A 229,114-nucleotide genomic window follows, 5' to 3' on the forward strand; every position below is an offset into this window, starting at 1 on the left:
GGGCGACTCAATCCTTTTGCCTTTGTCGCTGAAGTGCGTCGTTTTTACGACGGGCCGCTGGTGCTCGCAGGCGCGATCACTAAAGGCGAGCAGATTGTAGCTGCTCAGGCGCTAGGCGTGGACTTGGTGTATATGGGGACCCGCTTTATTGCCACTCAAGAAGCCAACGCGCAAGCGGCTTATAAGCAAATGGTGCTCGATGCTGCGGCAGGAGACATCGTCTATACCAACCTGTTTACCGGCGTGCACGGTAACTATTTACGCGCCAGTATTGAGCTGGCAGGCCTTGATCCCGATACGCTGCCAGAGGGCGATAAAGCCGCAATGCGCTACGGCTCTGACGGTAGCAGTAAGGCAAAGGCATGGCGGGATATTTGGGGCGCAGGGCAGGGCGTGGGCGCGATTACGTCGCTTCGCAGCGTAGCTGAAGAAGTCGCCACGCTGCGCCATGATTACCAGAAAGCGCTAGATCATTTGCGGCGGCTTTGACGAAATGCTGCCACCCGGGCCTGAAAATCGTCAGAGGCTTTGCATTGATCCTGCAGTTCACCTTCAAGGATCATGGTGTCATTAAGCGAACGCTGCGCCGCTTCGCGCAGTGCGCGCTTAGTGGCACTTAAAGCTTGGGGAGATTGCGCCACTAGCATCTGCGCTAAGCTACGCGCTTCTTCGTGTACCTGGTCATCGTCGCTTATCCGGTTAGCCAGACCCAGCGCCAGGCAGCGCTCAGCAGAAATGGGTGTGGCAAGGGCGGCCATTTCAAACGCCTGGGCATGGCCAAGCGTACGCACTAAATGCCAGCAGGCGCCACCGTCAGGAATCAATCCTATGTTGATAAAAGCAAGTTTCAGGTAGGCGGAACGTCCCATAACGACCATGTCGCTGGCGAGAACATAGGAAACGCCAATGCCCGCCGCGGCGCCCGTGACTGCTGCAATCACCGGTTTATCCATCGTCATCAGGCAGCGCAGGGCGGGCAGAAAGAGTGTTTCAAGCCGTTCGCTGGCTGGCTGCGAGGCTGCCTTTTCAAACTCTGCTAGGTCAGCACCGGCGCAAAAAGAACTTCCTTCGCCGCGTAAAATCACGCAGCGAATTTGATCATCCTTCGCTACCGCTGCCAGCGCGTTATTAAGGGCCAGAGCGGTGGGTTCATTTAACGCATTGCGCACTTCTGGACGCGCAATGGTGACTTCTACAACGCCATTTTCGATAGTGCTGATATGAATTAAGTCGTCAGTTTGATTTGGCATCTATGCTCCTTAAGCGACCTCTAAACGTTCGCTGACCGTTTCTAGATGGTAGTCGCTGTCACCCAGGTAGTGGTCGAACATGACCAGATGCTTGGCGTAGTTGGAGACATAGCACTCATCCGTCATACCCATGGCACCGTGAAGCTGAATGGCCTGCTCGGCAATAAAACGAGCTGACTCGCCGCAATATGCCTTGGCCGCCGCGATTTTATAATCGCGCTCGTGGGGAGGTAACGTCAGGCTAGTCGCTGCCAAAATAGCCATCGAGCGAGACTGCTCTAAGTGCAGATGCATATCCACCATACGATGTTGCAACGCTTGGAAGGCTGCTAGCGGTAAGCCAAACTGCTTTCGTTCTTTAATATAGTCCAGCGTCTGATCGCAGGCTGTTTCCATGGCACCGATAGCCTCGGCACACAGCGCCGCTCGGCCAATAGCCAACACCTCGGAAAGCGCGTTACTGACGTCCTCACTCAAGCAGTTGTCTAGCGCTAGCGTAACGTTTTCCAGCGTTAAATCCCCGGCGGACTGATCATCCATGGTGTGGTAGTGATGCATCGTGCTACCGGCAGTGCCAGCGGGGACTATGAATAGCCCTAGTTTACCGCTCTCGACACGTGCCGTAACCAGCGTCGCCGCCGCGGCTTTAAGGTTCATTACGACGTCCTTTCTGCCCGTTAATAGCCACTGGCCGTTACGTTGGATCGCCTGAGTAGAAACGGCAAAGGCATCGTAACGAGCATGATGCTCTTGCCAGGCAAGCGCTAGCTGATGTTCACCTTCTAGCAGCGGTGTTAACCAGCGCTGCTGCTGCGTGCTGCTCGCAGTAAGCGCTAGGAGCTTACCGGGGAGCAGCAGGCCTGCGAGATAAGGCTCGGGTACCAGCCCGCGGCCCAGCGCCTGCATGATAATCATCAGATCGGTGCCATCGCCGCCTAGTCCGCCAACGTCTTCGCTAAAGGGCATGTGAAGAATGCCCAGTTCAGCAAACGTACGCCATAGCGCGGATGTCTCTGTACCGGCTGCATTAAGCAACGTGCGGCGCTGCTCGGGTGAAACCTGGTCGGCGACTAGGCGCGTGAGCGTCTCTTCGAGCATGCGCTGTTCATCGGTTAAAGCAAAATCCATGCTGCGCTCCTCACATGCCTAAAATAGTTTTAGCGACGATCGTTTTTTGTATTTCGTTGGCACCGCCATAAATCGATAGCTTGCGGCGATTAAAATACTGAGCGCTGCCAGCTGCACGTTGAGCTAAACCTTCATCTAGGCTGGCTTCGCCATGTAGAAACTCAGGGAAAAATGGCAGGGCGGCAGGGCCAAGTGCGCGGCGGGTTAGTTCGCTTAGCTCTTGGCGAAGCTCAGACCCGCGTACTTTTAACAGCGAGCTTTCCGCCCCGGGTGCGCTGCCATTGCGGGTAGCGGCAATCACGCGCAGGTTAGTCACTTCAAGCGCCATGAGTTCAAGCTCGGCTTTTACGACCCGCAGGCGAAAGCTGGGTAGCGTCAGCAGCGGTTTACCACGGTGCTCAATACGACTAGCAAGTGATTTCAAATGGCGTAGCGCCTGCTTAGCGTGGCCAAGCCCTGCGATACCGGTGCGCTCATGAGTCAGTAAAAACTTGGCACAGGTCCACCCTTGGCCTTCTTCACCCACGCGGTTTTCGACCGGTACGCGGACATTGTCTAAAAACACTTCATTCACTTCGTGGGCACCGTCGAGCGTTATAATCGGGCGCACGGAAATACCCGGGGTTTGCATATCAATCAGTAGAAAGCTGATGCCCGCCTGCTTTTTAGCCGCCGAGTCAGTGCGCACTAAGCAGAACAGCATGTTGGCGTGCTGGCCCAGGGTGGTCCACGTTTTTTGGCCATTGACGATGTAGTGCTCGCCGTCGCGCACTGCACGGGTCGTTAAACTCGCCAAATCAGAACCAGCGCCCGGCTCGGAATATCCCTGGCACCACCAGTCTTGATTGTTAAGAATACGCGGCAAATAGTGCTGTTGCTGTTCAGCGGTACCGAATTTCATGATGACTGGCGCCACCATGTTAACCCCAAAGGGCACGACGGTAGGTGCATGAGCAGCGGCGCACTCTTCATCAAAAATATGCCGCTGAACCGGACCCCAGCCGGGGCCGCCGTGTTCTATTGGCCAGTTCGATGCCAGCCAGCCTTTTTCGCTGAGAATGTTTTGCCAGCGAAGATGATCGTCCGCACGTAGATAGCGTCCTAAGCGAACGCGTTCGCGGATATCGCCGGGTAATGAATCGCTAAGAAAGCGGCGCACCTCAGTACGAAAGACCTGTTCTTCAGGACTAAAGGTCAGATTCATTTTTGTGCGTCCTTGGCCGCGGCTGCGAGCGTTGCTTGGCGATGTGGCCCGCCTAAGTGGCGTGGATAGCCCAGCGCTTCAACGGCCAGTAAATCGATATCGCTTTCGCGATAGCAGAAGCCCTGTTCAGCAATACTGATGCTGATTTTTTCAAGCGCTGACTGTTGCTCATCAGCTGAAACCTGCTGCATGGCATCGTGCATTGCATTAAGTAAGCTACGCTGCTGGCTTACCACCACGTTGATACGCAGTGCTTTCAAGGTAAGCGCTGCCTGCTGCTGGATCAGTGGCTCAGCGCTAATATTTGCCAGCTCAACGATGTCGCTGTTTGCAACGATGATCAGACTTAGCATTGACTCACTACGCCCTGGTGTATCGATCTCTTGCAGTGCAATAACGGGGATGCCGCCAGGTAAAGCGCTGCCGTCATCTGTTTGCGAATCCGGTGCCAATACGCACAGCTCCGTTGTATCGGTGGGCTTATTTGTCAGGGTAATGCCGGCTCGCTGAGCGACTTTTTTGAGTCTCTCAAACAGCGGATGCTCACCAAGGAGTGCCACGTTGTTATATCTGCTTACGTTAGCGGCGCTGTTTTTTTCAGCATCAGGCACTACGTGCGGGCTGCGCGCGGCAAAAAAGAGATGGATAAGCCCCGCGCGCTGGGGGGAGTCCATGCAGGCTAAAAATAGCTCTCGCTCACGGCGAAGCCCGGCTTGAAGCGACTGCGCCGTTACGCAGGCTTCAATCGCTTCAATAATGCGAAATGGCGAAAAAAGCGCTGGCGATGACTGAGTTAAATGCTCAAGCGTGGCGGCTATGGCTTGGGCATTAGCCGCAGGCGGGGGGAGCTCGCCAGTGATACGACATGCCTGCTCTGCGTTTAACACTTTTTTCGCCGCGGCTAATCCTGCTTCAAGTGGCGTTGGAGCATCGCTAATGGCATCAATAATACCCGCTTCAAGCGCTTCTTCAGCACCTACAAAACGCCCGCTGGTGATCATTTCTAGTGCACGCTCGACACCCACCAAGCGAGGCAAACGCTGCGTGCCACCTGCGCCCGGAAGTAGGCCAAGCTTTACCTCAGGTAGCCCCACACGCGTATCGGTTAGCGCGACTCGATAATGGCAACCAAGCGCAACTTCCAGGCCGCCGCCAAGCGCCGTACCGTGCAGAGAGGCAATCAATGGTTTGGGGCAGGCTTCCAGCTGGGAAACAACATCGGGTAGTAGCGGTGCCTGGGGCGGTTTACCAAACTCGCGAATGTCCGCACCGGCGATAAACGTACGGCCGTTGGCTAACAGCACCAGTGCGCTCGCGTGTGTATCGGCAATACCTTCTTCAAGCGCATTGATTAAGCCACTGCGCACCGCATGACCTAGGGCATTAACCGGCGGGCTGTCGATTTGGATAACGCCAATATCGCCGTGGCGCTGATAATGAACAGACATGGTTGGCTCCCGTACTGTATTTGATGACATGAATAATGATCTATTCAATAGGGTCATTTAACGTATGTTGTCGATGCCAATACTATATGGCAGGTGTGCTAAGTGACTGCTGATGGTGGCGCTGACTCAGCCGTGCCAGCAATACGCCGGGCACAAGAGCCGCTGCCGCCAGAGCAATCAGTTCCCACTGGCTAAGTGGCACCATGCCGCCGCCGGGTAGTGCTAGCAGCAGGCCGGAGATCAATACCAGGCTGCGAATAATGATCTCCTGAAATGCGCCATAGCCCAATCGACCAACGCCCATCAAATAGCCCTGCATCGCAGAGGCAAACAAAATGATGCCAATCACCGCCTGCACAAATACCACCACAATCATTAGCGGCGCGCCCTGCATAATCAGCGCCGGGTTAAGTACGAACAGGAACGGGATAAAGTAAATCACGCTACCCAAACGCATTGCTTGTAGACCAGTAGCCATCGGCCGCGCGCCGGCGACGGTGGCTGCAGCAAACGCGCCCAGCGCTACCGGCGGGGTGATAAAGCTCAGCATGCCCCAGTAAAGGATGAACATGTGAACGGCCATCGGATCCAGACCGCCGCCTTGGATCAAGGCAGGTGCCAGCGCTACCGCTAGGAAGATGTATGCAGCGGTCACCGTCATGCCAATACCGAGTACAAAGCTGGTCACTGCGCCCATGATTAACAGTAGTGGGACGCTGCCACCGGCAATGTTGATAAAGTCGTTAGCAATCGTGCCTGAAAGGCCGGTCATCGAAAGCGCACCGACCAGCATACCCACACCGGCTAAAATGGCGATTAGTTCGGCAAATAGCTTAGCGGCGGATGTCAGCGTGTCTGCTACGTCTTTCCAGCCCCAGCGGTTGTGCTTAGAAAGCTGATTGAGTACTAACAAAAGGGCAGTAGCGTAAAACGGTGCGACGGCTTCGCGCTGCATAATCAGCAGCATCCATACCAGCAAGGCGAAGACGAAAATAAAGTACCAGCCTTCTTTCAGCGTTTGCTTAAGTGAGGGCAATTCTATGGCAGGCAGACCTTTAATATCGTGGCGCGCGGCGTAGGCATCAATTTGAATAAACAGGCCTAAAAAATAAAGCACCGAGGGTATTACCGCGGCTAGTGCAACGGCCGAATAGGGAATATCGAGAAACATGGCCATTACAAACGCGGTGGCGCCCATCACCGGGGGCATTAATACACCGCCCGTGGAGGCACAGGCTTCGACGCCGCCTGCAAATGAGCGGCTCATACCAATGCGACGCATGGCGGGAATTGATAACACCCCGGTGGTAAGCACGTTGCTAATAACGCTACCGCTCATAGAGCCCATCAGGCCGCTTGAGAAAATGGCGACTTTGGCCGGTCCGCCGCGCACGTGGCCGAGCAGGGCAAAGGCAAGGTTGATGAAAAACTTGCCGCCGCCACTTTTTTGTAACACCACGCCAAACACTAAAAAGCCAATCACCAAGCCTGCAAAGGCTTGAAGCGGTACACCCATGATGCTTTCGGTGCTCATGGTGTGATACATGGCCGTTTGTTCTAGCGTCGAGGGAAAGGCTTGAATGGGGCCGGGGACGATGTCGGCTACTAAGGGATAAAGTGAGAACACGCCGGCAATAATCGCGATCGGTAAACCACCCGCCCGGCGAGAGGCTTCAACGATTAATAGCCAGTAAGCGTAGCTTGCATAGATGGCCATATCAGGTGCGGCGAATGCCCAGCCACGTTCTAAAATAGGCACCGCGTTATACACAAAGTAGCCGCCCACGATCAGCGTGCTTGCGCTTAAAAGATAGTCGTACCAGGGGATTGGCTGCTCTTGCTGGCTGCTGCGCATCGGCCAAAGTAAAAAGACCAGAGGAAGTAGTAGCGCAACAACAGCGTAATAGAATTGAGTTTCAAGACCGGTGATAAAGGTAAATAAGCCTAAGTTAAAAAGATAATCCAACGTCATCAGCATTAAAATGACGGTAACAGAGGCGGGAATCCACCGCAGCGCGGTGGGGAGCTGGCGAATTTGGCTGATCTTTTCTTTAACCTGCTGAGTATTCGCAGGTGCGGTATCTGTAGTCATGGCGAGGTATCTGTGGTTATGGAAAGATCCGTCGATCAGCAAAGGGCGGCCAGTGCCGCCCCGTGGCGTTTTACTCAAAGATTGGTTCGAAACCCGCATCGCTTAATGCGCTGGCGCGAGCTTGCATCCAATCAGCCGTAAACATATCAGCATCATCGCTGGGTGCATCTTCCATAAAGCTTTCCCAGGCCATTAATAGAACGTTTTGGCGCTCTACTAATTCGTCTTGATGGGCCTGCATTTCATCCGTCCATACATCGATTTCTTTGTAATACTCCACCACGGCATCGTGGAACGGCACTACCCATTGAAGATCTTGCGACTCTAAGGCATAGCCCAAAGCGCCAGGCGCATTGTCTTTGTAGTCATCAAAATTTTCCTGAAGGGCCTTAATCAATCCATAGGCGACTTTGTCATCCAGGTCTTGATTGGCAACCACGATTGGATAAGGGTAGCTTGCGCTGGGCAGCGGATTGTCGACGCTAATGTCGCCAGCGCCAGAGGTCACTTCATGAGGGCGAAAATAGGGTGCGACTTCTGCCATGCGCTCCCAGCCTGCTGAATCGTTGGGATCTAACACCGGCCAACTGATACCGCGGGGGCTGCTGGCAAGCTGCTGTGCTGGCGGCGTCACCGTGGTGGTAAATGAAGCGTCCACATCGCCGGCGATAATGCCGTCAAATGAGCGGCCGTAGCCTGGGTAGTCAACACGCTCGACGTCATCCCAGGTAAGACCACCGAAGGCCAAATAAGCTTCTGTGCCTTTATTTAAGGCGTCATCACCACGGATATAAGCGATGCGTTTACCTGCCAAATCAGCCGGCGTTTCGACGTCTAAATCACCGGCGACCGCAAGGGAAAGCCCAAAAGACGCTGTTGAGGTAGTGATGATACGCAGCGGCTGAGGACCCCAATCGCGATCGGCAAACATCATCACGCCTTCAGCGCCGTAATAGCTGGCGATGCCACAGGCGCAAAGGTCAACGCGCCCCTGTTTAAGAGGTGTCATGCGTGATACGTCGTTATCACCAGGCAGGATACGTACCGAAGAGTCATATTTATTCTGCAGCATATTGCCGATAGCGACGGCTTGCGCGTAGCCGCTGGAATTGGTGCCATAGGCAGTCCAAGCCATGGTGCTGGGAAGCTCAACTTCACTGGCATGGCTTACCGCGGCACCCAGTAGTGATAAAGGTAATGCAGCGAGGAGTAGGCGATGAGCAAATGGATGCATTGGAATGCTCCTTTATTGTGTTGTGATGACGGCAGTGGTTACGTTTTGTTACTTTGTGTTTTGCTATGCGGTATTGTGTTTTGCTAAGTGGTCGGCTGATAGTAGAGAAGCCGCTAGGCCGCTGTCAATGACGTTCTGGTGAACTGATCTAGCGCTTAACAGACAGATATAAAAAAACCAGGCGATGGCCTGGTTTCTGAATGACATAGCTTTCAATGAAATAGCTTTCAGATACGTGCTTTGAATAACGCTTTTGTTTTGGGAAAATTAGGAGAATTCACGCCAGGCAGCGTAGGTGCTCAAAAAAACGCGGCCAGTAAGCGCCTCTAAAAAATCACTTTTTTTGAGCTGGTCCATGACAGGCCCTTTCACTTCAGATAAATGCAGTTTTACGTCAGAGTCTTTTAAGCGCGCGTTAATAGCGTCCAGGCTTTCTAGCGCCGACGCATCGATCAAATTAACCGCTGAACAGATCAATACCACGTGTTCAAGCTCAGGATGGCTAGCCACTAGGTTATAAACGGTATCTTCCAAATAGCGGGCATTGGCAAAATAAAGGCTCTCATCTATTCGCAGCAGGGCTGCATTGCTAGCTGTTTCTACATCATGGCGTGCGGTATTTCTAAAGTGCTCGGTCCCCGGCACTCGGCCCACCAAAGCGCTGTGCGGGCGACTGGTACGATATAAAAACAGCGCAATTGAGAGCGTGACGCCACTAATGATGCCTGCTTCGACGCCTTCACCCAGCGTGAGCACAATGGTGACTGCCATGGCGGCAAAGTCGCTACGTGAGTAGCGCCAAGTCTGGCGCAGCATGGGGATATCGACGAGGGTTAAAATCGAGACGGTAATCGTCGCCGCCAGGGTCGCAATAGGTAAATGATAGAGCCAGCCGGTAAACGACATCGTTACTAATGCAATGCCTAGCGCTGCAAAGGCGCCCGCTGCGGGTGTTTGCGCGCCTGCATCGTAGTTAATGACTGTTCGTGATAGGCCGCCGGTAACCGGCATGCCGCTTGTAAAACCTGCAGCAAGATTGCAGGCACCTAAGCCGACTAACTCTTGGTTAGGTGAAATGCGCTGACGCCGCTTAGCCGCCAACATTTGCCCCATCGATACCGATTCAACAAAACCCACTAAGCTAATCAGCAGCGCTGGAATTAACAGCGACTGCCAAAGTGAATAGTCGCCCCAGGGGAAGCTAAGTGCGGGCAGCCCATTAGGAATATCGCCCACCACCGCCACGCCCGCGCCGGCTAATTGCCAGTGCCAGGTTATTAAGGTAGTAATCACTACTGCAAATACCGGCCCAGCTTTGGCGCAAAGATCTGCCAGGAAAAGGGGGAAACCTACTTTATGTAGTGTGGCTTTACCGCGCAGACGCATCGTAATCAAAAAAATCAAGGTGCCACTACCAATCAGTAAGGTAGATAAATTGTAGGTGGCTAGGTTAGGTACTAACGTAAATAGGCGCTCAACCAGCGTGAAGCCGCTACTTTCAACACCTAATAAGCTGCCCAGCTGGCTTACCGCAATCAAAATGCCGGAAGCGGTTAAAAAACCCGAAATGACCGGATGACTAAGAAAGTTACTGAAAAAGCCCATCTTCAGCAGACCCATCACCATCAACATGCCGCCTGAGAGCAATGACAGTATCAGCGCTGCCTGTAAATACGTTTCCGTGCCCGTTGCCGCCACCGAAGAGAGTGCCGCACCGGTCATTAGCGCGATGATAGCAACCGGCCCAACCGCAAGCGTTTTGCTGGTACCAAATAGGGTATAGATGAGCTGCGGGAGAATACTGGCGTAAAGACCAACGACGGCAGGTAGCCCTGCTAATAGCGCATAGGCGAGCGATTGAGGAATGACCATCACGGTGACGATCAACCCCGCTAACACGTCGGCCCCCAGTAGTCGCTTATGATAATGAGGGAGCCACGTCAGAATGGGCAAATAGCGCTTTAGCATGGATTCCAGGCGTTGTAGATGGGGCAGAAGATTAAGGGTAAGTGATATTTCATTTTGTTGCAGCGCTTATATGCAATGGTTTTAACTAGCAGCCATATTACCCGGGCGGGATTGCCATGCAGACCATGAATAAAGCGCGAGTCCTATCCAGATAAGCACAAAGGTCACAAGTTGGATAACGCCTAGGGGCTCACCGAATACGGTTAAGGCAATCAGAAATTGGATGCTGGGATTGATATACATTAGAAAGCCCAGCGTCGCCAAACGAAGCCGGCGTGCGGCGCCGGCAAAAGCCATTAAGGGAAGAGCGGTCAAAGCCCCGCTGGCAATGAGCAAGCTGGTAGATGAGGCATTTTGTAAAAAATGTGAGCTGCCGTTCCAGCTAAGCCACGTTAATGCGATAAGTGCCAGAGGGAAGAGCAGCAACGTCTCGACAAACAGCCCCGATAAACCGTCCAGCGGCACCTGTTTGCGAAACAGCCCGTAGCTACCGAAACTGAGTGCCAGCATCAGGCTAATCCAAGGCAGTTCGCCAATCAACATGAACTGCGTGGCAATCGCTGCACTGGCCAAGCCCAGCGCGACCAGCTGCAGTTTAGCCATCACTTCTCGCAGCACTAAAACACCTAGCGCAACGTTAACTAGAGGTGTCAGAAAGTAGCCCAAGCTTGCCTGCAGTACCTGCTTGGATTCCACTGCATATATATAAATTCCCCAGTTAAAGGCAATCAATAGCGCGCAGGCCAACACGCGGCCCAAGCGTTTAGGCTCGCTAAGCGCGGCGACAACCGGGGACCAGCGACGTAATACGGTGATGAGGCCGACTAAAAACAAGCACGCCCAAATGATGCGATGAATTAATATTTCAAAGGCGGGAACACCGTCAAACAAGGCAAAAAATAATGGGAAACATCCCCACATTACATAGGCGGTGAGCCCAAACATAACGCCTTTGACTGCTTCAGGATCGCGTGTTGATGTGGGAAGCATGGCAGCCTCATTATTTAAAGATGCTAATCTAGCATAAACTTTGAAATAACACTGGCAATGGAGGTGTTGAATGAGCGAACTACGAACCAGTTTAGTGCAGTGCGATTTGCGTTGGGAGGAGCCTCATGCAAATCATGCACATCTTGAACAGTTATTGGGTGAGCTGGACAGCCGCGATACGGATTTAATTGTCTTGCCGGAAATGTTTGCCACCGGTTTTACCATGAACTCGCGTGAAATGGCCCAGCCAATGGCGGAAAGCACCAGCATTGCCTGGCTTCAGGCGCAAGCGAAAACTCGCCAGTGTGTGATGACTGGCAGCGTAGCGATTGAAGAGCAGGGGGCCTTTTTTAACCGTTTAATTTGGGCGACACCTGACGGTGAAATCACTTATTACGATAAGCGTCATCTATTTCGTATGGCCGGCGAGCATGAGCGCTATGGCATGGGAGTAGAGCGCAATATCGTTAAGCTAAAGGGTTTTAAACTGCTGCTAAGTGTCTGCTACGATTTGCGCTTTCCGGTTTGGATGAGGCAGCAGCCAGCAGAAGGGGAGCATTTCGAGTATGATGCCCTTCTCTGTGTCGCTAACTGGCCAGCACCGCGACGCCACCCTTGGCGTACGCTGCTGCAAGCCCGGGCGGTAGAAAACTTAAGCTATGTCATTGGTGTTAATCGCGTTGGAGAAGATGCTAAGGGGCTTGCCTACAGCGGCGATTCCTTATTGGTCGACTTCAAAGGCGAACCGCTAATTGATCACCCCGCCCATACCCCGTTTATAGAAACGGGCACGTTGGATAAAACTGCCCTTGATGCTTTTCGTGAAAAATTCCCTGCTTGGCAAGATGCCGATCGTTTTGAGCTGCTGTAAGGAGTGGGTCAATGATGCGCCTTGATCGATTTTTAAGTGAAACCTCTCCGTTAACCCGTAGCCTAGCCAAGCGGGCACTGAAAAACGGTGAAGTCACCTTGAACGGTGAGCCCATTAAACAGTCGGCGACCCAGATTGATACGGATAACGATGTCGTCGTACTCAACGGCGAACGGCTGGCGCTCGTTGGCATTCGCTATATTATGCTGCATAAGCCAGTGGACGTTGAATGTAACGCCCGCCGTGGGCTCTATCCAAGGGTGATCGACTTGATAGATCTACCCAAAGCCGAGCGCTTGCAGCCAGTAGGGCGCTTGGATGTAGATACCACCGGCTTGCTGCTATTAACCGATGACGGTCACTGGTCGCACCGCGTTACGTCACCACGCCACCGCTGTGGCAAAGTGTATATCGCTGAGCTAGCTGAGCCGATGGAAGGCTCAGCCGCGGATTGGGCGATTAATCAAGTTGCTGATGGCTTAATGCTTGATGGTGAGGAAACGCTGACCCAGCCCGCTGTGTTACGACTCCTTTCGCCCACTCAGGCAGAACTCACCATTACGGAAGGGCGCTACCACCAGGTAAAGCGTATGTTTGCTGCATTAGGCAATCACGTGAATTCGCTGCATCGTAGTTCAATCGGTGATGTTGCATTGGATGAGAATCTGGCCCCAGGCGAATGGCGTGAATTAACCGAAGCCGAAATTGCCAGCTTCTAAGTAGAGGCTTTTACTTGCTGGTGTGACTTCAAATTTTAAATGCCGAAATAGTTTAACCCGCGTCCCTTGTTAGGGGCGCGGCTTTGTTATGCTTAGGGCTAATGCAGTGATACTTGAGTAGATGATTTATACCGTTATCTTGTATAGCAATAAAATTAACAAAAACGTGTCAGCAGACGAAAAGGCATGGCTTCTAGCGTTAGAGCTACCCGCTTAACATCGCGCGATTTCGGATAATAAGTCCCCTAGCTTGTTAAGTGAGCCGCTGAAATCAGTGCCTGAGTATAAGAATGCTGTGGGGATACAAGTACATCCAGGCAATCACCTTGCTCAACCACTTCACCATCTTTAAGCACCATGATGCGATGAGCCATAGCACGAATAACGGCTAAATCGTGGCTAATAAATAGATAGCTTAACTGGCGGCGAGCTTGAAGGTCGCGCAGCAGCGTCACTAGCTGCTTTTGAACGGTTCGGTCTAACGCTGAGGTTGGCTCATCAAGCACTAGAAGCTCTGGCTCTAAAATGATTGCTCTGGCCACTGCAATGCGCTGGCGCTGGCCGCCGGAAAATTCATGTGGATAACGAGCAGCGCAGCTTTCCGGTAATCCCACCTCACGCAGGGTCTGATTAACCCGCTGATTGACCTCTGCATCAGTCAGGTGAGGATAGTGAAAGCGCAGCCCCTCACTTACGATGTCAAACACCGGCATCCTTGGGGAGAGCGCGCCATAAGGATCTTGGAACACCATCTGCAGACGGTGGCGATGACGCCGTAATGCGTTGCCGGTTAGGCTGCTTAATTTATCGTTGCCAAGGATGACCTCGCCTTGGCTCGCAACCAGACGCATGACCGCTGATGCCAGCGTGGTTTTACCTGAACCCGACTCACCCACAATACCTAAGGTTTCGCCTGGTGCGATATGAAAGTCAATCGGATGAACGGCCACAAAATCAGGGCGCTGCGGTTTAAACAAGCCCGTTTTAGCGCGCTTAAAACTGACACTTAGCTTACGGGCAGTAAGTACTGGGGCCGCGTGTTTAATGGCCTGCGGCCGACCTTCTGGCTCGGCGGCCAGCAGCGCTTTGGTATAATCGCTTTGTGGGTGCTCAAAGACCTGCTCAACTGACCCTATTTCTTGTATACGCCCCTGATACATCACGCAGATGCGATCAGCATGGCGGCGTACCAGGTTTAGGTCATGGCTGATAAACAGCATGCCCATTCCGTGGTGATCGCGTAGTTCGCGCAGCAAAGCAAGGATCTCTTGCTGCACCGTCACATCCAGGGCGGTGGTGGGCTCGTCGGCTATCAGCAGTAATGGATTGTTAGCAATCGCCATGGCAATCATCACGCGCTGACGCTGTCCGCCTGAAAGCTGATGGGGCCAAGCATCAAGCAACTCGTCCGGGCGCGGTAGTTTTACTTGCTCAAGCAGCACTTTACTACGCTGACGTGCCGCTTGGCCGCTGAGACCTTGATGTAGGCGCAGAGCTTCTCCGATCTGCTTGCCAACGCGATGAAGAGGATTAAGCGAGGTCATGGGTTCTTGAAAGATAAATCCGAGCTGATTGCCGCGAATGCCGTTCCACTGTCTGGGCGTTAAGTTGGCAAGATTCGTCTCTCCCAGCCAGCGCTCGCCTTGAATAGTGGCATTGTTGGGCAGTAAATTAGCGATGCCTAGCGCAGAGACCGATTTACCCGAACCAGATTCGCCAACGATAGCCAGGGTTTCCCCCGCGTTGAGGGTGAGCGACAGCGAGTGGACGACTTGGTGGCCATCGAAAGCGACGTCTATGTTTTCAAGGCGCAGGAGCGGGTTATTAGACATGTTGAGTCTCTTTGCTAGGACCTGCTAGGCGCTGGGACTGCTGCACGTGACGAGGGTCAAACGCATCACGTAGGCCTTCGCCAATAAATACCAACAGCGAAAGCATTACTGCTAGCGTCATAAATGCGGTAATGCCCAGCCAAGGGGCATGCAGGTTATTTTTACCCTGTGCCGCCAGCTCGCCCAATGAAGGGGCGCCCGGCGGGAGGCCAAATCCAAGGAAATCCAAGGCTGTCAGGGTGCCGATGGCGCCGGTGAATAAAAAAGGAATAAAGGTAAGCGTCGCGACCATCGCGTTAGGTAGCACGTGGCGCCACATGATTAAGCGTGATGGGAGCCCCATTGCTTTCGCTGAGCGCACGTACTCCAGATTGCGCGCCCGCAGGAATTCGGCGCGGACAATATCCACTAAGCCTAGCCATGAAAACAGCAGCATAATCCCTAGCAGCCACCAGAAACCTGGCTGAACAAAGCTGGCTAAAATAATCAGTAAGAATAATACCGGTAAGCCTGACCAAATTTCAGTCACGCGCTGGCCGATTAGATCCACTTTACCGCCAAAGTAGCCCTGCACACCGCCCGCAAAAACGCCAATGATGAGTGACCCTGCGGTGAGCACTAGCGCAAACGCAACGGAAAGGCGAAACCCATAGATCACGCGTGCTAATACATCGCGGCCTTGATCATCAGTTCCCAGAAGATGGCGGCGGTCCGGCGGTGCAGGCGAGGGCTGCGTCATATACATATCAAGCGTTTGATAAGAGAAAGGGTTCGCCGGCCACAGCGCCCAGCCGTGGTCATCAATTTGCTGCTGAATGAAGGGATCTAGATAGTCGGTGCGTGTAGGCAGAAAACCACCAAATTCGGTTTCCGGGTAGTCCACCAGCAAGGGAACGTACCACTGGCCTTCGTAGTGCATGACAATGGGCTTGTCGTTAGCAATAAGCTCTGCAAACAGGCTGACAATAAATAGCGCGCCAAATAGCCAAAGGGAAATGCGGGCACGGCGATTGGCTTTAAACGCGGCCAGGCGGCGGCGAGTAATAGGTGATAAGCGTGACGATAGTAAGGCCATTATCACGACTCCCGGGTTGAAAAGTCGATACGCGGATCTACCCACACGTAGGTCAGATCGGAAATCAGCTTGAGAATTAGTCCGATCACGGTGTACAAAAACAAAGTGCCGAAAATAACCGGATAGTCCCGTTGCATTACCGCCTCAAAGCCAAGTAGGCCCAGGCCGTCAAGCGAGAAGATAACTTCGATCAATAGTGCGCCGGTGAAGAAGATGCCGATCATCGCGGAAGGCAGGCCCGCGATAATGATGAGCATGGCATTACGAAAGACATGCCCATAAAGCACGCGACGTTCATCGGCGCCTTTTGCGCGAGCGGTAATTACATATTGTTTGTGAATCTCATCAAGGAAGCTGTTTTTGGTCAGCATGGTGAGGGTGGCAAAACTGCCAATAGCAGCAGCGATGACCGGTAGCGTGATATGCCAGAAATAGTCTTTCACTTTATCCAGTATCGATAGCTGGTCAAAGTCAGGTGAGGTTAAGCCGCGTAACGGGAACAGGTCCCAATAGGTGCCGCCGGCAAAAAGAACAATCAATAGGATTGCAAACAAAAAGCCGGGGATGGCGTAGCCGACAATGACGAGTCCCGATGACCAGACATCAAAACGAGAGCCATGGCGCAGTGCTTTCTGAATGCCTAATGGAATGGAGATTAAATACACCAGTAGTGTCGTCCAAAGGCCAAGCGATATAGAGACGGGAAGGCGCTCGATCATCAATTCGATCACGGGTCGGTCACGAAAAAAACTAGTGCCAAAATCAAGGCTAAGATAGTCTGCCATCATGCCGATAAAGCGTTCGTGTGCGGGCTTGTCAAAACCGAACTGCTGTTCTAGCTGTTCGATAAAACGTGGGTCAATGCCGCGTGCACCGCGGGAATCGTCGCTAATCTGCACGTCCGCACCGCCCATGTCTAAACGGGTGCTAGCCATGGCGTCGGCACCTTCAAAACGCGCTAGCATTTGATCAATGGGCCCGCCTGGCGCCGCTTGAACAATCATAAAATTGAGTAGCATGATCCCTAATAGGGTCGGGATCATTAACAGCAGTCGGCGAAGGGTATAGCGGGCCACAGATCACTCCACGAATGTTTGACAATAAGCCGTTGCTATTAAGTCGGGGTCAGCGGCGGCGCTGCAGTTCTATTTCACGATCGGTGTCGACCCACCATGCATCCAGATCCATGCCGTAGGCGGGAAAAGGTTCGCGATAGCCAAATTTATCCCACACCGCAATGCGCTTTTCGCCGGAATGGTAATGAGGAATAACGTAAAACCCCCAGCGCAAAACGCGGTCGAGCGCACGCGTAGCGGTATCAAGTTCTGCGCGCCCGTCTGCGCGAATCAACGTTTCCACCAGCGAATCTATCGCTGGATTAGCCAGTGACATGCGGTTGCGGCTTTGCGGAGCCTCTGCGGCGGCGCTGGTCCAATAATCGCGCTGCTCATTGCCCGGATTGTTCGACTGAGGGAAGTGGCTAATCACTATGTCATAGTCATAATTGCGCTGCCGGTTTAAATACTGATTGATATCAACGATACGCAGTGATGTTTGTACACCAAGGCGGGCCATGTTGCGCAACATAGGCTGCACAACGCGTTCCAGCGCCGAGTCGTAGAGCAGCACTTCCAGACTTAAAGGCTCCCCCGTTTGTTGATTAACCAGCACGCCGTCTTCTACCGCGTAACCGGCCTCACGTAGCAGCGAAAGTGCTAAGCGAAGGCGTTCACGCAGGTCAGTGGGGATATCAATTGGCAATGGTTCAGTGAATAAGCGGTCAGAGTGAAGTGAGGATTCAAGCTCTTCACGTAAGGGCTCTAGCAGTGCAAGCTCCTCTTCAGAAGGCAGGCCGGTGGCTTCCATCTCTGAATTTTGGAAAAAACTTTCGGTACGCTTATAAGCATCGTAAAAAATATTGGTGTTCAACCAGGGAAAATCGAAAGTGAGGCTAAGCGCTTCACGTACCCGGGGATCTTGAAATTTCTGTTGACGCAGGTTGAACACAAAGGCCTGCATCATTGAAGGGTTGACGTCAGGAATGGTTAGGCGTTTCACCAAGCCTTCTTCATAGGCAGGGAAGTCGTAACCAATGGCCCAGGTGGCTGCGCGTGCGTCCTCACGAAAGTCGGTTAGCCCTGCCTTAAATGCTTCCCAGGCGATGTCGCGGTCGCGGTAATAGTCATAAACAATGCGATCAATGTTGTAACGCCCAACGTTGACCGGTAAATCTTTACCCCAGTAGTTCTCATCGCGCTGAAACGTAATTCGCCGACCGGGATCCACGTCACTAATGCGATAAGGGCCGGAGCCAGGGTGTGCTACGAGTGTCGGCGACGTAAATTCGTGCTGCTCCCAATAGTGGCGGGGCAGTATAGGCAGCTGTGCAATGATTAATGGTAGTTCTCTAGATTCGGTATCGTTAAAGGTAAAACGCACCTGATGCTCGTTGAGTGCTATCACCTCTTCCACGCCCGCATAATAGCTGGCGTAAAACGGGTTACCTTTTTCACGTAATAGGTTAAGCGTGAAAACAACGTCGTACGCGGTGACGGGCTCGCCATCCTGGAAACGTGCTTCTGGGCGCAGGTCAAACTCAATCCAGTGCCGATCAGGATCAAGACGCACGCCTTCTGCAAGCAGGCCGTAAAGACTAAACGGTTCGCCGGGGTTACTGGCCATCAGTGTGTCGTAAATTTGTGAAATGCCGCTGGCGGGGGTGCCTCGAATAATAAACGGATTGATAGAGTCGAAGCTTGCGCCTACTGCTGTATGCGTAATTGTGCCACCTTTGGGGGCATGGGGATTTACATGCGGAAAGTAGGCAAAGTCCTCGGGGAGCTCGGGGCTATCATAGAGCGATAGCCCATGAACCGTTTCCACCGGCACTACGTTGTTTTCATCAGTATTTAGATCACCGACAACGCTATTTCTATCAACGCTGATTCTATCAACGCTGTTTTTAGCAACGTAGGAGGGCGCCTCGGTATCAGGCGTTTGCTCGATCGCGAGCGCCGATGCATTGAAAACTAAGCAGCTGACGAATAACAACGTTTTCGCAAAAAATACACCACGCGGCATTGGTGATTTCCTATGTGAAAAAAGCCTACTGTTATGACAATGCTATCAGTACGGTATGATCAATGGCTGCTTAAAAACAACGATTATTCTAAACGCTGACGATTTTTACTCGGCATAGTGTCAGCGCTCTGAAAGCGTCAGTAATTGGCCAGGCTGTAGAGCGCCGGGCCGATCAATCGCATTCCAGCGTATTAGGTCTTGCTGGTTGATATTATACTGGGCTGCGATCGCTGAAAGACTGTCGCCTCGCTCAACGCGATGTGTCTCGCTACTAGCGTTTTGCGCGAATGCCGGGCTATTGCCTTGTGCCAATTGAGCCAACACTTGAGCATCGACCTCTTCAGGGACTAGCAGCGTCTGAGCACTACGCGGATCAATGCTGCCATTAAGCAGGCCGGGGTTCAGCTCCGCCAGTGCAGTTTGGCTTACATCTAGCAACTGAGAAGCTTCAGAAAGGCTCACCGCATGGGCTAGCTGCACTTTTGCAAACGCTGGATCAGAGTGGATCTCAGGCAAAATGACACCGTAACGTTCTGGATCATTGATAATCGTTGCGATGGCTTTTAGCTTAGGCACGTATTGCATAGTTTCATATGGCAGGGAAAGGTCCCAGTAACCGCCGTTTAAACCCTGGTCCTGGGCCTGGTGCTGAGCACGATTGACAGTCCCAGCACCGGCATTGTAAGCGGCCAATGAAAGCATTAAATCACCTTCATACCACTGGTCAGCCTGCATTTCTAAGTAGTCAAGTGCCGCATCGGTAGATGTTACAACGTCTAACCGACCATCATAGTTGCCGTTGCGCACTAGGCCTAATGCGTCGCCGGTACCGGGCATAAACTGCCAAAGGCCAGCGGCTCCACGATGACTTTTGGCAGCGGGGTCAAACGAGCTTTCTACAAAGGGAATTAGAGCAACTTCGCCCGGAAGACCACGCTCGCTTACCTGTTGGCTAATCCAGGCAAGCCAGGGTGTTGCGCGTTCAGTGATGGTGGCGATATTTTCTGGGCTTGACTGATAGTGCTCAATCCACGCATCTACCCTTGCTTGGGCATCTGCTGAGAGCGGGGCATCTTGCCATTGGAAGCTTTTACGTAGCGTTGTCCAGGCGTCTTGAGGCTCTAGCTCCAAAGCTTCCCAAAAATGCGACTGGAAAGCTGAGGGGCTTGGTGTAGCATCCGGCATGCCAGTATTTGCAGCATATTGCGCGGTGGCGGTAGACGATGTTGATGCTTCATACGCCGATGCCTGAGAACTTGCAGCGGCGGCTAAAATTAGGCCCATAATGACGGAGCTGCCAGCGCTCAGCATCAAGCGCTGGCGAATCGTTCGATAGGTCATAGTTGCATTCGTTTCGTTTCGATAGCGTTATTAAAAACGGTTCTTCCACTCACGTAGAGTAGTGAACGTAGCGAGATCATTATCATTAATACCCTGAGTGCCAGCTGCTTGGCGCACGCTATCGGTGGCCACGCGTAAGTAGGGATTAATTTTCAGCTCGCGTCCTATCGTGCTGGGTAAGGTCGGGCGATCCAGTGCCCTGGCCTTTTCACACTCCTGTAAGGCGTGTTTGACATCATCATTATCAGGGTCCGCAGCACGAGCAAACGCAAGATTCGCTTGTGTGTACTCATGGGCTGCAAAGACCAGCGTATCTTCTGGGAGTTCCGCAAATTGTTTCAACGCTGTGAACATTTGTTCCGGAGTGCCTTCAAATAAACGGCCACAGCCAGCGCAGAAAAGTGTGTCACCACAAAACAGCAGGGCAGGGATGCCCGGCGTAAAATAGCTGATATGGTCAAGCGTGTGGCCGGGCGTCGCCATGACTTCAAATAACCGCCCCATAATGCGGATTTGGTCGCCATCCTCCACAAACTCATCAATACCTTGAATGGTGGGGTTGTTGGGGCCGATCACATGCGGAGAATAACGTTTGATCAATTCGGCTAGGCCGCCGGTATGATCATGATGGTGATGAGTGATCAGAATGCTCTCTAGGCGTAGCGACTCTCGCTCCAGAAACTCGATTACAGGGGCGGCTTCACCCGGGTCCACCACGCAAACGTTTTGACTGGTATCTTGTCTTAATAGCCAAATATAGTTGTCGCTAAGGGCTGGAATCGGTGTCACGCTCATCATCGGCGAGATCCTTTAAGTGTCAAAAAATAGAGCTGGTAAAAAGAACGTATAAATGTAAAACGCAGCTAAAAATGCAAAACATGGCGCTAAATTGGTGCTTAAAAGGCGCTAAAAGCCGTTACTTTGGAGGGAAGTGCTGTTCATGTCAAATTCGACGACGGCTACAACACTCGCCAAGCGCTTGATAAATAGCCAAACGTATTGGCAAAGCGAGGCCGGTCGCTCGCTTTGGGAGTCTCAGCGGGCGTGTCTTGGACCTGTGGCTGAAACGCGAGTGGGCGGGCACAGTTTGGAAATGGGCATGGGGCCTGCAATGCTGACAATGTCAGCCATTCCGCATGCCATACGCTGGTCGCCAACTCGCCAGCTAGCGCATTCAGATACGACCTTGGTGTGCCCGCCTGATCAACTGGCACTGCCAGACCGCTGTTTAGACGTGATGGTTATTCACCACTGGCTTGAGCATCTGCCGGATGCTCATCTGACGCTCAAAGAGGCTGCTCGGGTAACGGCTGATAATGGCATTTTAGTGCTTTTTGGCTTTAATCCTATTGGCGTCAGTGGGCTTGTCCGCCAGTTGCGTAAACGCCAGCAGCAGTACCCTTGGAGTGGCGAGTGGCGTTCGTCGAACCGCCTTCGCGACTGGTTGGCGTTTGTCGACTTTGATGTTCAGCGCGTAGACTATTGCTGCTTTAGAGGGCGCATAAACGCCAAGTGTGGTGAGTATTGGGAGTCTTTGGGGCGTCGGCATAACCTGCCACTCGGTGAAAGCTATATGATTCTTGCCCGGCGCAAGCAGCGCCAGGCGCCCGTTCAGCGCCTGAGATTTGGATTAAAAGCACCGGCGTCTCCGGCGTCATTAGGCGTTACCCGCTCTGGCTCATCCGCTCACTTGCAATCCTATCAAGAGCATCAGGCTCCAACGCATTCAAAGAGAGATCAAGAGATTGACTAATATGGCTGCCGAGCACCTACCCTGTGTGACGGTGTATACCGATGGCGCTTGCCGGGGTAATCCTGGCCCCGGTGGCTGGGGCGTCGTGCTGGCGAGTGGTGAGCATGAAAAGACCTTAAAAGGCTATGAGGCAGATACGACTAATAACCGTATGGAATTGATGGCCGCGATTATGGCGCTACGCACACTCAATACACGCTGCGAAGTGGCGCTGTGGACTGACTCTCAGTACGTGCGCCAAGGTATCACTCAGTGGATTCATAACTGGATCAAGCGGGGGTGGAAAACTGCCGCCAAGCAGCCAGTTAAAAATGCCGAGCTATGGAAAACCCTTCACGAAGAGACTCAGCGCCATCAAGTGGCGTGGCATTGGGTGAAAGGGCATAGCGGCCATCCCGGCAATGAGCACGCCGACACGCTGGCCAATGAGGCTATCGATGAGCACCAGAAGAGGAAAGTGTGATGCGGCAAGTCATCTTAGATACTGAAACGACGGGTATTGACCCTAAAGATGGGCATCGCTTAGTTGAGATTGGTGCCGTGGAGATGGTTAATCGTCGTTTCACTGGACGTACCTACCACCAGTATATAAATCCTGAGCGTCATATCGATGCTGAAGTAGTGGCTATTCACGGTATTGATAACGCTAAAATAGCCAATGAGCCGGTGTTTGCCAAAATAGCCGATGAGTTTTGGGCATTTATTGATGGCGCTGAGCTGGTGATCCATAACGCGCCCTTTGACGTGGGCTTTATAGATCATGAGCTCGGCATGCTAAATAAGCATCGCAGCGGTTTGTCATTAGGGCCTGTTCGTGAGCACTGCGGCGTTCTTGATACGCTGACGATGGCTAGGAAAATGCACCCTGGTCAGCGCAATAGCCTTGATGCGCTGTGCAAACGCTACGATATTGATAATGGTCACCGCGTGCTGCACGGCGCTTTGCTAGACGCCGAAATCCTCGCTGACGTATATCTAGCGATGACGGGCGGGCAAACGGCGCTGACATTAGATGCTGCCTCTGCCTCCGAGCAGCAGCAAACCGACACCTCTAGTGAAGGGCTGTCGATTCAACGTTTAACGCTAACGCCCGGTCAACTGAGCGTGGTTCGCCCCACCGAGCAGGAACAAGCAGCGCATGAAGCTAAGTGTGAAGCACACCAGCTGACTTGGTTTGAGGACGCAAGTAACGATGCTTAGGCGAGAAATTCCCTATGATGAGCAGGCAGGGCGTGTTATTCGGCTATCACGTAGCTTATTGGCGCCCGCTCCTTTAACCGGCAGTGATCAACTCACTCCGTTACAGCCTTTTCAGCCCTGGACCGAGCAGATGCAGCCGCTGTGCTATTGGGATGATGAACCCGTAGCCCTGCTTGTGGAGGCCCAGGCTGAAAGTGGTTGGATTGATGGTCGTCAGTGGATGAGCGAGCTGCCCACCGCATGGTTTAGCCTGCTATCGACAGCCTTACAGGTAGGCGCATGGTTAGAAAATCATCGTTTCTGTAGCCGCTGTGGGGCTTCTGCCACCAAACTGGCTGCCGAATTTGCGATGCACTGCAACGCCTGCGGACATCGTAATTATCCGCGCATTTCGCCGTGCATTATTACCTTGGTGACCAGCGGCGAGGCGATGCTACTTGCCCGCAGCCCGCGTTTTCCGCCGGGCCGCTATTCGACCCTGGCTGGGTTTATTGAGCCAGGTGAGTCTGCAGAAGAGGCCGTGCATCGAGAGGTATTTGAGGAAGTGGGGGTGCATATTGATCAACTACGCTACCACCAAAGTCAGGCGTGGCCTTTCCCTCATTCACTGATGTTTGGCTACTTTGCCGAAGCAACGACGCGACGCATACGTATTGACGGTGTCGAAATCAGCGATGCGGCGTGGTTTTCCCCTCGTCAGCTGCCGTCTTTGCCACCGCCGTATTCGATATCGCGTGAACTTATCGAGACACATTTAGCACGCTGGCGCTGAAGAACGCCGCGTGCTTAAACTTGCTTACTTGCTAGGAAACAGGCTGGTCAGTTTAGTGGCCAGCATCACATTGCCGGTTGCTTTTAGCTTTCCAGTCATGAACGCAGTCATGCCGTTGATGTCACCACTCATGATGCCTTTCAGCGTCTCGGTGCTTAGGCTTAAGCTGACGGAAGGGTCATCGTGTTCGCCTTCTTGAACATCAAGCGCGCCATCTTGAATGTTCAGATAGTGGCTGCCCGCATCTGAGAAATGAAATTGAAAAATTTCGTTCATCCCCTTGGCGGCTTCTGGATTGAAACGTGCTTTCAGCTTATCAAGGGTAGTCGTTGACATCATAAATCTCGCAAGTAAGTAGATAAATTAGCTTAAGGTTATCGATAGTAGTTCAAAGAAACAATCGGATATGGGACGAGACTATTTCATACGCGCGTTTCAATCAAGCGCTACAATTATGCGTCTTTAGGATACATGTGAGCACTGTCTCTGTTTTAGAATTTAATTACCTAGTGGAGAACGTAAATGAGTGAATGGGTTGCAGAATTAGGTACGTTTTTAGTCCAGACAGCCATCGTGATAGCGATGCTGGTGATTGGTTTATTGCTCGTAACTCGCTCTAGGCAAGCTAAAGAGCGTGGTCTGACGCTTCGTGTTGAGCAGCTTAATGACCAGCGATTGGATCGTAGCCGCCGCCTGCGTTTGGCCACTGCGCTGCCTTCTGCGCGTAAAAAGCTGCTAAAAACATTTCGTCAAAATGAGAAAAAGCGCTTAAAGGTTCAAAAAAACGATCAACAAGCGCCACCAGCATCTCGTGTATGGGTGTTGGATTTTCATGGTGATTTAAAAGCCTCACAAACCGAGCATTTTGCTCAAGAGATCTCCGCCATTATCGACGTGGCTAGTGAAGAGGATGAAGTGGTGATCCGGCTGGAGTCAGCGGGCGGCTTAGTGCATGCCTATGGCTTAGCGGCTGCACAGATGGACCGGCTAAGTGCTGCGGGCCTTATTACGACGGTATGCATCGATAAAGTGGCGGCCAGCGGTGGCTATATGATGGCCTGTACCGCGCAGCATATTAAGGCTGCTCCTTTTGCTGTTATTGGATCGATAGGCGTTGTGGCGCAAGTGCCTAACATCCATAGACTGCTCAAAAAGCACGATATTGATGTCGAGTTGCTAACCGCGGGAAAATATAAGCGTACGTTGACCGTACTTGGTGAAAATACCGAAGAAGGCAAAGACAAGTTCTTGGATGATTTAGAGAACACCCATCGATTATTTAAACACTATGTTGCAGAGCGTCGTCCCACCATGGACATTGACTCGCTGGCCACCGGTGAAATTTGGTACGGCAGTGAGGCATTGCCCCAGCTGCTTGTCGATAGCGTAGGGACCAGCGAAGCCTATTTGACAGAGCGTATGGCGCAGGTACAGGTTTATACCGTCAAGCTTGAGGCGCCTAAAACAATGGGCCGGAAGCTTGGCTTAGCCGTTTCAGCGGGTGTCGAAACAGCAGCGCTCAAGGCACTAGGGCTGATCGACGCGGCTGGATGGCAGCGCCGCTAGCACTCATTCTGAGTAGTGGTGCGCCAATGCATCAAGAATGGCTTTGGCGCTTTCACTGCTTAATGAATAGTAGATGGTTTGTGATTCTCGGCGTGTGCTGACCAACTCATCACGCCTCAATATCGCTAAATGTTGGGATAGAGCTGACTGACTCAAGGCAAGCTGTTGATTTATTTGAGTAACTGACAGCTCTTTTTCAGAAAGTAAGCACAGTATTTGTAAGCGTTTTTCGTTTGCCAATGCTTTCAGTAAGCTGGTTCCCGCCTCAATAGCTCGGCAGTTGTGTTCAAGCAAACGTGTCGCGGCGCTTGTAGAAGCAGACATAGTGATTTCCTCGCCTACACTGTTACATAAGCTTATTTATATGCATTGTTATAATTTATCTCGGCATCGTCGCGTCGCGAAGATCAAGTTGTTTAATGATCAGTAATTTAGCGAGTTTTGTCCAAGGCTTTGTTTAACGGTTTATCAATGGTAAGTCCTTTGGTGCATTGTCGACAATAGAAGGGGTGTTGCATCCTTCTATGGCACGTTAGCCGATAGTATGAGGGTGCTAAGGCGATTTACTTTATACAGTGTCAACAATGCGTTTGCATAATAACGATGAGAACACTATGAGTCGCTACCACAATGCTTTCCAGCAGTCGGTTGAACACCCTGAAACATTTTGGGCCGAGGAGGCTAAACGTATCCCCTGGTACACGATGCCCCGCACGATACTCAGCTATGACGATCAGCATCACGCACGCTGGTTCAGCGATGGAGAAATGAACCTTTGCTATGCAGCTTTGGATTACCACGTTGAGCAGGGCAGAGGTGATCAAGCGGCCATTTTCTGGGATTCCCCCGCCACGCAGTCTAAGCAAACTATCAGCTATCGGGACTTGCGTGATCGCGTCGCTCATTTCGCCGGTGCCTTAGCCCAGCTAGGCGTTGAAAAGGGTGATCGTGTCATTATTTATATGCCTATGATTCCCGAGGCATTGATTGCGATGTATGCCTGTGCACGGTTGGGGGCAGTTCATTCGGTCGTCTTTGGGGGCTTTGCACCCCATGAGCTGGCCGCACGTATTGAAGACGCTGAGCCCAAGGTGGTGGTTGCCGCCTCGTGTGGCATCGAACTAGGTAAAGTGCTGCCTTATAAGCCGATGATTGATCAGGCGATTACTCTCAGTGCTCATAAGCCAAACGCTTGCGTCGTTTACCAGCGCACAGCGTATCAGGCACCGCTAGGCGCTAACGACTATGACTGGGATCAGTTAGTCGCAGGAGCGCCATATGCCGATTGTGTCCCGGTGAAGGGTACTGACCCGCTCTATATACTTTACACCTCAGGTACGACCGGTAAGCCCAAGGGTGTGGTGCGTGACACCGGTGGATACGCGGTGGCATTGGCGTATTCAATGGAGGCTATTTATGCCATGAAGCCCGGTGAAGTGTTTTTCACCGCATCCGATGTAGGCTGGGTGGTCGGCCACTCTTATATTGTTTACGCCCCCTTACTGCTGGGTTGCACGACTGTTGTATATGAAGGTAAGCCGGTTAAAACACCCGATGCAGGCAGCTTCTGGCGTTTAATTGAAGAGTATCAAGTCACCAGCTTCTTCACGGCGCCCACTGCATTCAGGGCAATGAAAAAAGAAGATCCCGATGCCGAGCTGCTGAAAAAATATGATATCAGTAGCCTGAAGCATCTTTACGTCGCCGGTGAGCGGCTTGATCCTCCGACGTTTCATTGGCTTGATGACTTGCTTGAAGTGCCGGTTATTGATCACTGGTGGCAAACTGAAACCGGCTGGCCGATTGCGGCAAATTTGCCTGGTATCGAACCGATGCTGACCAAAGCCGGTTCCGCGACGTACCCTGTACCAGGTTTCAATGTGCAGGTGCTTAACCGCGAAGGAGGCCAAGCTGAGCCTATGGAGCAGGGCAGTGTCGTCATTAAGCAGCCGATGCCTCCAGGCTGCTTAATTGGCGTATGGCGAGACCCTCAGCGTTTCCACTCGGCGTATATGGCGGCGTTTCCCGGCTACTATTTAACCGGTGATGGCGGCTATTTTGATGAGCAGGGCTATTTGTTTATTATGGGCCGTACCGACGATGTTATTAATGTTGCAGGGCATCGGCTTTCTACTGGAGAGATAGAAGAAGTGGTGGGTGCACATCCTGCCGTCGCAGAGTGTGCGGTAATTGGTATTCATGATGAGCTGAAAGGGCAACTGCCTATCGGGCTGGTGATTCCCAAAGATGGCTTCACAGGCGATGAGGCGACTCTGGAGGCAGAGCTAATCGCTCGAGTTCGTGAGCACATTGGGCCTATTGCCTGTTTCAAGCAGGTGTTAGTGGTTGATCGATTGCCTAAAACTCGCTCAGGTAAGATCTTGAGAAAGCTGCTGCGTACGATTGCTGATGGAAAAGAGTTTGGTATTCCTTCTACCATTGATGACCCTGCTAGCTTGGCCGATATTCATACGACTATGCGCCAGCGTTCGGTGGGTGCCGCCCACAAAGCCACGCCGCTTTGATTGATGCCATACGCCGCTCACGTAGTTGAGCGGCTTTCATTGCGCGGTAGAAGCCGTATAATGCTGCTCCCTAGCGCCACCTTGCGCTAATGACCTCGAGGGTTCCCTAACCCCTCTTCTTATGTACAAAAAGGCTTATCGACATGTTCGCATTGAGTGACGCTCAGCACCGCCGCTGCTTATTAGTAATGGTGGCCTTTCACATTGGCATTATTGCCGCCAGTAATTATCTTGTTCAGTTGCCGTTTACACTGTTTGGATTTCATACCACCTGGGGAGCCTTCAGCTTTCCGTTTATTTTTTTAGCCACTGATTTAACAGTGCGCTTATTTGGCAAAGGGCCCGCCCGCGCTATCATTCTTCGCGTTATGCTTCCTGCCCTGGTGGTGTCCTACGTGGTCTCAGTTGTGTTTCCACGGGGGAGCTTTGCCGGTATTGCAGCGCTTTCTGAATGGAATCTATTTGTCGCTCGCATCGCGCTCGCTAGCTTCTTAGCCTATGTGATAGGTCAGCTGCTTGATGTCCAGGTGTTTGACCGTTTACGCCAGTTATCCTGGTGGGTCGCGCCAGTGTGTTCAACGGTGCTGGGTAACCTTGCCGATACGTTCGCATTTTTCTCTACGGCGTTTTACAACAGCCCTGATCCGTTTATGGCGGCCCATTGGGTTGAAATTGCCGCCGTCGACTATGCAATCAAATTAGCGATCAGCCTGTTATTCTTCTTGCCACTGTATGGCCTGCTACTCGCCTGGTTATCGCGCCGTTTAGTTGTTTGGACAGGGCAGGTAGATAGCGTGCCGCGCACTGCCTAAAAACATTGCTAAGACATAGGAGCTTGTATGACTGACGCTGCCATCGTTGATCTCCACTGTATTGATATGCCCGCTGATGAGAATGCCTCTGACGCTACTCCGCTGGTGATAATTCACGGCTTGCTAGGAAGTGCTGACAACTGGCGCTCGCATTTGAAAGCGTGGCAGCGCTCGCGTCGGGTCATTGCTGTCGACCTGCGCAACCATGGCAGGTCTCCTCATGCTGAGGGCATGCGCTACGCAATGATGGCGGACGATGTTATAGCACTGCTCGACAGCCTTTCAATTGAGCGTGCGCATGTGCTGGGCCACTCAATGGGGGGCAAAGTAGCAATGAGCTTGGCCCGCCTAGCACCTGAGCGGGTTGTTTCGCTGATCGTTGCCGACATAGCGCCAGTCGCGTATGAGCATGGCCACGATGATGTGTTTGCCGCACTCGAAAGCGTTCGTGAAGGTAAGCCTAAAACGCGCAGTGAGGCCGATGTAATGTTGGGCGAACATGTCGACTCTCGCCCCACGCGGCTTTTCTTAGCGACTAACCTGGTGCGTAACGACGATAACGTGATGGCGTTAAGAGTGGGGCTAGATCAGATCAAACGGGGTTATAGCGATATTATTGGCGAGCCGGACGGTGAGCAACCCTACGAAGGGCCGACGCTGGTGCTGCGTGGGGCTGATTCCCCTTATGTCGCTGACGCCATGCTACCCGCACTACGTGCGGTAATGCCCAGCGCACGCGTCGTAACGCTTAAAAATGCCGGTCATTGGCTGCACGCCGATCAGCCTGAGGCTTTCCAGCAGGCCGTTGAGATTTTTTTAAACGCTCAATAAGCGAGATGGCGATCAAAGCTCTGTAACGGTAAGTCCATATTGCTCTGGATGACGCAAAAAACGGTTTAAAATTCGATAGCTATCAACATCAAAGAGCGTAGGGGTATCGGCTAACGCTGTGGCTTGTTCAATGCTCGCCGCGCTACCGAGGTAGCACCACTGGCGAACCACGTGCCAGGCAGGAGGGGAGTTGCCTGTCGGGCGCTCTTCAATAGCAATGCTGCCAGACCAAGGCCATGCATTGATTTGCAGTTGCTGTAACGCGCCCTTTGCGCGCTGTGTGTGAACAGCTATGGGCTCTTGCCCGTTACACGCTCCATTGCACTTGCCCAGCTGGTTAGCAAAACAGCGGCCCTTTCCCTTCTCAAGTCCCATAACGCGTGGGCAAAGCTGGTGTTCCTCAACGATTGAGCGAAGTGCCTTCTTAGCATCCGTTGCATTGCGAAATAAACCATACAGCTTTTTACTCTGTGGTTGGTTGAGGGCGCTACCGCTAATGAGCTCGGGGCAGTTTGCGCCTTCCGGCCAATGCCAGGTCGCCAGTTTTCCCTGTTTGCGTAGCTGCCGATTCATAATGGGCATTAATCTTTTCACTAGCTGCGCTTCGCGCAATTGAGCGCCTAGGTCGCCGGCTGTCTCCTCCCATTCAATCTGCTGAACCTGTTGCGCCAAGCGCATCTCTTTATCGTCCTGGTGGTCACGCTGAAAGTGGCCCAGCACGCGGCTGCGCAGATTAATGCTTTTACCCACGTAGAGTGGCAGTCGATTGTGGCCATAAAATAAATAAACACCCGGCGTGGCGGGTAATCCTTCGAGTTGAGCGCTATCAAGATGCGCAGGCAGCGTGCGGTGGCGCTGCTCTTCATTAAGAAGGTTCTGCCACGTATCGGTACTGTGTTCCTTCTGCCAGGCCTGCCATAGCGACCACAGCGCATTGACATCGTCGCCAGCCCGATGATGGCAAAGGGGAATGATATCGTAACGGCTGAGTAATGCTTTGAGATTATGCTGCCGCTCTTGAGGCGCTAGTCGCCGCGATATGCGTAGCGTGCAGATAATCGATGTGCGGTAATCCAGACCTGCGCGTTTAAATTCGTTGCGTAAAAAACTGTAGTCAAAGCGTGCGTTATGCGCGACTAAATGCCCATCGCCAAGCCACTCGCGCAGCGGCTTAGCTATCTGCACAAATCGTGGGGCGCTGCTTAGCATGCGATCGTCTATACCGGTCAACTGGCTAATTTGTGCCGGTACCTTACTCTCTGGGTAGATCAAGCTCGACCAACGATCAATCACCTCGCCGTTAGCAATTTTTAAGGCCGCTATTTCGGTAATACGGTCACGTGTCGCGCGTGTTCCCGTTGTTTCTAAATCAATAAAAATGAGGGCGGTTTCGCTCATGCGCCTCCCAAGCGATAAGTAAGCAGTTAGAGTACATGTGGGTCTACTGCCAAACGTGAGAGAGGGAGCGTGTCGTCTATAAGGCCCATTTGCAGCAAGTAAGTTTCAAATGCGGTGTAGCGGTGACTGTCAACGGCGGCAGGGCTCAGTGCCATGCGGCGTAAGATATCCTGCCAGGCGGCCGCGTTGATGTCATTGTCGAGCACGGGATGAGTGGCGGTTAATAGCGCCCATGCTGCGTCATGGTTTTCAACTATCCAATTGCTCGCCTCTTCAATAGCGGTTGTGAAGCGTGACCACGTATCTGCGCGGCGCACGACGGAATCACTGTTCGCGAGCACCACTAGCCCATCGTGGCGAGGGATGTCCAGCTCCTCAAAGCGTATCAAGTGCGTGGTAATCCCTTCGGTTGCTAGCTGCGGCGGTAGGTAGTGAAAGAAACCATCAGCCACTGCGTCTGCCTGGCCCTCTCTCAATGCTCTTGTCGGATCAAAGTGTAAATTCTGAGGGGCAGAAAAATCATCTGTTTGTTGTACAGAGCGCGGCACTAGTCGTGGGATACTTAAATTAAGTCCTTCGCGGGTGGTGTAGCCATAATGCAATCCCGCTAGATTTTTTGCGTTATCAAGCTGCTCAGGCCCCATTACGACTACCGCTGTTAATGCTGTTTCAATCAGTGTCGCAATTCGAATAATAGGGGCGCCTTCATGGGCATAAAGGTGTAGCAAAGGCTGGCGCGTTAACGCTAAATCTACCTCCCCGGCCGTTAGTAGTTTGATGGCGATAGATGGATCTGCCGGTGACTGAATGTCTACCTCAAGGCCTTGAGCGGCATAGTAGCCACGTTCTTTGGCCACCACGAGCGCTGCATGCTGGGGGCTTAAGTACCAATCCAGCATTAACGTAATGTTTTTTAATGGCGGTGGCTCTAGCGCAGGCGCCGGTGTCAGGGCCATGGTCGGCACTTTATCTTCGCTGATATCCTCAATAGGAGTCCACAGTGAAGGTGGCACTACCACAACGGTTTCTAGCGTCAGCGGAATCGCTGTCTGGTCGTTTTTCTGATCGTCGTTGTCAGCGTGACAAACGGAAGTGAAGAGCAACAAAGTGACAATAACGGTGAGTAACGCAAAGTGCCACTGGCGTGATCGGCAGCGCAGCATAGTCAGTAACTCCAAATCTTGTGACGACGAAGTGTAGCCGCGGAGTAAAGCTCCTGACCAGCCCTTTAGGCATAAGCGTAAGCCGTCAAGGCACAGTAAATTAAATGGTTACATGCAATAATAGCGCTGTATTGAAGTAGAGGCAGAGAGTCATGGATGCAATTTATATGTTCTTTTTGGTGGGCGGCGCGCTGATGGCGCTGAGCATCTTGGCAAGCCGCTTATCTTCAATGATGGGTGTACCTGTACTACTTATTTTCCTAGGGCTGGGCATGCTGGCGGGTGAAGAGGGCGTGCTTGGTGTGGTGTTTGATGATTACTCCATGGCGTTTGCTATTGGTCATCTCGCGCTTGCCATGATCTTGTTAGATGGCGGCTTGCGTACTCGCCTTAAAACCTTCCGGGTTGGTTTTAAACCGGCACTTTCTTTGGCCACGTTTGGCGTTTTTATCACCAGTGGTATCGTTGGCTTAATCGCGATGTGGATTTTTGATCTCACGCTGGTGCAGGGGTTATTAGTCGGTGCGATTGTTGGTTCGACCGATGCTGCTGCCGTATTTTCAATGCTTAGTGGCAGCGGCGTTAATCTTAATGAGCGGGTAGGGGCTACGCTTGAAATAGAGTCAGGCACCAACGACCCGATGGCGATTTTCCTGACGCTAATGTTGGTGGAGTTGCTGGTAGGTGAGATTGGCGGCCCAACGGACACGCTGCTATTTTTCATTTCGCAATTTGGAATTGGCTTAATTGTTGGGATCGGCGGTGGCTGGCTAAGTGCCAAATTGCTGCGCTGGCTCGACTTAGCACCGGGCCTTTATGCAATGTTAGCGCTGGCGTTAGGATTTAGCGTTTTCGGCTTCGCCAGCGTATTGGGCGGTAGCGGATTTTTGGCGATTTACCTAACCGGTCTGATGATTGGCAATCAGCCGGGGCGGCACCTCAATTTCATTTTGCCTGTACATGACGGCTTGGCATGGCTCAGTCAAATCGGCCTATTCTTGGTGCTGGGTTTATTAGTAACGCCCAGTGAGCTATGGGACGTAGCGCTGCCTGCCAGCTTGGTGGCGCTAGCGCTGATATTTGTCGCTCGCCCATTGGCCGTGCTGATTGCTATTAAGCCATTTTTCAAATTCCGCTGGCGCGAAACCTTCTTCATATCCTGGGTAGGGTTGAGAGGCGCCGTTCCGATTGTACTGGCCATCTTCCCCGTTATAGGCGGGGTCGAAAATGCCTCTCTGTACTTTAACATCGCCTTTGCTGTTGTATTGATGTCACTGCTGGTCCAGGGCGGCTCGCTAACGCTAATGGCCCGATACCTAAAGGTAGAGGTGCCGGTTGGCACCGTCCCCAACCGACGGGGTCCGCTGGGTATTTTGCCCGAAAATGACTTTGAGCTATTTGTTTATGGCGTAGAAAATCAAGATTTAGAAGACGTGCCTATTCGCCTGCTGCGTTTTCCTTCTGGGGCATTAATTTCTGCGCTGTTTCGTAATCACGCCATGCTGCAACCGAAGGGCAGTACGCGCCTGCAACTGGGCGACGTGATTTGCGTTATTGGTCGCTCAGCGGATTTGAATACCCTTAATCGGTTGTTTAATGGTGATGCGAAACTAAAACAGGAGCGCGAGTTCTTCGGCACCTTTACGCTGGATGGCACCTCACTAATGCAAGATGTGGCCCTAGCCTATGGTTTAACGTTAAGCGACGGAGAGGCGGGCATAACGCTGGCTGAATTTGTTGCCATGCGCGTAGGAGGGCATCCAGTGCTAGGGGATGATGTGGACTGGCACGGCATTCACTGGGTAGTCAGCGAGATGGAAGGTGGAAACATTACTCGCGTTGGTATTCGATTGTACTAAGGGCGTTGACTTACAAGGAAAAGCTGGTAGTATATGCACGCATAAGCCGGAGGGATGGCAGAGCGGTTGAATGCACCGGTCTTGAAAACCGACGTAGGTGAATAACCTACCCAGGGTTCGAATCCCTGTCCCTCCGCCACCTATTAGGAAAAAGCCGCTGATTTCAGCGGCTTTTTTGTGTCTGTAACAAGGGAAATACAGTTGGGGAAATCCTATGCCTGCTTTGCAGCGAGAGAGTACCTTGGCTGCAAGTATCTGCGGCTCTTACAATTACGTTTGGGCCATCTCTATTAGGTTCAACTCAGAGCTGCCTTAGTTCAGCCTCGCTGGAGTGACACACCACAGAGAGATGCGGCCTTAAGATTGCAAACGCCTTCTGAGATCATCCAGTAGCCATTGTCCAGCATGCCCTAGGGGCCGGTTACGCTTATGCGCGGCATAAATTGTTAACCCTTCCTCAGGCGTTGGATCGTTCTCAATGCGCAGTGGTACCAAATTTCCAGCACTGATTGACTTCGCTATGAGATGTTCTGGCATGCGGCACCAACCGAAACCACCCAGCAGAAAATCCAGCCGTCGACCAAGATCCGCGAAGCGCCAAATTCTTGCGCTTGCAAGCCCAAAGTTGGCGCTTCCTGGATCGATCGGATCCGATAGAACGAGCTGAACATGTGGCTCCAGGTCGAGTTGCGTCGCCGCTCGTCCAAGTTGTGCCAGCGGATGCCCAGGAGCTACCACAGCCTGCATCCGAACGCGAAGCAGTGGATAGGCAGTCATATCATCCGGAATGGCAGGAAGCAGCAAGCAGATACCAATGGCTGCCGAGTCGCTTCTTAGCTTCCGCAGCGAACCTCCCAATCCTTCGGTCGAAAAATTGACGGGCAAATTCAGAAAGGTCTGGTTTAAGGCAGATAGGCTTTCGATGAGGGGTGCCGATGGAACTAAAGGATCGATTGCAATGACAAGCTCTGGTTCCAATCCCATGCGCACTCCCATAGCGACTCCCTCAAACCTAGCGGCGCTTGCCAATACTAATCGCGCCTGCTCGACAAGCACTCGTCCTGTGTCCGTTAATACGGGACGGTAGCCACTACGCTCAAACAGCGAGACGCCCTGTATATCCTCAAGCGTCGCGATCGTTTGGCTAATTGCCGATTGGACGCGACCCAGTTTCCGGCCCGCCGCTGAAAAGCTTCCCTCATCAGCAATCGTCACTAAAACGCGTAGCTGATCAAGTGTAAGGCTTTCTATCAAAGTGGATTCCCCTCAATCTATATCATAAAAACCGATTGACTTAATCATAATTTAATCACTTCCGGTAATTAATAAATGTCTTTATATTTTCCAAACACACTCATTTGGAGAGACACGCCGATACGGCGCTATCTTCTTTACTTTTTTGGGGATTTAAAATGGAAAAGCTTTTGGTTATAGAAGCTAGCCCTCGCGGTGAAAGCTCAGTATCACACAACATGGCGCGGAGATTTGTACAAGAGTGGGAAACCGCTCACTCTGATGGTGTCATCATCAACCGCAACCTTTTGGAGACAGGACTTCGGTTCGTTGACGCTGCATGGCTACAAGCCTACTTCACACCTGCGGATAAACATTCACCCGAAATGGCTGCCGCATTGCAGCTTTCAGACGAACTTGTTGCGGAATTGCTCGCCGCTGATCACATCGTTATTGCAACACCTGTTTACAATTACAATGTTCCGGCTGTCCTGAAGGCTTGGGTGGATCACATTGTTCGTAAGGGTTTGACCCTTGGCTTTGATGGAAGCGGTTTAGTGACTGGCAAGAAGGCAACTGTACTGATCGCATCTGGAGGTGTATACACCGAGGGCTCACCCATTAAGAACCGCGATATCGCAACTCAATATTTGCGTCTAGTACTGAATGTCATTGGTATTTCCGACGTAACGCTAGTGGCTGGAGGTGGGGCAAAGGCGGTAGATCTAGGCGAGGAAAGCATGGCGAGCTTCGTGGAAAAGCTCGGCAAGCAGCTTGAATGGGCTTCTAAAGTTTAATATCAGGCAGTCCAGCATACGGCCTGTGCTCTTTATCGATATGCTGAAAGTTGCCAGTTTACTCGGCAGCAGCCCTTATAAGCGCGAGTAGATGGCCAGCACTATTTTGAGCGAGAAGCTGGATATTTCGGTTTGTCAGGCGTGAAACAACCGGATGCCGAAAGACGTAAAGTTGTGGCTATCAATCTGGCCGATGCCGAATTGGCGACCGAGCTTGTCATACCTGAGAATAAGTATGTCATGAACGATGCGGCCCTGTTCGGCGGACATTTGCTGACGACTTATCTCTGTGATGCGCATACTCAGATGCGCCACTTCACGCTTGATGGTACTGCTGACGGCACGGATCAACTGCCGGGGATAGGCAGCGCTAAAGCTTGGCACCGAGCGGGACAGTTGGAGAACAAGCAGAATGTCTTTGATGATTTTATCGCGGTCAGTGAGTTCCTTATAACGCAAGGCATCACGATGGAAACTGGTTTGGTTGTCCAGGGCGAATCCAATGGTGGGCTGGTAGTGGATGCTGTAGTGAACCAACGACCAGACCTTTATGCGGCAGCCTTACCTGGCAGGAAACTCAGCGACCGTTTTGGGGCATCGGTTTCCGCGCTTCGTGTACAGTAGACCAGGTGTACCGGCTGTCACTACTTCGTAATCCACGAAGATACGATTGATGCACGTGATCTGTTGCAACACTTTGAGCGAAACCATACTTATTTGTCTCTTTTTAACCTGGCGTGGTTGCGGATCGCCTACATAAACAGCCGAAGGATCAACCCTTGCTCATTCTCATTCAACATTATGACTGACTCCCCAAAAGTCGTTTTTTTCGAGTGCGAAGGTCGTCTTGTTCTAGAGCCGCCGAAAATATTGGCCTCCAGCTAAGAATGTGGTGCTGCAAGAGTGTAATAAGCTCGCCCGTCTCACCGGCATCAATAAGTTCAATAATGCTGTAATGCTCCCCGACTGATTCACGTTGTCGGTCCACCCCTGCACCCGAGCGAATACCGAAGAGGCGCATCCTATCTCGAAGGGAGAGTGCTGTCTTGGCTAACAGTTCATTTCCAGACGCCATGAACATGGCATTGTGAAAGGAACGGTCGGCGACAAGATAAGCACGAACATCATCCTCCTTGACGGCACGTTCGATTTCGCGGGCATAGTGTTTTAGCGGTTCTGTGTCGCATGGCGTATCGGCCATCATCAATTTTGCGGCCTGTATTTCTAAAAGATCGCGCATAGCGAAAAGATCTTGCAGCTCCTTCATCGACGGTCGCGAAACCCTAAAGCCTTTATTTCTAACAGGCTCGACCAACCCGGAATTTGCCAATTCGAGCAATGCTTCACGAACGGGAGTCGTTGAAACATCGAGCTCAGCTGATAATGCAGGGACGGAGTAGAGCGTCCCTGGAAGGCTCTCACCTGAAATGATTTCGGAGCGAAGCTGCTTCAGGATGCGCTCGCGAAGATTCTGTTGCATTGGCGTGTTCACTCAGATTTTTGGATGCGTTTTTTCAATGATAATTCGTTACCTTTGACAAGGCCAGAATCCAAATGCATTATTGTAGCGCGCTACAATAATGCATTTAAAAGTGCGAGGTCGGCTCATGACTGAACAAAGGTTCAAGGGATATTGCACGCTCTGCCGTTCACGCTGTGGCTCAGAGACGGTTGTGCGTGGTAACCGTGTTGTGTCTATTGAGCCCTTACGCGACCACCCAACTGGCGGTGCTCTTTGCGCGAAGGGGCGAGCTTCTCCCGAGATGGTTCACAGTCCTGAGAGGCTACGCACTCCTCTACGGCGAATTTCTCCCAAAGGCGCTCCGAACCCCAAATGGGAGGCAATTTCTTGGAACGATGCGCTTGACGAAGTTGCTAGCCATCTGGGTGACATCAGGGACGTAGACGGTCCCGAAGCGGTTGCTTTTGCGATTACCACGCCGAGCGGTACCCCCATGGTGGATAGTTTCGAGTGGGTTGAACGTTTCGTTAGGTGCTTCGGCTCGCCCAATCTTATCTACGCCGTTGAGGTTTGTGGCTGGCACAAGGACTATGCCCATGAACTAACCTTCGGACGCGGCATCGGTTTTGCCGACTATGAAAATGCCGACGTTATCCTCCTTTGGGGTCATAATCCGGCAAGGACATGGCTTGCCCAGGCTAGTCGAATTGCCGAAGCTCGCAGCCGAGGCGCGAAGGTTGTCGTCATTGACCCCAAGCCAAATGGATCTGGGCAGCAAGCCGACGTTTGGCTGCGAGTGCGTCCAGGAGCTGATTCGGCGATCGCGATGGGCGCCATCCGCCATCTAATCAAAACGAACACCTATAATGATGCGTTTGTCCGCCGGTGGACAAACGCCTGCGTGCTGGTCAACCAGCAAACGGGCAATCTTGTCCGCGCGGAAGATCTCTGGGGCGGGGAAGGGCCCAAGCATCTTGTTGTGGTCGATAAGAGTGGAGTACCGCGAAGATTCGATCCTTGGGCCTCTGAAGCAATGGCTGATGATTTCAAACTCAACCATGAACTTCGGCTGACCGATCGAAACGGTACCGAATTTATCGCCAAGACGGTTTACTCCTTGCTTGAGGAAACTGCCGAACCTTTTACACCGGCACATGTCGCTGACGTCAGTTGGGTAGATAGGTCCGCACTTATACAGTTTTACGCCTTACTCGAGGGTAATCCAAAGCTGGCATACCATTCTTGGACGGGGGTCGGGCAACATACCAATGCCACTGCCATCGAGCGTGCCATTGCGAGTATGTATGCCTTGACGGGCGCGTGCGATATACCTGGCGGAAATATATGGCCGACACCGCCACCGACGCGTACCGTCAATCAGCTTTCACTGTTACCGAAAGGGCAGAAGGAGAAGGCCCTTGGACTTTCTGAGCTGCCCCTTGGACCTCCATCCCGCGGATGGATTACCGCCCGCGATTTCAGCCGTGCAGCTACCGAACATTTACCTTACCGAGTTCGGGCATTGATGAGCTTCGGTACTAACTTTGTGGTATCGCAGGCTGATGCTGAGCGCAATCTGGCGGCGTTACGCGCATTAGACTTCCATGTACACGCGGACATTTTCATGAACCCGACAGCGGAGTGTGCTGACATCATACTACCGGTGAATTTGTCCCCAGAGCGTGATGCATTAAAAATCGGTTTCGAAATCAATCAGGCGGCGGTTGAGACCCTCCAGTTTCGCCCCAAAATGATCGATTGTGAGTTCGATGCTCGCGCCGACTATGACATTGTTTTCGATCTTGCCTGCCGTCTGGGTCTTGAGGTGGATTTCTTTGGCGGTAGCATAGAGGCGGGGTGGAATTGGCAGCTTGAGCCATTGGGAGTGACGGTCAATCAATTGCGACAATCCCCCGGCGGAAAGAGGTTTCCCCAACCATCGTCATTGCAGAAACATGGCCAGCTCGCGCTAAAGGATAGGCTTAAAGGATTTCCTACTAGCTCGGGGCTTGTCGAACTCTATTCTGAGCAACTTCTAGACATTCACTACCCCGCCATTGCCTGCCATGTCGAGCCTTTGGAAAGCCCAATGCACGCGGATAGCAAGGGAGCGAACTTCCCTCTTACATTGACTACTGCAAAATCCGGCTGGTTCGTGCACAGCTCTCATCGGCATATTACGTCCCTCCGTAAGAAATCACCTGACCCCATGATAGAAGTTAGCGGGACGCTTGCGCGTTCACGTGGGCTGTCTGAAGGAGACTGGGCCTATGTCGCGACCACTGCCGGTAAAGCTCTGCTGCGGGTGAAACTGAATGAGGCGCTGGACGATCGTGTGGTTCTGGCTGAATTTGGCTGGTGGCAGTCTTCGCTAGCTCTTAACCGTGCTGAAACTCCAGTATCTGGTCCAAACACAAGTAATATAAATGCGGTACTGAGCGATACAGCACACGATCCAGTCAGCGGTTCAGTTCCATTGCGTGCCATCCAGTGCGAAATCAGCCCGCACCCAACCCGGAATATCGGGCGTTGGAACGGTTGGCGTGATTTCAACATTGTTCGAATACGGCCAGAGAGTAGCAATATCATCGCTATTGAACTGGCACCTGCGGACGGTCAGGCCCTGCCGGAGTTTCTGCCAGGGCAATATGTCGCTACCAGAGTCGGCCCAGATGGCCCAGCCCGTTCCTATTCATTGACCGGCTCTGGCTTGTTCTCCAACACACTATCGATTGCCGTTCGGCGTCAGGGCACAGACCTCGAAGGGCTGGAAGGAAAATCGCTCTCGGCTTCCCTTCATAAATTATCTATCGGTGACGGCCTCCAGCTTGAATCTCCAGCCGGGGTGTTTAATCCTCCAACGCATGGTGACCGACCCATTGTCTTCATCGCAGCTGGTATTGGCATCACACCGTTTATCAGTGCACTAGAACGCCTCGTGGCCGAAAGTGGAAACACTGAAATCATGTTGCTTCATGGATGCCGAAGTGGGGACGAGCACCCCTTTTCAAACAGGCTAAAAGAGTTTCGTACGGCGCTGCCTAATCTGCATAGCATCACCGCATATTCTGCTCCTCTACCGTCCGATGAGATTGGCAAGGATTACACGGTTCACGGTCGGGTAGATTTTTCGGCGGTCACTCTGCTCCAGTCAAGAAGACCACTCATCTACATCTGTGGATCCCCTGGCTTCATTGACAGTGCGAACCAGGCGATGAAAGCACTAGGCATTCCGGCGTTTGACATCATGTTCGAGGCCTTTACCTCGCCTAGCCCTGTTCCCCTTGAGTTACAGCCTCAAATCGTTCACGTAGCAGGAACAGGGAATAGTTTTGAGTGGCGACCAGAAATGGGCTCGATCCTTGACGCCGCCCTTGAGCATGGCTTTTCGCTACCGAGCGGTTGTCGCGTCGGTCAATGTGAGAGCTGTATCTGCGAGCTTATTGATGGAGAAGTCGCGCATCTTAGCGGCAGCGAATTGGAAGCAAATCAGTGTTTAACCTGTCAGGCCGTGCCGTTGACAGAGATTACAATCGCCACGTAAGAATAAAACAAAAAGGAGGTAAATGAAGTGTGCACTCCAAGACGAGATCCCAAGTCAGCCCAAGCGGGAAATGAGAACATGGTTATGCGCTTATCACGCGTCATGGTCTCACCCTGTGGTCTGCTCGTGAAATAGTGCTAGCAGAGAAAGGAGCATAGTACTACCAGAGGAAGGGTATTCGTCGATGTCTGCCGGATGGTGGAACACCAGCATATCGATTGGGATAACACTATAAAAACTGACCAGCGCCACTCTGACCTACCGTCATCATCGCGGTATTAATCACTGACCTCCAGGCGGAACCACATCATGTTTAAAACATTCACTAACGGCTTTGTTAACGCGTTTGATCGCTACATGCCCGACCCGCTAATTCTGGTACTTTTCATCACATTAATTGTGTTCTTAGCTGGCATTGTTTTTCAAGGCCAAGCACCTGTGGCAATGCTCGGCTATTGGCAAGATGGGTTTTGGAATCTGCTAAGTTTTGCAATGCAGATGACGCTTATTCTTGTGGCAGGGTTCTCCGTAGCGCGTACGCCAGTATTTATGGGGCTGGTAGATCGTATCGCTGGCGTAGCGAAAACGCCTGGACGTGCCATTTTAACAGTGAGTTTCACAACGTTAGTCCTATGCTGGATTAACTGGGGCATGGGCCTAGTGGCTGGTGCAATTCTTGCCCGCGAATTGGCCCGGCGAGTCGAAGGTGTCGACTATCGACTATTGGTGGCCAGTGCCTATGCGGGCTTCATCAGCTTTCATGCTGGCCTATCAGGGTCAGCAACGCTGCTTATTGCAACGCCAGGGCACTTTCTTGAAGATCAGATCGGTTTGATCCCGACCAGCGAAACAATCTTCAGTGCACTGAACCTAAGTATATGCGCGGCGATCCTTATCGTGTTACCGCTGACCTGCCGCTTATTGATGTGGGGTATCGATAAGCCTGTGACTGTAAATTCTGACAACCTAAAAGAAGACGTCGTTAAGGACAGCCCATCAGAGGCGCTGCGTCCGGCTGAACGTTTAGAGCGGTCCAAGACATTAGCATGGGTAAGTGCGGCATTGGGCTTTGCTTCGGTGGTCGTTTATGCCGTAAATGGGGGTGGCCTCAATCTAAACATCATCATCTTCGTGCTCATTTTTCTAGGCTTGGCTCTGCACGCTAGCGCACGCAGCTTTCTTGCCGCTATCGATGAGGCGGCGCGCGGGGTTTCCGGCGTGCTTATCCAGTTTCCGTTCTATGCTGGGATTATGGGCATGATGAGTGCTTCAGGTCTGGGGGCTGAGTTAGCACAAGCGTTTGCCAATATTTCGACGCCTGGCACATTGCCGTTTGTGAGTTTTCTATCGGCGGGCATACTCAATATCTTCATTCCATCGGGAGGAGGGCAATGGGCGGTTCAAGGGCCTATTCTTGTCGAGGCGGCCCAGTCGCTAAACGCAGATCTCGCGGACGTTGTTATCGCGTTTGTGTGGGGTGATGCTTGGACCAATTTGATTCAGCCATTCTGGGCACTGCCCGTATTGGCAATTGCTGGGCTCAAGGCGCGCGATATTATGGGTTTCTGCGTGATAATGATGGGCACAACAGGCGTCGCGATTTCCGCCATATTGTTGTTATTTTGAAAAAAAAACGGGACAGAGTTCGTTTGGCCTACCTGTGTCGAAGCGCTATGTTTTCTGGTATTTCGTGATATTTATTTGCCTCTAGCTTTCACAAGGTTGTTGTTAATATAGCGCTTCATTGCTGGGGTTACTTGCTAGATAGCGTCCTGGGCAGTCTGTTCATTGTGCCGCTGCAGTAGAGCAAAGGCTCAAATTCGCTTTCCCATCTGGAGATACTCAACCTCGCCAACGACAGTGGTATAGGCGCGACCCGTATAGTTCACTCATAGAAGCCACTTTAATGCCTCTGACTCGCCAGGGGCATTTTTTTCTAAAATTCTCCTGTGTGCACGAGCTATCTTTCATTAAGAGTCATTTAGTCACTTATCTTTTCATCATCCTTGGTTGAACCTATTCTTCTGCTTGTTGCTCAATAGATATGGGTACGGCAAAAGGAGATCTGCCATGAACAGTGTAGATAAGTGCCAAAAGTGCGGTAAGGAATACAACCCCGACGTTGAGATCGAATCTAAAGCGACACCTACATGTGATTCTTGTGGGGCAGCGCTTTTTGAGCCAACCGCGGAAGCAGACTTTGAAAGAGAAGGTGAGGAACATCTTATTGAAAAAGGGCTGCGAAAAATCGCGGGTGAAATAACAGGAGATAAGAATTAATTCCGTGGCTAGGATTTAATCTTTCCTATCATTTACCTCTAATGTCGACTTCTAAGCCCCTACGCTTGTCGCGGTGGGGGGCTTAGAGCTTTGCTGAAAAGGCTTCTAGCTTTCTAGAGAACCCGGCTGAGCCGTATCAAAAACCAGACGTATTAATCTTTGTCCCTCGCATACAGTCACCGTAGGCCATCGTGTCGCCCATTTTTTCTGCTACATCGCGGCAATCTGCGGTTCGTGATGAAGAAGGACCTGAGCTGCAGCCTGCCAGCAGTACGGCAATTAAACACAGTGGAATGAGTGCTTTCATGGATAACTCCTTATCAGTTAAATAATCCTGCTACATTTAACAGCATCTATGCGGTCTATGTCGATTGGCTAAAATTTATGCGTGCGAATGCGAAGCATATCTCCGCCATTGATATGCGAATATTCCTCAGAGCCGTAAAATGGCAATCAACCATCGGGTCTGCTCGTGACGGAACGTCAACGTAGGCACTAGTGTCTTAGCTGAAATAATCTTTAACGAGGAGTGGCGTATGGAGCGTGTATTCGCATGGGATCATCGACGCGAGCAAGTGGTTTATCGTATTCCAGGGCATACGCATGATGATGGTAGAGAAGATAGCGACTTCTCACCTGTCTGGCTGCCGAGCAGCGAGTCAGAGTTGCCGGATGGCATCTCCGTCGATGACCTGCGAAAAGTAACCGTTAAGGATTGATTCTATCGATGGAAAAATACCAATCCTGCTGAAGCGGACCACCTGATACAGGCGTTAAGTATTTGAGAGATAGATAATTGTGAATAGGAATATCATCCAAAAGTCTTCTAAGAGCGGTTAACATTATTTAATTCACGTTAGGCCCCGTTGTTTATCTAAAAATAATCGTTATTATGCTGTCAGCTTGATGCTATTAATTCACTAAGGAAGATCTACCATGTTGAAAGGATTGATTGTCTGCTTTGCGGTGCTATTTGCTCAATTGGCAGTGTTGCATGTGATCGATGCACGTCTATATAGCTCTCCTCAAGATGCCCGTCAAACGGCAGTCACGACCGTGACCGCTCACAAAGATGATGAAGAAGAAGCACAAAGTTAAATAATTCTTCCATCAGACGATGACCTAGTGGCACGGCTCGCGTCACTAGGTGTTCGTAAGAGTTAGACTTATTTAGGTATCTCATTTAGCCAGCCTTTAAACGTTGCCCACGAACGCTGGTCGGCGTTTTCTCGGTAGGCAGCGCTTCCAAACACGCTAAATGCGTGCGGGGCACCGAAATAAATACCGACTTCGTAGGCAATGCCCGCTGTTTCAAGCTCACCTGTGAGTAGTGCAACGTTGAATTACCATTTGCGTAGACGACAAGTACTTGCGTCTGGAACTCAGTAACGGCATTCTTGTCCGTCGGTAGAATACTATTAGGGAGCATTAACACATGGCTTACAACGACTCACGTATGGCACGCCCCCAGTCCGGTGGTGTGGCAAACAGTGTCAGTACGAATAAAGTATTGCGTAATACCTACGCACTGCTGGCGATGACACTCTTGTTTTCGGCAGTAACAGCGGGTGCCGCTGTTGCAATGGGCATCCAGCAAATGAACATTATCGTGTTCTTTGTCGGTGCTTATGGACTGATGTTCCTTGTCCATAAAACGGCGAATTCAGCGACAGGGTTGCTGGCTACGTTTGCGTTTACGGGGTTCATGGGCTTTACCCTTGGGCCGATTCTTTCTGCTTACCTAACGCTTCCTAACGGCGGCGCATTGATCATGAATGCACTTGCTATGACGGGGCTTACGTTTGTTGGTTTGTCCGCTGTAGCACTTACGACCAAAAAGGATTTTAGCTTTTTAAGCAATTTCCTGATGGCAGGTGCAATCGTGCTGATTCTTGCCATGGTCGCGGGCATCTTCTTCAATATTCCTGCGCTGTCACTAATGGTATCGGCGGGCTTCGTACTGTTTGCTTCAGCTGCCATTCTGTATCAAACCAGTGAAATCATTCACCGCGCCGGTGAGACTAACTATATTCTCGCTACCGTGACGCTTTACGTATCAATCTACAATCTGTTTGTTAGCCTGTTGTCGATTCTAGGTATTATGAGTAACGATTGATTTTAAACAGCGCTAGACGATAGGACAGGCCCTTTTATGAGGGCCTGTCTTTTTTTTAAGCTAGCTGTGACTAGGTATTAAGATGATGCAGTACGGTTTATTGGTGATGGGGGCTCCGTATAGCAGTCCTGCACCGCATTCTGCTTTAAGGTTTGCCCACGCAGCTATTGCGCGGGGGCACCGGTTGGCGGGAGTGTTCTTCTATCACGAAGGTGTCCATAATGCGTCTTCACTGATGACACCTCCGCAGGATGAACTCAATCTCAATGAAGCCTGGTTCGAGCTTCATCGTCTGCATGACGTACAATTAGATGTCTGTATTGCTGCAGCGTTGCGCCGGGGGCTGATGAGCGAATCGGAAGCGCAGCGGCATGGTAAGCAAGTGTTTAATATTGAGAAACCCTTTGAATTAACCGGTCTTGGACAGTTACTTGAGTTACAACAGCGTTCTGACCGCTTTATTACTTTTGCTTAAATGGTGAGTCAATGGCGGCACCTGATGCACTACTGGTGATTATTCGCCATGCACCTCACGGCTCAAACTGGTTACGTGAAGGATTAGATACGGCACTGGTCGCGGCGGCGTTTGGACAGCCGGTAGAACTGTTATTTATGGGGCAGGGTATAATGGCACTGTTAAAAGAGCAGGGTAGTGGCGCACCAGGTCAGAAAGCCACACTACCAACGATCGATATGCTGGAAATGTACGATATTGATAAGCTCTGGGTGCCACAAGAGGGACTAGAAAGCCTGAATATATCCGCAGATACACTTGTCGATAGCGTAACCCTAATAGCGAATGTCGATATCCCCAATCTATTGCGGCAACACGCAAAAATACTCAACTTTTAGTGGGGCATAACGATGTTACACATCCTCACGAATATGCCAGATAGTAGTGTATATGCTCAAATGCAGCTTGCAGCAGGGGCTCAAGATTCCGTGTTATTGATTGAAGAGGCGGTGACTGCCGCTCTAAATCCGACCTGGAACGCATGGCAGTTCTTTCATAAGCGCATTTATTTGCTTTCAGAAGACCTTGCTTCTAGAGGCCTTGTAAAGAGAGCCGCTGATCATGGATTACCTACGATCGATGTAGACGGTTTTGTCGTACTGACAGAACAGAATGAAAAAATAGTAACTTGGTATTAAGTATGACTAACTCGAAAATATACCGTTATCTTGATTTAGAAAAAAAATGGGGCCTTGATCCTGAAGGGTATCTTGTTAATCAAGCTGACTGGAGCGAGCCCGTAGCTGAGTTAATGGCAAGCGAAGAAGGGTTGCCACTGACCCCTGCACACTGGGAAATAATAGATGTTGTGCGGGCTTTTTATCAGCGCTATGAAATGGCACCGGCGATGCGGCCGTTGGTAAAAGCAACCAAAACGGCACTGGGTGAAGAGAAGGGCCGTTCCATCTATTTGATGCAGCTTTTCCCAGGCAGCCCTCCTAAAAGGATTGCCCGGTTAGCCGGTTTGCCAAAGCCGACTAATTGCCTCTAACGCGCATTTTTCACTCACGTTAAGCAACATCACCGCGCGTACACACCGAAAGCACCACTGCATCGCTATGGCTAGTCGAAACAAGCGCATGGCCCATATCACTATCGAAGTAAATACTGTCGCCTTCAGCTAACACTAGCGGGGCATAAAACTCGGTGTGGAGCATGATATCGCCATGTAGCACCATTAAAAATTCTTCGCCATCATGGCGCACCCATTGTTGATACTCATCGAAACTGCGGGCGCGTACGATAGTTTTGAAGGGGATCATGCGCTTTTGGGCTAACTGATGCCCGAGTAATTCATGCTCGTAGGTAGGCGTAGGATGTAGCTGGCCTTTACCTTTTCGGGTTAAATCGCGGCGGCCCATGGTGTAGCGCTCGCGCTTTGGTGGCGTCAGCAGCTGAGGCAGGTCAATGTTCAGACCCGTCGTTAGCTTCTGCACCACGCTAAAGGTAGGTGACACTTGGTCATTCTCAATTTTAGACAGCGTTGAACGTGCAAGCCCTGTACGCTGGCTTACATCTTCCAGCGTCCATTGGTTAGCTAGACGAATTTGCTTGAGTCGTTCGCCCAGGCGCAGCGGTTCGACAAACGGTTTGCTTCCCGATGCAATACGCAGCGCGGCATGTTCTTCAGTAGTTGCGGTCATAAATCGTCACATTGGCTGCGTTAACGTGGGGGATTTAAATATAGATATGATATCACAGCTCAAACTAACACCTATTGAGCTTGGCCCAGGGTGGACCTTAAGGCACTTCGGCGAAGGGTAGCCCTAGTAGCGCTTTTAAATGCGCTTCGACACCACTGGCTAGAGATTTTGGGTTATAGCCACCTTCAAGCACCGAAACAATACGGTTATCAGCGTAGAGCGTGGCGATTTCCATAGCGAGATGCGTGATCCAGTAAAAGTCTTCATCCTCTAAGCAAACGTCGCCCATGGGATCATCACGATGGGCATCAAAGCCTGCAGATATCATAACTAAATCTGGCTTAAAAGCATGCAAAGCGGGCAGCCAATGACTTTCGATAATGCGTCGAAACTCGGGCCCATCGGTGCCAGCTTCTAATGGTGTATTCACAACGTTTTGCCACTCACTGCGTAAGTAGCGCCACGGATAAAACGGGTATTGGAAGCTTGTGCAAATGAGAATTCCAGGATCGTTTTTAAAAATATCGATCGTGCCGTTGCATTGATGCACATCAAAATCCAGGATGGCAATACGCTTAGCACCATATTTTTCGCGGGCATGGGCTGCGCCAACGGCAATATTATTATAAAAACAAAAGCCCATGGCATCACTGGCCTCCGCATGGTGGCCAGGCGGCCTAACGGCACAAAACACATTATCTGCCTGGCACTTGAATACCTGATCAACCCCTCGAATAACAGCGCCGGCGGCCACTCTAGCGGCTTTCAGACTGTCAGGATTCATCATGGTATCGTCATCCAATGCGATGATGCCTTCGGTGGGTAAACACTTTTCCAGCGCGCGAAGATGACGCAAGGGGTGTACCCTAGCTAGCGCCTCTTCACACGCTTCTTTAGCGTCGGCCTGCATGGTCTGCTGCAGTACGCCCGCAAGCGATAGGTGGGCGCGAATAGCCTCCAAACGCTGAGGGCTTTCCGGATGCTCTGGCCCCATATGGTGCAATGAGCAATCGGGATGGGTAAGGTAGGCGGTAATCATTCAAGCGCTCCATTATTATTGATGACACCTTAATCGCGTCCAGGCCCTACGCGACAGTCTCAATAAGTCGTACAGCCGCTATTTATGTCAGGGGAGACTCATTTGTGAGCACGCGCTTCTTACACCATTTTTTTCAGCCTCGTACACTTGCGGTATTTGGTGCCTCTGAAAAGCCCTCATCGCTGGGCGGTTTAGTGCTGAGAAACATTCAAGAGGGCGGCTTCAAAGGGTCGCTATGGGCCGTGAACTTGAAAGGCTACGCTCAAGTATTCGGAGTCCCGTGCGTTAGCCGCGTAAGTGAGCTGCCCGAAGTGCCCGACCTAGCCGTGGTGTGCTCACCTATTGAGGGTATACCCAGTCTAATTAAAAAGCTTGGGCAAGCAGGTGTCAAAGCCGCTCTGGTACTGTCTGGCGGTGCTTATCTGGATCGTGATAAGGGCAATAAAGGCTCTATCCGTGAAAGGATGCTGAGTGCGGCCCGTATTTCAGGCATTCGGGTATTGGGTCCTGAATGCATGGGGCTTATTGTACCGGGCAAAAATCTTAATGTTTCTTACGCCAGTCAGCCAGTGAAAGCAGGGCGTGTCGCTTATTTGGGCCAGTCCGGCATGTTGGCCAATGCAATGATAGATTGGGCCGCTGGGCGAGATGTAGGATTTTCGCATCTAATTACGGTTGGCGATAGCGTAGATGTTCTATTGCCGGATCTTATTGATTATGTTAATCAATACTCACCTGCTCAGGCAATATTGCTGCACCTAGAGCGGATTAATGATGCCCAGCACTTTATGACGGCCGTGCGCGATGCATCGCGTAATCGCTTAGTCCTGGCGATCAAAAGTGGGCGCACGCCCGAATCTGACATTTCGGGCATGACACCGACGCCCGGCATTGCGAATCGCGATGTGGTATTCGATGCTGCCTTTGCCCGGGCTGGCGTTGTGCGTGTTGATGATTCTGATGAGCTGCTTGATGCGCTAGAAACGCTTTCACGCATGAAGCCCCTGAAGGGGGATCGCCTGGCCATTGTCTCGAACGGATTGGGGCCAGCCATGCTGGCTATCGATAAGCTGATTAGCGCTGGCGGTAAGTTAGCCGAATTTAGCGCTGAAACGCAGGCGGCATTGCATCTTAGCCAGGTCGATATGAGTAAGCCGGGGGAGAACCCGGTGGATTTAGGCGGCAATGCGTCGCCAGAGCGGTTTGTTCAAGCGCTGGAAATTGTCGCGTCTGATGCCAATGTCGATGCCGTACTGGTCGTTCATGCGCCCACTCGTATGGCGCCATCGTTAGTCACTGCTCAAGTGCTAATCGATAATCGTAAGAAATTTCGTCGTAACTTACTGACCAGTTGGATGGGCCTAAAAGAGGCTTTGAACGCGCGTCATATATGTAATTTAGCCGGAATCCCTACCTACATTTCACCTGAGAAAGCCGTTAAGGCTTTCATGCACATGGTGATCTACCAACGTGTTCAGGCGCTGCTACAAGAAATTCCGCCCAGCTTACCCTTTTCAACGAGTCCTGAAATACGCGCTCAGTGCCGCACGCTCATCAAGCAGGCAAAAGAACAAGGCCGGCAAACGTTAACTCACTCTGAAACTGCTCAAGTGCTTGAGGCATACGGTATTCCAACGGCACCCAGCGTGTACTTATCTAGCCCTGAAGAAGCGCTTGAAAAAGCCGTAGGCATTTCGGGAAGCAAAGCGCTCAAGGTGGTTCATGAAGGCAATTGCCGTCCTTATCGTTACCGCAAGCATCCGCATAAAATTTCTGCAGGCTTGTTGCAGGATTTAGAAACTCCAGAGCAGGTGGCTGAGGGTATTCGTCAGCTGGGCGATAAAGTCGCGGAAAAATTCCCTGAGTATGCTATTCGCGAATACTGTTTGCAGCCTATGCAACGCGGCAAGCATTCCATGCAGATCTGCGCAGGCATCACCCGGGATCCGGTGTTTGGCCCGCTTATTGTCTTTGGTATTGGCGGCTATAAGGTCAACGTATTGGCCGATCGCCAAGTAGCGCTGCCGCCGCTGAACATGAGCTTAGCCGCCGACGTAGTGGGCAGAACGCATGCGGCCTCGTTAATTCGTGAACACTCCGCCGACCCTGAGCGGGATATACAGCACCTGTGCCAAATGCTGGTCAAACTATCGCAAATGGCGTCAGATCTTAGCGATCTACGCGGGCTTGAGGTGAATCCGCTAATACTTAATCGCGATGGTATGATCGCCGTTGATTTCGCAATGGATCTGGGTACGCCGTCGCGCTTTGCGATCATGCCTTATCCAGAAGAACTACGTGAATGGATGACGCTAAAAAATGGCTGGAAGGTCGAGGTCAGGCCTATTCGTGCTGAAGATGCGCATTTAATTACCACGTTCCACCGCCAGCTTTCAGAAGAGAGCATTCGCTTTCGCTACTTCCACAATAAATCCAATTTAACGCAGCGTGATTTGTCGATTTTGTCGCATATCAATTACGACCGCCAGATGGCCTTTATCGCTGAATATTTAGGTGAAGACGATAACAAAGAGATGCTTGGCGTGGCGAGGGTGTGGAACGACCCTGACAATATTCGTACCGAGTTTTCAATCATCATTCGTGATGACCTGCAGGGGCTCGGCATTGGCAGCCTGTTAATGAAGAAGATGATCGACTACTGCACTAACATCGGCACCCTGGAAATGATCGGCAAAATCATGGTCGATAACCATCCGATGCGGGCCTTGATGAAACACTTAGGTTTTAAATGCCGTTACAACATGGAAGAGCAGGTGATTGATGCCGTGCTACGCCTCAATGAACCTGAAAGTGAGTGGCAGCGGCATCGCCTTGAGAGCCTGCCAGACTAACCGCGAAAAGGCCTGCAGCTAGCTCTGTAGGCCTTTTGAACACTGTTTTATGTACTTGGCTAATTAAGGCGCTAAGCGAAAGCGGCTCCACTCATGGCTATCGCGACGCTCAAACCGCAGCCGGTCGTGCAAACGGCTGGGCTGGCCTTGCCAAAACTCGATCATGTCAGGTGCTACGCGGTAGCCGCCCCAGTGAATTGGGCGCGGTATATCTTGTCCGTCGTAGGCTTGTTCAAAGCGCTTTTGACGCTCTTCAATCCAGTTACGCCCTGGAATCACAACGCTTTGCGTAGCAATCCAGGCACCAAGCTGGCTCCCGCGCGGGCGGCTGGCAAAATACTCATCTGACTCTTCGGTGGGTATCCGCTCAACGAGTCCTTCGATACGGACCTGCCGGGAAAGTGATGGCCACCAAAACGTCATCGCCGCGTAGGGCACATTGCTTAACTCACTACCCTTATGGCTATGGTAGTTGGTGAAAAACACCATTCCGCGTTCATCAAAGCCTTTTAACAGCACTACCCGTGCGTGAGGCCTGCCTTGGCTATCCACACTCGCCAGCGTCATGGCATTGCCATCCTGGCCTTCTTTTTCCAGGGCGAGAGTGAACCATTCATCAAATAGTACAAAAGGATCGTTGGGTGCCAGCGACTCATCTAGCCTGCCGCCTTCATAATCACGCCTAATATCGGCTATGTTACGTGTCATCGAATGACTCTCCCTTGAATTTCATCCATGGTCGCCGGTTTCACCTCAAAGCTCAAACCGCTACTCTCGATTCTCAAAGAATTTAGAGCGATCCACTTGGCTTTCGCCAGCAAGTGAGTACAGCGTTATTTTTGATAGAACTGTTAATAGAATTATTTTTGGCGCAACTGCCGGCTACGAAAACGCGCATAGCCCATACAGCCCGCAAACAGGGCAAGCGAAACGATGGCTTCCGAAATGCCACGAAAGCTTTGCCCTGGAACGCTTGCCAGCATGACACCTTGAGTGAAATAGAGCAGGCTGACGAACGCAAGCCATGCGTGTCCACGCGCCCGCCGGCCAATAATCGAAGGTAAGAACAGCACAAGAGGAAGCACAAAAGCCACGACAGGGCGCCAGTTGAATTCATCGCCCTGTACTAAAAAGCTTCGATAAATAACTAATACCAGCAAGATGGCACTACTGATTAGCACCAGCTGGCGGCTTTTTAGCGTGAGCTTATCTAATCCATGACGTGCCTCGATATCTTCCAGCCACTGCCTCATAAAGCATTCTGCCGCATGACATCCAACGCTAACGCAAGTCGAGCCAGCCGTTTTCCCTGTGCAACGCAAAGCGCGCGCTCATGCGCATCAACAGAGTGATCGCTGCGAGCTCCAGCTAGGTGGCTCGCACCATAGGGCGTTCCGCCCGTGCGTGTCTCTAATAGCACTGTTTCGCTATACGGCACACCCGCGTAAACCATGCCATGATGCAGCAAAGGCACCAACATCGTCAGCAATGTGCTCTCCTGACCGCCATGTAGGCTTGAGGTTGATGTGAATGCGCAGGCAGGTTTATCAATCAGTGCACCGTTCATCCATAGGCTGCTAGTGGAATCGATAAAATACTTAAGCGGCGCCGCCATGTTGCCAAATCGCGTTGGGCTGCCCAGTGCCAACGCGCTGCAGTTGCGCAGATCGTCTAGATCAGCATAGATCGCGCCCTCAACAGGAATTTCGGGATCAACGGCTTCACAGGTTGTTGAAACCGGTGCCACAGTGCGCAAACGTGCCTGAATACCGGGTACGCTTTCTACGCCGGCTGCGATTTGCTGCGCCATGGTGGCGGTAGCGCCGGAGCGAGAGTAGTAGAGAACCAAAACGTATGGGGTCATATCACTCATCATCATTCCTGAATAAGGTCATAAAAGCGGTCTTGGTAAATACAGATAAGCCTATCTGTCCTATGGTACCAGAGCTACCGGCAATGCTGGGTAGGAGGCAAGCGCAGTTCGTGTACCTGGACGGCGCAAGTAAACCCAGGCACGAGTGCCGTCCTCAAGAGTTATAGTCCTACGATCGTAGCGTACGCCCAGTCGTTCATAGCGGTCTAGGCGGCGCAATTCAGCGGCGTCTATAGTGAGTAGCAGCCCATTGACTTGACTCCCGGGCTGGGACGAAAGGTCGAGACCATTGCGCTGATAACCCACAAGCACGGCGTCTTCAGGAGAGCCGAAACTCCCCATGACGGCCAGGCGCACCGGAGCATAGCGCAGCGTACCGTATACAAAGACCTGATGGATGCGCTGCTCGATGTCGTCTAGATCGTCTGGGCGATCATAAAACCATGGGCTGAGCATGGTTAGCCACAGCCATCCTGCCATGCCCACAATCCCCACACCGCTGCCGATCGCTAGGCGTTTCAACCAAACTGTTTTAGCCAAAACAGAGTGCCTCTCACTGAATGGTAAATAAGTGCAGGCATAGCTTGGCGCTCTGAATAGATGATGACAAGCCCTATGTTATCGACTTATTTAATCTGTTTAAGCACAGTCTTCGAGTTTGTTAGGATAGTCATTAGACCCTGTCAGAGGAGCCTGCAATGAATCAGCCACTTCGTGATGATATGGATTTTCGAGCTCTCGTCGGTGATGTTAGGCCGCTACCGGCAAGTAACCGCGCCGATCCTACTGCTCATCGTCAATGTCCTTCTGACGCTCAGCTGGCACGGCGTGAGTGGGCAGAAGAAGAGCGAGGAGCGCGCAATTTTTTATCCGACGACTTTGTCGACCTGCTTCCTCCTTTTGATCCTATCGAGTATCGCCGTGAGGGCATACAGCAGGGCGTTGTCAATAAATTAAAGCACGGCGGTTATAGCGTTCAGTCCCAGCTCCATCTGCTCAGGCGTCCTTTAAGCGAGTGTCGGCGGCTGCTTTTTCCTTTTATTCAGGAAGCCTATGCCCACGATTTACGCTCGGTGCTGATCGTGCATGGCCGCGGGCGTGAGATTGATAGTCCGGCTAACGTTCTGCGTTCTTATCTTGCCAAGTGGCTCAGCCAATTTGAGGAAGTGCAGGCGTATGTATCAGCCCAGCCGTCTGAAGGAGGGCTAGGCGCCACGTGGGTAATGCTGCGTAAAAGCGATCGCGCTAAAGCCAATAACCGCGAGCGCCAGCAAAAGAGACGTGGCTAATTGAATTCGATTAATCACAAGATGCTATTATTGTAACATTAAGCCATTTTAAGCCATTAATGTCCTTATTTTAGATCTTTAAAAACTGATGGCTTGATATTAATTGATTTACTTAATAATCATGCTTCATAATGTGCTACATTTAGACCATAGCAGATATTTTTTTCAACTATGTTCTCTTAAGAGCATCTTATGATGACTGAAAATAAATCACCCGCCGCGATTGCTGAAACGTTAGGGGAGCGCCTAAAGCAGGCGCGCCTCAATCATGACATGACGCAAGCAGAAGTAGCAGCTCTAGCGGGTTTATCCAGAAAAGTGGTGCTGAATGCTGAAAAGGGAAAAATCCAATTAGAAGGACTGGTAGCCATCATGATGGCTCTCGATATGACGGCCCAGCTAGAGCACTTTTTACCACCACAAACTATTTCACCACTGCAGCTTTCCAAGCTACAGAGCAAGCAGCGTCAGCGTGCCTCTGGCCAGAGAAAAACCAAGGATGAGGAGCCGCTTGAATGGTAATGGAAGTTATCAACGTCAGCTATCTCGACCGCTACGTAGGGGCAGTGAGTTTCGATACTCGTACCGGCGTTGGTGCCTTTGAATACGATGGCGCCTTTATTAACGACGGCGTTGAGCTTTCTCCTATTAAAATGCCACTTGGCAAAAAAATATTCAGCTTTCCTGAGCTCAATATTGAAACCTTCAAGGGCCTGCCAGGACTCATTGCCGACTCACTGCCCGATGACTTTGGTAATGCCGTGCTTAATGCATGGGTGGCCAGCAAAGGCGGGCAGGCTGGCGATATTACGCCGCTGCAAAGGCTGCAATATACCGGCAAGCGGGGCATGGGAGCGCTGGAGTATTCGCCCGCCACGAAATTAAAAAGTCTCAATGCCTCCGCTCACGTTGAAATAGCCACCTTAGTCGGCATTGCGCAGGAAATACTCGATAGCCGATCAACCTTTTCCGTTGAGCTTAACAAAGACGGCCAGGAAGACAGAGAAGCCATGATGGCACTACTGTCTGTCGGAATGAGTGCTGGAGGCGCTCGTCCTAAAGCGGTTCTGGCGTTTAATCAGGATTTCACCCAAGTGCGCTCGGGACAAACACGCGTACCGGATGGGTTTGCTCACTTTCTAATGAAGTTTGATGGTGTCAGTGAGCATAATAAAAATCGTGAGACGTTTGGCGACCCGCTAGGCTATGGTGCCATGGAGTACGTTTATCACCTGTTAGCGAAAGCCTGCGGCATTGAGATGATGCCTTGTAAGCTGATTAATGAAGGTCCGCGGCGTCACTTTATAACGCAACGGTTTGATCGAATCGGCAATCGTAAACTGCACGTACAAACCCTGAACGGCATAGCCCACGTTGACTATAAAAAACCAGGCTCATTCTCATACGCTGAATTATTTGGTGTGGCGAGACAGCTACAGCTTTCTGCCGCAGATGCCGAACAGCTCTTTAGACGCATGGTTTTTAATATAGTGGCTAGAAACCATGATGATCATGCGAAAAATTTTGCATTTATGCTGAAAGGGGGAGCCTGGTCACTTTCACCAGCCTATGACCTTGCTTACAGCTACAAACCGGGGAGCCCGTGGGTGAACAGCCACTGGATGAGCCTCAATGGTAAGCGCGACCATTTCTCTCGCAGTGACCTTTATTCGCTAGAAAGGCTGAGCCCTTTGTTTACCCGCAAAAAAATCAACGCCATGATTGATGAAATCATTGCACACGTTGCCCAGTGGCGAAAGCTTGCCGGCGAACACGGCGTGCCGGAATCATTGATAGACGAAGTGGCGTCAAACCTTAGGCTCGCGCTTTAAAATCAAAAAAAACGGCAAAGGCGCTGGGCCTTTGCCGGCTGATACTCAATGTTACTTGCTGGCAACTAAGCGGCGTTCAAACAACGCCTGGCGCTCTTCAACATCCGTTTGATAACGAACGCTAAAAGCATTCAGCGCACGCAAGGCATCTTCTGGATGCTGGTCGTCGCGCAGGGCCATTGACGTAAAGCCACAGCGGCGCATGTAGTCCAATTGATCAACCAAGACATCGCCGACGGCACGCACTTCACCTGCGTAGTGAAAGCGCTCACGCAGCAATCGAGCGACCGTGTAGCCGCGCCCGTCGGTAAAGGCAGGAAAATCAATCGCAATGGCCGCCACACTGCCGATCTGCTCACTCAGCGCGGGGGTTAATTCGGTATCACTGGTAAGCAGCGGCGCCAGTTCAGCATCTTCTTGATTCGCTTGCCATAACGCCAGCGGTACAAACGCAGGGCGCTGTTCAGGCAAGGTATCGGTGTCATAGGAGACGCACCAGGCGTTCTCGGCCGCTAGCTCGCCATTCACAATTAAATGATCAGCGTGCACCGGCGTCTGCTCTAGCACCTCCGCCTCATCATTGAGCGCGTCTGTCGTTGGCATGCTCTTATTTGGCATAAACATGCTCCTTGAAGGGTTTTAGGCCAATACGACGGTAAGTATCTAAGAAGCGCTCGTCTTCATGGCGCTGGTCCACATAGACCGCCAATACTTTTTCGACCACGTCAGGTACATCTTGGCGGAAGAATGAAGGGCCCAAAATTTTGCCCAGCGAGGCATCGTCGGTAGAGTTACCGCCAATCGATATCTGATAGTACTCTTCACCCTTTTTATCGACGCCCAAAATACCGATATGGCCGACATGGTGATGCCCGCAGGCATTCATGCAGCCAGATATATTCAGATCCAGAGGGCCAAGGTCATACAAGAAATCCAGGTCTTCAAAACGTTCCTGCAGCGCTTGTGCGATAGGAATAGACACTGCGTTGGCTAAGCTGCAGTAGTCGCCGCCTGGGCAGCAAATAATATCGTTGAGCGTTCCTACCGTAGGGTTCGCCATGCCGAGCGCGTCTAGCTCTTGCCAAAGCGCCTGCATTTCATCGACAGGAACATCGGACAGCACTAAGTTCTGTTCATGCGTCACGCGCACTTCGCCAAAGCTGTAGCGGTCAGCCAAATCTGCGACGGCTTCCATCTGATCAGCGGTGACGTCACCCGGGGCATGCTCTCGGCGTTTAAGCGACAACGTCACCGCTTTATAACCAGCCACCTTGTGATTAGTGACGTTGTTGGTCACAAAGCGCGCAAAACTGCGATTATCCGCGCGCAGGCGATCAAAATCTTCAGTGGCTGAGGCGGCTACTGGACGGCGATCAGGCTCAGGGAAGTGGTCTTTAGCGGCGTCGACAGCGGCTTGATTAAGCGTTTGGGGGCCATCTTTTAAGTGCGTCCACTCTTCATCTACCCGGCGGCGGAATTCATCAATCCCAAGCGCTTTAACGAGAATTTTGATCCGCGCTTTGAACTTGTTGTCGCGCCGGCCGAACTGATTGTAAACCCGTACACAGGCTTCCAGATACGTCAGCAAGTGCTGCCAAGGCAGGTCTTCACGCACTACGTCAGCAATCATGGGCGTTCGGCCTAAGCCGCCACCGGCCAATACTTTAATGCGCAGTTCACCCTCGGCGTTGTACCAAAAGCGCAGACCAATATCATGCACTTGAATCGCTGCGCGGTCTTGCGCTGCACCGCTAACCGCGATTTTAAACTTACGGGGCAAATAAGCGAATTCGGGGTGCAGGGTAGACCACTGGCGGATTAGTTCGCACCAGGCGCGCGGATCTTCCACTTCATCATTGGCGATACCCGCGAACTGATCGCTGGTCGTGTTACGAATGCAGTTGCCGCTCGTTTGAATCGCGTGCATCTGAACCTTGGCGAGATCGGCCAAGATATCCGGCACATCTTCGAGAGCCGGCCAGTTCAGCTGTAAATTTTGACGCGTGGTAAAATGGCCGTAGCCACGGTCATAGCGGCGAGTAATCTCAGCCAGGGCACGCAGCTGATGGCCAGCCAGCATGCCATAGGGAATTGCAATGCGCAGCATTGGCGCATGCCGTTGAATATAAAGGCCGTTTTGCAACCGTAACGGACGGAACTCTTCTTCGCCCAAACGCCCAGCGCGATAGCGTTCCATTTGGTCGCGAAACTGAGCGACACGCTCATCAACCAGCGTTTGGTCGTGAATATCATAACGGTACATGTGGCACGATCCTGCTAAAAAGCGAAATGGTCACGTTGAGACGGGGGTTAGCGTAGTACCACCTTAACGCGGGCGTCATATTCTACAAAAGAATATATAATTATCTTTTTAGTTCTAAAAGCTATTTAAAATCCATTGAGGCCCAGCGACGGCGCTGCCAGACCCACACAAATCCGATCGAGTTAACCAGCCGGTATAATAACTGCACCAGCCATACACCCAATAAGCCATGTCCTAAGCCAATACCAACCCACCAGGCCAGCGGTAGAAAAAACAACCACTGCATACCCAGGGTTAGAATCATGACAGTACGTTGAGCGCCAGCGCCCATTAACGCCTGAGCAAGCACCAGCGCCGCCGCATCCATAACGATCATCACACCGGTTAGCTGAAGCGGCACGGCGCCCATTGCGATGAGTTCTGGGCTGCTAAAGAAGGCGCTAAGTATCTTTTCAGGCATTAGCAGCATAGGCAGCGCCAACAATAACAGCAGCAGCCAGGCCACGCGAAGCGCATCCAGACCCCACTGATGCGCTTCGCGCTGGGCATCTCGCCCTAGGGCTTCGCCCACTAAGCTCATCGCAGCAACGCCGATGCCGACACCCGGTAAAATCAGCAGGAGCGATAGATTAATTAGGACATGCCCAACAGCAACGCTAGCGGTGCCTAGCTGACTTAATAGCCAGAATAAAACGGCATAGCCCGCAGCGAACCAAAGCTGCTGGATAGAATGCGGTATGGCTAATGCGAGCGTTGAGCGTAGCGTGGCGAAGCTAGGCAGACATGTCAAAAAATGCGTATTGAATGCACTTTTCAAGCTAATCCTGCTCCATACTACCAAGCCGACAAACAGCGATAGGGTCGTGCCTGCACCGGCACCGCTGGCCCCCATTTGCGGCAGGCCGGCAACGCCGTAGATCAAGCCCGCACTAGCGACGACATTCAGCAGGTGCACCGCCACAATAATCTGCAAATAAAGCTGCGTCTGCTGACGACCATTCCAGTAGCCACGAAAGCATAGCGTTAGCGCAATGGCTGGTAACGAGATGATCCGCCAACGAAAGTAGTTAACGGCAACCTCATGTACATCCAGCGCCGAGGTGATAAAGCCAATTAAAAGAGGCGCCTGCCACCATGCCAATATCGACAGCGGAAGCGCCACAGCAGCGCCTATCATTAACCCTGACTGCAGCGGATGGCAGCGTTCTGTGGCAGATACGTCGGCGCGCTGAGCCGTCTGTGACTGCACGCTAGAGGAGAGGCCAAAGACAACAGCGGTGAGCATAAACATCGCGTAGCCGCCAACGCCAACACCGGCCAATGCGACTTCACCAAGCCGTCCTACAAGCGCCGCGTCGATCAAGTTGAGCACGCTTTGTGACAGCATGCCCAACATAATCGGCAGGGCTAGGCGAATTACCTTACCGTGACGGCGAGTGACAAACAGACCCATCGATGCCAATCAGCTAGGGTCGTAGGAAAGCACCGGCGAAAGCCAGCGCTCCATCTCCTCAAGCGGCATGGGCTTACGGGCAGCGATTGCCTCAACCTGGTCACGGGTGATTTTGCCGGTCGAGAAATATTTCGACTGCGGATGAGCAAAGTACCAGCCCGCAACAGCGGCAGCAGGCCACATAGCAAAGCTTTCAGTTAATGCTAGGCCGGTATTCTCAGTCGCATTGAGCATTCTAAACAGCGTGGCTTTCTCAGTATGATCAGGGCAGGCCGGGTAGCCGGGAGCAGGGCGAATACCCTGGTATTTCTCAGCAATTAACGCATCGTTATCTAACACTTCTTCTGGCACATAGCCCCAGAACTCCTTACGTACACGCTCATGCATACGTTCGGCAAAGGCTTCTGCGAGTCGATCCGTTAATGCCTGGACCATAATCGCGTTATAGTCGTCACCCGCCGCCCCATAGGCTTTAGACAGCTCATCGACACCGTGGCCGGTGGTCACCGCGAATCCGCCAATCCAATCGGCTTTGCCGCTTTCCTTGGGGGCGACAAAGTCAGCCAAGCTGTAGCAAATGCCGTCGCGGCCTTTTGTGGTTTGCTGGCGAATATGATGGAGGCGCTCAACGACCTCGCTGCGCGACTCGTCGGCATAAACCTCAATCACGTCATCGTCAACGCTATTGGCAGGCCAAAGCCCGATAACGCCCCGTGCCTGCACGCGCTTTTCATCGATTAGCTTGCGCAGCATGCTTTTCGCGTCTTCAAACAGGTTACGAGCAGCTTCACCAACAACGTCATCATTGAGAATTTTGGGATACTTACCCGCGAGCTGCCAGCTCATGAAGAAGGGCGTCCAGTCGATAAACGCTACAAGCTCTTCGAGATCATAGTTATCGAATGTTTTTAATCCAATCATTGTGGGCTGAGCGGGCGTGTGGTTACTCCAGTCAGTGCGAAAACGTCGTTTGCGCGCTTGGGTATAATCAAGGTCTGCCGCTTTCGGGCGGCGCTTGGCGTTACGCTCACGAACTTTTTCATACTCTTCACGAATTTCAGCCACATAGGCGGGCTTTTGCTCAGAAGAGAGCAGCCGCCCCGCAACGCCTACTGCACGCGAGGCATCGGTGACATAAATGACCGGGTGCTCATATTGAGGCTCAATTTTGACCGCTGTGTGGGCCTTAGATGTCGTTGCACCACCAATCAGCAGCGGTAAATCCATGCCGCGGCGCTGCATTTCTTTGGCCACGCTGACCATTTCATCCAGCGACGGCGTAATGAGACCGGAAAGGCCGATAATATCGGCGTTATGATCTTTCGCTGCCTGCAAAATTTTATCAGCGGGCACCATCACGCCAAGATCAATCACTTCGTAGTTATTACACTGCAGCACCACGCCGACAATGTTTTTGCCAATATCGTGAACATCGCCTTTTACCGTCGCCATCACGATCTTGCCTTTGGCTTTCACCTTTTCGCTTTTCTCGGCTTCAATAAAAGGAATCAGATAAGCCACTGCCTGCTTCATCACCCGCGCGGACTTAACGACCTGGGGCAAAAACATTTTTCCGTCGCCGAAGAGGTCGCCAACGACGTTCATACCGTCCATTAACGGACCTTCGATGACTTCGATAGGGCGCTCGGCCTGGCTACGGGCTTCTTCAGCATCGCCTTCTATATAAACCGTAATACCTTTCACAAGCGCGTGTTCAATACGCTTATTGACCGGCCAGCTACGCCATTCAAGGTCTTCTTTTTTGGGCGCACCGCTACCGTCTCCTTTAAACTTATCGGCAATATCGAGCAGGCGTTCAGTACCGTCGCTGCGGCGGTTTAACACCACATCTTCAACCGCATCGCGCAGCTCTGCAGGCAAGTCGTCGTAAACGGCTAGCTGGCCCGCATTGACGATGCCCATGCTGAGGCCCGCGCGGATCGCATGATAGAGAAACGCCGAGTGAATCGCTTCGCGCACCGCATTATTGCCGCGAAACGAGAACGAGACGTTGGAAACGCCGCCTGAAATCATGGCGTGGGGCAGGTTGTCACGAATCCATTGAGTAGCTTCAATAAAGTCGACCGCGTAGTTATTGTGCTCTTCAATACCTGTCGCGATCGCAAAAATATTAGGATCAAAAATAATGTCTTCAGCAGGGAAGCCAATCTCATCCACCAGTAAACGATAGGCACGCTGACAAATTTCCGTTTTACGCGCAAAAGTATCCGCCTGGCCTTCTTCATCAAAGGCCATTACCACGATAGCAGCGCCAAAACGCCGGCATTTGGTCGCCTGTTCGCGGAAGGCGGCCTCTCCCTCTTTTAATGAAATGGAGTTAACGACCGCCTTGCCTTGGACGCACTTCAGGCCTGCTTCGATGATCTCCCACTTGGAGGAGTCGATCATAATAGGCACACGGGCGATATCGGGTTCACCGGCAATTAGATTAAGAAAGCGCTCCATGGCTTCCTTAGATTCAAGCATGCCCTCGTCCATGTTGATATCAATCACCTGAGCGCCGTTCTCTACCTGCTCAAGGGCGACTTCTAACGCCGTGGTAAAATCTTCTTCAACAATCAACCGCTTAAAACGTGCCGAACCGGTGACGTTAGTACGCTCGCCAACGTTAACGAATAACGAGTCGGCTTGAATATTGAACGGCTCAAGCCCTGATAAACGGCAGGCATGGCTAAGCTCGGGAACAACGCGGGGCGCCATATGGCGTACGGAGTCGGCAATGGCGCGAATATGGTCTGGCGTTGAACCGCAGCAGCCGCCAATGATGTTGACCATGCCGCTGGCAGCGAACTCACTGACAATCTCAGACATCTCCTCAGCCGTCTGATCATACTCGCCAAACTCGTTGGGAAGCCCAGCATTGGGGTGCGCCGAAACGAAGGTATCGGCCTTCTTGGAGAGTTCCTCCACATAAGGGCGCAGCTCCTCAGCACCTAGCGCGCAGTTTAGTCCTACGGAAAGCGGCTGAGCGTGGCGCACCGAGTTCCAAAACGCTTCGGTGGTTTGGCCCGAAAGCGTGCGCCCAGAGGCGTCTGTGATGGTGCCCGAAATCATCACTGGCAGTCTTTCACCACGATCATCGAATAGCTCTTCAAGCGCATAAATGGCCGCTTTTGCGTTGAGTGTATCGAAGATCGTTTCGATCATAATCAGGTCAGCGCCGCCGGCAATAAGTGCTTCAGCAGCCTCATAGTAATTTTCGCGCAGCGCATCAAAGGTTACGTTGCGCTTGGCGGGGTCATTAACATCTGGCGATAGAGAAGCCGTGCGCGACGTAGGGCCTAGCACGCCAGCAACATAGCGGGGCACGCCGGTTTCAGCCGCGACCGCATCGCAGACCTGGCGCGCCAGGCGTGCCGATTCGTAGTTAAGCTCTACGACCAGCGCTTCCATACCGTAATCAGATTGTGACAGCTGGGTACTGTTGAACGTATTGGTCTCAATAATATCAGCACCGGCCTCAAGATAGTCGCGATGAATTCGCGTGACTAAATCGGGGCAGGTGAGCGCTAGTAAATCGTTATTGCCTTTGAGATCCGAGGGCCAATCGCTGAATCGTTCTCCACGAAAATCTTCCTCACTCAGCGAGGCATTCTGCAGCATGGTACCCATGCCGCCGTCCAGAATCAGGATGCGTTGGGTAAGGCGTTGCGTGAGGGTTGCGATCAAAGCACTATCAGCCATGGCAGGGGGAATTCTCCAGCGTCACAGTCGTCAAAGGGGATGTTGTTATCGTCGGAAAAGCAGCATCAGTGGTTAAGCGGCGCATAATGATAACAAAAGGCAGTACAAAAGGCCCCTCTAGGAGCCGCCAGACAATGCCGGTGGGACAGACAGGTGATCATCTACCGACAAAAGTAGTCTTTTAAATAGCCTACTAAATTACTCGGGATTGTGTCAGAGCGGTGTTTTGCTTACCATAGTAACAAATGACATGTGAAGTGGTTCAGTCATTAGGCTTAGCCACTACCACGGGAGGAAGACACCCCTCATGACCACGACTAGCGAAAACAACACCAGCGTCGATACTCAAGGTATCGATATCACTGATAGTGCTCAGGAATATCTCTCCGAGTTGCTTGAAAAGCAAAACGTAGAAGGTATTGCAGTACGCATCTTCATTACCCAGCCAGGCACGCCGTACGCGGAAACCTGCCTGGCTTACTGCCGCCCCGGTGAAGAAGAACCCACCGATGTCACGCTGGAACTCGCGAAAATAAACGTTTTTCTCGATAAGAACAGCCTGGCCTTTCTGGAAGAGGCGGTCGTCGATTTTAACGCGGACCGCATGGGCGGCCAGCTGACGATCAAAGCACCGAACGCCAAAATGCCCAAGGTTAACGCAGATAGTCCGCTTGAAGACCGTATTAACTACGTTCTTTACAGCGAGATTAATCCCGGCCTGGCAGCACACGGTGGTGAGATAAAGTTAATAGAGCTAACCGAGCAGCAATACGCGGTCTTAGCTTTCGGCGGCGGTTGCCAGGGCTGCTCAGCGGTTGATTTAACGCTGAAAGATGGGGTGGAGAAAACCTTGATGGAGCGCATTCCGGAGCTTGCCGGCATCCGCGACGTCACCGACCACTCTGATACCACCAACGCCTATTATCAGTAATATGGCAGCAATAGGCTGAAGCCGCTGTCATTGATTTATTGATAATCTATCGTTGTTGAGCAAAACACCCAGCCCCTGTGCTGGGTGTTTTCGTGAGCATGGGAGCAAAATGGCCTATCAGCGTTCTGGTGACGCTGATTGAGGCGTTTTATCAGCAAGCGATGCTGGCAACTCCGTTAGTTGTTGCTGTAACGCCTCCATCCGGCTCCAAAGCTTTTCTTGCCACTCTTGTTGGAGCACGGCCTCGTTCTGCGCATGCAGCTGGGCCTGCTGCTTTAGTGCTGTTTGAGCCTGGTTTAGCTGCTCCGTTAACGCTTGGTGCTGCTTCGTTAGCGTGGTGATTTGCTGCTCATGCTCGCTCACCTGCTGTTCTCGCTCACCGGCATCGAGCTGCGTTTGGTGAAGGGCCTGCTGCTTAACGTTTAATTCTTCGCTTAGCGCCTCTATACGTTGCTGGCTCTGAGCAAGGCGTTTTTGAAACGCCTTTTCCTCATGAGTACGTGTTTGCTGTGCCGCATCTAGCATCGCCATTAGCCTACCCTCAGCGGCTTCGTGGCGCTGCTCTTCTTGTCCAAGACGCTGCTCTGCGGCTAAACGCTGCTGGTTAAGCTCGTCCGCCTGAGCCTGCGCATTCTCCTCTGCCTGTTTCAGCAAGTGCTGATGCGCTTGTTTTAGCTGAACGCTTTCATCGCACGCCACTTGGGCTAGCTGTTGCCAGTGATGCTCGTTTGTCTGACTGGCCGCCAACTCACGATTGAGCGCTTCCATACGCTGCTCAACGTGGCGTAGATGTTCGGCGAGGGCGCTTTCACGCTGCTCGGCATCCGCCGCTTGTCGACCGGCTTCTTGCTCTGCCTGCTGGGCGGCCTCTACCTGTCGGTTGGCTTCTTCGCGGTAATGCACTAGCGCTTGATTTGCGGCTTCTTGAGCTTCTTGCCATAGCTGACTAGCCGCCGTCACCACAGCTTCGGGTACGCCCTTGGGCGGGGGAACATCGCGATTTTGTTCGCGCTCGTTGCGCCATAGCCTGAAGTGCTCACTAATTGTCGTAAAGCTACCCGTGCCTAAGACATCGCGGATGCGCTGTACGCTGGGGTTGTCGCCACGCGTCAGCAGCACATCTATGGCTTGCTGCACATCGCTGTACTGAATGCCGTTGCGGGCCATCGAGCTTTCCTTTTTTAGCTAAATTCGTACTCCTATTGTCGTGATAATTTAAATAAAAGGCAATTATTACATATTACATTTTACGTAATATTATTTATTTATCGGTGTATAAATTCAAGATTACACGTATTATCTTGAATTTATACACCGATAGATGCAGACTTTGCCCATAGTCATCTAGCAATTGCATAGCCAAAGAGAAGGGGATTATTCAATGCCAGATAGACAGCCTCTTGCCGAAGCAGAATTTATAACGCTTAACAAAGTGTTAACAGCTGAGCCTGCTGGCGGCAGGATTGCTGCTAAAAATGATGCCCAGGCAGTCATGGCATGGCTTAAGGAATACGAAGATAGCAGCCAAACGTTTAAGGCGTATCGGCGTGAATCTGAGCGGCTATTGCTTTGGTTAAGCAGCCAAGGGCTCACGCTGCCTGATATAAATCGTGAAACGCTACATCGTTTTGAAGCATTTCTTGCCGATCCTCAGCCCAGCGAACAGTGGGTTGGCCCTTCAAAGCCACGCGTGCACCCAGCATGGCGCCCGTTTCGCGGCCCGCTATCACCACCTAGCCGGCGCCAGAGTTTAGTCATACTGCAAGGAATGTTTAGCTGGCTGGTGGAAGCAGGCTGGGTTAGCCATAACCCGTTTCGCTTGATGCGCGACAAATCAAGACGCTTGAACAATCAGACCCCGCGCATTGAGCGCTATTTGGAAAGCGAGCTATGGGCGTGGCTATGGCACTGGCTGAACATACCGTTAGAGAACGGCAAAAATAGCCGCATTCATTTTGAACAGGCAAGACAAAAGTTCATATTTGGCTTTGCCTATTTACTTGCACCACGCATTAGTGAAATGGCCGATGCCCGCATGGGTGATTTTCAACGCAGCGAAGGGCGCTGGTGGTGGTCCGTGGTGGGTAAAGGCAACAAAGTAGCGCGCATCCCGCTACCTGATGACATGCGGGCATGCCTGCACCAATGGCGCCAAGCGATTGGCTTGCCTGAGCAGACTAGCGAGCTGGAAGCTGTAGCACCGGTGCTGCGCTCACTGGATGGGCAGCGCGGCCTTGGCCACAACCAGCTTTATCGCCTGATTCGCGCCACGTTCCAAAAGGCGGCGGATGCGCTTGAAGATCAAGGTGGCGAGCCTGTGCACGTTGCCGCACTGCGCCGGGCGACACCACACTGGTTACGACATACCTCTATCACTCACCAAGCCCAGTCAGGTATTAGCCTAAGGCATTTAGCGGAAAGCGCCCGCCACGCTCGCTTAGAAACAACCTCACGCTATTTGCATAGTGAAGACAACGAGTGGCATCGCGAGCAGCAACGGCATCGATTACCGCACCCGCACGGTAATTCAGATACCAATGACTCCCTCAAGCCGCCGCTGAGTCGTTATAATAAGCAGGTTGATAATCTCTAAATGAGAGCATTTAAGCAGGCAATCCCTATTTAGAAGGACATACCATGAGCACTTCCGGCGCCGAGTTGGCCCAGCAAGAGCTGATTGAAGATTTCGAGATATTCGATAATTGGATGGATCGCTATCAATACATTATCGATATGGGCAAGCAGCTAACTGACTTCCCTGATGAATGGAAAATCGAGGAGTTTAAAATACAAGGCTGCCAGTCAAATGTATGGATGCGCCATGAAGAGCAGGGCGATAAGCTGATTTTCAAAGCAACGTCGGATGCCGCCATTGTCTCTGGCCTTATTGCGATACTGCTGCGCATTTACAGTGAACGAACGGCGGCTGAAATTCGCGCTACTGAGCCTCACTTTTTGGCCGACTTAGGGTTGGATAAACATCTTTCGCCCACGCGCAGCAATGGCTTGCACTCCATGCTAGAAAGAATTTATCTGGTTGCGCAGCAAAAATAGCTGTAAGAAGAATTGCTTAGCGGGGAGGGTGCTCACAGCATGAGTCATCGTCCTCGCGGCAAAGTTGCTCACTTCGTCCCCCAGGAACAGGGTCCATGCCGCCTGCGTGGCCAGGATGGCATTTAACGATACGCTTAATTGCCATCCAGCCGCCGGCAAGGGGGCCGTGCACCTGAATAGCCTCAATTGTGTAAGATGAGCAGCTAGGCCAGAAACGGCAGCGAGGGCCTAGTAGCGGGCTAAGCGTATACTGATAGACTCTCACCAAGCCAATCATTACTTTCATTAACGCCCAGCGCGGGCCTGATCGCAGTGCTGATTTCCAGCTTGCCATTGCTAAGACTCGTGTTTTTTACCGTACAGTTGATCAGGGTCAATTAACGGCGTACTGGTAATTACGGCCTGATTTTTATCTATCGCAATATAGAAGCAGCTGCGACGACCGGTGTGGCAGGCAGGCCCCGTTTGATCGACGTACAGAAGGAGTGTGTCAGCATCGCAATCCAGTGCTGCAGATACTAACTGCTGCTGCTGACCCGATGACTCGCCTTTACGCCACAGTGTTTGCCGCGAGCGCGAGAAATAACAAACGCGATGAGTCGAGAGCGTCTCCTCTAATGCCGCGCGATTCATCCAGGCCATCATCAATACTTCTTTTGAATCATGCTGCTGCGCAATGGCAGGAATCAAACCATCAGTATTGAATTTGACAGCGGCGAGGAGGGCGGCAACAGAAGGTAGGCTATCGTCAGGTGACGCTCCCTCTAACTGCTTAAAGAGAGTATTTGGCGCAACCTGATCAAAACGGGACATTGAATATACTCACTAGCAATTCGATTAAGAAGTGGCTCGACAGCGCTGACAAAGCCCCTGTAGTTCAATAGTTTGGCGCTCGATCTTAAAGCCTTGCCGCTGAGCAAGCGCGACGAGCTGCTCGCTGATTTCATCTAAATGCAGCTCTTCGACATAGCCACATTGACGACAGATCAGCAGTTGAAAACCGTGAGCATGCTCAGGACAGGCACAGGCTACGTAGGCATTCAAAGATTCAATGCGGTGGACAAGCCCCTGATCAATCAAGAACTCCAAGGCACGATAAACCGTCGGCGGTCGAGCCGCGGCATGCTCAGTGGAAAGCTTATCAAGCAAATCATAAGCTTTCAGCCCACCGCCATTTTCAGCAATTAACTCCAATACTCGCCGACGAATGGGAGTAAATCGCACGCCACGGATATGGCACTGAGATTCAGCCTGCTGCAGTAATGTATTCGCTTGGGTCATGGGCAACTCAGTGAACGCTGACAGCGCAAATTTCGACTAGAACCTAATGTTTATAGACCTAATGTTTATAGACCTAGTTTATAAACCAGGTTTATAGACCTAGTTTACGCATTCGCAGACGAGGTGTCTTTGCTTTCGACTAATTCGCTCTGGCGCGCAAAATGATGTTGTGCAAAGGCCACGCGCTCAATAGTCGGCACATTGTCTGGCTGCTGCTCAATAAGATCAAGCCGGCGGCGCAAACCTTCGCCATTGGTCATTTGAATGGCAAGACCAGGGCGAGCGTTAAGCTCAAGCAGCATCGGACCATGCTCGCGATCCAACACCATGTCAGTACCTAGATAGCCTAGTCCCGTCATCTCATAACAGCCTGCCGCTAAATGAAGCAACGTATCCCACTGAGGAACCACTAAGCTTGCTAAGTCGTGCCCCGTATCCGGATGGCTAAAACAAGGCATATCAAATTGAACGGCACGCAGTGCAGCGCCAGTGGCAATGTTTAAGCCAACACCCACCGCACCTTGGTGGAGGTTCGCTTTGCCATCGGATGCCGCAGTAGAAAGGCGCATCATCGCCATCACCGGATAGCCTTTGAAGACAATCACCCGTATATCGGGCACGCCTTCATAAGTGTAGTCCATCAAGCTTTCATCGAAGTTAATCAGCGTTTCAATCAAGGCCACATCAGGCGAGCCGCCCAGTGAATAGAGGCCAGAGAGAATGTTCGAGACATGACGCTCAATATCGGTAATGGACTGGCGCATACCGCTGGGCTTGATGAAACCGTCTTCATCAACATGCTCAATTACCAGTATGCCTTTACCGCCGCTGCCTTTGGCAGGCTTGATGACAAACCCGCCGTGCCCAGCCAACATTTCACTAATGTGCTTCACGCCAAACTGAGTGGTCACAGTACCGATCAGTTCTGGCGTGGTTATTCCATACTGCTGAGCCAACAGCTTAGTCTTGAGCTTGTCATCGACAAGCGGATAAAGGCGACGACGGTTATAGCGGCCAATATAGCGAATATTGCGCCGATTCATACCGATAATACCTTTATCGCGCAGGCGCGTTGGCCAGGTCCAGTTTTTCAACCAACTCATGAAAGCTTCTCGTCGTCAGTGATTGGCTTAAAGCGGCGCAGCTCTAACAAACGATAACCGGTGTAATTACCCAGCAATAGAATCAGTGCCATCAGTATCAACTGCACACCTAAGAAGTTGAACGTGATATGGCGTACCCAAGGATTGTTCATCGCCAAGTAAGCAAGGACAGCCGTTACCAAGCTACCGCCACCTTGAATTAACACCTGCTTTGGACCTTCTTCCTCCCATAAAATCGACATGCGCTCGATAGTCCAAGCGAGAATAATCATCGGGAAGAAGGTGATGGTAAGCCCTGCGCTGAGCCCCATACGGTAGGCCAATACGGTAAAGATCGAGATAATCGCAATGACCGTAATGATGACCGCCGACACCCTAGCTACCAACAGTAAATTAAGATAGGACAGGTAGTTACGAATAATAAGGCCCATGGCAACGATCAGCAAAAAGCCGATCAATCCAGTGGTAAGAGAGATTTGAATGAAAGCGAGGGCAATCAGTACCGGCATGAAGGTACCGGATGTTTTAAGACCCACAAGCACTCTCAACAATACCACCATCAATGCACCAATCGGGATAAGCAAGATAGTCTGGAATAGCGCCTGCTCTTCTAATGGCAGGCTATGGATAGAGAAATTCAGCAGCGTATCGTCAGAGTAATGATTACGCACCGCAGCGGATGCAGGCTGATCATGGGTCATCATTGAGAATGAAACCCGAGAATTCGTGCCGCCTTGAACTTCAAGCACCGCTCGGCCGCCTGTTTCCCAAAGCAGCAGGTTATCAGGCTTGCCTTGCTCGCCGGTAGCGGGATTGAAGATAGACCATTGCTCGCCGTCATCGGCAAAGACTTGGATCCAGCTGCTTAGCGTTTGACGGCGACGGCCGTCCTCCAATATAAGACCGCTGACTTCACGGGCTAATACGCCGGACTGATTAAGCAGGCGTACTACCAGGGCTGCAGGGGCTTCTTGTGACAGCAGCAACCGCGCACTTTCTTCCTGACGTTCGCCGTTAAGATCACGAATAAGCTCACGTGCAAAGGTAGCGTTATTAGCGCTGCGCGCCCAGGCCTGTTCAATTAGCTGGCTAGCAGCGGAATCATAGGGGCTTTCCCATGGCGTGGCGGCAGTTAATGTGGGCGGTGTTTGGATCGGAGAGCGTGCGTCTTGAGATACGAGCATCTGGACCGAGTAATACAGCTGCTGGCTACCCGCAGCGTTACGGATAGTCCACTGTGCCGTGCGACCTAACTCATCGGCCTGATAAGCAAGACCGTATCCTGAGGAAGCCGTGTTTTCGGTTAACACTCGATAGCCTGCTTGATGGGAAGGCAGCGCCATATCGACCTGCACAGGCCCATTCTGAGCGTTGAAGGTAATGCCCGCCTCAATTTCCCATACCTGGCGCTGTTCACCCGGTAGCCAGGGGATTTCGAACTGCACATGGCGATGCACGCTGGACGCAATACCAACAACCAATAAAAAGCCGACAATAATATAAAACATTAACCGGGACATGCAGATTCCTTTCAGGGTAAAGCGCCAGGGAGATCAGTTACTCTTCGGTGTCGTCTTCATCAACCGCTTCATCTTCAGCAGCTTGATCGGGTGACTCGCCACCTGGAAACTCAGGTCGATCGTGCAAGAACGTATCGGCCACATCGATCAAAGCGATATCCATCAAGAATCGCCGACCAAGCAGCACAGGATAATCAAGGTGCGTTCGATCATTGAGTGTAAAATCAACGTTTTCACGTATCGGGCCTAGCGTCATTAATAATGAGATAACCGGACGTGACTCTTCGCCGGAGGCTTGAACAATGCGCACTCGACGAACTATCGGCGCTTCAATCCATTCATCTCGCTGAGCTTCAACGGCAATATCGTCCTCATTGAGCGCCAGTTTGAAACGTACCCAGTCTTCACCATCGCGCTCAAACCGCGTGATATCGGATGCAGACAAAGATGACGTATTAGCACCGGAATCCACCCGCGCTTTAAGATAAGTCCCCATGCTGGGCAAACCCACCCATTCGCTGCGACCCAGCAGCGTTTTGGTGGTTAGGCTTTCATCGACTTCACATTCTTCGCGAATGATGACGGGCTCGTCATCGCGTGCTTCCAACTGCTGTACGTCTTGGCGCAGGTAGCGCAGAAGGCTGCCCACTTCACGCACATCCGCGGTTAAAACCTGCTGCTCATCAAGTTGACGCGACTGTAGCTCAGAGCGAGCATCGCATTGCTGCATCAGCTGGCTTTCTAGCTCAAGGATACGTGAATTGAATGACGCCTCACTTAACGGCGGCGGGCCACTAGGTTCCGGCTGGGTTGCTGCACAGCCTGCGATTGAGAGCGACAAGCCAGCTACTAGCCACAAAACACCTGGGCGCATAACGAGTGATATCCTTGGACAATAAGTGGAAGGATGATAAGGAGAAGGGGGACTAGTGTCCAACGCCATTGAGGTTTTTCCAACACCTACTTTACTTAGGGTGTCTTATGCGCAGTGACTACAGCTCATGAATCTGATCGAAGCAAGGAGGCCCAAGAGAGCAAGGTTATTAACAGAATCAGAGATATGCCGAACCATGAAGCTTGTTCATATGGCTGAATATGTGCCAACGAGTGAACCGGCGGTGGATATTATAGCACTGCGTTAGAGGCCGCTAGCGTGACCGAGAATTACCCGTCAAACAGCGCGCTTTTTCTTTTGAAAAGACGCGCTGTTCATCCCAAGCCTTATAGGAGTCGGCGTCGCCACCGACTATGCCAGATACGAGACTGGGTTAACCAGGTTTGCTCGCTAACGCAGCCAAAACGTTAGGTGAAAGGATCTGTGAAAGCACTTCAGGCTCTGTGTCGCCTGGGGCGTACCATAAGTAGAGAGGCACTCCTGAGCGGCCATGCTGCTCCAAAAAAGCGGTGATGGCGGGGTCGCCATTGGTCCAGTCGCCCTTCATTGTGATCACATCCGCCTGTTCAAATGCCTGCTGCGTGCTGGGTATATCGATGGCCCGCTGTTCGTTGATCTTACAGGTGACGCACCAATCTGCGGAAAAATAGACGAAGATGGCGTGTTCTTGTTGCCGAAGCTCGGCCAAGCGGCCCGCGTCGAAGTCGAGCGAGCGTGTTTCAGCTGAGTTAGTGAGCGCATTGCCCCTTTCGTCTTGCTGGGCAAAGGAGCCGGGAACCAGGACGCTTCCCATCAACGTGAGTCCGGCCGCTAGTCCTGCCGGAAGCCAGCTTAATCGCTTGGCGCTGCGTTGGCGCAGTCCGGTGAACCAAAGCCCTATCGCCAGCAGCATTATCAGAGCGAGGCTCGCAATCATGCCGTTGTTGTTGAGCTGGCGGCCAAGCACCCAAGCCAAGGCTAGAGTGGTTAGAAACATGGGGATGGCCATGATATGCCGGAAGCTTGCAAGCCAAGGGCCAGGGCGAGGAAGGCGGCGACGCAGCACCGGCACGAAGCCAAGCAGTAGAAAAGGCAGGGCAATGCCCAGGCCCAGACCTGCGAAAACTGTCAGCGCGGCAACCGTGGGAAGTACCAAGGCTGCGCCAAGAGCCGTAGCCATAAAGGGGCCGGAGCAGGGCGTTGCGACGAAGGCAGCAAGCACGCCTGTCCAGAATGCACCGGCTACGCCATCCTGGCTTGCTAGCTTACCCCCGGCATTGATGGAGCCCAGCTCAAAAAGGCCTGCCAGGTTAAAGCCGATGGCTGCGGTCAACAGTGTCAGCACCACGATGACCCGTGGATCTTGCAGTTGAAATGCCCAGCCAACATGGATGCCTGCTGCGCGCAGAGCAATAATGGCCGCGCCAAGTATTAAGCAAACGACAACCACTCCAGCGGTATAGGCTAATGCCTCGCGCCGGACTTCGCGCTCGCCACCGGATAAGCGCGCAAGGCTAAGCACTTTGAGGCTGAGGATCGGGAAAACGCAGGGCATGATATTGAGCAGAACACCGCCTAGCAGGGCACCGAGAAATGCTGTCAGTAGTAAAGTAGAGCTACTTTGTACGCTGGCGGCTGCACTTACCACGTGCGTGCTATCACTATGGCTAACGAGTGCCAGGCCAATGCCGGTGCCCAATGACAGCAGCGCCTCGAACTCGTCAGTCGGGCTGCCTGCTTGCCAGGATTTTGCCAGCTTGGTTTCTACCATTAGCGTATCGCCTTCACGGCTAAATATCTGCTCAGAAGCGGGATCCACGATGTTGTCGGTGGCGACAAATAAGTGTGGATTGTTCAGCGCCACGCTAGCAGGAAGGGGGATGCTGACACGCAAATGGCTATCGTCGGTCGTCAGGAAGCTGGCTGGTGAGCCTAGAGGCCTGGGCTGTGCTTGGCGCCATTCATCGAAGCGCGCTTTGCGCTCATCCGTAATATGGCCATCGCCTGCGATGAGCGTAATGGCAAGCGTTGATTGTTCGGGAACGCAGGCGTCAGCGCGGCAAGCAAGGTAGTTGAAAACGACGGAGATTGGTAGAGAGGTCCCCGGCGCCACCGAAGCATCTATTTCAACAGGGAGCAATAGCGCGTAAGGATGCTCAAAGACATGATTCATCAGGTCGCCGGTCATCAGCGTATGTGGGACCGGATAGGCGGCATCGCCCACGCTGACACCATCCGGCAATTGCCAGTCGAACTGCGGTGCCAGGCCAATACTGCCCGGCTGTTTCCAATACCCATGCCAGCCGGATTGCGGCTCCATGAAAACGGCTAACGTGCTAGAGGCACCGGCAGCGGGTTGGTCCGTTTCCGCGACCAAGCTGCTCTTGATCAGCACTTCGCCCGAGGTGCCGGGAAACCCTTGGGCTGCGCCGACTTGAGGAGTCAACATTAAAACCAGGCAAAAGAGGGCACAGTAGCGGTAAAGGAATAGGGGCATTGGCTATCAGCCCGCTTGATACGGGCGGCTCCATTAAAGGGTATACCGCGCCGTGGCCTGCGCGAAATGGCGGTGGGCTATTGGCTGACACGCTTGACAGCTTCGGCTAAGGCGGTGTCTTGTGGCCCAAGCTTTTCAGCTATCTTGCCGTCGGCATCAATTAGCACAACGGTTGGTATCTGTTGAATGCCGAAGCTACGGTGTATCTCGCCGTCTGCGTCGAGCAGCACGGGAATGGCCGTCTCAGTGGACTCGAGATAGCTTTCGACATCGGACTCTTTGGTCCAAAGGCCAGAAATAATGCCCACCCACTGTACGTTGTTATCTTCGCTCAGCTGGTTGACGGTTTCGCGTACGCGTTGGCAAGCGGTGGCTGTGTCCGGCTGGCTCTCGGCAAGATAGGACTCACACCACGTGGCAAAGAACACCACACCCAGTGGCTTGTCTGACGTTGCTTGGGATAGGTCGATGGCATCGCCGTCACGCGTTGTGACGTTAAGGTTCGTAACCGTATCGCCCACCGTTAAGGCGCTGGCATCGATATCCCCGACGGCAACGCCTTCGGTCGTTGCTGAGCTTGGATCAGTGGGTTCCAGCAATGCCTGTAGCGCCTCTTCCAATACCTTATCGTCACGATGGCCAATGTGAGTGATGTGACCACTGCGATCAATCAGTACGTGCTGCGGGGTGACTCGCAGATTCAGTGCTTCGGCCAGCGTGCCATCATCTATCGTGATAGGCATGGTCAGACCCATTTCCTCGCGGTACTCACGTGCGGACGCTTCGGTGTCAGCGTAACCGGTGTTCACGGCGATGACCTGAATGTCATCACCATGCGCTTCCTGGAATGCCTGAAATCCTGGCATTTGCTGACGGCAGGGCACACACCAGGTTGCCCAGAACTTAATATACACCGGCTTGACGCCATACAGTGCGCTGAGATCAATGATGTCACCATCCAGCGTGGTAACGCTCAGCTCGGGCCCAGGTTGACCTATTAGCGACTCACCAGCGGTTTTGGCACGCTGCTCGCCATCGGCATCCTGATCATAGACTTGATCGGTTGTTTGTTGATCGCCTGCTTGCACTGAGCCCATATAGCCCACCAACAGGGCGAGCAGTATCGCAACGGAAAGTTTCATGTTTATTATCCGCATTGGTTTGATCCTTTTGGCAAATTGTCCGGGTCGGGTTCAGTCGTTCTGGGCTCATTTAAAGAATGAGTGAAAAGGTTCAGGCCGATAAAAGTAATATGATTGTGAGCGACGCCATGGTCTAAAAAAAGCACCAAGAATGACGGATTTTTATGTACCATGGCGTTATGGGCATACTTCGCTTTTCACTTGATCGCCAAGGCGAGCAATCTCTTTCAGAGCAAATACGTTTAAGCATCGCTGACGCCATTCGCCAGGGGTATTTGTATGAGGGCGCGCGGCTGCCTTCATGGCGTGATCTTGCGGCGCAGTTAGGCGTTTCGCGAGGCACCATTAAAACGGCTTATGATCGGCTAAGCGATGATCAGCTCGTCCTTTCAAAGGGGGCCGCCGGCACTTTTGTTAGCGCCGTACTCCCCTTGGCGCCACAAGTGACCGCTGCGACTTCGCGCTTGCCGCTGCCTGAGCTTTATCAGGATCTGGATAGCGCGCCCAAGCTGTTTCAAGTGGGCGTGCCAGCACAAGACGGGTTTCCCTTTAAGCATTGGTCACGCATCATGCTGCGCTGTACGCGACAAGCGGTGGCTGAGCCACTACGTTATCCAGACCCGCGCGGAGAGCACGTCTTACGCAAAGAAATTGCTGCCTATCTAGCCGTCTCCCGCGGACTGCTCTGCTCTGCCGACCAAATTATCATTACCAATGGTTATGCGGGTGCGCTGGGCCTGGCATTGCACTTGCTGCGACTGGATTCACGCCAAGTGTGGGTTGAGAACCCCGGCTATCCACTGACGTGGCACGCCTTATCGCTAGCAGGATATATCCCGGCTCCCGTTCCAGTGGATGATCAGGGGATTTGTGTTGAGCAAGGGATAGCGCTGGCAGCAGATGCCCGTTTGGCGATTGTGACGCCAAGCCAGCAAGCCCCCTTGGGTGTACAGCTGTCGCTGGACCGGCGCCAAGCACTGCTAATATGGGCACAAGAAAAGGCTGGCTGGATCATCGAAGATGATTATCTAAGCGAGCTGCAGCTAAGCGGCCAAGCAACACCGGCACTGGCTTCGCTGGATCGAAACGGTAGGGTGATCCACATCGGTACGTTCAGTAAAACCATCAGCCCACGCTTGCGGCTAGGTTTTATGGTAGTGCCGGCCAGCTTGTCAGAGCGCGCTGGCGATACGGCGGCCGCTTTATCGCCAGCGTCTGGACTGCCTAGCCAACTCGCCGTGGCGGAGTTTCTGCGCGATGGCCATTACTTACGCCATATTCGGCGTATGAAGCGTTTGTATATACAGCGCCGGAATGCGCTGCTTGCGCTCATGAGCGCATCAGTTTCAGCCAAGAATATAGCGGGCCTGTCACTGTTGCTCAGCCTGGATGATGATGTTGACGACGTTGCTATTGCCGAGGCTGCGAAGGCCTTTAACTTAGCACCGGCACCGCTGTCACCCTGGTATGCCACGCAAACCAAAGCACGCAAAGGGTTGCTCTTGGGCGTGACCAATCTATCGAGTCCTGCACTCGAAGAGGGTTATCAGCAGTTGGCGGAACTTGTCGCTCGCCATCGATCCTAGTAGCTGGCTTTACGTTATGGCAGCGGGTTAGTCAGTACGCCAACCTCGACCAGCGCGGCCTGCGCCTGATGCCATGCTTGAGTGATAGCGGGCTCACCAAACGCTAAACCCTGCAGATACACAAAGCGAATATCCTGAATGCCGATAGTGTTGAGAATAAGCGTGAGGTAAGGCGTCAGAAAATCCGGTTGCGGATTACCTCCCTGTAAGATGCCGCCAGCGCTCACCAGAATGGTGGTCGGACGATCTTGCAATAATCCCTGCTTGCCCTCAACCGAGGCGATAAACGTACGGTTAATACGTACCACATGGTCTATCCAAAGTTTCAGCGCAGCCGGTACGCTGAAGTTGTGCATCGGCATTGCGATTAACAAGCGATCACTCTGCTCGAGCTCACTAATCATTTGCTCTGACTCTGTCAGGTCAGCATTGGGGCTGTCGCCGATGTTATAGCTAACGAGCGCAGAGGCGTAGCGGTGGGTCAGAGGCGACAGAGGGGCGGTTAGCAAATCACGTTCGATTAAACTCACTCTGGAATTTATGAGCATTTCCTCTGCCAGAATCTTTTCAGCCAGACGATAGCCTAACGCATACTTACCATGCGGGCTGGCATGAACGAATAAGATGTTATTCATGACAAAATCCTATGAGCTATAATGAACAGCACACTATATTTAACATAATATATATTAAGCGAACCAAAAGGAATGGCCAGAGAGCGCTGCGGTTTGTGATTCATGAGCGACGTCATTGAGCCTCAGTTTCTATAAACCCCATCGCCGTTGAGTCTGTTGCCCTGAAGAAAAATCCACTATCTGAAATTTATTGCTGCTGTTGAGGTTCATAATCTCTTCTTTTTTATAGCGTGTCGAAAGCGTTTTATGGCTAGGCATTTGCTAAAGCGTTTATTGTTATAGGCGTCATTTGGTCAACACTTAACTGCACCGTAGGCGGCCTTCATCCCTTCCTGTACCGCATCGCGGAAACCATGCTGCAGCATGGCATTTAACCCTTCAGTAGTGGTTCCGCCATAATCTAAAAAGCGGGCCACCATGTCGGCAGGCGACGCGTTCTCATCCAGCATCAGTTGACTAGCGCCTGACAGCGTTTGCAGTACGCCGCGCTGGGCCACTGTTGGAGAAATTCCTTGTGTGATTGCATGCTGTATCAGAGCATCAGCCAAGAGCGCAGGAAAAGCAGGGCCGCTGCCCGTTAACGCGGTCAGATAATCGATTTGCGATTCATCTTCTACTTCATCGCTTACGCCACAGGCAGAAAACAGGCGCTGAACGAAAGCGCAATCTTCCGCGCTCAAGCCTGGCATTGCGCACCAAGGGGTATAGGAGCGCCCTACTGACGCAGCTGCGTTGGGCATGGCACGCACGATTCGATTGCTCCCCGTTGCCGCAGCCAGTGCGACTATTGGCACCTTGGCCATTAACGAAATCACCAGCCGATTTTCAAGTGAAAGCGTTAGTAGGGAAAACTGCTCAGGCCTCACAGACACCACGACGACCTCAGCAACTTCAAGCAGTGCGTCAGCGCTCTCGACACAGATCACTCCTGGCCAGTCCTGATAGCGGTTATGCTCTCGACTGGCCGTCACCACCAGCTGGTTTGGTGATATTAGTCCGCTAGATAACACTGAGCGGCCCAACGCACTGCCTAACCAGCCGTTACCCCCGATAATGCCGAGCGTTAATATCGGTTTCATCCGTCATCTCCTGTTGTGCCGCCATCTCTTTGGGCGTAAACCTCGCTCTATGCCGCGCAGCAAATCGCTCAAGATCGGCATGGGCGCACATCTGCCCGGTAAAAATATTAATGTACTGAGCCACTCGGCCGATCCGCGTATCTTGGGTCTCCTGGGTATGCATCGAGATATAGCCGATCTGAATCAAATAAACCGTGCGCGCACGGGTATCGGCTTCCAATGAGTCGTAGCCAAAGCGAATAAACATTTCTCGAAGTGCTTGCAGGCGTAGGTTATCGGCCTGGCTAACTCGCTTGGCAACCGCGAGATCTTGCAGACTCCAACTTCTGATGGCGTACTCAAACTCAGAATCAAATACCGCCGGGTCAAACCAACAATCAAAGACATTGAGCGTGGCTTCCACGATAGAAGACGCATATTTCTCCGATTGCTCAATGACGGCCTGTGTATTTTGACGCTCCCATCGCTGTAGCAGTGCAGTAAGCACCTCTTCGCGATCTTTAAATAACCAGTAAAAACTGGTTCGCGATGTCTTTAACTTCTTTGCTAACGGTACGATCTTGACGGCACTGACCCCCGAGGCAATCAGCAGCTCGTAAGCAGTATCAATCCAAGCCGTTTGGTTAATCGTGTCGCGTCCATTTTTCACGTATTTTTCTCTTTGCCATGCTGATGAAGTCGATCATATCAGGAAATCTGTCACCTTAATGTACATAACTGTCAATTATATTGACAATCTCGCACAGAGAGGGCTAGCGTGTGTCAACCATCAAAACAACAAGGGAAGACGACCGTGAAAAACGACCCTTTGCTACAGCCGTTACAACTAAAACATTTAACTCTGAAAAATCGGGTAATGCTGACCTCTCACGAACCGGCCTACCCCGAAGATGGCATGCCTAAAGAACTATACCGGGCTTATCATGTTGAACGTGCTAAGGCAGGTATTGCCCTGACCATGACGGCCGGATCGGCGGCGGTTTCCCGAGACAGTCCGCCGGTTTTTAACAATATCCTGGCGTATAAAGACGAAGTGGTGCCGTGGATGCGCGATCTCACCGAGGCATGCCACGAACACGGTACGGCGGTAATGATTCAGCTAACGCACTTGGGCCGCCGTACCCGCTGGGATAAAGGTGATTGGCTACCGACCGTTTCGGCATCCAATCGTCGGGAAGCCTCCCACCGCGCCTACCCGAAAAAAGCCGAGCTTTGGGATATAGAACGGTTGATCAAGGATTACACCGATGCCGCCGAGCGCATGTACGCAGCGGGCTTGGACGGCATGGAAATCCAAGCGTACGGCCATCTGATGGATCAGTTCTGGTCGCCATTAACCAATGAGCTAGATGCGCCTTATGGAGGCAGCCTGGAAAATAGACTCCGGTTTACCTTTGAAGTGCTTCAGTGCATTCGCGAGCGCGTTGGCGAAAAGTTCTTGCTTGGCGTGCGCTACACAGGTGACGAATGCCTGCCTGGCGGCTTCGATGCCCGGGATGGCATGACTATTTCTCACCGATTGAAAGACAGTGGCCTGGTAGATTTCCTCAATGTCGTCAAAGGGCACATTGATACCGACCCGGGTCTAACGGACGTAATTCCGATCCAGGGCATGCCCAGCGCACCCCACCTGGATTTTGCTGGCGATATCAAGCGCGAGGTCGATTTCCCCACTTTCCATGGAGCCAAAATTCAGGATGTTGCAACGGCTCGTCATGCAATTGCGTCCGGCAAGGTCGATATGATCGGCATGACCCGTGCCCATATGGCCGACCCGCACCTGATGAAGAAAGTCATTGAGGGACGGGAAGAGGAGATCCGCCCCTGCGTGGGCGCCAACTATTGCCTGGACCGCATCTATCAGGGCGGCGCCGCGTACTGTATTCATAACGCCGCGACCGGCCGCGAAACCACCATGCCGCATACCATCCCCCCCGCTGATACCAAACGTAAGGTAGTGGTGATTGGCACAGGTCCAGGCGGGATGGAAGCCGCTCGCGTAGCTGCTGAGCGTGGACATGAAGTCGTCGTATTTGAAGCGGCAGATGCCCCCGGCGGGCAGGTTCGCTTAACGGCACAGAGCGAGCGCCGCCGAGAAATGATGGGTATTATCGACTGGCGCTTCGAGCGCTGTCAGGCAATGGGCGTCACGTTCCACTTCAATGTCTTTGCCGAACAGGATGAAGTGCTCGGCGAATCGCCGGACGTGGTCATTGTGGCGACGGGTGGGCAGCCTAATGAAGAGGCGCTTAAAGAGGGTAATGAGCTGGCAGTTACGGGTTGGGATCTGCTTTCAGGACATGTAACGCCAGGCAATAACGTACTAGTCTATGACGATGCCGGTGACCACACCGCCCTGCAAGCCGCTGAGATTATTGCTAAAGCAGGCGGCAAGGTCGAATACATGACAGCCGACCGCGCCCTGGCGCCAGAAGTCATGGCCATGAACCTGGTGCCCTATATGCGCACGTTACAAGTGCTGGATACCACATTCACTCCGACGTTCCGCCTGACAGGCATCAAACGCGATGGTAATGAGCTGGTTGCCTCTGTCAGCAGTGACTACACCAATGTTGCCAAAGAGCGGCGCGTGGATCAGGTCGTCGTTAACTTTGGCACCTTACCTATGGAAGATCTTTACGAAGAGTTGAAGCCGCTATCGAGCAATCAAGGTGCCGTCAACTATGAGAACCTGATTGTAGGCAAACCACAGCCTGTGGCTATCGAAGGACAGTTCCAGCTATTCAGGATTGGGGATGCTATTTCGCATCGAAATACCCACGCAGCAATTTATGATGCCCTTCGCATCGTGAAAGACCTGTAGAATCCTGGCGCTTAAGTGAGCCGGTTTCGACCGGTTCACTATATAGTTCCGTCAGAAACTTTTGAATTATTTTTGTATTAAAGCTAGCGGCTCGGCACAGACATAAAGCGTGTATCGTCAAAACAGTAAAGGGGTTCGATAAAATCTAGGTGTGTAAATACGATAAAATGAGGGAAACCAAATCAGTTACTATTCTAGAATTTACTTTAAATTTTTTTAGCAATTGATGTAAAAAAAGCTGCTAAACATCTGATCTATAGTGAACCAAGTTTAGTGCTTTGCTTGATCGTCTACTCTATGCTGGATAAATATGCCCACCACCCGTATACAAACACGCAGGCTTCATACAGGAAACATCCACATGGTTCGATCACTACGCTTGGGCTTGTTTACACTGCTTTTTTTACTGGTTGGCTGTGCTGGCGTTGATGTTGAAGACTACGCAGATTCTGATCCGCGCCTGGATATCGCCGAATACTTTACCGGCACTACCCGCGCTTGGGGCATGGTGCAGGATTACTCAGGCGAGGTACAGCGACGTTTCAGCGTTGATGTCGAGGGCAGCTATGAAAATGACACGCTGACGCTGGACGAGTCTTTTGTCTTCTCAGATGGTCAAACCGACCGCCGGGTTTGGACATTTAAGCGCATTGACGAGCACCACTGGATCGGCACAGCTAGCGATGTTGAAGGTCCCGTCGAAGCCCGTCAGTACGGCCATGCTTTCCATATGCGCTATCCACTCGAAATTGAAGCCAGTGGACGGATGATAACCTTCACCATGGATGACTGGATGTACCTGCAGCAAGACGGCCGCTTAATCAATCGTACCGCTATGCGCAAATTTGGCCTGACATTCGGCGAAATCACCCTGGCATTTGAGAAAATTGATCGCTGATAAACGTTTATTTATTCACTAACAAAAAAGCAGCCTGCTCTTCAGCAAGGCTGCTTTTCCCATTTCATACTGACGCTTACCTAAATACGGACCTTTTATCTAGCAGGTGCATATTATTCAGAAGCGGTGTAAGAGCCGTCTTCTTGATGAACTTCATTACCGGTAATCGGCGGTGTAAATACACAAGCAACCGTCATGCCTTTCTCTTTACCACGCAGCAGATGCTCATCGTGCTGGTCTAGCATGTAGACATCGCCTGCTTTGATCGGCCAAATTTTGCCATCGGCTAAAGTTTCTACTTCGCCTTCACCTTCATAACAAAACACCGCTTCGTAATGGTTTTTGTAATGAATGTGCGTCTCAGTACCGGGGAAAATGCGGGTAATGTGGAACGAGAAACCTGCATTATCGTTGGCTAAAATAAGGCGAGTACTGTCCCAGTTACCGTTTTCGGCGGTCACAAGACGTTCTGTTTTACGCGCTTCTTCAAGGTTACGAACGATCATAAAAGTACTCCGTTTCAAAGTGACTGGCGGTTACCAGCCACTATATCCCCAATTAAAAAACGTACTGCTATCGTCTTAATTTACGTAACAACAGCTTACTTTCCAGCCACTGACTTGACACACATCTCAAGAATATCGAGACCCTCCAGCAGATCTTCATCGGTAATGGTCAGCGGGCAAAGGCATTTAACGACTTCACCATCTTGGCCGCTGGTTTCAATCACCAGGCCATTCTCGAAGGCTTTGCTGGTAATCTTATCAGCGATATCACCCGATACTACGTCAATCCCGCGCATCAGGCCGCGGCCGCGTTCAGTTGCCGGCATACCGCTTTCTGTTAGCAGCGCCGCCAGCTTTTGGAAACGCTCTTCTACAATACGCCCTTTACGCTGAACATCACGCTCAAAGGTGTCATCGGACCAATATTTTTTAAGAGCAGCGGTGGCCGTTACCATTGCTAAGCTAAAACCACGGAACGTACCGTTATATTGGCCCGGTTTCCATTTATCCAGCTCAGGACGCATAAGAACATGCGCAAACGGCAAGCCAAAACCAGAAAGTGATTTTGAATTGGTAATAATGTCGGGCGTAATACCGGCATGCTCAAAACTAAAGAACTTACCGGTACGGCCGCAGCCTGCTTGGATGTCATCAATAATTAGCAGGATGTCGTGGGCACGACAAATACCTTCTAAACGTTTCAGCCAATCCAGGCCTGCCACGTTAATACCGCCCTCGCCTTGCACGGTTTCAATAATGACACCGGCAGGAATATCTAGACCACCAGACTTATCGCCGAGCAGTTTTTCGAAATAATCAAGCGTGTCAGTATGCTCACCCATATAGCCATCAAAAGGCAGGAAGCTAGCGCCTTGAGTGGGTATGCCGCCGGTTGCTTCACGGAATTTACGATTACCGGTGGTTGCTAGCGCCCCCATGGTGACGCCATGGAAACCGTTGGTGAAGGTCACAATATTGTGGCGACCCTTGGCAACACGCGCTAAACGGATGGCAGCTTCTACGGCATTAGTGCCTGTCGGACCTGGCAAGTGCACTTTATACTCAAGCCCACGTGGCTTGAAGATGACCTCTTCCAGTGTTTCTAAATAATCACGTTTTGCATTAGTCCACATATCCAAACCGTGCACAACGCCATCAGTGGCCAGGTAATCAATCATCGCCTGTTTCATGTGCGGATTATTGTGGCCGTAATTGAGCGTGCCCGCGCCGGCTAGAAAATCAATGTACTCACGACCATTCTCATCGGTTAGACGCGCATTTTGCGCTTTGGTAAACACCACCGGAAATGAGCGTGAATAAGTACGTACGTTGGATTCCATGCGTTCAAGTGTCTGGGTCTGCATTAGCGACCTCCTTAGTTGATCATTTTGCTTTAGGGCGTCTTTAGCCCGGAGCAACATGAGCGGGAAAACAGTATGTTAAGAACGTGCTTTTACTTTAATAAAAGCGGCGTATTAGATTCGACCTGTTTGAAACGGGCCGATACGCACCAAGTTTTCCGGATCATGCTCTCCTCCAAGCTGTTCAGTAGAGAAGTATTCGCGGCTGTTAAGCGGCGCATGCCAGCGTGCTGCTAGGCGGCGAAATAACCCCCATGAAGCCTGGTTATCGGGGGTAATAGTCGTTTCCAAGTGATGTACATCGTCAAGCTCAGGACGCGACATGATGGCTTCCACCAAACGCCGAGCAAGCCCGGTGCCACGTGCCTTTTCACCAACTGCCACCTGCCACAGAAAATATGTGTCGGGAGCATTGTCTTTTACATAGCCGGATACGAAACCAACGATTTCACCGCTTTCGTTGGTTGCTACGGCACACGTATCACGAAACTGAGTGGCGAGTAGCAAATAAGCATAGGCAGAATTTACATCCAGCGGCGGGCAGGCTTTAACCAGCTCATATACGCCCCAGCCATCGTCTGCATTCGGCTTACGTATAAATAATGGAGTCTCTGCATGCCCTACCACGGCATCCGCGACCGTTGGCCTAGCAAGGTCTGCAGAAGGAGTAAAAGGTTGCGTCGGCGTACTCATAGTTATGCTTTGCTGTAGCGAATTTGACGACCATTATAACAGCTGATTATGAGCAATTCAAAAACCATATTATTCTCCGCCCCTATTTCCATAATTATTTGTTATGCAAGGCCGCTAGAAAATCGCATTTATAATCCAAGCGACTTATATAATTTAAGAGACTTACGTGCGTGTCAGCGTTCGCATAGTAACGAACTCTTCTGCCCCGGTTGGGTGAATACCCACCGTCCGGTCAAAGTCCTGCTTGGTCAGCCCCGCCCTTACCGCGATGGCAATTCCCTGGATGAGTTCACCGGCATCGTCACCGACCATGTGAGCGCCCACAACAACATCGGTCGCGTCGTCCACTACCAGCTTCATTAAGGTACGCTCTTGGCTACCCGAAAGCGTGTGCTTCATGGCACGAAAGTCGGTGCTGTAGACGCGGATATTAGTAAACTTTTCACGCGCATCCTCTTCAGAAAGCCCCACGGTGCCGATATTAGGATGACAAAAAACAGCCGTTGGTATCGTGGCGTAATCTAACGGCTTGGGCACACTGTCTGAAAAGTGATAATCAACGACCTGCATCGCTTCTGCCAGGGCCACCGGCGTTAATTCGGGCCCAGCCGTTAAGTCACCCAGTGCTAGCACCGAGGGAACATCCGTTTCAAAACGCTCATTAACGGGCACTTTTCCCGATTCATCCAACGCCAAGCCAAGATGATCAAGCCCTAAATCGCCAATATTGGCTTTACGCCCAGTGGCGGCTAACACTACATCGACTTCAAGCATGTCACCGCTGGTGAGGTGGACGTTATAGGCATTGTCGGTCGCTTCAATGCGTTCGATATTGGTATTGAAGTGAAGGTTGACGCCCTTTCTTTCCATTTCAGTGCGGGTGAACTCGCGAACCTCTTGATCAAAGCCTTTCAAGAATAGCTCACCGCGATAAACAAGGTGCGTCTCGCTTCCGAGCCCATTAAAGATGCTGGAAAACTCAACCGCAATATAGCCACCACCCAGCACGAGAAAACGCTTAGGAAACGTATCCAGGTCAAAGATTTGATTTGAATCTAAGGCATATTCGCTGCCTGGAAAAGTAGGAACCCAAGGCCAGCCACCGGTGGCGAGCAGAATTTTTTGTGCGGTCACTGACGTGTCGCCATGCTCACCGCTTAGCGTTACGGTATGGGCATCGACCAACCGTGCCCGGGCATTAAATAGAGTAACTCCAGCGCTTTCTAGCATGCGCTGATAAATACCGTTTAGCCGTTTAATCTCGCTGATTTTATTGTCGCGCAAGGTCGCCCACTCAAAATGCGCGGGTCCGGGAAGCTGCCAGCCAAACCCTGCTGCATCGTCAAAACTGTCATGAAAATGCGCAGCATATGAGTAGAGTTTTTTAGGCACGCACCCAACGTTGACACAGGTTCCGCCCAGGTATCGATCTTCGGCAATTGCCACGCTAGCGCCGGTTGCTGCAGCCATTCGCGCGGCACGCACACCGCCAGAACCAGCGCCGATCACCAGCAGGTCGTAGTCGTATTTGGAAACGTCTGCCATGGTTTGCTCCTATCGATTGAAAAATTTTAATGCCAACAATTGCAACTTATCTTTGTTGACCTAGCTCTCAGAGAAGGTTAAAACCATCCGCTACTATTTGATACTTGCTATTGCTTCATATTATCTGAAGCTGCAAGCGACTTAATATTATGGAGACTCTATGTCTGATGCTATTGCGACGCTACTGGATAATAATCGTGCCTGGGCTGAGCGCATGTGCGAGGAAGATCCTGAGTACTTTAAGCGCCTCTCCAGTCAGCAAAACCCTGACTATTTGTGGATTGGTTGTTCCGATAGCCGCGTGCCAGCCAACCAAATCATTGCGCTCCCGCCTGGGGAGGTATTTGTACATCGTAACGTAGCCAATTTACTCCACCATACAGACATGAACGCTCTGTCGGTGGTTCAGTTTGCCGTGGACGTGCTGAAAGTTAGCCATATTATGATTGTGGGTCACTACGGCTGTGGCGGCATTAAGGCGGCCATGACCGGAGGCGAGTGCGGCGTCGTCGATTACTGGCTGCACTCGGTGCGCGAACAGTACAACCAGCATAGAAATGCTCTCAGTCATCTTCCTATAGAGGATCAGATTGACCGTATGTGTGAAATTAACGTCAAAGCACAGGTTAATAGTCTATGTCGCACTAAGATTTTGCAGCGTGCCTGGCAGCGCGGTCAGGATATCTCAGTACATGGGTGGGTCTACGGATTAAGCGATGGCCGTGTCAAAGACCTTAACTGCACTATCACTGGCTTAGAGCAAGTCGAAACGCTTTATCGCATTGATCGCCTGCATCAAGGCGATTAAACGCCCTTACCGCGCCTGCCACTTGCGACAGGCGCGCTTCTAGCTCAAACAGTACTCACTTAGTTAATAGCGCAGGTAACGCCGGTCCCCTTTAAGCCACAGTAGCCATTAGGGTTTTTATCGAGGTACTGCTGGTGATAAGCCTCAGCGTAATAAAAAACATCCAGCGGCTTAATTTCCGTGGTAATACGCCCCTTACCCGCGTTACTCAATGCCTGTTGAAAAGCAGCGGCACTCTTTTCAGCCGCCGCTTGCTGGGCAGCCCCCGTTGTGAAAATGGCTGAACGATACTGCGAGCCAGTGTCATTTCCCTGACGGTCCCCTTGAGTAGGGTCGTGCTGCTCCCAAAATACTTGCAAGATCGTTTCAAGCGTCACTTGCTGAGGGTCAAAGATCACTCTCACTACTTCAGTGTGGCCAGTGCGCCCTGTGCAGGTCTCGTCGTAAGTCGGATTCGGAGTTTCGCCTCCAGCGTAGCCTGCTGCCGTCACGTAGACACCAGGCAGCTGCCAAAAAAGCCGCTCTACGCCCCAAAAGCATCCCATACCCAGCACTATTTGCTCATAGCCCTGGGGAAATGGTGGATGTAACGAGTGGCCACTAATAGTGTGTGTTTCACTCGTTTCAATCGGGGCGTCGCGGCCTGACAATACGCGGCCTGTACTTGAAACAGTACTTGAAACAGTGCTGGAAAATAGCGACATATCGCCCTCACTTATTGCTGTTTGAGAATTTCAGGATTACCAGAGCGGGTAAACGTATAAATCAAATCCACCGCTTGGTTGGCGCCTGATACGGCCTGCAAATAAAGATTACGCAAAAGCGTATAGCGTAAGGTTAGTTCTGCAATTGGCGAGAAAATTCCTACCCCGTAACTAATACGAAGATCGTCCGTCAACTGACCACTCACGGCAACTTGGCTATCGTCACCAGCGCCGGTGGTATCTAGGGACAAGTCATCAATACCAAAAGCCTGGCCGATTGAGCCCACTGCACCGCCTGTCCGCCCCAGTGACATGCCAATTAACGCGGTTGTCAAAGCACTATCAATACCGCCACCCGCAGCATCCGGCGCGCGGCCACGTAGAAGATAAGATAATGCGCTCGATTCATTCATCGCAGGCTCAGAGAATATCGCTACATTAGGTTCTTGGGCGTTGCCCGTTACCCGCAGACCAGCGATGACATCGTCCTCGGTTACATCCGGATTGCGAATCGCTTCGAAATCAAGCCTAGGCTGGCCAGGAGGACCGCTGAACAGTATTTCTCCGCGACGAATCAACAGGTCCTGCCCAAAAGCCTGGAACCGACCGTCAACCAGATTCACATCACCAAACAGCTGCAATGCCCCGCCGCTTTGACGAATTTCTAGCGATCCCCCAAGGCCTGATTTTAAACCGTAGGCCGCGAACTGCATATCGCCACCCAGGGTCAGGGTTACCAGTATATCGAGCTCCATACCGGTCGCTGCAAGCTCATCCGACGTACTTGGACCTTCACCGCTGGCAGCAACACGCTGCCTTTCAATCTCCGCCTGGCGATCCTCGCGCTCGGTAATAATCACTTCATCGCCACTGGGCGTTACTGCGGATGCCGGCATATCGCCAATTTCAAGGCGAGCCCAGGGTACATTGATATCGCCCCTTACTTGCAGCCTTTCCGGCGTCACTCGCACGCGAATATCCGGCGCGGCTTCCAGCCGACCAAACTGCGGCAATACGATCAGGATTGGCTCCTTCACGGCGTTCAAGTCCACGCCAATACGCCAGTCATCGCCGCTTGGCCAATAAGCATCACCGGTTATTTCTAAACGCCCGCGCTCAGCCGCTAGAAATCCATTAATATCGCCCTGCTCACCATCGAATGAAACAATGAGCTCACCATCTTGAACATCAACCGGAATGTCAGGGCCATTAACTTGGATACTGCGCAGCCCAAGCTGGCCCTGTAAATCAGGCTGACTGGTCGTTCCCGTTATTTGTACGCTGCCCGTCAAATCCCCGGCTAAGCGGTCCATACCCACAACCATCGGCCGATAAGGTTCTAGCGAAATATTATTGGCGCGCAGCTCCCCATTCAGCACGCCGCGCCCTAACGGATCGTTAATCGAGAGGTTAAAATTCAGATCACCCGCCTCTGCGAGAGACAGCGCAATGTCCGCATCAGCTTGAGCCTGGTTAGCCTCAACTTGCGCATCTAAACTGATTTTGGGCAATTGCACTGGCTGGCCATAGTCATTGACCGCTGTAATTGCCACATCGCTTAAGATGCGTAGATCCGCCTGCCATTGAGCGCCGCCCCGACGCCAGTTTGCGGCAAGATCCGCCGTGGTATCACCTTCTAACTGCCACTCTTCGGGCAAAAAGGGCTCTAGCATCTCCATTGGAACTTCACGCACCGTCAGCGTTGCATTACCTTGTTGCGCCGAGGCAGTAATTACCTCTTCAGAACACACAAGGCCACCTTCTTCACGACGCAAGCAAAACGGTGACAAGCGAGCCTGACCATCGGCAAGGTTGTAGCGTAAATCTAGCGGCGCTTCGAGGCGGATAGTGCCCGCTTCAGAATCAATTTCTAAGGGCGTTAAACGTGCCTGATATTGTTGACTTTGCTGATTAAAGCGGCCTTCTAATGCGATCAAAGCACGGCTTAATACTGCATCATTTTGCCCCAGAACCGTCAGCTCTAACTGATGTTGCGAAAGACGGCCGGACAACGTCGCTGTAATATCTGACAGTGATTGACCACCCGCTAATACGTTGGTCATGGCTAACTGAACATCTAACCGCGGATCTTCTAGCCCTTTCACATCAGCGGTTAGCTCAAGCTGTTCAATACGGTTTTCAGCAAAGCGCAGTGCGTTACCTTGCAAGTTGGCAATTAATTGAGGTTGGTTAAAGCTACCGCTTGCCTGCAGTGTACCCACTAAGGTGCCGGCAAGATCCGGTGACAGCGTTTGCAATTGGCGCAGGGCTATATCCGCATTCAACGACATCGCTTTTTCACTGATTTGGCCTGCCGCTTCTATGCGATTATTGCCTTGAGTGAACAGCAGTTCATCAATATCAACTTCCAAATTACTGTTAGCGTCAAAAGCAGCTTGCAGGGTTAGTGGATAGTCGCGCAGCTCGCCATCAATGGCGAGATTGGGCACGCTTATAGCCCACTGATCCTCCATCTGGCGCACTGACAGCTCAATGTCACCATTTAAATTACCGTCTAATTGATCTACAAAAAGCCCCGGGTCAAACTGATCCAAGCGCACACTCGCATCTACCTGCAACGGTGCTAACCAATTGACGGTACCTTCGCTACTCAAAGTGCTATCGCCCACGGCCAATGTGAGAGGCTGCCAGCTGAAGTGCTCAAGATCGCCTTGACCCCTGAGGTTAACTTGGGTTTGCGGAACGCTGGGACCCTGCACAGAAAGACCTAGCTGGGCACTATAGTCGCTAATAGTACCCGTTAGCTGTAGGTCTAAATCGTCGATGATATAAGGATCGACGGCATCGCCGCCCTCAAGCGTATCGGCAACCTCGTTAGAAGCAGTGGCTGTCTCATTACCCAGCAACGGCCACTGCACTTGCTCACTTTGCAAGCGCAGCTGGAAAGGCAACGTGGGTGCTAGCGCATCAATCTGCCCGCTAAGTGTAGCGTTCACCACTCCGGCGGCCTCAAGCTGCGCCTCAAGCGCATCCATTGAGCCAGACAGCACCAGGGTCAGCGTTTCACCGTTCAGCTCTGGAAACAGTTCAGGTAAGAAAAGCTCTACATCTAAGCGGGCTGCTAAAGGATAGTTGCCGCTCAGGGTAGTCTCTGCCGTTAATTCTGCCTGGGCATCCTGGGTCACGACCGACAGCTGCGTTACTTCAACGTCGCTACCGTCAGTTAAAAGCCCTAATCGAAGGCTCTCAACACTATATTCAACGGCGCCTTCTAAGCGGAAATCACTGACGGTAAATTCAGGTATCTGAACATTCACGGGCAGTGTGATATCCGGCAGCACAAGACGCTCTCGTGCTTCAAGCGGTTGTTCGACTGATTCGGCGATTTCTACTGCATCATTTTGTGGCTGATGGAGCGCTATAGAAGCATCAATAGCCTCACCATAAAGCGGCGTATCTATACCTTGGGTTAACAAAATACCAGGGGATGGCGGTAAATAGACGCGAGGCGCCTCTAAATGCGTTGGCGCGAGCCGTACCTCGTTACCTTCGGCAACGGCTGAGGAATTTAACGAACGCCAAGATACCTCGGTGCCATCAGCAAGTCGGAGGCTGACATCCTCTAGCTGTAACGAGCGCAGTTCGATAGGAAAGGGAAAGCGGATCGATAGCGGCGCACTGTCTTCTTTGGGAGGGGACTCCTGCTCACTGGCTGCTCCTAGCCGAATATCAGCCCCCACAACACGAAGCGTATCAATGCATAAGCGCTTTGACAGTACGCAGTCATCGGCCCAGGCCAATTCAAACTCATCAATACCAATGCGCGTTTCACCCAGTCTTAGCTGAAAATCCTCAATCACGAAATGATCGAGTAAACCGCCTTCATGATGGGCGTACGAGAAAAAATCGCGCTGCTCGCCTTGTGAAAGCAACATGCCCGTTCCCCATGGGGATAGCGCGGTACCCAGAATTAACGCTACAAGCCCAAACAGCCAAATGGGCAGCAGGATAATGATACGCACCAGACTCCAAACCAACAGCCAGATTCGAGATTTCGAAGACAGCACATGGCGCTGTTCAGCAGTAGATGATTCAACCTGTGACAAGTCTTTCTCCTAGAATTCCGGTCCGATGGAAAAATGCAAGCGAAAAGCATCTTCATCGTCAAAGGGATGGGCAATGTCTAAGCGAATTGGTCCCACCGGCGAGATCCAGCGTACGCCTGCGCCCGCACCGGTTTTCAGATCATCGGGAGCCCAGTCATCAAAGGCATCACCATTATCAACAAACGTGGCCGCCCACCAGTCGCCGGTAACACGCCGCTGATACTCCAGTGTCGACGTCAGCATTTGCTGACCACCCCGTAGACGCCCTTCATCATTACGCGGAGAGAGGCTTTCATAGGAGTAACCGCGTACGCTGCGATCACCGCCGGCAAAAAAGCGTAGCGATGGAGGCAACTTATCAAAGTCTTCCGTTTCTATCGCCCCTACACTGATGCGCGCTAAAAAGCGGTTATCGTTACCGATGGTACGAATCCATTCCGTATCCCCCGTCATGCGTGCAAACTGTGCATCCGAGCCCCAAACGGTGTCTGAGTATTCGAACGAAAGCTGCTGACGATCGCCCCATAGAGGGAAGCGCTGGGGCCGCGTGCGGGTACGCGTCCACTGAACACCGGGATAGAAGAGCCAAACTTTATCGGCCTCGCCGCCCTGTACAAAGTCTACATAGCTGGTGCGAAGGTACAGCAGCTGGACCCAGTCATTGTCAAACTGCCAGCGCCGCGCAAATTCCACGGTGCCTTCTAGCAACTCAGTATCGTTGTCATCAAGATTACGAACGCCGTATTGAAGCCGGTAGCTATCGCGTAACGGGTTTTCAAGAGGTATGTCGTATACCCCGGTGAAACGTTGCTCTGGTGCAGATAAATAAAGATCGTGGTCAAGGCTATGGCCATACCGATTGATCCACGGCTGTTCCCAGCCAAAGCGAAGGCGCGGGCCCACATCGGTGGCGAAACCGATACCTACCTCAAACTGATGGCGATCCGCAGGTTCAACGCTGACATCAATAGGAAGCTCTTTATCATCGGGTTTATTAATACTGAGTGCACCGGCTAAGGCAGCACTGCTCAAACGCGGGCGCTGCGGTTGAGAGGGCGTAGCCTCACTCCACCAAGGATCACTCTCGCCAGGAGGCGCAATAGTTAACTCCTGAGCGGTTGCGAGACGTGGGCGCACGGAAATAGAACTGAACCAGCCTGTGTCAGCGAGACGTTGACTATAAAGCGCTAAATTTTCTGCCAAATAGGGATCGCCAGACTCAAAGGGCTGTATACGGCGAAGACGGTCAAGTTCAATATGACTACCCTTGATCGAGGTGGGGCCAAATTGATAACGCGCACCGCTGTCAAAATCCATGTACAAGCGAGCACTTTGCAAGTACGGGCGAACCTCCATGCGCTTGTCGGTAAACCCCCAGTCAAAATACCCGCGCTCAATGGCTAGGCCGGACAGTTGACCACTAAGGCGATCCCACGGTGCATGGCGTAATACGTCACCCTCTTTAAGAGGAAACGCCTCTAATGCATCTTGAAAAGGCGGGTCATCTCTCGCACCGCCTTCAACGTTAACGGATAGTGTTTCGACTTTTACTTGCGGCCCCGGCTCAATGGTCAGCCACACACGGTCATCGGTGTTTCTTTCCAGCGTTATCTCTGGCTCATAGTAACCATATACGCGCATGGCTTCTTGAGTCCGGCGGCGCACTTCGCCCTCTAAGCGAGCGTCGGTATATTGCTCGGCGTCGACATTCTGTAAGTAGGCTTTAATGTTTTTATCGACTTCTCCGGTGATCCCCTCAATGGTCGCATCAACGGCCAATGCCCCAGATGATGCACAAAAAAGTGGTAGCACTACAAAAAAAACTCGCCCTGTAGCTGAAGTCCATCGCTGTTGTCTTCCCATACATTTTTTTCCTAAACTATATCAGCGGCTTCATCGTTCTACCCATTTAATGCATTAGCAAATCACAGGTGTCGACGTCAGAATATTCTTTCTTTAACGCAACATTTCTAACTGAGCACTGAAGGCGAGCTGCGCTTGACGCACCTGGCGCAGATCGCTTTCAAGTGTACCTAAGCGCTGGCTCCACTGCTGCTCTAATGCCTGCAAAGCTTCTTGGTCAACCGGGTCTTCACTATCATCGATCGCTGCTTCAAACGAGTCGAATCGCGTTGCGAACTCGTCTCTTTGCGCTGCCAACTGCCCTTCCCAAGAGCGGCTAGCGCTGTCGATCTGGCTATCCTGTTCTTCAAGCCGCTGGTCAGTGAGTTGCTCTAAATGGGCAACTTCTTCAACCAAACTTTGTCGACCCGATACGCCCGTCTGCTCTAGTGTATTAAGCGATTCGCGAATCGCCATCAGCTGACTATCGCGAAGCGCCGCCCGCTCTTGAAACTGCTTTATCTGCTGTGCGAGAGCATTAATCGAATCACTTGAAACCATATCATCACTATTAGTGAGCAGGCCGTACAGCTCTTCGCGAGTATCAATAAGCGAAACAGATAGCTGCTCTTGCTCCTGGAACAGCGTCGACATTTGCGCCTGCACAAAGGTAATCGTGTCTTGCACATCACCGTCGCCTGAATCAAGCCGGGCATGAACATTGGACACCTCTCCGCTGACCACGCGCAGTTCATCTAACAATCGTTCACGCTCATACCAAAGTCCAGCCGCTGCTGCGATCAAGACTCCCATGATCAAAAATATGAATAGCCACAGCGGCCAGAGCGCCGGCCCTTTTCGATGGCGTATAGGTTGCGTCGTCAAGCTTTGATCCACGTCGGGTACAATACGAGAGGAGGCGCTAGCGTCTGGCATGACATTTCCTCAAAGAGTCTTCGGATCGGCACGGCGGCCTATTCCCCGGTACATTATTCCACAGCTGGCAACAAACTCAGGATCATAAATATTACGTCCGTCTAGTACTAGCTTAGCGTCTAATAACGACGCTAGCCGATGCCAGTCAGGATTCCAATACGTTTTCCATTCTGTGACTAGCATCAACACGTCGGCCCCTTCACACGCCTGATAGGGGTCATGGGTAAACGTACGCAGGTCATCGCGCTCACCCACAAAAGCCCGAAGCGCTGGGACGGCGGCGGGGTCATGCAACTGAACCGTCACGCCCTGGGCCCATAATGCCTCAAGCAGCGTCAGCACCGGGGCATGATCGATACGTGCGGTACCAGGCTTAAAGGCAGCGCCCCAAATCGCGACTGTTTTGCCCGCAAGCTCGCCACCAAAGTGCGACCATAGTTTACGAAACAGCGTCTCTTTTTTCTGCTCGTTGATGTCCATTACCTGCTCAAGCAGGGCTGAGTAGCGGCCGCTCTGCAACTGAACATCGGCTAAGCGCATCAAGTCACGCGAGAAGCTAGGGCCACCAAAACCACAGCCTGGATACAGATATTCAAAACCGATGCGAGAATCGGCACCCATCCCTTGGCGAACATGCTCAACATCAACGCCTAGCGTATCCGCCAAACCGGCTATTTCATTCATGTAACTAATGCGCGTCGCCAGCATGCCATTAATGGCTAGCTTCGTTAACTCGGCGGCACGGCGCGGCATGCACTGAAATACTTCGCTGCGCCGATTAAACGCGCGTAAAAGCTCTCTTGCCACTTGCTCGCCGGTGGCATCATCACAACCCAGCAGCCACCTCGTCGGGCGAGTAAATGAATCCCAAGCACGGCCTTCTTCTAAGGTGTCAGGAAGGGCTACGCTGGTGTGCTGAGCGCCCATCAGCGTATGCAGGCGCTCGGTTTCCCCTACCGGAAAGGTCGAATTATTGACCAGTACAATACCATGCTGATCGGCTAACAGCGGATCTTCAAGCAGCGTGCTGGCAGCGCCGCGTTGAGCAGGTGATAACGCTAACCAGATAACGTCAGGGATAGCGGCTTCTGACAGCTGCTCAATGACTTGAAGCGTGCCCTCCGCTAAGCCCTGCTCAAGGTGCGCCCTCAACTGAGGTTCGCTCCGTAGCCAGTCGACCTGTGAAAGAGCAGACCAGGGCGCGTCCGCGTGTGGCAGCCACTGCACTTGATGGCCTACCCAAGCTAACGCGGCAGCGGCGGTCGCGGCACTTAATTCGCTTCCATAAAGTAGCACCCGCATGCATTACTCTCCTAGGTGGTAACGCGACAGCAGCGTTTGAAAAGCTTTTCCAAGCTCAAGATGACGACGAGCATAAGCGAGCGTAGCAAATACGTAGCATGGCTAACAGCTCATGGAATCACAGGTCTATCAACAATCGTAATCATCTCCTTGGGAATAGCCTTCGATGCGTGCAAGCAGCGAGCGCCAAATCCAGCCACGGGGAGCACGGCCTTGCGAATCATAGAGAGGTCCTTTTCATGCGTTCCGACACAGGAGTGGTTAGAATGTCCATAATACTGAAGGCGCGGGTGGATGCCACCTCGCATTAGACGATAACGATTGGGCAGCGTGTAATTATTTCACCAACTGTGCAATGACAACGGAAGCCACACTATGCAAGCGACACCACAGGATAGCACTGCTGACCACTATCAAGGCAACGTCGATGCAGCGGAAGTCGCTAAATTTGAGGCACTTGCGAGCCGCTGGTGGGACCAACAGGGCGAATTTAAACCGCTGCACGAGATAAATCCGCTGCGCTTGGATTTTATTGATGCCCGCGCTGGTCTAGCCGGGAAAAAAGTCCTTGATGTAGGCTGCGGCGGCGGCATTTTAAGCGAGTCTATGGCACATCGCGGGGCTAAGGTGACAGGCATTGACTTGGGTGAAGCCCCCCTAGCGGTCGCCCGCCTGCATGCGCAAGAGCGTGGCGTTGAAGTCGATTATCAGCACATTAGCGTAGAGGCCATGGCGGCCAAGCAGCCCGGCTTTTATGATGCGGTTACCTGCATGGAAATGCTTGAGCATGTGCCCGACCCCGCATCGGTGATCAGAGCCTGCAGTGCCCTTGTAAGACCGGGCGGCTATGTATTTTTCTCAACGCTAAATCGAACCGCAAAATCCTATGCGTTTGCCATTTTAGGGGCGGAATATGTACTCAAACTGCTGCCCCGCGGCACCCATAGCTATGCAAAATTTATTCGCCCGTCAGAAATGGCCGCTTGGTCGCGCAACAGCGGCTTAGAAGTGCGTGAACAGACAGGACTTACCTACAATCCTTTAACACGCCGCTATCGCTTGGCTAGCCACGATGTCTCGGTCAACTACATGATGTACTGCCGCAAGGTGAGCAGTTAAATGACCAAGCAAGCACCGCAAGCGATTCTCTTTGACCTAGACGGCACCCTCGTCGATACCGCACCGGATTTGGCGAATGCCACCAACGTGTTGCGCAGCCATCATGGCTTAGCGCCACTCCCGTTTGAGGTAATACGCCGTGAGGTATCTAACGGCGGTAATGCGCTGGTGACGCTGGCGCTTGGGCTCGATATTGATTCGTCACAACATATACAGGCACGAGAGTTTTTACTGGATGCGTACGAACAGGCCGTCGCTGTTCATAGCCGAGTTTTTTCGCCTTTGGACGTTTGGCTGAATGATTGGCATCGCAATGGGCAACCGTGGGGAATTGTGACCAATAAACCGCGCCGATATACCCTGCCACTGCTCGAAAAGCTGAATTTACAGCCAGGGGCGCTGCTATGCGCGGATGACTTGAGTGTCAAAAAACCGGCACCTGAACCACTATGGGAAGCTGCCAAGCGCTTGAACGTTAAGCCGGAGCAGTGCTGGTATGTTGGCGATCATGTTCGCGATATAGAAGCCGCCGTAGCAGCCGGAATGACGGCGGTAGCGGTGGGCTATGGCTATATTAGCAAAGAGGACAACTATAAGGATTGGCCTGCAGACATCTGGTTTGAAGAATGCGAAGCGCTCGTCGATGCCCTAAGCGAATTTAAACGCTAAGCGCCGTCAGGCATCGAGACATTTATTATATGCGCGGCGGCTGAGCATCTAGCTTCTGGCCGCTGACTCCCGTGCTGTCGGGCCCCATTAACCATAAGTAGGTCGGCATAATGGCTTCGGGTGAGCGCAGCGCAGCCGGGTCTTCACCTGGGAAGGCAGAACGGCGCATTTGAGTGCGCGTAGCACCTGGATTCAGCGAGTTAATGCGGATATTGGGTTGGTTCTGTAATTCATCGGCCAGTACATCGACAAACCCTTCAGTGGCAAACTTAGAGACAGAATAAGCGCCCCAATAGGCACGGCCTTTGCGACCAACACTGGAAGAGGTAAAGATTACCGAGGCATCATCAGACTCTTGCAATAACGGCAGCAGCGCCTGGGTCATCCAAATTGGGCCATTGATATTGACCTGCATGACTTGCTGCCACAGCTCGGGATCGTACTGATCAAACGGTGTGATACGGCCTAACAGCCCTGCGTTGTGCAAGAGGCCATCCAAACGGCCGAACTCTTTGTCCAGCGTTTTGGCCATATCATGAAAATCTTTAAGCGTGGCACCTTCAAAGTTCAGCGGAAAAATGGCTGGCTGAGGCCCACCTGCCGCTTCGATTTCATCATAAACGCGCTCTAGCTTAGCAATAGTGCGTCCTAGCAAAATAACGGTCGCCCCATGCTGGGCATAGCTCAATGCGGCTGCGCGGCCAATTCCATCGCCTGCACCGGTTACCAACACAATGCGATTTTCCAATAGGCTGGGCGCTGGTTGATAGTCGATCTTGCAGCTCATGCTGATTCCTTCAAGCAAACGTTGTTAACTGGCTGATTGGCGTAAAAAGTCGTTCGCAAGACCTGCGGCGCTGCTTTGTGGGTAGTCATCACGCACTTGCTCAAGCAACTCTCGACTACCTTCTGCTTCACCTTGACGCGCCTTGACCAGACCCAGCTTATAAAGAGCATCAGGCACTTTACTGCTGCCGCTATAATCATTGATAACGCGGCTAAAGGACTGGTCGGCCTCCCCTAGCTCGCCTTCTGCGGCGTAAAGTTCACCCAACCAATAATGACCGTTAGCCGTTAAGCTAGTATCTGGGTGATCAGTAACAAAGGCTTCAAACGCTGCAATGGCTTCTGAAAAACGCCGGGCTTGCACGTGTGCAAAGGCTGCCTGGTAATCAGCTTGCGCGTCTTCACTTACATTTTTAGTAGAAGGCGCATTCACGACTTGCTCAGCGGCTTCAGGCTCTACGGCCGGTGTGGACTGCTCAATCTGAGTAGGGCCACTGCTCATCAACCGGTCTTCAATATCCAGGTACTGCTGCTGAGATTGACGACGCAACTGCTCTAGCTGGTGGCGTAATTCTTCTATTTGCCCCCGCAGTTGTTGAAGTTCTTGCTGATGTTCCTGCACCTGATTAAACAACACCAGATTGCCGCCAGACGATTCTTCACGCTGCGCCTGCTGATAAAAGCCATTGCTGGGAGCATTGGAAAGGTCTTGGACAAGCGGCTGTTGTGCTACGGCAATTAACGGCAATACGGACAGCGGGAGCACTAAGGCTCCCGCACCGCACAGCCTCCCAAAGTAACGTTTGAGACTGTGATTCATAACAACTCCATCGATGAAAAACGGCGTGCCATAAGCACGCCGAAATCAACCGTAGTTAAATACTTAGTAGTTAAATACAACGCGACGGTTTTGTGAAGAGGCGCTTTCGCCTTCACCACTCACTGCCGGACGTTCTTCGCCATAGCTAACAACGCTCATTTGCGAATTGGAAACACCTTGGATGTTTAAGAAACGCTTTACCGCTCCCGCACGACGCTCGCCTAGCGCCATGTTGTATTCGCGAGTACCGCGCTCGTCCGTATGCCCGTGGAGAACCACTTGTGCATTCGGGTTGGCACGTAGGTAACGCGCATGGGCCATCACTACAGATTCATATTCGCTTTTGATCGTGTCACGGTCAAAATCGAAATAAATGGTGCGCACTTCCGGAATGCGCGAATCAGCTTGCTGACCAGAACCTGAGCCTGAACCAGTAGATGAACCGTACTGGCTACCTGTGCCTGTACCGGAAGTGTTAGAACCTGTAGTGCTGCCGTCCTGGCTACCGTACGAGTCACCATCTTGGGTTCCGCCGGTGCTGGAACAGCCAGCGATTACCACGATAGATAGCACTGCTGCTAATGAGCGAGCCAACGGTTTAAGTTGCATAATCAGACTCCTTGCCTGAAAACTAAAATTTTCGATTTTCGATGTTAGTTAATTAAGTCGATCAATTTAAGAAGGGTGACCAAGCTGGATCACGTACATCACCTTGTGCTGATGGCAGTCTAAATGAAGAGCGTCCATCGGCAGAAACAGCACTTAGCACCCCACTATTACCCTCTTGGGTAGCGAAGATTACCATGGTCCCGTTCGGCGCAACACTAGGAGATTCATCTCTTGTTGATTCACTCAATACGACTAAGCGATCGCCGCTTAAATCTTGCCGTGCCACTTGATACCCGCGACTAGAACGATGTATCAAGAATATCTGCTCGCCGTCAGGAGAATAGCGACCGCGAGCGTTGTAGTTGCCGGTAAATGTCAGGCGTTTAGCCTCACCACCGCCCATCGAATACTGATAAAGCTGTGGGCCACTGCTGCGATCAGAGGTAAACAGCAGACTCTGGCCGTCTGGCGCCCAAGCTGGCTCAGTATCAATACTATTATTATTGGTGATGCGCTCTACTGAACTGCTGCCGACATCCATAATATAAATTTCGGGCTGGCCATCTTTAGACAATGACATCGCAATACGACGACCATCTGGCGACCACGCAGGTGCACCGTTAATGCCGTCAAATGACGTTGCCTGAACGCGCTGACCGGTTGCTACATCTTGAATATAGATGGCAGGGCGCTCTGTTTCAAAAGATACGTAGGCAAGCTTACTACCGTCGGGTGACCATGATGGTGACATAATCGGCTCATCAGAGGTCAATACCTGCTCGCTGCGACGCCCATCGGCATCGGCAACGTACAAACCAAACTGCATATTATCGCCAATACCTTGGGCAGTCACATAAGCAATTTTGGTTGAGAACGCACCACGGATGCCGGTGATTTCTTCAAAGATTTGATCACTAATATAGTGAGCAGCACCGCGAAGATCATTACCTCTTACGGTAACTGTCTCACCGATCATCCTACGCTGACCGCTAATGTCCATGAGCTCAAACTGCAGCTCAAAGCCACCATCGGTTGGTTGCGCGCTGCCGACGACCAAGTAGCGCACATCAAGAGAATGCCATGTGCCGAACTGAACATCGTCAGACTGGCTGGGCGTCTCAAACATAGCGCTACGTGCTAGCGGGGCAAAATAGCCACTGCGTTCAAGATCATCCTGCACAATCTGTGCGACATCTTCGGGCATGCCGTCTGAACCTGCGAACGGCACCACGCCAATGGGTAGCGCCTGATCGCTACCTCGAGTAATTTCAATCGTCAAGTTGTCGGCACTCACTGCACTACTGACGAACAGCAGCACACAGAACAACCACACTTTGCTCAAGCTTTGCATCAGCGAACATCTCCCGGAGTAAATCGCAGATTAAACTGACGTAAATTACGCTGCTGATCGGCTGGTAAATCTCTCAATTCACCAAACGGTGCAGCATGTTCCACGGCCTGCATGACAGACCTGTCAAAAGCACTATCGCCGCTTGATGTCACAATCGACGTTGCTAACAGTTCACCCGATGGACCAAGACGTACCTGTAGCGTAGCACTCATCGAATCACTTGCACCGGCCGGAATCAACCAGGCCTGCTCAACCGCACGACGAACGATATTGATAAAGCTATTGGCCGCCTGCGCAGCCTGCTGTGCATTGGCAGCTGCTTCGGCTTCACCGGCTAGCTGGCGCTGCATGGCGGCCTCCGCTGCTTCCGCGGCCTGACGTTGACGCTCCGCTTCTGCTTCAGCTTCACGACGCTGCTGCTCTTGTGCCTCACGCTGACGCTGGGCTTCGGCTTCCCGCTCGCGTTCGGCCTCTTGCTCCTCACGCTGGCGCGCCTCTTCAGCTTCACGTTTTTGTGCGGCTTCGGCCTCATCTTCTTTACGCTGCTGCTCTGCCGCTTCGCGTTGACGCTCGGCTTCGGCGGCCTCTTCTTCTTCGCGCTGCTGTTCCGCGGCTTCCTGCTCGCGCTCGGCTTCGGCGGCTGCTTCCTCCTCACGCTTTTGCTCCGCCGCCTCCTGCTGGCGTCGGGCATCTTCTACTTCACGCTGACGTTCTGCGGCGGCTTCTGCTTCAGCTTGACGCTCCGCTGTCTCTGCTGCCTGCTGCTCAGCTTGCTCGGACGCTTCTGCCGCACGGCGCAGAGCTTCGGCTTCTGCCGCCTCGCGCGCTTCTTCTAATGCCTGAGCCTCAGCTTGAGAAGCGCGTTGAGCCGCCTCTGCTGCTGCTTGCTCGGCCGCCTCTGCAGCGGCTTGTTCAGCAGCCTGCTGCTCCGCGGCGGCTTGCTGCTCGCTTGCAGAAGGCTCATCGGGAGCATCAGGCTCTGTAGGCGCGTCAGCTGGCGCACTCATGGCCGCCTGCTGATCCGTTGCCTGCTGCGCTTGATCGGTAAATGTCTCCGTACTCACTAACGTCGCCTGAACAATCGAAGAGCTATCAGGCTCTGCCGTTCGGCTGGGCAAGCTAACCAAGCTAAACAGCACAATGGCAGCGTGCACGCCTATCGCCAAAACGGTGGGCCATTTATAGCCAACATCTTGGGGGTCGTGAGAAGACTTTCCTGCCATATACGCTTTGCCCTTACCCATCTTGCGGCGGCTCAGAAAGCAGCCCCACGTTGGCAACCCCCGCACCTTGGAGGGTACTCATAAGCACAACAATTTGGCCATAGGCCACATTGCGGTCGCCACGCACCATCACCGGTGTTCCAGGACGCCGTTGCAAAATAGCCACCACGCGCTGGGACATTTCATCGAGCGTTACTGAGGTGGAGTCCTCGCCGAGAGTGATGAAGTAACCACCGTCACTGTCAACCGAAATAATGATCGGATCATTTTCCTGCTCATCAATCGGCTGAGACGAAACCTGAGGCAGCTCAACTTGCACGCCCTGAGTCAACATAGGCGCAGTGATCATGAAAATCACCAGCAGTACCAGCATAACGTCGATAAAGGGGACGACGTTAATTTCCCCCATCGGCTTGCTTTTACCGCTACGATTAAATGGTCCTTGCATAGCCGTCTCCCTTAACTTGCGCTCGGTTTGCTGTCACGACCCTGCAGATTACGGTGCAAGATAGCGTGAAACTCTTCCGCAAAATCTTCATATTTGCCGAGCAGCCGAGAAGCGTCATTAGAGAGACGGTTATAGAAAATAACCGCTGGAATAGCGGCAAACAGGCCCATCGCCGTTGCAATCAGCGCTTCCGCAATCCATGGCGCAACCGTTGACAAGGTTGCCTGCTGGGTCAACGACAGTGCCTGAAATGACCCCATGATACCCCAGACCGTCCCGAACAGACCGATATAAGGGCTTGCAGAAGCAACAGTGGCTAGAAAGACCAAGTGCTGCGTTAAGCGATCCTCTTCCCGTGACCACGCCACGCGCATACTACGCTGTACACCCTCTAACACGGTGCTAGCGTCACTCGTTTTAGGCATTAGCCGGTTGAATTCACGAAACCCAGCTTGGAAAACGTGTTCAGCCCCGTGTCGAGGGTCATCAACTGGAATCTCTCGATAGAGCTCATTCAAGTCGACACCGGACCAAAAAGACTCTTCAAATTGGTTGTATTCTTGCTTGGCACGGCGCAGCGCTATGCTGCGCTGAAAAATCACCACCCAAGAGAGGATTGACGCCACCACAAGTAGCAGCATTACCAGCTGTACGACGGTACTGGCATTCATTATCAGGTGGGGAATGGACATGGTGTTATCGTTCACAGGTGCCCTCATCAATCTATTAGGGTCGGTATTTCCGACGCAGTGAATGGCCTCTTGGTTAAGAGGCCTGTATCAAAATCTTAAGCGCGGGTGGCCAAGCTTTTGGCCGTAAACGCTCTTTACTCAAGCATGCTATCTCGACTGTGGCAGTGCATAGGAGTTCCTCAGCGCGCCAAACTTGCTGCTCGAAGGCCATCCGACAGCGCCCGACGTTAGTTACCCGTGCACTAATTTCCAACGCATCGTCCAAACAGGCAGGCTTTGCATAATCACAGGCCAAGCGGTATACCACTAGCTGTGTACCTTCGTCTAGCAGCGTTTGCTGATTAAGGCCTAGTTCGCGTAACCATTCACTGCGCGCACGCTCCATAAACTTCAGATAATTAACGTAGTAAACAATGCCGCCTGCATCCGTATCTTCCATATAAACACGTAGCGGCAGGCGATAACTAGCGGCGGTAGAGACACTCACGGGCGTCGCTCCCCTTCCATGTCGGACGCCTGTTCGTGAGGAACGCGCTCAAAGTGTAGCCAAGCCTGACGTGTGACGACGCGCCCACGAGGTGTACGCATGATTAAACCTTGCTGAATAAGATAAGGCTCAATCACATCTTCTATGGTGTCTCGCTCCTCGCTAATCGCTGCGGCTAATGAATCAATACCCACCGGGCCGCCATCGAATTTATCGATCATAGCCAGTAAGAGCCGCCGGTCCATATGATCTAGCCCATGATGATCTACATTGAGCATATTGAGTGCTGCGTCTGCGATTGCTACATCAACCACACCGTTGCCCTTCATTTCGGCGTAATCGCGCACACGGCGCAATAGGCGATTCGCTATACGAGGCGTTCCTCGTGAACGACGCGCCACTTCAATAGCTCCTTCGTGGCTGGTTTCTACGCCGAGTAGGCGCGCTGAGCGCGAAACAATTTCGGTAAGCTCTTCCAGATTGTAAAATTCAAGACGCTGAACAATGCCAAACCGATCGCGTAGTGGTGAGGTTAATAATCCTGCACGGGTGGTGGCGCCGACCAACGTGAAACGAGGAAGGTCTAGCTTTATGGAACGCGCAGCGGGGCCTTCACCAATCATGATATCCAGCTGAAAATCTTCCATGGCGGGATATAAGACTTCTTCGACGACGGGAGAAAGGCGGTGAATTTCATCGATAAAAAGCACGTCGCCAGGCTCTAGATTGGTCAGCATAGCGGCTAAGTCGCCGGCACGCTCAAGCACTGGCCCGGAGGTAGACTTCATGCCCACCCCCATCTCAGCGGCGATAATATGAGCCAGCGTGGTTTTACCTAACCCCGGCGGCCCGAACACCAGCGTATGATCTAGGCTCTCTTCACGTAACCGAGCGGCGCCGATGAAGATTTCCAGCTGTTCGCGAACGCGGGGCTGGCCAATATACTCATCCAGCCGCTTGGGGCGAATTGCGTAATCAATGCGCACCTCACCTTGCTCAGGCTCAGCGGCGATCAGCCGATCGTGTTCTAACATAAGTGCTCTTTTTTCAAGTGCATTTTTTAAGTGCGTTTTTTTAATCGTAAATTCAACAACGGTCTATGCTCAGCCTGTACGGCTAGCCATTCATACGTTGCGTCAGCGCGGCTTTAATAAGCGCCTCCGTCGACTGATTAGAGTCTATGTCCGCCAACATTTTTGATGCTTCGGTGAGTTTATACCCCAAACTTACCAATGCGGCCTCCGCATCGGCGAGGTTGTCTCGTGCAGAGCCCCGGCCATTGGTAGCCTCAAGAGGCAGTAATGCATTGCTACCATCTTCCCACTCTGGAAAGCGATCGCGCATTTCGATGATCAGCCGCTCGGCGGTTTTTTTCCCCACGCCTGGCAGCTTGGTTAGCGCCTTACTGTCATCGTCTCGGACACAGCGCATAAAGGCATCTTCGTCCATGCCCGACAAAATCGCTAACGCCAGTTTAGGCCCCACGCCGTTGACCTTTATCAGTGCTCGAAACAGAGCACGCTCATGCTCTCTTCCAAAACCGTATAGCAGGTGAGCGTCGTCACGAATGGTTAGATGTGTGAATAACGAAACGCTTTCCCCGACTGCAGGTAATGCTACCAACGTGTTCATTGACGTTTCTAGCTCGTAACCTACGCCATGAACGTCGATCACGATCCAAGGCGGTTGCTTTGCCAGTAACTGGCCACTCAGACGTCCAATCATAAAGTCGCTCGCGCTCGGGTGAAAACGATAGAGTAAAAACAGCCGTTTACTATAAAGTGACTATGTACAGATGACCAGTAGTAAGACTTTACATATTGTCGATTTAAAGACGCCAGCGCCCTGCAGAGCGGCTGCGACCCCGCGTCACCGTGCCAGTAAGCCCCGGTGCGCTGTAGGCATGGGTTAACGCAATGGCAAGCGCATCGGCGGCATCTGCTTGCGGAGTGGCCGAGAGCTGCAAAATAGCCGTCACCATATGTTGCACTTGAGCTTTATCCGCACCACCCTGGCCCGTCACCGACTGTTTGATTTGTCGTGCGGCATACTCGGCAAGACTTAACCCGTGATTTGCCATACAGACTAATGCGGCTCCTCTTGCTTGGCCCAGTTTAAGTGCTGAATCCGGATTTTTAGCCATAAAAACACGCTCAATAGCTACTTGAGAAGGCTTGTGCAAACCGACGACTTCGCTGAGTCCTGCATAAATTTGTGCCAAGCGTTGCTCTAAAGCGCCGTCAGCGGTGCGGATACAGCCGCTCGCTACGTAGCAAGGCTTGACGCCAATCACATCAATAACGCCGTAACCCGTCACGCGGGAGCCAGGATCAATGCCCAGTATGCGTATGGGTACAGCAGGCTTTCTCTCATCCATAACACCGTTACTCGAGTGGATTAGGCCTAACTATCAGAGCAGCATACAAAAACACCGACGCCGTAGCGTCGGTGCTGGTCAACGGTACAGGCGCTTTATTCTGCGACTGTTTCCGCCTTAACTTTTTGACGTAGGCGGATGTGAAGGTCTTTTAGCTGCTCTGGGCTGACTTCACCCGGCGCATTGGTCATTAAGCAGGCCGCGCTTTGGGTTTTCGGGAAAGCAATCACTTCACGAATAGTCTTAGCACCGACCATCAGCATCACCAAACGGTCCAGACCGAACGCTAAGCCACCATGCGGGGGCGCGCCGTATTGAAGCGCATCCAGCAAGAAGCCGAATTTCTCCTGGGCCTCTTCCTCACCAATGCCAAGAATATCAAATACGGTGCTCTGCATGGCTTGGTCATGAATACGAATAGAGCCGCCACCGAGCTCGGTACCATTAAGCACCATGTCATAAGCCCGAGAAAGCGCTTTAGCTGGATCAGCCTTGAGCTCCTCAGGTGTGCACGAAGGTGCCGTAAACGGATGGTGCAGCGGACTTAAACGACCGCTGTCATCGGCCTCAAACATGGGGAAGTCGACAACCCAAAGCGGCGCCCATTCCTGGGTGTAAAGCTCCAGGTCAGCGCCCAGCTTGACACGCAGCGCGCCAATGGCTTCGTTGACGATACGCGCTTTATCTGCACCGAAGAAAATAATATCGCCATCTTCTGCGCCTACGCGATCAAGCAGCTCTTCAACGATATTTTCCATAAACTTGACGATCGGTGACTGCAGACCCTCAAGCCCTTTAGCGCGCTCGTTGACCTTAATCCATGCCAAGCCCTTAGCACCGTAAATGCCAACAAACTTGGTGTACTCATCAATCTCTTTACGCGAGAGCTTAGCACCGCCGGGCACTTTGAGCGCCGCTACGCGGCCATCATCGGCACTGGCCGGACCAGAAAAGACTTTAAAATCGACCTGCTGCATTAGGTCATCAACGTCAGTCAGTTCAAGCGGGATGCGCAAGTCTGGCTTATCAGAGCCAAAGCGATCCATCGCTTCCTGCCACGTCATCCGCGGGAACTCAGGAAGCTCAGCGCTTAACACTTCTTGGAACAGCTGGCGAATCATGGTTTCAGTAATCCCCATGATATCGTTCTCATCTACAAACGATGCCTCAATATCAATCTGGGTAAATTCAGGCTGACGATCGGCACGTAAATCTTCATCACGGAAACATTTGGCAATTTGATAGTAGCGATCAAAGCCGGCCACCATCAAAAGTTGCTTAAACAGCTGAGGCGACTGCGGCAACGCAAAGAAGCTACCGGCATGCGTACGGCTAGGCACTAGATAGTCACGCGCCCCTTCTGGTGTGGCGCGTGTCAGCACAGGGGTTTCGATATCTAAAAACCCCTGACCTTCAAGGTAGGCACGAACGTTGTGAGAAATACGTGAACGCAGACGCAGTTTTTCAATCATGTCAGGGCGACGCAGATCGATATAGCGATACTTTAAACGCACTTCTTCGCCCACTTTCCCATGCTCATCAAGCATGAAAGGCGGCGTAATTGCCGCGTTGAGCACTTCAACATCTTTTGCTAACACTTCAATCATGCCCGTCGGCATGTTGGCATTTTGGGTGCCTTCTGGACGCAACCGCACACGGCCTGTAATGCGCAGGACGTACTCGCTGCGAGCGCGGTCCGCATGAGCGAACGCATCGGCGGTATCGGGGTCGACCACGATCTGAGCGATACCATCGCGGTCGCGCATGTCGAGGAAAATTACTCCACCGTGGTCACGGCGGCGATGAACCCATCCGCATACCGTAACCGTTTGATCCACCAAAGTTTCATTCAGCTGGCCGCAATAATGGCTGCGCATGTCAAATCCTGTTCTGTTACGTGGCAATTAATGTGTCGCGGGTCGTCCCAACCCTGGCAGCCTCGGCTATGCCGCGGCGCCCTTGTCTGTAGGAGTAGCGCTCTTAGAGGTAGCACTGGTATCACTGGTTTTGCCAGCATCTGTCGATGCCGTTTTGCCATCAGCGACTAAATTCTTTTTGCTACCCGTTTTAAAATCAGTTTCATACCAACCGCCGCCGGCCAAGCGAAACCCTGCAGCGGATACCAAGCGAGCCAAACCATCGCTATGACACGCTGGACAATCCTTTAAAGGATCAGCACTAATCTTCTGCAGTTTTTCCATACGATGGCCGCAGGCCTTGCACTCATATTCATAGATGGGCATGTTGATGACTCCTTATAAAGCTCAACGCTGACAGGTTCAGTTCTGACAGACGTGTTTCTGACAGAAAAATAGCAAAAATAAACGCTGCCGGGCTGCCAATATGTGGCCAGTCGGGATAAATTCCAAGGCTGCGGTTGATCAAGCGCCGCCATTATACCCTTTTGTGACCCCTGCCAAGCAAGGTTATGCAGACCAAGGCAGTTTATGGAGATAAGAAAATGCCCCACGCAGTGATATTGGATGCTAAGAGCTTAGGCCCCCAGATTGACTTAGCCGCCATTCGTGAGTCGGTTTCTCACCTTGAGGTGTTTGAGCAAAGTTCGACACAACAGGCGGCTGAACGCCTTGCTGACGCAGATATTGCGATTGTAAACAAGGTCGTTCTAGACGCAAAAACGTTGCAACAGCTGCCCAAACTGCGGTTGATATGTGTACTAGCAACGGGGCTTAATAATATTGACCTTGAGACGGCTAAAGCTAATAACATTGAGGTCAAAAACGTAGCGGCTTACGGCACTGCCAGCGTTTCGCAGCACACTTTAATGCTCATGCTCTCACTAGCCAATCGCCTCCCCCTTTATCAGCGCGACGTGGCCGCAGGTAAGTGGCAGCGCAGCGATTTTTTCTGCCTGCAGGACTATCCTACGCTACAGCTTTCAGGCAAACATTTAGTCATGGTTGGGCAAGGAGAGCTGGGCTCTGAAGTTGCTCGTTTAGCGGAAGCGTTCGGAATGAACGTCTCTTTTACCGCCCGACCAGGCAATGAGACCAACGACAAACGCCCGTCCCTTGATGATCTGCTTGATGATGCTGACGTTATTAGTTTGCATTGCCCGCTTAGCGACGCTACTAAGCATTTGATTAATCGGGAGCGCCTGGCTAAGGCCAAACCATCGCTGCTACTGATTAACTGCGCCCGAGGCGGCATGATTGACGAGGTTGCTGCATTAGACGCGCTACGCAGCGGCAAACTAGGCGGACTGGCGGTTGACGTACTGCCGGCAGAACCCCCCAGAAACGGGCATCCACTGCTTGACGCGCTCGCCGAACCGCTCAATTTGATTGTCACTCCACACAATGCCTGGGTCACACCCGAAGCCAGACAGAACATTGTGAGTTTAACGGCAAACAATATTAGCGAATGGAAAACATCTCAGTGAAAAACACCTGAAAATCATTTACGAGGCTGAGATGCCTTAACGGCGCTAGGGGCGTGGCGATCATCCAGGGTGTCATTACAAAACCTGGATGAGCCACACTCCTGAGGTGAATGCGCTGTACTGCGGGCTATTTAAACGTACTCTTGTTTGATAAGCACCGCGCTATTTCTTGGCACCAGAGCTCGACCGCGGCGCAACAGCAAGGACCGAGTAAAGGCAGCACCAAACAGTAAAATCAATGAGCTGTAGTAAACCCAAAGTAAAATCATCACAACAGACCCTGCTGCGCCATAGGTTGAAGCGGTAGCGGTATGCGCTAAGTAAATAGCGATAACGCTACGACCTATAGTAAATAGTACCGCGGTGACAACAGCCCCCAAAAATACATCTTTCCACCGCAGCACGACATCGGGCAGTACTTTAAAAATAGTCGCAAATAGCAATGTCACCATGGCCACTGAAATAAGCGATTCTAAAGACGTCGTAAATAAACTGGCAAACGGCAGTAAGTTGTCTGTCGCTAGCAGCACTCCACGCAGCACGACTCCTAAAACTAATGACACCAGCAGGATAAACCCGATGGATAGGACAACCGTAAGCGATAGCAGACGGTTTTTAATAAACACGAAGGCGCTATTAGACGTTGGCTTTGCCGTCACTCCCCATATCGTGTTAAGCGAAAATTGCATTTGCGCGAATACGGTCGTGGCCCCCACGATCAGCGCGATGAACCCCAACACCGTCGGCAACAGCCCCGACTCTTCAATGCGCGACTGCGCGACCGCTTGTTCGATCGCCGTCGCGGCATCGGTTCCTAACGTACCCTGCAGCTGCGCGACTATTTGACCTTGGGCAGCTTCTTCGCCTAATACAACGCCGATTACCGTCACCGCAATGATAATAGTAGGTGCCAATGAGAACAGCGTATAAAAAGCGAGCGAGCCTGCATAGCTAAACGCATTTCGTTCTAGCCATAATGAAACGGCATCTTGCATTACATTCCACCAGAAGGTTGCCGTTTTTTTAATCATATTCACTTCCCATGTAATCGTTTAGACGCGTTTTGTAAGGCTTATCGGTATGCTACGTATATAGCATACCGAACCACAACGTTTAACGCAGTTTTCTGACACGTGACATGTCATCGTTGCTGCCATCCGTAACGGCCAAGCTCATGCTTGCAGAAAGTCCCGCGGTAGCTTCACCATCTGCCGCCATAAACGCTCTACACCAGGCTTGTGCACCATCGAGCAGCGATATAGGCGGATCTCAAGCGGTATATCCCAGTGTTGCTCACCGGCTCTGACCAAGCGCCCACTTTTCAACTCTTCGCGAATACAAAAATCAGGTATCCATGCCACGCCAGCACCCTGTAACACCATTCCTTTCAGGCCTTCGGCCATGGCGGTTTCATAAACGGTGCGTAACTTCATCCGTAGCGGATCATTTTTGAGCAGCATGCGTACCGTTCGGCCTAAAAATGCGGCTTGGGTATAGGAGAGATAGGGGATGGAGGCGTCATGCTGCAATGAAAATAGCGGCTTACCCTGCTCGTCTGGCAACGAAACGGGCAGCATATTGACCTTGCCGATTGAGAACGAGGGAAATACTTCAGCATCTAGCTGCATAGTGGCAAAAGGATCGTAATACGCGAGCATTAAATCGCAGTTACCCTCGCGCAATACGTGAATAGCCTCTCCTACGTTCATAGCCACTAAACGAGTGGGCAGCTCCCCCAGGCCTTTTTGTAACCGAGAAATCCACGGTGGATAAAAACTCAACGCTAAAGAGTGCGCCGCGACGATATCTAACGCTTCATTAGCAATAGACAAACCACGTAAATGGCTCAGCGATTCGTTCAGCTGTTCGACAAGGTTTCGCGCTGTGACTAAAAAAAGTTGGCCTTCGGGCGTTAACCCAACGGGCGTTGTGGAACGATCTACCAAAGTTACATCAACAGCTTGCTCTAGCGCGCGAATACGCCGACTAAAAGCCGGCTGTGTAACGTGTCGCTGGCGTGCTGAGGCCGAGAAGCTGCGTGTGCCGGCAAGCGCCACGAAATCCTCCAGCCATTTTGTTTCAAGATTCACCCATGACTCCTTGTTTTACTCGTCATCCACGCAGAGCTGCTTTTATTATCAGAGGTACCTGCATTATTGGACAGGAGCCGTTAAGTAAGCTGCCCGAGAAACTACTTTCATCCACATTGAACGCTGATTAATTTCATCCATTGTTACACGGCGGCACTGTTCAAAATCATTTTCTAGCATCACCGCGACGCTGGCAGCAAACTCTGGGCTAGGTATAAACGCGGTGATTTCAAAATTTAATCGAAACGAGCGATTATCTAAATTGATAGTGCCTACCGTGGCTGCTTCACCGTCTACAAGCATTACTTTTTGATGTAGAAATCCTGGAAGATAACGGTATATTTTAACACCCGCTCTTAACATGTCAGGCAGGAATGAAAATGCTGACAAGAATACTAATAAATGGTCTGGTCGCTCAGGAATCATCACGCGCACGTCTACACCGCGCATCGCCGCTAAGCGCAACGCATCCTGAACGCCTTGATCGGGTACAAAATAAGGACTAGTGACCCACAGGCGATGTTTCGCACTATGAATAACCTGCTGCACTAACAGGCTGGCAGTGTCCTGGCGGTCAGCGGGACCAGAAGGCACTATGACGACATGATGGTCGGTTGCTGTAGACGTATCGGCTATCCAGTTCAGGCTAATCACTTCGTCCGTTGCCCAGTGCCAGTCTTCCCAAAAGGCCTCCTGCAAGCCCAACACACTGGGCCCTTGCAGCTTTAAATGCGTGTCGCGCCAGGCACCGTGTCGCGGGTCCTCACCTAGGTATTCAATACCCACGTTTAAACCACCTACCCAACCCTCTTTCCCGTCAACTACCGTGACTTTACGGTGGTTACGGAAGTTGAGCTGAAATCGATGTTTAAACCCTCGCGATGACCGAAAGGCACTGACTGACGCGCCTTCACGCGTTAAATCGCCCAGATAGCCTTCGTTTAATTTGCGGCTACCCACTTCATCATAAAGAAAATAAACCCGTACGCCACGCTTAGCCGCACGCTGCAGATGACTCAACAAACGCTGGCCCAGCGCGTCGTTGCGCACGATAAAAAACTGTATCAACACATAGTTTTCAGCGCGATCAATGCCGTCAAAAAGGCTCTCAAACGCGGCGTGACCGTTGACCAATAGCGTCGCTTGATTACCGCGCGTCAATGGCATCATGGCCAGCTGTTCAACGGCCTGGATATCGGCACTGCTTGAAGGCGCCACGTAGGGCTGCACATTGGCTCGATAACGAACTAATACCCGGCGCAGTACGGTGTCACGCTGGCCGCGAGCCGATACGTAGCCGTAGAACCGCGGTCGACCAAAAAACCAATAGGCTGGAAGTGCAACATACGGAAAAGTAAGCAGCGATATAATCCACGCTACCGCTCCTTGAGAGGTGCGGCTAGACATCAGCGCCATGATGGCCGACACGATGCCTAACAGATGTATCAATAAAATGCTGGTCCCTAATAACCAAGAGGCCATAGCTACGTCCTTATATAGGCAAGGGCCTCGCCACAAGCGAGGCCCTTTTCGTTTTAAAGCCTAATCAACCATACTTCTTTACTACGCAGACTGAGCAATAATTTCTTTCCACTTAGCCGGTCCTGTTTGATGCACCGATGTACCCTGGCTATCCACAGCAACGGTCACAGGCATATCTTCAACTTCAAATTCGTAAATAGCCTCCATGCCCAGATCTTCGAAACCAACTACCCGCGATTTTTTAATCGCCTGTGCGACGAGATAAGCCGAACCGCCAACGGCCATCAGATAAACCGCTTCGTTGTCGCGGATGGCATCAATGGCTGTTTGACCACGCTCTGCCTTACCGACCATGCCGAGCAAGCCTGTTTCTTCCAGCATTGTACGAGTAAATTTATCCATCCGTGTTGCCGTGGTGGGTCCTGCTGGTCCAACCACCTCGTCGCCAATCGGATCAACCGGCCCGACGTAGTAGATAAACCGCCCTTTCATATCCACTGGCAAGGGCTCACCTTTTGCCAACATATCTATCATGCGCTTATGAGCGGCGTCTCGGCCAGTCAACAGCTTTCCGTTTAACAATAGCGTATCGCCCGGCTGCCACGTTTTGACGTCGGCTGGGGTGACGGTGTCAAGATTAACACGCTTGACGTTCTCGCCTGCTTCACGAGTAATTTCTGGCCAATCTTCCAGCTTCGGCGCTTCAAGCACCGCAGGGCCTGAACCGTCCAGAGTAAAGTGAGCGTGGCGAGTAGCCGCACAGTTAGGAATAATCGCGACCGGCTTGTTAGCGGCGTGAGTTGGGTAGTCTCTCACTTTAATATCCAAGACCGTGGTTAAACCACCTAAACCCTGCGCGCCAATACCACTCTTATTGACCTTATCAAACAACTCTAGGCGCAGCTCCTCAGCACGATTACTCGGCCCACGGGCCTGTAAATCTCGTATATCGATAGGATCAAGCAACGCTTCTTTAGCAATTAGCATGGCTTTTTCAGCAGTACCGCCAATACCAATGCCCAGCATACCGGGCGGGCACCAGCCGGCGCCCATCTTCGGCAGCTGCTCCATAACCCAGTCCACCACGCTATCTGAAGGATTCAGCATGGCAAACTTGGATTTTGCCTCACTGCCACCACCCTTCGCGGCCACATGAATATCGACGCTGTCACCAGGCACAATCGAATGATGAATAATGGCCGGGGTGTTGTCTTTGGTGTTGGCCCGCTTACCGTCTGGATCAGCCAGTACCGAGGCGCGCAGGATATTATCCGGCAACAGGTAAGCACGACGAACACCTTCGTTGATCATGTCGTCCAAGCTCATGTCCGCCTCCCACGTTACGTTCATACCCACATGAACGAACACGGTGACAATACCGGTATCCTGACAAATAGGACGGTGGCCTGTGGCGCACATGCGTGAATTAATCAGAATTTGCGCAATGGCATCTTTCGCAGCGGGGTTCTCTTCACGCTCATAGGCGGCAGCCATGGCGTCAATAAAATCTTTAGGATGATAGTAAGAGATGTACTGCAGAGCATCGGCAACGCTTTGAATAACGTCGTCCTGGCGAATCACGGTCATGGACTAACAGCTCCTAGGTTATCGTCTAGTCAGCGGCTTTCTTTCGCAACTGCGAAAGTGCCGTCTTAGCGTGGGCCAAGTATACCGTATTGCCCCTCACGCGGCAGCATCCCTAGCGATACCAGTGACAACGTAGTTCAGTTTGTAAAAAGAGATTCAAACATTCAAGATAACGGTATAAACCCTAAAAAACTAACTCGACTGGCAGCGCGGGCATAGATACAGCCGTCTTGAACCCACCATGATTCGCTGGATGACCTCGCCACAGCGGTGACATTGCAGCCCGGCACGATCAAATACTGCAAAGCGCCACTGACTGCGTGGCTCACCGGCGACCTTAGCCTGCTTAATCCAAGCAGCACAATTGGTGATGCCTGCCGTTTGGTACGTTTGAAGCGTGGTTTCAATAATGCACTTCGCCAACATCTGCTGCTGCCCTGGCGACAAATCTATCGGACGCGTTTTCGGAGAAAGCTGCGCAAAAAACAAAACTTCCGAGCGCAGATAGTTGCCCAACCCTGCCACCAACCCCTGATCAAGCAACAGCGCCCCTAAGCTACGTTTGTGGAACTGCTTAAGATTTAGACGTTGCTGGACGTCGCCAGCCGTGACTTCCTGGCTGAGCAAATCAGGCCCCAGCCGAGATAAAAACGGATGCTGCGCGAGATTATCCTCGTGCCAAAGGGAAATATCAGAGGCACTGTAAAGGCTTGCGCTACGCCCTTGCGCCGTCAATCTAACACGCAGCGTGCGCTTTGTGTCAGGCGGTTGATCGGCATCATGCTGCTTCCAAACACCGTACAGCTGGTTGTGCGAATACAGCACGCGCCGATCACTAAACCGGATCAACATCGCCTTGCCCCACGTATCAACCCGCGTAACACGCGCACCAACAAGAGACGCGGCCTGCTCAGCAAGCTCTGGGAAAGCAAACCAAGCAGCGTCTATCTCACGCTCGCCTATCTGCTGCTGTACACGGTCTGCCGCACGGCGAATTTCGGGCCCTTCCGGCATACGTCTCCTATCCCAATACCAGCTGTTTTTCCTTCATTTGATGCAGCTGGTCGCGAAGACGCGCCGCCTCTTCAAACTCCAGATTTTGCGCTGCTTCAAACATTGCATCTTCGAGCTTGTTAATCGCACCCAAGAGATCTTGCTTACTCATACTGGCGATATCATAGTCAGCGGCTGACTCAGCTACTTTGCGCTCATTACCGCGGCGGCGGCTGCTTTTCTTACCAGGCGCTTGCGCCGCTTCAAGAATATCGGCGACCGAACGAGTCACCGTTGTCGGCGTAATACCATGCTCTTCGTTATGCTCTGTTTGCTTAGCGCGCCGCCTATCCGTTTCATCAATGGCCTTGCGCATTGAGTCCGTAATACGGTCCCCGTACAAAATAGCTTTACCATTAGCATTACGGGCAGCGCGGCCGATGGTCTGTATCAACGAGCGCTCAGAGCGCAAGAAGCCCTCTTTATCGGCATCCAAAATTGCCACGAGCGATACTTCCGGAATATCGAGACCTTCGCGTAACAGGTTTATACCTACTAGCACGTCAAACTTACCTAAGCGCAAATCACGGATAATCTCTACCCGCTCCACAGTGTCGATGTCAGAGTGTAAGTAACGCACTCGAATGCCGTGCTCATCAAAGTAATCCGTGAGATCTTCTGACATACGCTTGGTAAGAGTGGTGACCAAAACGCGCTCACCCACGGCGGTGCGCAGTCCAATCTCCGAGAGCAGATCATCTACCTGAGTGCTGGCTGGGCGCACCTCAATTTCAGGGTCTAGCAGTCCGGTGGGACGTACCACTTGCTCAACCGTCTGACCGGTGTGCTCGGCTTCATAACGGCCTGGGGTGGCGGAGACAAAAATAGTCTGCGGTGAAATCGCCTCCCACTCTTCAAACTTCATGGGCCGATTATCCAGCGCTGAGGGCAGTCGAAAACCGTACTCGACCAGTGTTTCTTTACGCGAACGATCGCCTTTATACATCCCACCGACCTGCGGCACGCTGACGTGAGATTCATCGATAAACAGCAGTGCGTCGTCTGGTAAATAGTCGAAGAAGGTCGGCGGCGGCTCGCCCGATGCACGCCCGGAAAGGTAGCGCGAGTAGTTTTCAATACCGTTGCAATAACCGAGTTCAAGCATCATTTCTATATCGTAAAGCGTGCGCTGCTCCAAACGCTGGGCCTCCACCAACCGCTCGTGTTTGCGCATCCACTCTAAACGCTCTTTGAGCTCCTCTTTAATGTCATCGATGGCGCCTAAAATCGTTTCCCGTGGCGTAACGTAGTGCGATTTTGGGTAGATGGTCATTCGCGCCACCTCGCCATGGACGGCACCGGTTAGCGGATCAAACATGCGAATCGTGTCGATTTCATTGTCGAACAGCTCGATTCGCACCGCCTCTTCTTCAGAATCAGCGGGGAAGACATCGATGACGTCGCCACGAACTCGGTAAGTGCCGCGCCGGAAATCCATATCATTGCGGGTGTACTGTAGCTCGGCCAAGCGGCGTAAAAAGGCGCGCTGGTCAATCAGTTCACCGCGGGAGAAATGAAGGCGCATTTTCAGGTATTGCTCGGGATCACCCAGGCCGTAAATAGCCGACACGGACACCACAATTAGCGCATCACGGCGCTCAAGCAGCGCCTTGGTGGCTGAAAGACGCATCTGCTCAATATGGTCATTAATCGACGCATCTTTCTCGATAAACGTATCGGATGCCGCCACATAGGCTTCAGGCTGATAATAATCGTAGTAGGAGACGAAATACTCAACCGCGTTATCAGGGAAAAAAGACTTAAACTCACCGTAAAGCTGGGCAGCGAGCGTCTTATTTGGCGCCATGACAATCGTTGGGCGCTGCTGCTGCTCAACCACATTCGCCATAGTGAAGGTTTTACCCGACCCCGTAACCCCGAGCAGTGTCTGATGGGCAAGCCCTGATTCCAGGCCACTAATCAGCCCTTTAATAGCGGCGGGCTGATCGCCAGCAGGCTGAAATTTAGACTGCAATCGAAAGGCTTTGCTCATCGTGACTCCAAAACAAGGGGGAATTAGCTAAAAACAAACTAAACAAGCCGCGTGGCGATCTCGACGGTGGACTCAGTCATCAAGCGCTGGATGGGGCAACGGTGGCTTATATCTTCCAGCCTGGCGCGCTGATCAGGATCATCAATACCCTGCAGCATTAATGCGACATCTAACTTATAGATACCTTTTTTTTCCTGGCTATCATCTCGCTGCACGGTGACGGTAATTCCCTCAAGCGACCACTCTTTACGCTTGGCGTACATCGACACTGTGATCGCCTTGCAAGTGCCTAAGGCAATATCAAAATAGTCATGGGGATCCGGTGCACTACCATCACCGCCAACAATGGCCGGCACATCGGCAAACATATCTTCTAAGCCATTGACCTCAATGCGCTGCCTAAAAACGTTGTTGCGTTCACTGATAATGGTAATCGGTATATGCATTAAGAAACCTTTACGCCCAGCTTAAGTTTTTCAATCGCGTTAATAAGCGTTTGACGCGTTGCCCGGCCATCCACGTCGGCGCCGTGCCTTCCCACCTCAGCACTGTCAACGCCTTCAAGCATCATAAGCGCCGTGGTGATTTTATTAACTTGTTCGACCGTTTTAACTTGCTGAAATGTTAATGATTGTTGCGCCATACCGTTTCCTTACCTGTTGGTCAACACCTGATAAACTGTGTAAAGCTGATATCAAATGAAGAGTTTAGCACGCTAATAGTGCCTTGCAATTGATGCCCTGCGCCCGCATTAAACGGCATATCAGTACGTATTTTATACGCTGGCACCTTACCATTTTCTTTAGGAGTTTTTATGGCGACCGTTCCCTCTAGAACCCCCGCCCTTGGCTGCGTCCGCCTAACCCATTTAGCGGCACTGGATGTAAAAGGCGTCGATGCAGAAAAATTCCTTCAAGGACAAACCAGCGCTCAGGTCAGCCTGGCTGATGGACGCTTTGCGCCACTCACCTGTTTCTGTACGCCAAAAGGGCGAATGCTAGCTAATGCCCAACTACTGCGGTTGAGCAATGAGCATTTCCGCCTGCTGCTGAGCACAACATTAGTCGATAGCTTAGCCAGTCATCTTAAAAAATTCGCTGCTTTTTATCGTGCGGAACTGATTATGCAGCCTCATCTAACCTTCATCGGTGCCAGCGAGGGTGCTCAGGCACTGGCGGACCAGCACGGGCTGCAGCTTCCCGACAACGTCGGCACCCACTTTAACAGCGAGCAGGCTCTAAGTTTGCAGTGCCTAGGTGAGACACCGCGCTTTATATTCTGTTTCGACAACGCCAACAATGACGCTACCGTGGCCTTACAAGATGACGATGCGGGCCGCAATGCTTGGCAGCTTGAAGATATTCGCAGTGGCTTAGCGTGGCTAACCGATGCTCAGCAGGATCACTTCCTGCCCCAGATGATAAATTGGGAAGCGCTTGGCGGGATTAGCTTTAAAAAGGGTTGCTACACCGGCCAAGAAGTCGTCGCGAGAGCACACTTCCGGGGCCAGGTTAAAAAGCGCCTGATGCGCGTCAGCGTCGAGACAAAAGCGCTGCCAGAAGCGGGCGCCAGCCTGGTTAATAGTGACGACAAATCGGTAGGCGAAGTGGTGATCAGTGCGTCGGACTCGCTAGGTGGCATTGAGCTGCTGGCGGTAATGAGCACTAAAATCGCCGAAGAAATGACACCCATCTTTTTGTCCGGACTACCCGCCACCCTTTTACCGCTGCCCTACCCGATTGAACGCGTAGATCCCGAGCAGCTAGCGGTCAGCCTTAACAGCTAAGGCCGCATGCACGGCAACCCAAATAGCGTTGCGGCGACAGCACTGGTCTGTCCCGCGACCTGCTCGGCTGTTTGCTCGCGCAGCCTAGCCACCGCACGGCATACATCGACTAGCCTACTTGGCTCATTGCGCATGCCCTGGCAGCCATTTAATGGCATATCGGGGCTATCGGTTTCGAGCATAAAGGCGTCATCGGGTAGTGCTTTTACCATGCGCTGTAATCGCTTGGCGCGCCCATAGGTCACTGCCCCACCTAAGCCTAGCTTGAAACCAAGCGCTAAAAACTTCTGAGCTTGCTCAATTGAACCTGAAAAGGCGTGAATCATACCTGCTTTAGGCAGCGAAAACTGACCAAGGCGCTTAGCAACGGTGTCATTAGCATGCACACAGTGCACCACGACAGGCAAAGAGTGCTTCTGAGCCAGCCTTAACTGAGCATCAAAGTAGTGCCATTGGGCATCAATAGTCGCTTCAAAGCGAGCATCAATACCGCACTCGCCCACCGCCACGATTTCTGGATGCTTAATGAATAGTTGATCAAGCGCGGCAAGGTCCGCTTCCTGATGCTGCGCCACAAAGTAAGGATGCAAGCCCACGCATGCCGACGTATCATCGCGCTCGGCCAGCGCCAGCACATGCTGCCAGCGCTCTCGGGTCGCACCAGGAATGACAAAGTGCGAAACGCCCACCGCCTTCGCGGCCTCAAACACCTCTGCTCGGTCATGATCGAACTGAGGGAAGTCGAGATGGCAGTGAGCATCAATCAGCATAGACATATAAAAAACTAGTGTTCGCGCGTAGGCTGAAAGCGGATGTCTGGCCAACGCTCTTGGGTCATTTGAAGGTTTACCCGAGTCGGTGCAATGTAGGTCAGATAGCCCCCCCCATCGATCGCCAAGTTGGTGCTGGCCTTACGCTTGAATTCTTCTAGCTTCTTGGCGTCTTCACAGTAGATCCAGCGCGCCGTTTGTACATTGACCCCTTCGTACAGACAGTCGACCTTGTATTCTTCCTTCAGACGATGGGCAACAACATCAAACTGCAGAGTACCTACGGCACCGAGAATCAGATCGTTATTATCCATCGGCATAAAGACCTGCGTTGCGCCTTCTTCAGAAAGCTGCTGCAAGCCTTTTTGAAGTGCTTTCATCTTCAGAGGGTCTTTTAACCGCACGCGCTTAAAGAGTTCAGGAGCAAAGTGAGGAATGCCGGTAAAGCGCATATCTTCGCCAACGGTAAACGTATCGCCTATCTGAATAGTCCCGTGGTTGTGCAGACCGATAATATCGCCGGGCCAAGCTTCTTCCACGTGTGAGCGATCAGAAGCCATGAACGTCAGCGCATCGGCAATCTTAACGTCTTTACCAGTACGCACGTGGCGCATCTTCATGTTCTTTTCGTACTTGCCAGAACATACCCGCAAGAAGGCAATACGGTCCCGGTGATTGGGATCCATGTTGGCCTGAATCTTAAACACAAAGCCGGTAAATCGATCATCATCCGCAATGACGTCACGCGTGTCGGTTTGATGCGCTTGGGGCGGCGGTGCGTACTCAACAAAACCGTCAAGCATTTCGCGCACGCCAAAGTTGCCCATAGCAGTGCCGAAATAAACGGGCGATAAATCGCCACGGCGATAAGCCTCAAGATCAAACTCATGAGAAGCGCCACGAACCAGCTCAACTTCCATGCGCAGCTCTTCGGCCTGCTCTTCTCCCAGCGCCGCATCTACCTCGGGGCTATGCAGGCCTTCAATGCGCTTATCATCAGGAATTCGGCTACCCTGGCCCTGAGTGTAGAGATGGATGACGTCGTTATAAAGATGATAAACGCCCTTGAAGTGACGCCCCATACCAATTGGCCAGGTCATTGGCGCACACTGGATATTCAGAACCGTTTCTACTTCATCCATGACTTCAATAGGGTCACGGGTATCGCGGTCCATCTTATTGATAAACGTTAAGATCGGTGTGGTACGTAGCCGACATACCTCCATCAGCTTGATGGTGCGATCTTCAACGCCTTTAGCACCATCAATTATCATTAACGCAGAGTCGACCGCCGTTAGCGTGCGGTAGGTATCTTCAGAGAAGTCTTCGTGTCCGGGCGTATCCAATAGATTGACGATGCGCCCCCCGTAAGGAAACTGCATCACCGAGGTCGTTACTGAAATACCCCGCTCCTGCTCCATTTTCATCCAGTCCGAGGTGGCGTGGCGGTCATTACGCTTACTCTTAACCGAGCCGGCTAGCTGGATGGCGTTTCCAAACAGCAGCATTTTTTCGGTGATCGTGGTTTTACCGGCGTCGGGGTGCGAGATAATAGCGAATGTCCTGCGAAGCTCAGCTTCACGGGCTAAATGAGTGTCTTTCATTGTGCCTCTTTAAATATGTAGTCTCAGCGCAGCCTTCTATTTAACGATCACCGCGCGTTGAGCAATGTCTATTGCGCTAATTGTACCGCCTGGAGACTGCTGTTGTCGCGGGTGGCGTCAAGGTCGCATCACCTAATAGATGGTCAAAAAAAACGCTGACAGAGTCAGCGTTTTTAAAATACTTATTTGAAGTACTTACCGATAAATACCCGACATGGCACTAATCAATGCTTGAACGCCGGTGTTTAGAAGCGGTCTGCACGAAACGGCGCCATATCGACAGCCGTCTCTTTGCCTTCCATCATATCCGCCAGCAGCTGGCCCGTGGCTGGACCTAGGGTAAACCCTTGATGCCCATGGCCAAAAGCGAGCCATAGGCCGGGGTGACGCGGAGCAGGACCAATAATCGGCTTCATGTCGGGAAGACAAGGCCGCGCGCCTTTCCAAGGAGCTTCATCACGCCGCTCGCCTAACGGAAATACGCTGCGGGCTACTTTTTCTGCAGCATCGAGCTGCTTAGCATCGGCTAGCGCCTCTAAACGATCCAGCTGTGCCCCCGTTGTTAGCCGCACACCCGCATTCATTGGCGCAAGCAAGTAGCCAACCTCTGCATCCATTAACCAGTAATTGAGCTTAGCCGGTGTCTGCGTGGCGTAATGCATGTGATAACCACGCTTCACGAAGGTGGGGAAGCGATAACCCAGTTCTTTTAGCCAATTACCCGCCCAAGGGCCTAACGCGACGACGACATTATCTGCTTCAATCGTTTCAGATGGCGTTTTTACCTGCCATCGATCACCAATTTGCTGAACCGACTGAATATCCGCCTGCACAATACGCCCACCGTCGCGGTTAAACGCTTGTGCGTACGCTGCCACCAAAGCGCCAGGGTCAGCCACGGTCCATGAGTCAAGCCAGTGAATTGCACCCACAATGTTACCGCTCAGCGCAGGCTCTTTGACTATAAGTGCTGCTCGATCCAATTCTTCAAATTGAACGCCATAAAGGCGTCTCGCCTCTTCGGCATCTTTTAATCGAGCCACCAGCTTTTCAGGAGTACGGTAGAGCTCAAGCCACCCATCCCTGCGCACTAGGTGCTCTGCCCCAGCGGCCTCAATCATGGGTCCATGAGTTTTGAGCGCCAACTGGATCAACGATGCGTACTCCGGCACGATTTTTTGGTAAGCCTTAGGAGCTGAGTTCATCCAGTAGCGCAACAGTGGAGAGGCGGCATTTATCATACCCGCTAGGCGATAGCGAATATCTACTCTGCGGTTGGGCAAGACGCTTAGCAGCGTTTTAATATCACGCGGGAAAGGATAAGGCCTGACGGCTTCACGCTGAATAATACCGGCATTGCCAAAGGAAGTTTCTCGACCCGGCTGAAGGCGGTCCACCAGGGTGACATCATGCCCGCGCTGACGCAGATGCCAGGCAATACAGACACCCACCATGCCTGCCCCCAAAACAACCGTTTGACGCGCCATCGTGATCCACTCCCTTTGCGAATTAGGAATTACTATTACCAGCAGAGGTTAAAAAATAACTTATTGAAAAATATCACTAAACAAAGGGCTTTGACAGAGCTTAAAACTCTCTTTTAACCCGCATAATTAGCAATTAATGCTACCAAAGCATGGGGAATCGCTATTGCTACTGTAGACAAGCTAGCCAACATCATTTTTTCTCTTGATGTAAAAGACGAGAAATCGAAAAACAGAAACGCAAAAAAACCCAATTAAGGGCATCAAGAAAAAATAAGAGTAAGAAAGGAAAATATAGAAATGGGGTGGATGATGGGGCTTGAACCCACGACCACCGGAATCACAATCCGGGGCTCTACCACTGAGCTACACCCACCACAACCTAAAAACGCAAATATTGTCACTGGGGTGGATGATGGGATTTGAACCCACGACCACCGGAATCACAATCCGGGGCTCTACCCCTGAGCTACACCCACCAAAGACAATCTTACGTAAAACAAGCGTGATTGAAGATAGGATTCTGACAGGTTAATACCACTGAATACGGTGGCACGCCCAGCAGGAATCGAACCCGCAACCTACGGCTTAGAAGGCCGTTGCTCTATCCGGTTGAGCTATGGGCGCACAAAGAGCATCCAAAAATAAGAATACTGATGAGCACTAGACCACAACCAATGCTTTAGAAAACAAGCTATCAGCTTTCACGTTAGGTGTGGTCGGGATGGAGGGATTCGAACCCCCGACATCCTGCTCCCAAAGCAGGCGCGCTACCAGACTGCGCTACATCCCGATTCTATCACCCTAGACGCTACCGCTTTGCCCGTCCAAGCGAGGCATATATTACTATTTTTAAATTTAAAGTCAACAACTAAACGGGTTATTCGTTAAGTCGCTTTGCCTGGATGCCCTAGCATGCGAAAATTGCCGCCTTTAAAAGCTTGCCGTTACATCAGCATGACGATGCATAGCCCTTCATTAACGTCACCCTTATCAACGTCCACAGGGATTCCAGAACATGACCGCCCAACTAATCGATGGCAAATCCATCGCTGCTACTGTCCGCCAACAGGTTGCCGAAAAAGTCGCCGCACGCCGACAAGCAGGTTTACGGGCACCGGGACTAGCCGTTGTTGTGGTTGGAGATGATCCCGCCTCTCAAGTCTATGTCAATAATAAGCATCGCGCCTGCGAGCAAGCCGGTATTGTCTCGCTTCAGCACGCCCTGCCAACCAACACGTCACAGCATGAGTTAGAAGCGCTTGTCGACCAGCTCAATAGCGATCCGAACATAGATGGCATATTGGTGCAGCTACCGCTGCCTAAGCATCTTGATGCTGGGCCTATCTTAGAGCGCATTCGACCCGATAAAGATATTGATGGCTTTCACCCGTATAACATCGGGCGTTTAGCGCAGCGTATGCCTGCGCTACGCCCCTGCACCCCTAAAGGCATTATGACGCTGCTTGCTCAAAGCGATATAGCCTTACGCGGCCTAGATGCCACCGTGGTGGGCGCATCTAATATCGTTGGTCGCCCAATGGCGTTAGAACTTATGTTAGCGGGCTGCACCACGACCGTATGCCATCGCTTTACGCAAAACCTTGCCGAGCACGTCAGCCGCGCCGACATATTAGTTGTGGCTGTCGGCAAACCGGGCCTGGTTAAGGGTGAATGGATAAAGCCTGGCGCTGTCGTCATTGATGTAGGCATTAACCGCCAAGAAAACGGCACGCTAATCGGTGATATCGATTTCGCAGTGGCAGCCGAACGAGCAAGCTTCATCACGCCGGTGCCTGGCGGCGTTGGCCCGATGACGGTAGCGACGCTGCTTGAAAACACGCTAGAGGCGGCAGAGCAACACGACCTAACGCAGTAATCACGACGTCCAGGACGGCATTCCCCTTTTACTCAGGAGCATTGTGCAGTGAAGCGCATTGGTATTATTGGCGCGATGGCGCAAGAGGTTGACGCCTTAGTCAGCCAGCTAGAAGACGCTCAACGCTATGAACACGCAGGCTTTGTATTTCATACGGGCAAACGCTATGGCGTTGAGGTCATCGTACTGCTATCGGGCATTGGCAAAGTAAACGCCGCGGTAGGTACGGCAATTTTGCTCGAACGCCATCAGCCCGATGCCGTCATTAACACCGGTTCAGCAGGCGGATTTGCTGCTGATTTAGCCATTGGCGATGTCATCATTTCAGAAGAAGTACGCCATCACGACGTTGATGCCGTGGTATTTGGCTACGAAATAGGCCAGGTGCCGGGCATGCCCGCCGCCTACCTCGCTGATACGCAGCTTCGCGGTATTGCTCGTAACGCTATCGCCTCGCTAGGCGAGGTTCAGGTACGTGAAGGTTTGATTGCTACCGGTGACGCCTTTATGGCTGACCCTGCGCGCGTCGAAGCTACTCGGGCTCAGTTTCCTACGATGCTGGCCGTCGAGATGGAGGGCGCCGCCATTGGGCAAACGTGCCATCTTTATCAATGCCCGTTTGTGGTGATTCGTGCCCTTTCTGATATCCCTGGCAGCGGTGACAACCATCTTTCATTTGATCAGTTCTTAGAAGTAGCGGCCGATCACTCATCACGCATGGTCAATCAAATGCTTCAACAGCTGGGCAACGCCGATTAACGGCAACAATATAGCGCTCGCTGATTAAAGCCACTTATACCGTCGGCAGCGTGGCCGACGGTATAACGGTTAAGCCTACGCCTTGACTGCCCAGCTAAGCGTCTCGCCCGCTAAAAGCGGAACAATTTGCTCGCCCTGCGCATAAGGGTAGCTTTCAGGCAAACGCCACTCACGCCGCTCCAGCGTGATGCGGTCAGCATTGGGCGAAAGGCCGTAAAAACGCGGGCCATTAAGGCTTGCAAAGCCTTCCAGCTTGTCCAGCGCATTCATCTCGTCAAAAGCCGTTGCGTAAAGCTCAATGGCTGCAGGCGCTGTGTAAGCACCAGCACAGCCACAGCTTGACTCTTTAGCATCCTGCGAATGCGGTGCGCTATCGGTGCCGAGAAAGAACTTATGACTACCGCTCGTGGCCGCTTTTAACAGCGCCTGACGATGCTGCTCACGCTTCAAAATGGGCAGGCAGTAATAATGCGGACGAATACCGCCCACCAGCATTTTATTACGATTAAACAGCAGGTGATGCACCGTAATAGTGGCGGCCACATTATCCGGCGCTTGAGCGACAAACTCGGCCGCCTGCTGGGTAGTAATATGCTCAAACACCACCTTCAGTGCCGGATGGCGTTCCAGCAGCGGCTTCATAACCTTCTCAATGAACACTGCTTCACGGTCAAAAATATCAATTTGCGCATCGGTCACTTCACCATGCACTAGCAAAGGCATACCGACCTTCACCATCATCGCAATCGCTGCGTCGCAGTGCGCCAAATCGGTGACACCAGAGTCGGAATTGGTTGTTGCGCCAGCCGGATAAAGTTTCACTGCCTTGACAATACCGCTTTGTGCAGCACGCTCGATCTCCTCGGGGGGCGTGGTATCGGTGAGATACAGCACCATCAAAGGCTCGAAAGTGCTACCCACTGGCAAGGCTTCTAAAATACGCTGGCGGTATTCAAGCGCTTGAATAGTAGTAGTCACCGGCGGCGTTAGATTTGGCATAATGATCGCGCGCCCCATCTGAGCGGCGGTATGTCCTACAACGGCTTTTAATGCGCCATCGTCACGTAAATGAAGATGCCAATCATCTGGGCGAGTCAGAGTTACAGTGTCCATGGCAAGTCCTGTGCTGAAGTAAAGTCGCTAAAACAAGGGTACGCACAGTATACGCAATTAGCCGTGTGGATAAATCCACTCTTCAAGCCCCCACAGCCTTGCTCAAGTGTCGTATCATGACCACACTTTTACACTGACTGTTTTCACAAGCAGGTTTATCGGCAAGGATCGGATTGTTTATGCAGAACGTGCGTCGCTATGCAGACATTATTGCCAGCCTAGAAGGATTAATGTGGCTTAGTCTCGCCTGGTCTATTTCGCTGTCTGTCCATATCGGCAGCACTGAACCCACGCTTGCCATACTGTTGGTGATCGGCGCTCTGGTGGTTTTTAGCTGGGCTCACCGGCCACTGCGCTACTTACTGCACCGCTATCATATTCGCAAACGGCGCACCGATATGTGGATACATATTTTAGCACTACCGCTCTTACTCGCGATGTTCTTCCACATTATGCTCGCTGCTTTGCTGAGTAGTGCCTGGCTACCGCCTAAAATGCTGCTGTTTAATATACTGGCCTCTGCCGGCTGGGCAACCTATGTGATGACGCTGTTTATCAAGTTTGTCATTCACGGTTTAAAAGCCAAAACGAAGTAAACGTATCATGCAAACCGCCCTTCCTCTTCCGCTGTCCACACCCAACCGTAACTTGGTGAGACTCACCATGGTACGTGGCATCACCTGGACAGGCTTTTTAATCGCCATCATTGTCGGCGTTGAACTGCTGGCCTTCGACTTACCGGTCATTCCTGTTGTCGGCGTAGTCATTGCCATGGGCGCGCTCAACATTGCCACCTGGTGGCGCCTGGGACGCCCTCGAGCGGTGACGCATATTGAGTACCTACTGCACTTACTCGCTGACATCACCGGTTTGACGCTGCTGTTTTACTTTTCGGGTGGCTCTACCAACCCCTTTATTAATTATTACTTAGTGCCTATTACCATTGCGGCAGCCACCCTACCTTGGCGCCATGCATGGATCATTGCCGCGTGCTCGATGGCCGGCTATACGTTTTTAATGTTTTTGTATCATCCGATTCATCAACTGGGGCATATTAATAGCGACGATCTGCTTAACCTGCACGTGCTTGGCATGTGGCTTAATTTCGGCCTGTCTGCAGGACTCGTGACTTTCTTTATTTATAAAATGGCCCACGCCCTGCGCAGCCGTGACCAAGCGCTGTCGCGCACGCGTGAAGCCGCGCTGCGAAACGAACAGGTTCTGGCGGTGGCTACTCAAGCCGCGGGCACTGCGCATGAACTGGGAACACCGCTGTCTACTATGGCCATTCTACTCAAAGAAATGCAGGGTGACGCCCCTACCAACTCAGTGCTACATGAAGACATCGTGCTACTACGCCAGCAGGTGGACGTATGCAAATCACGCTTACAAAATTTAGTGCTAAATGCTGATCGTCGGCGGATGGCTGAACCTGAAGTGCTTGATGCTGAAACATGGCTAGCAGGAGTGGTACAGCGCTGGCTAGTGCTGCGGCCAGACGTGAACCACCAGTTTAGCGTGACCGAGAAGCGTGGGCGCCCCTGGTTAGCGGTCGATGCCACTCTTGACCAAGCGCTCATGAACTTACTCAACAACGCCGCTGATGCAAACCCGGACCAAGTTGCGATCCGCCTAGACTGGCAGGGCGATAATGTGGTGATTGATATTCGCGACCATGGCCCCGGCGTTGCCATGTCGATTGCCGACCAGTTAGGCGAAACCTTCGTTTCTACTAAAAGCAAAGGGATGGGGATCGGCTTATTTTTAACGCATGCCACCATCAACCGCTTTGGCGGCGGTGTGAGCCTGTACAATCACCCCGAAGGAGGTACGCTGACAGAAGTAACGCTACCTCGCTGCGCGGCGCCTAATTAATCGACGCACGCTTAAAGCATCTCCAGCAATGGATTAAGGACATCATGCCAACTCAAGAGCAACGCCTGCTGATCATTGATGACGACGAAATGTTTTGTCATGTCTTAAATCGCGCACTCACGCGGCGCGGCTATAGCGTTACTGTTGCTCACGATGCGGAGCAGGCGATTACGATGGCCGTACAGCACTTGCCCACCATGGCGACTCTTGACCTGAAGCTTGAAAATAGTTCTGGCCTAAAGCTGCTGCCTGAACTGTTGGCTATCTCGCCCCATTGCCGCATCGTCGTGCTGACCGGTTATTCCAGCATTGCCACGGCGGTGGAAGCCATTAAGCTCGGCGCCGCAAACTACCTATGTAAACCGGTGGATGCAGACGATGTATTGATTGCTTTTGAGCGCCAAAGCGGTGATCCCGACATTGAACTGGCGGACAACCCTCCATCAATTAACCGCATTACTTGGGAACATATTCAAAAAGTGCTGCAAGAGCACGACGGCAATATATCTGCCACCGCTCGGGCATTAGGCATGCACCGTCGCACTCTTCAGCGTAAGCTTCAAAAACGCCCGGTACGTCGTTAGATTAACCACCGACGACCGTGCAAGATTGGCAGCGGACTGAAAGCTATGCGCGATTAGTGCGCCGTCCAGCCTAGATCAATATTAAAACTGGAGCCGGTGACGGCGCCCGCCGCATCAGAGGCCAGATAAGCGATTAACTGGGCAACCTCTTCAGGCTCGATTAAGCGCTTTATCGCAGCCTGTTTTAGCATTATTTTTTCGACAACATCCTGCTCATCCATGTTATTCAGCTTGGCCTGGTCGGCAATCTGATTATCCACTAGCGGCGTTTTCACATAGGCTGGGCAAACTGCATTTGCGGTAATACCTTGCTCCCCGCCTTCAAGCGCAGCCGTCTTAGTCAAACCAATCATCCCGTGCTTAGCACTGGTGTAAGCCGCTTTTCCCGGCGATGCCACCTGCGCATGGATTGACGCTACGTTAACAATTCGACCCCAGCCCTTTTTTCGCATGTGCGGCCATGCTGCCTGGGTCAGTAAAAATGGTGCAGTCAGCATTAAATCAATGATCTGGTGCCACTTCTCTTCGGGAAACGTCTCGATGGAGGCAACATGTTGAATACCCGCATTATTGACCAGTATATCGACACTACCAAAACGCTTGACCGCCTCAGTTACGGCCCCACGGCACGCATCCGGATCGCTCAGGTCGGCTTCATAAAACACAGCGCCCGCTTTTTCCGCAACAGCCTTTCCCGCTGGATTAAAATCTACCGCGAGCACCTGGTGCCCTAGCTTGCAAAAATGTTCCACCACAGCAGCACCGATACCACTGCTAGTACCGGTTACCAACGCAACACGCGGCGCGGTAGTCGCTTGAGAAGGCATAGGCATTTTCCTTTCGTCAGGGTTGATTGCGATGACATTTATCACTACAGAGTACTTACGGGCCGATAACCGTCAATTATAGCTAGCGTAGTGAGCGTCTATTGGCGAAAAGCGTTGGGCTCAGTCACAATAGGCGCTCATTTATCGCGTAACTAACGGCAACTTATCACGCAATTATTGCCTGTTAGCAGCCTGTCCAGCCTATCGTAAAGGAGTGCCATCTATGTTTGTGGTTATTTTTGGTCGAATGTCATGCCCTTTCTGCGTGCGTGCAAAGCATCTCGCGGAACACTTAGAAAAGGCCGGTAAAATTGAAGGTTACCGCTATGTCGACATGCCGTCCGAAGGCGTGACAAAAGAAGATATTGCCAAAACTGCGGGTAAGCCTATCCATACAGTACCTCAGGTGTTCGTCGATCAGGTACATGTTGGCGGCTTTACGGAGTTTGACCAGTTTGTGCGCGACAAACAGCTGCTAGCTGGTTAACGCTGGTCATTGTTGCCATGAACATTGTTGCCATGAACATTGTTGTCAGGAACATTGTTGATATTAACATTGTTGACATTAACCTAGTTTGTTCTCCGTCTTAAAAGCTTAGCGTTAAAACGTTCGTTAATACCCGTTGAACTCTTGCCTCTCGCACTTGCCTATAATGAGCAGTGACTCAACGGCTCACGCTAGGGTGCGCCGCTTTTGGGCAAGGAGTTCACCATGCAGCGTAATGAGTTTGTTCAGCAGCTGTGGCTTGACTATATACATACGCATTCCGACATCGGAGCGCTGAGGCTTTGGCCTCTCTCGACCACCGCCGACTACCTAACGTTAGTGACCCTTAATCATGGCCCTTTTGCCGCCACTGCCCTAACGGGAAGCTTGGCTCGTATGGGGTATCGACCAATCGGCCGCTATGCAATGGCTGACAAAGGCCTCCTGGTTAGCCTTTTAGCGCCGAGCGATGGCGGCAGTTGGCTGGTACTGGCCGAACTACAAATGGGCACGCTATCAAAGGCTCCACGCAAAGCGATCGAAGCGCTGGTACAGCAATCGCATCCACAGGACTGCAAAGGCCACAATTTGCTGTGCCGTGGCAGGCCCTGGCCCATGCCATCGTGGGAGCTTTATCAACAGTTGCTATCGGCTCATCCGCTTGCCGCTTGGCTGGCTGTTATGGGCCCGCGCTTGCATCATGCAGGCTTTGATTGCACGCAGCTGGGCGAGCCATTAATAGCTCTGGATCAAAAACTCCACGAGCTAGGCATGCCAGGTTTAAACGAGCATCAAAATGGTGTCTTTGCTATTTCGCCACTGCTTGACCACCGCTTCTACCCCACAACATCGCAAAAAGTAGTGTTTGGCGAGGGCGATGAGCATCGGGTTTGCCTAGGCGGCTTGTCGCTGGTTCAAACGCACACTGAAAGCGCTCATGGCCGCATTGCTGAGGTACTTCTGCCTGATCACACCCGCTGCGAAATGGCGTAGACGTCGCCCTTAGCGAGCCCGCCTTACGCCATTCAAGTAATGTAAGCTACCCGCTTATTATTCGGCGTCAAAGGTCATTTCGGGCACGTGGTCTGGAACGATCAACTTGCCCGCCGTTTTCTCAATAATCTCTTCGACGCTGACACCTGGGGCGCGCTCTTTGAGAATAAAAGCGCCGTCTTTAATTTCAAGATAGGCCAGATCGGTTAAAACACGGCTAATACACCCAGCACCGGTCAAGGGTAGCTCACATTTTGTCAGCAGTTTGGATTCGCCATGCTTAGATGCATGGGTCATGGTGCAAATAATATTATCCGCGCCAGCAACCAGATCCATAGCACCGCCCATGCCTTTGATCAGCTTGCCCGGAATCATCCAAGACGCAATGTTTCCCTCCTGATCAACCTCAAAAGCGCCGAGTACGGTCAGATCCACGTGACCGCCGCGAATCATGGCAAAAGATTCTGCCGAAGAAAAAATCGCTGCGCCGGGGCGCGCCGTTACCGTTTCTTTACCCGCATTGATCATGTCCGAATCAAGCTCGTCTTCGGTGGGATAACGGCCCATCCCCAGCAGACCATTTTCAGACTGCAGCATGACGTCGATACCGTCTGGAATATAGTTGGCTACTAGCGTAGGAATACCGATGCCCAAGTTGACGTAAAAGCCATCTTCCAGTTCACGTGCGACACGCTGAGCCATTTGTTCTCTTGTTAACGCCATGGTGACTTCCTCTTTATTGAATCGATAAGTGAGCAGCTAAAGGACATTTGAAAAATAAATATTTTAAAAGAACCAACGGATTAGCTGCGCACCGTGCGTTTTTCAATGCGTTTTTCAAACGTGCCCTGGATAATCCGATCCACATAAATGCCCGGCGTATGGATCTGGCTAGGCTCAAGCTCACCTGGCTCAACGATTTCTTCAACTTCCACCACGGTGATTTTTCCTGCGGTGGCGGCCATGGGATTAAAATTTTGCGCCGTATGACGATACATAACGTTGCCATAGCGGTCGGCCTTCCAGCCCTTCACAATGGCGAAGTCACCAATAATCGCTTCTTCTAAAATATAGTGTCGACCGTTAAATTCACGCACTTCCTTGCCATCTCCAATGGGCGTGCCGTAGCCCGTCGCGGTATAGAACGCCGGAATACCCGCCCCGCCTGCACGCATTTTCTCTGCCAGGGTGCCCTGAGGGGTTAATACCACTTCAATCTCATCGTTGAGCATTTGTTGCTCAAATAGAGCATTCTCGCCGACATAAGAAGCCAGAATCTTACTGATTTGACGTTCTTCAAGGAGCAGCCCCAGGCCAAAGCCATCAACACCGCAGTTATTGGAAACCACGGTAAGGTCATTAACGCCACGTCGCTTAATTTCAGCAATGAGGTTTTCTGGAATACCGCATAGGCCAAAGCCGCCAGCGATCACCGTCATACCGTTTTCGATACCTTCCATTGCCTCTTCATATGAAGATACGCGCTTATCGAAACCTGCCATTGTTATGCCTCACATTGTTGTCGTTGAGTAATCAACATTGCCGCTAGTGCGCAAACTGCGTAGTGCTGCTACCGCTATCCAAACACCTTCTTGCCCGGTGGGACAATACCGAAGAGCGGCTGGGTCAGCGCTTTACACTGCAGCTTGGCCGTCTAAGCATCGCGGCAATGCCTGCCTTTGCCTATAATTTACTACCCGCTGCGCTGGTTAGATTTCGCCAGCAATATTATAAAATCAATATTACCGTGCACGATGTCATCAACGAAGAAGTAATGGAAATGGTGTGCTCCCGATACCATTCACAGCGCCCGGCATTTCTTGCCAAGTAGGCATACTGACTCAACAAGAACTATCAGTCGCCGCCCATGCGCTGCGCAACGTATTACTTGAAACCGTTCAGGCACCATCGACGCCTCATGGCTAAAGAACCGTTTCCTAGAAGCTAACCTTGCTGTTAATGCTGGGCAGCGTGGCTTTGATCCTTTAGCATTCAGGATTAATAAGCGATTGATCTGACGTTAAGGAAACGTGGTATGCCTATTGTAAAAGGGCTGGTTAGCACACTGCTGCTGGTCCTCAACACGCTGGTTTGGGGTGTACCTCTTATTCTACTGACCTTGCTGAAAATCATAACGCCGGGGCAACGGCTCAAGCAGCGCGTGTTGCGTGGCTTAAATGCGGTCGCGCTTAACTGGATTGGCTGTAACTTATGGTGGATGCGTCACTGGCTTCAACCTGACGTAAACTTCAGCATCCCCGAGCACCTTAGCCCTCAACAAAGCTGGTTAGTGATATCCAATCATCGCAGCTGGACTGATATTTTCATGCTACTTATGGCGTTGCACCGGCGTATTCCAATGCCTCGCTTTTTTCTAAAGCGCCAATTAATTTGGATTCCTATCGTCGGGATGGCTTTCTGGGCGCTAGAATTTCCTTTTATGCGTCGATTTAGTCGAGAGCAGATAGCCAAAAATCCTAAATTAGCCGTCATTGATCGTGCAGCGACCGAGCGTATGTGCCAACAGGCCCGCAACACTCCGATTGCCATTTTTAACTTTGTTGAGGGTACGCGCTTTAGCGTCGCCAAACGCGAAGCGCAGCAGAGTGCTTATCGCCACTTATTGCGCCCTAAGGCAGGCGGCGTGGCGCAGGTACTTAGCCTGCTAGGAAACCAATTGGATGGTATCCTAGATGTGACGATAAGCTACACCAACTCGTCGCCCACTTTTTGGGGATTTTTGTGCGGTAAAGAAGCCCCCATTGCGCTATACGCACGGCAACTAGACATTCCTTTGTGGGTTAACACACCAGACCACCACGACGAAAAGCAGCATAAGGAACGCTTCCACACATGGATCAATGCACTCTGGCTGGAAAAAGATGGCCTGCTGGACGACCGAACCGCGCACGACTGACAGCCCTACTGGGCTGCTGTCTGTTTGCGGGGATGCTAACCGGCTGTGCCAGCGGCCCGCAATCGTCGTCTCAAGGAGCAGCACCTAGCGCCAGCCAGCTCAGCGGCGATTGGGTGCAAGTACGCCGTGGCGATACCCTGGGGGAATTGGCCGCAAGAGCTAGCGTACCGCTAGAGCGTCTGCAGCGCTTTAATCCAAGCGTCGATGCACGCCGCCTTGAAGTCGGCCAGCGGCTATTGATTCCCACTCAGCAAGAGCGTGCGCCTTCCGGCGGGCCTTATCGCTATCAAATTCGACCCGGCGATACTTTTTCAAGCATCGCGCGGCATTTTGGCACCACCAGTGGACGTATTCAGGGTGCCAACGCGGGCACATCAGCTACCAGCTTACGAGTAGGCCAAGTCATTAGCCTACCGCTAAGCAGTACGGCGACGAGAAGTTCAGCGAGCTCAAGCGGCGGATCGTCAAACGCTAGCCCGCCGACAGCCGTCAGTGCACCCAGCCAGCCGTTGCCCGCATCAGCACGACGCTGGCCCTGGCCGCTTGAAGATTATCGCGTGGTTCGCCGGTTCGGCCCTGATAGCCGAGGCACGCTACAGCCCATGTTGTTGGCTACTCAAGCCGGTGCCCGCGCCCAGTCCGTGGCACCAGGAGAGGTTCGCTTTGCCAACGGGATGCGCCAGCTAGGCGAGGTGGTCATCGTGCACCATGCCGATAATCTGCAAAGCGTGTACGCCCTGTGTGAGCGTATCTTGGTTAAGGTAGGACAGCAGGTCAGCGCCGGTGACGCACTGTGCGAAATAGGCCAAAGCGATTCGACTCAGCGCTATGACCTATTGTTTGATTTACGCCAAGGCGGCAAGCCTATCGACCCTAGGCAGGTACTTAGATAGACGAGTCAAGCGGAATATAAACACACAGCCTGGCCGGTGGCTCATAAACCTTCATCGAGCCAGGCACTGCCCTGACACTGCGCTTTAAGCTCTACAAAAGCCTCATCCACTGCTCCCATGAAGCCCTCAGCCGTCTGGTCTGCATAGATGCTGTCTCCCACCGCCACATCACAATTACGTGGCACCAGTAATGCTTCGCCTTTGGGCAGCGCACGCCCTAAGCCTCTTAGTAGCACCGGGGTTACACCAATCTCCGGGGTTTCCTTGAGCATGTGATAAACGCCTTTTTTCATTGGCTGCATCGACTCAGGCTTACCGCGGCTGCCTTCAGGGAATAGGATAAGTATATCGCCAGCTTTCAGTGCCGTTTGGCAATCCACCAGTAAATCCTTGCGCTCAGCGCTGCCATCACGATGCACTGGGATAATATCGAGCACGTTCGTCGAAAACCAAGCCAGCCAGCGATTGGAGAGAAAGTAATCCGCTGCCGCGACAGGACGAACCCGGTGTAACTGCGAGCACGGAAACAGGCTCATCAGCACCAGCGTATCAAGATGGCTATTGTGATTGGCGATAATGACATGCGGCCCTTGCTTAGGCAGCCGCTCGCGTTGATAAACATTAAGCCCAATAACAATGATAATGAGAGGCCTAACCACAAGCATGAAAGACAGTATCTTCAGCCAGCGTTTCATGGCGGTTCCCTTAATAAGCAAAATAGCGATAGAAGTGGAAGAAGATAGGCGCGGTATAAATAATGCTATCGAGTCGATCCAGAATGCCGCCGTGACCAGGTATTAACTGCCCCGTGTCCTTGATACCTAGATCGCGTTTGACAGAAGAAATGACGACATCGCCAAAAAAGCCTGCCACCGCAATCATCGCCCCAACCACCAAACTCAGTTGCCAGGAAAGTCCCGTTAGATAAGGACCAATCATGCCCGAGCAAAGCGTCACCGTGACACAGCCACCAATAAAACCTCCCCAGGTCTTATTCGGGCTCACTAAGGGAATAATCTTGCGTCGACCCACCTGTTTGCCCCAAATGTACTGGCATACGTCATTGAACTGAGTCAGAAAGATCACAAAAAGAACGGGGCCAAGATATCCTGCAGCATGATTTATCACCGGCAGTGTTAATAGCGCGGCCAGGTGGCTAATACAGTAAACAGCTAGCATCACCATCCAATGAATAACACCGGCTGAGCGGATAAAGCCATTATTGTCACCCAGCAGCAGCATCCGTACAGGCAGGAATAAAAATACATAAACAGGTACGAACACGTTGAACATGCCGTACCAGTCATGCCATATCCAGAAATACTGCAGCGGAATGGCCAGGTAAGCCCAAAACAACACGCGACGATCGGTGAGCCGGGTCGGCACAATCGAAAAGAATTCCTTAAGTGCTAAATAGCTAAGAAATGCAAAGAACACAATTCCCGCTTGGCGATTGAGCATCAGCACAACAAATAGCAGACCAATCATCCACCACCAGGAGCGAATACGCAGCTTTAGCTCCTGATAATCCCGGGTCGGGTTCTGCTGCGCCAACCACAGTCGAGACAAACTGGCCACGCACAGCAACCCCAGCACAGCAAGCACGACCGTTCGTGCATGGGGTGCAATCTCAAACATGATCCGCACCCTGCTCTGTCGCCCGCTCAGGATCGCTGCTGATAACATGCGATTGATCCACAAGATAGCAATGAATAGCGCGGATACGGCGCGCAATCGTCCAGGTACAGCCAACAACAAACACTAGCGTCACCACAAACATAGCGACACCCTTCGGCCACCAAAAAGATTCCAATACGCTAACTAAGCAGGCGGCGGTCAATAGCGCCATACGGTGTTGCTTAGCCATAGGCCCGAGAAAGCGCATAGGCGCACCCATAGAAGCACCCAACACACGAACGTAGGCCGTTGCCACCGCTAGCATAGCCGCCAGCCAGCCCATCCAAATACCGGCTGGCTGCCAGCTTGCGGCGGCATAGCCCGCGGCGACAAGCAGCAAGGTATCTGCAAGCCGGTCAGGCATGTCATTGTACAACTCACCAGAAGGCGTTGACTTGCCACCTTCCATGGCGACCATGCCATCGAAAAGATTGCACAGCAGCCGCCCCTGAATACCGGCAATAGCCATTATCGGCAGCAGCCAATCGGCACCCGCTTCCGCATGGCGCCAAAACACCAACATCAGAGCAGCGAACGCTGCAAAGCCGATACTCGCAAGGGAAATCTGATTGGGAGAGATCTGCCGTTTACTCAGCCAGACAGTAATACGTTGAGCGAAACGATGGTCACGGGTTTTGATGGGACGACGCGTCCCCTGAGAGGTGGACACAAGTCGATACTCCTAAGCATCACAGATGCAGCCATACTAATTCAGCGGTTAACAACGAAGCAACGCCTTTGAGCTGTATTCGCGCCTGCGCTTATTCGTCGTACTCCCAAGCGACGGCGAACACGTTTCAATGTCGCTATGCCCAGCTTATCTTTTAATCCGCGGCGCAAGACGCTAGAAACATGCTAGCGCCTTGCGCGGCGTGCTGTTATTAACCGCGATAATAGCCCGCTTTTACAAAGGGCATGGGCGTCACCACCATCGGCAGCTGTTTACCGCGCACGACCGCATACACAACGCTTTGCGGGGCTTCCTGCTCGCGGTTCACATAGCCCATAGCAACCGGCGTACCGATACTGGGACCAAAACCACCCGATGTAACTATTCCTACGTCATTGCCTGCCGCATCTACCAATGGGGCACCTTCGCGCACCGGCGCCCGGCCTTCAGCCAAAAGTCCTACACGCTTGCGGGTATGATCTTTGGTATCGACTTGATGCAAAATCACATCGGCACCTGGGAAGCCACCCGGACGCTCCCCGCCATGACGACGCGGCTTGCCAATTGCCCAAATGAGCCCAGCCTCTATCGGCGTGGTTTGCATATCCATATCATGGCCATAGAGGCACAGCCCCGCCTCTAACCGCAGCGAGTCACGCGCGCCCAGCCCAATCGCCTCGACCTCGGGCTCGGCAAGCAGCCGTTCAGCAAACTCTTCGCAGAAATCGGCGGCGACGGATATTTCAAAGCCATCCTCGCCGGTGTAGCCGCTACGGCTAACCCACACTTCCTGGCCTGCAATGATAAAGCGGCCGTGCTGCATAAACACCAGCTCGCAAGCTTCGGGGCAAAGCCGCTGCATTACATCACGTGCCAGCGGGCCCTGCAGCGCCAGTAATCCGCGCTCTAAGGGCTCGATAGTATGGGTCGCTGACAAACTCAACCGCAAATGTGCCAAATCTTGGTCTTTGCAGGCGGCGTTAACGACAAGATAAAAATGATCCCCGGCATTCACCAGCATCAAATCATCAATGATTCCGCCTTCAGCGCTGGTGAAAATCCCATAGCGCTGAGCGCCCTTTTCCAGTCCGACGAGATCAGCGGGTATCAGCGTTTCAAGAGCCTGCGCTACGTTGTCGCCTGAGACCAGAATTTGCCCCATGTGCGAAACATCAAACAGACCGCACTGATGGCGCGTATGTTCATGCTCTTTTTTAACACCCAGCGGATATTGCACCGGCATATCGTAACCAGCAAAAGGCACCATTTTTGCACCTAGCCGACAATGTAATGCATGAAGCGGCGTTTGCTTTAACGTTGTCATGAGACTTCCTCACTTAAATGGATCACTTAAAAGAGAACGGGAAGCCACCGACTAAGTGTCTTCCCGCCTCTGTAATGACTGACACCATGCACTCAATAGCGCATCAAGCGCTTAGCGCATTATTGATCGTGGTCTAGCTCTTCACCCGGCAACACGTCTTTGCCGTCAAAATAGTCCTTGGTCAGTTTAAAGACTACTGGTGAAAGTAGTGCTAGAGCAATCAAGTTGGGGATCGCCATCATTGCATTAAAGGTATCAGCCATTAGCCAGATAAAGGTCAACTGCGCAATAGCCCCTAGCGGGATCGCTAATACAAACAGCACCCGATAGATCATGATAGAACCGGTTCCGAATAGGAATTGGCAACATTTTTCCCCGTAGAATGACCAGCCAAGAATGGTGGTGAAGGCAAAAATAGCCAACGCCACCGCTACGATCTGATTACCATACCCGGGTAGCGCTGCATCAAATGAGAGTGCGGTCAGCGATGCGCCAGCCTCTCCCTCCATCCACACGGTAGAGGTCAAAATCACCAATGCGGTAATCGTGCACACTATAATCGTATCGATAAAGGTACCCAGCATGGCAATCAACCCTTGGCGTACCGGGTTTTTAGTTTTTGCCGCTGCGTGCGCAATAGGTGCACTACCCAGGCCTGCTTCATTAGAGAAGATGCCTCGGGCTACACCAAAACGAATGGCTGCCATGACAGCAGCGCCAGCAAAGCCACCGGCCGCCGCCATCGGGTTAAAGGCGTAGTAAAAGATCAAGCCAAATGCTTCGCCAATCTGACCAGCGTTGATAATCAACACCAGCAGGCCAGCCACCACGTAGGCAATCCCCATAATCGGCACCAGTTTACCGGCGACTTTAGCAATACGTTTGATACCACCCAGAATCACTGCACCGGCCAATACCATAATAACGACGCCCGTCAGCCAGTGAGGTACGCCGAAAGTGATGTCCATAGCATCTGCCACGGAGTTGGACTGGACAGTATTACCAATTCCAAACGCTGCCACAGCGCCAAAAAAAGCAAATACGCCACCTAACCACAGCCACTTTTTGCCTAGGCCATTTTTGATATAAAACATCGGTCCGCCGACGTGGAAACCTGTGCTATCGGTTTCACGGTAGCGAACGGCCAAGACTGCTTCAGCAAACTTGGTCGCCATACCCACTAATGCAGTAATCCACATCCAAAAAACCGCGCCGGGGCCACCTAGCGCAATGGCGGTAGCCACACCGGCAATATTACCGGTCCCGATCGTGGCAGAAAGCGCTGTCATCAACGCATCAAAAGGCGATATCTCTCCATCATCGCCTTTTGATGCGACTTTATCAGCGCTTGCCTTGGACTCACGACCAGCCCACATTAGTTTGAAGCCCATGCCGAGTTTTCTGATCGGTATCAGTTTCAAGCCAAGCTGCAGGTATATACCCACGCCCAGCAGCAGAACCAGCATGAGCGGCCCCCAGACCACGCCATTAATGGCCCCTAACAGGTTTGTTAACATTTCCACGCGCTTCTCCTCACCCTTAGATTTGTTGCATTTATTGGCTATACATGACAGACGGAATGCCGATCCTAAGAACTGTTTCTAAGAACTGCTTCTAAGAACTATTCCTAAGCACTGTCTGTAAGAACACTTTGGCGATCAAACATGACGCTGTCACGGAGTTATCACGCATGTTTTACACTATATACTTAGTCAGCTCATAGGGTGATGTCGCTTGCTCATAGCGTATGCTGCTTTTTTTATAACTGCGTGCAATGCTGGGCTCCTAACGAAACCATGTCCTGATCAAGCTCGCAAAGGAGTGATCAAGAAACTTGTTTCCGATTGGAAACACGTTAACATGCAGCATTATTCGTTTGCCGGCTACCCACTGACAGTCGCCAAGGCGAGCCACAAGCGCTAGTATGCTTAGATACAGAAAACCGCTTCATATAGGAAATTATCATGAGCAACCTTCCCGCAAATCTTCGTTATGCTGCAAGTCACGAGTGGGTGCTTGATCATCAAGACGGCACCGTCACAGTTGGCATTACCGATCACGCTCAGCAAGCGTTAGGTGATGTGGTTTTTGTCGAATTACCTGAAGTAGGTGCAGTGCTTACGAAAGGTCAGGAGTTCGGTGTTATTGAGTCTGTCAAAGCGGCATCTGATCTTTACTCACCCGTGAATGGTGAGGTCATCGATGTCAATGAAGCGCTTGAAGACTCTCCAGAAACAGTCAATGACTCTCCTTATGACGGCGGCTGGATCATGAAAGTACGCATTGATGACGCGGCTCTCGAAGACCTGCTAGACGCAGATGCGTATCAAGCAACGCTTGGCGCTGACGACTAATACGATAGTAGAGCCTGCCGTTTCTGGCGGGCTCTTCGCTTTTTGCCGCTGCACGGTTCTCTTCTAACGTCCGGAATCTACCTCATGTCTTTTGAAACACGCCGCCTGGCCGAGCTGGCCGATCACGATGCTTTTATTAAACGTCATAACGGCCCCAATGCCGACGACGTATCTAGCATGCTAAACGCGCTCAACATGAAGGACATGGACGATTTAATTGAGCAAACGGTGCCAAGTGACATTCGCCTTGGGCGCGAGCTAGCGCTTGACGATCCGCGCAGCGAAGCAGAAGCACTCGATTACTTAGCGCAGCTTGCGCGGCAAAATCGCGTGGTTAAAAGCTATATTGGCCAAGGCTATTACGGCACTCATATGCCCGCGGTTATCCAGCGCAACGTGCTAGAAAATCCCGGCTGGTATACGGCTTACACGCCCTATCAGCCAGAGATCTCCCAAGGCCGTCTTGAAGGCTTGCTAAATTTCCAGCAGGTCGTGATGGATTTAACCGGCATGGAGCTTGCCAATGCTTCACTACTAGACGAAGCAACCGCCGCTGCCGAAGCCATGGCGCTTTGCAAACGTGGCAATAAAAAAAGCAAGTCCAACGCTTTTTTCGTGGCCGACGACGTTTTCCCACAAACGCTTGATGTCGTCAAAACACGCGCCGAGTTTTTTGGCTTTGAACTCATTGTTGGTGCCGCTGAAGACTTAGCCCAGCATGATGTGTTCGGCGCATTGGTTCAATACCCCTCAGCAAGTGGTCAGGTGCGTGATCTTGCGCCGCTGATAAGTCAGGCCGCTGAACGCAATATTATGACCTGCGTTGCCACCGATCTATTGAGTCTTGTGGTGCTGAAAGAGCCCGGCCAGCTGGGTGCCGACATCGTCGTTGGCAACTCACAGCGCTTTGGCGTACCGATGGGTTTTGGCGGCCCACACGCAGCGTTCTTCGCCACCTCCGACAAACTTAAACGCTCCATTCCTGGACGCATTATCGGAGTGTCTAAAGATAGCCGTGGTAATACGGCACTGCGCATGGCCATGCAAACGCGCGAGCAGCATATTCGTCGTGAAAAGGCGACGTCTAATATTTGTACTGCCCAGGCGCTGCTGGCCAATATCGCCGGTTTCTACGCCACTTATCACGGTGCTGAAGGCCTACGTAAAATTGCCGGTCGCGTTCACCGCTTGGCAACGTTACTTGCCGAAGGTCTTAAGCATGCCGGTGTGTCGCTCGCCCATGGCAGCTGGTTTGATACGCTGTGCTTAACGGGCGTTGATGCAGGCAAGATTCATGGCCGCGCCATGACCCATGACATTAACCTACACTACTTTGCCAATGGCGATGTGGGCATCAGCCTGGATGAAACAACCACGGCCCACGATATAGCAACGCTGTTTGATGTTTTGCTAGGTGATGAGCACGGCCTTTCTATCGCAGTTCTAGACGAGCAGGTCATTGCAAGCGGCCTATCGGGCATTCCCTCTAGCTGCCAGCGTGAAAGTGACTTTTTGAGTCACCCGACTTTTAGCCGCTACCGCAGTGAAACTGAAATGCTTCGCTACTTAAAGCGCCTTGAGAATAAGGATCTATCGCTAGCACACGCGATGATCCCGCTCGGCTCTTGCACCATGAAGCTTAACGCCACCAGCGAAATGATCCCCGTCTCCTGGCCATCGTTTGCGCACCTGCACCCGTTTGCACCTCGCGACCAAGTGGCGGGCTACCACCAGATGATCGACGAACTCTCGGCTTTCCTGGTCGAAGTGACAGGCTACGACCATCTTTCGATGCAGCCAAACTCCGGTGCACAGGGCGAATATGCAGGGTTAGTAGCCATTCGCCGTTACCAGGCCGCACAGGGTGAAAGCCATCGCGATGTCTGCTTAATTCCTAGCTCTGCCCACGGCACCAACCCTGCCTCAGCGGCCATGGTGCAGATGAAGGTGGTGGTGGTTGAATGTGACCAAAACGGCAACATTGATATGGTGGACCTGCGCGCTAAAGCCGAGCAACACCGCGACCAGCTATCAGCCATTATGTTGACCTACCCTTCTACGCACGGCGTGTTTGAAACAAGCGTGCGGGAAGCGTGCAACGTTGTTCATGACAACGGTGGCCAGGTTTATATCGATGGCGCCAACATGAATGCCCAAGTAGGTTTAACGCGACCCGGTGATTTTGGTGGCGATGTTTCCCACCTCAACCTGCATAAAACCTTCTGTATTCCTCACGGCGGCGGCGGCCCGGGCATGGGGCCTATTGGCGTTAAAGCGCACCTTGCGCCCTATGTCTCTAACCACGTCGTAACGCCCATCAGCGGCGTTAATGCGGATAGCGGCGCCGTCTCCGCGGCAGCCTTCGGCAGCGCGTCTATTCTGCCCATTTCCTGGGCTTATATTAAGATGATGGGCGCTCGCGGGCTGCGTGAAGCAACCGAGCTTGCCATCCTCAACGCCAACTACATTGCCAAGCGCTTAGAAACATCCTTTCCTATTCTTTATCGCGGAAAGAATGGCACAGTAGCACACGAATGCATCATTGATATTCGTCCGCTTAAAGGCGCTTCTGGGATTAGCGAAGAAGATATCGCTAAGCGCTTAATGGACTATGGCTTCCACGCACCGACTATGTCTTTCCCTGTGCCTGGCACGCTGATGATTGAGCCGACAGAGTCTGAGTCGCTGTATGAAATCGACCGCTTCTGCGATGCGATGATTGCTATTCGGGAAGAGATTGCGCGTGTCGAGCGTGGCGAGTGGCCGCTGGATAATAACCCGCTTGTGAATGCACCGCATACGCAGGCGGACCTTATGGATAACGACTGGCAGCGGCCTTATGACCGCCAGTTAGCAGCGTTTCCGACACCTGCTGTTCAGGCGGCTAAATACTGGCCTGCCGTTAACCGCGTCGACAATGTCTTTGGCGATCGCCAGTTGATTTGCTCTTGCCCAAGCATCGACGAATACCGCGAGTCGTAACGTCGATTAATCACAACGCCTCTGATGCCGAGATATTCAACGGCAACAGGGGCGTTTTTTCTTGCAGACGTTGAGCATGAAATCCGTTCAACAGCTTCTCATAGCGCTTTGGCAAAACGGAGTCACGCCGACGTAATAGATACAGCACTTCATTGACCGCATTTGGCAAATTAAGCTCTTTAACCTGACGCTGCCAGGGCGAAGTTTCTAGCACCAGCCGCGATACCACCGTAAATCCCAGCCCCCTGGCGACCGCATCTAACACCATACTCACTTCATTGGTAAAACCCTGATGCCGGAAATGCGTCATCGAACGAAACTCATCCGGATAATTCGCGCGCAGCAGCGCGTTAGCATGGTTGATGCCATCGTAATAATTCAGAAAGCCAATACCCATTAAATCTGACAAGGTACTGCCAGCAAAATCAGCGGGTACGACTAAGCACAGCGGCTCCTGGTGCCAAAGCGAGCAATCAAGCTCAGAATGACTCATTGCCTCAGTCACAATCCCTATGTCGTAACGCCCTTCAAGAAGGTCATTCACAATTTCATGGTTAAAGGCAAAGCTGTAATTGACCGTTAAGTTAGGATGCATTTGCTGCTGCCCTAAAATAAACGGGTAAAACATCAGACCGACACTTCCAGGGGATGCTATCCGGCAATCGCCGCTGTCTAAAGAGTCATCGTCCAGACCATGGCGGAACTGCTCGTGATCGGCAAACAGCTTCAAGGCATAGTCGTAGGCTCGGCGGCCCGTTTCGGTGAGCGTAAAGCTACGCCCCTTACGTTCCAGCAGCTCTTTATTTAAGTATCGCTCCAACTTGCGAACATGCTGGCTTACGCCAGGCTGAGTCATCTCTAAGCGGTGCGCGGTGCGTGTAAAACTCCCTGTTTCTACAAGCGTGATAAAGGTACGAAAATACTGGGCATTAAACATAGTTAATCGCCATGGCCTTGGGAACAGTCTTTTGGAGCAGTTTTGGGAACAGCTTTTTTGAGACAATTTCTACAAGGCAGTGTTTAAAAAAACCTATAAAACGGCCTCTACGAAACAGTCTTACTAAGCAAAAGGCTCTTTAGTCGCCATCACTTTATAACGCTTATAATAGCACAGCTGCGATACGCTCCCGTTGCGCTGTACCCACTGCTTGAGCGTGATAGTATGCATAAAGCAGTTATCAAACGATCATGGACAGCCTCACTAATGACCGCAAACGTTCAACCTCGCGCCACCCTTTCGAGTATCATTTCCCCTGAGGGAAGCCTCGAAGTACTTTCTCAACATGAAGTAAACCGACTCCATATCACGTCTCAAAACGGTCTGCATGACCTGCTAAGACGCTGTGCACTGGCAGTGCTGAATTGCGGCAATCCCACCGACGATAGCCTCGCTATTTTAGAAGCCTACAAAGATTTCGATATTGAGGTATTGCAACAAGATCGCGGCATTCGCCTAAAGCTGACTAACGCACCAGCAGAAGCATTTGTCGACGGCCGAATGATTCGTGGCATTCGTGAGCATCTGTCGTCGATCATTCGCGATATTGTGTACGTTTATAATGAGATTCACCACCATAACCGCTTCGACCTGAGCACTGGGGAAGGTACCACTAATGCGGTTTTTCATATTCTACGCAAAGCGGGCACGTTAAAGCCCGGTCGCGACCCAAGTTTAGTCGTCTGCTGGGGCGGCCACTCCATTTCGCGGGAAGAGTACGAATACACTAAAGATGTCGGTTACCACCTGGGCCTACGCGATTTAGATATTTGTACCGGCTGCGGACCTGGCGCCATGAAAGGGCCGATGAAAGGCGCGAACGTTGCTCATGCTAAACAGCGACGTAAAGAAGGGCGTTATTTAGGCATTTCAGAGCCCGGCATAATCGCGGCCGAAGCGCCTAATCCTATCGTCAATGAACTAGTCGTTATGCCGGATATTGAAAAGCGCTTAGAGGCCTTTGTGCGTTTAGGGCATGGCATAATCGTTTTTCCTGGCGGCGTGGGTACCGCAGAGGAGATTCTCTATTTGCTGGGCATTTTGCTGCATCCTAGCAACAAAGATATTCCTTTCCCGCTAATTTTTAGCGGCCCGGCTGATTCGGCAGCCTACTTCCAAAAAATAGACGAGTTTTTAGTTTATACCCTTGGCGAGGATATTCGTCGCTACTACACCATTATTACCGGTGATCCGGTAGCCGTTGCACGTAGCATGCGTCAAGGTATCGATGAGATTGCTGAATTCCGGCGCGCGCATCAGGACGCTTTCTACTACAACTGGCGCCTGACGATTGCACGTGACTTTCAAGCGCCCTTCGAACCTACCCATGAAGCAATGCGCGCCCTGGCACTGCATCGCCAACAGCCAACTCACGAGCTGGCGGCTAATCTACGCCGTGCTTTTTCAGGGATTGTCGCCGGCAACGTAAAAGAACCCGGTATTCGTGCAATTAAAGCCCACGGCCCCTTCGAGCTGACGGCTGAACCTGAGTTGATGCACCGCCTAGATGAGCTATTGACCTCCTTCGTCGCTCAGGGTCGTATGAAGCTTGATGGGCAGCCCTACACGCCCTGCTATGTGTTGAAATAGCCGGGCGTGTAATCAAATTGCCGCCTACTCACCATTCAGCCGCCTAGGTAAGGCGGCTGATTTTTTAGCTATCACCGGACCCGCCCATGCTAATTGCGTTTATTACGTTGTTAATTGCTGGAATCGTCAAAGGCGCGATAGGGTCAGGTGTCCCGGTTATTGTCGTACCTATTCTCACGATGCTGTACGACGTGCAGCTCGCTATCGCGATTCTGATTGCACCAAACCTGTTTAGTAACGCCTTACAGATATGGCAGTACCGTCATGATTTATTGCCACTTCGCTTTTTAGCCGTTTTTTCTATCGCTGGCGGCCTGGGCATCCTATTGGGAACCTGGGGGCTCGTAATATTATCGCCCGACATGCTGTCACTCGGCGTGGCTTGTGCGATTGTCATGTATCTGGTCATTAAATTGACCAGGCGCCACTTCACGCTCTCTTTTGAAACAGCTAAACGCGTGGTTATTCCTGCAGGGCTAATGGCAGGCATTCTTCAAGGGGCAGCAGGCATGTCGGCACCGGCTTCGGTGACTTTTCTTAATGCGATGCAGCTTGAACGACGCGTGTTTATTGGCTCAATATCGGTTTTCTTTGTCGCGATTACCAGCGTTCAACTGCCGGCACTCATTGCCACTGGCATTCTCACATGGGAACGTTTCATGCTCAGCATGATCGCCTTGATGGTGCTGCTAATCACTATGCCGTTTGGCGCCAGCTTAGGTAAACGTCTGCCTCACCGTTGGTTTGACAACCTTATCATGCTGCTTCTTGCCACCATCGCATGCAAAATTTTTGTAGATACCTTGGTCATCCGATAGTGCCAACGCGGGGCGTTCAGGCATGCAGGGGAACCAATTTATAAAAATCAGCCCTAACGTAATGACTTAAAGAGCGTACGACTCACTCATTCACTGCTGAAAGGAATTCACGATGCCGATGATTGATCAACTTAATAGTGGCAAAACGAAAGACTTCGCAAAACATTGCTATGAAAGCAGCTCTACCGACAAACTTCGTAATGCTGTTGAAGGGCAGGCAGACCAAGCAGAAATGGCCCATTGGGGTCTTAGCGAAGGTGAATGGAAAGAGGCAATGGCCGCAGCTTTAGCAGATCAAATGGAAGGAAAGTAACGGCGGCGTGTAGGCTCTAACCAATCAAAAAAAGCGCTACCGGGCAACCGATAGCGCTTTGAACGTTTTGGCATTTTTTTCAGTCGCTACTTTGCTGAGGATGCCATGGCATCTCCATATTGATCGCGCAAACGCTCTAGTCTGTCTATTTCACTAGCCGTCAAATCGGATGAATCCCACAGTGCCTGATCGTCTTTGCCGCGCACGCCTTCCACGCTAATCGTTAGCGTCGCGCTTTCAGGAATCTCCACGTTTCCCCATGGCCCAAACCGGTTGGGCGCAAGGCTCAGCGACTGGGTCTCCCCCGCCTCAATGCCACCGGCAATGATGTAATAGAAGGTTTCATCAACCCAGGGCGTTTCCCGGCCAGGACTCATCACCACCCCCCTCAGGAAAAGCTGCGATAAGGCCTGGCCGGTATCATTGGTCATTTTAAGCTCAATAACAGGTTCGGGAGCGCCATAAGGACTCTCGCTGATATAAAATCGAGCTTCATCAATGCTAAAACGCGCTAGCTGCTCTTTATCGCTTGCTGCTTTCGCCTGCTTTTCTTGAAGGCGGGACAATGTTCGAATGGCTTGCTCGCGCTCTCTTGAGCGCCGCTCTCGCAGTATCTCATCAGCACGCTTAATGACTTCGTCTCCCGTTAGCCCATGCATTTGAGCATTAGCCAACTCGGCAATCTCAGCGGCATTCATACGCTGCGGATTAAGAATATCGATGCCACCAAAGGTCGCGGTAGCAATGATGATCAGCGCTTTATCAAAATCGTTTCGTTTATAAACAGGCAGTGATTCACGCACGTTTTCGACAGAAACGACTGACGCAGGCATGGAGCTAGTATCAATTTTTGGATCTGAGCAACCAGCTATCATCAACAACGATAGTGATATGGCAGACAGCCTGACAAGGCTCCACATACAATCACCTCAAAACATCAGATAAAATTGCTGAGGAGCTTAACGGAAAGCGCTACTCACCACTACCCCTTGGTTTTTTTAGTGAACCGTTTGCATACTTTAAACAATATAATGTCTCTTCGACACAAGCCATCCTCCATGGGTTTGCCAGTCCTTCTTCAGTGCGGCATTTCGTGGACATTTATTGGGACGTGCTGACAAAGGGCAGCGGTAATATGGCCACTGCAAGCATCACTTCTTATCTAGAAAGGGCTTAATTTGACTAACCTCAGCGGCATAACATTTGTTACTTAAGCCGCATTTAACGCTTCAGCCGGTCCAAAGTGTTCAAAGTGGCGCATTGATGCCGGCACACCTAGCCGCTCTAACTCTTGATTTACCAGCGCCATAAAGGCATGCGGCCCAACGAAATAGCAGCGAGCCTGTGGTGACAAATAGTTAGCTAGCAGCGCGTTGTTGATTCGACCTTGATGATCACCGCCCGCCTGGTTTTCGTAAATAATGACCGTATTTAGCTGCTCAGGGTAGGACGTGCGCAGCTCAACCAGAGCATCGGCAAACGCGTGATGTTCAATATCTAATGTGGCATGTAGGTAGGTGACGTTTCTTCCTTGCTTAAGCGCCTGTTTAACCATTGGCAGCAAGGGCGTTTGACCAACGCCGCCGCTAATCAAAAGCAGCGGCTCGTTCTCACCGGCCAAGATCAACTCACCGGCGGGAGGCAGCAGCTCAATAATGTCACCGACGCTCAGCTGATCGTGAAAGTGTCGACTAGCAACACCATAATCTTCGCGCTTTATGGAAAGCCGATAAGAGTGGCCATTGGGTACATCTGAGAGGCTGTAGTGCCGATAAACCGGCTCCCCGTCGATAGACAGCTTCACACCAATATACTGCCCAGGTAGATGGGCGGCGACTTCCTGACCGTCTTCAGGTTCTAGAATAAACGAACGAATAACGCTGCTTTCCTGCTTGGTTTGCGCAATACGAAAACGACGCGTGCCACGCCAGCCACCGGGCTGTTGCTCAAAGCTGTTATAGCGCTGTTTTTCCATGTCTATCAAGATACTCGCCAACTCCTGATACAACCCACTCCACGCATCGGCTATTTCGGGCGTAATGGCATCCCCGAGTACTTCTCCAATGGCCGCCATTAAACACTCACCGACAATTGGATACTGACCCGGTTGAATATCCAAGGCTACATGTTTATTGACCACTATCTCTAACGTTTCACGCGCTTTCTGCGGCGACTGGCGCAGTTGAACATAGGCCAAGATCATGCCTGCTAGCGCGCGCGGCTGGCCGCCATTTTTTTGATGCGTCGAGTTAAATAATGGTTTTACCTGAGGGTAGCGTTCAAACATAAGCGGATAAAAGCGCTGAGCAATGGCGTTCAGATGTTCAGCCACTACAGGAGCAGTCATTTGAATAATGCCTTCTTGCGCAGGAGTCAACATAAGCACCTCATAAGATATATTTTAAATACATCTTTAAGGTACCAAGTTTTCCTCAAGGCGTAAACATATCGTGAATATCGTTTCAGCATGCCTTGGCACGCCGTACAATGAGTTCTTTCTTGCGCTGATGGCTTGTATATGCACCTAACTCGCTATACCGATTACTCAATTCGCGTACTGCTATATCTCGCGGTTAAGGGAGAAGAACGGTCGACGATCAAAGAAATTGCTGAGGCATTTTCCATCTCAAGCAATCATCTAATGAAAATCGTCCAGGAGCTCAATCAAAAAGGGTATCTCACCGCAATACGCGGTAAAAATGGCGGGTTGCTGCTTTGCCGACAGCCAGAAACAATTTCTTTAGGGGCGTTGATTCGTGACACTGAGAGCGAGATGGCGTTGGTCGAGTGTTTTCGTGACGATAACAGCTGTGTGATAACGCCCTCATGCCGATTGAGGCCCATATTGGCGGATGCGCTATCGGCATTTCTTAGCGTATTAGATCAATATACCCTTGCCGACTTATTGCAAGACCGCTCTCAGCTTGCAACGTTGATGCGGATTCCTGTATTCACCATTAATGAATAGCTAATGGCTGGTCTAATGCACTCGCTCCGGACCATACGAAACACAAAAAAAAACGCCGCTCGGTTTTAACCTAAGCGGCGTTTTTCAAAATATTTGGTCGGAGCGACAGGATTCGAACCTGCGACCTTTGCAACCCCATTGCAACGCGCTACCAAGCTGCGCCACGCTCCGCTGTCTTTATTGGACTTTACATCTTTGCCTCAAGACGGTGCGTATACTAGCCGGTTCGTGAACAAATGAAAAGCCCTTATAGCGTTTCTTTTCAAGTATTTGTCACACCCCACTGTTACCTTTCATACCCTCTTCACTCGCGTTGATCAGCTTCAAGCAGAAGATACGCCATGGCGTCATACACGCCAGGCGCGGCCACGAGCAAATGCTCTGAGTAGAGATCAGCTGGCACCGCTGACGGCACTTCGTATAAGTGCCCTACTCGTGCGCCCGCTTCTCGTGCTATTACCCATCCTGCAACAAAATCCCAGGGCGAAACACTTTCGTAATAGGCATCTAAGCGTCCACAGGCAACATCGCATAAATCTAGCGCGGCCGCACCATTGCGACGAAGATCTTGGCAGTGCATTAGCACTGCTTCTAAACGCTTTAGCAGCTGTTTACGCGACTCATGACGATAAGGAAAGCCTGTACCGACCAAGGTATGCATCAGCGAGTCTGCATTGCTCGGCTGAATGGGTTGACCATTGCAAAAAGCGCCTCCACCTTCTACAGCACTAAAGGTTTCGCCTAAAAATGGCGCATGAACAACGCCCACTTTGGCAATACCCTCTTCCATCCACCCTATTGAGACTGCTACGTGACGCAATCCCTGGGCAAAATTGACCGTGCCATCGATGGGATCTACGACCCAAAGATGTGATGCTTCCACATGCACAGCGCTTTCTGGGGCGAGTTCTTCACTCATTCGTGCTTCGCTTGGAAAGTGCTCTTCTAACCGCTTACTAATAAGTTGATCAACGGCAACATCAACATCCGTTACCAGTTCATTGTCTTTTTTCATCCGCCGTGAAAAACCTTGTTGCTCACGAGCGCGAACAATCATCTGGCCGGCTTCTTCAGCAATGGAAATGGCGATTTTGAGCCGCGACGATAGCGTGTGGTCAGTCATTGAATCTCCTATTTAGGATGACTAATGGATATAACTACACACCATAAGCTGACAAGGGATAATTTTCGAGTCGCATCAGCTTTTAATGAATATATTTAGCGCGGACTAGCCCCTCTTATCTGAGCGTAATGTTATACCCATCGTGTTAACCCTTAATTCAAGAATTCAACGACATTCAGAAGGCAAAAATTTAGGATCGATCTCGTTGTCACCACCCACTCTGCACTCCCAATTAATACCCTCACCACCTTCCCCATTAGGATCAAAAACTAGCGTGCCACCTGCTAAGTCACTAACAACCGAATTATCTTGCATTGTGATTACTGTTACGCCCGGCTTTTCTGGTGAAACATCAATACGCGCAACATATCTGCCCGAGAGCTGGTCTGGCGCAGAGAGCCCTGCTTGCTCATTATCATCAGGAAATTCACCGTGCGTTATACGGTACTCAGAAAGAGCTGCTTTGACAGGCGACATTAAACTCAAGGCCTCACCCACCTGCGCACGCCCTACATAGTTCTGATACTGGGGCACCGCGAAGGACGCCAAAACCCCAATAATAGCCACAACGATCATCAGTTCGATCAGCGTGAAGCCGCGCTGATTACTGCATCGGATTACCCGCATTTCTCTTAATGTTAATGGCACAGTTAAGCTCCTGATATTTTTCAATAAAATTAAATATAAAACTAATTATAATGAGCTATAAAAATTAAAAATAGCTCATTTTATTTAATATTACAAGCTAGAAACAACTGATAATTAATTTAAAACCACTCTATTATTATCATCAAAAATCGCGCTAAGCTGGCAGATTAAGCTGCCCAAGAAAGATACAAGCATTCGTTTACGCCTATCTAACATAGGTTTTCAGATGAGTCAGTCATATATTAAGCCTACGGTAAGCCATTCTATGCCTAACGCTGACGCTTTTAATACTAAACGCCGCCTTGTCCATCATGGGCTATTGACGGAGTCACAAGCAGACGCGGTGGAAATAGAGGCAAACAATCTAAAAATATCTTATTTTCAGTATGTTATTGATAGCGGACTGATTAAAACTGTCGAAGCAGCGGTAATAGCGGGCTATGAGCATAGGCTTCCCATCATCAATCTTGATGACGTTAATATTAATAGCTTACCACCAGCATCTGAATACCCAGCTAAGCTACTGCAGCGCCTTCAAGCTTTTCCATTGTCGCGCCATGGCCAGCATTTAATCGTGGCGGTCGCTTATCCATCGACATTGACAACGCTGGATGAACTGCAAATAGCCACGGGACTTAATATTGAATGCATACTCGCACCTGCAGATCAAATCTCTGCATCTCTTAATCGCTATCTTTGTTTAGATGAGCATGAAGATGACACGCTAAATGAACTGGATACTATTGATGCAGCTATTAACGACTTAAACACTGTGGCTAGGCAGCACATGGATCATGAAAGGCCCCTAGAAAAGTCCTTTCAAGACAGTGATGATGCGCCCGTTGTAAGATTTGTTAATAACATCGTGTCGGATGCGGTTCGTCGTGGCGCGTCCGACATTCATTTTGAGCCCTATGAAACACTTTATCGCGTACGCTTTCGCATAGACGGAATCCTCGTTGAAGTTGCACAGCCTCCGCTAGCATTGTGCAAAAGGATTGCTGCTCGTTTAAAAGTCATGGCGCGCTTGGATATCTCAGAACGACGTCTACCTCAGGATGGCTCACTAAAACTCAATATGTCGCGCACGCGCGCTCTCGATTTCAGGATTAATTCGCTGCCCACGGTTTATGGTGAAAAGATAGCGCTTCGAATTCTAGATCCCAACACCGCCCAGCTAAGCATCGAACAGCTAGGCTTTACCGATGAACAGCGTGACCACTATCAGCAAGCGTTAAGCCAGCCTCAAGGCATGATCCTAGTAACAGGGCCTACCGGTAGTGGTAAAACCGTTTCGCTCTATACCGGTATTAACATTCTCAATAAAGTTGAGCGCAATATATGTACTGCAGAAGACCCTGTTGAAATCAAGGTGCCCGGCATCAACCAGGTAAGCGTGCTACCAAAAATAGGCCTTGATTTTGCAAGCTCCCTACGGGCATTTTTGCGCCAAGATCCGGACGTAATCATGGTCGGTGAAATTCGAGATCTTGAAACAGCTGATATTGCCGTTAAAGCAGCGCAGACAGGCCACTTGGTGCTATCGACTGTGCACACTAACTCAGCTGCTGAAACGCTCACACGGCTTGCTCAAATGGGTATTTCATCATTTAACATCGCTAGCGCGGTTACGCTCATCATTGCCCAGCGCCTGGCGCGCAAGCTTTGCCCACATTGCAAAGAGCCTGCGGAAATTCCTCATGAGATATTACGTAAACAAGGCTTCTGTGATGACGAAATTCTTGACTCGACTATCTACAAAGCTGCCAGCTGCAGCCTCTGCACGCAAGGCTATAGAGGTCGTATCGGCCTTTATGAAGTGGTGCCTATCACCGATGCCATTCGCCAGCTAATACTGCGTGATGCTAACGCGTTGGATATCGATCAACAGGCCCGTCGAGAAGGCTTTCTCAGCCTTCATCGCAACGGCTTATTAAAAGTAATGCAGGGTGTTACCAGCCTTGAAGAGATCCACCGAGTGAGCAAGGAGTAAGCCATGGCCCAACCTACACGCCTGCGCCCAACTCGTGCCAATAAGCTTTCGCGCTGGAAATGGATCGGCAAAGGGCCTCAAGGCAGGCCGTTAAGTGGTGAAATGATAGGACGCAATAAGGCTGAAATAGCCGCAGCATTGCGCAAGCAAGACGTTGTGATCCGGCGCATCAGCAAGAAAAGTAACGTAGTTGGCAGTAGCCGCATTAACGCTAGTGACATCACGCTATTTGCCCGCCAGATGGCAACAATGATTCGAGCGGGCATTCCCTTACTGCAAGCGCTTCAAGTGGTCACTGAAAGCTTGAAGAAACCTGCCATGGTGGCCGTCATGCAACGGCTGATGAGTGATATTTCGTCAGGCTCTAGCTTTTCTGACGCCTTAGCCCATCATCCAAAATACTTTGATCGGCTGTTTGTTAACTTAATAAATGCAGGTGAACAATCTGGTGCGCTGGATCAAATGCTCGATCGTGTTGCCACCTACAAGGAAAAAGTGGCGTCGTTGAAAGCGCGTGTTAAAAAAGCGCTGTGGTATCCCTGCACCGTTTTGGCGATTGGCACTGCAGTGACCATGCTACTGTTAATCAAAGTTGTGCCCGAGTTCGAGGCTATGTTTCATAATTTTGGCGCGGAGCTACCGGCACTAACGCAGATGACAGTGAATTTGTCCGAGCTTGCTCAGCGCTACTGGCTCGCAGTGCTGGCCGTGATGGGTATCGCTGTGCTGCTACTCAAAATAAGTATTCAGCGTTCCCCAAGAGCTGCCTACCGCATGCATACAGTGCTGCTTCACTTACCCGTGATAGGCGATATTGCACACAAATCCGCCCTGGCGCGCTTTTCACGCACTTTAGCAACGACGTTCGCTTCTGGCATCCCCCTGGTCGAGGGTCTAGATATAAGCGCCGGAGCCACAGGTAATGAGGTGTATGAGCGTGCGGTGCTACAAACACGTCGGGATGTCGCCACCGGGCATCCGTTACATTTTTCTATGCGTATGACAAACTGCTTTCCACCTATTGCTATTCAAATGATAGGGGTCGGGGAAGAGGCTGGCTCATTAGACGCCATGCTTAATCGTATCGCCGATTATTATGAGGAAGACGTCGATAATAAAGTCGATGCGCTAACGTCGCTCATGGAACCCATTATCATTGTTATATTAGGTGCTGTGGTAGGTGGCGTTGTGGTCTCGATGTATTTACCTATCTTCGAGTTAGGTTCTGCTCTCTAAGGTTTCTATCATTTCAAAATGCTAAGGAGCGACATGTACCACCCTTCGCTTATCGTATGGCTACTGACTTTAATGGTTGGGCTGTGCCTGGGTAGTTTTCTCAACATCGTGATTACACGCCTGCCTGTGATGTTAATGCATCATTGGCGCAGCGAGGCTCGCGCAGCTCTTGAACTAGATGAAGAACAATCAACACGCTTTAACTTAGCAACACCTGGCTCTATGTGTCCACGCTGCGAAATCCCTATTGCTTGGCACGACAATCTGCCTATTATAGGCTGGGTAAAGCGTCGTGGGCACTGCGCAGAGTGTAAAATCGGCATTAGCTTACAATATCCCCTAGTGGAAATAGCCGGCGGCCTGCTAGCCCTAGCGGTGTTATCGCTTCACGGACTAAACGCACAATCAGCGTTTATTTATGCCGCCTGCCTGATGCTGCTGGCGCTCGCCGTGATCGACTTTCGCACTCAGCTGCTACCCGACGTAATCACCATCCCCTTGCTATGGGCAGGGTTGCTGTTCCAGCTTATCTTCCAACCGTTTATGCTATCGGATGCCGTCATTGGCGCAATGGCAGGTTACTTAATCCTGTGGAGTTTTTATTGGCTATTCAAACTGCTCACTGGTAAAGAAGGTATGGGCTTTGGCGACTTCAAGCTACTCGCAGCACTTGGCGCTTGGCTGGGATGGAGCTTTTTACCACTGTTGCTAATCCTTTCCGCAGGGCTTGGAGCTATGGTAGGGCTCATCGCACAAGCCTGTTTGCCACATTTGCGTGGGAAGCCACTACCCTTCGGCCCATTCCTAGCGCTCGCGGGCTGGGTAGCATTATTAGTCGGTGATGAGCTTATGTCGCTATATGTCAGTATGATTATTTAACACTTAGCCATTTAAAACTTAGCCATTTGACACTTCACTATATGAGGCACTAATGATTATCGGATTAACCGGGGGGATTGGATCAGGTAAGTCTACCGTTGCTCGTGCCTTTGAAACGTTTGGCGCCGCCTGGATTGATGCCGATGATGTTGCTAGAGACGTAGTTGCCGTCGGGGAGCCCGCGCTGATCGCGATTAAAAATCGCTTTGGTGCTCATATCATTTGCCAAGATGATGGCACGCTCAATCGCGCCGTTTTACGTGACATTGTATTTAAAGATCCAGAACAACGGCTGTGGCTAGAATCAGTCACGCACCCCAAAATACGCGAGCGTATTCTAGAGCACTTGAAGCGGCTTAAATCCCAGGGCGCGCCGTATGTTCTGCTAGTGTCGCCGCTACTGTTTGAATCGGGTCAAAGCGAGCTGGTCAGCCGCTGCATCGTTGTTGATGTGCCCCAAGCGCTGCAACTATCCAGGACGCTAATGCGAGATGGGGTGAGTGAAAGCCAGGTGCGTGCTATTCTCGCGGCCCAACTTACACGCGACCAACGGCTAGCAAAGGCAGATGATGTGATTGATAACAGTGGTGACCACGCGAGCATGAGAAAGCAAGTGGCACGACTTGATGCATCCTACCGGCAGCTACTTAACTGCTGATCCATCGCATTTGTTACCGCAAACGGAGTTTTTATGGCTAGCCCTGCAAATGATTCCCCACTCGAGGTTAACTGCCCACAGTGCGCCAAGCCCGTTCAGTGGCTACCAGAAAGTACGTATCGCCCTTTCTGCAGCAAACGCTGTCAGCTGTTAGATTTAGGCGCCTGGGCCGACGAATCACACCGTATATCAGGTGAATCGGCGATGGATGAAGCTGATATCGAAACACTGTTAGCGCAAGCGGATAAAGATGCGCCCCTTTCTTAGACAAAAACGTCAATCAAAGCGGCCTTAGCGAGCCACGTAACTAACCATGACTACCAATAAACCAGGATCAGCGTCACCCGCCGCCTATCAACTGCTGCTCAAACTAGAGCAGCAGTTTGACTATTTACTCGCCACCATAGATACCGCTGCCTCGCTATACGAGCAACAATCACCGGCGACTTGGGTCTTTCATCAAACGACGCCTTCGCATCACTGGCTGCGGGAAGCACTGTTCGATATGTGGCATGGGCAGGATCAAGATGGTCGTGAAACACGCAATTACATTTCTATAGTGGCAGCGAACGATGAACTGCTTGCCGCGATAGGCGCTATCAATCAAGCTAAAAAAATATTTAGCGAACTGCTACAGCGCACGAAAGAAGCTCACCCACAGTCTCTCAGCGATGCTAAAAACCGCCTACCTAAGCGCCACCCGCATGTTGATGCGGTGCTTCAACGCAACGGGCTAGCACGCTTGCATCTTAAGCAAAGTTGGCGGCAGCTACCTATCGCACAGGCACCTGTTTCACGCGTTCGTTTTGCGTGGTATAGCAGCGGCCGTTCCATTAAGCGACTAACGGTACAAGAAGCAGAACATAAGCTATTACAGCTAGATACCGATGCCTCTCATATCCGCATCCAATTGCGTCAACTAGCGGGCATCCCAAGCAGTGAGATCCTTGCTCAGGTACAAACACAGGCACCGCTGATGCGTGCAAACTTATTTTTTACCGAACCGCTTGCAGACGGACATTCAAGACAAGCATTAAATGCCGCTATGCCCATATTTGTACCCGATAACAATCAGCGGCTGCCACACATTAATCTACCTGCGCTACACCCCCCCACAACCCGTACTCGCGCTCGACGTCGTGATGAGAAAATAGAACAGGAAATATTTCTACCGAGCATACGCGTTTATCGCTACAGGTAGCGCAGGGTAACTCCCCACGCTTTACTTAAGACTGCTCACCGCTAGGCACCGTGTCTCGTTGCCATAATCCATGGGAAAGTAGCGTCTCAGACAGTTCTGCTAAATCATAATGCGTAAAATCATATTCGCTTAACAATGCTTCAAAGCGCTGCTGAAAAATACGCCCCTGCTCATGCTGTTGCTCTTCCTGCTTCGCGTCCAAATCATCTTGTTCAAGCGTTGCAAGCGATCGTACCGGTGGCCCTGTAGGAATATCGAAATCACTATCGGGGTCATCTAACTGGCGCAATGCTTGCGCAAAAGCATCGTCTAACTCACGAAATTTACGCAGCTTATCGCGCTCATCTAACTGCTTTTGAACCTTTTGATATTTCATCGATGTTTCATTTACACCTTGCTTGAAATGATTGATATGACTACCAACGCAGCATTTTCTTTAAAGCAGATATCAAACACATGAAACGATTAGGCAATATTTAATTACCATCTACTTGCCTGGATGACGATATGATCGCCATATTTTCCAAAGCGATAAGAACGACCACTAGCAAAGTACTTTACAGAAAAGATAAATACAGCTATCGCATACCGCCATATTGCTGTCATTTACCTCATTAATATAGCGTAAATGAGTTACGCCGTAGGGACAAAGACCATGCTTATTTTGCATAGTTCAAGCGGTGTCAAAAACAGTTCAGACCCAGTCACTACTCACAACGGCTGTATGCCTTACCGCGCCATAGATCACTCGTCGCACACAGTAAGAAAGCCTTCGCCCCCTCCCCCAAAAAAGCCTTCACGGGAGAACATTCTACATAGAGGCTGACAAACAGCTATTGAGGCACAGCTGGCACTGAGCTATACATGCTGGATGCAAACAGTTAACGCGCGATTAGAATAACTCTTACGAGGTTGAAGCATAAACATGTATGTTGCCAATAAAAAACCGGCATTTCTATAAAGAAATGCCGGTGACTAAATAGCTTAGTCTTCCATGCGTACCAGCCAAGATTCAACGGCTTCATCGCCATGCTCATCTTTCCAGCTACGCAGGCCTTTGTGATTGCCGCCACGCGTTTCGATCACTTCGCCCGTCTTAGGATTTTTATAAATTTTAAGACGACGCTTACGACGCGCATTGCCACTTGCGGTGACTTTAGCACCACCACGTTGCTCAGCAGCAGGATCTAACAATGCAATAACGTCACTCGGGCGCTTTCCAAATTCTGTCATCAGAGCTTCAAGTTTAGCCTTGAACTCTAATTCGCTTTTTAGCCGCTGATCGCCCTCTAGACGCTGAAGGTCTTCCTGCAGCTGTTTTAGCTGTTGTTCTTTTTGAATATATTCGTTAAGTAATGACATCGGGGTTCCTTTAGTATCATATCCAACTGAACAGGGTCCAACTGGCTTAGGTGCAGACTTTACAACACTGGCACCCACTAGTTCAGAATGCTAGGACATTATTCCTGTAAAATAGCTAACTGACAACAGTCTAGTTGATTTTTACTCAATTACTATTCGTTTTTAAAACTTATAGCATTTTAATCAGCTTGAGCCCTAACCAGTTTCAATCAATATGAAAGCCCGACAATTCATATATTACAAACAAAAGCGCCGCCCATAAGGGCGGCGCTTTTACAAACCAATAACTAATATACTATTAGTCTTGGCCCATTTGCTGCTTGATTAGATCACCGATAGTGGTCGGACCACCTGCAGTTTCCGGCTCTTGATCACGCAGTTTTTTAAGGTTCTGACGCGTATCGTCTTGGTCCTTCGCTTTAACCGACAGATTAATCTGACGGCTCTTACGATCAACGCTAACAATACGTGCTTCGACGCTGTCACCTTCATTCAATACATTACGCGCATCTTCAACGCGATCAGCACTGATTTCAGAAGCCTTCAGCACAGCAATAACGTCAGTCGCCAGCTCAACCTGAGCTTCTTTAGCATCAACTTCAATGACGCGACCGGTTACGATGCTGCCCTTATCGTTAACTGACAGATACTCAGCAACGGGGTCTGAATCCATCTGCTTGATACCCAGCGAGATACGCTCACGCTCTGGATCAATAGACAAAATAACGGCTTCAGCTTCGTCGCCTTTCTTAAAGCTGCGTACGGCTTCTTCGCCAGTATCAGTCCAAGAAATATCAGACAGGTGAACTAGACCGTCGATACCACCTTCAAGGCCGATGAAGATACCGAAGTCAGTGATTGACTTGATGGTACCTGAAACACGGTCGCCCTTGTTGTAATCAGTGTTGAAAGTTTCCCATGGGTTAGCAGTACACTGCTTGATACCCAGAGAAATACGACGACGCTCTTCGTCGATATCCAACACCATGACGTCAACATCATCGCCCACTTGAACGACTTTAGACGGATGGATGTTTTTGTTAGTCCAGTCCATTTCAGAAACGTGAACTAAACCTTCAACGCCTTCTTCCAGTTCAGCAAAGCAGCCGTAGTCAGTCAGATTAGTGACGACCGCGTGCACTTTCATGCTTTCCGGATAACGCTCTTTGATATTGACCCACGGATCTTCGCCCAACTGCTTCAGACCCAGTGAAACGCGATTACGCTCACGGTCAAACTTCAGAACTTTGACGTTAATCTCGTCACCAACAGCAACGATCTCAGACGGGTGCTTAATACGCTTCCACGCCATGTCAGTAATGTGCAGCAGGCCGTCAACACCACCTAGGTCTACGAAAGCGCCGTAGTCTGTCAGGTTTTTAACGATACCTTTAATCTGCTGACCTTCTTGCAGAGTGGCCAGAAGCGCTTCGCGCTCAGCACTGTTCTCTGCTTCCAGAACCGCACGACGAGATACAACAACGTTGTTACGTTTCGGATCGAGCTTGATGACTTTAAAGTCTAGCTCTTTATTTTCCAGGTGCGCAGTATCGCGAACTGGACGAACGTCAACCAACGAACCCGGCAAGAAGGCACGGATAGAGTCAACTTCGACCGTAAAGCCGCCTTTAACCTTACCGTTAATAACGCCCTTGATGATTTCGTCTTTCTCGAAGGCTGCTTCCAGAATCTTCCAAGCTTCTGCACGCTTGGCTTTTTCACGGGACAGACGCGTTTCACCGAAACCATCTTCAACGGCTTCAAGTGCAACATGTACGTCGTCACCGATAGCGATGTTCAGATTACCGTGTTCATCGCGGAACTGTGATGCAGGGATCTGACCTTCAGATTTCAGACCAGCGTTGACAGTAACCCAGTCACCGTCAATGTCGACAACTTGAGCGGCGACAATAGCGCCTGGCTCCATGTTGATGTCGTTAAGAGACTGTTCAAACAGCTCAGCAAAGCTTTCGCTCATGGTGTTCCTACGTAATTACGTTGTTGAGGCATAAATGCCTTCTCCGCACCACCAGCAAGTGCGGGCCTAATGTCACTCAGCCTTCGGGGGTGTTAACGCTGGTTAGACCTGACCGGGCTCACCGATGTGAGTTTAGTGCCCTGCCACGTCGTGACACCTATCCAAAAGCGCCGCAAGGGAGAATCACACGCCGCTTACAAGCCCACGTTGGGCTAGCAGTTCGGTCAGTCGATCAACCACTTCCGGTATGCTCAGACGCGTGGTATCAAGCGTTATGGCATCATCTGCCGGCTTGAGAGGTGCCACGCTGCGCTGCATATCACGTGCATCGCGTGCCTGAATCTCCTTTAAAAGACTCGGAAGACTAGCATCCACCCCGGCTTCCTGCAACTGCAGATAGCGCCGGCGAGCGCGTTCGTCGGCGCTCGCCGTTAAAAAAATCTTCAGCGGGGCATCAGGAAAGACCACCGTTCCCATATCGCGACCGTCCGCCACAAGCCCCGGCGCTTGACAAAAATCACGCTGGCGTTGCAAGAGAGCTTGGCGCACTAATGGCAAAGCGGCCACCCGCGAAGCACGCTCACCGGCGTCTTCGGTGCGAATGACTTGGCCGACATCATCACCTTCAAGCATTGTTCGCGGCCGGCCATCCTCAATCGGGAACGCAACATCCAACTGCTCAGCTAAACGCGCTAAAGCAATTTCATCGTCTGCGGCCACATCATGATTAATGGCCGCCTGCGCCGTTAACCGATAAAGCGCACCGCTATCTAGCAGATGCCAGCCCAACCTCTCTGCTACTAAACAGCTGATAGTGCCTTTACCGGCACCGCCGGGGCCATCAATCGTCAGAACGGGGACACGGTCATTCATGCGCGCCCTCCACGCTGATGCCCATGCCTATACGCGTGGCTAACTCAACAAAATCCGGGAAAGAGGTGGCCACGTTGGCACAGTCTTCAATGACAATGTCATCACCAGCGCGCAGCGAAGCGATCGCAAAGGCCATAGCAATACGATGGTCACCCAGGCTATCAATGCGCCCACCGCCATAGCTGGCGACCTGCGCATTACCATTACCGGTAATATCGATGCCGTCTTCTACCACGGTGTGCTGAACGCCTAGAGTAGCAAGGCCATCCGCCATTGCCTGAATACGATCTGATTCTTTCACGCGCAGCTCTTCTGCCCCTCTAAGCCGCGTTATGCCCTCTGCATTTGCAGCGGCAATAAACAGCGCAGGAAATTCGTCAATCGCCAGCGGCACTTGATCAACGGGGATATCGATTCCCTTTAGCGGTGCGTAGCGAATGCGTATATCCGCCACCGGCTCGCCGCCCACTTCGCGCTCATTCTCTAGCAGCAAATTAGCGCCCATCAAGGTAAGGATATTAATCACACCTATGCGCGTTGGGTTAATGCCCACGTGCTTAAGGGTAATATCAGCCTCTGGGGTAATCGCCGCCGCGACTAAGAAAAACGTCGCTGAAGAAATATCCGATGGCACGTCGATAGGAGCTGCGGACAGCTTGCCGCCGCCCTGAAGCCAGCACGTATCGCCATCACGAGAAACCGCATAGCCGAAACCGTTAAGCATGCGCTCAGTGTGATCACGCGTGGGGGCAGGCTCACGCACTCGCGTTTCGCCCTGTGCGTACAATCCGGCTAACAATAGGCAAGACTTCACCTGCGCACTGGCCATAGGCATATCGTAATGAATGCCTTTCAGCGCAGCGGCACCGCGAATTTTGAGCGGCGGACGTCCGCCCTCAGCGGTATCGATCGTCGCTCCCATGAGGCGCAGCGGATCGGCTACGCGCCCCATCGGCCGCTTAGTTAGCGATTCATCGCCGGTTAGCTCACTGTCGAATGCCTGACCGGCCAGCAGGCCAGAAAAAAGTCGCATAGCGGTGCCGGAATTTCCCACGTAGAGCGGCCCAGCAGGCGCCTTTAGACCGTGCAGGCCTACGCCATGAATAGTAACTCTCCCCTGCTGCGGCCCCTCAATCGCCACGCCCATTTCACGAAATGCCTGCAGCGTCGCTAAGCTGTCTTCGCCCTCTAAAAAGCCTTTAACTTCAGTCACACCTTCCGCCAGCGCACCCAGCATTATAGAGCGATGAGACATAGACTTATCGCCCGGCACGCGCAAATGCCCTTTTGCTTGGCCGCCTGGCCGCACACGGTAGGTCACCTTACCTTGTGGTTGCATATGATATTCCGCCTGATAGCTGGTTTTATTCAATAAAGAGTCGAAATAGTGCCGGGCATGGCTGGCGCGATCAAAGGTGGCAATCAGCGCATCGCTATCACCGGACTCTACCGCATGACGAAGGCGCCCAAGCCCTGCTTCAAAATCATCTAGCGATGCCAATACCGCGTGTTTATTGGCGATAAAAATATCTCGCCACATGACCGGATCGCTACCCGCAATCCGCGTAAAATCACGAAAACCACCCGCCGCATAGCGAAAAATATCGAGTCGCTCATCCTGACGAGCAAGCGTATCAACTAGCGAAAATGCCAATAAATGCGGCAAGTGGCTGGTCCGTGCCAATACCTGGTCATGGCGCTCAACGTCCATCTCCAACACCTCGGCACCGCAGTCTTGCCATAGCCTGCGGACTCGATTCAAAGCATCGCGGTCAACGTCAGGCTCTGGTGTCAGAATTACTTTATGATCCACATATAATTGTGGGTTTGCGGCTGCTACACCGCTTTTTTCTGAACCTGCAATCGGGTGGCCTAACACCAAGTTAGTCGGCACTCTGCCAAACACACGCAGCGCGCAGGCTCGAATGGTTGCCTTAGTACTGCCGACATCCGTCATAACGACATTCGGGGCAGCCCTTGGCAGCGCATCGGCTAGGTTAGCCATAACGCTTTCCATGGCCAGCACCGGCACTGCCAGCACGATCATAGAGGCCCCTTCCACCTGTTCAGCAAGACAAGTGCCACCTGAATCGATCAAGCCCATTTCAATACCGCGAGCGATCTCATGCTCATCAGGATCGCAGGCAACTATCTGCCCCTGAAAACCCGCCACGCGAAGCGCGGATGCCAATGAACCGCCAATTAACCCTAAGCCAACAATTAACAACCGCGACTCATGAGATGCAGACTGACAGAGATGTTCCGATGCCATCAATGTCACAGCACGCCTATGGGATAAGAACCTAGCACCCGCAAGTCAGCCGCACGCAGCCGTACTTCTTCAAGCACCGCGGCAACGCGTGGCTCATCACGATGGCCTTTAAAATCAATGAAAAAGACGTAATTCCAAACACCAGTACGCGAAGGACGCGTTTCAAGGCGGGTTAAGTCAATTTGATGGCGATGGAACGGCTCTAGCAGCGCGTGCAACGTACCCGGCTGGTTGCGCATAGCAACCACAATGGAGGTTTTGTCCTCGCCAGCCATCGGCACATCCTGATTACCAATAATCAAAAACCGCGTGGAGTTATCAGGGCGGTCTTCAATCTTCTCGGCGATATGCTCTAGGCCATAAAGTTTAGCCGCCATATCGCCAGCAATCGCCGCGCTGTGCCACTCAGTTTTCACCAGCTTTGCCGCTTCAGCATTAGAAGACACCGGCACACGCTCAGCATGAGGATAGTGGGCATCCAGCCATTTACGGCACTGGCCGAATGACTGGGGGTGTGAATAGATGCGCGAGACTTTGTCACGGCGGGTCGTTTCACTGACCAGCAGGTGATGATGAATACGCAGCACCACCTCACCACAAATTTTGATCGAGGAGTCCATAAAAGTATCAAGGGTGTGGTTGACCACCCCTTCAGTGGAATTCTCCACGGGCACAACGCCATAATGAACGGCGCCCGCCTCTACCTCGCGAAACACCTCATCGATAGCCGCCATTGGCAGACTAACGGCGCTTTCACCAAAGTGCTTAAGTGCCGCCTGCTGTGTAAACGTACCCTCAGGACCTAAATACGCCACTTTAACCGGCTGCTCTAATGCCAAGCAGGCCGACATAATTTCGCGAAACAGACGCGCCATTTCTTCGGAATCGAGCGGCCCTTTGTTCAAAGCCATAATGCGGCGCAGCACCTGAGCCTCTCGCTCAGGGCGATAAAACACCGCGTCCTTGTCTTCAGCCAGCTTAACGTTGGCTACCTGCTGAGCGCAGCTAGCGCGCTCGCTGATCAGCGTTAGAATCTCGCTATCAAGCTGATCGATACGCTGGCGAAACTCGTCTAAGTTGATCGACGAATTGGACATGGTGATTTAGCCCCTTGTTTGTTCGAAATCAGCCATAAATGCAATTAATGCATCTACTGCAGACTCAGGCACCGCGTTATACAGGCTGGCACGCATACCACCGACGCTACGGTGGCCTTTTAAATTCAGCAAACCTGCGGTGTCGGCTTGTTGTAAGAACGCCTTATCCAGCGCTGCATCGGCCAATACAAAAGGCACATTCATCCGCGAGCGATTGGCCTTAGCAATGGGATTGCCATAAAAATCGCTGGCGTCAATCGCAGCATATAGCTTGTCGGCTTTACGCTGGTTCATAGCATCCATAGCGGCCAAACCGCCAACATCATCTTTAAGCCACTGAAAAACTAAACCGGCCAAGTACCATGCGTAGGTCGGCGGGGTATTCACCATCGACCCTGCTTCAGCCAGCATTTTATAGTCAAACAGAGAGGGAATATTCGCCTGAGCTTGGCCTAGTAGATCGTCACGAACGACCGCGAGCGTTAATCCGGCAGGACCAATATTTTTCTGTGCCCCGGCGTAGATAACGCCAAACTCGCTAACGTCGATGGGCCCCGAGAGAATATTCGATGACATATCGCAGACCAACGGCACATGACGGCCATCAGCCCGCTGTGTGTCAGGCGTATAGTCAAACTCCAGGCCACCAATTGTTTCGTTAGAGGTGTAATGCAGATAGCCTACGTCGTCACTCAGCTTGATGCTATCGCGTGCGGGCACCGCCGTATGTCCATTGAGCTCACTGCTGGCCGACACATGGCAGTCGAAACCAAGGCGCTTAGCCTCAGAGAGTGCTTTTTTGCCCCAGATACCCGTCTGAATAAAGTTGGCGCTACCGCCCTGGCCCAACAAGTTCATCGGCAGCATGGCAAACTGCATGCTAGCGCCACCTTGCAAAAACAGTACTTTATAGTTCTCAGGCACATTCAGCAGCTGACGAAAATCGGCCTCAGCACGCTCTGCAATGGCAATAAACTCATCGCTGCGGTGGCTCATTTCCATAACAGAAAGGCCACGACCTTGGTAATCCAGCAGCTCTTCACGCGCCCGTTCAAGCACGGCTACTGGCAGGGCCGCGGGCCCTGCGCAGAAATTATAATGACGTGTCATCAGTCCCCGTTTCCTGTGCATCATCGGATGATTCGCCTGCCTCGGCACGCTCAAGGCTGTTTTGTTCAAGACCGCCCTCGACAAGAGCACCAAGCTCATCAGCTTCTTCCGACTCACCGATTTCTTCCGGCTCATCAACGCGGACTGTCTTGACCAGCTTCTCTTCTTTACCCAAGCGAATCAGCATCACGCCCTGGGTATTACGCGACGTGGTAGAAACTTCTTCTACGCGGGTACGCACTAGCGTTCCACGGTCTGTGATCAGCATCATTTCATCGCTGTCATAAACCTGCATCGCCGCCACTAGTGCTCCATTACGCTCGCTGGTTTGCATGGCGATAACACCCTGACCACCGCGGCCACGCAGCGGAAACTCTTCAAGGCGCGTACGCTTGCCGTAGCCATTTTCACTGGCGGTCATGATATAGATCTGACCGTCGGCGGTTTCGGCCGCAGCGCTCTCAACTGAAGCGTCTTGCGTTTCGCCTTCGGCATCTGCTTCAGCATCAATCTGCTGACTCTTCGGAATAATCAGGCTGATGACTTCCGCATCACCCGCCAAGCGCATGCCGCGTACACCACGTGCGGTACGACCCATAGCGCGGGCATTGCCCTCTTCAAAGCGAATAGCCTTGCCATTAGACGACAACAGCATGGCATGATCATCACCCGTGGTAATTGCCGCACCGACAAGGCGATCACCTTCTTCCAGATCAATCGCAATAAGACCGACGCTGCGCGGACGTGAGAACTGTTCAAGGCTCGTGCGCTTCACGGTGCCTTTGGCCGTCGCGAAGAAAATATAGTGCTCGGGATCGTAGTCACGCACCGGCAGAATAGCGTTTACCGCCTCGCCTTCTTCTAGCGGCAGCATGTTCACCAGCGGTTTACCGCGTGAACCACGGCTAGCATTCGGCATTTCGTACACTTTCAGCCAATACACTTTGCCGCGGTTAGAGAACAGCAGCACGGTATCGTGCGTCGATGCCACCAGCAGGTGCTCGATGACATCTTCATCTTTCATCGCCGTTGCGGACTTACCGCGACCACCACGACGCTGCGCCTGATAATCAGACAGCGGCTGCGTCTTGGCATAGCCAGAGCGCGACACGGTGACAACCATGTCCTCTTCGGCAATCAAATCTTCAATCGAAAGATCTAGATGACTGGCCTGAATTTCAGTCCGACGGTCGTCAGCAAACTGATCACGTACGGCGTGCAGCTCTTCACGAATAACTTCCATCAAGCGATCTGCCGAGGCCAAAATCTCGGTCAGCTCAGCAATTTTCGACAGAATAGACAGGTACTCATCAAGGAGTTTCTCTGTCTCAAGACCCGTCAAACGATGCAGGCGCAGCTCAAGGATGGCCTGGGCCTGGGCAGGCGACAGACGATACGACGTGGCTGCCGTGTTTAAGCCGAACCCTTCGTCTAGCTCTTCTGGCTTGCATGACGTAGCGCCCGCCCGCTCAAGCATCGCGGTTACCTGGCCAGGCGGCCAGGTTTTAGCCAGCAGCTTTTCACGCGCTTCTGCAGCGTTGGTCGAGGCCTTAATCAGCTCAATTACTTCATCAATATTAGAGATAGCGACAGCCAAACCTTCAAGCAGATGGCCACGCTCACGCGCTTTTTTCAATTCATAAAGCGTACGCCGAGTCACCACTTCGCGGCGGTGGCGAATAAAGGCTTCAAGCATCTCTTTGAGATTCAGCGTGCGCGGCTGGCCGTTTTCAAGCGCCACCATGTTAATCCCGAACACGTTTTGTAACTGCGTCTGGGCGAACAGGTTATTGACCACTACTTCGCCGGACTCGCCGCGCTTGATTTCAATCACCACGCGCAGGCCGTCTTTATCCGATTCATCGCGCAGCTCAGCGATGCCTTCAATTTTTTTCTCTTTCACCAGCTCGGCGATTTTTTCAATCAACCGCGCCTTGTTCACCTGATACGGCAACTCGGTGATGATAATGTGGTCGCGACCGGTTTTATCGTGATGCTCAATCGTATGGCAGGCGCGCACGTAAATGCGCCCGCGGCCAGTACGGTACGCAGACAAAATGCCCGCACGGCCATTGATAATCGCGCCGGTGGGGAAATCAGGACCAGGGATGTACTCCATCAGGTCATCCACCGACAGCGTGTAGTCATCAATGAGCGCCAAACAGCCGGCGATCACTTCACGCATGTTATGCGGTGGAATATTGGTCGCCATGCCTACAGCGATACCAGACGAGCCGTTGATCAGCAGATTAGGTACTTTGGTGGGCAGCACGGCGGGGATACGCTCGGTGCCATCGTAGTTATCTACCCAATCAACGGTATCTTTTTCAAGATCAGCCAGTAGTTCATGGGCAAGGCGCGACATACGCACTTCGGTATAACGCATTGCAGCCGCGTTATCCCCATCAATAGAACCGAAGTTACCCTGACCGTCGACCAGCACATGACGCATTGAAAAGTGCTGAGCCATACGAACGATGGTGTCATAAACCGCGCTATCACCGTGCGGGTGGTATTTACCGATAACATCGCCAACGACACGCGCCGACTTCTTATACGGTTTATTCCACTCATTACCTAGCTCATGCATGGCAAACAGCACACGCCGGTGAACCGGTTTCAGGCCGTCACGTACGTCGGGTAACGCGCGACCGATAATGACACTCATCGCATAGTCGAGATACGACTGTTTGAGCTCGTCTTCAATATTGACGGGCAAGATTTCTCTGGCGATGTCACCCATGAAAGTCAGATCCTTGGCACTGCGAGAGTTGAAAGCGCTTAAAAATACCGCCCATGAAGGCGCAGCATCTGGGCGCGCAAATATTCCCCATCATACCACCGCAAAAGCACCAAGGGCAGCCAGAGAGCCCAGCAAAGCCTTTTAGAGGCTAAATGCCTCTTTTGTGATCGTTAATGCGCTCAGCGTTTCACGCACATCACCCTCAATAGCGGCGGCCTTATTAGCCTTTAGCTCCAATAGCACAAACGTTAAATCTGCTTGGGCGATCAGCGTACCGTCCTTACGGATAATACGGTGGTGGCATAGCCCACTACGCTCCCCAACGTGGACAATACCGGTAAGAATTTCCAAGTCATCACCATGGCGTGCCGCGGCGAGATAATCAATATTCAAATTGACGACAACAAACGCCCTCCCTGCCTTATGAAGCGTTTGAATCATTTCGGGATATTGATCAAAAAAATCCCAGCGCCCCTCCTCCATAAACTCTAGGTAGCGGGCGTTGTTAACATGGCCATAGCCATCCAGATGATATCCCCGCACGCGCAGCTGAACTCGCGACAACGATGCTGTCATAGCCATTTCTCTCTCTTTAGCTGTTCAAAAACTAGCTGTTAAGAAAGCTAGCTATGCAAAAAGTCAATCAAACACAAGTTTGAAACAGATACAACAATGTGGATTGCCGGTAGCGTACTGGTAGGAATGCCACTCTTTCGCCATAATGTGCCACCTTTTGAACAGGATTGGCCTCATGTGGTTTAAGCACTTGCATATATACCGCCTGCACGACGCGCCTGAATTGAGCATCGATGCGCTCGCTAGCGCTTTAGATGAGCATTCCGCCAAACCACTGGGCAACGCCGATGCGCGCCGACTTGGCTGGACAGCGCCAGCAGGACGCCTGGGTAGCGGGCAGCTTGTACATGAAATCCAAGGGCATCGCCTGCTTTCAGCTCTGCGCCAAGAGCGCCTACTGCCTGCATCTGTCGTAAAAGAAGAAGTTGACGAGTTGGTAGCAGACATCGAGGCCAGTGAAGGCCGCAAAGTGACTCGCAAAGAAAAGACCGCCTTCAAAGAGCAAGTAACCGAAGACCTGCTGCCCCGCGCGTTTGTTCGTAGCCAGAAAATTGATCTCTGGTGGGATACCCGCGGCCAGCTGATTGGCATCAATGCCAGCTCGCGCACCCGCGCCGAGGATATCCTGGATTTACTGCGTGAAACGCTAGGCAGTTTGAAGGTCACGCCGCTCAGTTCGCAAACGCTCCCTATCCGTGCGATGACGACGTGGCTAGGCGACGCTGCCAGCCGCCCTGCCGACCTGCAGCTAGGCGATCAGGTAGAGCTCAAAGCAAAAGGCGATGATGGCGTGCTACGGGCCCGGCAAGTCGATCTTGATAGCGATGAAATTCAGCAACTGCTTGAAAGCGGCCGCCAAGCTAGCAAGCTCGCCATTAGCCTGGAAGGACGCTTAAGCTTTGTGCTGCATGACGATCTTGCGTTGAAATCATTGCGGTTTGGCGATGCACTCATTGAAGAAGCCGACCATGCTGACGACGGCGATGACGCCCTTGCTCGCCTGGAAACGGACTTTATTTTAATGGCGCAAGCATTGTCTGAAGACATTCCTCGCTTAATAGAATGGTTAGGCGGCGAGACGCAGCGGGAACCTGCGGCTCAGTAATGGGCTCTCAGTTCTCCATAGGGATTCAGTTCTCCGCAGGGATAGCGCATTCCTTCGCCTCGATACTATTCGTCGACACTTTTTATTTATCAGCCAACGGTTCGCATGACTCAATACAATAACGCTACCAACGTCTCTACCACGGCAGATCCATGGGCCGATATTCGGCCCTTTATGGATAATGAAGTGGCCGATGTGCTTGCCAGGCTCTCCCGCGATAACGAGCTGCTGGATGCGCTGACGCGTTTTCGGCTGCCTCGCCTAGCGCGCTGGGCCCCTTCGATTGCACGTACGCTTGCTAGCCGTGCAGTGCGCCGTGAAGTCAAAGATGTATCGAGCGTTTATGAGTTTCAAATGCGCATTGCGCATTATATGGAACGCATGATTCGCACCACGACGGATGCGTTTGAAGTCACCGGGCTTGACAAACTCGATCCTAACGGCGCTTACCTCTTTATTGGTAATCACCGCGATATCTCCCTGGACCCTGCTTTCGTTAACTACGCGCTGTACCAGGCCAATCGCGACACGGTGCGTATTGCGATTGGCGACAATTTGCTTAAAAAGCCCTATGTCACCGATCTGATGCGGCTCAACAAAAGCTTCATTGTTCCGCGCAGCGCGCGGGGCAAGCGAGCAATGCTGGCGGCCTATCAGCAGCTTTCAGCCTATATTCGTCACACCATTACCGAAGACCAGCACTCCATTTGGATGGCTCAGCGTGAAGGCCGCGCCAAGAACGGCATCGACCACACCGAGCCGGCCATAATCAAAATGCTCATCATGGCCAAGCGCCTTTCAGAACGCGATATGGTCTTTGGTGAAGCCATCGCCGAGCTAAAATTGGTACCCGTATCGATTAGCTATGAGTATGATCCTTGCGATGTGCAAAAGGCCCAAGAGCTGCATGATGTGGACACTCAGGGCAGCTACGCTAAGGGTGAATTTGAAGATATTCGCTCTATTGTGGCCGGCATCACAGGCTCTAAAGGGCGCGTAAGGCTGCATTTTGGCAGCCCGGTTGGCTCGGACATGGCAACGCCTGATGAAGTAGCCGCCGAAATTGATCGCCAAGTTATCGGCGGATATCGACTTTTTCCAAGCCATTACCTAGCCTTAGAAGCACTTGGTGAAGCGCCTGAGCTAGTGGCACGCAAGGCCATAACTCGACAAGATAGGGAACGTTTTAATGCTCGACTAGCCGAGGTTCCGGCGCCGCTGCGCCCTTACTGGCTTGCTCAGTATGCAAACCCTGTTAAGCATAAAGCGGGCCGTTTGACGCTTTAAGGTAAGGCCGCTTATAGCAGACAAGTCATGCCCGTTAGCTGAAAAAATGCTATGGTCAGAATATTGATTGGTCTCGCTTGGTGTTAATGCTGATCGCGATCTTAAGGAGACACCCATGTCCGGTTCAGAAATTCAGAAAACACGTGTCATCAACGAGCTACGTGGTTTCATTCGCAAGTTGCTGGAAGACCCAAAAATTCTCGAGCAATCATTGGCCATTGCGCGCCAGCAGCTAACCGAGGGCAACAGCCCTGCGGCGATGGTGCGTATCGCCAACGAAATCTCTGACACCACCAGCGTGCATATTCCAGAAGATCCCGCTGAGCACTCTGACGCCGACAAACTCTTTTTAGAGCTACTGCGCGAAGTGGTCCAAGAAGAGCAGGCGCTGTATTAAGCGCTACTCACGGTAGCGCCATCGGCGAAGTGTTTAGCGACTTCGCCGCCTTGTTTGTTCCCGCCTCATCCGCACTCTTATTCACTCGGAACTAATCTTCACCATGTCTAACACCGCCACGCGCAATATTTTGGTGACTAGCGCGCTCCCTTATGCCAATGGAGCCATTCACCTCGGTCACTTACTTGAGTATATCCAGACTGATATCTGGGTACGTTTCCAGAAAAGCCGTGGCCAACAGTGCTACTACGTGTGTGCAGATGATGCTCATGGCACCGCTATTATGCTACGTGCTGAGCAGGAAGGCATTTCGCCTGAAGCGCTGATCGAGCGCGTTTCACAGGATCATCAAACGGACTTCGCGCGCTTTGGGGTTGGGTTCGACAACTATCATTCCACACACTCCTCTGAAAACCGTCACTTCAGCGAAATGATTTATAAGCGCCTGCGCGATAAAGGCCATATTGCTACGCGCGATATAGAGCAGATGTTTGACCCGCAAAAAGGACTGTTTCTCGCCGACCGCTTTATCAAAGGCACCTGCCCTAAATGCGCTTCTGACGACCAGTACGGCGACAATTGTGAGAAGTGTGGCGCAACGTACACTCCCGCGGACTTGATTAACCCGGTCTCGGCTATTTCCGGCGCAACGCCCGAAGTACGCACCTCGACACACTATTTCTTTAAGCTGCCCGACTTTGCGGATTTCTTACAGCGCTGGATTGATGATGGCCACGTGCAGCCGCAAATTCGCAATAAGCTCATGGAATGGTTTGAGTCTGGCTTTAACGAGTGGGATATTTCCCGCGACGCTCCCTATTTCGGTTTTGAGATTCCCGACGCGCCGGGCAAATACTTCTATGTGTGGCTAGATGCGCCGATTGGCTACCTGGCGAGCTTTAAGAATCTGTGCGACCGAGAAGGCATTGATTTCGACAGCTACTGGAAGAAAGGCTCTGAGGCCGAGGTCTATCATTTTATCGGCAAAGATATTGTCTACTTTCACGCTCTATTCTGGCCGGCCATGCTGCATGGTGCAGACCTGCGCACGCCCACTGCCGTCAACTGCCACGGTTTCCTAACCGTTGATGGTGCCAAGATGTCAAAATCTCGCGGCACCTTTATCAAGGCAGCCACTTACGCGGATCATCTAAACCCTGAATACCTACGCTATTACTTTGCTGCCAAGCTGACGTCCAAAGTGGATGACCTAGATTTAAACTTGGATGATTTTGCCGCACGGGTAAATTCAGACCTAGTTGGCAAGGTGGTCAATATCGCCAGTCGCTGCGCCGGTTTTGTGAAAAAGCTCGGCGGCGGGCAGCTAGCGGAGCACTGCGCCGAACCTCAAATGGTCGCCCGTTTTATTGCGGCCGGTGACGAGATCGCCCAAGACTTTGAAGCGCGTGAATTTAGCCGGGCCATGCGCCACATTATGGAATTGGCGGATGAAGCGAACACTTATATCGCTGAAAAAGAGCCCTGGGCACTGGCTAAGCAAGAGGGTCGCGAAGCCGACGTGCTTGAGATTTGCTCGGTAGGCATTAACCTGTTCCGCCAGCTAATGGTTTACCTTGCCCCGGTCATCCCAGCTATGGCTGAACAAGCGCGCGCGTTCCTTAACGTTGACTCGTTAGACTGGCACAGCCGTCAACGCATACTGACCAGCCATTCGATCAATAAGTTTAAACCCCTAATGACCCGCGTTGAGCGCGACAAAATCGATGCGATGATTGAAGCGTCGAAGGAAGATCTTGTGGAAGAGCAAAAACTCAAAGAAGCGCCGAAAGGTCCGTTGGCAAAAGACCCAATCGCTGCCGAAATTGACTTTGAAACCTTTGCCAAGGTTGACCTGCGCATCGCGCGCATCGTTAAAGCTCAGTATGTCGAAGGCGCTGATAAACTGCTGCAGCTGACGCTCGACTTAGGCGGCGAAACGCGCAACGTGTTCTCCGGCATTCGCTCAGCCTATGCACCAGAAGCACTTGAAGGGCGCTTAACGGTAATGGTAGCTAACCTAGCCCCGCGCAAAATGCGCTTTGGCCTATCAGAAGGCATGGTGCTCGCCAGTGCTAATGAAGAAGGCATTTATTTACTAACGCCTGACAACGGAGCCGAACCAGGCCAGCGCGTCACGTAACGTATATAAAACACGCTATGTTAAAGGCAGAGACAGTGCGCTCTGCCCTTTTACGTTTTTAAACATTCATACTGCCACTTCGTACGACGTTAGTGCCGAGCAACCTATAGGCTAGCCCCTCATCAATCATTCAATCGCCCCCCTAGCAACTGCCGAGCTTTGTTCGCACAATACGCCATCATGAGTGAGCTATTTATTATTTTGATCAGCACTGCGCTGGTTAACAACTTTGTATTAGTCCAGTTTTTGGGGCTGTGCCCCTTCATGGGCGTCTCCAATAAGCTGGAGTCGGCCATGGGAATGTCGCTTGCCACCACGTTTGTATTGACCTTGGCATCGGCAGCAAGCTTTGTGGTTTATCACGGCCTACTAGTGCCGCTGGACGTAACGTACCTGCGCACCATCAGCTTCATTGTGGTCATTGCCGCGGTGGTTCAATTCACCGAAATTATGGTGCGCCAGCTGAGCCCGCTTTTGCATCAAGTGCTGGGTATTTTTCTGCCCCTTATCACGACTAATTGCGCGGTATTAGGCGTCGCGCTGCTATCGCTAAACCGCGACCTTAGCTTTTTTCATACCACGCTATACGGGCTAGGGGCGGCGCTAGGGTTCTCATTGATTTTGGTTTTGTTTGCCGCGATGCGCGAACGTTTAGCGGGTGCAGACATCCCGGCACCGTTTAAAGGTGCCGCCATTGCGATGATTACCGCAAGCCTTATGTCATTAGCATTTATGGGCTTTTCTGGATTAGTGCAGGGATGAAGGCCGCGCATAATGATTAACACACTGGATGTCATCAGTATTGTTAGCGCAGTGGCGGTGCTTACGGGCCTAGGCATTGGTTTTGGCGCCCTTTTAGGCCTCGCCAGTGAGCGCTTCAAACGTGAAGATAACCCGTTAGTTGAGCAAATTGATGCGCTCTTGCCCCAGACCCAGTGCGGCCAATGCGGCTATCCTGGGTGCCGCCCCTATGCCGAGGCGATAAACCAGGGCGATGCGCTCAACAAATGCCCCCCGGGTGGCGAAGCAACGATTCACGCGCTGGCTGATTTGTTAGGTCGCGAGCCAGCACCGTTGGATGGCGAAGTGCAAAGCGAAGTTAAGGTAGCGTTTATTCGCGAAGCGGAGTGCATTGGCTGCACAAAATGTATTCAAGCCTGCCCCGTCGACGCCATTATTGGTGCCGCCAAGCTCATGCATACCGTGATTGAAGATGAATGTACCGGCTGCGACCTGTGTTTGGACCCTTGCCCCGTTGACTGTATCGATATGCTAACGCGCAGCACGCCTCTCAACGATTGGCAGCCACTCAGGGCGCAGTCATCTAACGTTATTGCCAGCGACCGATCAGCGCTGTCTGAGGATGCTCATGCCGACCGCGTTTGATTTTCCAGGCGGTATTTACCCGCCCGAGCGCAAGCGTCGCTCTCAGCAATCGGCACTGCTTGAAGCACCGCTTCCTCGCCAGGTGATACTGCCCCTTCACCAGCATAGCGGCCAGCCCTCCACGCCCTGCGTTAACGAAGGTGATGCGGTGAAGGTCGGCAGCATTATCGCCCGCCAAGAAGGCATGATTTCAAGCCATCTACACGCCAGCATTAGCGGCGTCGTTGCCAAGATTAGCGCGACCCAGATAACCATCGACAGCGATGGACGTGATGACTGGCAGCGCTTGCCTGCGATGAACTGGCAGCTTAGCGAGCCACCTGCCCTTTTAGAGCGCTTAAACGACAGCGGTATTGTTGGATTAGGCGGCGCAGGCTTTCCCACCCACATTAAGGCACGGGTGATGGAACAGCATTCGATTCATACGCTGGTGATTAACGCCGCCGAATGTGAGCCTTACATCACAGCCGATGACCTCACGCTGCGCCACTATGCCGGTGATGTGCTCGAAGGCGCGCAGCTAATAGCCAAACTATGCGGTGCAAGGCATATCGTCATTGGCATTGAAGACAACAAGCCTGAGGCCATTGAAGCGCTTCGCGAGGCGCTGCCACTTAGCCAACCTCTGATCGTTCAACTCAACGTCATTCCTACCCGCTACCCCAGCGGCGGCGAGCGACAGCTGATTAGAAAGCTGCTCAACCTAAACGTGCCAAGCGGTGGCCTGCCCGCAGACGTAGGCGTGGTGTGTCATAACCCCGGCACCCTACTAGCCTGTCTTCAAGCTGTACGCGACGGGCAGCCACTAATTTCCAGAGTGGTGACGCTGACAGGCGACGCCATTACATGCCCTGGCAATCGCTGGGTGCGCCTAGGCACCTCTACTCAGGAACTGCTGGAGCAGGTAGGCCTTAACCGCGCACAGCTGAGCCATGTCATCCAAGGCGGCCCCATGATGGGCTCCCCGCTGCTAACGCTAGCGACACCGGTCACGAAGCTCACCAACTGCTTAATCGCCGCAACGTTCGATGAGTTGCCGCAGGCTCCGGCTGAATTGCCCTGCATTCGCTGCGGCGAGTGCGAAAGCGTGTGCCCGGTGGCGCTATTGCCACAGCAGTTGCACTGGTACGCACGTGCCAAAGACGATGCCAGGATGGAGCGCTATCATCTGTTTGACTGCATTGAATGCGGAGCCTGTAGCTATGTCTGCCCGAGCCACATTCCGCTGGTCGATGATTATCGCGATGCCAAAAACCGCCTACGCCATCAGCGTATAGAAACGCTGAAAGCCGAGCATGCCAAGCACCGCTTTGAGTTCCGCCAAGCGCGGATCGCTAGGGAAGAGGCGGAGAAACAGGCCCGGCGCGAGGCGCGACAGTCACAAAACCGCCGAACGCCGCCTGCGACTGCACCCGCTAACAGCGGAGAAGTTGACCTACGTGGTTTACGGATTGCTCATGCTGCAGCCAAAGCGTCGGTCAAAAAAGCCGAAAAAACCTTGGCTCGGGTGGCCCAGGAAGACCCAAAACAGTCGCTTGAAGATCTCGAAATACAGCTTGCGACCGCGCAGGAAAACTTTCGCGCTGCCGATTTACAGCTGGCCCAGGCACGCAAGCAGCAGGCCGTTGAAGCGCCCGCGCCCGCTCAGAATAAGGAATCATTATGAGCATGATGCAGGCCTCTCAGACAGGCAGTGGGAACGCCGCAGCCAAAAGACCATCAACTGCGAACATCATGCGCTGGGTGATCATTGCCACCCTACCGGGCATCGTCACGATGAGCTATTTTTTTGGCCTTGGCGTACTGAGCAACATGCTGCTAGCTGCAGCGTTCGGTATGGCGTTTGAAGCGGCCATACTGCGGCTACGTAAACGACCGATATGCGTCACCCTGAATGACTCAAGCGCCCTGCTGACAGGTATTCTTCTCGGCGTATCACTGCCGCCTGCCAGCCCCTGGTGGCTAATCGGTGTGGGCATGGTGGCAGCCATCATCGTAGCCAAACAGCTATACGGTGGATTAGGGCACAATCCTTTTAATCCCGCCATGGTCGGCTATGCGCTGCTGCTAGTATCATTTCCCACCTATATGACGCTGTGGGCACCACCGCAAGGCGCTATACCCAGCGACTTGTGGGCTCAAATTAGCGGATCGCTACCGACAGCCCAGCTTGATAGCTTGAGCGGCGCCACGCCGCTGGATGCGTTTAAACATAAAAGCGAGGCGATGCTTGCCAGCGAATTCTGGGCAGCTCAGCCACTGCCCTCAGGAACGCTAGCCGCCTGGCGTTTAATCGCTATCGCCTGGCTAGCGGGGGGCCTACTTTTATTGGTGAAGCGCATTATCAGCTGGCACATTCCGGTAGCGATGCTGAGCAGCATGATGTTGCTGGCTACGCTGTTCTACCTTAACAATCCAAGCCACGCTGGCTCTCCGCTACTGCATCTGGTGACGGGTGCAACGCTATTCGGGGCATTTTTTATCGCCACCGACCCCGTTTCTGCGGCCACCAGCCGGCGCGGAAAACTCATCTATGGCGCCGGTATTGGCGCACTGATCATGATAATCCGCAGCGTGGGTGGCTATCCCGACGCGGTTGCTTTTGCAGTGCTGTTAATGAATCTCTGCGTACCTCTGCTGGATCTGTATAGCGTGCCTCGCCCAACGGGCCACGCAGCGCGCGGAGGTCGGCGATGACGCCACGCCAAGCTATGCAGCGTGGCGCAATCGCACTGGGCACCTTTGCACTGGTAACCGCCGGTAGCGTTGCTTTCACGCGCACACTCACCGTCGACCGCATAGCAACGCATCAGTTAGCTTATCAGCACCGTCAGCTTCAACAAGTGCTGCCCAGCGCGCTGGCTAATACGCCCATGAAGCGCGTATTAGAGAGTAGCTTCACGCTCCCCAACGCCGAACGCCTTGGGCTAGCTTCTGGTGCTCAGGGCTGGCGGATTAGCGATCAAGGCCGCAGCGCGCTGGTTTTCCCGGTAGTGACACGCCAAGGTTATAATGGCGAAATTCATCTTTTAATTGGCATTGATGGACAGCAGCGAATTACTGGCGTACGCGTTACCCAGCATCAGGAAACGCCGGGTTTAGGCGATGACATTGAGCGTCGCCGCAGTGACTGGATTACAGATTTTGACGGTCTGGATTTAGACAGCCTGCGACCCGACGACTGGGCGGTTGATAAAGACGGCGGTCATTTTGATGCCTTTACGGGGGCCACCATTACGCCTCGCGCCGTGGTTAATGCCGTGCACAACGCATTGCAATACGCCGCCGACACGCCGCTAGCTATTCCAAATGAGGAGCCAGGCACATGAAATCCAGCGCCATGAGCCAATGGCATCAGCTTGCTCGCGAGGGCCTGTGGTCCAATAACCCTGCACTTGTGCAGCTGCTAGGGCTTTGCCCGCTGCTTGCCGTTAGCACTAGCGTCGTCAACGCCCTGGGGTTAGCGCTTGCCACACTAATGGTGATGGTCGCTGCCAGTACCACCATTTCGCTGATTCGCCACCAGGTACCCAGCGCGGTACGCCTGCCCGCCTTCGTGATGGTGATTGCGGCCTTTGTCACCTGCGCAGAGCTACTGATGGCCGCGTATGCCTACCCGCTTTACCAAGTGCTGGGGATATTTATTCCCTTGATTGTCACCAACTGCGCCATTCTGGGTCGCGCGGATGCGTTTGCCTCGCGCCAACCTGTGCTGCCCGCGGCCATAGATGGCTTTATGATGGGCCTAGGTTTTGGCGCCGTATTGATACTGCTGGGCGCACTGCGTGAATTGCTGGGCCAAGGAACGCTGTTTAGCGATATGGCACTGCTATTCGGCTCGGCGGCAAGCAGCTGGCAACTTACTATCGCCGATGACTATCAGTTTCTATTCTTTGTGCTGCCGCCGGGGGCTTTTTTCGTGGCTGGAATGCTAATCGCGCTAAAAAATGTTCTCGACCAGCGCCAACGCTCCCGAGCCAGCCCGGTAGTGGCTCCTCGCACAGAGCGGCGCGTACGCGTGACCGGTACGATTAAATAATCGACACGCATTATTCAACGCGTCGGTTTAATACGCAGTTTGGTTTTATCATTTAAGAGAACATCCATGAATGCCCTAAAGCGCCATGAAATTTTTTCCCGCCTGCAGGCAGAAAACCCACACCCGACCACTGAGCTTAATTGGCATACACCGTTTGAGCTGCTGGCCGCCGTACTGCTATCAGCTCAATCCACAGATGTCGGTGTCAACAAAGCCACTGCGCGACTTTACCCGGTGGCCAACACGCCCCAGGGGATCATTGATTTAGGGGTCGATGCGCTTAAAGGCCACATCAAAACGATCGGTTTATATAACACTAAAGCCGAAAATCTGATGAAAACCTGTCATATGCTCGTCAATCAGCACGCAGGCAATGTGCCTAATACTCGCGAAGCGCTAGAAGCACTGCCCGGCGTCGGCCGCAAAACGGCGAATGTGATTCTTAATACGGCGTTTGGCCAGCCCACCATGGCGGTCGATACGCATATCTTCAGAGTCTCTAATCGTACCGGCATCGCACCAGGTAAAAACGTTGTCGAGGTAGAGCAAAAGCTGCTGCGCCATGTACCCAAAGCGTTTCTGCATGATGCGCATCACTGGCTGATACTGCACGGACGCTACACCTGTATTGCGCGAAAACCCCGCTGTGGCAGCTGTATCATTGAAGATCTATGCGACTTTAAAGACAAAACTGAGCTTGCCTAATACCCAACACCTAACGCCAGCGCACGGCTTACGCGCTAACAGCTAATAGTTGGCGATACGCATCGCGCCAGGCGGGCCATTCCCATGCAGTGGTCGCCAGGGGTGCCGGGCGCGTCGTCGAGTCTGTCAACCAGTCGTAAAGCCGTTGATAAAGCCCTTCCCGCGTGCCGTCATAGCGATAGGCCGGCGGATAAAGCGCCGGGAAGCAAAGCCTGTCAGGCACCAGCGGAAGCGCCCCGCGCTGGGCCGCTTCCATAATGGCCAGCCCCTGAAACTCATGCCAGGTAGTTGAGACGACAATACCCGCGCCTTCTAGCAGCGCGCGGTATTCAGCCTCTGGCTGCGGGCCCCAGGCAACAACATGCTTAGCTAGACGCTGTTCCGCTTGCTCAAAAATGTCGGGGGATTGACGAAAACGCTGCCCCAGCACGGCAAGCTCAAACGCTACGCCTTCAGCACTTAGCCTAAACAGCACCTCAAAAAAATCATTCGGGTTCTTGTCATACTCCCAGCGGTGGTTCCATACAATAAGCTGAGGGCGTCTAGGCGTATCATGCAAAGAAGTTGACCTTATTGATAGAGGCACTGGCAGCACATGAGCGCGTTTACGCAGCGCTTCAAGCGGATTGGCGGCAGGCAAATTTTCCGGCATTTTTTTCAGAAATGCCCGTGCGCCATCAATAAAAGAATCGCGATTATAGGCGCTGTTAAATACAACGCTATCGGCTGCCAAAGCGGTGTAGAGATTGACCATTTTGGCCTCTACTTGCGGCATCTGGTCGCTGGATTCCGGATAGGCGAACTGATTCTCATGAAAGTAGACGATCTTTTGCGCTTGACCAAGGTGCGGAAACAGCCCAATTAACGTTGCGAGATCGACCATTGAAGTCGCCAGCACCACGTCAAACGACTGGCTGAGAGTGGCATGCTCTTTTAACATCCAGCTCAGCGGGTTACCGCGAATTCGCCAAGCGAAGTGACGCGGTGGAAGGCTTAATAGTGTCCATGACACATCATCCAGCTGTGCCATCAAGCTCTGCGCCCAGTATCGATGACTAACAGCTTCATAGGCTGATAACAGTAATACCCGCATTAAAATCCCTGTTGTTCAAGCTTACCCGCCAGCATTTCTAATACCTCAATACCTTGAACATCGGTAGGTAGCCACGGCAAACTTGGCCGCGGAAATCGCGCAAATAACGTATCTATGCGCGCAAGATAGCTGGCTTCCTGCTCGCGCCGCGCCTGTAAAAAAGCACCGTCCGCATCCGTTGGGATCACTCGATTAACCAGCGTCCCTGCGACGGGAATATGCGCCTCTTCGAGCGTTCGAACGGCGCGATCTGTTTCTAGGATGGGCAGCCGCTCGGGCGTCATCACAAACAGAAAGCTACAGGCTGTGGTGTCTTCAATGCGTCGTCGCGCCTGATGAAACAGCCGCCGTCGATTGATCAATGTCGTGGCCACTTCCCGGGTACGCTCGTCTAAATCATTCAAAGGGTCTTCACTAGGATCATCAAACGGTGTTGCCACATCACGGCCCCGCTTTGGAGTGAGGTGGTCCAGCACCTTGCCAAGCTCTGCAGACTTGCGATTGTGGGCCAGTAACCCGTCGGTCCAGGCGGCCATCGCTTCAGGCAATGTTAACAGCCTTAACGTATGGCCAGTCGGCGCCGTATCGAAAATAATCAGATCGTAGGGCGCGGTGTCGTCGATCATTAATCGCGCTAACCGTTCCAGTAACGCGGCCTCCTGGGTGCCGGGAGACTGGCGGGTTAGACGCATCTGACGCTCCAGCTCCTGCATCATTTCAGGAGCCGCGTAGCGACGCATCTGCTGGGTCACGCGCTGAAGGTGGGCTTCCACCTCGATATCAGGATCAATTTCCATCGCGTCCAGGTTGGGCAGCAGTCGCCGCGGAGCATCACCTAACGAGCGATCGAAGACATCACCTAAGCTGTGCGCCGGGTCGGTCGACACCACCAGCACACGCTTTCCCCGACTGGCCGCGAGCACGGCTAAAGAAGCCGCTACCGTGGTTTTCCCAACACCACCTTTGCCGCCTACCCACAGCAGGCGACGATTGAGTACTGCTTGCATGGCATTCCTCACTTGTTCGACGTAGCGCTCTCTAAGGCAAGACAATAGCCATCAGCAGCAACGGAAATGGTCCAGCGGCGAACGCTCCATGCCCATTCGCGTGTGCCAATCATGGAAACGCTCCAGTAACAGCGGCTGAAGCTCAAGGGTGTAGTACGAGGCCGGATTCTGTAAGCCCATCATTTCAGAGAACACCAACAGCATAAACAGGTCGTCTTCGTCGCGTCGCGCTCGCGCAATAGCGCCTCGATAGCGCGAGTTATATACCTCTTCAGAAAAGAAACGGGCCTGGTTCAGCCAGGCCCGTAACTTGTCACGACGCGGCGATGACCCGTGCATCGGGTCATCATGCATAGCGATTACTCCCTTTCAGTCATACTTGCGTTAATCACCTTGGGCAGCCATTTCAGCGCGCGAACGCTTGAGCGCGGAGGCACATTCCATCGCCACCATAATAGCCGCCACCAGCACCACAATATCCATCACCAGTAAGAACATGTTGCCCTGGTTCCAGAACGTGCGCAGCTGTATCAGTAGCGCCAGGATCGTCATGACCAATAAAAAGCATAGCGGCGCCAGCGTATACCACATAGGGCGCTTCAGGCGCACAAGCATGACAGTAATCACGAGTAGCGTTAGGCCTGCCAGTAGCTGGTTGGTGGTGCCGAACAGGGGCCAGATAATCAGACCACCCGAACCATCGGCACCGCCTGCGCCAAACGCTAGTAGCAAGCAAGTGCCTACCGCTAGCCCCGTGGCAATCGATGGTTTTTTCATCCACGGCTGGTCGTAAATATCGCCCCACTCTTGAAAAATGTAGCGCTGTAGGCGAAGGCCCGTGTCCATGGTAGTGCCCGCGAAAAGCGCCGCCATCACAGTGAGTAGCGTCGCCGCGGTCACCTCAGGCAACCCAAGACCGTTATGAATAATAAAGGCGCCACCTTGTACGAAGGCATTGACGCCGCCCTGCCCGAAGGAGCTATACATCGCCTGCCAATCGCCAAAGGTGGCAAAACCGGCGGTCGCTGCCAAAATAGCCGCTAGCGCCAACATGCCTTCGCCCACCGCGCCGAAATAACCCACAAACCGAGCATCGGTTTCTTTATTCAACTGCTTAGACGTAGTGCCTGATGAAACAAGCCCGTGAAAGCCCGAGATGGCCCCGCAGGCAATAGTGACAAACAGCAGCGGTATTAACGACGGCGTGCCTTCAGGAACATCGCTATTAAATGCGGGCGCTACTAGCACCGGGTTCAACAGCACCAGGGCCCCATAAAGAATGAGCAAGCCAATGAAGAGCTGCAGCCCGTTAATATAATCCCGTGGCTGCAGCAGCATCCACACCGGCAACAATGACGCAATCGCCGCGTAACCGAACAGAATAACAATCCAAATAGCATTGCCTGATATACCGGCCACTTCAGCAGGCATTTGAATAGGCACAGAAGGCCCAATACCAATCAGCGCGTAGAGCGCAATGACGCCGATAACCGATACCACCGCCAGGCTCATAATCCGGCGATAAATCATTTGCCCGATAATTAGCGCCACAATAATAGCGCCCCAAACCGGAACGACTGCGCTTGGGAAGTTCATCATTAATCCGGCAATTACCACGGCGAAGACCGCATTAACCATCAGTAGCACTAGAAAGATAACGATCATAAAGATACTACGAGCACGCTTACCAACCACGTCACCGGTTAATGCCCCGACCGATTTAGCCCGATTGCGTACGCTGGCCCAAATAGCACCGAAGTCATGAATACCGGCAAAGAAAATAGTGCCGAACACTACCCATAAAAAAGCCGGCGCCCAGCCCCATATAACGGCGATCGCAGGCCCCACAATCGGCGCAGCTCCCGCAACGGAGGTAAAGTGATGGCCCCATAAGACGAATCGATTGGTCGGCACATAGTCAATGCCGTCCTCAAACTCATGGGCAGGGGTTTTAAAATCAGGATCCAGTTGATAAATCTTCTCCGCAATAAACTTGGAGTACACGAAGTACCCCACGGCCATTGCGCCAAGACCTACCACTAGAAGGAAAATAGCACTCATGGGCGCCGCTCCTTTGGGTTTGATTGTTATTGTTTATTTAATAAACCTGTGAATTGCTGCTCTTATCACCTTACAGAGTGGTATGAGGAAACGCTTACGTCCATAACAATACGGCGCTAATCGCGGGAGTTGATTCTAAAGTTGTACTTAAAGCAGCGTAAATCTCGATATAAGCCTTATTAACCCGCCTATTTATTTAGCAATACTCATTTACCAGCATTCGGCCAAGGTCGTCTTGGCCGCACTCCTCTAGCTCACTACACTGCATAGTTAACGATTGATCACGCATGCACTCAGAGCTATGCACACGGTGCGCCCGGCACTACCACTGATAAAGACAGGAGATTTTCATGGCCAAAGTGCTTGTGGTCGATGATGAACCCAATATCGTGCTATCGCTGGAATTTTTGATGGAGCAGGCAGGTTTCGAAGTAATGACGGCTGAAGACGGCGAGCAGGCAATGGCGTGCGTTAATGATAGCCAGCCCGATTTACTATTACTCGACATAAGCCTGCCGGGTATGAGCGGTTTTGACGTGTTAGAACGCCTGCGTGGCGATGCTGCCACCGCGCATCTGGCGATTATTATGCTAACCGCGCATGGCCGCGACGTAGAGCGTGAAAAAGGCATGGCTCTGGGCGCCGATGACTACATCACTAAACCGTTTTCAACCCAATCATTGGTGGAAAAAGTTAAAGCGCTGCTGGCTGGAAAGCAGCTATGACGCGAGATGGGCTGCCCAAGCGCCAGCATCTTGTTGGTTTATGGCTTCTGCTTAGCGGTATTAGCCTGTTTGGCGGTACGGTGTTTGCCGTTTGGCTGGATACTCAGCTGGCTCCTGCCGGTTGGGCAAGAGCAGCCCTATGGGTCGGCAGCGTCTCTGGTGGCGCCACGATTTTTGTAGCGGGATTGATACTTGAACGCATGTTGTTTACCCCGCTGCGACACCTCCAAGCCCAGCTTGTACGCTTGGTCGGCAATCCCGATGCCTACGATGAACAGTTGCCTGAAGGTTGGCTAAAAGGGCTTGGTCCAGACTTACGCCGTGTCAGCGAAAACTGGCGAGCAGATCGCAGCCGTTTGTCGACCGCCCATGCGGAAGGCGCACGCAGCGCTGCACGTATTCGCCAGGAGCTTGAAACGCTGCTGCAAGTCCTCGAAACGCCTCTGTTGCTGTGCGATCACCATCGCCGCGTGATGCTATTCAATCAAGCCGCTGAAGATTTTTTTATCGACAATTCGGGGCTGGGTTTAGGCAAACGCCTGGACGCTCTACTCCCCGTTAGCAGCCTGCAGCAAGCGCTTAGCCAGCTGCCTTGCGATGGCTCCCCGCGCGAACTTTTGGTGCCCTGCGATAATCGCTGGCTAAAAGTGATACTGCGCCGCGTACCGGGCAGTGACGGCGAAACGCTGCTCACCTTTAGCGATGCAACAGCATCCTGGTCGAATGAAATGGGCGTGAGAGCAGAGCTTGCCCATATACTTACGCCACTCCGCCAGCATACCGCAAGCTTGACCAGCGCTGCCGATGCGCTGATTCAACTACGTGATCAAAATGACCCCAGCACATCGTTATTACGCCAACGTTTCGAGCGCGTTATTCAAGAGGAAGGCGCTACGCTTGGCGAGCACGTCGCAAGAATCGGCCAATTGCTCGACGATATGCAGCATCAAGGTGAGCGCTTAACGCCCATGTGGTCCAACGACTTCTGGCAAGCACTGGATGAACGTCTTGATCCTGAGCGGCGCTTAATTACTCCTGTGGGAATGCCCGCCTGGTTTAAAGGCGATGCGCCCGCGCTGATCGCCCTGTTTAACTCTTTGGTAAAGCACCTCAGCAACTACCTACCTGACAGTGGTTTTGAAGGTGAAATATGCCTGGGCAATAAACGCGTCTATTTAGATCTTATTTGGCGCGGCAAAGCGATACCGGAGCATGAGCTGGGCGGATGGCGCCAGCAGCCTTTGACCTCGCTACCGCTAAACCCGAGCGTTGCGGATGTGCTGCGTCAGCACGCTAGCGATATTTGGAGCCTTGCCGACGACAACGGCGTATATGCACGCTTGCGCCTGCCGCTGCCCGCCATGGAGCGCGTGGGCGCCCCGCGTGAAATTGCGCCTCCCCGCCCTGAGTTTCACGATTTTGGCATTGCCGACCTTCCCCCCCCCAGCGATGCGCTCGCCAGCCGCTCACTGCGCAGCCTCGAAGTGGTCGCGTTTGATACTGAAACCACTGGGCTTGAGCTGCGCCGGGGAGACACAGTCATTAGCCTGGGTGCCTGCCGCGTCGTCAATGCGCGCCTGCTGGCAAGTGAGACCTTCGATCAAAAGGTCGACCCACAGCGCCCGATACCGCCGTCGAGTACCGCCATCCATGGCCTTGTTGATGCTGATGTGGCGGGCGCGCCGCTGCTGGATGTCGTGCTCACTCGCTTTCGCGACTACGTGGGTGAAGCCGTGCTTCTGGCCCACAATGCCGCATTTGATCTGCTTGCGATTAGCCAGCAGGGCGTCGCCTTTGATATACCGGTAATCGACACACTGCTGATTTCTAGAGCGCTGGATGAAGCGCTGGTCGGCCACGACCTCGACAGCCTTGCTCAGCGCTATGGCCTGACATTCCCTCCTGACACTCGCCATACCGCCCTGGGAGATGCGCGCGTAACGGCCAAGCTGTGGCTTGCACTGCTGCCACGCCTAGAAGCGCGTAGCATTGATACGCTTGAACAACTGCTAGCGCTGCAAGCGAATGCCTTTGATCGACAGGATGCCAGCGCCTTATGAAACCCAGCGGCGAAAAATCACGTAAAGCAGAACGCTTAATGGCCTTAGTGGCCGTTGCCTTGCTGCTGTTCTGCCCACCGCTGATTATAGTCGTAGACCGCTTAACCACGCTTCACGTAGGCTGGCTGCCGCTGTATTTATTTAGCGCTTGGGCCGTCGTGATCGGCTTAACTGCGTGGCTAATGGAACATCATGCGGATCGCTGACTATGCGCACTGAGCCGATTATTCTTGGCACAGCCTTTGGCTACCTTGCGCTACTTTTTTTAGTCGCTGCCTGGGGTGACCGGCGGGCTGAGCAGGGCCGCTCGTTGATCGGATCACCCACTGTCTATGCCCTTTCTATTGCCGTTTACTGCACCGCATGGACATTTTATGGCAGCGTGGGCCGAGCCGCAGCGCATGGTCCTAGTTTTTTGCTTATCTACTTAGGCCCTACGCTGGCCATGCTGCTGGCGCCCTCCGTTATTCGCAAAATGGTGCGCATCGCTGCACGCCAGCGTATCACTTCTATTGCCGACTTTATTAGTGCCCGCTATGGCAAAAGTGCCAGCTTAGGCGCGCTGGTAGCGCTAATGGCGCTGATCAGTATCACGCCCTATATTGCGCTGCAGTTAAAAGCGATTACCGTCAGCCATGCGGTGCTGATCAACTATCCCTACACGCCCGATACCACGCTGATCGATGAACGCTTTTGGATGGACAAATCGCTTTGGGTCGCGTTGGTATTGGCCGTGTTTATAATTCTCTTTGGCACCCGCCACCTGGATGCCAGCGAACGCCACGAAGGCATGGTTGCCGCTATCGCTTTAGAATCGCTGGTCAAGCTGGTGGCCTTTATGGCGGTCGGTATCTTCGTGGTTTTTGTGATGTTTGAAGGGCCCGGCGCGCTATTTTCGCAGGTGGCGGCCACGCCCGAGCTAGTAGACAGCATGCGGCTCGATCGCGTGCCGGGTGGCGTTACCGGCTGGGTTGGCATGCTAGTGCTGGCCTTTCTGGCATTTTTAACGCTGCCTCGCCAATTCCAAGTGTTAGTGGTCGAAAACGTTGATGAGCAGCATTTAACGCGGGCGAGCTGGCTATTTCCGCTTTATATGCTGCTGATTAATCTCTTCGTCATACCGATTGCCCTGGCGGGCATGCTGCTAGGCGCTAGCGCAGGTGACCCTGACAGCTTTGTGCTGACGCTGCCGCTCTCAGCAGGCGTGGAAGGCTTACCGCTGTTAGTGTTTATCGGTGGCCTATCGGCGGCCACCGGCATGGTGATTGTTGAAACCATTGCCCTTTCGACCATGGTCAGCAATCAACTGGTGATGCCGCTACTGCTTCGCTCACGACGGTTACACCTGAGCACTAAAGGGGAGCTGGCCGGCTGGCTGCTGGGTATTCGCCGCGTAGCCATTGTGCTTATTCTATTGCTCGGTTATCTCTACCACGCCCTGATTGGTGATTCCTACAGCCTCGTCACCATCGGGCTTGTGTCCTTCGCGGGGGCCGCCCAGTTTGCCCCAGCGCTGTTGATTGGCCTTTATTGGCGCGGCGCCACTCGCCAAGGGGCCACGTGTGGATTGATCGCCGGCTTTTTAGTGTGGTGCTATACACTGCTTCTTCCGGGCTTTGCTCAGTCAGGCTGGTTGAACGCTGCGCTGCTTACCGAAGGGCCTTGGGGGATCACTTGGCTCACTCCCTACGCCCTGTTTGGGCTCGAAAACTGGGACATTTATAGTCACTCACTGCTGTGGAGTATGCTGGTAAACGTCGGGCTTTTAGTGGGCGTGTCGCTGTTTACTCGCCCTACGCCCCTTGAGCAAACCCAAGCCGCGCTCTTCACTGAGGCCATGCACCCTAACCTGACCACTGCCCCGCTATGGCGTGGGCAAACCACTCAAGGCGCACTAAATGAATTGCTTGCTCGCTACCTAGGCCTTCAAACCACTCGCCGCATCTTCAGCTATAGCAATAACAAAAACGCGTTTGAGGCGGATCAACCGGCCACCACTGAGCTCATCACCCGCGCAGAGCAGGCCCTTGCTGGGTCATTGGGCAGCGCCTCTGCACGGGTGCTGATCAACTCAGTGGTGCGCGGTGAAGCGCTGGATATTGAGTCGATTCTTAGCATTCTTGACACCACCTCACAAACGCTAGAGTACAACCGCCGGTTAGAACAAAAATCTCAGGAGCTGCTGCAGATTGGCGAAGAGCTACGTAGTGCCAACGAGCGTCTGCGTGAGTTAGACCGCTTAAAAGATGAGTTTGTGGCCATGGTCAGCCACGAACTGCGCACACCGCTAACGTCCATCCGCGCCTTTGCTGAAATCTTGAGAGATAGCAAGCAACTACCCAGCGAGAAGCGCCAGCATTTTCTTGGCGTAATCGTGCATGAAAGCCAGCGGCTATCACGCCTAATTGAAGAGATACTGGATCTTGCTCGCTTAGAAAGCGGCCGTTTAACGCTAAACCCGGTGCCACTCGACCTGACAGCGCTAGCACGGCACAGCATTAACGCTATTGCGCATCTGCATGAAGAACGCGGCGTTGCTCTAGACATCAGCTTAGAGGTCGATCCTGCAATGATCGTTGGCGATCAGGATCGTCTAGAGCAAGTCATCATCAATCTACTTGATAACGCAGGTAAATTTGCTGATCGACTACAGCCAACAGTACGCCTGGCGCTGTATCGACATCGTGACCATTATCGCTTGAGCGTTGAAGATAACGGTGCGGGTATCAGCATGGATGAGCGCGAGCGGGTATTTGAAAAATTCCATCAACTACAGCAGGACGGCGATATCCCCCGCGGCAGGCCAAGAGGCAGCGGTCTAGGCCTGCCGATCAGCCGGGGCATCATCGTTCATCTGGGGGGGAGACTCTGGGTGGAGGATGCTAAACACTTAGGCGGCGCTTGCTTGACACTAGAACTACCCGCCGCGCCGAACAGCTAACGCGCGGTTTATCACGTTGAGAGGCACATCGGCCGTTTTACACAATGACTAGCGGTCTGCGCTGTTCATATCCGTGCTATTCATTTCTGTATCACGACGCGGGTCTGGCTCGAACATGGCCTCACCCACTTCATCAATATAGCGCTGTGCTTTAGTAAGCATCATGGCGTCACACGCTTCACGGCTAGGCAGCATATCGGAACGTTCAAAGCGATGTTCGAGCATTTCCTCTGACGTACCGGGCTTGCGAATCCAACCGCTCACGCGGTATTGGCCGCTCTTATTATCGGGCTGGGGCACAATCCAGTAGCCCTTGTATTCCACCGGTTCAGCGGCATCAGTGGTAGCACCTGAGGCAGTTTGGGAATGACTACCAAAGAGTCCGGATAAGATTTTTTTAAGCATCATTATTCCTTTGCTTGTAGGACGGCGGTTCGTGCCTGCCGCCCTACAAGATAAACGCAGCGTTGTATCAGCGCTTCATTAGCTCTGTTTACGTCCTTTGCCAGCGGCAATACGCAGACGTAGCGCGTTAAGCTTAATAAAGCCTTCCGCATCTTTCTGATTGTAGGCGCCCGCGTCATCTTCAAAGGTCGCAATCGACTCATCAAAGAGCGATTCGTCAGACTTACGGCCAACAACGATTGCATTGCCTTTATAAAGCTTCATGCGCACAACGCCAGCGACGTTTTTCTGCGTTTCGTCGATAGCCGCTTGAAGCATGCGACGCTCAGGGCTCCACCAGTAGCCGTTATAGATCACTTCTGCATATTTCGGCATCAGCTGATCTTTCAGGTGAGCTTCTTCGCGGTCTAGCGTCAGTGACTCAATAGCGCGGTGGGCACGCAGCATAATGGTGCCCCCTGGCGTTTCGTAACAGCCGCGAGACTTCATGCCCACATAGCGGTTTTCTACAATATCTAAACGGCCAATGCCGTTATCGCCGCCCATTTTATTGAGCTTCTCCAGCACTTCGTGGGCTTTCAACGGCTCACCGTCGATGGCTACGATATCGCCCTTGTCAAACGTTAGCTCAACGTAGGTTGCCTGATCGGGCGCGGCTTCAGGAGAAACGCTCCAGCGCCACATATCGTCTTCTGCTTCGGCCCACGGGTCTTCCAAAATGCCGCCTTCATAAGAAATATGCAGCAGGTTGGCATCCATGGAGTAAGGCGATTTTTTCTTCTTATTGGCAAAATCGACGGGGATATTGTGTTCTTCACAATAAGCCATCAATTTTTCACGCGAGGTCAAATCCCACTCACGCCAAGGGGCGATGACTTTAACGCCCGGCTTTAATGCATAGCCGCCAAGCTCAAACCGAACCTGATCGTTGCCTTTACCGGTAGCGCCATGAGAAATGGCATCGGCACCGGTTTCGTTAGCGATCTCAATCAAGCGTTTAGCGATCAGCGGACGAGCAATAGACGTGCCTAGCAAGTACTCGCCTTCATAAACAGTGTTGGCGCGAAACATGGGATAAACGTAGTCGCGGACAAACTCTTCGCGCAGGTCTTCGATGTAGATTTCTTTTACACCAAGGGCTTGCGCCTTAGTGCGGGCGGGCTCGACCTCTTCGCCCTGACCGATGTCGGCAGTAAACGTAACTACCTCGCAGTTGTAAGTTTCTTGCAACCACTTAACGATAACGGATGTGTCCAGGCCGCCTGAATATGCCAGTACAACCTTTTTGACATCGGACATTCTTTGCTCCTCATTGACTACACGAAATTCATTAGCGAAAAAGGCACTATCATTTAGCACACGGCTAAGCGATATATCTTTGCAACAGACCTTGAGTATAGCGTTCTCAATGCCCAGCGAATACCGCCAACGACGCTTGGGGGGTAAAGCTGCTAGAATCAATCCATTCAAAGCGGTGGCATACCGCTTATCTTGACTGATTACTCGCTTTACTAAGGAGAGCTGCATGAGCGAGGCAATTGCCCGCGAATTAATGGCCCAACGTTTTCGTAGTTACCTACCCGTGGTCATTGACTTGGAAACCGGGGGATTTAATGCCCAAGGCGACGCTGTGCTTGAGATAGCCGCCGTCACGCTAACCATGGATCCGGAAGGGAACCTGCTTCCTGATGCTACCTATGCTTACCATATTGAGCCCTTTGAAGGGTCCAATGTAGAGCAGTCGGCGCTCGATTTTACCGGTATCAACCTGGACGATCCACTGCGCCGCCAAGTGGCGCTGAGCGAAGCTGACGCGTTGGGAGAGATTTTTCGTCCAATCCGTAAATCGCTCAAAGCGCATGACTGCACGCGCGCTATTTTGGTGGGTCATAACGCGGCATTTGACCAAGGCTTTTTGAACGCAGCGGTTAATCGCTGCGGCATTAAGCGTAACCCTTTCCATCCGTTTTCGAGCTTTGACACGGCAACGCTGGCAGGTTTGGTATATGGCCAAACGGTTCTGGCGCGTGCCTGCAGGGCTGCCGGCATTGAGTTTGACAATAAGGCCGCGCATTCCGCTCGCTACGATACCGAGCGTACCGCCGAGCTATTTTGCGCCATGGTTAATCGCTACAAAGACCTTGGCGGTTGGGAGTTAGCCCAGCGCGAGCAAGAGATGGATGGCCCCGATTAATCAGCGATAGCCGCTGATGCAGCCATCATAGCTTTGCACTAAACTTTGCCGCACTGCATAACCTAAGCTTAACCTGCCACCACTAGCGATTTTTCCTAGCGATGGTATATGACTTCGATTTACCCTATCCGTTTTCAAGAGATGAGACGTTCCATGGCCCAGCATAATGCCTTTTACGCCCAGTCCGGTGGCGTCACCGCCGTAATTAACGCCAGCGCCTGCGGCGTTATTGAAGCCTGCCGCCAAGCGCCCGATAAAATTGGCAAGGTGTACGCCGGTCATAACGGCATTATCGGCGCTCTAACCGAAGACCTCATCGATGTCACCCAAGAATCTGACGAAGCGATTGCCGCACTGCGCCACACGCCCGGTGGCGCTTTCGGCTCCTGCCGCTATAAGCTGAAAGATATCGATACGCATCGTGCTCAGTACGAGCGCCTGATTGAAGTCTTTAAAGCTCACGATATTCGCTACTTTTTCTACAACGGCGGTGGCGACAGCGCCGATACCTGCTTAAAAGTCTCGCAGCTTTCCGAAAAGTTGGGCTATCCGCTCACGGCCATCCATGTGCCCAAAACCGTGGATAACGATCTGCCGATCACCGATAACAGCCCTGGCTTTGGCAGCGTTGCTAAGTATATTGCTACCTCAACGCTTGAAGCGTCGCTGGACATCGCCTCTATGTGCGCGACGTCCACTAAGGTGTTCGTGCTTGAAGTGATGGGTCGCCATGCCGGCTGGATTGCCGCCGCGGGTGGGCTAGCAGGCCAAGAGGAAGGCGAGCCGCCGCACCTAATCATCTTCCCGGAAATCCCCTTCAACCGTAGAGTGGCAATGGCACGGGTTGAAGAATGCGTTAAGCAGTACGGTTACTGCGTGATAGTGGTGTCAGAAGGTGCCCGTTACGAAGACGGCACGTTCTTAGCCGATGCGGGCAATACCGATGCCTTTGGCCATCGCCAGTTAGGCGGCGTAGCACCGACGCTTGCCGGCATGATCAAACAAGACCTGGGTTACAAATATCACTGGGCGGTAGCAGACTACCTTCAGCGTGCCGCGCGCCACTTGGCGTCTAAAACCGACGTTGAGCAAGCCTACGCGGTCGGCTACGAAGCGGTAACGCTGGCGCTTGCTGGCAAAAATGCCATGATGCCGGCCATTCGCCGCATTTCTCAGAACCCTTACCAGTGGGATGTGATTTCTGCCCCACTGTCTCAGGTGGCTAACCAAGAGAAGTTCATGCCCCGCGACTTTATTAGCGCAAACGGACTTGGCATTACGCAGGCGTGCCGCGACTATCTTTCACCGCTCATCCAAGGTGAAGATTTCCCACCTTTTGAAAACGGCCTGCCTAAAGTAGCCAAGCTGAAGCTAGCCAAAGCCGAGCGCAAACTGCCGGTCTTTACGCTGTAAACAAGTAACCTAGTTCTGTAAAACAGCCCGGCAGTAAAAAGCCTAGCGGTAAAACGCACCATCAAAAACGGGGGATGACATCAATCATCCCCCGTTTTTTTATGCTTTGCGTTTAGCGCAATAGCCAGGAAAGCACCAGCAGCAGCAGTAAAATCCCCGCGACGCCCTGCCAGAAACGTCGTGGCTCCTGACGGCTTTCATCTTGAGCAGAGCGACGGCCAAGCGGCACGCGTATCGCATGCATAAACTCTGACATGCGCCTAAAGCGCAGCGCTCGCTGTGGATCCAGCGCACGGCGCAGTGCATCGTCTAAGTCGGGGGAGATTTCAGGGTTCGTGGTGCGTGCGCTGCGAAACGACAGCTCTTCAAGGTCGGTATGGCTGCGCAGCCGATTTGGCGTCAATGTATAGGGCAGAGCCCCGGTCAACAGCCAATAGACAGTTGATGCTAACGAATATTGATCGCTGCGACGGCCGATGGCATCTCCTAGGGCATACTCTGGCGCAGTGTGCTCGTTGAGGCCAACTTGACTGAGCAGCTCGCCAGAATGTCGATGTCCTTCGCCATCCCGCATGTGGCAAGCGCTAAAGTCTGTCAATACCAGCTTACCGTGTAGATCGATTAGAATATTATCAGGGCTAATTTGCTGATGAATAATATCTCGGTGATGCAGAGCCTGCACCGCCTTACCAAGCTGATTGGCGATATCAAGCCGCTGCACCAAGCTCGCCTGCGGATGGCGTTCTGCCCACTGGCGAAGCGTTTCTCCCTCGATATGCTGCATAAGGTAGTAGAGGTAGCGACGCGAACGAGACCGCTCCATTACTTTGACGACAAAGGGAGAATTAACGCGCTCTACGACCCACTGCTGCAGCAAAAAATGCTCAAGGTAGGCATTGCGCAACGAAAGCTCGGGGCTTGGTGCTTTCATCACCATTTCACGCTCGGTGTGCACATCGCGAACGCGATAAACGCGAGACTGCGCGGTTCGTGACAGCACCGCGAGCACCTCAAGGCCATCTAAGCGATCGCCCGGCGCCAGCTCAGGCGGAATGGGCAAATCGCCATAAAGCTGCCCAGGGCGCTCGGTTGTTTCCTCCGGCAGTTCATCTATGCGAACTAGCTGGAAGCAAAATTGATCGCCTCCATAGCCACGCTCCTGAGCGCGCTGCTTCGCCTCATCCGCTAAACGCTCACAGGCAGCGTCTAAATCGCTCGCGTCTTGGCGAATCAAGCGCACGTAGTCCGAAGGCAGTAACGTGCCGCGCACACCCTGGGTAGTGAAAAGAAATAAATCGCCCTGTTTCAACGCTATATGGGTGTAATCAATGTCGACACTGCCGTCCATGCCCAGTGCCCGCGAAGGATAGCGGTAGCCGCCCACGTCCGTCACGTGATCGCGGCTTAGCTGCTCAAACTCTGCGCCGCGCAAGCGAAAGACCAGCGTATCGCCCATATGAAATAGATGAGCTTCACGGCCGCGAAAGACCATGGCGGACATAGAGGAAACGAAGCTGCCCTCTTTAACATGCTGGCTTTGGCTATAGCACCAGCTATTCAGTGCGCGCAGGACGCGGGTGGCAGATGTTTTGACATCCCAGTGATCAGGCGTTGAAAAATAGTCAGCCAGAAAACCGCGTACGCTTAGGTCACCGGCCTGTTTGGCCATGGTGTTGCGTGAAATCGAGTCGCTAATCACCGCACAGCCGCCTTTGGCGCGCAGTAGCGGTGCCTCAGGAAAGCGTACTGACATTGAACTGCGATGTAGGCATCGATCGGGGGCGACAAACGCTTGACCATAACTGATGAGCAACTGGGCGTGCGACAAGGCATCCTCCTAGGCTGTCGACTCGAGCACTTATGATACACACTGTGAACCAGGAGCGATGCTCACCAAACGTCTCTATCGGCCGATTCAAAGTGTCTCTCGCCTATTTAAGCGCTGAAATGTTATAAAATCGCCAACCTTTCTCAGCCTCCCGTTATGTCACATTGGCAATCGTGTAACCATATTCGTATAATTCCGGCTATCAAAGCCTCTGAAGCGATTGCTTAGCCGCAGCAAGACTCAGCCACTGTACTATCAAGGAATCAACGATGAACTTCGATAATATCCCTGCCGGAAAGGATCTCCCCAACGACGTTTACGTGGTGATCGAAATTCCAGCTAACCATGACCCGATCAAATATGAAATTGACAAGGATATGGGCGCGCTGGTCGTTGACCGCTTCATGGCCACCCCCATGTTTTACCCAGCCAACTATGGCTTCATTCCCCACACCCTAGCCGACGATGGCGATGCCCTTGACGCCTTAGTCGTCACACCGCATCCCGTTCAGCCTGGCAGCATTATCCGTGCACGCCCGGTTGGTATTCTGAACATGACCGATGAAGCCGGTGAAGATGCCAAACTGATATGTGTGCCCCATGCCAAGCTGAGCTCACTGTACGACAACATTCAGGAAGTCACTGATCTACCTGAACTGCTGCGTCAGCAAATCGCTCACTTTTTCGAGAATTACAAAGATCTAGAAAAAGGCAAGTGGGTAAAAGTAGAGTCTTGGGAAGGTGCCGACGCGGCGCGTAAAGCGATTGAAAAATCCGTTAGCGCCTATCAAAAAGCGTAATAATTAGCACCTAAGCGGGAATTCATACCCGCTTAATGCATCTAAAGGCCGCCTTCGGGCGGTTTTTTTGCGTTATCAGCCTAGCGATAAGGGCTAGCGCACGAGCGGCCGCGTCATGTCACCGCAGCGAGTAAGTCAGACGCTTAAGCTTGCGGTATGCTGTTTACCTGCATTGCGATGCCATTAATTAAGGATATACCTTGTTACCTTTTAAGCGCCTAAGCCGATTTGCTTTATTCACCCTTCTACTTATCGGACTACCGCTGATGGCTCACGCCCAGTGGTTCTCTTCCTCCAGTAATCAAGACGCATTTTTGCCCGTTATGGAGGCATTTGAACCCACTGCTTGGCATGATGACGACACCCTTTATATCGGCGTGGACATTGCTGATGAATATTACCTTTATCGCCACCAGTTTGCGGTTAGCAGCCAAATCGAGAGCGTCGACCTAGGCGAGCCTAACATCCCCCAGGGCACGTTTATTAACGATGAATTCATGGGAGATGTGTACGTATTCAGGGATCAATTAGTCTTTGAGGTCCCCTTAAGCACCCCCTACTCAGGCCCGCTTGATATCACCCTAACCTTTCAAGGCTGCGCGGACGCAGGGCTCTGCTACCCCCCGGAACAAGCTAACCTTCAGGCCAGTGAGACACAGCCACCCAGCCAATTCGCTGACTGGCAGGCCGATAACAGCAGCTCCGACGCAGCGGCCAACGCCTCAGGACAAGATACAGCTGACACCGCAACGCAGAGTGACTTTTCAGCCCCCCAAAGTGAAGACAGCCGCTTCAGCAGCTTGATTAGCAGCGCAAGCCTGCCATTGGCGCTGGGGCTATTTTTTATCGCTGGCTTAGGGCTTACCTTTACGCCCTGCGTGCTGCCGATGATTCCTATTCTGTCATCGATTGTGGTCGGCCAGAACCCTACTCGCTCTCGGGCATTTGTGCTTTCTGCCAGCTATGTATTAGGCATGTCAGTGACTTATGCGCTTGTGGGCGTATTGATGGGGCTGTTTGGCGCCGGACTTAATCTTCAGGCGCGCTTGCAGTCGGCACCGGTCTTAATCATCTTCGCGATACTCTTCTCGCTCTTTGCTTTAGCAATGTTTGGCGCGTTTAACCTCAATCTATCGCCGCGCTTAACCAACCGCATTGATGCTTGGCAGGCACGCGCTCAGCGCAGCGGCCCTGCGGGTTTAGCGGTAGCGGGCGCCCTTTCAGTGCTAGTGGTATCACCCTGCGTCACGGCGCCGTTAGCAGGCGCGTTGGTATTTATTTCGTCTACCGGGGATGCCGCGCTTGGCGGCGCAGTGCTGTTTGCGCTGGGCTTGGGAATGGGTGTGCCCCTTCTTTTAGTCGGCACGTTCGGCGCCACCTTGCTACCACGCAGCGGTGCCTGGATGAACGGCGTAAAAATTGGCTTTGGCCTGCTGCTGCTGGGGGTGGCTATTTGGATGGTAGAGCGCTTGGTCGCCGCGCCCGTCGCGCTGCTGCTATGGGCTGCGCTAGCGATTGGAAGCGCGCTCGCTTTAGGCGCTTTAAACGTCAATCAGCCGCTGGGCTGGCCGCGCGCGCGCCAAACGCTTGCGCTTATGCTACTGACTTGGGGCGTACTGCTGGTGATCGGAGCCGCCCAAGGGGGCAACAATCCGCTGCGCCCACTCGCGGCAACCCCCAATCCAGCAAACGCTGTACAGGCACAGGCACTCAGCTTCACTGAAGTCGACACATTGAGCGCTCTTGAGGATGAAATTGCTAACGCAAAAAGCAATCATCAGCCGGTGTTTGTGCACTTTACTGCCGACTGGTGCATTTCATGCAAATTAATGGAACGCGATGTATACCCAGATGCACGCGTTACCGCAGCGTTAAGTGGCTATAAGCTGATTGCCGCCGATGTCACGCACACCGATAGCAACAGCCGAGAGCTACTAGACCAGTTCAATTTATTTGGTCCGCCCAGCCTGCTATTTTTTAATCAAGGCCAGGAACTGCGCGATGCCCGCATTCAGGGCGAAGTAACCGCCGACCAGCTTCAGCAACATCTTGAATCTGTCAGCCAGTGGATAGCGGCCCAGTGACATGCATGAAGGGCTCGTACCGTGGATATCGCCGGCCAGATACTGCCCAGCATCCTCTAAGGCTACGTCAACGCTTGCCGGGCCGGCTGCTGGACATCGTGGCACTTTTTCGGCAAACTCCGCTCCCATATTAGCTAAAAACTTCCTTTTTAGGGGTGAGAACGAGGTAACGTTCACTAACATGCCGCGTTCTCTTCATTTTAAAATCTGGTTTACTGCGCTAGTTCAGCGCCGCATAGCACCTCCGCTTAGAGGCTGAGTTTGCTCTGTGACTACCTTTTATGACATTGATGGGGCTATGCCATGGATATCCGCAAAGTTAAGAAACTGATTGAGCTTCTCGAAGAATCCAATATTAGTGAGATTGAAATTCAAGAAGGCGAAGAATCAGTCCGCATAAGCCGCCATCCGAACGGTGCGACTTGGCAGCAGCAGCCAATGCCCCAGTATGCGCAGCCAACCTATGCGCCGGTCGCAAGCGCACCGCCTGCGGATATTGAATCTGCCGGTGTAAGCTACCGTGGTGAAGCAGTTAACTCACCGATGGTTGGCACCTTTTATCGCAGCCCAGCACCGGGCGCTAAATCCTTTGTGGAAGTAGGCGACACCGTTAAGCAAGGCGATACCATATGTATCATTGAAGCCATGAAGATGATGAACCAGATTGAAGCTGACCGTGACGGCGTGGTGGAAGCTATTCTGGTGGAAGATGGCGAGCCGGTGGAATTCGATCAGCCTATGATCGTTATCGCTTAATCTTTCATTTTCAACACGGGTGGACTCTCCCATGCTGGACAAGGTATTAATCGCGAATCGCGGCGAGATTGCCCTTCGTATCCTACGGGCCTGTAAAGAACTGGGCATTAAAACCGTCGCGGTACACTCCAAAGCTGATCGTGAACTCATGCACGTTCGTTTGGCAGATGAAGCCGTTTGTATCGGACCGGCATCGTCAGCGCAGTCTTACCTGAATATACCGGCCCTTATCAGCGCAGCCGAAGTGACTGACTCAACGGCCATTCACCCGGGCTATGGCTTTCTGTCGGAAAACGCCAACTTTGCCGAGCAGGTAGAGCGTTCAGGCTTTACTTTCATAGGGCCTCGCGCAGAAACGATTCGCCTGATGGGTGATAAAGTCAGCGCGATTCAATCGATGAAGGAAGCCGGTGTTCCTACGGTTCCAGGCTCCGATGGGCCACTCGGCGATGACGATGCTGTCAATCTAGCGACGGCTATGCGTATCGGCTATCCGATCATCATCAAAGCAGCCTCTGGCGGCGGCGGGCGTGGCATGCGTGTGGTGCATACTGAAGGCCACCTGCTGTCGGCGATTACCGTTACGCGTACCGAAGCACAGGCGGCGTTTGGTGACGGCACGGTCTACATGGAAAAATTCCTTGAGAAACCGCGTCACGTAGAAGTGCAGGTGCTGGCTGATGGCCAAGGTAACGCTATCCATCTTTATGATCGCGACTGCTCTCTTCAGCGCCGTCATCAAAAAGTGCTTGAAGAAGCCCCAGCCCCAGGCCTTGATCAGAAAGCGCGTGAGCAGGTGCTTGAAGCCTGCCGTCAGGCGTGCATTAAAATCAATTACCGTGGCGCCGGCACCTTTGAATTCTTGTACGAAGACGGCAAGTATTTCTTCATTGAGATGAATACCCGCGTTCAAGTCGAACACCCGGTTACTGAAATGGTTACCGGCGTGGATATCGTCAAAGAACAGCTGCGCATAGCCTCTGGCCTTCCGCTGTCTATTCGTCAAGAAGACGTGAAGATCGCTGGCCACTCTTTCGAGTGCCGGATTAATGCCGAAGATGCCCGTACCTTTATGCCTTCGCCCGGGAAAGTGACGTTATTTCACTCGCCGGGTGGCCTGGGTGTGCGTATGGACTCGCATCTTTACACGGGATACACCGTGCCTCCCCACTACGACTCCCTGATCGGCAAGCTGATCACGTGGGGTGCAGACCGCGAAATTGCGCTGACGCGCATGCGCAATGCGCTTGATGAACTACTTGTGGAAGGCATCAAAACCAATATCGATCTGCAGAAAGATTTGGTTCGTGACAGCCACTTCCGCGAAGGCGGTGTCAACATCCACTACCTGGAAAAGAAACTCGGCGGCTAACGCCACTCCAGCGCTATGTTCGATACCCAACGGGGTGGCCACGTCCACCCCGTAGTTGTCTTTACGGTACTGTCTTTACTGTAGTTGTCTTTACTGTCTCTATTTTTAAATTCGCCTTGCGGAGAACCTGCATGCCCTGGCTTCAACTCAAAGCTCATGTCGCACCCGAGCAAGCAGAATTTCTGGAAGAGCTGCTGCTCGAAGAAGGCGCGACTGCCATTGGCCTTCAAGATGCCCACGACGACCCGGTATTTGAGCCTGAGCGCGGCACCACTCCGCTTTGGCAAGATACGATTCTGACGGGGCTTTATGATGACCTTGAAGGCGTTGACGACATGCTTACGCGCATTGAGGCGGCCTGGTCGGAGCACATGCCGAGCGAACCCTGCCCCACGATCGAGTATGAGCTACTTGCCGACCGCGACTGGGAGCGTGAGTGGATGGATGATTTCACCCCTCTACGCATGGGCCAGCGGCTATGGATTGTGCCCAGCTGGCACGAGCCGCCTGAGGCAGACGCGGTCAACCTGATTCTAGATCCAGGCCTTGCGTTTGGCACCGGCACGCACCCGACTACCGCGCTGTGCCTAGAGTGGCTGGATGAACTGGCAGTGGCTGGCCACTTAGCGCAGCAGCATGTACTTGATGTAGGCTGTGGCTCGGGCATTCTCGCTATCGCCGCCCTAAAGCTTGGCGCACACCATGCCGACGCTACCGACATTGATCCCCAGGCATTGCAAGCTAGTCGTGATAACGCAGAACGTAATAGCATTGCCGAACAGCAGCTATCGCTTTATTACCCTGAGCAGTTAAGCGATGACGTTCGTTATCCTGTCGTAACCGCTAACATACTGGCGGGCCCACTGGTTGAGCTAGCGCCGATGATTGCCGGGCACGTGGCCCCAGGTGGGCGCATTGCGCTATCGGGTATTTTAGCCAATCAGGCCGACGATGTTCAGCAAGCCTACACGGCCCAGGGCATCATCATGCAAGAGCCGGTGATTCGTGAAGGCTGGGTAAGGCTCTCAGGCCAGCGCCCAGATTAAAGCACCCTGCGGCCTTCAACCTAACGGCGAGTAGGCGTATCATACGCACCCTTGAAAGCGCTTACTCGTCGCCAGACCAGCATCCACATAGCCTACGCCATGACGTTAATGAACACCCTACCCAGCATTGGTCGTTATCGATTATCAAATCGCGTAATCCTGGCACCAATGGCCGGCGTTACCGACCGCCCCTTTCGTCAGCTATGCCGACAGCTGGGTGCTGGCTGGGTGGTGGGCGAAATGGTCACGTCAGACCCTAGCCTATGGCATACGCGTAAATCACAGCTGCGAATGGACCACCAGGGCGAGCCAGACCCGCGTGTGGTGCAAATTGCGGGTGGTGATGCTGATATGCTTGCCCAGGCAGCCCGCCTGAATGCTGAACTAGGTGCTCAAATTATTGATATTAATATGGGCTGCCCCGCTAAGAAGGTGTGTAATAAAGCGGCAGGGTCTGCCCTGCTTCGCGATGAAGCCTTGGTCGCTGACATTTTGCAGGCGGTGGTGGGCGCCGTTGATATTCCCGTGACGCTTAAAATCCGCACGGGCTGGTGCGCGGCATCGAACAACGCCCTGCGCATTGCTCAGTTGGCCGAGGCCGCAGGCATTCAAGCGCTAGCCGTACATGGCCGACATCGCGAACAGCGCTATACTGGACAGGCAGAGTACGACACGATTGCCGACATCAAATCTCGTCTCTCGATACCGGTGATTGCTAACGGCGACATAACAAGCCCTGAAAAAGCCGCCGAAGTGCTCGCTTACACCGGTGCTGATGCTGTCATGGTAGGCCGTGGTGCGCAGGGAAATCCGTGGATATTTCAACAGATCAACCACTATTTCCAGCATGGCACGCGAATGGCGCCACCCAGCCTAGCCGAGCGCCAGCAGGTGCTTAATGGGCACGTTGGCGCACTGCATGAATTTTATGGTGACACGATGGGCGTACGCATAGCGCGTAAGCATGTCGGCTGGTACCTCAGCGACGACCCGCGCTTTACGCCGCCTCAACAGCACGCGCTGAAGCAGCAGTTCAATGCGTTAGCATCACCCGAAACGCAATTTGATTGGATCAACGACGCGATGGCTCCCGATGCCGCCACACGTTTGCTAGCCAAAGGAAGCTATGCTGCATGACCGAACGCGATCTTCTCTCTAGCGATACTGTTTCTCACCTCACCCGCATGCTGGCTAATCCAACGGTGAGCACACCACCGCAGCCTCTGCGGGAGGCCGTGGAAACAGCGATGCGCCGCTACTTCGAGCATCTCGATGGCAGCCAGGCAACTGACCTATACGCCATGGTGATGGCCGAAGTAGAAGCTCCTTTACTGGCCTGCGTCTTGGAGCATACTGACGGCAACCAGACCCGGGCCGCTGATGCACTGGGCCTGAACCGCGGCACCCTGCGTAAAAAGCTAAAGCTTTACGGACTTATCGAAGGCGACGCCCCATAACACTGGGGCGTTGTTGTTTTTATTTACCCACGTTGACTTCACAACGCTGCACACGAGCATCCTCATGGCTGATAACCCTACTTTGACTGACAGTAACGCTACTCCCGTCCGCCGCGCCCTTCTGAGCGTTTCTGATAAAACTGGCATTGTAGAATTCGCCCGCGGCCTAACTGAGCATGGCGTTGAACTGCTTTCAACCGGTGGCACTTTCCGGCTATTGCAAGAAAATGCCATTGCGGTGAAAGAAGTGTCTGAACATACCGGCTTTCCCGAAATTATGGATGGTCGTGTCAAAACGCTTCACCCCAAAATTCACGGCGGCATTTTGGCACGGCGCGGCCAGGATGATGCGGTCATGGCCGAAAACGACATTACCCCTATCGATATGGTCGTCGTTAACCTCTACCCCTTCGCCGCGACTGTCGCTAAGCCTGATTGCACGTTAGAAGATGCTATCGAGAATATCGATATTGGCGGCCCTACCATGGTACGCGCCTGCGCTAAAAACCACGCGCATACAACAATCGTCGTGAATACCGCTGACTACGCCCGCGTGCTTGGTGAGCTGGCCGCTCAAAATGGTCAAGTAAGCACGGCAACGCGGTTCGATTTAGCGGTCAAAGCATTCGAACACACCGCCGGCTATGATGGCGCTATTGCCGACTACCTGGGCCGCAAGGTTGACGCTGCAGACGAAGCATTTCCCCGCACCTTTAATCTTCAGCTGCATAAAAAGCAGGATATGCGTTACGGCGAAAATCCCCATCAGCAGGCAGCGTTCTACGTTGACCCGCAGGCTAGCGAGCCAAGCGTTGCCACGGCAAAAATGCTGCAAGGCAAACCGCTATCGTATAACAACGTTGCCGATACCGATGCGGCGTTTGAATGCGTCAAGGCTTTTAAAGAGATCGCCTGTGTGATCGTCAAACATGCCAACCCCTGCGGCGTTGCCGTTGGTTCAACAGCGCTAGCGGCTTATGACAAAGCCTTCGCCACCGACCCTACCAGCGCATTTGGCGGCATCATTGCCTTCAATACAGCGCTGGACGCTGAAACCGCCCAGGCAATTATCGATCGCCAGTTTGTCGAAGTAATTATCGCCCCCGGGATTAGCGATGACGCTGCCGCCATTGTGGCCAGCAAGCAGAACGTTCGCCTACTGGATGTCAGCGATCATTGGTCAGGCGAACACCAGACTGCATTTGATCTCAAGCGCGTCAACGGTGGGCTATTAGTACAAGAGCGCGATGAGGGAATGGTGGCACGCGAGGACTTGACGGTTGTCAGCCAGCGCGCTCCCAGCGAGCAAGAACTGCGCGACCTAGCCTTTGCTTGGCGAGTGGCTAAGTTCGTTAAGTCCAACGCCATTGTGTATGCCAAAGATGGGCAAACAGTGGGCGTGGGCGCAGGACAAATGAGCCGCGTTTACTCAGCCAAAATTGCGGGCATCAAAGCCGCAGACGAAGGCCTTTCAGTGCCTGGGTCGGTCATGGCATCTGATGCCTTCTTCCCGTTCCGTGATGGCATTGATGCCGCGGCAGCAGCGGGTATTACCGCGGTCATTCAACCCGGTGGTTCAATGCGCGATCAGGAAGTGATCGACGCCGCCAATGAAGCAGGCATTGCCATGGTATTTACCGGCATGCGCCACTTCCGCCACTAAGCCTTTTCACTAGCACCGCTGGCCCACCCAGCACATAACAAGCCCCCATTGGCACTCTGCCAATGGGGGCTTGCTAATGACAGTGGCTGCCGATTAAAAGACAGGCTTCAAAGCGCTAGCCAAGGTCAATGCATAGATACTTTGTTTCAAGGTATTCTTCCAACCCTTGATGACCGCCCTCGCGACCTAAGCCCGATGCTTTAACCCCGCCAAACGGTGCCGCTGCGTTAGAAATGGCGCCAGTATTAATCCCTACCATGCCATATTCTAGCGCTTCAGCGACGCGCCACACGCGAGCCAGATCACGCGAGTAGAAATACGCGGCCAGGCCATACTGAGTGTCATTGGCCATTGCTATCGCGGTTTGCTCATCGTCAAACGGGAAGACAGCGGCCAGCGGGCCAAACGTCTCTTCGTGAGCGACCTTCATTTTATCGGTGGCAAAGCTAATCAGCGTCGGCGTGAAGAAATTACCGCCCAACGGATGGGGATGCCCACCCAGCAGCAGCTCAGCGCCGTTATCTATCGCATCCTGCACGTGCTCGCTGACTTTCTTAACCGCGTTTTCATCGATTAACGGGCCAAGATTAATATTCGCTTTGGTGCCATCGCCAACGCGCAACTCACTGTTCATTGCCACCGCCAGCTTTTCACAAAACGCGTTGATAACACTGGAGTGGACTAAGAAGCGGTTGGTGCATACACAGGTTTGCCCAGCATTACGAAATTTCGCCGCCATAGCACCATCTACTGCGGCATCTAAATCAGCATCTTCAAAGACAATAAATGGCGCGTTGCCACCCAGCTCTAGCGAGATTTTCTGAATATGCTCAGCCGCCTGCGCCATCAGTTTACTACCCACTTCGGTAGAACCGGTGAAGGTGATTTTGCGCACCTTCGGCGAGTGCGTCATCGCTTGCGCAATATCACTGGCGCTGCCCGGCACTACGTTAAAAACCCCACGCGGAATGCCCGCACGCTCAGCTAATAGCGCTAATGCCGTGGCTGAAAACGGCGTTTGGCTCGCAGGCTTGACGACAATCGTACAGCCAGCGGCCAGCGCAGCGCCCGCTTTACGGGTGATCATCGCCGCCGGGAAGTTCCACGGGGTAATCGCGCCCACAACGCCCACTGGCTGCTTAGTCACGATGATACGCTGATTGGCGTTTGCCGCGGGAATCGTTTCACCGTAAACGCGCCGGGCCTCTTCAGCAAACCAGCGCAAAAAGCTTGCGGCATAGGCAATTTCGCCCGCGGCTTCTTTAAGCGGCTTGCCCTGCTCGTAGGTCATCAGCATGGCTAAGTCTTGCTGATGCTCAAGCATCAGGTCGTGCCACTTTAATAATAAGTCGGCGCGTTCCTGAGCGGTCAATGCACGCCATGCAGGCAGAGCGGCATCGGCGGCATCGATGGCCCGCTCAGTCTCAACTTTACCTAACCGCGGAATATTGCCGATAGCCTCGCCGGTTGCCGGATTCAAGACCGTGATCTGCTCGCCGCTATCGGCTGCAACCCAACTGCCGTCGATATAGGCAAAAGGACAGTACAGCTGCGTTTCTTTAAGCGCTTCCATGACAGACTCCTGACCAAATGATGGCCGTGTAGGCTTGTTAACACTTCATGCTAAGACGAAACACCCCTATAAACCAAGTTTCTAGCGTGCCTTGATTATCGGCTAGCGGCACCAGATTCAATTAATCAGCATTAGGAATTCTTGCCGAGTCGCCTGGTCGCTGCGAAACCTGCCTAGCATGACGGATGAGGTCATACTGGAGTTTTGCTTCTCGACGCCACGCATCATCATGCAAAGATGGCGAGCCTCAATGACCACTGCGACGCCCTTTGCCTGCGTGACTTCTTGAACGGCATCGGCGATTTGTAGGGTGAGATTTTCTTGGATCTGCATACGTCGTGCAAACATATCAACAATGCGCGCAAATTTAGATAGCCCCAGCACCTTGCCGTTAGGTAAATAGGCGATATGGCACTTGCCAATAAAGGGCAGCAGATGGTGTTCACACATTGAATAAAGCTCAATGTCTTTTACCAGCACCATTTCGTCTGTGTGCGACTCAAACACGGCACCGTTAATAATTTCTCCCAGCGACTGATTATAGCCCGCATTCAAAAACTGCATGGCTTTCGCTGCCCGCTTTGGCGTATCCCGCAATCCTTCCCGATCAGGATCTTCTCCCAAAGCAGTGATTATCTGGCGATAGTGGTGAGCAATATCATCGGACATGTTAAGCCTCATCAAAAACGGTGCACAAATGCAAAAAGACTGACACCTACGTCAATTCTTTCTTTACGCGAATTAATATTAGACCCGTCTAAATATAAAATTTACGAGCATATTGGCCAGCAGTTAAGGTACAAAAAATAGCTACAAAGACTGCTGAACCATTATTGTCTGGAATAACCTATTTTAACGTAAGCCTCTCATTTATGGCAGCGTCGTAGCTAACAAGGCGATGCGAAGACACCGCTCAGCTCCACACATTACGCGGCCATTCCCCTCCCCGCGCTATGCCAACCAACGCGGGGTTTCTAACTGCAGGCACTGCTGCTCTAACTGGCGGATATGCTGATCCCAGTAACCGCTATCCGCCAACCACGGAAACGCCCGTGGGAAAGCTGGGTCATTCCAGCGCGATACCAGCCAAGCAGTATGACGAATCAACCGATAGCTTCTTAACGGTTCAATTAACGATATCTGCTCCGTCGGAAACGGTAGCGCTTCCTCATACCCTTCGGTAATCTCATTCAAGTGTGCTCCCCAGCCCTGCGGGTCGTCGGTGGGAAGCATCATCCAGATATCCTGAATCGCGGGCGCCATAAGGCAGTCATCAAAATCGACCAGCGAAAACTGCTCATCGCGGCCGAGCACATTGCCTAAATGACAGTCACCATGACACCGAATCATGCTGCTAGCAGGTACGCAGTGCTTTGAAAGCTGCTGATGTACTTTCGTAATGACGTTTTCATACGCTCGACGCTGATGACCACTCAATCGCTCACTTGTCAGCACACGCTGCTGAGCATCAAGGACACCGCTTGCCATCTCTAATCGCGGGCGGTGTTGAAAAGCTTGTTTAGCGGAGATTTCGTGTAAGCGCCCCAGCACCTCGCCCATTGCAAATAAGTGAGCAGGGTTATCAAGCTCCGGGGCCTGACCAGGACAGTGAGGAAATAACGCAAAGTTAAATACTTTAAACTTATGTAGCGACTGGCCCTGAGTGTTTCGCCAAGGCGCCACGACCGGCACATCGTTGTCAGCTAGCTCTTGTAAAAAATCATGCTCTTCCTGAATCACCGCCTCTGACCAGCGGTCAGGCCGATAAAACTTAATAATCCAGTTTTTGCCATCCTCATCGCGAAACATTAGCACGCGGTTTTCGTAGCTATTTAGCGCGAAAGGCTCACCCGCTGGCCAAATATCAAGCGACTCGGCTGCAGACATCACTAAATCGGGCGAAAGAGAGCTAAACGGGTGTGACATAGGTCACTCCTGGGGTCGGCAAAAAACCTATTCTATCAACCCTTGCCCAGGGGCGTCCGCGCTACTGCCCAAATATCGATGCGCTTAGCACCTGCCTCCAGCGCGGCACACGCCATTGCATGCCCAGTAGCACCGGTAGTCACCACATCATCAATGATCACCAAATGCTCCGGTGGCGGCATCTGAAATGCAAAAGCATCGGCTAAATTGGATGCCCGCTCGCGGCGATTCAACGTGCGCTGGGAACGGCTTCTCTTAACTCGCTGAGCAGTGTGCAATGGAACAGCCAATCTGTGGCTGAGCTGTTTTGCCAGCCAATATGATTGGTTAAATCCACGCTCACGGGCATTTGCAGGGTGCATCGGTACTGACACGAACGCTTGCCCAGTTAGCTGGGGCTGCGTCATTAACATCAGTTCGCAAAGCAATACCCCAGCCCTCGGTGAGGCGTTGAATTTAAAATCATGTATTAGCTCTTTAATGACACCCTGATACAGCAACCCCGCCTGAGTCGCCAAAAAGGCCGGAGGCTCCGTTAAGCAATGCCCGCATAATCGCTGGCCGTGCTTCACCGGCTCACCGCATTGGCTGCAGGCATATAAATTCCATGGGAGCTCATCGGCACACGCATCACACCACCCTAGCCCCTGCGCCGTAGGGGCTAGGCAAAAAGCGCAATAGCCCGGCATGTTTCGCTTTATCCAATAACTCCCTCTTTGCAGGCCTTGCTTCAAAAACGATTTCTTAGAAAACATAGACCGCTCTTCACCCATTTAAACAAATATCAAACTAGGCGTTGACTTGTATCACAAAAATGATAACATACGCCTCGTCTTCGCGGATGTGGTGGAATTGGTAGACACGCTAGATTTAGGTTCTAGTGCCGTAAGGTGTGGGAGTTCGAGTCTCCCCATCCGCACCAATTACTTGTTAGCTTTCAAGAAGTTAGCTTTAAAATTTTCTCTGAATTAGTCAGCATATCAGGCACCCATGAGGTGCTTTTTTTGTGCCTGCTCGTTACACAGCTGCACTTACTTAAGCAGAACCAAGTGCACGGCTTAAGCTGAACCGAGAGCAAGGCAAAATCAGCCGCGACTACTTTTAATGCAAAACCGTTGCGCTGTTTAATTGCTAATTGATGTTGCGGGCGTATCAATGATGCTTGCAGAGCGGCCATACAGGCCGCCCAGGCAGAGCTGGTGTAAAAACTATACTCAGAAAGCTATAGCCTCAATCCGCCATCACACTCAATGATGCGCCCGCTGAAATAATCATTTTCAACAATGAAAGCGACACTTTGGGCAATATTATCGGGATCCCCCAAACGTTTTAACGGCACGCTAGAGGTAATGCGCTCCAACATATCTGGGCGCATACCAGCAGTCATTTCCGTGGCCACAAATCCAGGTGCAACGGTACCTGTACGAATGCTATAGCGCGCCAGCTCCTTACTCCAGGTTACCGTTAACGCATGCACTCCCGCCTTGGCCGCCGCATAGTTACTCTGCCCCATATTGCCCGCACGCGAAATGCTTGAGATATTGACGATTACCCCCTCATGCCCTGCCTCAATCATCTGAGTAGCCGCTTCACGCCCGCACAGAAAAACGCCGGTTAAATTAACATTAATGACGTTTTGCCAGCTTTCCAGCGACATACGCTTCTCAACGTGGCCATCTTTCGCCTTGACCAGCAGTGCGTCCTGGGTAATGCCTGCGTTATTCACGCAGCCGCTTACCGGCGCCATGCGTTTTGCAATATCGGCAAATGCCTGAATAACGGAAGCCTCTTCCGCAACGTTTACCACAAAGGCCTGCGCATCAACCCCTTCAGCAGAAAGCTGTGATACCGCCTGAGCCAATGCTTCACTACTCATATCCAGCAGCGCCACGCGCGCGCCCTGCTTGCCCAAACGCAGGGCCGTGGCATAGCCCAATCCTCGTGCGCCACCGGTTATAGCAATGACTTTATCGGTAATAACCATCACTGACTCCTTTAAGAAGATTTACGCCGCCTCATTGTGCGCCGCACAACAAGGGATTTACTAGCCCGAATCGCACGGCACTAACGCTAAAACGCACATCTTTAGCTGCTTGTTATTTGTATTTCTGGCACCATATTAGCCAGCTACGACGGTTATTGAGTCGTTTATTTCTGGAGTTAACCATGCCTATTTTGATTTTTATATCGCTGTTCACTTTACTAGATTTTATTGTGCTTTTTTCAATTGGCAGCCAAATAGGTTTGATTACTACCCTATTGTTAGTGCTTGGCACAGGCTTTGCCGGGCTACATCTTATTCGTAAAGAAGGCGTCTCAACCTTCGCCCGTGCACGCCAACGCATGCAGGCAGGTGAAATCCCTTCTAGCGAGCTTCTGACTGGCGCCGCACTTATTTTTGGCGGCGCCTTACTGATGGCACCGGGCTTCTTGTCGGACGCACTTGGCCTTGCATGCCTGATTCCCAGTGCACGCCATTTAATGCTTAAAGCATTAACGTGGCTAGGCATTAAGACCATTGCAGGACAGCAGCAAGGCCCGCATACATCGTCTGCCCACTCACGCTCAACGCGCGCCGACAACGATGACGGATGGTTTGATGGGCCAGCTAAAGACTCCGCAACTTCCTCATCGGATCAAAAAGGCCCCATTGAAGGTGATTTCATTAGCCGTGATGAGTCGTCACGCCATCGATAACGCACCGTTTGGAAGAAAATCTGCACAAAAGCAATTTTTTATTGCTCTCCCCCCTTGAAAGGCCACCTGCAGCCCCCACTTTTTAGCCAGCACATAATTTCGGTGACTGCTTAATGTAGCAGCCGCCATTAACAATGAAGACCGCAAGGTCTTCACGTCTCGCGGGGACTCCCACGAGAACATTTTTTAGCTAGCTGCCCTCAATAAGGGCTTCAACCTACTTAGGAGAACGTGAATGAACATCCGTCCTTTACATGATCGTGTCATCGTCCGTCGCGTTGAAGAAGAACAGAAAACGGCTGGTGGCATCGTGCTTCCTGGTAATGCACAAGAAAAACCTACCCGTGGTGAAGTATTAGCCGTCGGCAATGGTCGCATTCTTGAAAATGGCGAAGTACGTCCGCTAGACGTTAAAGTCGGCGACAACGTGATCTTTAAAGATGGCTACGGCGTTGAGAAACAAAAAGTCGACGGCGAAGAAGTTCTGATTATGAGTGAAACCGATATCCTTGCCGTTGTTGAAGGTTAATCCTCATTTCAGCTATTTACTTTCACGTTTTTGAATTCAATTTAGGAAGTAACCACTATGTCAGCTAAACAAGTTAAATTTTCTGATGACGCACGCAAACGTATGGCGCGCGGCGTTGATGTTCTTGCCAACGCAGTAAAAGTAACGCTAGGCCCGAAAGGCCGTAACGTGGTGCTGGAAAAATCCTTCGGCTCCCCCACCGTTACTAAAGACGGTGTCTCTGTCGCTAAAGAAATCGAACTGAAAGACAAGTTCGAGAACATGGGCGCCCAGATGGTTAAAGAAGTTGCTTCACAGACTTCTGATGCGGCTGGCGACGGCACCACCACCGCTACCGTTCTCGCCCAAGCAATCATTGCTGAAGGCCTGAAAGGCGTGACTGCCGGCATGAACCCGATGGACCTTAAGCGCGGCATCGATCAAGCCGTTGCGGCCGCTGTTAAAGAAATCAAAGCAATGTCCGTACCTTGCACCGACACCAAGTCGATTGCTCAGGTCGGCACGATTTCTGCCAACGGCGACAAGCGTATTGGTGAAATCATCGCTGAAGCGATGGAAAAAGTAGGTAAAGAAGGCGTCATCACCGTTGATGAAGGCCGTGGCTTTGAAGATGAGCTAGAAGTTGTTGAAGGTATGCAGTTTGATCGCGGCTACCTGTCTCCCTACTTCGTTACCAACCAGGACACCATGACGGTTGAACTGGAAGATCCTTACATCCTATTAGTGGATAAAAAGATCTCCAACATCCGTGAGCTGCTGCCGGTTCTTGAAGCCGTTGCTAAGCAAGGCAAGCCGCTAGCTATTATCGCTGAAGATATCGAAGGCGAAGCGCTTGCAACGTTGGTGGTTAACAACATGCGCGGTATCGTTAAAGTCGCTGCTGCTAAAGCACCTGGCTTCGGCGACCGTCGTAAATCCATGCTGCAGGACATTGCTATCCTGACCAACGGCACGGTCATTTCTGAAGAAGTTGGCCTGACGCTTGAGCAAGCTACCCTGGATCACCTGGGTACGGCTAAGCGCATGACGATGTCTAAAGAAAACACCACGATCATCGACGGCGCTGGTGCAGAAAACGACATTGAAGCTCGCGTTAACCAGATCCGCGCGCAAATCGAAGATACGTCTTCTGATTACGACAAAGAGAAGCTGCAAGAGCGTGTTGCTAAACTAGCAGGCGGTGTTGCTGTTATCCGCGTTGGTGCTGCGACCGAAGTGGAAATGAAAGAGAAGAAAGCACGCGTTGAAGACGCTCTGCACTCTACTCGTGCAGCCGTTGAAGAAGGCGTGGTACCTGGTGGCGGTACAGCACTCGTTCGCGTTATGGCTAAAGTACAAGGCCTGACTGGCGAAAACGAAGACCAAAACCACGGTATCAACATGGCGCTGCGCGCTATGCAGTCACCGCTTCGTCAAATCGTGACTAACGCTGGTGAAGAAGCTGCCATCGTAATTAATCGCGTTAAAGATGAAGTAGGCAACTTCGGCTACAACGCACAGACCGGCGAATACGGCGATCTGTTCGAAATGGGCGTTCTGGACCCCGCTAAAGTAACCCGTACTGCGCTGCAGTCCGCTGGTTCTGTTGCAGGTCTGATGATCACCACTGAGTGCATGATCGCAGAAGACCCCGAAGAGAAAGAAGGCGCTCCTGATATGGGCGGCATGGGTGGAATGGGTGGTATGGGCGGCATGATGTAACGCAACCCTGAGCCCTTTGCTCAAGATGACTAGCTGTTAATGTCATCACCAACAACCCCGCCTTGTGCGGGGTTGTTGCGTTATAAAGACCTGCACGGCATTAACGCTACATCATAACTTATCGTCCATTCAGCTAAGCCAACGTGCTATTATCAGGCCGATTTTTTAAGGCTATAGGGCGATAACGCATGTTGCAGCATATCCGTATCGTGCTCGTACAGACCTTTCACCCAGGCAATATTGGGGCTGCGGCGCGGGCAATGAAAACCATGGGTTTGACTGAGCTGGTGCTGGTTAACCCACGCTCATACCCTGATGAAGAAGCCACTCGCCTTTCCGCAGGCGCTAACGATGTGCTTGATAATGCCCGCATTGTCAGCTCGCTAGACGCCGCTGTTATCGACTGTGTTCAAGTGGTGGGGGCTAGCGCGCGCCTGCGCAGCCTACCATTGCCCCACTATGATGAACCCGACGATATGGCCTTAGACGTCATTCAGAATGCGCAAACTGCACCGGTAGCATTAGTATTTGGACGAGAGCGCTCAGGACTTACAAACGATGAGATTCGCTGCTGCACCCACCAGGTCAGCATCCCAGCCAATGCCGATTACGGCATTCTGAATTTATCTCAAGCGGTGCAAATTTTAGCGTACGAAGTGCACCGTGCATGGCGTAAAAGCGCAGATAACGATTTCGCATATCAACGGCCGCTGGAAGCGATACCCCCTAGCCGTGAACAGTTTCTACACTTCCAAGCGCATCTCGGGGAGTTAATGCAAAAAAGTGGCTTTTTAACCCAACCCCACGCCCGCACTGAAGAGCAGCTCCAAGCACTCTTTGCTCGCGCGCAGCCTAGCCGCAAAGAGCTTTCTCTGCTGCGAGGCCTACTAAGCGCTTTTGAGTCTTATTTGCCTAAGCAGTGAGGCATGATTACTCATAAAAAAGGGACAACGCCTGTTGTCCCTTTGCATATCAAAGCCACATGCTTACAGCATCATTGCCGCCAGCCAGCCAAAGCCCACTAGTGGAATATTGTAATGCAGAAACGTCGGCACAACGCTGTCCCAAATGTGATCATGCTGACGATCCACATTAAGACCGGAGGTCGGCCCCAGGGTTGAATCAGACGCAGGTGAGCCCGCATCTCCCAGCGCCGCTGCCGTACCTACCAGCACTACCGTGGCCATGGGCGAAAAGCCAAACTGCACCGCTAAGGGCACAAAAATAGCTGCAATAATCGGAATGGTTGAGAACGAAGAGCCAATCCCCAGCGTTATAAACAGCCCGACCAGCAGCATTACTAGCGCAGCTAAGCCTCGGTTATCACCCAGTACCGCAAAGGCGCCCGATACCAGCGTGTCGATTTCACCCGTGGTTTTCATCACTTCGGCAAAGCCCGCCGCTGAAATCATGATAAAACCAATCAGCGCCATCATTCGCATGCCGCTGGTAAAGAGATCATCAGCTTCTCGCCACTTGAATATTCCCCCAAGCGAGAGCAAACCAATTCCTACCAAGCCACCTAAAATCATTGAGCCGCTATATAGCTGCAGCCCCAGCGCAGCGACGATGGCAACACCCGACATTATAAGCCCCAGCATGTGAGGCTCGGCGGGCGTATGCCCTTCCATCACGTTAGCGTTAGCAATGTCTTGAGCCTGATAGTCACGCGGGCGCCGATAGCTCCAAAATAGCGCGACGATTAGCCCTAACGCCATACCGCCTACCGGGATCGCCATGGCCATAGGCACCATGCCACGGGTAATCTCTAAGCCTAACGGCCCGCCGGCGCTATTTAAGTTAGCGAGCAATATATCGTTGAGGAAGATCGCCCCAAAACCGACTGGCAGCAGCATGTACGGCGCAGTTAATCCAAACGTGAGTGCACAGGCCACCGCGCGCCGATCTAGCCTCAAGCGATTCATCACGATTAAGAGCGGCGGAATAAGCACGGGTATAAAAGCGATATGCACAGGAATAGCGTTTTGTGACGAGATGGCAACCAGCAAAACCGCCGTTAGCAGCAGCACTTTAACGCGCGCTTGATGTGCTGGCGTGGTTTGTTTGCCCAGTAACGTAATCAGACGATTCGCCAGCATGTCCGGCAAACCAGAGCGGGAAATCGCCACTGCAAACGCGCCTAGAGTGGCATAGGCCAATGCAACTTGGGCACCGCCACCCACGCCTGCATTAAACGCATCCATGGTTTGCTCAAGGCTCAACCCACCCACCAAGCCGCCCACTAAAGCACCCAGCACCAGCGCGAAAACCACCGAGACACGCGCCAGCGATAGCGCAACCATCACCAGCACCGCCAGAATTACTGCATTCATGAAGATCCCTAAAGCTATTGAAAGGCTATTTACAGCGAAGGTGGCGGATTTTAGCAGAATAAAACAACAAACCTAAGCGGGGGGACTCAGCAAAAGTACTGATTCTTAGCGGATCTCTTTTGTGTATTATCAACTGGAAAGCTTTGTGCGTAAAAATACGCGACTATCCAATGATTGTTACACCAGCCTCCGATATAATCTGCCGATGACTGAATCTAATCCGAACGCCTCATTGCCCGCCGCCAGCATTCCTGGCGATGCGCTGCCCCCCGTGGAGCAGCACGCCCTGCAATACGCAACGGTGCGCAACGCTCACGAAACCGAATTGATTGAAGACTATGTTGAGCTGATAGGTGATTTGCTGATGCACCGTGGCGAAGCCCGTGCAGCGGATATAGCCAATCGCATGGCGGTTAGCCAGGCGACTGTATCGAAAATGATTCGGCGTTTAAATGAGCTGGAGCTAGTGACTAGCAAGCCCTACCGATCGCTGTTCCTCACCGAGGCTGGCCAAAAAATGGCCGAGACGTCGCGTGCTCGCCACGACATCGTGCTGCACTTCCTCCGTGCACTGGGTGTTAAAGATGCCACCGCCCGCATTGATGCTGAAGGCATGGAGCATCACGTAAGCGATGAAACACTCACGATCATGCAACGCTTTACCGACCACCAGCAAAATTAAAAGCTAATCACCACTGCCTGATACTCGGGCGGGCATTCCCAGCCTCCCGATACCCGGCAGCTTTAACGCAGGCCGCATAACATCAAAACCAACGCTGAGCCCTAAAAAATTAATTTCAAGACCCTCTTCCAGCGCGAACATAATGCCGATCATGCCGCCTAGTGAAAACTGGTAGCCAGTGCCGCTGGGTGCAGGCGCAAACACGCCGTTAAAAATATAATCCTTACCGATAGCCGTCACAGGCAGCGTCACTTCAAACCCTGGTACTTCACGTATTACCCAGGCAATAAAGCTATTACTATTAGGCCCGGGCCACACGCGGTAAAGGTCGGCTTGAGGATAATCCGTGGCGGCGGCCTCTATTTTCGGAATCATCTGGCCAGCCGTTTCCCCGCGATAATCGGCCAACAGCGTAGGCGCATTTCCAAACCAAGTCCGGTCAGGCGTATCAATAGAGGACACCACCGTGGGCTGGCGCCAGCTCAATACCTGATGTAGCCGATAACTGTCAGCATTTTCCGCTTTGGTTGCGATCCAAATATGCTCGCCAAACGCCCCTCGCCAGTTGTATGCCCGGGCCGAATAGACCTGCACAACAGCCTCAGAATACGCTGCAGGGTCAGGCGCAATACCCGTCGAGGTGCGATCTAACGATGACCAATGAACATCCGTGACCACCTGATTCGTCACCAATAACCATACAGGTCCCACTAACAGCAGCGCCAAAAGCGCCACGAGGCTGAGCAGCCATCGCAGTAGCGTTTTCATCGTAATACCCGTAAGGCTAATATTAAATGTAAGTACCGCACTAGCTTACAAGACGCAAGCGTATTGCTTGACGAGTCTGTGCGTCAGCAGTATTTAAAGGAGGGAAATAAAATAATGCAGGCTAGAAATGGTGGTAGCCCCAGAAGCCACATCCCGGCACACGCAGCCACCACTACCGTTGCTCCCTTCCGGGCCTGGCGGGGTTCGCAGTTTAGCGTTGCGGGAGGACCTAAGGGGCCACCATAACGACACACTCTGTATGAAATAGTGTGCTAATGCTGATGTGGTGGCTACGCCCTGATTTGAACAGGGGACCCCATCATTATGAGTGATGTGCTCTAACCAGCTGAGCTACGTAGCCTTTTCCTCATCAACGGGTGCAGATTATGCCTATCTTAAATGCGAAAGGCAAGCCGGATTCCGACTCACCTCTCCCACCTAAATTAGCTTATTGAATGGCAGCGCGCACGGCCTCTGCGCCAGGCTCGCCATTACGCGTTGTCACGCCGTTTAACCACTCATCCAGGATACTGTCATTGGCTTGTAAGTAGTCACGCGCGGCGTCACGGGGCGCGACACCATCATCCATAATCGCGCTCATCAGTTGGTTCTCCATTTCCAGCGTAAAGGTCATATTGCGTAATAACGCCCCCACATTTGAGCACTCATCCACAAACCCCGCGCGTGTATTTGTATGCACCGTCGCGCCCCCTAGCTCCGGGCCAAAATAATCATCGGCGCCTGAGAGATAGGCCATCTCAAAGTTAGAGTTCATGGGGTGTGGCTCCCAACCTAAAAACACCATCCACTGCTCATTCGGGACGCGCGCACGCAACTCCGCCAACATCCCTGCCTCGCTGGAGTTAACCACCTGCCAGTCGCCTAACTCATAGGCGTTATCATCAATCATTTGCTCGATTAGCTCGTTGCCATCGTTACCTGCTTCAATGCCGTGCACGCTGCGGTCAAACTGATCGGCATGCGCCGCCAGGTCATTGACCGATGTCACTCCCGCATCATAAACGTATTGCGGCACGGCCAGGGTGTACTTTGCCCCTTCCAGGTTAGCGACCAAACGCTCGACCTCACCTCGCTCAATATAAGGGTCGCTAATAGATGCCATTGAAGGCATCCAGTTGCCCAGAAATACATCAAAATCATTGTTGCGCATCCCCGCGTAGGCAATGGGCACAGAGACCGTATCTGTGCTTGGTGCATAGCCGAGCCCTTCAAGCACTTCACTGGCCAGCGCGGTGGTCGCGGTAATGTCTGTCCAGCCGACTTCAGCAAAGCGTACGCTGCTGCATTCGTCGGCATAAGCCACCGCTGGTAATCCGGCGGCCAGCAATAAAGCACCGGCGTAACACGTCGAAATCTTACTCATGTTCGTTGTCCCCTTGAAACGTCTGATGCGAGCGCACTGAGAGCTCAGCTCACATTCAGAAAAAAGTACGTCGCCTGTATAGACCGATCTTTTATTGATTGAACGTTCAATAAAAAAATGCCATCATGGTTAGGTAATCATGCTTAACAGTGGGTTTCAAGTTTCACTCACGCTAAGTATTCAACGTATACAGGTGAGCGTTCGCAGGAGATCAACGTGCCAAAGGTTGGAATGGAACCGATACGCCGTCAGCAGTTAATCCACGCAACGATGGCTGCCATTGATGAAGTTGGTCTAGCCGAAGCCACCGTGATGCGCATTTCTCGTCATGCGGGCGTATCTGCGGGCATCATCAGCCATTACTTTGGCGGCAAAGATGGCCTGCTGGAAGCAACCATGCGGCAAATCCTCACCGATCTTACCGAGGCCGTTGCCGCGCGCCGCCATGCGTTAACAGACGACTCTCCGCGCGCCCACATTAGCGCTATTATTGAGGGCAACTTTGACCGCACCCAAGTCACCGGCCCCGCTGCCAAGACATGGTTAGCCTTTTGGGCGAGCAGCATGCACAAGCCCATGCTGCAGCGCTTGCAAAACGTCAATGACCGGCGCCTTTACACCCATTTATGCCATCAGTTTAGACGCGTAATGCCACGCCATGATGCCCGCAGCGCCGCCCGCGGTTTGGCGGCGATGATTGACGGCCTATGGCTGCGCGGAGCGTTAACGCCCGCAGGGCTTGATGCAGATGAAGCCCGGCTTATCGCGCAGGCCTACCTTGATCAACTGCTTGATCATCATGGCTGTGCAACGTCTGCATCCGATACATATCGCTAGTTTTTATTCGAGGAGACCTACATGGCCGCTCAAGACATACAGCCTCTCTATATTGATGGTCGCCAGGTAAGCGCCACGTCAGGTGAAACCTTTACCGTCACCAATCCTTTTAATGGCAGCCTTATCGCTACGATAGGCCAAGCCAGCCAGTCAGATGTTGACACCGCGGTTGAAGCCGCTCAGCGCGGCCAGCGTGAGTGGGCCGCCATGACCGGCATGCAGCGTTCGCGCGTATTATTGCGCGCCGTGGCATTGTTACGAGAACGTAATGACGAGCTTGCCGAACTGGAAACCCGCAATACCGGCAAGCCGATCAGCGAAACGGCGAGCGTTGATATCGTGACCGGCGCCGATGCGCTTGAGTACTACGCTGGCCTGGCGCCTGCTATTGAAGGCAATCAGATCCCCCTACGTGACAGCTCTTTTGTGTACACCCGCCGCGAGCCGCTGGGCGTGATTGGTGCCATTGGGGCGTGGAACTATCCCATCCAAATAGCTTGCTGGAAAGCAGCGCCGGCGCTGGCCGCAGGCAATGCGGTGGTATTTAAGCCTAGCGAAGTCACCCCACTCACGGTTATGAAGCTGGCCGAGATATTTACACAAGCAGGCCTGCCTAACGGCGTCTTTAACGTGGTGCAAGGCGATGGCCGCGTGGGCGCCATGCTCACCCAGCACCCTGGCATCGCCAAAGTCTCGTTTACTGGCGAAGCGGGCACCGGCAAGAAAGTCATGGCTGCCGCCGCAAGCTCGACCCTGAAAGACGTCACTATGGAGCTTGGCGGCAAGTCGCCGCTGCTGGTATTCGCCGACGCCGACCTGGACCGTGCCGCTGACGCCGCCATGATGGCCAACTTCTATTCAAGTGGCCAAATCTGCACTAACGGCACACGGGTGTTTGTGGAGCGCAGCGTCAAAGATGCCTTTGAAGCCAAGCTGGTCGAGCGCGTTAAGCGCATTAAGGCGGGTGACCCTATGGATCCTAGCGTCAACTTTGGCCCGCTGGTCAGTTTCGAGCATCAAGAGAAAGTGCTTTCCTATATCGCTTTGGGCAAAGAGCAAGGTGCTCGCCTGCTCGTAGGCGGTGACGACTGGAGCACTGGCAGTTTTGCAGATGGCGCCTGGGCTGCACCCACCGTGTTCACCGACTGCACCGACGATATGCGTATCGTGCGTGAAGAGATCTTCGGCCCGGTAATGTCAGTGTTGGTTTTCGATGACGAAAATGAAGTTATTCGCCGCGCCAATGACACCACATATGGACTTGCCGCCGGTGTCTTTAGCGAAAGCCTAAATCGTGCCCACCGCGTGATTCACCAACTGGAAGCCGGTATTTGCTGGATTAACACTTGGGGTGAGTCACCCTCCGAGATGCCGGTAGGCGGCTATAAAGAGTCGGGTATTGGTCGCGAGAACGGTATCGAGACGCTTAATCACTATACCCAAACTAAGTCCGTACAGATTGAAATGGGCCTGTTTGAGTCAGTGTTTTAAGGAGTTATTATGTCTCAACCACGCGAATTTGATTACATCATTATCGGCGCAGGCTCCGCGGGCAACGTGCTTGCTACTCGCCTGACCGAAGACAGCGGCGTCAGTGTGTTGCTACTGGAAGCGGGCGGCCCAGACTATCGCCTCGACTTCCGCACCCAAATGCCAGCGGCCCTGGCATTCCCACTGCAGGGCAAACGCTATAACTGGGCGTTCGAAACCGATCCCGAACCGCATATGGATGGCCGCCGCATGGAGTGTGGCCGAGGCAAAGGCCTGGGCGGCTCGTCGCTGATTAACGGCATGTGCTATATCCGCGGCAACGCCCTCGACTACGAGAACTGGGCCAAACGGCCCGGTCTTGAAGATTGGGACTACCTCAGCTGCCTTCCCTACTTCAAAAAATGCGAAACCCGCGATACCGGCGCTAATAGCTACCACGGTGGTGAAGGCCCGGTCAGCGTGACCACGCCAAAAGCGGATAACAACCCGCTCTATCGCACCTTTATTGAAGCTGGTAAGCAGGCAGGCTACCCGGAAACCGAAGACGTAAACGGCTACCAGCAAGAGGGCTTTGGCCCCATGGACCGCTTTGTGACGCCGAAGGGCCGTCGTGCGTCCACTGCCCGTGGCTACCTAGACACTGCCAAAAAACGCCAAAATTTAACCATTGAAACTCACGCGGTTACTGACGTTATTGAGTTTGAAGGTAAACGCGCCGTTGGCGTTCGTTATGAACAGAAAGGCGAAAAGCAGCAGGTCTACGCACGCCGTGAAGTTCTTTTATGCGGGGGCGCTATCGCCTCGCCGCAGATTTTGCAGCGCTCAGGCATCGGCAATCCAGAACTGCTGAAAGAGCTTAATATCGAGACGGTTCACGCCCTGCCCGGCGTGGGTGAAAATCTCCAGGATCACCTGGAAATGTACATTCAATACGAGTGCAAGGAACCTATCTCGCTCTATCCGGCGCTGAAGTGGTATAACCAGCCTAAAATTGGCGCGGAATGGCTTTTCAATGGCACCGGCGTAGGCGCCAGCAACCAGTTCGAAGCCTGTGGATTCATCCGCAGCCGTGATGAAGAAGAGTGGCCCAATCTTCAGTACCACTTTTTACCCATTGCCATCAGCTACAACGGCAAAAGCGCGGTGCAGGCTCACGGCTTCCAGGCCCACGTTGGCTCTATGCGCTCAGAAAGCCGTGGCCGCATTCGCTTAACGTCGAAAGATCCTCACGCGGCGCCGAGCATTTTGTTCAACTACATGGCTAAAGAGAACGACTGGCAAGAGTTTCGCGACGCCATTCGCCTTACCCGCCATATCATCGCCCAGCCAGCGTTTGAACCATATCGCGGTCGTGAAATAGCCCCTGGCGCTGACGTTCAGTCAGATGCTGAAATCGATGCATTCGTTAAGGAACACGCCGAAACGGCCTACCACCCCTGTGGCAGCTGCAAAATGGGTAGCGATGAACTCGCCGTGACCGATGGCCAGGGCCGCGTCCATGGCATTGAAGGTCTGCGCGTGGTCGATGCGTCACTTTTCCCGGTAATCCCTACTGGCAATCTAAACGCCCCGACCATTATGTTGGCGGAAAAAATCGCTGACCGTATAAAAGGCAGCGCACCGCTGCCTCGTGCCAGCGTTGACTACTATGTAGCAAACGGCGCACCCGCACAGCGCGTCTAAACATAAGCGCACCTGAACATTTAGTCCGTTTATCACTCAAAACGTCATGGCTTATTGCCATGGCGTTTTTTTATAGTGTGTGCGGCTATAATGGCCTTAACCCTACCTAAATACTTGCACCAAACGGCACCCATCTGCCAATATTCAAACATCCGTTCGACCCGTTATTGTATTGCCTTTTTACTAACAACAGCAGGCTGAAATAAAAGGCCTGAAACAGAGAGAGAGTCTATGCTCACCCTACTCCTTATCGTGCTCGCCATCGCAGGTCTGCTCGTGGTAATGCGCCGTGAAGCTGGCGCTCCCGCGGCGCTGATCGTGCTTGCCGTGCTGGGCCTCGTTGGCCTGCTGTTTGACGCGAAAGTGATCGGCCTGCTACTGCTTATTGCCGCTGCGGCGGTTGCCGCCGCTGGCCTCCCCGCGCTGCGTAGCCAATGGCTAACGCCGCGCCTATTTACCATGTTTAAAAAGGTAGCGCCGAAAGTATCGGCGACAGAGCGCACGGCTTTAGAAGCAGGCAGCGTTTCGTGGGATGGCGAATTATTTTCAGGCAAGCCTCAGTGGGACAAACTGCTGGCTTTTAAAGACGACGGGCTGCGCGACGATGAGAAAGCCTTTCTAGCCAACCAGTGCGCCAAAGCGGCGGGGATGTGCAATGCCTGGGATATCGCCCATGAGCGCGCCGACCTGCCCCAGCAACTGTGGGACTACCTGAAAAAAGAAGGCTTCTTCGGCATGATTATTCCGAAGGAGTACGGCGGGCTTGGCTTCTCCGCGAAAGCCCAGTCGATGGTGCTGCAAAAACTCTCTGCCAATGAAACGCTGATGGTCACCGTGGGCGTTCCCAACTCACTCGGCCCCGGTGAACTGCTGCTTAAATACGGCACCCAAGAGCAAAAAGATCACTACCTGCCGCGCTTATCCGACGGCCGTGAAATCCCTTGCTTTGGCCTGACCGGCCCTCGCGCGGGCTCAGACGCCACGTCCCTGCCCGACACCGGCATCGTCTGCAAGCAGACCATCAATGGCGAAGAGGTGCTGGGTATTCGTCTTAACTTCGAAAAGCGCTGGATCACCCTCGCCCCCATCGCCACCGTTGTGGGCCTTGCGTTTCGCTTGTTTGATCCAGAGAAACTGCTGGGTGACGAAGAAGATCGCGGCATAACCTTGGCCTTGATTCCCCGTGACACCGCTGGCATGGAAATAGGTCGTCGCCATCACCCTATCGGCAGCCCGTTTATGAACGGACCGATTGTGGGTAACGATGTCTTTGTACCGCTGGACACCATCATTGGTGGCCAGGACATGATCGGCCAAGGCTGGCGCATGCTGGTGGAATGCTTATCTATTGGCCGCTGTATCACGCTGCCGTCAGGCGCTACCGGCACTGCGCGCTATGCGCTGGGTTGGAGCGGCGGTTTCACCCGTGTTCGTCGTCAGTTCAACGTGCCGGTGGCGGAAATGGAAGGTGTGCAAGAGCCGCTCGCACGCATGGCAGCGATGGCCTACATTTCCCAGGCAACCGTGTACCAAACCGCGAACATGATTGATCACGGCGAAAAACCCGCGGTGCCTTCAGCGATTCTGAAAAGTCAGCTAACCGAGTTTCAGCGCGTGCTGCTTAGTGACGCCATGGATGTTCATGGCGGTAAGGCCGTGACGCTTGGCCCGCGCAACTATTTGGGCATCGGCTACAGCGCAAACCCGGTGGCGATTACCGTGGAAGGCGCCAACATTATGACCCGTAACCTGATGATCTTTGGTCAGGGCGCTATCCGCTGTCACCCGTATGTGCTGGATGAACTGGCCGCTAAAGACGCAAACGATATTCAGGCGTTTGATAAAGCCTTCTTCAGCCATGCAGGGCTGATTTTCGGCAACGCAGCTCGCGCCTTAACCCTCGGCTTTGGCCTGGGTAAAGCTAGCGTGCCTTTCGATGCTCCTGCCGCTATGTATGCCCAAGACGTGGCACGTCTCTCTGCGGGCTTCGGGCTATGTGCCGATGCCGCGATGGCAAGCTTAGGCTCAGCGCTTAAGAAGCGCGAGATGCTTTCTGCACGCCTGGGCGATGTGCTTTCGAATCTTTATCTCACGTCAATGGTGCTGAAGCAGTGGCAAGCCGGCAGTAAGGTAGAAGGCGAAGAAGCGCTATTGCACTATAGCTGCCGCTTTTTACTCCAGCGTGCCGAGCAAGCGCTTGTGGAGGTTTTCGATAATCTTCCCAATCGTATCCTGGGTAAAACGCTCAATGCCTTGGTCATGCCGGCCGGCCGTCGCTGGAATAAGCCCCATGACGATCTTGCCCGCGACATCGCCAAGCGCGTTTCCACCCACAGCGCTCTGCGCACAAAGCTGTTGGATAACACTTGGGACGCGGATGACGGTGAACAGCGCAACCCGCTAGCACGCTATAACGCCCTGCTGGTTGACTATGACCGCGCCGAGGTACTCTATCGAACGGTGAATAAAGCCTATTCAAAAGGTGAGATACCGCAAACGGCGCTTCACCCGGAAGCTCGTATTGAGGCCGGTTTGGAAAAAGGCCTCATCAGCGAGGACGATGCCGTCTTCATGCGTACCTTTGAAGCGGAAGTGTTGGAAATGCTCACCGTCGATGACTTCGCCTACGATGCCTTTGCCAAGAACAAATCCACGCTAATTGATCATAACGGCCAATCCTCGCCAGCACCTCAGCAGGAAGAAGCCGGCATTAAATAACGCTTTTTGCTCTGCTCGCCTTCAACCGGCC

210 protein-coding genes, 8 tRNA genes, 1 other RNA gene and 1 pseudogene (1 of these 220 running past the window's edge) are annotated in these 229,114 nt (G+C 52.4%); 97 read left to right on the forward strand and 123 right to left on the reverse strand.

The annotated features are described in order from the left end of the window. On the forward strand, positions 1 to 489 hold the 3' portion of the coding sequence (locus ACT3RP_RS07820; protein ID WP_483393578.1) for an NAD(P)H-dependent flavin oxidoreductase. Its footprint begins 471 nt before the window's first position; 489 of the gene's 960 nt are visible here — the last part of the coding sequence; the start codon falls outside the window, past its left edge; the stop codon is at positions 487 to 489. Here ACT3RP_RS07820 and ACT3RP_RS07825 read toward each other — a convergent pair. The 8 genes from ACT3RP_RS07825 to rarD all read right to left on the reverse strand — a co-directional run bounded on the left by ACT3RP_RS07825 (position 471) and on the right by rarD (position 11,314). Further along, positions 471 to 1,250, reverse strand: coding sequence for an enoyl-CoA hydratase/isomerase family protein (locus ACT3RP_RS07825; protein ID WP_483393579.1), 780 nt, complete (start codon positions 1,248 to 1,250; stop codon positions 471 to 473). The two genes, ACT3RP_RS07820 and ACT3RP_RS07825, sit on opposite strands and share 19 nt — an antisense overlap. Before the next feature lie 9 nt (positions 1,251 to 1,259). Continuing rightward, entirely contained in the window at positions 1,260 to 2,378 is a 1,119-nt protein-coding gene (locus ACT3RP_RS07830) for an acyl-CoA dehydrogenase family protein (protein ID WP_483393580.1), read from the reverse strand. Positions 2,379 to 2,388: 10 nt separating this feature from the next. Beyond that, entirely contained in the window at positions 2,389 to 3,582 is a 1,194-nt protein-coding gene (locus tag ACT3RP_RS07835; protein WP_483393581.1) for an acyl-CoA dehydrogenase family protein, read from the reverse strand. After that, positions 3,579 to 5,030, reverse strand: a complete 1,452-nt coding sequence (locus tag ACT3RP_RS07840) for an enoyl-CoA hydratase/isomerase family protein (RefSeq protein WP_483393582.1) — start codon at positions 5,028 to 5,030, stop codon at positions 3,579 to 3,581. Before ACT3RP_RS07840 ends, ACT3RP_RS07835 begins: the two co-directional genes overlap by 4 nt. Positions 5,031 to 5,112: 82 nt before the next feature. Further along, complete coding sequence (locus tag ACT3RP_RS07845) at positions 5,113 to 7,122, reverse strand: TRAP transporter permease (protein WP_483393583.1); 2,010 nt, start codon at positions 7,120 to 7,122, stop codon at positions 5,113 to 5,115. A 70-nt stretch (positions 7,123 to 7,192) separates the two neighbouring features. Further along, complete coding sequence (locus ACT3RP_RS07850; RefSeq protein WP_096279924.1) at positions 7,193 to 8,356, reverse strand: TAXI family TRAP transporter solute-binding subunit; 1,164 nt, start codon at positions 8,354 to 8,356, stop codon at positions 7,193 to 7,195. A gap of 267 nt (positions 8,357 to 8,623) precedes the next feature. Continuing rightward, a complete protein-coding gene (locus ACT3RP_RS07855) occupies positions 8,624 to 10,324 on the reverse strand; it encodes a SulP family inorganic anion transporter (RefSeq protein ID WP_096279926.1) in 1,701 nt (566 codons plus the stop codon). Between the two features lie 81 nt (positions 10,325 to 10,405). Beyond that, on the reverse strand, positions 10,406 to 11,314 hold the full coding sequence (gene rarD, locus ACT3RP_RS07860; protein WP_483393584.1) for an EamA family transporter RarD: 909 nt from the start codon (positions 11,312 to 11,314) through the stop codon (positions 10,406 to 10,408). A gap of 70 nt (positions 11,315 to 11,384) precedes the next feature. On the opposite strand from rarD, the gene ACT3RP_RS07865 reads away from it, so the two are divergent. Beyond that, positions 11,385 to 12,185: an amidohydrolase gene (locus ACT3RP_RS07865; RefSeq protein WP_483393585.1), complete on the forward strand. Its 801-nt coding sequence runs from the start codon at positions 11,385 to 11,387 to the stop codon at positions 12,183 to 12,185. Between the two features lie 14 nt (positions 12,186 to 12,199). Continuing rightward, entirely contained in the window at positions 12,200 to 12,904 is a 705-nt protein-coding gene (locus ACT3RP_RS07870) for a pseudouridine synthase (RefSeq protein ID WP_096282354.1), read from the forward strand. A gap of 245 nt (positions 12,905 to 13,149) precedes the next feature. On the opposite strand, the gene ACT3RP_RS07875 is transcribed toward ACT3RP_RS07870, so the two are convergent. The 6 genes from ACT3RP_RS07875 to gloB form a co-directional block, all read right to left on the reverse strand. Next, a complete protein-coding gene (locus tag ACT3RP_RS07875; protein WP_483393586.1) occupies positions 13,150 to 14,736 on the reverse strand; it encodes an ABC transporter ATP-binding protein in 1,587 nt (528 codons plus the stop codon). Further along, complete coding sequence (locus ACT3RP_RS07880; RefSeq protein ID WP_483393587.1) at positions 14,729 to 15,811, reverse strand: ABC transporter permease; 1,083 nt, start codon at positions 15,809 to 15,811, stop codon at positions 14,729 to 14,731. Before ACT3RP_RS07880 ends, ACT3RP_RS07875 begins: the two co-directional genes overlap by 8 nt. Before the next feature lie 2 nt (positions 15,812 to 15,813). After that, the gene (locus tag ACT3RP_RS07885) at positions 15,814 to 16,887 is read right to left on the reverse strand and encodes a microcin C ABC transporter permease YejB (RefSeq protein WP_483393588.1); all 1,074 of its coding nucleotides are present in this window, start codon (positions 16,885 to 16,887) and stop codon (positions 15,814 to 15,816) included. Between the two features lie 49 nt (positions 16,888 to 16,936). Continuing rightward, positions 16,937 to 18,892, reverse strand: coding sequence for an extracellular solute-binding protein (locus ACT3RP_RS07890; protein WP_483393589.1), 1,956 nt, complete (start codon positions 18,890 to 18,892; stop codon positions 16,937 to 16,939). A 120-nt stretch (positions 18,893 to 19,012) separates the two neighbouring features. After that, positions 19,013 to 20,233 (reverse strand): transglycosylase SLT domain-containing protein, encoded by a 1,221-nt coding sequence (locus ACT3RP_RS07895; protein ID WP_096279941.1) that lies wholly within the window; start codon positions 20,231 to 20,233, stop codon positions 19,013 to 19,015. 30 nt (positions 20,234 to 20,263) lie between these two features. After that, entirely contained in the window at positions 20,264 to 21,031 is a 768-nt protein-coding gene (gloB, locus tag ACT3RP_RS07900; protein WP_096279943.1) for a hydroxyacylglutathione hydrolase, read from the reverse strand. A 142-nt stretch (positions 21,032 to 21,173) separates the two neighbouring features. Here gloB and ACT3RP_RS07905 point away from each other — a divergent pair, with 142 nt between their 5' ends. The 4 genes from ACT3RP_RS07905 to nudC are packed head-to-tail and all read left to right on the forward strand — an operon-like array spanning position 21,174 to position 23,958. Continuing rightward, entirely contained in the window at positions 21,174 to 21,986 is an 813-nt protein-coding gene (locus ACT3RP_RS07905; protein ID WP_096279945.1) for a class I SAM-dependent methyltransferase, read from the forward strand. 1 nt (position 21,987) lies between these two features. Then, positions 21,988 to 22,449: a ribonuclease HI gene (rnhA, locus tag ACT3RP_RS07910; RefSeq protein ID WP_483393590.1), complete on the forward strand. Its 462-nt coding sequence runs from the start codon at positions 21,988 to 21,990 to the stop codon at positions 22,447 to 22,449. Further along, the gene (gene dnaQ, locus ACT3RP_RS07915; protein WP_444625414.1) at positions 22,449 to 23,186 is read left to right on the forward strand and encodes a DNA polymerase III subunit epsilon; all 738 of its coding nucleotides are present in this window, start codon (positions 22,449 to 22,451) and stop codon (positions 23,184 to 23,186) included. The genes rnhA and dnaQ overlap by 1 nt, the downstream gene beginning before the upstream one ends. Then, positions 23,179 to 23,958, forward strand: coding sequence for an NAD(+) diphosphatase (gene nudC, locus ACT3RP_RS07920; RefSeq protein WP_483393591.1), 780 nt, complete (start codon positions 23,179 to 23,181; stop codon positions 23,956 to 23,958). The genes dnaQ and nudC overlap by 8 nt, the downstream gene beginning before the upstream one ends. Positions 23,959 to 23,982: 24 nt before the next feature. On the opposite strand, the gene ACT3RP_RS07925 is transcribed toward nudC, so the two are convergent. Next, positions 23,983 to 24,294, reverse strand: a complete 312-nt coding sequence (locus tag ACT3RP_RS07925) for an SCP2 sterol-binding domain-containing protein (protein ID WP_444625416.1) — start codon at positions 24,292 to 24,294, stop codon at positions 23,983 to 23,985. A gap of 186 nt (positions 24,295 to 24,480) precedes the next feature. On the opposite strand from ACT3RP_RS07925, the gene sohB reads away from it, so the two are divergent. After that, positions 24,481 to 25,524, forward strand: coding sequence for a protease SohB (gene sohB, locus ACT3RP_RS07930; RefSeq protein WP_483393592.1), 1,044 nt, complete (start codon positions 24,481 to 24,483; stop codon positions 25,522 to 25,524). Between the two features lie 3 nt (positions 25,525 to 25,527). On the opposite strand, the gene ACT3RP_RS07935 is transcribed toward sohB, so the two are convergent. After that, positions 25,528 to 25,848 carry an ArsR/SmtB family transcription factor gene (locus ACT3RP_RS07935; RefSeq protein ID WP_483393593.1) on the reverse strand — a complete coding sequence of 107 codons (321 nt, stop codon included), beginning with the start codon at positions 25,846 to 25,848 and terminating at the stop codon, positions 25,528 to 25,530. A 260-nt stretch (positions 25,849 to 26,108) separates the two neighbouring features. On the opposite strand from ACT3RP_RS07935, the gene ACT3RP_RS07940 reads away from it, so the two are divergent. The 3 genes from ACT3RP_RS07940 (at position 26,109) to ACT3RP_RS07950 (ending at position 29,692) form a co-directional block, all read left to right on the forward strand. Continuing rightward, a complete protein-coding gene (locus ACT3RP_RS07940; RefSeq protein WP_483393594.1) occupies positions 26,109 to 28,049 on the forward strand; it encodes a propionyl-CoA synthetase in 1,941 nt (646 codons plus the stop codon). A gap of 143 nt (positions 28,050 to 28,192) precedes the next feature. Then, positions 28,193 to 28,861, forward strand: coding sequence for a 7-cyano-7-deazaguanine/7-aminomethyl-7-deazaguanine transporter (locus ACT3RP_RS07945; RefSeq protein ID WP_096279963.1), 669 nt, complete (start codon positions 28,193 to 28,195; stop codon positions 28,859 to 28,861). 27 nt (positions 28,862 to 28,888) lie between these two features. Continuing rightward, entirely contained in the window at positions 28,889 to 29,692 is an 804-nt protein-coding gene (locus ACT3RP_RS07950) for an alpha/beta fold hydrolase (protein ID WP_444625420.1), read from the forward strand. Positions 29,693 to 29,704: 12 nt separating this feature from the next. On the opposite strand, the gene ACT3RP_RS07955 is transcribed toward ACT3RP_RS07950, so the two are convergent. Together ACT3RP_RS07955 and ACT3RP_RS07960 are read right to left on the reverse strand one after the other, a co-directional pair. Continuing rightward, the gene (locus ACT3RP_RS07955) at positions 29,705 to 31,090 is read right to left on the reverse strand and encodes a 3'-5' exonuclease family protein (RefSeq protein ID WP_483393595.1); all 1,386 of its coding nucleotides are present in this window, start codon (positions 31,088 to 31,090) and stop codon (positions 29,705 to 29,707) included. Positions 31,091 to 31,116: 26 nt separating this feature from the next. Then, the gene (locus ACT3RP_RS07960; RefSeq protein WP_444625422.1) at positions 31,117 to 32,253 is read right to left on the reverse strand and encodes an ABC transporter substrate-binding protein; all 1,137 of its coding nucleotides are present in this window, start codon (positions 32,251 to 32,253) and stop codon (positions 31,117 to 31,119) included. Positions 32,254 to 32,405: 152 nt separating this feature from the next. Here ACT3RP_RS07960 and ACT3RP_RS07965 point away from each other — a divergent pair, with 152 nt between their 5' ends. Then, complete coding sequence (locus ACT3RP_RS07965; protein ID WP_483393596.1) at positions 32,406 to 34,112, forward strand: potassium/proton antiporter; 1,707 nt, start codon at positions 32,406 to 32,408, stop codon at positions 34,110 to 34,112. Between the two features lie 48 nt (positions 34,113 to 34,160). Then, positions 34,161 to 34,251 (forward strand) — tRNA-Ser (locus ACT3RP_RS07970). Between the two features lie 218 nt (positions 34,252 to 34,469). Here the strand turns inward: ACT3RP_RS07970 and ACT3RP_RS07975 are convergent. Beyond that, on the reverse strand, positions 34,470 to 35,366 hold the full coding sequence (locus tag ACT3RP_RS07975; RefSeq protein WP_483393597.1) for a LysR family transcriptional regulator: 897 nt from the start codon (positions 35,364 to 35,366) through the stop codon (positions 34,470 to 34,472). 158 nt (positions 35,367 to 35,524) lie between these two features. Between ACT3RP_RS07975 and ACT3RP_RS07980 the strand changes: the two genes are divergently transcribed. Together ACT3RP_RS07980 and ACT3RP_RS07985 are read left to right on the forward strand one after the other, a co-directional pair. Beyond that, positions 35,525 to 36,142: an FMN-dependent NADH-azoreductase gene (locus ACT3RP_RS07980; protein ID WP_483393598.1), complete on the forward strand. Its 618-nt coding sequence runs from the start codon at positions 35,525 to 35,527 to the stop codon at positions 36,140 to 36,142. A 141-nt stretch (positions 36,143 to 36,283) separates the two neighbouring features. Continuing rightward, positions 36,284 to 36,766 (forward strand): prolyl oligopeptidase family serine peptidase, encoded by a 483-nt coding sequence (locus ACT3RP_RS07985; protein ID WP_483393599.1) that lies wholly within the window; start codon positions 36,284 to 36,286, stop codon positions 36,764 to 36,766. A 175-nt stretch (positions 36,767 to 36,941) separates the two neighbouring features. On the opposite strand, the gene ACT3RP_RS07990 is transcribed toward ACT3RP_RS07985, so the two are convergent. Beyond that, complete coding sequence (locus ACT3RP_RS07990) at positions 36,942 to 37,622, reverse strand: GntR family transcriptional regulator (protein WP_441686074.1); 681 nt, start codon at positions 37,620 to 37,622, stop codon at positions 36,942 to 36,944. 127 nt (positions 37,623 to 37,749) lie between these two features. Between ACT3RP_RS07990 and ACT3RP_RS07995 the strand changes: the two genes are divergently transcribed. From ACT3RP_RS07995 to ACT3RP_RS08005, 3 genes are all read left to right on the forward strand, one after another. Then, the gene (locus tag ACT3RP_RS07995) at positions 37,750 to 41,148 is read left to right on the forward strand and encodes a molybdopterin-dependent oxidoreductase (protein ID WP_483393600.1); all 3,399 of its coding nucleotides are present in this window, start codon (positions 37,750 to 37,752) and stop codon (positions 41,146 to 41,148) included. Positions 41,149 to 41,457: 309 nt separating this feature from the next. Then, positions 41,458 to 42,774, forward strand: a complete 1,317-nt coding sequence (locus ACT3RP_RS08000; RefSeq protein ID WP_096279983.1) for a short-chain fatty acid transporter — start codon at positions 41,458 to 41,460, stop codon at positions 42,772 to 42,774. Between the two features lie 444 nt (positions 42,775 to 43,218). Then, positions 43,219 to 43,428, forward strand: a complete 210-nt coding sequence (locus ACT3RP_RS08005) for a hypothetical protein (RefSeq protein WP_096279985.1) — start codon at positions 43,219 to 43,221, stop codon at positions 43,426 to 43,428. A 136-nt stretch (positions 43,429 to 43,564) separates the two neighbouring features. Here the strand turns inward: ACT3RP_RS08005 and ACT3RP_RS08010 are convergent, their stop codons facing one another. Further along, positions 43,565 to 43,735 carry a hypothetical protein gene (locus ACT3RP_RS08010; RefSeq protein WP_176483394.1) on the reverse strand — a complete coding sequence of 57 codons (171 nt, stop codon included), beginning with the start codon at positions 43,733 to 43,735 and terminating at the stop codon, positions 43,565 to 43,567. A gap of 229 nt (positions 43,736 to 43,964) precedes the next feature. Here ACT3RP_RS08010 and ACT3RP_RS08015 point away from each other — a divergent pair, with 229 nt between their 5' ends. Both ACT3RP_RS08015 and ACT3RP_RS08020 read left to right on the forward strand, forming a co-directional pair. Continuing rightward, entirely contained in the window at positions 43,965 to 44,147 is a 183-nt protein-coding gene (locus ACT3RP_RS08015; RefSeq protein ID WP_096279987.1) for a hypothetical protein, read from the forward strand. Between the two features lie 217 nt (positions 44,148 to 44,364). Continuing rightward, the gene (locus tag ACT3RP_RS08020) at positions 44,365 to 44,526 is read left to right on the forward strand and encodes a hypothetical protein (protein WP_176483395.1); all 162 of its coding nucleotides are present in this window, start codon (positions 44,365 to 44,367) and stop codon (positions 44,524 to 44,526) included. Between the two features lie 68 nt (positions 44,527 to 44,594). On the opposite strand, the gene ACT3RP_RS08025 is transcribed toward ACT3RP_RS08020, so the two are convergent. Next, a complete protein-coding gene (locus ACT3RP_RS08025; RefSeq protein WP_096279989.1) occupies positions 44,595 to 44,729 on the reverse strand; it encodes a dienelactone hydrolase family protein in 135 nt (44 codons plus the stop codon). A 134-nt stretch (positions 44,730 to 44,863) separates the two neighbouring features. Between ACT3RP_RS08025 and ACT3RP_RS08030 the strand changes: the two genes are divergently transcribed. From ACT3RP_RS08030 to ACT3RP_RS08050, 5 genes are all read left to right on the forward strand, one after another. Continuing rightward, entirely contained in the window at positions 44,864 to 45,544 is a 681-nt protein-coding gene (locus tag ACT3RP_RS08030) for a Bax inhibitor-1/YccA family protein (RefSeq protein WP_483393601.1), read from the forward strand. An 85-nt stretch (positions 45,545 to 45,629) separates the two neighbouring features. Beyond that, positions 45,630 to 46,019 (forward strand): sulfurtransferase complex subunit TusD, encoded by a 390-nt coding sequence (tusD, locus tag ACT3RP_RS08035; RefSeq protein WP_483393723.1) that lies wholly within the window; start codon positions 45,630 to 45,632, stop codon positions 46,017 to 46,019. Between the two features lie 11 nt (positions 46,020 to 46,030). Continuing rightward, the gene (tusC, locus tag ACT3RP_RS08040) at positions 46,031 to 46,396 is read left to right on the forward strand and encodes a sulfurtransferase complex subunit TusC (RefSeq protein WP_483393602.1); all 366 of its coding nucleotides are present in this window, start codon (positions 46,031 to 46,033) and stop codon (positions 46,394 to 46,396) included. Between the two features lie 12 nt (positions 46,397 to 46,408). Continuing rightward, on the forward strand, positions 46,409 to 46,696 hold the full coding sequence (gene tusB / locus ACT3RP_RS08045) for a sulfurtransferase complex subunit TusB (protein ID WP_483393603.1): 288 nt from the start codon (positions 46,409 to 46,411) through the stop codon (positions 46,694 to 46,696). Between the two features lie 2 nt (positions 46,697 to 46,698). Then, entirely contained in the window at positions 46,699 to 47,049 is a 351-nt protein-coding gene (locus ACT3RP_RS08050) for a TusE/DsrC/DsvC family sulfur relay protein (RefSeq protein ID WP_483393724.1), read from the forward strand. A gap of 19 nt (positions 47,050 to 47,068) precedes the next feature. Here ACT3RP_RS08050 and ACT3RP_RS08055 read toward each other — a convergent pair whose 3' ends face one another. Both ACT3RP_RS08055 and ACT3RP_RS08060 read right to left on the reverse strand, forming a co-directional pair. Then, positions 47,069 to 47,701: a helix-turn-helix domain-containing protein gene (locus ACT3RP_RS08055; protein ID WP_096280000.1), complete on the reverse strand. Its 633-nt coding sequence runs from the start codon at positions 47,699 to 47,701 to the stop codon at positions 47,069 to 47,071. Between the two features lie 97 nt (positions 47,702 to 47,798). Beyond that, positions 47,799 to 48,740, reverse strand: coding sequence for a histone deacetylase family protein (locus ACT3RP_RS08060; protein WP_483393604.1), 942 nt, complete (start codon positions 48,738 to 48,740; stop codon positions 47,799 to 47,801). 104 nt (positions 48,741 to 48,844) lie between these two features. Between ACT3RP_RS08060 and ACT3RP_RS08065 the strand changes: the two genes are divergently transcribed. Next, on the forward strand, positions 48,845 to 51,592 hold the full coding sequence (locus tag ACT3RP_RS08065; protein WP_483393605.1) for a bifunctional acetate--CoA ligase family protein/GNAT family N-acetyltransferase: 2,748 nt from the start codon (positions 48,845 to 48,847) through the stop codon (positions 51,590 to 51,592). 63 nt (positions 51,593 to 51,655) lie between these two features. Here the strand turns inward: ACT3RP_RS08065 and pdxH are convergent, their stop codons facing one another. The 4 genes from pdxH to ACT3RP_RS08085 all read right to left on the reverse strand — a co-directional run bounded on the left by pdxH (position 51,656) and on the right by ACT3RP_RS08085 (position 54,005). Further along, entirely contained in the window at positions 51,656 to 52,300 is a 645-nt protein-coding gene (pdxH, locus tag ACT3RP_RS08070; RefSeq protein WP_096280006.1) for a pyridoxamine 5'-phosphate oxidase, read from the reverse strand. Positions 52,301 to 52,452: 152 nt separating this feature from the next. Continuing rightward, positions 52,453 to 52,845: a DUF2069 domain-containing protein gene (locus tag ACT3RP_RS08075; RefSeq protein ID WP_096280008.1), complete on the reverse strand. Its 393-nt coding sequence runs from the start codon at positions 52,843 to 52,845 to the stop codon at positions 52,453 to 52,455. After that, positions 52,842 to 53,465: an NAD(P)H:quinone oxidoreductase gene (gene wrbA / locus ACT3RP_RS08080; RefSeq protein WP_096280010.1), complete on the reverse strand. Its 624-nt coding sequence runs from the start codon at positions 53,463 to 53,465 to the stop codon at positions 52,842 to 52,844. The genes ACT3RP_RS08075 and wrbA overlap by 4 nt, the downstream gene beginning before the upstream one ends. A 60-nt stretch (positions 53,466 to 53,525) precedes the next feature. Beyond that, complete coding sequence (locus ACT3RP_RS08085; protein WP_225734413.1) at positions 53,526 to 54,005, reverse strand: gamma-glutamylcyclotransferase family protein; 480 nt, start codon at positions 54,003 to 54,005, stop codon at positions 53,526 to 53,528. Positions 54,006 to 54,163: 158 nt separating this feature from the next. Between ACT3RP_RS08085 and smrA the strand changes: the two genes are divergently transcribed. From smrA to ACT3RP_RS08100, 3 genes are all read left to right on the forward strand, one after another. After that, positions 54,164 to 54,754 carry a DNA endonuclease SmrA gene (smrA, locus tag ACT3RP_RS08090; protein ID WP_483393606.1) on the forward strand — a complete coding sequence of 197 codons (591 nt, stop codon included), beginning with the start codon at positions 54,164 to 54,166 and terminating at the stop codon, positions 54,752 to 54,754. Positions 54,755 to 54,946: 192 nt separating this feature from the next. Beyond that, positions 54,947 to 55,276, forward strand: a complete 330-nt coding sequence (locus ACT3RP_RS08095; protein WP_441683647.1) for a helix-turn-helix transcriptional regulator — start codon at positions 54,947 to 54,949, stop codon at positions 55,274 to 55,276. Next, positions 55,270 to 56,586 (forward strand): type II toxin-antitoxin system HipA family toxin, encoded by a 1,317-nt coding sequence (locus ACT3RP_RS08100; protein WP_483393607.1) that lies wholly within the window; start codon positions 55,270 to 55,272, stop codon positions 56,584 to 56,586. The genes ACT3RP_RS08095 and ACT3RP_RS08100 overlap by 7 nt, the downstream gene beginning before the upstream one ends. Positions 56,587 to 56,637: 51 nt before the next feature. On the opposite strand, the gene ACT3RP_RS08105 is transcribed toward ACT3RP_RS08100, so the two are convergent. From ACT3RP_RS08105 to metH, 4 genes are all read right to left on the reverse strand, one after another. Continuing rightward, positions 56,638 to 57,204: a DUF934 domain-containing protein gene (locus tag ACT3RP_RS08105; protein WP_444625435.1), complete on the reverse strand. Its 567-nt coding sequence runs from the start codon at positions 57,202 to 57,204 to the stop codon at positions 56,638 to 56,640. Then, on the reverse strand, positions 57,194 to 58,849 hold the full coding sequence (locus tag ACT3RP_RS08110) for a nitrite/sulfite reductase (protein WP_444625436.1): 1,656 nt from the start codon (positions 58,847 to 58,849) through the stop codon (positions 57,194 to 57,196). Before ACT3RP_RS08110 ends, ACT3RP_RS08105 begins: the two co-directional genes overlap by 11 nt. A gap of 121 nt (positions 58,850 to 58,970) precedes the next feature. Beyond that, positions 58,971 to 60,302: an MATE family efflux transporter gene (locus ACT3RP_RS08115; protein WP_483393608.1), complete on the reverse strand. Its 1,332-nt coding sequence runs from the start codon at positions 60,300 to 60,302 to the stop codon at positions 58,971 to 58,973. Positions 60,303 to 60,311: 9 nt separating this feature from the next. Further along, positions 60,312 to 64,007, reverse strand: coding sequence for a methionine synthase (gene metH / locus ACT3RP_RS08120; protein ID WP_444625438.1), 3,696 nt, complete (start codon positions 64,005 to 64,007; stop codon positions 60,312 to 60,314). Between the two features lie 307 nt (positions 64,008 to 64,314). On the opposite strand from metH, the gene nfuA reads away from it, so the two are divergent. Then, positions 64,315 to 64,938 (forward strand): Fe-S biogenesis protein NfuA, encoded by a 624-nt coding sequence (gene nfuA, locus ACT3RP_RS08125; RefSeq protein WP_096280024.1) that lies wholly within the window; start codon positions 64,315 to 64,317, stop codon positions 64,936 to 64,938. Between the two features lie 117 nt (positions 64,939 to 65,055). Here nfuA and ACT3RP_RS08130 read toward each other — a convergent pair whose 3' ends face one another. Then, positions 65,056 to 66,105, reverse strand: coding sequence for a DNA-binding protein (locus ACT3RP_RS08130; protein WP_483393609.1), 1,050 nt, complete (start codon positions 66,103 to 66,105; stop codon positions 65,056 to 65,058). A 214-nt stretch (positions 66,106 to 66,319) separates the two neighbouring features. Between ACT3RP_RS08130 and ACT3RP_RS08135 the strand changes: the two genes are divergently transcribed. Together ACT3RP_RS08135 and ACT3RP_RS08140 are read left to right on the forward strand one after the other, a co-directional pair. Next, positions 66,320 to 67,531, forward strand: coding sequence for a tyrosine-type recombinase/integrase (locus ACT3RP_RS08135; protein ID WP_444672264.1), 1,212 nt, complete (start codon positions 66,320 to 66,322; stop codon positions 67,529 to 67,531). A 44-nt stretch (positions 67,532 to 67,575) separates the two neighbouring features. Next, positions 67,576 to 67,992: a SufE family protein gene (locus ACT3RP_RS08140; protein ID WP_444625441.1), complete on the forward strand. Its 417-nt coding sequence runs from the start codon at positions 67,576 to 67,578 to the stop codon at positions 67,990 to 67,992. A gap of 16 nt (positions 67,993 to 68,008) precedes the next feature. Here ACT3RP_RS08140 and yidD read toward each other — a convergent pair whose 3' ends face one another. From yidD to ACT3RP_RS08180, 8 genes are all read right to left on the reverse strand, one after another. Further along, complete coding sequence (yidD, locus tag ACT3RP_RS08145; RefSeq protein WP_193063180.1) at positions 68,009 to 68,326, reverse strand: membrane protein insertion efficiency factor YidD; 318 nt, start codon at positions 68,324 to 68,326, stop codon at positions 68,009 to 68,011. 2 nt (positions 68,327 to 68,328) lie between these two features. Then, positions 68,329 to 68,805: a phosphoribosyl-AMP cyclohydrolase gene (gene hisI, locus ACT3RP_RS08150; protein ID WP_444625442.1), complete on the reverse strand. Its 477-nt coding sequence runs from the start codon at positions 68,803 to 68,805 to the stop codon at positions 68,329 to 68,331. A gap of 24 nt (positions 68,806 to 68,829) precedes the next feature. Next, positions 68,830 to 69,273 carry a Fur family transcriptional regulator gene (locus tag ACT3RP_RS08155; protein WP_096280037.1) on the reverse strand — a complete coding sequence of 148 codons (444 nt, stop codon included), beginning with the start codon at positions 69,271 to 69,273 and terminating at the stop codon, positions 68,830 to 68,832. Between the two features lie 104 nt (positions 69,274 to 69,377). Further along, on the reverse strand, positions 69,378 to 70,376 hold the full coding sequence (locus ACT3RP_RS08160) for an alpha-L-glutamate ligase-like protein (protein ID WP_096280039.1): 999 nt from the start codon (positions 70,374 to 70,376) through the stop codon (positions 69,378 to 69,380). After that, on the reverse strand, positions 70,373 to 71,896 hold the full coding sequence (locus ACT3RP_RS08165) for an inactive transglutaminase family protein (protein WP_441683666.1): 1,524 nt from the start codon (positions 71,894 to 71,896) through the stop codon (positions 70,373 to 70,375). The genes ACT3RP_RS08160 and ACT3RP_RS08165 overlap by 4 nt, the downstream gene beginning before the upstream one ends. Before the next feature lie 37 nt (positions 71,897 to 71,933). Continuing rightward, entirely contained in the window at positions 71,934 to 72,770 is an 837-nt protein-coding gene (locus tag ACT3RP_RS08170) for an ATP-dependent zinc protease family protein (RefSeq protein ID WP_096280044.1), read from the reverse strand. A 394-nt stretch (positions 72,771 to 73,164) separates the two neighbouring features. Further along, on the reverse strand, positions 73,165 to 75,219 hold the full coding sequence (locus ACT3RP_RS08175) for a protein-disulfide reductase DsbD family protein (protein ID WP_483393610.1): 2,055 nt from the start codon (positions 75,217 to 75,219) through the stop codon (positions 73,165 to 73,167). A 125-nt stretch (positions 75,220 to 75,344) separates the two neighbouring features. Beyond that, positions 75,345 to 76,409 carry a TlpA family protein disulfide reductase gene (locus tag ACT3RP_RS08180; RefSeq protein ID WP_441683670.1) on the reverse strand — a complete coding sequence of 355 codons (1,065 nt, stop codon included), beginning with the start codon at positions 76,407 to 76,409 and terminating at the stop codon, positions 75,345 to 75,347. Between the two features lie 164 nt (positions 76,410 to 76,573). On the opposite strand from ACT3RP_RS08180, the gene pdxR reads away from it, so the two are divergent. Beyond that, entirely contained in the window at positions 76,574 to 77,995 is a 1,422-nt protein-coding gene (pdxR, locus tag ACT3RP_RS08185; protein WP_444672260.1) for a MocR-like pyridoxine biosynthesis transcription factor PdxR, read from the forward strand. A 14-nt stretch (positions 77,996 to 78,009) separates the two neighbouring features. Here pdxR and ACT3RP_RS08190 read toward each other — a convergent pair whose 3' ends face one another. The 3 genes from ACT3RP_RS08190 to ACT3RP_RS08200 form a co-directional block, all read right to left on the reverse strand. Continuing rightward, a complete protein-coding gene (locus ACT3RP_RS08190) occupies positions 78,010 to 78,630 on the reverse strand; it encodes an FMN-dependent NADH-azoreductase (protein ID WP_096280049.1) in 621 nt (206 codons plus the stop codon). A 293-nt stretch (positions 78,631 to 78,923) separates the two neighbouring features. Continuing rightward, entirely contained in the window at positions 78,924 to 79,709 is a 786-nt protein-coding gene (locus tag ACT3RP_RS08195; RefSeq protein WP_096280051.1) for a pyrroline-5-carboxylate reductase family protein, read from the reverse strand. After that, a complete protein-coding gene (locus tag ACT3RP_RS08200; protein ID WP_096280053.1) occupies positions 79,672 to 80,358 on the reverse strand; it encodes a TetR/AcrR family transcriptional regulator in 687 nt (228 codons plus the stop codon). Before ACT3RP_RS08200 ends, ACT3RP_RS08195 begins: the two co-directional genes overlap by 38 nt. A 144-nt stretch (positions 80,359 to 80,502) precedes the next feature. Between ACT3RP_RS08200 and ACT3RP_RS08205 the strand changes: the two genes are divergently transcribed. Together ACT3RP_RS08205 and ACT3RP_RS08210 are read left to right on the forward strand one after the other, a co-directional pair. Then, positions 80,503 to 82,533 (forward strand): NADH:flavin oxidoreductase, encoded by a 2,031-nt coding sequence (locus tag ACT3RP_RS08205; RefSeq protein ID WP_096280055.1) that lies wholly within the window; start codon positions 80,503 to 80,505, stop codon positions 82,531 to 82,533. 361 nt (positions 82,534 to 82,894) lie between these two features. Next, positions 82,895 to 83,431 carry a DUF3833 domain-containing protein gene (locus ACT3RP_RS08210; protein WP_096280057.1) on the forward strand — a complete coding sequence of 179 codons (537 nt, stop codon included), beginning with the start codon at positions 82,895 to 82,897 and terminating at the stop codon, positions 83,429 to 83,431. A gap of 113 nt (positions 83,432 to 83,544) precedes the next feature. Here the strand turns inward: ACT3RP_RS08210 and ACT3RP_RS08215 are convergent, their stop codons facing one another. The 4 genes from ACT3RP_RS08215 to gorA form a co-directional block, all read right to left on the reverse strand. Then, complete coding sequence (locus tag ACT3RP_RS08215; RefSeq protein ID WP_096280059.1) at positions 83,545 to 83,937, reverse strand: ectoine synthase; 393 nt, start codon at positions 83,935 to 83,937, stop codon at positions 83,545 to 83,547. Positions 83,938 to 84,032: 95 nt separating this feature from the next. Then, complete coding sequence (gene ectB, locus ACT3RP_RS08220) at positions 84,033 to 85,301, reverse strand: diaminobutyrate--2-oxoglutarate transaminase (protein WP_096280061.1); 1,269 nt, start codon at positions 85,299 to 85,301, stop codon at positions 84,033 to 84,035. A 111-nt stretch (positions 85,302 to 85,412) separates the two neighbouring features. Then, positions 85,413 to 85,991, reverse strand: a complete 579-nt coding sequence (gene ectA, locus ACT3RP_RS08225) for a diaminobutyrate acetyltransferase (RefSeq protein WP_096280063.1) — start codon at positions 85,989 to 85,991, stop codon at positions 85,413 to 85,415. Positions 85,992 to 86,153: 162 nt separating this feature from the next. After that, complete coding sequence (gorA, locus tag ACT3RP_RS08230; protein WP_483393611.1) at positions 86,154 to 87,536, reverse strand: glutathione-disulfide reductase; 1,383 nt, start codon at positions 87,534 to 87,536, stop codon at positions 86,154 to 86,156. Positions 87,537 to 87,696: 160 nt separating this feature from the next. Between gorA and can the strand changes: the two genes are divergently transcribed. Further along, positions 87,697 to 88,344, forward strand: a complete 648-nt coding sequence (gene can / locus ACT3RP_RS08235; RefSeq protein WP_096280066.1) for a carbonate dehydratase — start codon at positions 87,697 to 87,699, stop codon at positions 88,342 to 88,344. Positions 88,345 to 88,403: 59 nt separating this feature from the next. On the opposite strand, the gene msrA is transcribed toward can, so the two are convergent. The 6 genes and pseudogenes from msrA to ACT3RP_RS08265 all read right to left on the reverse strand — a co-directional run. Then, on the reverse strand, positions 88,404 to 89,048 hold the full coding sequence (msrA, locus tag ACT3RP_RS08240; RefSeq protein ID WP_483393612.1) for a peptide-methionine (S)-S-oxide reductase MsrA: 645 nt from the start codon (positions 89,046 to 89,048) through the stop codon (positions 88,404 to 88,406). Positions 89,049 to 89,059: 11 nt separating this feature from the next. Next, positions 89,060 to 93,115, reverse strand: a complete 4,056-nt coding sequence (tamB, locus tag ACT3RP_RS08245) for an autotransporter assembly complex protein TamB (protein ID WP_483393613.1) — start codon at positions 93,113 to 93,115, stop codon at positions 89,060 to 89,062. 9 nt (positions 93,116 to 93,124) lie between these two features. Continuing rightward, complete coding sequence (gene tamA / locus ACT3RP_RS08250; RefSeq protein ID WP_483393614.1) at positions 93,125 to 94,978, reverse strand: autotransporter assembly complex protein TamA; 1,854 nt, start codon at positions 94,976 to 94,978, stop codon at positions 93,125 to 93,127. 93 nt (positions 94,979 to 95,071) lie between these two features. Continuing rightward, a complete protein-coding gene (locus ACT3RP_RS08255) occupies positions 95,072 to 95,893 on the reverse strand; it encodes a hypothetical protein (RefSeq protein ID WP_483393615.1) in 822 nt (273 codons plus the stop codon). A 9-nt stretch (positions 95,894 to 95,902) separates the two neighbouring features. Then, entirely contained in the window at positions 95,903 to 97,195 is a 1,293-nt protein-coding gene (locus ACT3RP_RS08260; RefSeq protein WP_096280075.1) for a nucleotide sugar dehydrogenase, read from the reverse strand. A gap of 116 nt (positions 97,196 to 97,311) precedes the next feature. After that, positions 97,312 to 97,419: pseudogene (locus tag ACT3RP_RS08265) on the reverse strand (UTP--glucose-1-phosphate uridylyltransferase); the annotation flags it as partial. Positions 97,420 to 97,570: 151 nt separating this feature from the next. Between ACT3RP_RS08265 and ubiG the strand changes: the two are divergent. After that, the gene (ubiG, locus tag ACT3RP_RS08270) at positions 97,571 to 98,314 is read left to right on the forward strand and encodes a bifunctional 2-polyprenyl-6-hydroxyphenol methylase/3-demethylubiquinol 3-O-methyltransferase UbiG (protein WP_483393616.1); all 744 of its coding nucleotides are present in this window, start codon (positions 97,571 to 97,573) and stop codon (positions 98,312 to 98,314) included. Next, the gene (locus tag ACT3RP_RS08275) at positions 98,315 to 98,983 is read left to right on the forward strand and encodes an HAD-IA family hydrolase (protein ID WP_096280080.1); all 669 of its coding nucleotides are present in this window, start codon (positions 98,315 to 98,317) and stop codon (positions 98,981 to 98,983) included. Positions 98,984 to 99,008: 25 nt separating this feature from the next. Here the strand turns inward: ACT3RP_RS08275 and ACT3RP_RS08280 are convergent, their stop codons facing one another. From ACT3RP_RS08280 to ACT3RP_RS08340, 13 genes are all read right to left on the reverse strand, one after another. Then, a complete protein-coding gene (locus ACT3RP_RS08280; protein ID WP_483393617.1) occupies positions 99,009 to 99,770 on the reverse strand; it encodes a YciK family oxidoreductase in 762 nt (253 codons plus the stop codon). Between the two features lie 24 nt (positions 99,771 to 99,794). Then, positions 99,795 to 100,589, reverse strand: a complete 795-nt coding sequence (gene ybgF, locus ACT3RP_RS08285) for a tol-pal system protein YbgF (RefSeq protein ID WP_096280084.1) — start codon at positions 100,587 to 100,589, stop codon at positions 99,795 to 99,797. Positions 100,590 to 100,652: 63 nt separating this feature from the next. Beyond that, positions 100,653 to 101,198 carry a peptidoglycan-associated lipoprotein Pal gene (pal, locus tag ACT3RP_RS08290; protein ID WP_096280086.1) on the reverse strand — a complete coding sequence of 182 codons (546 nt, stop codon included), beginning with the start codon at positions 101,196 to 101,198 and terminating at the stop codon, positions 100,653 to 100,655. A gap of 61 nt (positions 101,199 to 101,259) precedes the next feature. Further along, positions 101,260 to 102,549, reverse strand: a complete 1,290-nt coding sequence (gene tolB, locus ACT3RP_RS08295) for a Tol-Pal system beta propeller repeat protein TolB (protein ID WP_096280088.1) — start codon at positions 102,547 to 102,549, stop codon at positions 101,260 to 101,262. Then, positions 102,549 to 103,793, reverse strand: coding sequence for a cell envelope integrity protein TolA (gene tolA, locus ACT3RP_RS08300; RefSeq protein ID WP_483393725.1), 1,245 nt, complete (start codon positions 103,791 to 103,793; stop codon positions 102,549 to 102,551). The genes tolB and tolA overlap by 1 nt, the downstream gene beginning before the upstream one ends. Beyond that, positions 103,786 to 104,220 (reverse strand): protein TolR, encoded by a 435-nt coding sequence (gene tolR, locus ACT3RP_RS08305; RefSeq protein ID WP_096280092.1) that lies wholly within the window; start codon positions 104,218 to 104,220, stop codon positions 103,786 to 103,788. The genes tolA and tolR overlap by 8 nt, the downstream gene beginning before the upstream one ends. 11 nt (positions 104,221 to 104,231) lie before the next feature. Next, positions 104,232 to 104,912, reverse strand: a complete 681-nt coding sequence (gene tolQ / locus ACT3RP_RS08310; protein ID WP_225734419.1) for a protein TolQ — start codon at positions 104,910 to 104,912, stop codon at positions 104,232 to 104,234. A 73-nt stretch (positions 104,913 to 104,985) separates the two neighbouring features. Beyond that, a complete protein-coding gene (ybgC, locus tag ACT3RP_RS08315) occupies positions 104,986 to 105,399 on the reverse strand; it encodes a tol-pal system-associated acyl-CoA thioesterase (protein WP_483393618.1) in 414 nt (137 codons plus the stop codon). Further along, positions 105,396 to 106,433, reverse strand: coding sequence for a Holliday junction branch migration DNA helicase RuvB (gene ruvB / locus ACT3RP_RS08320; RefSeq protein WP_483393619.1), 1,038 nt, complete (start codon positions 106,431 to 106,433; stop codon positions 105,396 to 105,398). Before ruvB ends, ybgC begins: the two co-directional genes overlap by 4 nt. Positions 106,434 to 106,515: 82 nt before the next feature. Further along, complete coding sequence (gene ruvA, locus ACT3RP_RS08325) at positions 106,516 to 107,124, reverse strand: Holliday junction branch migration protein RuvA (protein WP_096280098.1); 609 nt, start codon at positions 107,122 to 107,124, stop codon at positions 106,516 to 106,518. A 103-nt stretch (positions 107,125 to 107,227) separates the two neighbouring features. After that, positions 107,228 to 107,776 (reverse strand): crossover junction endodeoxyribonuclease RuvC, encoded by a 549-nt coding sequence (gene ruvC, locus ACT3RP_RS08330; RefSeq protein ID WP_483393620.1) that lies wholly within the window; start codon positions 107,774 to 107,776, stop codon positions 107,228 to 107,230. 95 nt (positions 107,777 to 107,871) lie between these two features. Beyond that, positions 107,872 to 109,653, reverse strand: coding sequence for an aspartate--tRNA ligase (gene aspS, locus ACT3RP_RS08335; RefSeq protein ID WP_096280103.1), 1,782 nt, complete (start codon positions 109,651 to 109,653; stop codon positions 107,872 to 107,874). A 66-nt stretch (positions 109,654 to 109,719) separates the two neighbouring features. Next, complete coding sequence (locus tag ACT3RP_RS08340; protein WP_096280105.1) at positions 109,720 to 110,019, reverse strand: FmdB family zinc ribbon protein; 300 nt, start codon at positions 110,017 to 110,019, stop codon at positions 109,720 to 109,722. Between the two features lie 218 nt (positions 110,020 to 110,237). On the opposite strand from ACT3RP_RS08340, the gene ACT3RP_RS08345 reads away from it, so the two are divergent. Further along, positions 110,238 to 111,179, forward strand: coding sequence for a D-2-hydroxyacid dehydrogenase (locus ACT3RP_RS08345; RefSeq protein WP_096280107.1), 942 nt, complete (start codon positions 110,238 to 110,240; stop codon positions 111,177 to 111,179). Between the two features lie 131 nt (positions 111,180 to 111,310). Here ACT3RP_RS08345 and ACT3RP_RS08350 read toward each other — a convergent pair whose 3' ends face one another. The 8 genes from ACT3RP_RS08350 to ACT3RP_RS08385 all read right to left on the reverse strand — a co-directional run bounded on the left by ACT3RP_RS08350 (position 111,311) and on the right by ACT3RP_RS08385 (position 120,027). Next, complete coding sequence (locus ACT3RP_RS08350) at positions 111,311 to 112,210, reverse strand: YihY/virulence factor BrkB family protein (protein ID WP_096280109.1); 900 nt, start codon at positions 112,208 to 112,210, stop codon at positions 111,311 to 111,313. Between the two features lie 141 nt (positions 112,211 to 112,351). Continuing rightward, positions 112,352 to 113,269 carry a LysR substrate-binding domain-containing protein gene (locus tag ACT3RP_RS08355; RefSeq protein WP_096280111.1) on the reverse strand — a complete coding sequence of 306 codons (918 nt, stop codon included), beginning with the start codon at positions 113,267 to 113,269 and terminating at the stop codon, positions 112,352 to 112,354. A 63-nt stretch (positions 113,270 to 113,332) separates the two neighbouring features. Beyond that, complete coding sequence (gene cls, locus ACT3RP_RS08360) at positions 113,333 to 114,751, reverse strand: cardiolipin synthase (protein ID WP_096280113.1); 1,419 nt, start codon at positions 114,749 to 114,751, stop codon at positions 113,333 to 113,335. 81 nt (positions 114,752 to 114,832) lie between these two features. Continuing rightward, positions 114,833 to 116,338 (reverse strand): fumarate hydratase, encoded by a 1,506-nt coding sequence (locus ACT3RP_RS08365; protein ID WP_483393621.1) that lies wholly within the window; start codon positions 116,336 to 116,338, stop codon positions 114,833 to 114,835. Positions 116,339 to 116,530: 192 nt separating this feature from the next. Then, positions 116,531 to 117,352, reverse strand: coding sequence for an endonuclease VIII (nei, locus tag ACT3RP_RS08370; protein WP_483393622.1), 822 nt, complete (start codon positions 117,350 to 117,352; stop codon positions 116,531 to 116,533). 7 nt (positions 117,353 to 117,359) lie between these two features. Further along, complete coding sequence (gene uvrB, locus ACT3RP_RS08375; RefSeq protein ID WP_096280120.1) at positions 117,360 to 119,384, reverse strand: excinuclease ABC subunit UvrB; 2,025 nt, start codon at positions 119,382 to 119,384, stop codon at positions 117,360 to 117,362. Positions 119,385 to 119,422: 38 nt separating this feature from the next. Then, positions 119,423 to 119,830, reverse strand: a complete 408-nt coding sequence (locus tag ACT3RP_RS08380) for an OsmC family protein (RefSeq protein ID WP_096280122.1) — start codon at positions 119,828 to 119,830, stop codon at positions 119,423 to 119,425. Next, the gene (locus tag ACT3RP_RS08385; RefSeq protein WP_096280124.1) at positions 119,830 to 120,027 is read right to left on the reverse strand and encodes a hypothetical protein; all 198 of its coding nucleotides are present in this window, start codon (positions 120,025 to 120,027) and stop codon (positions 119,830 to 119,832) included. Before ACT3RP_RS08385 ends, ACT3RP_RS08380 begins: the two co-directional genes overlap by 1 nt. 171 nt (positions 120,028 to 120,198) lie before the next feature. On the opposite strand from ACT3RP_RS08385, the gene ygfZ reads away from it, so the two are divergent. Then, positions 120,199 to 121,170, forward strand: a complete 972-nt coding sequence (gene ygfZ / locus ACT3RP_RS08390; protein WP_483393623.1) for a CAF17-like 4Fe-4S cluster assembly/insertion protein YgfZ — start codon at positions 120,199 to 120,201, stop codon at positions 121,168 to 121,170. Here the strand turns inward: ygfZ and ACT3RP_RS08395 are convergent. The 7 genes from ACT3RP_RS08395 to ACT3RP_RS08425 form a co-directional block, all read right to left on the reverse strand. Beyond that, positions 121,167 to 121,940 (reverse strand): TatD family hydrolase, encoded by a 774-nt coding sequence (locus ACT3RP_RS08395; protein ID WP_483393726.1) that lies wholly within the window; start codon positions 121,938 to 121,940, stop codon positions 121,167 to 121,169. The genes ygfZ and ACT3RP_RS08395 overlap by 4 nt on opposite strands. A 14-nt stretch (positions 121,941 to 121,954) precedes the next feature. Then, positions 121,955 to 123,544: a peptide chain release factor 3 gene (locus ACT3RP_RS08400; RefSeq protein WP_441683707.1), complete on the reverse strand. Its 1,590-nt coding sequence runs from the start codon at positions 123,542 to 123,544 to the stop codon at positions 121,955 to 121,957. A gap of 245 nt (positions 123,545 to 123,789) precedes the next feature. Further along, complete coding sequence (locus tag ACT3RP_RS08405; protein ID WP_483393624.1) at positions 123,790 to 125,031, reverse strand: NAD(P)/FAD-dependent oxidoreductase; 1,242 nt, start codon at positions 125,029 to 125,031, stop codon at positions 123,790 to 123,792. Positions 125,032 to 125,329: 298 nt separating this feature from the next. Further along, a tRNA-His gene (locus ACT3RP_RS08410) sits at positions 125,330 to 125,404 on the reverse strand. 28 nt (positions 125,405 to 125,432) lie between these two features. Further along, a tRNA-His gene (locus ACT3RP_RS08415) sits at positions 125,433 to 125,507 on the reverse strand. 71 nt (positions 125,508 to 125,578) lie between these two features. After that, positions 125,579 to 125,655 (reverse strand) — tRNA-Arg (locus ACT3RP_RS08420). Positions 125,656 to 125,744: 89 nt separating this feature from the next. Then, a tRNA-Pro gene (locus ACT3RP_RS08425) sits at positions 125,745 to 125,821 on the reverse strand. A 225-nt stretch (positions 125,822 to 126,046) separates the two neighbouring features. Between ACT3RP_RS08425 and folD the strand changes: the two genes are divergently transcribed. Both folD and mtnN read left to right on the forward strand, forming a co-directional pair. Next, on the forward strand, positions 126,047 to 126,907 hold the full coding sequence (gene folD / locus ACT3RP_RS08430) for a bifunctional methylenetetrahydrofolate dehydrogenase/methenyltetrahydrofolate cyclohydrolase FolD (RefSeq protein WP_096280136.1): 861 nt from the start codon (positions 126,047 to 126,049) through the stop codon (positions 126,905 to 126,907). A 48-nt stretch (positions 126,908 to 126,955) separates the two neighbouring features. Then, entirely contained in the window at positions 126,956 to 127,666 is a 711-nt protein-coding gene (gene mtnN, locus ACT3RP_RS08435) for a 5'-methylthioadenosine/S-adenosylhomocysteine nucleosidase (protein WP_483393625.1), read from the forward strand. Positions 127,667 to 127,741: 75 nt separating this feature from the next. Here the strand turns inward: mtnN and pyrC are convergent, their stop codons facing one another. Then, on the reverse strand, positions 127,742 to 128,779 hold the full coding sequence (pyrC, locus tag ACT3RP_RS08440) for a dihydroorotase (protein ID WP_444625465.1): 1,038 nt from the start codon (positions 128,777 to 128,779) through the stop codon (positions 127,742 to 127,744). A 179-nt stretch (positions 128,780 to 128,958) separates the two neighbouring features. Between pyrC and ACT3RP_RS08445 the strand changes: the two genes are divergently transcribed. From ACT3RP_RS08445 to ACT3RP_RS08455, 3 genes are read left to right on the forward strand one after another with little or no spacing between them, the layout of a single operon-like run. Beyond that, positions 128,959 to 129,375, forward strand: a complete 417-nt coding sequence (locus ACT3RP_RS08445) for a hypothetical protein (protein ID WP_096280142.1) — start codon at positions 128,959 to 128,961, stop codon at positions 129,373 to 129,375. Positions 129,376 to 129,382: 7 nt separating this feature from the next. Next, positions 129,383 to 130,654 (forward strand): ATP-binding protein, encoded by a 1,272-nt coding sequence (locus ACT3RP_RS08450; RefSeq protein ID WP_483393626.1) that lies wholly within the window; start codon positions 129,383 to 129,385, stop codon positions 130,652 to 130,654. A gap of 44 nt (positions 130,655 to 130,698) precedes the next feature. Further along, positions 130,699 to 131,238: a response regulator transcription factor gene (locus ACT3RP_RS08455; RefSeq protein WP_483393627.1), complete on the forward strand. Its 540-nt coding sequence runs from the start codon at positions 130,699 to 130,701 to the stop codon at positions 131,236 to 131,238. Between the two features lie 53 nt (positions 131,239 to 131,291). Here ACT3RP_RS08455 and ACT3RP_RS08460 read toward each other — a convergent pair whose 3' ends face one another. Then, positions 131,292 to 132,065 carry a 3-hydroxybutyrate dehydrogenase gene (locus tag ACT3RP_RS08460; RefSeq protein ID WP_441683714.1) on the reverse strand — a complete coding sequence of 258 codons (774 nt, stop codon included), beginning with the start codon at positions 132,063 to 132,065 and terminating at the stop codon, positions 131,292 to 131,294. Between the two features lie 223 nt (positions 132,066 to 132,288). On the opposite strand from ACT3RP_RS08460, the gene ACT3RP_RS08465 reads away from it, so the two are divergent. Further along, the gene (locus ACT3RP_RS08465; RefSeq protein WP_096280151.1) at positions 132,289 to 132,552 is read left to right on the forward strand and encodes a GrxA family glutaredoxin; all 264 of its coding nucleotides are present in this window, start codon (positions 132,289 to 132,291) and stop codon (positions 132,550 to 132,552) included. 225 nt (positions 132,553 to 132,777) lie between these two features. Further along, entirely contained in the window at positions 132,778 to 133,545 is a 768-nt protein-coding gene (locus ACT3RP_RS08470) for a VOC family protein (protein ID WP_096280153.1), read from the forward strand. Positions 133,546 to 133,602: 57 nt separating this feature from the next. On the opposite strand, the gene ACT3RP_RS08475 is transcribed toward ACT3RP_RS08470, so the two are convergent. Further along, on the reverse strand, positions 133,603 to 134,268 hold the full coding sequence (locus ACT3RP_RS08475) for a CoA transferase subunit B (protein ID WP_483393628.1): 666 nt from the start codon (positions 134,266 to 134,268) through the stop codon (positions 133,603 to 133,605). Positions 134,269 to 134,348: 80 nt separating this feature from the next. Continuing rightward, the gene (locus ACT3RP_RS08480; protein WP_444625470.1) at positions 134,349 to 135,047 is read right to left on the reverse strand and encodes a CoA transferase subunit A; all 699 of its coding nucleotides are present in this window, start codon (positions 135,045 to 135,047) and stop codon (positions 134,349 to 134,351) included. 62 nt (positions 135,048 to 135,109) lie between these two features. On the opposite strand from ACT3RP_RS08480, the gene ACT3RP_RS08485 reads away from it, so the two are divergent. The 3 genes from ACT3RP_RS08485 to ACT3RP_RS08495 all read left to right on the forward strand — a co-directional run bounded on the left by ACT3RP_RS08485 (position 135,110) and on the right by ACT3RP_RS08495 (position 137,355). Beyond that, positions 135,110 to 135,376: a LysR substrate-binding domain-containing protein gene (locus ACT3RP_RS08485; RefSeq protein WP_483393629.1), complete on the forward strand. Its 267-nt coding sequence runs from the start codon at positions 135,110 to 135,112 to the stop codon at positions 135,374 to 135,376. Positions 135,377 to 135,580: 204 nt separating this feature from the next. Beyond that, positions 135,581 to 136,462: a 1-acylglycerol-3-phosphate O-acyltransferase, YihG family gene (locus ACT3RP_RS08490; RefSeq protein WP_444625471.1), complete on the forward strand. Its 882-nt coding sequence runs from the start codon at positions 135,581 to 135,583 to the stop codon at positions 136,460 to 136,462. 32 nt (positions 136,463 to 136,494) lie between these two features. Then, positions 136,495 to 137,355: a M23 family metallopeptidase gene (locus ACT3RP_RS08495; RefSeq protein ID WP_096280161.1), complete on the forward strand. Its 861-nt coding sequence runs from the start codon at positions 136,495 to 136,497 to the stop codon at positions 137,353 to 137,355. Between the two features lie 41 nt (positions 137,356 to 137,396). Here ACT3RP_RS08495 and ACT3RP_RS08500 read toward each other — a convergent pair whose 3' ends face one another. The 5 genes from ACT3RP_RS08500 to ACT3RP_RS08520 form a co-directional block, all read right to left on the reverse strand. Then, the gene (locus ACT3RP_RS08500; RefSeq protein ID WP_483393630.1) at positions 137,397 to 138,050 is read right to left on the reverse strand and encodes a lysophospholipid acyltransferase family protein; all 654 of its coding nucleotides are present in this window, start codon (positions 138,048 to 138,050) and stop codon (positions 137,397 to 137,399) included. 10 nt (positions 138,051 to 138,060) lie between these two features. Continuing rightward, on the reverse strand, positions 138,061 to 138,993 hold the full coding sequence (locus tag ACT3RP_RS08505) for a phosphatidate cytidylyltransferase (protein WP_096280165.1): 933 nt from the start codon (positions 138,991 to 138,993) through the stop codon (positions 138,061 to 138,063). Further along, positions 138,986 to 139,702: a CDP-alcohol phosphatidyltransferase family protein gene (locus ACT3RP_RS08510; RefSeq protein WP_483393631.1), complete on the reverse strand. Its 717-nt coding sequence runs from the start codon at positions 139,700 to 139,702 to the stop codon at positions 138,986 to 138,988. Before ACT3RP_RS08510 ends, ACT3RP_RS08505 begins: the two co-directional genes overlap by 8 nt. Positions 139,703 to 139,913: 211 nt before the next feature. After that, positions 139,914 to 141,026 carry a glycine cleavage system aminomethyltransferase GcvT gene (gene gcvT, locus ACT3RP_RS08515; RefSeq protein WP_096280169.1) on the reverse strand — a complete coding sequence of 371 codons (1,113 nt, stop codon included), beginning with the start codon at positions 141,024 to 141,026 and terminating at the stop codon, positions 139,914 to 139,916. A gap of 119 nt (positions 141,027 to 141,145) precedes the next feature. Further along, entirely contained in the window at positions 141,146 to 142,549 is a 1,404-nt protein-coding gene (locus ACT3RP_RS08520; protein WP_441683730.1) for an alanine/glycine:cation symporter family protein, read from the reverse strand. A 441-nt stretch (positions 142,550 to 142,990) separates the two neighbouring features. On the opposite strand from ACT3RP_RS08520, the gene gcvH reads away from it, so the two are divergent. Together gcvH and gcvP are read left to right on the forward strand one after the other, a co-directional pair. Next, positions 142,991 to 143,380 (forward strand): glycine cleavage system protein GcvH, encoded by a 390-nt coding sequence (gene gcvH / locus ACT3RP_RS08525; protein ID WP_483393632.1) that lies wholly within the window; start codon positions 142,991 to 142,993, stop codon positions 143,378 to 143,380. Between the two features lie 84 nt (positions 143,381 to 143,464). Further along, complete coding sequence (gcvP, locus tag ACT3RP_RS08530; protein ID WP_444625473.1) at positions 143,465 to 146,362, forward strand: aminomethyl-transferring glycine dehydrogenase; 2,898 nt, start codon at positions 143,465 to 143,467, stop codon at positions 146,360 to 146,362. Between the two features lie 10 nt (positions 146,363 to 146,372). Here the strand turns inward: gcvP and ACT3RP_RS08535 are convergent, their stop codons facing one another. Further along, a complete protein-coding gene (locus ACT3RP_RS08535; protein WP_441683736.1) occupies positions 146,373 to 147,299 on the reverse strand; it encodes a LysR family transcriptional regulator in 927 nt (308 codons plus the stop codon). A gap of 267 nt (positions 147,300 to 147,566) precedes the next feature. Between ACT3RP_RS08535 and ppnN the strand changes: the two genes are divergently transcribed. The 3 genes from ppnN (at position 147,567) to ACT3RP_RS08550 (ending at position 150,080) form a co-directional block, all read left to right on the forward strand. Further along, positions 147,567 to 148,949 carry a nucleotide 5'-monophosphate nucleosidase PpnN gene (gene ppnN / locus ACT3RP_RS08540; protein ID WP_444625474.1) on the forward strand — a complete coding sequence of 461 codons (1,383 nt, stop codon included), beginning with the start codon at positions 147,567 to 147,569 and terminating at the stop codon, positions 148,947 to 148,949. 86 nt (positions 148,950 to 149,035) lie between these two features. Beyond that, a complete protein-coding gene (locus ACT3RP_RS08545; protein WP_444625475.1) occupies positions 149,036 to 149,767 on the forward strand; it encodes a sulfite exporter TauE/SafE family protein in 732 nt (243 codons plus the stop codon). 112 nt (positions 149,768 to 149,879) lie between these two features. After that, positions 149,880 to 150,080, forward strand: a complete 201-nt coding sequence (locus tag ACT3RP_RS08550) for a hypothetical protein (protein ID WP_235042223.1) — start codon at positions 149,880 to 149,882, stop codon at positions 150,078 to 150,080. Between the two features lie 86 nt (positions 150,081 to 150,166). Here ACT3RP_RS08550 and ACT3RP_RS08555 read toward each other — a convergent pair whose 3' ends face one another. Further along, entirely contained in the window at positions 150,167 to 151,000 is an 834-nt protein-coding gene (locus ACT3RP_RS08555; protein ID WP_444625476.1) for a DUF6694 family lipoprotein, read from the reverse strand. A 290-nt stretch (positions 151,001 to 151,290) separates the two neighbouring features. Next, complete coding sequence (locus ACT3RP_RS08560) at positions 151,291 to 152,460, reverse strand: globin domain-containing protein (RefSeq protein ID WP_483393633.1); 1,170 nt, start codon at positions 152,458 to 152,460, stop codon at positions 151,291 to 151,293. A gap of 138 nt (positions 152,461 to 152,598) precedes the next feature. Between ACT3RP_RS08560 and ACT3RP_RS08565 the strand changes: the two genes are divergently transcribed. Beyond that, positions 152,599 to 153,048, forward strand: a complete 450-nt coding sequence (locus ACT3RP_RS08565; protein ID WP_444625478.1) for an RrF2 family transcriptional regulator — start codon at positions 152,599 to 152,601, stop codon at positions 153,046 to 153,048. A 94-nt stretch (positions 153,049 to 153,142) separates the two neighbouring features. Here ACT3RP_RS08565 and ACT3RP_RS08570 read toward each other — a convergent pair. The 3 genes from ACT3RP_RS08570 to ACT3RP_RS08580 form a co-directional block, all read right to left on the reverse strand. Continuing rightward, positions 153,143 to 153,219: transfer RNA gene (locus tag ACT3RP_RS08570), tRNA-Pro, on the reverse strand. Between the two features lie 133 nt (positions 153,220 to 153,352). Next, on the reverse strand, positions 153,353 to 154,171 hold the full coding sequence (locus ACT3RP_RS08575) for an inositol monophosphatase family protein (protein WP_444672241.1): 819 nt from the start codon (positions 154,169 to 154,171) through the stop codon (positions 153,353 to 153,355). 165 nt (positions 154,172 to 154,336) lie between these two features. Beyond that, positions 154,337 to 154,819, reverse strand: a complete 483-nt coding sequence (locus tag ACT3RP_RS08580; RefSeq protein WP_483393634.1) for a pilin — start codon at positions 154,817 to 154,819, stop codon at positions 154,337 to 154,339. Between the two features lie 226 nt (positions 154,820 to 155,045). Between ACT3RP_RS08580 and pilB the strand changes: the two genes are divergently transcribed. The 6 genes from pilB to ACT3RP_RS08610 are packed head-to-tail and all read left to right on the forward strand — an operon-like array spanning position 155,046 to position 160,786. After that, positions 155,046 to 156,812: a type IV-A pilus assembly ATPase PilB gene (gene pilB / locus ACT3RP_RS08585; protein WP_483393635.1), complete on the forward strand. Its 1,767-nt coding sequence runs from the start codon at positions 155,046 to 155,048 to the stop codon at positions 156,810 to 156,812. Positions 156,813 to 156,815: 3 nt separating this feature from the next. Next, a complete protein-coding gene (locus ACT3RP_RS08590) occupies positions 156,816 to 158,048 on the forward strand; it encodes a type II secretion system F family protein (RefSeq protein ID WP_483393636.1) in 1,233 nt (410 codons plus the stop codon). A 33-nt stretch (positions 158,049 to 158,081) separates the two neighbouring features. Continuing rightward, a complete protein-coding gene (locus ACT3RP_RS08595) occupies positions 158,082 to 158,927 on the forward strand; it encodes a prepilin peptidase (protein WP_483393637.1) in 846 nt (281 codons plus the stop codon). Between the two features lie 52 nt (positions 158,928 to 158,979). Next, on the forward strand, positions 158,980 to 159,585 hold the full coding sequence (gene coaE / locus ACT3RP_RS08600; RefSeq protein WP_483393638.1) for a dephospho-CoA kinase: 606 nt from the start codon (positions 158,980 to 158,982) through the stop codon (positions 159,583 to 159,585). Positions 159,586 to 159,618: 33 nt separating this feature from the next. Beyond that, entirely contained in the window at positions 159,619 to 159,852 is a 234-nt protein-coding gene (gene yacG / locus ACT3RP_RS08605) for a DNA gyrase inhibitor YacG (protein WP_096280201.1), read from the forward strand. A gap of 46 nt (positions 159,853 to 159,898) precedes the next feature. Continuing rightward, complete coding sequence (locus ACT3RP_RS08610; protein ID WP_441684410.1) at positions 159,899 to 160,786, forward strand: DNA replication terminus site-binding protein; 888 nt, start codon at positions 159,899 to 159,901, stop codon at positions 160,784 to 160,786. A gap of 25 nt (positions 160,787 to 160,811) precedes the next feature. On the opposite strand, the gene ACT3RP_RS08615 is transcribed toward ACT3RP_RS08610, so the two are convergent. The 9 genes from ACT3RP_RS08615 to ACT3RP_RS08655 all read right to left on the reverse strand — a co-directional run bounded on the left by ACT3RP_RS08615 (position 160,812) and on the right by ACT3RP_RS08655 (position 172,797). Further along, a complete protein-coding gene (locus ACT3RP_RS08615; protein WP_441684411.1) occupies positions 160,812 to 161,162 on the reverse strand; it encodes a hypothetical protein in 351 nt (116 codons plus the stop codon). Between the two features lie 608 nt (positions 161,163 to 161,770). After that, positions 161,771 to 162,148 (reverse strand): histone-like nucleoid-structuring protein, MvaT/MvaU family, encoded by a 378-nt coding sequence (locus ACT3RP_RS08620; protein WP_235042213.1) that lies wholly within the window; start codon positions 162,146 to 162,148, stop codon positions 161,771 to 161,773. Positions 162,149 to 162,446: 298 nt separating this feature from the next. After that, complete coding sequence (gene rpsA, locus ACT3RP_RS08625) at positions 162,447 to 164,126, reverse strand: 30S ribosomal protein S1 (protein WP_235042212.1); 1,680 nt, start codon at positions 164,124 to 164,126, stop codon at positions 162,447 to 162,449. Positions 164,127 to 164,309: 183 nt separating this feature from the next. Beyond that, positions 164,310 to 164,999: a (d)CMP kinase gene (gene cmk / locus ACT3RP_RS08630; protein ID WP_444672237.1), complete on the reverse strand. Its 690-nt coding sequence runs from the start codon at positions 164,997 to 164,999 to the stop codon at positions 164,310 to 164,312. Next, the gene (locus ACT3RP_RS08635) at positions 164,992 to 167,271 is read right to left on the reverse strand and encodes a bifunctional prephenate dehydrogenase/3-phosphoshikimate 1-carboxyvinyltransferase (RefSeq protein WP_483393639.1); all 2,280 of its coding nucleotides are present in this window, start codon (positions 167,269 to 167,271) and stop codon (positions 164,992 to 164,994) included. The genes cmk and ACT3RP_RS08635 overlap by 8 nt, the downstream gene beginning before the upstream one ends. A 5-nt stretch (positions 167,272 to 167,276) precedes the next feature. Continuing rightward, positions 167,277 to 168,368, reverse strand: a complete 1,092-nt coding sequence (gene pheA / locus ACT3RP_RS08640) for a prephenate dehydratase (protein ID WP_096280211.1) — start codon at positions 168,366 to 168,368, stop codon at positions 167,277 to 167,279. Between the two features lie 6 nt (positions 168,369 to 168,374). Beyond that, positions 168,375 to 169,478 (reverse strand): 3-phosphoserine/phosphohydroxythreonine transaminase, encoded by a 1,104-nt coding sequence (serC, locus tag ACT3RP_RS08645; protein WP_483393640.1) that lies wholly within the window; start codon positions 169,476 to 169,478, stop codon positions 168,375 to 168,377. Continuing rightward, positions 169,462 to 172,221: a DNA gyrase subunit A gene (gene gyrA, locus ACT3RP_RS08650; RefSeq protein ID WP_483393641.1), complete on the reverse strand. Its 2,760-nt coding sequence runs from the start codon at positions 172,219 to 172,221 to the stop codon at positions 169,462 to 169,464. Before gyrA ends, serC begins: the two co-directional genes overlap by 17 nt. Before the next feature lie 141 nt (positions 172,222 to 172,362). Next, positions 172,363 to 172,797, reverse strand: a complete 435-nt coding sequence (locus ACT3RP_RS08655; RefSeq protein ID WP_096282364.1) for an acyl-CoA thioesterase — start codon at positions 172,795 to 172,797, stop codon at positions 172,363 to 172,365. Between the two features lie 175 nt (positions 172,798 to 172,972). Here ACT3RP_RS08655 and ACT3RP_RS08660 point away from each other — a divergent pair, with 175 nt between their 5' ends. The 11 genes from ACT3RP_RS08660 (at position 172,973) to nth (ending at position 183,856) form a co-directional block, all read left to right on the forward strand. Continuing rightward, positions 172,973 to 173,902 (forward strand): recombination-associated protein RdgC, encoded by a 930-nt coding sequence (locus ACT3RP_RS08660; protein WP_096280217.1) that lies wholly within the window; start codon positions 172,973 to 172,975, stop codon positions 173,900 to 173,902. Between the two features lie 105 nt (positions 173,903 to 174,007). Further along, on the forward strand, positions 174,008 to 175,189 hold the full coding sequence (locus tag ACT3RP_RS08665; RefSeq protein ID WP_441684415.1) for a 1-acyl-sn-glycerol-3-phosphate acyltransferase: 1,182 nt from the start codon (positions 174,008 to 174,010) through the stop codon (positions 175,187 to 175,189). Between the two features lie 115 nt (positions 175,190 to 175,304). Next, positions 175,305 to 175,586: a hypothetical protein gene (locus ACT3RP_RS08670; RefSeq protein ID WP_096280222.1), complete on the forward strand. Its 282-nt coding sequence runs from the start codon at positions 175,305 to 175,307 to the stop codon at positions 175,584 to 175,586. Between the two features lie 103 nt (positions 175,587 to 175,689). After that, entirely contained in the window at positions 175,690 to 177,726 is a 2,037-nt protein-coding gene (gene metG, locus ACT3RP_RS08675) for a methionine--tRNA ligase (protein ID WP_096280224.1), read from the forward strand. Between the two features lie 180 nt (positions 177,727 to 177,906). Beyond that, a complete protein-coding gene (rsxA, locus tag ACT3RP_RS08680) occupies positions 177,907 to 178,488 on the forward strand; it encodes an electron transport complex subunit RsxA (RefSeq protein WP_096280226.1) in 582 nt (193 codons plus the stop codon). A gap of 12 nt (positions 178,489 to 178,500) precedes the next feature. Further along, positions 178,501 to 179,112, forward strand: coding sequence for an electron transport complex subunit RsxB (gene rsxB, locus ACT3RP_RS08685; protein ID WP_096280228.1), 612 nt, complete (start codon positions 178,501 to 178,503; stop codon positions 179,110 to 179,112). Further along, on the forward strand, positions 179,096 to 180,778 hold the full coding sequence (rsxC, locus tag ACT3RP_RS08690) for an electron transport complex subunit RsxC (RefSeq protein ID WP_441684417.1): 1,683 nt from the start codon (positions 179,096 to 179,098) through the stop codon (positions 180,776 to 180,778). The genes rsxB and rsxC overlap by 17 nt, the downstream gene beginning before the upstream one ends. After that, positions 180,775 to 181,809, forward strand: a complete 1,035-nt coding sequence (locus tag ACT3RP_RS08695) for an RnfABCDGE type electron transport complex subunit D (protein WP_441684418.1) — start codon at positions 180,775 to 180,777, stop codon at positions 181,807 to 181,809. Before rsxC ends, ACT3RP_RS08695 begins: the two co-directional genes overlap by 4 nt. Further along, positions 181,806 to 182,441 (forward strand): electron transport complex subunit RsxG, encoded by a 636-nt coding sequence (gene rsxG, locus ACT3RP_RS08700; RefSeq protein WP_441684419.1) that lies wholly within the window; start codon positions 181,806 to 181,808, stop codon positions 182,439 to 182,441. The genes ACT3RP_RS08695 and rsxG overlap by 4 nt, the downstream gene beginning before the upstream one ends. 11 nt (positions 182,442 to 182,452) lie before the next feature. Next, positions 182,453 to 183,151, forward strand: a complete 699-nt coding sequence (locus ACT3RP_RS08705) for an electron transport complex subunit E (RefSeq protein WP_441684445.1) — start codon at positions 182,453 to 182,455, stop codon at positions 183,149 to 183,151. 66 nt (positions 183,152 to 183,217) lie between these two features. Beyond that, positions 183,218 to 183,856 (forward strand): endonuclease III, encoded by a 639-nt coding sequence (gene nth / locus ACT3RP_RS08710; protein ID WP_096280236.1) that lies wholly within the window; start codon positions 183,218 to 183,220, stop codon positions 183,854 to 183,856. Positions 183,857 to 183,884: 28 nt separating this feature from the next. Here nth and ACT3RP_RS08715 read toward each other — a convergent pair whose 3' ends face one another. Genes ACT3RP_RS08715 through ACT3RP_RS08730 form a run of 4 tightly spaced genes read right to left on the reverse strand, consistent with a single transcriptional unit; the run spans position 183,885 to position 188,017 of the window. Continuing rightward, on the reverse strand, positions 183,885 to 184,949 hold the full coding sequence (locus ACT3RP_RS08715) for a tRNA-queuosine alpha-mannosyltransferase domain-containing protein (RefSeq protein WP_096280238.1): 1,065 nt from the start codon (positions 184,947 to 184,949) through the stop codon (positions 183,885 to 183,887). Next, a complete protein-coding gene (locus ACT3RP_RS08720; protein ID WP_096280240.1) occupies positions 184,949 to 185,956 on the reverse strand; it encodes an ArsA family ATPase in 1,008 nt (335 codons plus the stop codon). The genes ACT3RP_RS08715 and ACT3RP_RS08720 overlap by 1 nt, the downstream gene beginning before the upstream one ends. 51 nt (positions 185,957 to 186,007) lie before the next feature. Beyond that, positions 186,008 to 186,310: a cory-CC-star protein gene (locus ACT3RP_RS08725; RefSeq protein WP_176483397.1), complete on the reverse strand. Its 303-nt coding sequence runs from the start codon at positions 186,308 to 186,310 to the stop codon at positions 186,008 to 186,010. A gap of 30 nt (positions 186,311 to 186,340) precedes the next feature. Beyond that, positions 186,341 to 188,017 (reverse strand): carbon starvation CstA family protein, encoded by a 1,677-nt coding sequence (locus ACT3RP_RS08730; RefSeq protein ID WP_441684421.1) that lies wholly within the window; start codon positions 188,015 to 188,017, stop codon positions 186,341 to 186,343. A 350-nt stretch (positions 188,018 to 188,367) separates the two neighbouring features. Between ACT3RP_RS08730 and ACT3RP_RS08735 the strand changes: the two genes are divergently transcribed. Genes ACT3RP_RS08735 through ACT3RP_RS08750 form a run of 4 tightly spaced genes read left to right on the forward strand, consistent with a single transcriptional unit; the run spans position 188,368 to position 193,743 of the window. Beyond that, positions 188,368 to 188,742, forward strand: coding sequence for a response regulator transcription factor (locus ACT3RP_RS08735; protein WP_096280245.1), 375 nt, complete (start codon positions 188,368 to 188,370; stop codon positions 188,740 to 188,742). Then, positions 188,739 to 190,802, forward strand: coding sequence for a 3'-5' exonuclease (locus tag ACT3RP_RS08740; protein ID WP_483393642.1), 2,064 nt, complete (start codon positions 188,739 to 188,741; stop codon positions 190,800 to 190,802). Before ACT3RP_RS08735 ends, ACT3RP_RS08740 begins: the two co-directional genes overlap by 4 nt. Beyond that, the gene (locus tag ACT3RP_RS08745; protein ID WP_096280249.1) at positions 190,799 to 191,008 is read left to right on the forward strand and encodes a hypothetical protein; all 210 of its coding nucleotides are present in this window, start codon (positions 190,799 to 190,801) and stop codon (positions 191,006 to 191,008) included. The genes ACT3RP_RS08740 and ACT3RP_RS08745 overlap by 4 nt, the downstream gene beginning before the upstream one ends. 2 nt (positions 191,009 to 191,010) lie before the next feature. Continuing rightward, complete coding sequence (locus ACT3RP_RS08750; RefSeq protein ID WP_483393643.1) at positions 191,011 to 193,743, forward strand: ATP-binding protein; 2,733 nt, start codon at positions 191,011 to 191,013, stop codon at positions 193,741 to 193,743. 48 nt (positions 193,744 to 193,791) lie between these two features. On the opposite strand, the gene ACT3RP_RS08755 is transcribed toward ACT3RP_RS08750, so the two are convergent. Both ACT3RP_RS08755 and ACT3RP_RS08760 read right to left on the reverse strand, forming a co-directional pair. Then, a complete protein-coding gene (locus ACT3RP_RS08755) occupies positions 193,792 to 194,148 on the reverse strand; it encodes an HlyU family transcriptional regulator (protein WP_441684425.1) in 357 nt (118 codons plus the stop codon). A gap of 78 nt (positions 194,149 to 194,226) precedes the next feature. Next, positions 194,227 to 195,447 carry an argininosuccinate synthase gene (locus ACT3RP_RS08760; protein ID WP_096280255.1) on the reverse strand — a complete coding sequence of 407 codons (1,221 nt, stop codon included), beginning with the start codon at positions 195,445 to 195,447 and terminating at the stop codon, positions 194,227 to 194,229. A gap of 226 nt (positions 195,448 to 195,673) precedes the next feature. Here ACT3RP_RS08760 and rnt point away from each other — a divergent pair, with 226 nt between their 5' ends. Then, complete coding sequence (gene rnt, locus ACT3RP_RS08765) at positions 195,674 to 196,342, forward strand: ribonuclease T (protein WP_096280258.1); 669 nt, start codon at positions 195,674 to 195,676, stop codon at positions 196,340 to 196,342. A gap of 153 nt (positions 196,343 to 196,495) precedes the next feature. Next, positions 196,496 to 197,755: a 6-phosphofructokinase gene (locus ACT3RP_RS08770; protein WP_096280260.1), complete on the forward strand. Its 1,260-nt coding sequence runs from the start codon at positions 196,496 to 196,498 to the stop codon at positions 197,753 to 197,755. Between the two features lie 112 nt (positions 197,756 to 197,867). Here the strand turns inward: ACT3RP_RS08770 and ACT3RP_RS08775 are convergent, their stop codons facing one another. Beyond that, positions 197,868 to 199,583, reverse strand: coding sequence for a bifunctional protein-serine/threonine kinase/phosphatase (locus tag ACT3RP_RS08775; RefSeq protein WP_193063195.1), 1,716 nt, complete (start codon positions 199,581 to 199,583; stop codon positions 197,868 to 197,870). 269 nt (positions 199,584 to 199,852) lie between these two features. Between ACT3RP_RS08775 and ppa the strand changes: the two genes are divergently transcribed. From ppa to purH, 8 genes are all read left to right on the forward strand, one after another. Continuing rightward, positions 199,853 to 200,383: an inorganic diphosphatase gene (gene ppa, locus ACT3RP_RS08780; RefSeq protein ID WP_096280264.1), complete on the forward strand. Its 531-nt coding sequence runs from the start codon at positions 199,853 to 199,855 to the stop codon at positions 200,381 to 200,383. Positions 200,384 to 200,583: 200 nt separating this feature from the next. Continuing rightward, complete coding sequence (gene dsbD / locus ACT3RP_RS08785) at positions 200,584 to 202,467, forward strand: protein-disulfide reductase DsbD (RefSeq protein WP_226938589.1); 1,884 nt, start codon at positions 200,584 to 200,586, stop codon at positions 202,465 to 202,467. A gap of 303 nt (positions 202,468 to 202,770) precedes the next feature. Continuing rightward, positions 202,771 to 203,223: an acetyl-CoA carboxylase biotin carboxyl carrier protein gene (accB, locus tag ACT3RP_RS08790; protein ID WP_096280266.1), complete on the forward strand. Its 453-nt coding sequence runs from the start codon at positions 202,771 to 202,773 to the stop codon at positions 203,221 to 203,223. 31 nt (positions 203,224 to 203,254) lie between these two features. Beyond that, positions 203,255 to 204,595, forward strand: coding sequence for an acetyl-CoA carboxylase biotin carboxylase subunit (gene accC, locus ACT3RP_RS08795; protein WP_096280268.1), 1,341 nt, complete (start codon positions 203,255 to 203,257; stop codon positions 204,593 to 204,595). Positions 204,596 to 204,726: 131 nt separating this feature from the next. After that, on the forward strand, positions 204,727 to 205,641 hold the full coding sequence (gene prmA, locus ACT3RP_RS08800) for a 50S ribosomal protein L11 methyltransferase (protein ID WP_483393644.1): 915 nt from the start codon (positions 204,727 to 204,729) through the stop codon (positions 205,639 to 205,641). A gap of 99 nt (positions 205,642 to 205,740) precedes the next feature. Continuing rightward, positions 205,741 to 206,778, forward strand: coding sequence for a tRNA dihydrouridine synthase DusB (dusB, locus tag ACT3RP_RS08805; protein ID WP_441684446.1), 1,038 nt, complete (start codon positions 205,741 to 205,743; stop codon positions 206,776 to 206,778). Further along, positions 206,775 to 207,098: a DNA-binding transcriptional regulator Fis gene (fis, locus tag ACT3RP_RS08810; RefSeq protein ID WP_096280275.1), complete on the forward strand. Its 324-nt coding sequence runs from the start codon at positions 206,775 to 206,777 to the stop codon at positions 207,096 to 207,098. The genes dusB and fis overlap by 4 nt, the downstream gene beginning before the upstream one ends. A 64-nt stretch (positions 207,099 to 207,162) precedes the next feature. After that, positions 207,163 to 208,761, forward strand: coding sequence for a bifunctional phosphoribosylaminoimidazolecarboxamide formyltransferase/IMP cyclohydrolase (gene purH, locus ACT3RP_RS08815; protein WP_176483398.1), 1,599 nt, complete (start codon positions 207,163 to 207,165; stop codon positions 208,759 to 208,761). A 115-nt stretch (positions 208,762 to 208,876) separates the two neighbouring features. Here the strand turns inward: purH and ACT3RP_RS08820 are convergent, their stop codons facing one another. The 4 genes from ACT3RP_RS08820 to ACT3RP_RS08835 all read right to left on the reverse strand — a co-directional run bounded on the left by ACT3RP_RS08820 (position 208,877) and on the right by ACT3RP_RS08835 (position 213,015). After that, the gene (locus ACT3RP_RS08820; protein ID WP_483393645.1) at positions 208,877 to 210,334 is read right to left on the reverse strand and encodes an NAD-dependent succinate-semialdehyde dehydrogenase; all 1,458 of its coding nucleotides are present in this window, start codon (positions 210,332 to 210,334) and stop codon (positions 208,877 to 208,879) included. 117 nt (positions 210,335 to 210,451) lie between these two features. Then, entirely contained in the window at positions 210,452 to 211,003 is a 552-nt protein-coding gene (gene folE, locus ACT3RP_RS08825) for a GTP cyclohydrolase I FolE (protein ID WP_096280280.1), read from the reverse strand. A 282-nt stretch (positions 211,004 to 211,285) separates the two neighbouring features. Continuing rightward, positions 211,286 to 212,260 (reverse strand): serine/threonine protein kinase, encoded by a 975-nt coding sequence (locus ACT3RP_RS08830; protein ID WP_483393646.1) that lies wholly within the window; start codon positions 212,258 to 212,260, stop codon positions 211,286 to 211,288. A 35-nt stretch (positions 212,261 to 212,295) separates the two neighbouring features. After that, positions 212,296 to 213,015 (reverse strand): ComFC family protein, encoded by a 720-nt coding sequence (locus ACT3RP_RS08835; RefSeq protein WP_483393647.1) that lies wholly within the window; start codon positions 213,013 to 213,015, stop codon positions 212,296 to 212,298. A gap of 82 nt (positions 213,016 to 213,097) precedes the next feature. Between ACT3RP_RS08835 and ACT3RP_RS08840 the strand changes: the two genes are divergently transcribed. Then, positions 213,098 to 213,182, forward strand: a tRNA-Leu gene (locus tag ACT3RP_RS08840). 300 nt (positions 213,183 to 213,482) lie between these two features. Here the strand turns inward: ACT3RP_RS08840 and ACT3RP_RS08845 are convergent. Continuing rightward, positions 213,483 to 214,244: an SDR family oxidoreductase gene (locus ACT3RP_RS08845; protein ID WP_096280284.1), complete on the reverse strand. Its 762-nt coding sequence runs from the start codon at positions 214,242 to 214,244 to the stop codon at positions 213,483 to 213,485. Positions 214,245 to 214,426: 182 nt separating this feature from the next. Between ACT3RP_RS08845 and ACT3RP_RS08850 the strand changes: the two genes are divergently transcribed. The 4 genes from ACT3RP_RS08850 to ACT3RP_RS08865 all read left to right on the forward strand — a co-directional run bounded on the left by ACT3RP_RS08850 (position 214,427) and on the right by ACT3RP_RS08865 (position 218,110). After that, complete coding sequence (locus ACT3RP_RS08850) at positions 214,427 to 214,957, forward strand: FxsA family protein (protein ID WP_444672221.1); 531 nt, start codon at positions 214,427 to 214,429, stop codon at positions 214,955 to 214,957. Between the two features lie 235 nt (positions 214,958 to 215,192). Continuing rightward, positions 215,193 to 215,486 carry a co-chaperone GroES gene (locus ACT3RP_RS08855; protein ID WP_096280288.1) on the forward strand — a complete coding sequence of 98 codons (294 nt, stop codon included), beginning with the start codon at positions 215,193 to 215,195 and terminating at the stop codon, positions 215,484 to 215,486. A gap of 57 nt (positions 215,487 to 215,543) precedes the next feature. Then, positions 215,544 to 217,187, forward strand: coding sequence for a chaperonin GroEL (gene groL, locus ACT3RP_RS08860; RefSeq protein WP_096280290.1), 1,644 nt, complete (start codon positions 215,544 to 215,546; stop codon positions 217,185 to 217,187). Between the two features lie 188 nt (positions 217,188 to 217,375). After that, positions 217,376 to 218,110 carry an RNA methyltransferase gene (locus ACT3RP_RS08865; protein ID WP_441684434.1) on the forward strand — a complete coding sequence of 245 codons (735 nt, stop codon included), beginning with the start codon at positions 217,376 to 217,378 and terminating at the stop codon, positions 218,108 to 218,110. A gap of 63 nt (positions 218,111 to 218,173) precedes the next feature. Here ACT3RP_RS08865 and ACT3RP_RS08870 read toward each other — a convergent pair whose 3' ends face one another. Continuing rightward, on the reverse strand, positions 218,174 to 219,520 hold the full coding sequence (locus ACT3RP_RS08870; protein ID WP_096280294.1) for a Na+/H+ antiporter family protein: 1,347 nt from the start codon (positions 219,518 to 219,520) through the stop codon (positions 218,174 to 218,176). Positions 219,521 to 219,725: 205 nt separating this feature from the next. On the opposite strand from ACT3RP_RS08870, the gene mntR reads away from it, so the two are divergent. Beyond that, positions 219,726 to 220,202, forward strand: a complete 477-nt coding sequence (gene mntR, locus ACT3RP_RS08875) for a manganese-binding transcriptional regulator MntR (protein WP_096280296.1) — start codon at positions 219,726 to 219,728, stop codon at positions 220,200 to 220,202. Positions 220,203 to 220,205: 3 nt separating this feature from the next. On the opposite strand, the gene ACT3RP_RS08880 is transcribed toward mntR, so the two are convergent. The 4 genes from ACT3RP_RS08880 to ACT3RP_RS08895 form a co-directional block, all read right to left on the reverse strand. Next, complete coding sequence (locus ACT3RP_RS08880; RefSeq protein ID WP_441684435.1) at positions 220,206 to 220,970, reverse strand: DUF3750 domain-containing protein; 765 nt, start codon at positions 220,968 to 220,970, stop codon at positions 220,206 to 220,208. A 137-nt stretch (positions 220,971 to 221,107) separates the two neighbouring features. After that, positions 221,108 to 221,204: signal recognition particle sRNA small type (gene ffs, locus ACT3RP_RS08885), an RNA gene on the reverse strand. Between the two features lie 50 nt (positions 221,205 to 221,254). Next, positions 221,255 to 221,331 (reverse strand) — tRNA-Met (locus tag ACT3RP_RS08890). Between the two features lie 87 nt (positions 221,332 to 221,418). Next, positions 221,419 to 222,354, reverse strand: coding sequence for a choline ABC transporter substrate-binding protein (locus ACT3RP_RS08895; protein ID WP_483393648.1), 936 nt, complete (start codon positions 222,352 to 222,354; stop codon positions 221,419 to 221,421). Positions 222,355 to 222,570: 216 nt separating this feature from the next. Here ACT3RP_RS08895 and betI point away from each other — a divergent pair, with 216 nt between their 5' ends. The 4 genes from betI (at position 222,571) to ACT3RP_RS08915 (ending at position 229,083) form a co-directional block, all read left to right on the forward strand. Then, positions 222,571 to 223,191 (forward strand): transcriptional regulator BetI, encoded by a 621-nt coding sequence (gene betI / locus ACT3RP_RS08900; protein WP_176483399.1) that lies wholly within the window; start codon positions 222,571 to 222,573, stop codon positions 223,189 to 223,191. Positions 223,192 to 223,212: 21 nt separating this feature from the next. Beyond that, positions 223,213 to 224,682, forward strand: a complete 1,470-nt coding sequence (betB, locus tag ACT3RP_RS08905) for a betaine-aldehyde dehydrogenase (RefSeq protein WP_441684437.1) — start codon at positions 223,213 to 223,215, stop codon at positions 224,680 to 224,682. 9 nt (positions 224,683 to 224,691) lie between these two features. Then, a complete protein-coding gene (gene betA / locus ACT3RP_RS08910; protein WP_483393649.1) occupies positions 224,692 to 226,365 on the forward strand; it encodes a choline dehydrogenase in 1,674 nt (557 codons plus the stop codon). A gap of 231 nt (positions 226,366 to 226,596) precedes the next feature. Then, positions 226,597 to 229,083, forward strand: coding sequence for an acyl-CoA dehydrogenase (locus ACT3RP_RS08915; protein WP_483393650.1), 2,487 nt, complete (start codon positions 226,597 to 226,599; stop codon positions 229,081 to 229,083). Positions 229,084 to 229,114: the final 31 nt, after the last annotated feature.

Origin of the sequence: Halomonas sp. AOP5-B2-8 (genome assembly GCF_052376475.1) — a bacterium.
GTDB lineage: Bacteria > Pseudomonadota > Gammaproteobacteria > Pseudomonadales > Halomonadaceae > Vreelandella > Vreelandella casei.

Excerpts from the sequence above, each read along its gene's own strand:
- ACT3RP_RS07825 (WP_483393579.1), bottom strand. The coding sequence starts at position 1,250 with ATGCCAAATCAAACTGACGACTTAATTCATATCAGCACTATCGAAAAT.
- ACT3RP_RS07830 (WP_483393580.1), bottom strand. The coding sequence starts at position 2,378 with ATGGATTTTGCTTTAACCGATGAACAGCGCATGCTCGAAGAGACGCTC.
- ACT3RP_RS07835 (WP_483393581.1), bottom strand. The coding sequence starts at position 3,582 with ATGAATCTGACCTTTAGTCCTGAAGAACAGGTCTTTCGTACTGAGGTG.
- ACT3RP_RS07840 (WP_483393582.1), bottom strand. The coding sequence starts at position 5,030 with ATGTCTGTTCATTATCAGCGCCACGGCGATATTGGCGTTATCCAAATC.
- ACT3RP_RS07845 (WP_483393583.1), bottom strand. The coding sequence starts at position 7,122 with ATGACTACAGATACCGCACCTGCGAATACTCAGCAGGTTAAAGAAAAG.
- ACT3RP_RS07850 (WP_096279924.1), bottom strand. The coding sequence starts at position 8,356 with ATGCATCCATTTGCTCATCGCCTACTCCTCGCTGCATTACCTTTATCA.
- ACT3RP_RS07855 (WP_096279926.1), bottom strand. The coding sequence starts at position 10,324 with ATGCTAAAGCGCTATTTGCCCATTCTGACGTGGCTCCCTCATTATCAT.
- rarD (WP_483393584.1), bottom strand. The coding sequence starts at position 11,314 with ATGCTTCCCACATCAACACGCGATCCTGAAGCAGTCAAAGGCGTTATG.
- ACT3RP_RS07865 (WP_483393585.1), top strand. The coding sequence starts at position 11,385 with ATGAGCGAACTACGAACCAGTTTAGTGCAGTGCGATTTGCGTTGGGAG.
- ACT3RP_RS07870 (WP_096282354.1), top strand. The coding sequence starts at position 12,200 with ATGCGCCTTGATCGATTTTTAAGTGAAACCTCTCCGTTAACCCGTAGC.
- ACT3RP_RS07875 (WP_483393586.1), bottom strand. The coding sequence starts at position 14,736 with ATGTCTAATAACCCGCTCCTGCGCCTTGAAAACATAGACGTCGCTTTC.
- ACT3RP_RS07880 (WP_483393587.1), bottom strand. The coding sequence starts at position 15,811 with ATGGCCTTACTATCGTCACGCTTATCACCTATTACTCGCCGCCGCCTG.
- ACT3RP_RS07890 (WP_483393589.1), bottom strand. The coding sequence starts at position 18,892 with ATGCCGCGTGGTGTATTTTTTGCGAAAACGTTGTTATTCGTCAGCTGC.
- ACT3RP_RS07895 (WP_096279941.1), bottom strand. The coding sequence starts at position 20,233 with ATGACCTATCGAACGATTCGCCAGCGCTTGATGCTGAGCGCTGGCAGC.
- gloB (WP_096279943.1), bottom strand. The coding sequence starts at position 21,031 with ATGATGAGCGTGACACCGATTCCAGCCCTTAGCGACAACTATATTTGG.
- ACT3RP_RS07905 (WP_096279945.1), top strand. The coding sequence starts at position 21,174 with ATGTCAAATTCGACGACGGCTACAACACTCGCCAAGCGCTTGATAAAT.
- rnhA (WP_483393590.1), top strand. The coding sequence starts at position 21,988 with ATGGCTGCCGAGCACCTACCCTGTGTGACGGTGTATACCGATGGCGCT.
- dnaQ (WP_444625414.1), top strand. The coding sequence starts at position 22,449 with ATGCGGCAAGTCATCTTAGATACTGAAACGACGGGTATTGACCCTAAA.
- nudC (WP_483393591.1), top strand. The coding sequence starts at position 23,179 with ATGCTTAGGCGAGAAATTCCCTATGATGAGCAGGCAGGGCGTGTTATT.
- ACT3RP_RS07925 (WP_444625416.1), bottom strand. The coding sequence starts at position 24,294 with ATGTCAACGACTACCCTTGATAAGCTGAAAGCACGTTTCAATCCAGAA.
- sohB (WP_483393592.1), top strand. The coding sequence starts at position 24,481 with ATGAGTGAATGGGTTGCAGAATTAGGTACGTTTTTAGTCCAGACAGCC.
- ACT3RP_RS07935 (WP_483393593.1), bottom strand. The coding sequence starts at position 25,848 with ATGTCTGCTTCTACAAGCGCCGCGACACGTTTGCTTGAACACAACTGC.
- ACT3RP_RS07940 (WP_483393594.1), top strand. The coding sequence starts at position 26,109 with ATGCGTTTGCATAATAACGATGAGAACACTATGAGTCGCTACCACAAT.
- ACT3RP_RS07945 (WP_096279963.1), top strand. The coding sequence starts at position 28,193 with ATGTTCGCATTGAGTGACGCTCAGCACCGCCGCTGCTTATTAGTAATG.
- ACT3RP_RS07950 (WP_444625420.1), top strand. The coding sequence starts at position 28,889 with ATGACTGACGCTGCCATCGTTGATCTCCACTGTATTGATATGCCCGCT.
- ACT3RP_RS07955 (WP_483393595.1), bottom strand. The coding sequence starts at position 31,090 with ATGAGCGAAACCGCCCTCATTTTTATTGATTTAGAAACAACGGGAACA.
- ACT3RP_RS07960 (WP_444625422.1), bottom strand. The coding sequence starts at position 32,253 with ATGCTGCGCTGCCGATCACGCCAGTGGCACTTTGCGTTACTCACCGTT.
- ACT3RP_RS07965 (WP_483393596.1), top strand. The coding sequence starts at position 32,406 with ATGGATGCAATTTATATGTTCTTTTTGGTGGGCGGCGCGCTGATGGCG.
- ACT3RP_RS07980 (WP_483393598.1), top strand. The coding sequence starts at position 35,525 with ATGGAAAAGCTTTTGGTTATAGAAGCTAGCCCTCGCGGTGAAAGCTCA.
- ACT3RP_RS07990 (WP_441686074.1), bottom strand. The coding sequence starts at position 37,622 with ATGCAACAGAATCTTCGCGAGCGCATCCTGAAGCAGCTTCGCTCCGAA.
- ACT3RP_RS07995 (WP_483393600.1), top strand. The coding sequence starts at position 37,750 with ATGACTGAACAAAGGTTCAAGGGATATTGCACGCTCTGCCGTTCACGC.
- ACT3RP_RS08000 (WP_096279983.1), top strand. The coding sequence starts at position 41,458 with ATGTTTAAAACATTCACTAACGGCTTTGTTAACGCGTTTGATCGCTAC.
- ACT3RP_RS08005 (WP_096279985.1), top strand. The coding sequence starts at position 43,219 with ATGAACAGTGTAGATAAGTGCCAAAAGTGCGGTAAGGAATACAACCCC.
- ACT3RP_RS08010 (WP_176483394.1), bottom strand. The coding sequence starts at position 43,735 with ATGAAAGCACTCATTCCACTGTGTTTAATTGCCGTACTGCTGGCAGGC.
- ACT3RP_RS08015 (WP_096279987.1), top strand. The coding sequence starts at position 43,965 with ATGGAGCGTGTATTCGCATGGGATCATCGACGCGAGCAAGTGGTTTAT.
- ACT3RP_RS08020 (WP_176483395.1), top strand. The coding sequence starts at position 44,365 with ATGTTGAAAGGATTGATTGTCTGCTTTGCGGTGCTATTTGCTCAATTG.
- ACT3RP_RS08030 (WP_483393601.1), top strand. The coding sequence starts at position 44,864 with ATGGCTTACAACGACTCACGTATGGCACGCCCCCAGTCCGGTGGTGTG.
- tusD (WP_483393723.1), top strand. The coding sequence starts at position 45,630 with ATGCAGTACGGTTTATTGGTGATGGGGGCTCCGTATAGCAGTCCTGCA.
- tusC (WP_483393602.1), top strand. The coding sequence starts at position 46,031 with ATGGCGGCACCTGATGCACTACTGGTGATTATTCGCCATGCACCTCAC.
- tusB (WP_483393603.1), top strand. The coding sequence starts at position 46,409 with ATGTTACACATCCTCACGAATATGCCAGATAGTAGTGTATATGCTCAA.
- ACT3RP_RS08050 (WP_483393724.1), top strand. The coding sequence starts at position 46,699 with ATGACTAACTCGAAAATATACCGTTATCTTGATTTAGAAAAAAAATGG.
- ACT3RP_RS08055 (WP_096280000.1), bottom strand. The coding sequence starts at position 47,701 with ATGACCGCAACTACTGAAGAACATGCCGCGCTGCGTATTGCATCGGGA.
- ACT3RP_RS08060 (WP_483393604.1), bottom strand. The coding sequence starts at position 48,740 with ATGATTACCGCCTACCTTACCCATCCCGATTGCTCATTGCACCATATG.
- pdxH (WP_096280006.1), bottom strand. The coding sequence starts at position 52,300 with ATGACACGTAACATAGCCGATATTAGGCGTGATTATGAAGGCGGCAGG.
- ACT3RP_RS08075 (WP_096280008.1), bottom strand. The coding sequence starts at position 52,845 with ATGAGGCAGTGGCTGGAAGATATCGAGGCACGTCATGGATTAGATAAG.
- wrbA (WP_096280010.1), bottom strand. The coding sequence starts at position 53,465 with ATGAGTGATATGACCCCATACGTTTTGGTTCTCTACTACTCTCGCTCC.
- smrA (WP_483393606.1), top strand. The coding sequence starts at position 54,164 with ATGAATCAGCCACTTCGTGATGATATGGATTTTCGAGCTCTCGTCGGT.
- ACT3RP_RS08095 (WP_441683647.1), top strand. The coding sequence starts at position 54,947 with ATGATGACTGAAAATAAATCACCCGCCGCGATTGCTGAAACGTTAGGG.
- ACT3RP_RS08100 (WP_483393607.1), top strand. The coding sequence starts at position 55,270 with ATGGTAATGGAAGTTATCAACGTCAGCTATCTCGACCGCTACGTAGGG.
- ACT3RP_RS08105 (WP_444625435.1), bottom strand. The coding sequence starts at position 57,204 with ATGCCAAATAAGAGCATGCCAACGACAGACGCGCTCAATGATGAGGCG.
- ACT3RP_RS08110 (WP_444625436.1), bottom strand. The coding sequence starts at position 58,849 with ATGTACCGTTATGATATTCACGACCAAACGCTGGTTGATGAGCGTGTC.
- ACT3RP_RS08115 (WP_483393608.1), bottom strand. The coding sequence starts at position 60,302 with ATGGGTCTGTTTGTCACTCGCCGTCACGGTAAGGTAATTCGCCTAGCC.
- metH (WP_444625438.1), bottom strand. The coding sequence starts at position 64,007 with ATGGCTGATAGTGCTTTGATCGCAACCCTCACGCAACGCCTTACCCAA.
- nfuA (WP_096280024.1), top strand. The coding sequence starts at position 64,315 with ATGACCACGACTAGCGAAAACAACACCAGCGTCGATACTCAAGGTATC.
- ACT3RP_RS08130 (WP_483393609.1), bottom strand. The coding sequence starts at position 66,105 with ATGGCCCGCAACGGCATTCAGTACAGCGATGTGCAGCAAGCCATAGAT.
- ACT3RP_RS08135 (WP_444672264.1), top strand. The coding sequence starts at position 66,320 with ATGCCAGATAGACAGCCTCTTGCCGAAGCAGAATTTATAACGCTTAAC.
- ACT3RP_RS08140 (WP_444625441.1), top strand. The coding sequence starts at position 67,576 with ATGAGCACTTCCGGCGCCGAGTTGGCCCAGCAAGAGCTGATTGAAGAT.
- yidD (WP_193063180.1), bottom strand. The coding sequence starts at position 68,326 with ATGGCAAGCTGGAAATCAGCACTGCGATCAGGCCCGCGCTGGGCGTTA.
- hisI (WP_444625442.1), bottom strand. The coding sequence starts at position 68,805 with ATGTCCCGTTTTGATCAGGTTGCGCCAAATACTCTCTTTAAGCAGTTA.
- ACT3RP_RS08155 (WP_096280037.1), bottom strand. The coding sequence starts at position 69,273 with ATGACCCAAGCGAATACATTACTGCAGCAGGCTGAATCTCAGTGCCAT.
- ACT3RP_RS08160 (WP_096280039.1), bottom strand. The coding sequence starts at position 70,376 with ATGAGTTGGTTGAAAAACTGGACCTGGCCAACGCGCCTGCGCGATAAA.
- ACT3RP_RS08165 (WP_441683666.1), bottom strand. The coding sequence starts at position 71,896 with ATGTCCCGGTTAATGTTTTATATTATTGTCGGCTTTTTATTGGTTGTT.
- ACT3RP_RS08170 (WP_096280044.1), bottom strand. The coding sequence starts at position 72,770 with ATGCGCCCAGGTGTTTTGTGGCTAGTAGCTGGCTTGTCGCTCTCAATC.
- ACT3RP_RS08175 (WP_483393610.1), bottom strand. The coding sequence starts at position 75,219 with ATGTTGACTCCTCAAGTCGGCGCAGCCCAAGGGTTTCCCGGCACCTCG.
- ACT3RP_RS08180 (WP_441683670.1), bottom strand. The coding sequence starts at position 76,409 with ATGAAACTTTCCGTTGCGATACTGCTCGCCCTGTTGGTGGGCTATATG.
- pdxR (WP_444672260.1), top strand. The coding sequence starts at position 76,574 with ATGTACCATGGCGTTATGGGCATACTTCGCTTTTCACTTGATCGCCAA.
- ACT3RP_RS08190 (WP_096280049.1), bottom strand. The coding sequence starts at position 78,630 with ATGAATAACATCTTATTCGTTCATGCCAGCCCGCATGGTAAGTATGCG.
- ACT3RP_RS08195 (WP_096280051.1), bottom strand. The coding sequence starts at position 79,709 with ATGAAACCGATATTAACGCTCGGCATTATCGGGGGTAACGGCTGGTTA.
- ACT3RP_RS08210 (WP_096280057.1), top strand. The coding sequence starts at position 82,895 with ATGGTTCGATCACTACGCTTGGGCTTGTTTACACTGCTTTTTTTACTG.
- ACT3RP_RS08215 (WP_096280059.1), bottom strand. The coding sequence starts at position 83,937 with ATGATCGTTCGTAACCTTGAAGAAGCGCGTAAAACAGAACGTCTTGTG.
- ectB (WP_096280061.1), bottom strand. The coding sequence starts at position 85,301 with ATGCAGACCCAGACACTTGAACGCATGGAATCCAACGTACGTACTTAT.
- ectA (WP_096280063.1), bottom strand. The coding sequence starts at position 85,991 with ATGAGTACGCCGACGCAACCTTTTACTCCTTCTGCAGACCTTGCTAGG.
- gorA (WP_483393611.1), bottom strand. The coding sequence starts at position 87,536 with ATGGCAGACGTTTCCAAATACGACTACGACCTGCTGGTGATCGGCGCT.
- can (WP_096280066.1), top strand. The coding sequence starts at position 87,697 with ATGTCTGATGCTATTGCGACGCTACTGGATAATAATCGTGCCTGGGCT.
- msrA (WP_483393612.1), bottom strand. The coding sequence starts at position 89,048 with ATGTCGCTATTTTCCAGCACTGTTTCAAGTACTGTTTCAAGTACAGGC.
- tamA (WP_483393614.1), bottom strand. The coding sequence starts at position 94,978 with ATGGGAAGACAACAGCGATGGACTTCAGCTACAGGGCGAGTTTTTTTT.
- ACT3RP_RS08255 (WP_483393615.1), bottom strand. The coding sequence starts at position 95,893 with ATGCCAGACGCTAGCGCCTCCTCTCGTATTGTACCCGACGTGGATCAA.
- ACT3RP_RS08260 (WP_096280075.1), bottom strand. The coding sequence starts at position 97,195 with ATGCGGGTGCTACTTTATGGAAGCGAATTAAGTGCCGCGACCGCCGCT.
- ubiG (WP_483393616.1), top strand. The coding sequence starts at position 97,571 with ATGCAAGCGACACCACAGGATAGCACTGCTGACCACTATCAAGGCAAC.
- ACT3RP_RS08275 (WP_096280080.1), top strand. The coding sequence starts at position 98,315 with ATGACCAAGCAAGCACCGCAAGCGATTCTCTTTGACCTAGACGGCACC.
- ACT3RP_RS08280 (WP_483393617.1), bottom strand. The coding sequence starts at position 99,770 with ATGAGCTGCAAGATCGACTATCAACCAGCGCCCAGCCTATTGGAAAAT.
- ybgF (WP_096280084.1), bottom strand. The coding sequence starts at position 100,589 with ATGAATCACAGTCTCAAACGTTACTTTGGGAGGCTGTGCGGTGCGGGA.
- pal (WP_096280086.1), bottom strand. The coding sequence starts at position 101,198 with ATGCAACTTAAACCGTTGGCTCGCTCATTAGCAGCAGTGCTATCTATC.
- tolB (WP_096280088.1), bottom strand. The coding sequence starts at position 102,549 with ATGCAAAGCTTGAGCAAAGTGTGGTTGTTCTGTGTGCTGCTGTTCGTC.
- tolA (WP_483393725.1), bottom strand. The coding sequence starts at position 103,793 with ATGGGTAAGGGCAAAGCGTATATGGCAGGAAAGTCTTCTCACGACCCC.
- tolR (WP_096280092.1), bottom strand. The coding sequence starts at position 104,220 with ATGCAAGGACCATTTAATCGTAGCGGTAAAAGCAAGCCGATGGGGGAA.
- tolQ (WP_225734419.1), bottom strand. The coding sequence starts at position 104,912 with ATGTCCATTCCCCACCTGATAATGAATGCCAGTACCGTCGTACAGCTG.
- ruvB (WP_483393619.1), bottom strand. The coding sequence starts at position 106,433 with ATGTTAGAACACGATCGGCTGATCGCCGCTGAGCCTGAGCAAGGTGAG.
- ruvA (WP_096280098.1), bottom strand. The coding sequence starts at position 107,124 with ATGATTGGACGTCTGAGTGGCCAGTTACTGGCAAAGCAACCGCCTTGG.
- ruvC (WP_483393620.1), bottom strand. The coding sequence starts at position 107,776 with ATGGATGAGAGAAAGCCTGCTGTACCCATACGCATACTGGGCATTGAT.
- aspS (WP_096280103.1), bottom strand. The coding sequence starts at position 109,653 with ATGCGCAGCCATTATTGCGGCCAGCTGAATGAAACTTTGGTGGATCAA.
- ACT3RP_RS08340 (WP_096280105.1), bottom strand. The coding sequence starts at position 110,019 with ATGCCCATCTATGAATATGAGTGCAAGGCCTGCGGCCATCGTATGGAA.
- ACT3RP_RS08345 (WP_096280107.1), top strand. The coding sequence starts at position 110,238 with ATGCCCCACGCAGTGATATTGGATGCTAAGAGCTTAGGCCCCCAGATT.
- ACT3RP_RS08350 (WP_096280109.1), bottom strand. The coding sequence starts at position 112,210 with ATGATTAAAAAAACGGCAACCTTCTGGTGGAATGTAATGCAAGATGCC.
- cls (WP_096280113.1), bottom strand. The coding sequence starts at position 114,751 with ATGGCCTCTTGGTTATTAGGGACCAGCATTTTATTGATACATCTGTTA.
- ACT3RP_RS08365 (WP_483393621.1), bottom strand. The coding sequence starts at position 116,338 with ATGACCGTGATTCGCCAGGACGACGTTATTCAAAGCGTTGCCGATGCT.
- nei (WP_483393622.1), bottom strand. The coding sequence starts at position 117,352 with ATGCCGGAAGGGCCCGAAATTCGCCGTGCGGCAGACCGTGTACAGCAG.
- uvrB (WP_096280120.1), bottom strand. The coding sequence starts at position 119,384 with ATGAGCAAAGCCTTTCGATTGCAGTCTAAATTTCAGCCTGCTGGCGAT.
- ACT3RP_RS08380 (WP_096280122.1), bottom strand. The coding sequence starts at position 119,830 with ATGCATATACCGATTACCATTATCAGTGAACGCAACAACGTTTTTAGG.
- ACT3RP_RS08385 (WP_096280124.1), bottom strand. The coding sequence starts at position 120,027 with ATGGCGCAACAATCATTAACATTTCAGCAAGTTAAAACGGTCGAACAA.
- ygfZ (WP_483393623.1), top strand. The coding sequence starts at position 120,199 with ATGGCGACCGTTCCCTCTAGAACCCCCGCCCTTGGCTGCGTCCGCCTA.
- ACT3RP_RS08395 (WP_483393726.1), bottom strand. The coding sequence starts at position 121,940 with ATGCTGATTGATGCTCACTGCCATCTCGACTTCCCTCAGTTCGATCAT.
- ACT3RP_RS08400 (WP_441683707.1), bottom strand. The coding sequence starts at position 123,544 with ATGAAAGACACTCATTTAGCCCGTGAAGCTGAGCTTCGCAGGACATTC.
- ACT3RP_RS08405 (WP_483393624.1), bottom strand. The coding sequence starts at position 125,031 with ATGGCGCGTCAAACGGTTGTTTTGGGGGCAGGCATGGTGGGTGTCTGT.
- folD (WP_096280136.1), top strand. The coding sequence starts at position 126,047 with ATGACCGCCCAACTAATCGATGGCAAATCCATCGCTGCTACTGTCCGC.
- pyrC (WP_444625465.1), bottom strand. The coding sequence starts at position 128,779 with ATGGACACTGTAACTCTGACTCGCCCAGATGATTGGCATCTTCATTTA.
- ACT3RP_RS08445 (WP_096280142.1), top strand. The coding sequence starts at position 128,959 with ATGCAGAACGTGCGTCGCTATGCAGACATTATTGCCAGCCTAGAAGGA.
- ACT3RP_RS08450 (WP_483393626.1), top strand. The coding sequence starts at position 129,383 with ATGCAAACCGCCCTTCCTCTTCCGCTGTCCACACCCAACCGTAACTTG.
- ACT3RP_RS08455 (WP_483393627.1), top strand. The coding sequence starts at position 130,699 with ATGCCAACTCAAGAGCAACGCCTGCTGATCATTGATGACGACGAAATG.
- ACT3RP_RS08460 (WP_441683714.1), bottom strand. The coding sequence starts at position 132,065 with ATGCCTTCTCAAGCGACTACCGCGCCGCGTGTTGCGTTGGTAACCGGT.
- ACT3RP_RS08465 (WP_096280151.1), top strand. The coding sequence starts at position 132,289 with ATGTTTGTGGTTATTTTTGGTCGAATGTCATGCCCTTTCTGCGTGCGT.
- ACT3RP_RS08470 (WP_096280153.1), top strand. The coding sequence starts at position 132,778 with ATGCAGCGTAATGAGTTTGTTCAGCAGCTGTGGCTTGACTATATACAT.
- ACT3RP_RS08475 (WP_483393628.1), bottom strand. The coding sequence starts at position 134,268 with ATGGCGTTAACAAGAGAACAAATGGCTCAGCGTGTCGCACGTGAACTG.
- ACT3RP_RS08480 (WP_444625470.1), bottom strand. The coding sequence starts at position 135,047 with ATGGCAGGTTTCGATAAGCGCGTATCTTCATATGAAGAGGCAATGGAA.
- ACT3RP_RS08490 (WP_444625471.1), top strand. The coding sequence starts at position 135,581 with ATGCCTATTGTAAAAGGGCTGGTTAGCACACTGCTGCTGGTCCTCAAC.
- ACT3RP_RS08495 (WP_096280161.1), top strand. The coding sequence starts at position 136,495 with ATGCTAACCGGCTGTGCCAGCGGCCCGCAATCGTCGTCTCAAGGAGCA.
- ACT3RP_RS08500 (WP_483393630.1), bottom strand. The coding sequence starts at position 138,050 with ATGAAACGCTGGCTGAAGATACTGTCTTTCATGCTTGTGGTTAGGCCT.
- ACT3RP_RS08505 (WP_096280165.1), bottom strand. The coding sequence starts at position 138,993 with ATGTTTGAGATTGCACCCCATGCACGAACGGTCGTGCTTGCTGTGCTG.
- gcvT (WP_096280169.1), bottom strand. The coding sequence starts at position 141,026 with ATGACAACGTTAAAGCAAACGCCGCTTCATGCATTACATTGTCGGCTA.
- gcvH (WP_483393632.1), top strand. The coding sequence starts at position 142,991 with ATGAGCAACCTTCCCGCAAATCTTCGTTATGCTGCAAGTCACGAGTGG.
- gcvP (WP_444625473.1), top strand. The coding sequence starts at position 143,465 with ATGTCTTTTGAAACACGCCGCCTGGCCGAGCTGGCCGATCACGATGCT.
- ACT3RP_RS08535 (WP_441683736.1), bottom strand. The coding sequence starts at position 147,299 with ATGTTTAATGCCCAGTATTTTCGTACCTTTATCACGCTTGTAGAAACA.
- ppnN (WP_444625474.1), top strand. The coding sequence starts at position 147,567 with ATGACCGCAAACGTTCAACCTCGCGCCACCCTTTCGAGTATCATTTCC.
- ACT3RP_RS08545 (WP_444625475.1), top strand. The coding sequence starts at position 149,036 with ATGCTAATTGCGTTTATTACGTTGTTAATTGCTGGAATCGTCAAAGGC.
- ACT3RP_RS08550 (WP_235042223.1), top strand. The coding sequence starts at position 149,880 with ATGCCGATGATTGATCAACTTAATAGTGGCAAAACGAAAGACTTCGCA.
- ACT3RP_RS08555 (WP_444625476.1), bottom strand. The coding sequence starts at position 151,000 with ATGTGGAGCCTTGTCAGGCTGTCTGCCATATCACTATCGTTGTTGATG.
- ACT3RP_RS08560 (WP_483393633.1), bottom strand. The coding sequence starts at position 152,460 with ATGTTGACTCCTGCGCAAGAAGGCATTATTCAAATGACTGCTCCTGTA.
- ACT3RP_RS08565 (WP_444625478.1), top strand. The coding sequence starts at position 152,599 with ATGCACCTAACTCGCTATACCGATTACTCAATTCGCGTACTGCTATAT.
- ACT3RP_RS08575 (WP_444672241.1), bottom strand. The coding sequence starts at position 154,171 with ATGACTGACCACACGCTATCGTCGCGGCTCAAAATCGCCATTTCCATT.
- pilB (WP_483393635.1), top strand. The coding sequence starts at position 155,046 with ATGAGTCAGTCATATATTAAGCCTACGGTAAGCCATTCTATGCCTAAC.
- ACT3RP_RS08590 (WP_483393636.1), top strand. The coding sequence starts at position 156,816 with ATGGCCCAACCTACACGCCTGCGCCCAACTCGTGCCAATAAGCTTTCG.
- ACT3RP_RS08595 (WP_483393637.1), top strand. The coding sequence starts at position 158,082 with ATGTACCACCCTTCGCTTATCGTATGGCTACTGACTTTAATGGTTGGG.
- coaE (WP_483393638.1), top strand. The coding sequence starts at position 158,980 with ATGATTATCGGATTAACCGGGGGGATTGGATCAGGTAAGTCTACCGTT.
- yacG (WP_096280201.1), top strand. The coding sequence starts at position 159,619 with ATGGCTAGCCCTGCAAATGATTCCCCACTCGAGGTTAACTGCCCACAG.
- ACT3RP_RS08610 (WP_441684410.1), top strand. The coding sequence starts at position 159,899 with ATGACTACCAATAAACCAGGATCAGCGTCACCCGCCGCCTATCAACTG.
- ACT3RP_RS08615 (WP_441684411.1), bottom strand. The coding sequence starts at position 161,162 with ATGAAATATCAAAAGGTTCAAAAGCAGTTAGATGAGCGCGATAAGCTG.
- ACT3RP_RS08620 (WP_235042213.1), bottom strand. The coding sequence starts at position 162,148 with ATGTCATTACTTAACGAATATATTCAAAAAGAACAACAGCTAAAACAG.
- rpsA (WP_235042212.1), bottom strand. The coding sequence starts at position 164,126 with ATGAGCGAAAGCTTTGCTGAGCTGTTTGAACAGTCTCTTAACGACATC.
- cmk (WP_444672237.1), bottom strand. The coding sequence starts at position 164,999 with ATGAATGACCGTGTCCCCGTTCTGACGATTGATGGCCCCGGCGGTGCC.
- ACT3RP_RS08635 (WP_483393639.1), bottom strand. The coding sequence starts at position 167,271 with ATGGCATCGGAACATCTCTGTCAGTCTGCATCTCATGAGTCGCGGTTG.
- pheA (WP_096280211.1), bottom strand. The coding sequence starts at position 168,368 with ATGTCCAATTCGTCGATCAACTTAGACGAGTTTCGCCAGCGTATCGAT.
- serC (WP_483393640.1), bottom strand. The coding sequence starts at position 169,478 with ATGACACGTCATTATAATTTCTGCGCAGGGCCCGCGGCCCTGCCAGTA.
- gyrA (WP_483393641.1), bottom strand. The coding sequence starts at position 172,221 with ATGGGTGACATCGCCAGAGAAATCTTGCCCGTCAATATTGAAGACGAG.
- ACT3RP_RS08655 (WP_096282364.1), bottom strand. The coding sequence starts at position 172,797 with ATGACAGCATCGTTGTCGCGAGTTCAGCTGCGCGTGCGGGGATATCAT.
- ACT3RP_RS08660 (WP_096280217.1), top strand. The coding sequence starts at position 172,973 with ATGTGGTTTAAGCACTTGCATATATACCGCCTGCACGACGCGCCTGAA.
- ACT3RP_RS08665 (WP_441684415.1), top strand. The coding sequence starts at position 174,008 with ATGACTCAATACAATAACGCTACCAACGTCTCTACCACGGCAGATCCA.
- ACT3RP_RS08670 (WP_096280222.1), top strand. The coding sequence starts at position 175,305 with ATGTCCGGTTCAGAAATTCAGAAAACACGTGTCATCAACGAGCTACGT.
- metG (WP_096280224.1), top strand. The coding sequence starts at position 175,690 with ATGTCTAACACCGCCACGCGCAATATTTTGGTGACTAGCGCGCTCCCT.
- rsxA (WP_096280226.1), top strand. The coding sequence starts at position 177,907 with ATGAGTGAGCTATTTATTATTTTGATCAGCACTGCGCTGGTTAACAAC.
- rsxB (WP_096280228.1), top strand. The coding sequence starts at position 178,501 with ATGATTAACACACTGGATGTCATCAGTATTGTTAGCGCAGTGGCGGTG.
- rsxC (WP_441684417.1), top strand. The coding sequence starts at position 179,096 with ATGCCGACCGCGTTTGATTTTCCAGGCGGTATTTACCCGCCCGAGCGC.
- ACT3RP_RS08695 (WP_441684418.1), top strand. The coding sequence starts at position 180,775 with ATGAGCATGATGCAGGCCTCTCAGACAGGCAGTGGGAACGCCGCAGCC.
- rsxG (WP_441684419.1), top strand. The coding sequence starts at position 181,806 with ATGACGCCACGCCAAGCTATGCAGCGTGGCGCAATCGCACTGGGCACC.
- ACT3RP_RS08705 (WP_441684445.1), top strand. The coding sequence starts at position 182,453 with ATGAGCCAATGGCATCAGCTTGCTCGCGAGGGCCTGTGGTCCAATAAC.
- nth (WP_096280236.1), top strand. The coding sequence starts at position 183,218 with ATGAATGCCCTAAAGCGCCATGAAATTTTTTCCCGCCTGCAGGCAGAA.
- ACT3RP_RS08715 (WP_096280238.1), bottom strand. The coding sequence starts at position 184,949 with ATGCGGGTATTACTGTTATCAGCCTATGAAGCTGTTAGTCATCGATAC.
- ACT3RP_RS08720 (WP_096280240.1), bottom strand. The coding sequence starts at position 185,956 with ATGCAAGCAGTACTCAATCGTCGCCTGCTGTGGGTAGGCGGCAAAGGT.
- ACT3RP_RS08725 (WP_176483397.1), bottom strand. The coding sequence starts at position 186,310 with ATGCATGATGACCCGATGCACGGGTCATCGCCGCGTCGTGACAAGTTA.
- ACT3RP_RS08730 (WP_441684421.1), bottom strand. The coding sequence starts at position 188,017 with ATGAGTGCTATTTTCCTTCTAGTGGTAGGTCTTGGCGCAATGGCCGTG.
- ACT3RP_RS08735 (WP_096280245.1), top strand. The coding sequence starts at position 188,368 with ATGGCCAAAGTGCTTGTGGTCGATGATGAACCCAATATCGTGCTATCG.
- ACT3RP_RS08740 (WP_483393642.1), top strand. The coding sequence starts at position 188,739 with ATGACGCGAGATGGGCTGCCCAAGCGCCAGCATCTTGTTGGTTTATGG.
- ACT3RP_RS08745 (WP_096280249.1), top strand. The coding sequence starts at position 190,799 with ATGAAACCCAGCGGCGAAAAATCACGTAAAGCAGAACGCTTAATGGCC.
- ACT3RP_RS08750 (WP_483393643.1), top strand. The coding sequence starts at position 191,011 with ATGCGCACTGAGCCGATTATTCTTGGCACAGCCTTTGGCTACCTTGCG.
- ACT3RP_RS08755 (WP_441684425.1), bottom strand. The coding sequence starts at position 194,148 with ATGCTTAAAAAAATCTTATCCGGACTCTTTGGTAGTCATTCCCAAACT.
- ACT3RP_RS08760 (WP_096280255.1), bottom strand. The coding sequence starts at position 195,447 with ATGTCCGATGTCAAAAAGGTTGTACTGGCATATTCAGGCGGCCTGGAC.
- rnt (WP_096280258.1), top strand. The coding sequence starts at position 195,674 with ATGAGCGAGGCAATTGCCCGCGAATTAATGGCCCAACGTTTTCGTAGT.
- ACT3RP_RS08770 (WP_096280260.1), top strand. The coding sequence starts at position 196,496 with ATGGCCCAGCATAATGCCTTTTACGCCCAGTCCGGTGGCGTCACCGCC.
- ppa (WP_096280264.1), top strand. The coding sequence starts at position 199,853 with ATGAACTTCGATAATATCCCTGCCGGAAAGGATCTCCCCAACGACGTT.
- accB (WP_096280266.1), top strand. The coding sequence starts at position 202,771 with ATGGATATCCGCAAAGTTAAGAAACTGATTGAGCTTCTCGAAGAATCC.
- accC (WP_096280268.1), top strand. The coding sequence starts at position 203,255 with ATGCTGGACAAGGTATTAATCGCGAATCGCGGCGAGATTGCCCTTCGT.
- prmA (WP_483393644.1), top strand. The coding sequence starts at position 204,727 with ATGCCCTGGCTTCAACTCAAAGCTCATGTCGCACCCGAGCAAGCAGAA.
- dusB (WP_441684446.1), top strand. The coding sequence starts at position 205,741 with ATGACGTTAATGAACACCCTACCCAGCATTGGTCGTTATCGATTATCA.
- fis (WP_096280275.1), top strand. The coding sequence starts at position 206,775 with ATGACCGAACGCGATCTTCTCTCTAGCGATACTGTTTCTCACCTCACC.
- purH (WP_176483398.1), top strand. The coding sequence starts at position 207,163 with ATGGCTGATAACCCTACTTTGACTGACAGTAACGCTACTCCCGTCCGC.
- ACT3RP_RS08820 (WP_483393645.1), bottom strand. The coding sequence starts at position 210,334 with ATGGAAGCGCTTAAAGAAACGCAGCTGTACTGTCCTTTTGCCTATATC.
- folE (WP_096280280.1), bottom strand. The coding sequence starts at position 211,003 with ATGTCCGATGATATTGCTCACCACTATCGCCAGATAATCACTGCTTTG.
- ACT3RP_RS08830 (WP_483393646.1), bottom strand. The coding sequence starts at position 212,260 with ATGTCACACCCGTTTAGCTCTCTTTCGCCCGATTTAGTGATGTCTGCA.
- ACT3RP_RS08835 (WP_483393647.1), bottom strand. The coding sequence starts at position 213,015 with ATGTTTTCTAAGAAATCGTTTTTGAAGCAAGGCCTGCAAAGAGGGAGT.
- ACT3RP_RS08845 (WP_096280284.1), bottom strand. The coding sequence starts at position 214,244 with ATGGTTATTACCGATAAAGTCATTGCTATAACCGGTGGCGCACGAGGA.
- ACT3RP_RS08850 (WP_444672221.1), top strand. The coding sequence starts at position 214,427 with ATGCCTATTTTGATTTTTATATCGCTGTTCACTTTACTAGATTTTATT.
- ACT3RP_RS08855 (WP_096280288.1), top strand. The coding sequence starts at position 215,193 with ATGAACATCCGTCCTTTACATGATCGTGTCATCGTCCGTCGCGTTGAA.
- groL (WP_096280290.1), top strand. The coding sequence starts at position 215,544 with ATGTCAGCTAAACAAGTTAAATTTTCTGATGACGCACGCAAACGTATG.
- ACT3RP_RS08865 (WP_441684434.1), top strand. The coding sequence starts at position 217,376 with ATGTTGCAGCATATCCGTATCGTGCTCGTACAGACCTTTCACCCAGGC.
- ACT3RP_RS08870 (WP_096280294.1), bottom strand. The coding sequence starts at position 219,520 with ATGAATGCAGTAATTCTGGCGGTGCTGGTGATGGTTGCGCTATCGCTG.
- mntR (WP_096280296.1), top strand. The coding sequence starts at position 219,726 with ATGACTGAATCTAATCCGAACGCCTCATTGCCCGCCGCCAGCATTCCT.
- ACT3RP_RS08880 (WP_441684435.1), bottom strand. The coding sequence starts at position 220,970 with ATGAAAACGCTACTGCGATGGCTGCTCAGCCTCGTGGCGCTTTTGGCG.
- ACT3RP_RS08895 (WP_483393648.1), bottom strand. The coding sequence starts at position 222,354 with ATGAGTAAGATTTCGACGTGTTACGCCGGTGCTTTATTGCTGGCCGCC.
- betB (WP_441684437.1), top strand. The coding sequence starts at position 223,213 with ATGGCCGCTCAAGACATACAGCCTCTCTATATTGATGGTCGCCAGGTA.
- betA (WP_483393649.1), top strand. The coding sequence starts at position 224,692 with ATGTCTCAACCACGCGAATTTGATTACATCATTATCGGCGCAGGCTCC.
- ACT3RP_RS08915 (WP_483393650.1), top strand. The coding sequence starts at position 226,597 with ATGCTCACCCTACTCCTTATCGTGCTCGCCATCGCAGGTCTGCTCGTG.